The organism is Mycobacterium paraense (genome assembly GCF_002101815.1).
Lineage (GTDB): Bacteria > Actinomycetota > Actinomycetes > Mycobacteriales > Mycobacteriaceae > Mycobacterium > Mycobacterium paraense.
The window spans coordinates 1-224,374 of sequence record NZ_LQPM01000023.1 but is presented as its reverse complement, the minus strand read 5'-3'; the positions used below and the strand labels follow the sequence as shown (position 1 = coordinate 224,374).

The window sequence follows — 224,374 nt, the reverse complement described above, 5'->3', positions numbered from 1 at the left end:
GCCAACCTCGCCGAGCACGTCACCGCCATCGTCGGCGTCGACGACGACAGCCAATCGATGATCAGCGCCGTCGCGCGGACGTTGGACCGGCGCAGCACGCTGGTCGTCATCACCAACGCCGGCGACGACCGGGTTCAGCGCGCCCGCAGGCAAGGCGCCCGGGTGGTGCTGGTGGACTTCAACAGCCCCGCCACCCTGGTGTCGCTGCGCCTGTGGCGGAACCTCGGCCGGCTGTACTTGATGGCGCGCGACCCGGCGGTCAACTTGTTGTGGCTGGAGCTGATCAGTCGCCGACTCGCCGAGCTCGATCATCGGCAGCGGTTGCCGCTCATCGTGCGCATCGACGACCCGTGGCTGGCGAAGGCTTGGCGCGCCCAGCAATTCGGTGGATCCGACACCCGATGGGCCGCCGATGTCGTCGGCAAATACGAGGTCACCGCCGGCAGGCTGCTTGACGGCATCATCGCGACGGGGCGAACGAGCCGCGTATTCATTTGCGGCACTTCGCAATTGACGCTGGCGCTGTGCGCGGACCTGACCCGCCGCGCGCTGGAGCGGGACTTCTTCACCCCGCCCGGCGCGGTGCCGTTGCCGGCGCTCACCCTGGTCGAGAGGGACGCCGAAGAGTACGTGCGCGACCACGAGTTTTACCGCCAGCAGGCCGGATTCGTCTCCGACGGCCCGAGGATCGATGCGGTGCCCGAGGCGCCGACGGTGCCGACCATGCTCCGACTGCTCGGCGACGCCGAGCCTTCCACCTGCGCGGTGATCCTGGTGGACACCCTCGCCGCGACGATCGGCACCAGGCTGGCCGCCCGCTTCCCCGAAATGCCGGTTTTCGCCTCGGATCTCAACACGAGCATCGCCGACGACGCCATCCAGGTCGTCGGCTCGCTGCAGTCCTACTCCCTGGTCCTGGACACCCGCGAGGGCCTGGTTCAGGATGCCTGGGAACGCGCGGCGAGGCTGATCCACGAGCGCTATCTGGCCACGCTCGACCCCGAGGCGCCCCGGTCCCCCGCGGCGATGCCGTGGGACGAGCTCAGCGAGTTCTATCGCGGTTCGAACCGGCGCCAGGTGCGCAACGCGCTGTGGATGGTGGAGCAGATCGCCGGACACACCTGGAACACCTGGGGCACTCCGCCGGCCCAGCTGTCGGGCCGCGACATGGCCGATTCACCGCCGCTGGAACAACTTGCGCTGATGGGCTTCGACCACCAGGCGGCGATCAGCATGGCGCGGGCGGAGCACGAGGACTGGTGCCGCTACTACCGGCGCAACGGCTGGAGGTACGGACCCCAGCGCGACGACTCCCGCAAGATCCACGACAAGCTGGTCGACTGGTCGGTGGTCGAAAGCAAGCCGGAGCTGCTCAACGCGGCGGTGCGCAGCCTGGCGGCCACCCTGTGGAGCCTGCGCCAGCTGGGTTATCGTTCACGCCCACTGTGGCAGACCTTCACCAGGTCGGGGACGGTCAGCGCCGAGCAGCGCAGCCAACCGTGGACCTGGACGTCGGACTCGGGGCACACCATGCGAGCCGACGCCGGCGATTGGGCGGTGGGCGAAGACGGCAAGGTTTGGTCGGTGCGCGACAACATCTTTCGGGATACCTACGAACCGGCGGGTGACGGCCGGTGGCGCAGGAAGGGCATCGTTCAGGCGCGGCCGGCGCGCCCCGGCGAGACGGTCAACACCCTGGAGGGTGCCACCGCCGCGGCGGACGGCGACTGGGTCGTGCGCGGATCCGACGGCGAGCAATGGCCGGTTCCCGGTGAGGAATTCGCGCGCCGCTACGCCGAATGCCGTGCCGACGACCGCGAATGATTGCTCACCGAACAGCGGCGATCACTGATACGGTATCGGCGCACAGCCCGGTCACTTGAGGAGACGGCGATGGCGCTGTTCATCAGTTATTCGAGCCAGGACAGGCCGACGGTCGACGCTCTGACGACCGCCCTGCGGCGCGGCCAGCAACAGGTGTGGTTCGACCAGGAGCTCGGCGGCGGGGAGTCCTGGTGGGCCAAGATCCTCGAGCAGGTCCGCTCGTGTGACGTGTTCATCGTCGCGCTCTCGACCAACTGGCTGCAGTCCAAGCCCAGCCAGGCCGAGCTGCGCTACGCGCGAGCGCTCAACCGGCCGATCCTTCCGGTTCAGATCGGCGATATCGACAGCATGCGGGTGAATCCCCTTGCCTCGCTGCAGATCATCGACTACCGGGAGCCGACCGTCGACGCCGGCATTCAGCTCGTCACCGCGGTGCACGCGCTGCAAAGCAAGCCCGCGCCCTTGCCGGATCCGCTGCCGGACGAGCCGCCGGTGCCGTTCGGCTATATCACCCGGTTGGGCAACACGCTGGCCGAGAAGGAACTCAGTCCGCAGCAGCAGCTTCAGTTATTGGTCGAACTCAGGCAGGGGTTCGACGAGGACGGCGACGACCCCAGCGCCCGCGGCGACATCGCGCAGCTGCTGCGCATGCTGCGGCTGCGCCACGACGTCACCTACCGGACCCGAACCGAAATCGACAACGTCCTGGCGGAGATCGAGGCCAGGGACGGTTCGCCGGCGGGCCCGCCCGCGGCGGCGGCCGTCGGTGAGACGGCGCCCGCGACCGCGGCGGCCCCGGGCACCGACCCCGAGCCGGCCGGCCGACCCGCCGTCGGCGCCGGCGCGGTCAAGCAGGGCGGCTCAAACACGAGGTTGCTGATTCTCGGCGGAGCGGCTGTGGCCGTCATCGCCGTGATCGCGGTGGTCGTCGTGCTGGTCAGTCAGGGCGGCAAAAGCAGGCCGGCCGCCAAGCCGGCTTCGAACCCCAACACCGTTGCCGCCCCCGATGCGCCGGCGGCCGCGAATTCCAATTCCACCGCGAACGCCGCGAAGGTGGACTCGTTCTTGCTGGGCCCGCCCGATGTGGGCGCCGTCGTCGCCGACCCCAACATGGTCGTCTCCGACAAAACCAGCGGAATGCGCAATCCTCGGTGGACGATATCCATTCCGGACTGCCTGGGTGCCTACGAACCCATCGCCGAAGCCGCCTACCGCGGGAGCGGCTACCTGGCAGTGGCCGGCCAGGCCGTGCACACGGCCGCGGACGAGCCGACGCATCGGGTCTTCGAATCGGTGGTGGCATTTCCGTCGGCCGACAAGGCCAGCGCGTTCGTGCAGGCGTCCGCGGACAAGTGGAAGGCCTGCGCCGGCCAAGCGATCACGCTGAACTACAACAACCGGACGGAAGGTTGGAAGTTCGACGACGTCGCGGGCGCCCCGCCCCGGATAGCGCAGGGGCGGACGAAGACGGAAGGTACCCGCATCTGCCACCACGTGCTGCGGGCGACGTCCGATGTCGTGATCGACGTGCTGGCATGCGGGCCCGAGGCCGAGAACGGTCAAGCCGGGCGGATTGCCGAGCAGATCTCCAGCCGGGTGGCGCAATAGCCGGCCCATGACATGGAACGACCCCCGAGCAAAGCTCCTGGTTGGACAGACCGGAAGCTCGGGGGCCGGGTGGCTACGGGGAATTCGCCAGCGTAAAACGCCGACTCTTCCGAGCCGGTGCAGCTAGCGCGTAGCCACCTCACATGTCCATGAAGCTATCAATTTCGCGGACCACCTCCTTCCTTGTGTACGGCCGAAGTTACCCGCCATTCTTCGAGCCGACAACCGAATTCAGCGCTCAGCGATCGCTGACGATGGCCGCGTCCACCAGTTCGGCGAATTCGGTGACGATCGGCGACCGGAGCAGCCGGCGACCGTCGAGCGTGTGCACACGCGCCGCCAGGGTCATGCTTGAGATCAGCCAGATCCCTTGGGCCGCATGCAGATCCGAAGGCCGCAGCGCGCGGTAGTCGCAGTCGTAGCCCTTGGCCCGGGCCACCTCGAACAGGGCCTGTTGCGTGGTGCCCCGCAGGATCGGGTACCACGGCGGCGGCGTCAGCAGGCAGGGCGCGCCGTCCGCGCCGGTGTCGGTGGCGATCACCACAGTCGAGCGCGGGCCTTCCAGGATGTAGCCGTCGGAGCTGACGAAGATGACGTCGCCGGCGCCCTGGCGGTCGGCGTGCCGCAGGGCGGCCATGTTGACCGCATATGACAGCGTCTTGGCGCCGGCCAGCAGCCAGGGCATGGCATCGGCGCCTTTGGCCGGCAGCCCGCGGTCGAGCGTGATCGCCGAGAGCCCGTCGCGGCGAACCGCGGTCACCCGGTCCGGGACGGGGGTGACCATCACGTAGGCGCTCGGCGCCGACCCGCCCTCGCGGCCGCGGCTGTAGATCAAGCGCATCGCGCCTTCGTCGGCGGTGCCCGCGGCCCACCGGCGCGTCGCCTCGTCGATGGCGCGCCGCCAACCGGGCAGGTCCGGCGCGGGCAGGTCCATCAATTTGGCCGACTGGGTGAGCCGCTGCAGATGCGACTCCACCAGGCAGGCCCGGCCGTCGCGGATCAGCAGGGTCTCGAAGATGCCGTCGCCGCGGACGGCCGCCAGGTCGTCGGCGTGCAGCAGTGGCGTCCCCGGCGGATGGATCTCGCCGTCCAGCGTGACGATCACACCCATCTGGTCGGCCATGGACGGTAAGCCTAGCCGCGCGCCGAATCCGTAGAGTTGTCGTGTGACTGCTGTTCCCGCACCCGATCCCGGGCCCGACGCCGGCGCGGTCTGGCACTACGGCGATCCGCTGGGCGAGCAGCGCGCCGCCGAGTCCGAGGCGGTGGTCATCGACCGCTCCCACCGCGCGGTGCTGACCCTGACCGGCAAGGACCGGCAAACCTGGCTGCACAGCATCTCCACCCAACATGTGAGCGAACTCCCCGACGGCGCCACCACCCAAAACCTCAGCCTCGACGGCCAGGGCCGCGTCGAGGACCACTGGATCCAGACCGAGCTGGGCGGCACGACGTACCTCGACACCGAGCCCTGGCGGGGCGAGCCGCTGCTGGCCTACCTGCGCAAGATGGTCTTCTGGTCCGAGGTCACCCCGGCCGGCGCGGAGATGGCCGTGCTGTCGCTGCTCGGTCCGCGGCTGGCCGACCGCGCGGTGCTCGACGCGCTCGAACTCGACGCCCTCCCCGCCGAGCTGACCGCGGTCGCGGTCCCCGGGGGTGGGTTTGCGCGGCGGATGCCCGCCGCGCCCGCGGGCCCGATCGAGCTGGATCTGGTGGTGCCGCGCGGCGAGGCGCCCGGCTGGCTGGATCGCCTCACCGGGGCCGGTCTGCGCCCGGCGGGGGTGTGGGCCTACGAAGCCCACCGGGTGGCGGCGCTGCGCGCGCGCCTCGGCGTCGACACCGACGAGCGCACGATCCCGCACGAGGTCGGCTGGATCGGTGCCGCCGTGCACCTGGACAAGGGCTGCTATCGCGGGCAGGAGACCGTCGCGCGGGTGCACAACCTGGGCAAGCCGCCGCGGATGCTGGTGTTGTTGCACCTCGACGGCTCGGTGGAGCGGCCCTCGACGGGTGATGCGGTCCGCGCCGGCGGTCGGGCCGTCGGGCGCCTCGGAACCGTCGTCGAGCACGTGGACCTCGGGCCGGTGGCCCTGGCGCTGCTCAAGCGGGGGGTGCCGGCCGACACGTCGTTGACGACGGGACCGGAGGGCGCGGTCGCGGCGGTCATCGACGCCGATTCGCTGCCCGCCGCCGAACACGTCGGCGCTGGGAGGTTAGCCGTTGAACGGTTGCGGGGCGGTGCGAGATAATCGTCGATGGCGTTCGCCACAGCGGACAGGGGTCACCGACGCCCGACCGTAAGGCACGGTAAACTGTCGGCAGGACAATAACGACACCAAGAGATCGGAGCCGCCTACTCGTTAGGCCGCTCCGTTATTGCGCGAGGGGGTCCCCCCATGGGCCGCGGCCGGGCTAAGGCAAAGCAGACCAAGGTTGCTCGTGAACTCAAATACAGTTCCCCGCAGACCGATTTCCAGCGGCTTCAGCAGGAGCTGTCGGGCACGACCGCCGACGAACCCAGCGACGACGGCCAAGACGAATCTTGGGCCGACCCCGACGACTGGCGTCGCTGAATCCCTCATTTAAAACTGTGCCGGTGCCCTGAGCATCGGCACAGTTTGTGTCAGAACCTCGGGTGTTGCCCGACCAGCGTGGCCCGCGGCCCGTCTTTTCCGCCTTTGCAGACGGTGCCCAACACCCAGCAATCCAGGTGCCGCGCCGTCAGGATGGCGAGGGCGCGGTCGGTGTCCTCCGGCGCGACGACGGCGATCATGCCGACGCCCATGTTGAACGTCTTCTCCATCTCTTCCCGCGTCACCCGGCCGCGCTGGGCGATCATGGCGAACACCGGCGCGGGCGTCCAGGTGCCGCGGTCGACCTCGGCGACCAGGCCGGGCGGGATGACGCGCTGCAGGTTGCCGGCCAGCCCACCGCCGGTGACGTGGCAGAACGTCCGGACATGGGTTTCGGCGGCGAGCGCGAGGCAGTCCTTGGCGTAGATGCGGGTGGGCTCCAGCAGTTCTTCGCCCAGCGTGCGGCCGAACTCCTCGACGTAGCCGGCCAGGTTCATCCGGTCGATCTCGAGCAGGACCGCGCGGGCCAGCGAGTACCCGTTGGAATGCAGCCCGGACGAGCCCATCGCGATGATGACGTCGCCGGGTTTGACCCGGTCGGGGCCCAGCACGTCGTCGGCCTCCACGACGCCGACGCCGGTGGCCGAGATGTCGTAGTGGTCCGGCTCCATCAGGCCGGGGTGCTCGGCGGTTTCGCCGCCCAGCAGCGCGCAGCCGGCGCGCACGCAGCCCTCGGCGATGCCGCTGACGATCGCGCTGAGCCGTTCGGGCACCGTGCGGCCGACGGCGATGTAGTCCTGCAGGAACAGCGGTTCGGCGCCGCACACGACGAGATCGTCGACCACCATCGCGACCAGATCCAGGCCGACGGTGTCGTGCTTGTCCATCGCCTGGGCGACCGCCAGCTTGGTACCGACCCCGTCCGTGGAGGCCGCCAGCACCGGCTCGCGGTAGTCGCCACGCAAAGCGAACAGCCCCGCGAATCCGCCCAGCCCCCCGCGCACCTCGGGTCGGGTCGCCTTGGTGGCAAGCGGTTTGAACAACGCCACGGCGCGGTCACCGGCTTCAATGTCCACCCCGGCTGACGCGTAGGTGATGCCCTGGCTGCCCGGGTTTCGTCCGGGGCTTTTTCCGGGATCCGTCATCGCGATAAAGGCTACCGGGCTGCGCTCCGCGCCGGTATCACGCGTCTGTCAAGCAACGCGAACCCATAGCGTCAGCGCACAATCGGCACTTCGTCGGGCGTCAGGTCATCGAACGCGGCGCCGCGCGCGGCGTTGGCGAGCATGTGCTCGATGACGTTCTTGCCCAACGCGCTTTCGCCGGGCAGCTCGATGGGGTACTTGCCGTCGAAGCAGGCGGTGCACAGCCGCGACGCGGGCTGCTCGGAGGCCGCGACCAGGCCCCGCAGCGAGACGTAGCCCAGCGTGTCGGCACCGATAGCGTGCCGGACCGCCTCGAGCATCTCCTCTTTGTCTTCCACGGCGTTGGCGATCAGCTCGGCCGGCGACGGGAAGTCGATGCCGTAGAAGCACGGCCACTTCACCGGCGGCGAGGCGATGCGCACGTGCACCTCGAGGGCGCCGGCCTCGCGCAGCATCCGCAGCAGGGCCCGCTGGGTGTTGCCCCGCACGATCGAATCGTCGACGACGATCAGCCGCTTGCCGCGGATCACCTCTTTGAGCGGGTTGAGCTTCAGCCGGATGCCGAGCTGGCGGATGGTCTGCGACGGCTGGATGAAGGTGCGCCCGACGTAGGCGTTCTTCATCAGGCCCTGCCCGTACGGGATGCCGGACTCCTGGGCGTAACCGACGGCGGCCGGGGTGCCCGATTCGGGCACACCGATCACCAGGTCGGCTTCGACGGGGCATTCGCGCGCCAGCCGGCGACCGATCTCGACGCGGGTGGCGTGCACCGACCGGCCCGCGATCGTGCTGTCCGGGCGGGCCAGGTAGACGTACTCGAAGACGCAGCCCTTGGGCTCGGGGTTGGCGAACCGCGTCGAGCGCACGCCGTCGGCGTCGATGGCCAGCAGCTCGCCCGGCTCGATGTCGCGCACGAACGAGGCGCCGACGATGTCGAGCGCGGCGGTTTCGGAGGCCACCACCCAGCCGCGGTCCAGCCGGCCGAGCGAAAGCGGCCGCACCCCATAGGGATCGCGGCACGCGTACAGCGTGTTCTCGTCCATGAAGGTCAGGCAGAAGGCGCCGCGCACGGTCGGCAGCAGTTCCAGCGCCGCCTGTTCCAGCGTGGAGTCGGCCGCGCCATGGGCCAGCAGCGCGCCCAGGATGTCGGAGTCGGTGGTCGCCGGGGCCGGGCAGCGGGTGCCGATCAGGCCCGCCTCGCGGGCACGCGCGGCGAGGTCGGCGGTGTTGACCAGATTTCCGTTGTGCCCCAACGCAACCCCGGTGCCGGCGGCGGTGTTGCGGAACACCGGCTGCGCGTTCTCCCACGTGGTGTCGCCCGTGGTGGAGTAGCGGCAGTGCCCGATGGCGACGTGGCCCTGCATCGCGGCCAGCGTTTGCTCGTCGAACACCTGGCTGACGAGGCCGAGGTCTTTGAAGACCAGCACCTGGGATCCGTCGGCGACGGCGATGCCCGCGGCTTCCTGCCCGCGATGCTGCAGCGCGTACAGGCCGTAGTAGGTGAGTTTGGCGACTTCTTCGCCCGGGGCCCAGACCCCGAATACGCCGCACTCTTCACGGGGGGAATTGAAATCCGACTCGGGTGCTTCGGCTCCAGCGACGGTCACGGTTCGGCGGCTCCCTGGCGAACGATTGGTGACGTAACGGAGTCTACGGCCCGGTCGGGCGGCGCGCCCAATCCGTCGGGCGTGTTGCGCACCGAAAAATGCACCGCACAACCCTAAACCTGCAGTTCAGACTTGTATTTCGCCCACGTCGAACAAGGGCAGCCAGTGGCCGATCTCACCCGCCCGGGAGCCCGACAGCGTCAGCGCCCCGGCGGTCTTAGCCTCCTCGAGCGACACCAGGCCGGTGGCCAGCAGCAGCCAGGTGCGCGGGTCGGCCTCCACGACGTTCGGTGGTGTGCCGCGGGTGTGGCGGGGTCCCGCGACGCACTGGACGGCGGCAAAAGGCGGGACCCGGACCTCGACGCTGGCGCCGGGCGCGATCGTCGCCAGCGTGCGCGCCGTGAGCCGGACCGCGGCCGCCAGGGCGTCCCGGTCGGGCGCCGCGCGCGATTCGTCGCGCAACCAGTCCACTACGGCCAGCACCGCCTGACGGGTCTTTGCCCGATCGGGTGGTTGGCGGGCGGCCATGCCCCTAGGGTCGCACGGTCAGCGCGGCGACAGCGCCGGCCTCGTTGAGCGCCAGGTGCGCCAGCATCGGCGCGGCGAGGCTGCCGGAGCGATCGGCCAGCCAGCCGAACGCCCACCCGGCGATTCCGGTGACCAGCACGGTGGCGGTCACGGGCTGACCCGTCGCCCGCGCGTCCGGGATGTGGGATAGGCCAAACGCCGCGGCCTGCAGCAGCCGTCCGCCGGGCCGTCCGAAGGCTCGGGCACCCGCGCCGGCCAGTGCGGCGCGGAAGGTGGCCTCCTCGGCCCAGACGGTGCCGATGGGAATGCGCAACAGCAGCCATGCGGGGGCGGCTGCCGGTGGCTCGCGGGCGGCCATCGCGGTTCGCACCGCGGGCAGCGCGGTCGTGGCGGCGATCGCGCCCGCGACGCCCACACCGGCCACCGATCCCAACCGTGCCCCCGCCCACAGCCGCGGCGGGCGCAGGCCCAGCGGCGCGCGGGTGGCGCGGGTCAGCAGCGCGCCCACGGCAGCCTGCAGGGTGACGCGCCAGGCGGGCGGCAGCCGCGGGCTCACAAAGCTCCAGCCGACCAGGCCGGCTGCTAAGGCCAGCGCGTCGCGCGTTGCGGTTGACTCTGCGTTCATGGCGAAGAAGTGCGGGTAGCCCGCGCCGTCAGCGCAGAGTCAATGCGCGAAGAGGCGCGGCAGCACCGCCTCGGACGTCTCGCGCAGTTCCGCCAGGGACACCGTGAACAGGCCCTGCACCTCCACCGCGTCCGAGGCCTGATCGACCACGCCGATGCGCACCGCGGGCAGCCCGCGCGCCTCGCACATTGAGCGGAACCGGCTTTCCTCGGTGCGCGGCACCGCCACCAGCACCCGGCCCGCGGACTCCGAGAACAGCATGACGAAGGGATCGGCGTCCTCGGGAAGCAAGATGCGGCAACCGGTTTCACCCGCCAGCGCCGATTCCACGATGGCCTGGGCGAGGCCGCCCTCGGAGAGGTCGTGCGCGGCCGACACCAGCCCGTCCCGCGATGCGGAGGCCAGCACCTCGGCCAGCAGCTTCTCGCGCGCCAGGTCGACGCGGGGCGGCACGCCGCCCAGGTGGTCGGCGGTCACCTGCGCCCACACCGAGCCGTCGAACTCGTCGCGCGTATCTCCCAGCAGCAGCAGGGTTTCGCCGGGTTCGGTGCCCAGGCCGGTGGGGATGCGCCGGCCGACGTCGTCGATGACGCCGAGCACGCCCACCACCGGTGTGGGCAGGATCGCCGCCGACCCGGTTTGGTTGTAGAAGCTCACGTTGCCGCCGGTCACCGGAATGCCAAGGGCCGCACAGCCATCGGCGAGGCCCCGCACGGCCTGCGAGAACTGCCACATCACCCCGGGGTCCTCGGGCGAACCGAAGTTGAGGCAGTTGGTCACCGCGACCGGGGTGGCGCCGGTGACGGCCACGTTGCGGTAGGCCTCGGCCAGCGCCAGCTGGGCGCCGGCGTAGGGATCCAGCAGCGTGTAGCGGCCCGACGCGTCGGTCGACACCGCGATGCCGCGGCCGGTCGACTCGTCGACGCGCAGCACCCCGCCGTCGGCGTGCTCGGCCAGCACGGTGTTGCCGCGCACGTAGCGGTCGTACTGCTCGGTGATGAACGCGCGGCTGCACAGGTGCGGACTGCCCAGCAGCGCAAGCAAAGTCGCGCGCAGCTCGTCGCCGGTGGAAGGACGCGGCAGGCTCGTGGAGCGGTCGGCGTTCAGGGCGTCCTGCGATTCGGGCCGCGCGACGGGGCGCTGATACACCGGTCCTTCGTGGGCCACGGTGCGCGGCGGCACGTCGACGACCGTCTCGCCGCGCCAGGTGATCCGCAACCGGTCGCCGTCGGTGACCTCGCCGATGACGGTGGCCAGCACCTCCCACTTGCGGCACACCGCCATGAAGGCGTCCACGTTCTCCGGCGCGACCACCGCGCACATGCGCTCCTGGGACTCGCTGCACAGGATCTCGGCGGGCGTCATCTCCTTGGCCCGCAGCGGGACCGTGTCCAGTTCGACCGCCATCCCACCGTCGCCGGCCGACGCCAATTCTGAAGTGGCGCAGGATAATCCGGCCCCACCGAGGTCCTGGATGCCGATCACCAGGCCGCCTGCGTACAGCTCGAGGCAGCACTCGATGAGCACCTTCTCCATGAACGGGTCGCCCACCTGGACCGAGGGCAGCTTCTTGCGGGAGTTTTCCGCATCGAAGGTGTCCGACGCCAGCACCGACACCCCGCCGATGCCGTCGAGGCCCGTGCGCGCGCCGAACAGGATGATCTTGTTGCCGGTGCCGGAGGCGAACGCCAAATGCAGGTCCTCCTGCCGCAATACGCCCACACACATCGCGTTCACCAACGGGTTCCCGGCGTAGCACGCGTCGAAGACCGTCTCGCCGCCGATGTTGGGCAGGCCCAGCGAGTTGCCGTAGCCGCCGATGCCGCGGACCACGCCGTCGACCACGCGGCGGGTGTCGGGCGCATCGGCGGCACCGAACCGCAGCTGGTCCATCACGGCGACCGGCCGCGCGCCCATGGCCATGATGTCGCGGACGATGCCGCCCACGCCGGTGGCCGCGCCCTGGTACGGCTCGACGTAGGACGGGTGGTTGTGCGATTCCACCTTGAACGTGACGGCCCAGCCGTCGCCGATGTCGACGACGCCGGCGTTCTCGCCGATGCCGGCCAGCATGCCTGCGCGCATCTCGTCGGTGGTGGTCTCGCCGAAGTAGCGCAGGTGCACCTTCGAGGACTTGTACGAGCAGTGCTCGCTCCACATCACCGAGTACATCGCCAACTCGGTGTCGGTCGGCCTGCGGCCCAGGATCTCGCGAATCCGCTGGTACTCGTCGTCCTTGAGGCCGAGCTCGTGAAACGGTTGCGGTTGGTCGGGGGTGGTCGCGGCGTGTTCGACGGTGTCGAGGGTGTGGGTGCGCGCGCTCGTCCCGGAGACAGTCACCCGAACAGTGTAAGAGCGCTACCTGCCGCGCAGCAGGCTGGCGCTTTCGGCGTCGGCCGGATAGAACAGCTCGACCGCGAGCTCGGCGAGCGTGACGTCGAGCGGCGTCCCGAACGTCGTCAGCGTCGTGAACATCGACACCCGTTTCCCGCCGCCCGCGTCGAGCTCGAACGGAACGAGCAGCGAGGAGGCATCGGCCGGCGAGCGCCACGCCCTGGCGGCGCCCGCCACGCCCGGATACCCGCGCACCTCCTCGTCGAGCGCCTGCAACCCCGGGTCGCCGGTGAGCGCGATCGTGCGCCGCAACTGGTGCAGCAGGTAGCCCGCCCATTCTGGGAAGTTCAGGGTCCGCCCGGCGAGGCCGTCGGGGTGCAGCGAAAGCCGATAGACGTTGGCGGGCGGGCCGAGCAGATCGTCGGGCAGACCCGCGGTGAGCGCCGACGCCGCGGCATTGGCGCCCACGATGTTCCAGCACCGGTCGATTACGATGCCGGGGTACGGGTCGTGGGCGTCGAGGAGGCGCTGCACCGCGTCGCGCGCCGGGGACAGCGCGGCATCCTCCAGCGACCGCGACTGGTAGCGGGGCGCGAACCCGGCCGCGAGCAGCAGCGTGTTGCGCTCCCGCAGCGGAACCTCGAGGCCCTCGGCGAGGGCGAGCACCATCTCGGGGCTAGGGCGCGAACGCCCGGTTTCGATGAAGCTCAGGTGCCGCGCCGACACGCCCACGGCCAGCGACAGGTCGAGCTGACTGACCCGTCGGCGCTCCCGCCATTCGCGCAACAGCGCGCCTACCGCCGCGTGGCTCACGAAGCCACGGTAACCACGCCCGCGTACCCGTGGCGATGACCTCGGAGGTAATTGTGCCGCCGCACGCCACCGCGACACGCTTGGGACAACGCGCTCGACCGGAGCGCCCGACCCGAGGAGAACCGATGACCGACGTCCAATCCGCCCCGAAATTCAGCGCCGAGGTGTTCGCGGCGTATTGGGCCGCGCCCACCATGTCGCGCGGCTTCGAAATCCTGGCCGACGACATCGTGGGCTACTGGCCGGGCGACCCCGAGCCGGTCCGGGGCATCGAACCCTACACGGCCAAGATCGCCGAAATACTCGACGCCGCACCGGATTTGACGCTGGAGGTCATCGACAGCGCCACCGTGCCCGGCCCCGCCGAGGGCGAGGAGCTGGTGTTTTTGCACTACGTCGGCCGGGGCACCGGCCCCGACGGGCCGTTCGAAATCCGCGGAATCGACCGGGTCCGCACCCGCGACGGGATCGTCGTGGAGAACGTCATCCGCTACGACCCGCTTTTCCTCACCAAGGGCTGAGCGGCGCGGCTCGAGTGTGCGCCCGCGGCTTTGGGCGTGCGGCCGGGGCGGGATCTGCGCGATTTTCCCGCCCCACACGCACACTCAACGCCCGTGGCGCGCGCTCACTGCCCCACGACGCAGAAGACGTTGCCCTCGGGGTCGGCCAGCACCACCCAGCGGAAGTTGTCACCGAACTTGTGCCGGCCGACCTCGTTGGCCCCGGCAGCCGTCAGCCGCGCCACCTCGCCGTCCACGTCGGCGGCGCTGAAGTCGAGGTGCACGCGGTTCTTCCCGGGCGTGGGGTCGGGCACCTTCTGGAATCCGAGCCTCGGCCCCTCCGCCAACGTCACCGCGGTGAACTCGTCGGCGAGCAACTCCTGCGTCGTCCCGCCGAACTGCTCGGCCCACCAGCCGGCCAGACCCGCGGGATCGCTGCAGTCGAACGTGACCATTTCTACGTTTAGCGTCATGGCCGGATCGTAGGTCAGCGGGGCGACAGAAAAGCTTGCAGCGCCGCCGAATAGGCGGCCACATCGTGCGCACCCATCAGCTCCCGCGCGGAGTGCATCGCCAGCTGCGGCGCGCCGACATCGACGGTGGGGATGCCGGTGCGGGCGGCGGCCAGCGGCCCGATCGTCGATCCGCACGGCAGGTCCGCGCGGTGCTCGTAGCGTTGCAGCCCGACCCCGGCCTGCCGGCAGGCCAGCTCGAACGCCGCGGCGGTGCCCGCGTCGGTGGCATAGCGCAGATTGGGATGCACCTTGAGCACCGGCCCCGCGTTGACCTCGATCAGGTGACCGGGCTCGTGCCGCTCCGGATAGTTGGGGTGGGTGGCGTGCGCCATGTCGGCCGAAGCCAGCAGCGACGCCGGCAGCCGGCGCAGAAAGTCCTCCCGCGTGCCGCCCGCGGCCAGCACGATCCGCTCCAGGACGGTGCCCAGCAGGTTGGACTGGGCGCCGCGGTCGGAGGTGGATCCGACCTCCTCGTGATCGAAGAGCACCAGCACCGGCACGAAGCCCCGCGGCTCGGCGTCCAGCAGCGCTTCTATGCCCGCGTAGCAGCTGGCCTGGTTGTCCAGCCGGGGCGCGCTCAGCAGGTCCGCTGTTCCCTTGTCCAACGCCCCGATCAACGCCGACGGGGTCAGATCGTGCGTCATCAGGTCGACGGACAACACGTCGGCCGTCGCCACTGCGGCCCGCTCGGCGACGTAGTCGATGAACGAACCCCGTTGTTCCCCAACGCCCCAGACCGCGTTGACGTGTCGCTGCGGGTCGAGCGTCACCGACTTGCGGTCCTCGGCCAGGTGGATCGCCAGCTGCGGCACCCGCAGGATCGGGTCGTCGATCCGGACCAGCCGATGGCCGATCCCGTTTCCGTCCCGCACCGCCAGCCGCCCGCTGACGCCCAGGTCGCGGTCCAGCCAGGAGTTCAGCCACGCGCCCCCGTAGGGCTCCAGCGCCACCACCCGCCAACCGGCGACCAGCCGGTCCGGATGCTGCTTGACCCGCAGGTTCGGGCTGTCGTTGTGGGCGCCGACGATCCGGAAGGGCCCCTCGGTCCCCTCGGAATTCCAGGCGACCAGCGACCCGGCGCGCACGATGAAGTAGCGGCCGGGTTGCTCCGGCCAGCGGTCGGCCTCGCCGAGTTCCGCGTACCCGGCCTCGGCCAGCCGGGCGGCCGCCGTGGCGCAGGCGTGAAACGGCGACGGGGACGCGTCGATGAAATCGCAGAGGCCTGCGGCGCTGGCCGACATGTTTACCATCATGGCTGTCGGGCGCGAAGCAGTTCACGCTAGGGTTGCCAGGGTGCCTCCGGTCCAGCCACAACCCATCCTGCAGCCGTTGACGCCCGCCGCGATCTTTCTCGTTGTCACCATCGACGACGGCGGGGAGGCGACGGTGCACGACGCGCTGCCGGAGATCTCCGGGTTGGTCCGCGCGATCGGTTTCCGCGAGCCGCCGAAACGGTTGTCGGCGATCGCCTCGATCGGATCCGACGCCTGGGATCGCCTGTTTTCCGGGCCGCGCCCCGCCGAATTGCATCCCTTCATCGCGCTCAACGGCCCCCGCCACACGGCTCCGGCCACCCCCGGCGATCTCTTGCTGCACATCCGAGCCGAGAGCCTGGACGTCTGTTTCGAATTGGCCGACCGCATCCTGCGGGCGATGGCCGGCGCGGTCACCGTCGTCGACGAGGTGCACGGGTTCCGGTACTTCGACAACCGCGACCTGCTGGGGTTCGTCGACGGCACCGAAAATCCCGACGGCCCACTGGCCGTCAGCGCCACCACCATCGGTGAGGAGGACCCCGACTTCGCCGGCTCGTGCTACGTGCACGTGCAGAAGTACGTCCACGACATGTCGGCGTGGAACGCGCTGTCGGCGACCGAGCAGGAACTGGTGATCGGCCGGACCAAGCTGGACGACATCGAATTGGGTGACGACGACAAGCCGGCCAACGCCCACATCGCCCTCAACGTCATCACCGACGACGACGGCACCGAGCTGAAGATCGTGCGGCACAACATGCCCTTCGGTGAACTGGGCAAGGGCGAATACGGCACCTACTTCATCGGGTATTCGCGGAGGCCGGGGGTCACCGAGCAGATGCTGGAGAACATGTTCCTCGGCGATCCGCCCGGCAACACCGACCGCATCCTGGACTTCTCGACCGCGATCACCGGCGGAATATTCTTCTCCCCCACCGTCGACTTCCTCGACGACCCACCGCCGTTGCCGGCCAAGCCGGTAACGGCGCGGCTGGGCACACCAGTATTTGATGACGGCTCACTCGCGATCGGCAGCCTGAAAGGAACCACTCGATGAACAACCTCTACCGCGACCTGGCACCGGTCACCGAGGTCGCCTGGGCCGAAATTGAATTGGAGGCCACCCGAACCTTCAAGCGGCACATCGCGGGGCGGCGCGTCGTCGACGTCAGCGACCCCGGCGGACCGGTCACCGCGGCGGTCAGCACCGGCCGGCTGCTCGACGTCGAGGCGCCCACCGACGGTGTGGAGGCCCACCTGCGGGCCAGCAAACCCCTTGTCCGCCTGCGGGTTCCGTTCACCCTGTCCCGGTACGAGATCGACAACGTGGAGCGTGGCGCGCAGGACTCCGACTGGGACCCCGTCAAAGCCGCGGCCAAAAAGCTGGCGTTCGTGGAGGACCGCGCCATCTTCGAGGGCTACGCGGCGGGGTCGATCGACGGCATCCGCAGCTGCAGCTCCAATGCGCCGTTGAAGCTGCCCGAGGATCCCCGCGACATGCCCGACGCCATCTCGCATGCGCTGACCGGCCTCCGGCTGGCCGGCGTCGACGGCCCGTACTCGGTGCTGTTGGCCGCCGACGTCTACACCAAGGTCAGTGAGACCACCGAACACGGATATCCCATCCGCGAACATCTGAACCGATTGGTGGACGGTGACATCATCTGGGCGCCGGCCATCGACGGCGCCTTCGTGCTGACCACCCGTGGCGGTGACTTCGATCTTCAGCTGGGCACCGACGTCGCGATCGGCTACCTCAGCCACGACGCCGAGACCGTGCAGCTGTATCTGCAGGAGACCCTGACGTTTTTGTGCTACACCGCCGAAGCGTCGGTCTGCCTGGCCCCGTAGGCCGCCTCAGGCGTCGTCCGGGACGCCGAACGACGCGATAAGCCGGCCCAGATCCCTACGGCGCGAGTCGGCGGGCCACACCACCCAGGTGCGGCGCACCAGGGGCCGCCCGATCAGCGCGGCCCACGTCACGTTGTCCGGCAGCGGTCGCGGCTGGTCCTCCGGTGCGAGCGCGAAGGCATGCCCACCACTCACCGCGGCGAACTTCACGTCGGCGATCAGGACGTGCCCGTCCGGCGCGGGAGGACCGATTTCGATGCCGTGGCTGCGCAGCGCTCCGGTGAGCTCGTCGTACCAGCCCGGACTGCTCGACCGCGGGAAGCCCGTCCACCGGAGGTCGCTCAGGTCGTGGAGGGCGACGCCGTCGGGTCCGACCCGCCCGGCGGCAACCGACGAATCAAGAAGGACGCCAAGGCTTTCCCGCGCCACCAGCAGCGCGTCGAACTCGGATCCGGCCGGACGCTCGCGGACCAGCCCGACGTCGAGTTCGTCGCTGCGCAGTGCCTCGAATTGCGCGGCCGTCGAGAGGTGGCGCGGAACGACCTGGATCTCGGGCGACTCGGCCGCGAACTTGGCGAGTGCTGCGGGCAGCACGTGCGGCGCCAACTCCAGCGGGATGCCGAGCCTGATGACCCCGCCGGTTTCGCCGCGGTAGCCGGCCATCGTGCGCACCGCCTGCCGGTAGCGCGCCAGGACCGCGCGGGCCTCGTCGAGCAGCGCCGCGCCCGCGTCGGTGGGCCGGACCCCGGTGCTGACGCGCTCCAGCAGTCGAACCCCGATTTCGCGCTCCAGGGCGCTCACCGTTTGTGAGATCGCCGACTGACTCACGTGTAGGCGGCGAGCCGCCGCCGACATGCCGCCCTCTTCGACGACGGCCACAAAGGCACTAAGTTCTCGCAACTCCATGGCTGGCGACCGTGTGGCCTACTCCTCCCGACACCGGCTCAGCTTAGTTAATGGCGGCCATCAGCAGAGCCGATGGCCCGATGGGCGGGGCTGGAATTAAATGGGTGCGCGGCGGCGCTATGCGCTGCGGTATGAGCAGTTATTCGTGGAGGAGGACTCCGATGGCAACAAATCTTGAGGGTTCGACCGCGCTGGTCACCGGCGCTACGGCCGGCATCGGGCGGGCGGTCGCACTGCAACTCGCCGCGCTCGGCGCCGAGGTGGTGGTGCACGGACGCAACGCCGAACGAGGCGCCAAGACGGTGCAGGAGATCCAAAACGCCGGTGGGAAGGCGCGTTTCGTCGCCGCCGATTTGTCCGACGTCGATGACGTCCGGCGCCTGGCGGCCGAGGCGGGCCCGGTCGACATCCTGATCAACAACGCCGGCGTGTACAAGTTCGGGACGACAGCCGACCTCGATGCGGCGGTTTTCGACGAGCACATCAACATCAACCTGCGCGCGCCCTACCTCCTGGTGCAGCAACTCGTGCCCGGCATGGCCGAACGCGGCGTGGGGGCCGTCGTGAACGTCAGCACCCTGGCCGCCACCGTTCCGGCGCGGATGGCCGGCGTGTATGGCGCCAGCAAGGCCGGTCTCGAACTGCTGACCCGGGTGTGGGCCGACGAATTCGGCCGGTCCGGGGTGCGGGTGAACGCCGTGCAGGCCGGGCCGACCGAAACATTGGGCGCCTCCGCGGTTCCCGGTCTCGCCGAAGGCTTTGCCACGGTCACCACGCTCGGCCGGGTCGCCCAGGCCGATGAGATCGCCAATGCCGTAACGTTTCTGGTCTCTCCGCAGGCAAGCTACGTCAACGGCGCGATCCTGCAGGCCAACGGCGGGCAACTGGCGCTCGCCCCATAGCGTAGCCTTCACAGATCCAGCACGAGCTCGCTACCGGGCACGGCCGAGCAGATCAGCACTTCGCCCTCGCCGGGCGCTTCGAGCGGCGGTTGCGCGTATGTCGTGGTGCCAGCGACGACGCCGGTGACACACACGTGGCACACGCCGCTGCGGCACGAGAAGCGGGTGGGCACGTCGCAGGCCTCGGCGAGGTCGAGGATGCTCGCGTAGTCAGCCGACCAGTTGACGGTCAACCCGCTGCGCGCGAAGGTAACCGCCGGTCCGGTGCCCGCAGGGCCCCCGGGTGGATGGGGCGTCCTGCGCGCGCCCGTTTCGACGACGCCCGGGTTGATCGATGGCAGGGCGCCGAAGAGTTCACTGTGGATGTGCGCGGGGTCGAGGCCGGTGGCAGTCAGGCAATCGCGGGCATCGGCCATGAATTGCGTTGGGCCGCACAGGTAAACGGCGGCGTTAGTGGGCAGGCCCAAGGCAGCGATCGACTCCCGGTCGAGGCGTCCCTGCGTCTCGGTATAGAAGACTCGCTGTCGGCCGTGGGGCAAGGAGTCGACGAGGGCGGCGACTTCCTCTGCAAATACGAGCGTTTGGGGATTGCGTGTGCTGTGCACCCACCAGACGTCGCGGCCGCTGCGGGCGGCCGACAGCGCGTACAGCATCGCGAGGACGGGCGTGGCGCCGATGCCCGCCGACAGCAGGACGACCGGATCACCGCCCTCGGTGAGGTAGAAGTCGCCCCGAGGTGCGGCCGCTTCGATGACCGACCCCGGCCGGGCGTGGGAGTGCAGCCAGCGGCTCACCAACCCGCGCTCCTCGCGCTTGACGCTGATCCGGTAGACCCCCGCGCCCGGATCACCCGAGAGCGAATAGCTTCGCAGTGGCGCCGGTTCGGCGGCGCCGACAAGTCGCAGTGGGAGGTACTGCCCGGGAAGCGGTGACGGCAACGCGGTGTGGTCCGCGGACTCGAGGCGGATCGAGAGCACCTGTGGGCTTTCCCGGTGTATGCCGGTGACCCGCAACGGGCGAAAGCCGACCCATGGCGGTTCGACCGCGATCGGTGGCGCCGCGGCGCTCCCGGATTCCGTCAGCAGATCGCGGAAGGACTGCTGCCAGCCGGGGCTGAGCGCCGGGACGTCGACGGCCTTGCGAAGTTGCTCGTCGTCGCGGTTCGGCAGGTACAACAGCGCGTCGACGTCGGCGACGCTGAGCTCGTGGCGGCCGCGCCGGGTGCGGACGATGTCGTCACCGGCGCGAACGACGCCCTCGCTGATCACCCGGAAGTAGAAGCCCGGGCGACGCTGGGAGACAAGCAGATTGGGCATCTTGGGTTCATCGGTGCGCATTCCAACCCGGAAGCACGTGACGCGCGGCTGGGTGACCTCGAATTCCGCCTCACCAATCCGATAGCGGTCGCCGATGCAGACCTCGTCGTCGGCGAGCCCGCTGATCGTGAAATTCTCACCGAAGTGGCCGGGTTCCAGGTCGTCGCGTCCGAGATAGGTCCTCCAGAAGTCGTACGACTCAACCTGATAAACCATGACCGCACGTTGTTCGCCACCGTGGCCGGCCAGGTCGCCCTGGCCGTCGCCGTCGATGTTCAGGCGCCGCACCATGACGGGCCCGTCGACCGGGGTCTTCCATATCCCCGTGTAGATCGTCTTGTCCCGCCATTGCACGTTCTTGGGCAAGCCCACGTTCACCGAAACGAGCCTGCCCACCGCGTCACCTCGAGTGCTCGACCTAGACCAGCGATTCGCCGCCGTCCACCTTCAATGTCATACCAGTCATGAAGGTGTTCGTCATGGCGAACAGCACCGCACCGGCGATGTCGTCGGTGGTGCCGATCCGCCCCACCGGGTTGCCGTCGGCGATGTTCCGGAAGTAATCCCGCTTGCCGTCGTCACCGAGCGCGTCCCAGGCTCCGGTGTCGATCACGCCCGGCGAAACCGCGTTGACCCTGATGGGGGCGAGTTCGACGGCCAGCCAGCGGGCGAGGAAGTCGACGGCGCCGTTGGTGATGCCGACCCCGAGATAGCCGACGTTGTGTTTGAACGCATGCACGCCCGAGAACAGCACGAACGAGCCGCCCGGATTTATCTGCGGTGCAAAGTATTTGGCCAGCATCGCGGGACCGATGACCTTGGTGTCGAATGAGAGCTGCAGCCGCTGCCGGTCGAGGTCGCCCAGCATCCCGCGGGCGCGGGCGGACGCGGTCGACACCACGTGGTCGACCGCGCCCAGCCGGTCGGCGAGGGCGGCGATCGACGCATCGTCGGTGACGTCGACGTGCTCGGCGGCGACGCCGGGATCGCTGTAGGCGCCGGCAAGTTTGGCCGGGTCCCGGCCGGCCACGATGGCCCGCGCGCCCTCGGACCGCGCGAGCAGGGCGACGGCGCGGGCGATGCCGCTGCCGCGTCCGACCACCAGGACCGTTTGGTCCCGCAACGCGTCACCCATGCTGCGTCTGCCCTTTCGCCTTCGGTGCCGTAGATAAAACTGGGATGGCTGGCCCAGAATATGTCACCGCGATGCGCACGGCAACGGTTCGGCCGCCGGACTGTTGCGCGCGGGGCGGCGAGGTGCATACTGGGTCATACAACCCAGAATCTCAGGCCCGCCGGGTTCGGGGCTCAGGAGGGACGTCATGCCGACTGTTCATCACCGCTACACCACCGTCGACGGTCACCGGCTGTTCTTCCGCGAAGCCGGCGATCCCGCCGCGCCGGTGCTGGTGCTGCTGCACGGTTTTCCCACAAGTTCGCACATGTTCCGCAACCTGCTGCCTGCGCTCGCCGACCGCTATTGCGTGATCGCGCCCGACCACCTTGGCTTCGGCCTGTCCGACGCGCCGCCCGTCGAGGCATTCGACTACACATTCGATGCACTGACCGACCTGACCGCCCGCCTGCTCGGAACCCTTGGCGTCGACCGATACGCGATGTATGTGCAGGACTACGGCGCCCCGATCGGCTGGCGGCTGGCGCTGCGTGACCCCGCCGCGATCACCGCGATCATCACCCAGAACGGCAACGGTTACGACGCGGGATTCGTCGAGAGCTTTTGGAAGGTCGTGCAGGCCTATCAGCGCGAGCAGACGCCCGACACCGAGGCCGCGGTTCGCCAATTCCTCACGCTGGACGCCACGCGGTGGCAATACCTCACCGGCGTCGCCGACGAGACACTCGTCGACCCGGAATGCTGGTATCACGACTACGCGCTGATCTCGCGGCCCGGCAACGACGAGGTGCAGCTGAAGCTGCTGCGGGACTACGCCACCAACGCGCCGCTGTATCCCCGACTGCATGAATACCTTCGCGCCAGCCGCGTGCCGTTGCTGGCGGTGTGGGGCCGCGGCGACGAGATCTTCGGTCCGGCCGGCGCGCAAGCGTTCGCCGACGATTTGCCGGACGCCGAGATCCATCTGCTCGACGGCGGGCACTTCCTGCTGGAGTCCGCGCTGGACGAAGCGACCCGGCTGATCCGCGACTTCCTCGACAGGGTTTGCGTGCCCGCCTGACCGGGCCCGCGCCCGCCGCGGGCCTCAATGGGTTGAAGATCCCATAGTTCGCGGCGCCCGCGGGTTAGCCTGACGCGATGGCCCATCCCGATGTTCAGGACGAACAACGGTTGACCGCCAAGGGGCGCGCCACCCGCGACCGGATCGTGGAAGCGGCCGCCCAGCTGATCGTCACCGAAGGCCTGTCCGCGTCGAACATGGAGAACGTGCGCAAGGCGGCATCGGTCAGCGGCTCCCAGCTGGCGCACTATTTCGCCGACAAGGGCGCGCTGATCCGCGCGGTCGTCAGGCGCCAGATGGGTGTGGTTCTCGACTTTCACCGCCAGCCCCGCCTGCACGGCCTGCGTTCGTTCGACGACTTCGAGCGCTGGATCGACCTGAACATGCGCTACCTGAGGCGGATCGGCTACTTCGGCACACCCACCTACCATGCCCTTGCCGCGCAGCTGGCGAAGTCCGACGAGGCGACGCGCGAGACGCTGGGCGGCGGCTATCGGGAATGGATCGACCTGCTGGCGCGGGCGATTCAGGGGATGAAGGAGGACGGCGTCGTGGTCGCGGACGCCGATCCGCGACGGGTGGCGATGGTCATCGTGTCCGCCCATCAGGGCGGTGGCACGTTGGCGTTCACCTATCGGGCGGAATGGCCGCATGCCGACGCCGTCCGTTTCGCGGTCAACTATCTGCGGATGTTCGCCGTCGACCCCGCCGAACGCGTTCCGCGACGGCCGCGGCGCGCCCGCGGTCGGCGTGGGGCGGGAACGTGAACGACGACACCCAATCGCGTTACACCCGAAAGGGATTGGCCACCCGCGCGCGGATCGTCGAGGTCGCCGCTCGGCTCATGTTCGAGCGCGGCGTCGCCAACACCAGCATCGACCAGGTGCGGCGCGCCGCCGGAGTCGGCGGTTCGCAAATCTCGCATTACTTCCGCGACAAACGCGATCTGACCCGTCACGTGGTCGCCGCGCGCGGCAACGACGTTCAGGCCTTTCACACGCAACCGGCGCTGGGCGCCCTCGATAGCATCGACGCCCTGCAGGCGTGGGCCGACGCCAACGTGGCCGACATCGACAGGGTGTACCGCGTCGGCGGGTGCGTCTACGGCGCGTTGGCCGGCGAATTGATCGAATCCGACGATCAACTGCATGACGATCTCTCCGCCGGCTACGACCGGTGGATCGGGCTGTTTCAGGGCGGCCTCACGGCGATGCGGCGCCGCGGCGAGCTGCGGCCCGACGCCGACCCCCGGCACCTGGCCGTGTCGCTGGTCGCCGCTCACCAGGGTGGCGCGCTGGTCACCTACGCCACCGGTGACCCAGAACCGATGCGAGCGGCCGTCAACGCCGCGGTCGACTATGTGCGCTCCTTCGCACCGCTTTCCGCTCCGCGCCGCAAGCGGGGGCGCGCGGGTAGCTGACGGAATCAGCGCCAACCCCCCTGGACAGAATGGGTCCGTTCGCCCATAATATTGGGTTAGCTGGCCCATTTGTCCGATACGCGCGGTGGGCAGTCCCGAGGGCGCCGCGTAACTGAATTTGCCGGGACTTTCGCCGACGAGGGGACACCACAGTGGGTTTGGCATGGCAACAAGGACCATTGGCATCCGGATCGGTGGGTCACTTCCTCACCGGGCAGCCCATGCCGCCGCGGCTGCTCTTCGCCGAGCCATTGCGTCGCCGTATGCGGGTGCGCTTCGCCGACCGGTGGATCGCTGACAGCGAGGACGTCATCCTGCTTCACGAGCCGGGCCGCTACCCGGTTGCCTACTTTCCCGTCGGCGACGTCGAAGCGGGGATTTTGACCGCCGAGAACCGGATCACCCAGCACCGAGACCTCGGCGAAACTCAGTGGTTCACCGTCGAAGTTGCCGAGCAACGGGTCGATCACAGCGCGTGGCAACACACCGCGCTTCCGCCGCACGCGGCGGTGCTGGGCGGGCGGGTTGCGTTCGCCTGGCGCGCGATGGACGCCTTCTACGAAGAAGACGAGCGCATCGTCGGGCATGCGGCCGACGCCTACCACCGCATCGACATTCGCTCCACCTCGCGGCATCTGGTTGTCCGGGACGGCGAGCGGGTGATCGCCGACACGAAGCGTCCGCTGGCGCTCTACGAATCCGGCTTTGCGCCCCGCTGGTACGTGGCGCGCGAAGACATCGACGAAGCCGCACTCGAACTTGTTGATCTCCAAACCTTTTGTCCATACAAGGGGATATGTTCCTATTACGACGTCGGCGGCCGCCAGCGCGCCGCGTGGTCCTACCTCAGCGCGTGGCCCGAGGTGGGCCGGGTGGCGAATCTGGTGTCGTTCGAGCCGGACAAGATCGACGTATACCTCGACGGCAAACAGCTGCAGCTCGAGCCCGGCCAAACTGTGCTTGCCCACGGGGTCGATCGGGGTCTCGACCCCGATGAGGTGCTGCGGCAGGCAACCGCCGGGAATCCGCGATGAAGCCGCTCGTGTCGCGAAACCGCAATCACCAGAAGGGATGAAGGGGCACGGCGTGACTGCGCGAAGGACGGGCCCGGACCGGGTGGGGGCGTTCTCCGACGGTGTGTTCGCGGTAGTCATCACGATTCTGGTGCTGGAGCTCAAGCCGCCGACGGCCCCCACCTTCAGCGCCCTGCTCCCGCTGTGGCCCACGGGGCTGAGCTACGTGGTCAGCTATCTGTTCATCGCGATCGTGTGGGTCAATCATCATCATCTGTTCAGCTACGCGCAGGAGGCGACGCCGCGGCTGGTGTGGTCGAATTTCGCGCACCTGTTTTCGGTGTCACTGATTCCGATCACCACCGAATGGATCGCCGACAGCAGGCTTTCCGCCGCGCCGGTGGCGCTGTATGCGTCCGTCTTCGTCCTCGTCAACGTCACCTACCTCGCGCTCTGCTTCGAAGTGGTCGACCGGCCCACGCACGAGGACGTCACGCAGCGCATGCGTAGGATGCTGCGGATGCGGTCGGTCGTCACGATCGGAGTCTTCGCCGCGGCGGCGGCCGTGGCACTCTGGTGGCCGGTCGTCGGGATGGCGTTGATCTGCCTGTGTCTGGTCGGATACTTACGGCCGGATGTTCACCAACCGAAGAATGCCGAGGCCTAGCCATGCCGACACCGTCCGTGCTTGTCTTCGACGTCAACGAGACGTTGGTCGATATCGAGTCGCTGGCACCGCTTTTCGGGGAGAAGTTCGGTGACGAGCGGGTGCTTCGCGAATGGTTTGGGCAGCTCGTCATGTACTCCATGACCGCCACGTTCACGGATAATTACGTGACCTTCCCGGTACTGGCCCAGGGCGTGCTGCGCATGCTCGGCGACATCTACCGGGTGGCCATCACGGACGACGACCTGAGTCGTCTGAAGACCGGCCTGCTGACCATGCCGGCGCACCCGGACGCTGCCGAGGGGCTCTCGGCCCTGCGCGACAACGGCTTTCGGCTGATCACCCTCACCAACTCACCACCCAACCCGAACGGACCGACGGCGCTGCAGAGCTCCGGCCTGGACCGCTTCTTCGAACAGCAATTGAGCGTCGACGCCTGCGGCGCCTTCAAGCCTGCCCCGGCGGTGTACCGGTACGCGTGCAAGACGCTCCAGGTGGCGCCCGCCGATTGCATGATGGTCGCCGCGCACGTGTGGGACACCCTCGGCGCCCAACACGTCGGCTTCAGTTCCGCGCTCATCACGCGGCCGGGCAACCCACCGTTACCGGTTGACGGGTTGCCGCAACCGGACATCGTCGTCAGCGACCTGCGCGAGCTGGCCGCGCGACTCATCGAGGGGCGTTGACCATGGCAGCAGGCACTGAACAGGAGTACGACGTCGTCGTGCTCGGCGCCGGACCGGTCGGGCAGAACGCCGCCGAGCGCGCACGCGCCGCCGGCCTCAGCGTCGCGGTGGTCGAGCGCGAACTCGTCGGGGGCGAATGTTCGTATTGGGCGTGCGTGCCCAGTAAGGCGTTGCTGCGGCCGGTGATCGCGATCTCGGACGCCCGCCGCGTCGACGGCGCACGGGAGGCCGTCACGGGTGCCATCAGCAGCCGGGGCGTCTTCGGCCGCCGCAACCGCTATGTGACCGACTGGGACGACAGCGGCCAGGCCGGCTGGGTGAGTGGGATCGGCGCCACCCTGATACGCGGGCATGGGCGGCTGGCAGGCCCCCGGCGGGTCGCCGTCGGCACGGCCGGGGGCGAGCAGCCGGTGCTGACGGCGCGGCACGCGGTCGTGGTCTGCACCGGCAGCCGACCCGCGCTCCCCGACCTGCCGGGCATCGCCGAGGCCAGACCGTGGACCAACCGCGAGGCCACGGACAGCAGCTATGTCCCGGAGCGGCTCGCCGTCGTCGGCGCCGGCGGCGTGGGTGTCGAAATGGCCACCGCCTGGCAAGGATTGGGTTCCCGGGTGACCCTGCTGGCTCGCGGCTCCGGACTGCTGCCCCGGATGGAACCCTTCGTCGGCGAACTCATCGCAGGCGGGCTCGCCGAGGCCGGCGTGGACGTGCGCTTGGGGGCGGCGGTCCGCGCGCTGCGCCGCCCCGATGGCGGGCAGGTGGCCCTCGAGTTGGACGACGGATCCGAATTAGAGTTCAGCGAAGTGCTTTTCGCCACGGGCCGGGCGCCGCTCACCGACGACATCGGCCTCGAGACGGTCGGGCTGACACCGGGCAGCTGGCTCGACGTCGACGACACCTGCCGGGTGCGGGCGATCGAGGACGGCTGGCTCTATGCGGCGGGCGACGTCAATCACCGCGCCCTGCTGACCCATCAGGGCAAGTACCAAGGACGCATCGCCGGTGCCGCGATCGGAGCCCGGGCCGCGGGGCGGCCATTGGACACCGCTCCGTGGGGCGCGCACGCGACCACCGCCGACCATCATGCCGTGCCGCAGGCGTTCTTCACCGACCCGGAAGCCGCCGCCGTCGGGCTCACGGCCCGGCAGGCCGAGGAGGCCGGACACAGGATCCGCACGGTCGACGTGGAGATCGGAGACGTCGTGACGGGGGCCAAGCTCTACGCGGACGGATACACCGGTCGGGCCCGGATGGTGGTCGATGCCGATGGCGGCCACCTGCTCGGCGTCACGCTGGTCGGTCCCGCGGTCACCGAGATGTTGCACTCGGCCACCATCGCCGTGGCCGGGCGGGTGCCCGTCGACCGGCTGTGGCACGCCGTCCCCTGCTTCCCGACGGTCAGTGAACTGTGGCTGAGGCTGCTCGAGGCCTACCGGGACGCGGGGGACGATACTTGACGATGGCGACCTCCGACGGATTCCATCCCGACTTCGACGACGCGGCACAGCAGGTCACCCGTGACCGGGTGCACCACATCAAGGCGTCGGAGATCAGTTCCGACACCGCGCAATCCGACGGCCTGCGCCGCTTCGCCGCGCTGTCGGGCAAGTCGGTCGGCGCCGAGAAGCTGTGGATGGGCGAAACACACGCCTCGCCGGCGACCGTCTCCTCGAACCACCATCACGGCGACTCGGAGACCGCGGTCTACGTGCGAAGCGGCCACCCGGAGTTCGTCTTCCACGATGGCGTTGGGGAGGTTCGCATCGCCACCGCGCCCGGCGACTACGTGTTCATCCCGCCGTATCTGCCCCACCGGGAGGAGAACCCCGACCCGAACTCCACCGCGGAGGTGGTGATCGCGCGCAGCACCCAGGAGGCCATCGTCGTCAACCTGCCCGGGCTGTATCCACTGAAAGACGCTCAGTAAACGGCGATCTCGATGAGGTTCCCGTCGACGTCACGGCAGTAGTGCGACGTCATCGGCCCCAACGCACCCGTTTTGGTTACCGGCCCCGCGACGACGTCGACGCCGCACGCGGCCAGGTGGGCGCGGACCTCGTCCGGCGTCGCCCGCGTGATGAAGCACAGGTCCTCCGAGCCGGCCGCTTCGACGGATCCCGTGACCCAGTCGGGATCGTCGGCCAGCGCCCCCACCGGGCGCAGGTTCAGCTTCTGATCCCCGAAGCACACGGCGGTTCTCCCGGACGGTCCGAAGGTCTCCCGCCGCATGCCCAGGACCCGCTCGTACCACGACGCGGTGGCCTCGACGTCATTGCAGTTCAGCACGACATGGTCGATCCGTTCGACCGCGAATCCCACGATCAGTCCTCCTCACCGATGCCGAGTTGCGCGCCAAGCGCGGTCGCCAATTCGTCGGCGGCATGGTCGTCGAGCGGCGCGTGCGCGAAAATCATCCGGTACCACAGCAATCCGAACGCTTGGTCGACGGTTGTCGGCGGCCCGCCCGGAGGGATCTGCCCGCGCGCCCGGGCGCGGTCGAGGATTTGGGCCAACTCGCCGCGCCGCGCCGCCGCGAAGGCCGACAGCCGATCCATGGTGGCGCTGTCGGCCAGGGCCTCGCGCAGCACGCCCAGGAGCAGGCTGCGGTTCTCCGGCGCCGCAGCGAATGTGGAGCGCAGAAACACGCCGAGGTCGGCGCGCAGGTCGCCGGTATCGGGCGCCGGTGCGACCTGCCGCGCCCGGTGAATCATCGCGTCGAGCAGCACGGCGCTTTTCGACGGCCACCACCGGTAGATGGTTTGCTTGCCCACCCCCGCGCGCTCGGCTATGGCGGACACCGTGATCTGGGCGCCGCCGTCGGTGCCGAGCAACTCGGCCGCCGCGCGCAGGATCGCCTGCTCGGCCGCGTCGTTGCGGCGCCTGCCCGTGTGGGGCCGTCGGGGCGTCACAGCTGAAGGCTAACCGCCCATTGACGAGACCGTTAGTCTCGACAATGCTGGAGGCATGACCACGACCCGCCCGAACGCCCGCAAACGCCGTCGCACCGGTTTCTTCCACCGACGTATCGCCAACCCCGTCACCCGGCGGCTACCGACCCAGGTGCTGCTGGAGACGACGGGCCGCGTCAGCGGACAGCCGCGGCGCACCCCGATCGGCGGGCGGCTCGACGGCGCCGCGTTCTGGCTGGTGTCCGACCACGGCGAGGCCTCGGACTACGTCCGAAACATCAAGGCGAACAGCAGGGTAAGAGTGCGCATCCGGGGCCGGTGGCGCGCGGGCGCCGCCGTCCTGTTGCCGAACGATGACCCGCGTGCCCGGCTGGCCAGGCTGCCCCGCTTCAACAGCGCGATGGTGCGCGCGTTGGGTACCGACCTGCTGACCGTGCGAATCGACCTGGACTGACCGTCGCCGTTGACAGCGGGCGATGAGACGTTTTAATACGTCTCATGAGCACGGCGGCGCTCGATCTCGAGGCGGCGGATCTGAGGGTGCGGCGCGGGAGCGTGCCCGCGAGCACCCAGCTCGCCGAAGCGCTCAAGGCCGCGATCGTCAAGCAGGGCCTCCCCCGCGGCGGTCGCCTGCCCACCGAGCGCGAGCTGATCGATCGCACCGGTCTGAGCCGCGTGACCGTGCGCGCCGCCGTGGGGCAGCTCGAGCGGCAGGGGTGGCTGGTGCGCCGGCAGGGTCTGGGTACGTTCGTGGCCAACCCGGTGAAACAGGAACTCGGCTCCGGCGTGCGCACCATCACCGAGGTGTTGGCGGACTCCGGCATCACCCCGGAAGTGGACGTGCTCTCCCATCACGTCGGGCCGGCCCCGCAGCGGATCGCCGAAGTACTGGGCATTGCCGAGGTCTTGTGCATCAACCGGCGCTTCCGGGACGGCGACCTGCCGCTGGCCCTGATGACGATCTACTTCCCGCCGGGGCTGGGCACCGCCGTCGAGCCGTTGATCTCCAGGGCGCCGGACGCCCAAACCGCACACGCCATGGAAAGCACCTACTCGATGTGGGAGCAGCGGCTCGGGGTTCGGATCGCCCGGGCCAGGCACGAGATACATGCCGCCGGCGCCTCTCTCGAGGTGGCCGGCGCCCTGGGTGTGCCGTTGGGCTCACCGGTGTTGGTGCTCGAGCGCACCAGCTACGGCGACGACGGCAAGCCCCTCGAAGTGGTCGAATTCCACTATCGGCCAGAGCGGTACCGGTTTTCGGTCACGCTGCCGAGAACGATGCCGGAACCCGGCGCCGGGATCGTCGAGCGGCGCGATCGCGCGTGATGCGGCGGCCGGGCGCCCTTCCCGCTTCAGCCCATTGTCAAAATCGCCATTGCTGCCAGCGCGATGATCGTCCCGAGGGCTACGAGTATCACCGTGATTGCAGCGCGCACGATTTCGTCTTCGCTAGGTCGCCAGCGCGGCACGACGGTCTCGACTCGCCAGGCTAATGTAGTGGTCCTGGTGGCCACGGCGGTCCCGTGGCCGAACACCGATTCACCATCCGCACCCTCATGCCCGTTCATCGGGGAGCCGGAATCCAGGGCATCCGCGGGGATCGCGGTGGTCATGACAGTCGGCCCCGACGATACGTGCCCCCGGATTGGTTATCTGCGGTCAACGACGACACCCCCTTTTTTCTTCTGGATCTCACGGTAGAAAAGCCAAGTCACTATTGGGACTAAGGCGCCTAACGGTACGAGCACGCAGCCGTCGCTTCGCTCAGCCAATTCTCAACAATTTCTTCGCTGCCGACTAGCTCGGCTCCAAGGATCCGCAAAGCCGCCGGCCTCACCATCTAACTCATGACGAGTGAGCCGCTCTGCGCAGACCTGGTGGAACGCTATCTGTGCACCCGCGGCAGCCGGTATTTCCGGGGCCATCATGACGGCGAGTTTTTCTACGTCGCCAACACCCGTCCGCGCAAGCTGCACGTCCACCTCGAGGTCTGCCCGACGCACGGCGACGTGCTGATGATCCGGGTGACGCCCGCGTGTTTCTTCCCCGCCGGCGACCGTCCCTGGCTGACCCATTTCGCCGACACCTGGAACGCGCAAGACCGCGGGGTCGTCGCGATCGTGCACGGGTCATCCGACCCCCAGCGCATCGGCGTGGTGGCGCGCAGGTCGCAGTGGATCCGAAAAGGCGTCTCGTTCGAGGATTTCGCGTCCTTCGTCGACGCCGCGATCGCGGACGCGATCGACCTGTTCGGTCAGCTGGGTCCCGCCGTCGAGTTGCCGCCCGCGGGGCATCCGATGCTGCTCGACGCCGGCTGAGGCCTGGCGAGCGTAACGCCACGGCGAAATCATGGGCGGTATTTCGCAGTGGCGTTACGCTCGCCGACGTTTAAGGGCCGGGCCGTATTGGCAACTAACAGCGAATGGCGCACACGCGGGAAACCGCCAAGTGGGATCCGGCCTTCACCGAACAGTTCGGCAAGGCCGTCGGCCCCGTCATCAAGCGGTGGTACCGCGCCGAGGTGCGCAACGTGGAGAACATTCCGGCAACGGGTGGGGCGCTGGTGGTGTCCAACCACTCGGGCGGCATGCTGACGCCCGACGTGCTGATCTTCGCGCCGGCCTTCTACGACAGGTTCGGCTATGAGCGGCCCCTCTACACGCTGGCCCATTACGGCCTGTTCATCGGACCGGTGGACGGCTGGCTGCGCCGGCTCGGGGTCATCGAGGCGAACCGGGAAAACGCCGCCGCGGCGCTGCGCTCCGGCGCGGTGGTGCTGGTGTTCCCGGGCGGCGACTACGACTCCTACCGACCCACCTTCAGCGCGAACACGGTCGACTTCAACGGCCGCACCGGCTACGTGCGGACCGCGATCGAGGCGGGGGTGCCGATCGTGCCCACCGTGTCCATCGGCGCCCAGGAGACTCAGCTGTTCCTGAGCCGCGGCAACTGGCTGGCGCGCAAGCTGGGGCTGACCAAGGCGCGGATGGACATCCTGCCGGTCAGCTTCGGCTTCCCGTTCGGCTTCAGCGTGATCTTCCCGCCCAACCTGCCGCTGCCGGCGAAGATCGTCACCGAGGTACTCGAGCCCATCGACGTCACCGCCCGCTTCGGCAACGACCCCGACGTCGACGAGGTCGACGCCCACGTGCGCGAGGTGATGGAGTCCGCGCTCAAGCGGCTGGCCGGCGAGCGCCGCTTCCCCGTTTTGGGCTGACGCTGTCCGGCGAATTGCCCAGTGCCGCAGGGCTTGCCGCTCAGGCGGCCAACACGGCGTCCAGCGCCGAATAGAACAAGCCGAGGCCGTCGTCGGAGGGGCCCGTCAGCGCTTCGATGGCGTGCTCGGGATGCGGCATCAGCCCGACGACCCGACCGTTGGCGGAGCTGATGCCGGCGATGTCATGCAGCGAGCCGTTGGGGTTGTCGTGGTAGCGGAATACCACCCGGCCCTCGCCCTCCAGCTCGTCGACCACGTTCTCCGGCGCCACGTAGCGGCCCTCGCCGGACTTCAGCGGCACCAGCAAGTCCGCGTCGGACTCGAATCGCGACGTCCACGCCGTCGAGGTCGACGCCACCCGCAGCCACACATCGCGGCAGACGAAGTGCAACCCGGCGTTGCGGGTCAGCGCGCCCGGCAGCAGCCCCGCCTCGCAGAGCACCTGAAAACCATTGCAGATGCCCAAGACCGGCATGCCGCGCCCCGCGGCCTCGACCACTTCGCCCATCACGGGGGCGAACCGGGCGATCGCGCCGGCGCGCAGGTAGTCGCCGTAGGAGAAACCGCCCGGCACCACCACGGCGTCGACCCCCTTGAGGTCGGCGTCGGCGTGCCACAGACCGACCGCCTCGGCGCCCACGCGCCGCGCCGCGCGCGCGGCGTCCACGTCGTCGAGCGTCCCGGGGAAGGTGATGATGCCGATCCGCGCCGTCACTGCGGCTCCCGGCTGATCGTCCAGTCCTCGATCACCGTGTTCGCCAGCAGCGATTCGGCGATCTCGGCGAGCTCGGCGTCGCCGATGGTGTCGTCCACCTCGAGCTCAAACCGCTTGCCCTGCCTGACATCTGAGATGCCGGGATGGCCGAGCCTGCCCAGCGCGCCGACAATCGCCTGACCCTGCGGGTCCAGAATCTCCGCCTTGGGCATCACGTGCACGACCACACGGCTCACTGGCGCTCCTCCTGACCGGTTCATCTCGGCGCCAACTCTACCGGCAGGCTCAGGGGCACGAGGCGATGTAGGCGTCGCACAGCGGCGCGGTCAGTGCGTTGAGCACCGAGTCGTCCCCCACCGTCGGCCAGGACACCTGCGGCGGACCCGACGACCACAACGTGAGCTCGGTGACGGTGCTGCTCGCGGCGTGGGCGACCAGGTAGGTGTGCATGACGACCGGACCGCTGACGACCGCCGCCATCCGGTTCGATTCGTCGCTGGTGAGCGACGGCGACTCCGCGGGCGTGCGCTGCTGGCAGGCGCGCAGCGCGCCGACGGCATTGCTGAACACCGAATCCGCGAGCTGGCCGCCGCGGGCCGTGTCGCCGCGCCAGTGCAGGATTTCCGCCTGCAGCTGCCACTGGCCCTCCGGGTGAGTGACGGTCACGCGGGCCGCGACCGCGGAGTTGCGGGGGTCCTGCGGCTGCACCGGCGACTCACACAGCTCCTCGAACCGAAACCTCGCCGGCCCCGTCGCCGTCAGCGGGACCGCCGCACCCGCCAGCGCGGGCCAGTTGTAGACCGCGTCCAGCGGCACCGCGCGCTGCTGGATCCACGCGCTGTTGGGGATCTGGTCGCAGGTGGTCGGGCATGTCTCGGGGTCGGCGTGCGCGGGCACCACGACGATCAGGGCCACCGCGCAGCCACCGACGAGCAGCATGGTGGCCAGGATCGCCCGCATCCGCATCACCCCTATCGGGGCACAATCGTAGTCATGCAACTGACGCATTTCGGCCACTCATGCCTTCTTGCCGAGTTCGACAACACGCGTGTGCTTTTTGATCCCGGTACCTTCGCGCACGGTTTCGAAGGAATCACCTGCCTGACCGCCATCCTGATCACGCACCAGCACCCCGATCACGTCGACGTCGGCCGGTTGCCGTCGCTGCTCGAGGGCAACCCGGACGCGGCGCTCTACGCCGATCCGCAGACGACGGCGCAGCTGGGCGACCCGTGCCGGGCGGTGCACGTCGGTGACGAGCTGCAGATCGGGCAGCTGACCGTGCGGGCCGTCGGCGGCCGGCACGCCGTCATCCACCCGGAAATCCCAGTGATAGAGAACATTTCGTTTCTGGTCGGCGATTCAGACCATCCCGCGCGGCTGATGCACCCCGGCGACGCGCTCTTCGTCCCCGACGAGCCGGTGGACATCCTGGCCACCCCCGCGGCGGCCCCGTGGATGAAGATCGCCGAGGCCGTCGACTACCTGCGCGCGGTGGCGCCGGCACGCGCGGTGCCCATCCACCAGGGCATCATCGCCCCGGACGCCAGGGGCATCTACTACGGCCGGCTCTCGGAGATGACCAGCACCGACTTCCAGGTGCTGCCCGAGGAGGACGCGGTCACCTTCTAAGCGCGCGCAGACGCAGAGCTACGCGATGTCGTCGGCGGCGCCGCGGCCCGCCGCGCGGCCGGAGAAGATGCAGCCGCCCAGGAAGGTTCCCTCCAGCGCCCGGTAGCCGTGCACGCCGCCGCCGCCGAAGCCGGCCACCTCGCCCGCCGCGTACAGCCCGGTGAGCGGCGTGCCGTCGCCCTTGAGCACCCGCCCCGCCAAGTCGGTCTCGATGCCGCCCAACGTCTTTCGGGTCAGGATGTGCAGCTTGACCGCGATCATCGGCCCGGCCTTTGGATCGGTCAACCGGTGCGGCGCGACCACCCGACCCAGCCGGTCGCCGATGTAGCCGCGGGCGGCCCGGATCGCGGTGATCTGGCCGTCCTTGCTGTACCGGTTGGCCACCTCGCGGTCGCGCGCGGTGACCTCGGCCTCGACCGTGGCGTAGTCGAGCGGCTCCACATCGGGCAGCTTGTTCATCGCGGTCACCAACTCGCGCAGCGAGTCGGCGCTGACGAAATCCACGCCCCGGTCGACGAAGGCCTGCACCGGCGCGGGCGCCCCCGAGCTGGCCCGGTTGCGCAGCAGCTCGCGCACGCTCTGGCCGGTGAGATCGGGGTTCTGCTCCTGGCCGGAAAGCGCGAACTCCTTCTCGATGATCTTGGCGTTCAACACAAACCAGGTGTAGTCCTGCCCGGACTGGGTGATGTACTCCAGCGTGCCCAGGGTGTCGAAGCCGGGATACAGCGGGACCGGCAACCGCTTGCCGGATGCGTCCAGCCACAGCGAGGACGGTCCCGGAATGATCCGGATGCCGTGCCGCGGCCAGATCGGGTCGTAGTTGGTGATGCCCTCGGTGTAGTGCCACATCCGGTCGGGGTTGATCACCCGCGCGCCGGCCCGCTGGGAGATCGCGATCATCCTGCCGTCGACGTGCGCGGGCACGCCGGCGAGCAATTGCTCGGGGACCCGGCCCATCCGCTTGGGCCAATTCTTTCGCACCAGCTCGTGGTTTCCGCCGATGCCCCCGCTGGTCACCAGGACAGCGGAGGCGCGAAACTCGAATTGGCCCACCGCTTTCCGCGACGAGGCCACACCGCGCGCGGCGGCCGACGGCTCCAGCACGGTGCCGCGGACGCCGGTCACCGCGCCGCCTTCGACGATCAACACGTCGACCTGGTGGCGATGCGCGAAGCGCACCGTCGAGCGGTCGCGCAGCTGCCGCGCGAAGATTTCCACCAACGCCGGCCCGGTACCCCACGTGATGTGGAATCGGGGCACCGAGTTGCCATGCCCCTGGGCGCCGTAACCGCCGCGTTCGGCCCAACCGACGAGCGGAAAGATCTTGTGCCCGCGGGCACGCAGCCAGCTGCGCTTCTCCCCGGCCGCGAAATCGACGTAGGCGTGCGCCCATTGGCGCGGCCAGTAGTCCTCTGGCCGGTCGAACGCCGCGGTGCCGAGCCAATCCTGCAGGGCCAGTTCGTGACTGTCGCGGATGCCCAGTCGGCGCTGCTCCGGGCTGTCGACAAAGAACAGGCCGCCGAACGACCAGAACGCCTGTCCGCCCAGGTTGGCGCTGTTCTCCTGGTCGACGATCAGCACCCGCAGCCCGCGCTCCACCAATTCGCACGCCGCCACCAGACCCGACAGCCCGGCACCGACGATAATCGCGTCAGCGGCGAAGCCCGCGCCCGAAGAATCGCTCATGTGGCACCAGGGTAGTGCCACCCGCCCAGGGGGGATCAGGCGCTTGGATCAGGCCGCGTCGAGGATCGCCCTGTCGGACCGCCACCGGTAGACGGTGGGGGTGCAACCGTGCATCTGAGCGAGGTCGACGGCGTCCAGCATCGCCTGCAGCGGGCCGGGCTTGCGCAATTGGTGCGCGGCCACGGCCACCCTCACGATGCCGCCGCGGCGCGCGATCCGCTCCGCGGACAGCACCACCATGCGGCACCACCACGGCTCGGTCAGGAAGCCCTCGCCGATGCCGAGGACCCGGGTGCGGTCGGTGCTGTGCCGGACCAGGTCGGTGATCCCGTGCAGATCCGCCAGCAGCCGGAAACCGTTCTGCGGCAACGCCTTGACGACGCCCGGGGACACCACCCAGCCCGGGGCGGCGAACAACCGGGTGCGCAGGCCGAGGTGCTCGAGCACGCGATCCGCGCCCATCAGTCGCAGGTTGGCCTCGTGGGCGCGCAGAACCGCGAATTCGCCGCGGCGCTTCTTGGTGGCGGGGTCGTCGTAGCCGTGCAGCACGATGGCGTCGCCGCCGGCCCGCCGGGCGGTCAGCCAGTCGACGGTGTGCGGGTCCCGGTCCAGCCGGTAGTCACCCTTGAGCCGGGGAGCAACCAGCAACGAGACCGGAACCTTGCGGGCGTCCATTTGTGCGCAGAACGCCCGGACGTCGTCCAGGGTGCGTTCGCCGATCCCCGACACCGAGACGATCAATTTTCCAGACACACCCGCAGTTTGACGATTCCAGGTGTCGGGATGGTGAAGGACACGCAGACAGCAGGCGTATATCGGCCCAGGTCGGCGCCACCCGCAAGGTCGTGAAACGGCCGCGCGGATGGCCTGGCACGCGCCCCGGCGGCCCCGTCCGCACGCCCGGCCAGCAAACGCGTCCCGGCGCGGGGCGGCGCGATCGATTCGATATGCTAAGCAACGCCATGGACAAGGCCCGACCAGCAGCGGCCGACACCGCGCCGCCCACCGCTTCCGCGGAGCCGCCGGGCGCCCATGTCTTCCCCGACAAGCTGGACGCGAGGCTGCTGCGGATCTCCGGGGTGTGCCTCCTGGCCACGGTGATGGCGATCCTGGATGTCACGGTCGTCGCCGTCGCGCAACGCACCTTCATCGATCAATTCGGCTCGACCCAGGCCATCGTCGGCTGGACCATGACCGGCTACACGCTGGCGTTGGCGTCGGTGATCCCGCTGACGGGTTGGGCGGCCGACCGGTTCGGCACCAAGCGGTTGTTCATGGGATCGGTCGTGGCGTTCGCCCTGGGTTCGCTGCTGTGCGCGCTGGCCTCAACGATCGCGCAGCTCATCGTGTTTCGAGTGGTGCAGGGCATCGGCGGCGGCATGCTGATGCCGCTGGGATTCATGATCATGACCCGCGAGGCGGGCCCCGCGCGCCTCGGCCGCCTGATGTCCATCCTGAGCATCCCCATGCTGCTGGCCCCGATCGGCGGGCCCATCCTGGGCGGCTGGCTCATCGACACCTCCAGCTGGAGGTGGATCTTCCTGATCAACCTGCCGATCGGGCTGGTGACGCTGGTGCTGGCGGCGATCGTGTTCCCCAGCGATCAAGCGGCGCGGTCGGAAACGTTCGACGTGGTCGGCGGATTGCTGCTCTCCCCCGGGCTGGCCACGTTCCTGTTCGCGGTGTCGTCCGTCCCGCGGTGCGGGACCCTGGCCGATCGTCGCGTCTTGATTCCGGCGGCGGTCGGCCTGGCCTTGATCGCCGCGTTCGTCGTGCACGCGCGGCGCCGTGCCGATCACCCGCTCATCGACCTGCGGCTGTTCCAGAACAAGGTGATCACCCAGGCCAATGTGACGATGCTGCTGTTCGCCACCGCCTTTTTCGGCGCGGGCCTGCTGCTGCCGAGCTACTTCCAGCAGGTGCTGCACCAGACGCCCATGCAGGCCGGCGTGCACATGATCCCGCAGGGGCTGGGCGCCATGCTGACCATGCGGCTGACCGGGCCGCTGGTGGACCGGCAGGGCCCCGGCAAGATCGTGCTGGTCGGCATCGGGCTGATCATCGCGGGCCTGGGCACCTTCGCCCTGGGCGTGGCCAAGCAGACCCCGTATCTACCCACGCTGCTGGTCGGATTGGCGATCATGGGGCTGGGCATGGGCTGCACCATGATGCCGCTGTCCGTCGCGTCGGTGCAGGCGCTGTCCCCCCACCAGATCGCCCGCGGCACAACGCTGATGAGCGTCAGCCATCAGGTGGGCGGTTCCATGGGCACCGCGTTGATGTCGATGGTCCTGACCAACCAGTTCAACCACAGCGAGAACATCTCCGCGGCACGTAAACTCGCGACGCTCCAGCAGAAAGCGGCCGCCACCGGCGTGCCGGTCGACCCGTCGGCGGTGCCGCCCCAGACGCTGGCCCCGGGCTTTTCGGGCAGCGTGCTGCACGACCTTTCGCACGCGTACACGCTGGTGTTCGTGATCGCGGTGGTGTTGGTGGCGTTCACCATCATCCCGGCGGCGTTCCTGCCGAAGCAGCCGGCCATTCAAACGGCCCACGACTAGCGCCGCTCACCCCTCGAACAGCATCGTTGCGATCCGCGCGACGGCGTCCATCGGGTCGGACCGCCTGACGTGTGCGTTGACGGCGTCGTTGAGCCACAGCGTCGAAAACCCGTGCACCAGTGACCATGCCGCGAGTTGCGCGCCCGCGGGGTCGGCCCGCGCGTTGGGGTCCCGCAGGGTCGCAACGCCGCGGGAGAGCTCGGCTCCGGCGGCGGCCTCGGCCGCGGCCAGTTCCGTGTCGGTGGCGTCCAGCAGCGACTTGTTGAACATCACCTGGTAGTGGCCCGGGTGCTCGAGGGCGAACCGCACGTACGCCAGGGCGGCGTCGGTGAAGCGGCCACGAGCGTTCGTCAGCGCCTCGGCCAGCAACTGGAATCCCTGGGTCGCCAGCGCGGTGAACAATCCCCGCCGATCGGTGAAGTGGTGGGCCGGCGCGGCGTGCGACACGCCAGCACTGCGCGCCAACTCGCGCAACGAAACGCCCTCCGCGCCCCGCTCGGCCACCAGGCGGCCCGCCTCGGCGAGGATCACCGCACGCAGGTCGCCGTGGTGGTAGCGGTTCACGCCGCCAGCATACCGGCCAAACTTGACAGTGACTAGATCGGTGCTATCTTCGAGTGCTAGAATCTTGTCACTGCCTAGATTGGAACGTCATGGCCCCGTTGATCGCGCTGCTCCTGAGCACCATCGCCGCCCGCAGCATCGGCTGGCTCGGCGTCGCGTACGTCAACAACTGGATCGCGTCGATCGCGGTCGGCCTGGCGGCGATGTTCCTGCTGACCGGCTTTTCGCACTTCGCGCCGCCGCTGCGACGGGATCTCATCGCGATCGTGCCCCCGCGCCTGCCCGCTCCCGGCTACCTGGTCACGCTCACCGGCCTGCTGGAGTTGCTGGGCGCCGTGGGACTGTTGGTCCCCGCCACCCGGGTGGCGGCGGCCGTCTGCCTCCTGGTGCTGATGCTGGCCATGTTCCCGGCCAACGTCTACGCGTCCCGGATGCCCGATCCGCCCAAGTCGATGACGACCCGGCTACCCCTGCGGGCGGCCATGCAGGCCGTCTTCCTGGCCGCCGCCGTAGCGGTCGCGGTCGGCAGCGGCTAGCAGCCACGCGTACTGGAAAGCGGTTTCCTGCCATGCCTTGTAGCGACCGCTGACGCCGCCGTGTCCCGCGTTCATCTGCGTCTTCAGCAGGACCGGATTGCCGTCGGTGTTGGCATGCCGCAGCGCCGCGACCCATTTGGCCGGCTCCACGTAATAGACGCGCGTGTCGTTCAGCGACGTCATCGCCAGAATGGCCGGATACTTCTTGGACTCGACGTTCTCGTAGGGGGAATACGACTTCATGTACGAGTAGACATCGCTGTCGCTCAACGGGTTTCCCCACTCGTCCCACTCGGTGACGGTCAGCGGCAGGGACGGGTCGAGGATGGTGGTCAGCGGGTCGACGAAGGGGACCTGCGCGAGGATGCCGGCGAACAGATCCGGCGCCAGGTTGGCCACCGCACCCATCAGCAGGCCGCCGGCGCTGCCGCCGAGCGCGACCAGCCGACTGGGGCGGGTCACGCCGGAGTCCACCAAATGCCTTGCCACCGCGACGAAGTCGGTGAAGGTGTTCTTCTTTTCCAGCAGCTTGCCGTGCTCATACCAGAGCCGGCCCATCTCACCGCCGCCACGCACGTGGGCGATGACGAAGACCATGCCGCGGTCCAGCAGCGACAACCGGGCGATCGAAAAGCTGGGGTCGGTGCACAGCTCGTAGGCGCCGTAACCGTACAGCAGGGTGGGCGCGGGGAATTCGACGTCGGCGCGATGCACGATCGACACGGGGATCTCGGTGCCGTCGTCCGCCCGCGCCCAGTCGCGCCGTTCGATGTAGTCGGCGGGACGGTAGCCGCCCAGGACGGGTTGCTCGCGCAGCAGCGTCCGCTCCCGGGTGGCGAGGTCGATGTCGTAGACCTGCGCCGGGGTGACCAACGACCCGGCCCTGATCCGCAGCTTGGGCGAATCCCAGTTCGGATTGCCGCCCAACCCGCACGACATCAGCTCGGAGTCGAACGAGATTTCCTCCGGCTCGCCGTAGGCACCGTCGGATCCGATGGGCCACAACTGAACTCGCGGCAACGCCGCGCGCCGATAGCTCACCACCAGGTGACCGGCGAAGGCGTCCACGGCGTCGAGCCGCACATCGTCGCGGTGCGGGATCAGGGTGCGCTGCCGCGTCGGATCGCTGACCGGGGCCTCGGTGAGCGTGAAGTTCACCGCGCCGTCGTTGTGCAGGATCAGGAATCGGTCCTCTCCCCCCACCACGGCGTGCTCGGCCGAATACTCGATTCCCTCGCGCCGCGGCAACACGACGGTGAACGTCGCGTCCGGATCGGCTGCGTCGGCGTAACGCATCTCGGTGGTTATGGAGGAGCCCGACGCGATGAACACGTATTTCTCGCTGCGGGTGAGCCCCACCCCCAGCCAAAACCGTTCGTCGGCTTCGTGATACACCAGCTCCGACGGCTCTTGGGAGCCGAGTCGGTACCGCCAGACCTTGTCGGGCCGGTGGGCCGCGTCCAGCGTCAGGTAATACACGGTGCGGTGATCGGCCGCCCAGGTCGCTCCCGCCGCGATGTCCGCGATCTCGTCGGGGTATGCCTCCCCGGTGCGTAAGTCCTTGAACCGCAGGGTATAGCGCTCGTCGCCGACGGTGTCGACCGAGTACGCGAGCAGATTCCCGTCCAGGCTGACCATCGCCGCGCCCAGCGCGAAGAATTCGTGGCCCTCGGCCTCCGCGTTCGAGTCGAGCAGAACCTGTTCGCCGGGTATTTCGGTGTCCTCGTCGAGGACCGGCGGGTCCCAGTCGCCGGGATCGGCCACCGGGCAACGGCATTGGACGCGGTACTGCTTGCCCTCGAAGGTGCGGGCGTAGTACCACCAGTCACCCTGCCGGGTCGGAACCGACAGATCGGTCTCCTTGGTGCGCGACTTGATCTCGTCGAAGATCTTCTGCCGCAGCGGTTCCAGGTGGGACGTCATCCGGTCGACGTAGTCGTTCTCGGCCTCCAGATAGCCGATGACCTCGGGGTCGGCCTTGTCGCGCAGCCATTCGTAGGGGTCGATGAAGACGTCGCCGTGGTGTTCTCGCCGGGTCTCGACCCGCTTTGCGACCGGTGGCACCAGCGCGTCCAGCGAAGCCTCCGTCATGCGCCCGGGCCGATCCAGTCGTCGAAGCTCAAGCCCGAGATGCGTTCGTAGGCCTCGATATAGCGGCTGCGGGTGGCGTCGATGATGTCGTCGGGCAGGGGTGGCGGGGGTTGTGAACCGTGCCGGTCCCAGCCGGACTCGGGGCTGGTCAACCAGTTGCGGACGAACTGCTTGTCAAAGCTGTTCTGCACCACGCCCGCCCGGTAGTCCTGGGCCGGCCAGTAGCGCGAGGAATCCGGCGTGAAGATCTCGTCGGCCAGCAGCAGGTGGCCGCCCCCGTCGGTGCCGAACTCGAATTTGGTGTCCGCGATGATGATTCCCCTTTTCAGCGCGTGGTCGGCGGCTTGAACATAGATCTGCAGCGTGCGGTCGCGTAGCTGGTTGGCGCGCACCGCACCCACCATCTCGATCACCCGGGCGAACGAGATGTTCTCGTCATGGTCGCCCAGCGCGGCTTTGGTCGCCGGGGTGAACAACGGGGTGGCGAACCTGCTGGCCTCCACCAGCCCCGGTGGCAGCGGGATGCCGCAGACCTTGCCGGTCGCCTGGTAATCCAGCAGCCCCGACCCGGTCAGGTACCCGCGGGCCACGCATTCCACCGGAAGCATGTCCAGCCGCCGTACCAGCAGCGCGCGACCGAGCACCTCGTCGGGGATGCGGGGGTCGTCGGGCGGGCCGGCCAGGTGGTTGGGGGCCTCGACGAGGCCGAAGAAGAACACGCTCATCGCGGTCAGGATCCGACCCTTGTCCGGGATGGTGCTGTCCAGGACGTAGTCGTACGCGGAGATCCGGTCGGTCGCCACCAGCAGCAGGTGCTCGTCGCCGACGCGGTAGATCTCCCGGACCTTGCCGCTGGCCACATGCTCGTAGTCGGACAGTGCTGGGCGCATCGGGTCAGCCTATCGGGCGGCCCTGTGCTGGGATCGAGGCTATGACGTCGCTGCCATTGCGGATTCTGCCCTACGCCACCACGCCCGGCCGGCTGGCGGCCCAACTCTTCAGCGATTTCGCCATCTTCCTGTGGTCGCTGATCTGGCTGCTCGTCGGCACGGCCGTCTACGACGCCATCTCGACGATCGCCGAGGCCGGTCGCCAGGTCGAGATCGGCGCCAACGGCATCGCCGGCAACCTCGCCTCGGCGGGCCAAGGTGCGCAGCACATTCCGGTGGTCGGCGACGCGGTCAGCAAGCCCCTCGCGTCCGCCAGCGCCGCCGCCCTCGACATCGCGGGGGCCGGACACAGCCTCGACACCACGGCGGGCTGGCTGGCGGTGCTGCTGTCGCTGGCCGTCGTCGCGGTGCCGCTGCTGATCGTGGTCATCCCGTGGCTGCTGTTGCGGCTTCGGTTCTTCCGGCGCAAGTGGACGGTCACCGGCCTGGCCGCGACCCCGGCCGGCGAACAGCTGCTGGCGCTGCGGGCCCTGACCAACCGGCCGCCGCGCAAGCTGACCGCGATCAGCGCGGACCCGGTCGGCGGGTGGCGCCATGAGGATCCCGCCACCATTCGGGCGCTGGCCGCCCTGGAACTACGGGCGGCCGGCATCGCGCTGCGCGCCGACTGACGACAGGCCACGCCGCAGTCGCAGCAGGCCGGCGATGACGACGATGAGCCACGCGGCCAACGCATCCCAGAAGAACACCAGGGAAACGGTCAGCAGCGCGTTCTGATGGATCCCGGCGACCATCGCATAGCTGGCGGCCGAATACATGCCCAACGGAAACACCAGCGCCCACCACACCCCGGCAAACCGCAGCATCGTGGGCCGCCGGCTGATCCGGCGCAGGCCGAAGAGAATCAGCGGCGGTATCCACAGCGTGGCCGCCACCCAGGTGACGACGGTAACCGCCAGCACCGGCCCGGCCAGCCAGGCGGGAGCCAGGGCGTGGATGCTGTCGCCGGCCAGCGTCGCGATGGCCAACCCGCCCATCAGGATCCAGCTGTCCGGCTCGAAGCCGTCACGATCCTGACGCTCGCTGACCGCGCGCCACAAAATCAGCCAGGTCATCAACGCGTAGATGCACAGCGCCGCCACCCAGACCGGCGCCGCCACCCAAAGCCACCGGCGCTCGTGCCGCGCGGCCACCGCCGCCACGATCGCCAGTCCCGAGGTGCCCACGCTGGCCAGTTCCCACGCACCATGTGCGCGGTCGCGCAGCGCCGCCCAGGGGCTGGCCGACATGTTGCGCGCGGTCAGCGCGAGCAACGCCAGCCAGGCCGCCAGGGCCACCGCACCGAGCACTTGCAGGACGATTCGGTGGGACGCCAGCCGGCTGTCCAGCACCGCGCACGCGGCCACGAAGGTGAACAGCCGCAGGGTGACATCGGGATCCCGCAAATCCCACGACGCCAGCGCCCGGGTCGCGACGACCACCACGACGAGGGCCAGCAGTGCGAGGGTGGCCAGTACGCCCAAGGCGTCGCTGATGGCGAAGTACCGGTGATCGCGAGCGGCGATCGACAGGATTCCGGTCGCCATCACCGCGGCGAACACATCGGGTGACGGCTCGACATCGGCGAGCCGGATGGTCACGGTCCCTCGATGAGCTCCACGACGAGGTGCCGGATGCCGGTGTGCCGATTGCTGCGGGTCCATTCGACGGGCCGCGCGACCCGTACGGCGGAAAAGCGCGTCAGCAGCTCCTCGAACAGCACCCGCAGTTCCAGCCGGGCCAGGTTCGCGCCCAGGCAGTAGTGCACACCCTGGCCGAAGCCCAAGTGGGGGTTGGGTTTGCGGGCAATGTCGAATTCGTCGGGTCGGTCGAACACGTCGGCGTCCCGGTTGGCGGAACCCTCCCAGATCTGGACCTTCTGCCCCGCCCGGATCGACTGCCCGCCGAGGCTGACGTCGCGCGTGGCGGTGCGGCGCTTCGACGGCGACGGCGACGTCCAGCGCACCATCTCCTCGACCGCCGTCGGCAGCAGGGTCAAATCCGAACGCAGCGCCCGCAATTGCTCCGGATGCTCGGCCAGGGCCAGCAGCCCGCCGGCGACCGCGTTGCGCGTCGTCTCCGCGCCGGCGCTGAACAGCAGGCTGAAGAACAGGTACAGCTCCAGGTCGGACAGGGCCGGTGCGTTCTCGTCGTCGACGGTCGCATTCGCCACGACCGACAACATGTCGTCGGTCGGGTTGGCCCGCTTCGACGCGATCAGCTCCTGGCCGTAGGCGTACATCCGGGAGCCGGCCTCTTCGACCGAAAGTTGTGACAGCGACGCTTTGCGGGAACCCCCGAAGTCGAACTGCGGCTCGATGGCCTGGAACAGCCAATGCCGTTCGGAATCCGGCACTCCCAGCAGGATGCAGATCATCTGCATCGGCAGTTCGGCGGCGATGTCGACCAGGAAGTCGAACGGCTCGCCCGGCACCACCGCGTCCAGCAGCCGGCGGGCCCGCGACCGCAGATCGTCCTCGACGAGCCCGATCATCCGCGGCGTCAGCCCGGAGCTGACGAGACGCCGAATCTGCGAGTGCCGCGGGTCGTCCATCATGTTGAGCACCTGGCCCGCGATGGCCAGGTCTTGCAGCAGCGTGCCGCCGAACGGTCGCTCGCCGCCGGTGACCGAGGAGAATGTCACCGGATCCTTCAGCACCGCAAGGGTTTCCGAGTAGGAGGCGACGGACCAGAAGCCCTCGCCGTCCGGGGTGTTGTCCGTCGGCTCGTGCCAGTACACCGGCGCCTCGCGCCGATGGACGGCGAACAGGTCGTGCGGAAACCCGTTGGCGAAGTTGTCCAGGTCGGTGAAGTCGATCCCCGATAGCGCGCCCGCGAGCGTCACAGGATCGCACCCGGGGTGTATTTCGCCGCGTCCGGGTAGCGGCTCACCAACGCGTCGACCATCGCGGCCACCTGGTCCACCTGGTCACCGGCGGCCCCGGTGAACGACTTCTTGTCGGCCAGCGCGGCGTCCAGCGCCGCGCGGTCCAGGGGCAGCCGCTCGTCGGCGGCCAACCGCTCGAGCAGGTCGGGTTCGGCGCCGCGTTCCCGCATGGCCAGCGCCGTCGCGACCGCGTGTTCGCGGATCACGTGGTGCGCGGCCTCGCGGCCCATGCCCGCGCGCACCGCGGCGATCAGCACCTTGGTGGTGGCGAGGAACGGCAGGTAGCGGTCCAGCTCGCGGGTGATCACCGCCGGGTAGGCGCCGAACTCGTCGAGCACCGTCAAGAACGTCTCGATCTGCCCGTCGATGGCAAAGAAGCTGTCCGGCAACGCGACTCGGCGCACCACGGAACAGAACACGTCGCCCTCGTTCCACTGCGCGCCGGCCAGCTCGGCGGCCATCGAGGCGTAGCCGCGCAGCACCACCTGCAGCCCGTTGACCCGCTCGCAGCTGCGGGTGTTCATCTTGTGCGGCATCGCCGACGAGCCCACCTGCCCCGGCGCGAAGCCTTCCGTGACGAGTTCGTGCCCGGCCATCAGCCGGATGGTGTGGGCCATCGACGACGGCCCGGCGCCCAGCTGCACCAGCGCCGACAGCACGTCGTGGTCCAGCGAGCGCGGGTACACCTGTCCGACGCTGGTCAAAACCGTTGCGAAGCCCAGGAAGTCGGCGACGCGCCCCTCGAGTTCGGTGAGCTTGTCGACGTCGCCGTCCAGCAGGTCCAGCATGTCCTGCGCGGTGCCCATCGGGCCCTTGATCCCCCGCAGCGGGTAGCGGTCGATCAACTCCCCCAGCCTGGTCAGCGCGATCAGCGTCTCCTGGGCCGCCGAGGCGAACCGCTTGCCCAACGTCGTGGCCTGCGCGGCGACGTTGTGGCTGCGCCCGGCCATCACCAGATCGCGGTAGCCCACCGCCCGCTCGGCGAGCCGCGCGACGACGGCAATGCCGTGCGAGAACACCAGTTCCAGCGACCGCCGGATCTGCAGCTGCTCGACGTTCTCGGTGAGGTCGCGGCTCGTCATTCCCTTGTGCACGTGCTCGTGGCCGGCCAGCGCGTTGAATTCCTCGATGCGGGCCTTCACGTCGTGGCGCAGCGCGCGTTCGCGCTGTGCGATCGAGGCCAGGTCGACGTCGTCGAGCACCCGTTCGTAATCGGCGATCGCCTCGGGCGGAACGTCCACTCCGAGTTCGGCCTGCGCCCGCAGCACGGCCAGCCACAGCCGCCGCTCGGCGACGACCTTGGCCTCCGGCGACCAGATCGCGACCATTTCCGCGCTGGCGTACCGGGCGGCCAGGACGTTCGGAATGCTCACAAGCAGACAGCTTACGGTCGGCGCGTCCCGCCGATCGGCTTCCGGTCACTGTTGTCACTTCTGTCTCTCCGCCGGGCGGCAGGCGATGTGCCCGCCTCAGAGCGACAATGCGCGCCCACCGCGCCGACCCGCCTGATTGTCGCTGTGAGGCGGGCACAAAGGGTCCCGGCTTCCGCAGAGGCCAATGTGGCGGATGTGACCGGCGGCCATAGCCTGTGGGGGTGCACTTCGCCGGCGTCGACCTGGCCTGGGGCGGTCGCAACCCCACCGGTGTCGCGGTCCTCGACGCCGACGGCCGCCTGCTGCACCTGTGCGCCGTGCGCGACGACGCGGCGGTGCTGGCCGCCCTGTCGCCCTATGTGCGCGACGACTGCCTGGTCGCCTTCGACGCGCCGCTGGTGGTGACCAACCCGACCGGCCAGCGGCCGGCCGAGGCGGCCCTCAACCGCGACTTCCGCCGGTTCGAAGCCGGGGCGCACCCCTGCAATACCGGAAAACCCGAATTCGCCGACGGCCCACGCGGGGGTCGGCTGGCCGCGGCGCTGGGCCTCGAGCTGGATCCGCGGTCGACGGCCGGGCGCCGCGCCATCGAGGTGTACCCGCACGCGGCCACCGTCGCGCTGTTCCGATTGGAGCGGACGCTGAAATACAAGGCGAAGCCCGGCCGCACCCTCGACGGGCTCAAGTCCGAGCTCTTGCTGCTGATGGACGGCGTCGAAAAGCTCGCCGACGCCGCGGTGCCCCTGCGGGTCGTTGGCCATGACGGCTGGGCGCAGCTGCGCGGGCAGGTCGTCACGGCGCAACGCAAGAGCGAGCTGCGCCGCGCCGAAGACCCGGTCGACGCCGTCGTCTGCGCCTACGTGGCGTTGTACTCCCAGCGCTGTCCGGCCGCCGTCACGATCTATGGCGACTTCGCCACCGGATACATCGTGACCCCGTCGCTGCCCCGCCCCTAGTGGTTCAGATCTGCACCGGTCGCGGGTCGATGGGCGCGAGCACGTCGACGAGCTCGACCACCGTGCCCAACGCGGCCGCGGCCGGGTCGCCGCCCTCGACCAGCGCGGAGACCACGCACCCGTCGACCGCGCAGATCAGCGTGCACACCAGCTCGATCCGCACGGATCGGCCGGACCGTTCGAGGGCCTCCGCCACGGCCTCGGCGCGCTGGCGCAGGCTGCGACGCATCGTCTCGCGCAGGGCGGGCAGCCGGGTGCAGGCGATGTGCCGCTCGTAACGGGAGATCAGCTGCTCGGTGAGCGCCGGGTCGGACAGATCCCCCACCAGCAGGTCGACCAGCACCTCGGCGGTGGTCTCCGGTCCGCGGCGCCGCCGGGACAACGCGTTGACCCGCGCCCGCAGCTGGGCGATCTCGATCATCCCGATGTGTTCGACGGCGCGGGCGATCAAATCGTCCAGCGACGAGAAGTAATAAGTGGTCGAGGCCAACGGCAGACCCGCCCGGCGGGCGACCGCCCGGTGGCGCACCGCTTCGAACCCGCCCTCGGCAAGCAGCTCGGCGGCGGCGCTCACGAGCGCATACCGTCGACGTTCTCCCTTTGGAGTAACTGCTGCAGTCACGAGTAGCCATGGTGCCAGCAAAAGTGGTACTCCATTGCCATTTTGGCCAAACGGCCGTGGCATGATGGCCCGCATGCCCGACTTGAGCCGCCGCGCCCTGCTCGGTCTCGGCGCCGGCGCGGCCGTCGGCGCCACCGGCGCATACGCCCTCGACATCCTGTTAGAGCCCCGAACATCTCACGCGGCGCCGGTGTCGGCGGCCAGCACCCAGGCGCCCTTGGCTCCGCCGCCCAGCGCCCCCGTCGCACCGGCGGCACCGGCCTCCGCCGCGCCGACCATGGTGACGGGCTCCTTCGTTTCAGCGGCGCGCGGCGGCGTCAACACCAACTGGGCGATCGCCCGTCCACCGGGGCAGACCAAGGCGCTGCGACCGGTCATTGCGCTGCACGGCAAGGGCAGCGACGCGGCCACCGTGATGGCCGGCGGCGTCGAGCAGGGGCTGGCCCAGGCCGTCAACGCCGGGCTGCCGCCGTTCGCGGTGGTGGCCGTCGACGGTGGCGGCGGTTATTGGCACAAGCGGGCGTCGGGCGAGGACGCCGGGGCCATGGTGCTGAACGAGCTGATCCCGATGCTGGGCGGCCAGGACCTGGACACCTCGCGGGTCGCGTTCCTCGGCTGGTCGATGGGCGGCTACGGCGCGCTGCTGCTGGGCGGGCGGCTCGGGCCTGCGCGCACCGCCGCGATTTGCGCGGTGAGCCCGGCGCTGTGGATGTCGTCCGGGGCGGCCGCACCGGGGGCGTTCGACGGGCCGGACGACTTCGCGGCGAACTCGGTGTTCGGGATGCCGGCGCTGGCGTCGATACCGATCCGGGTGGATTGCGGCGACAGCGACCCGTTCTACGGGGCGACTAAGCAGTTCATCGCGCAACTGCCCAACCCGCCCGCTGGCGGCTTCTCGCCCGGCGGGCACAACGCGGAGTTCTGGAGCTCGCAGCTGCCGGCCGAGCTGACCTGGCTGGCGCCGCTGCTGACGGCCTAGTCTCGCGGAGGTGACCACACCCTTCGGTTGGAGCCTCCCGTACGCCTGGCCGCGAAAGCCCGTCCTGGCGGCCAACGTCGTGTGCACGTCGCAACCGCTTGCCGCCCAGGCCGGTCTGCGCATGCTCGCCGGGGGTGGCAGCGCCGTGGACGCGGCGATCGCCACCGCCATCACCCTGACCGTGGTCGAGCCGGTGTCCAACGGCATCGGCTCGGACGCCTTCGCCATCGTCTGGGACGGCGCGCGGCTGCACGGGCTGAACGCCTCCGGCCGCTCCCCCGCGGCCTGGACGCCGGAGTACTTCGGCGGCAACGCGGTTCCCGCGCTCGGCTGGAATTCGGTGACCGTGCCCGGGGCGGTCTCGGCGTGGGCGGAGCTGCACGCCAAGTTCGGCAGGCTGCCGTTCGAGAGGCTGTTCGAGCCCGCAATCTCTTACGGCCGCAACGGCTTTCTGGTGTCGCCCACCGTCGCGGAGCAATGGGCGGCCCAGGTGCCGCTCTTCAAGGACCAGCCTGGGTTCGCCGAGGCGTTCCTGCCCGGCGGGCGGGCGCCGAAACCGGGCGAGCTCTTCAGGTTTCCCGACCAGGCGGCCACGCTCGAGCGGATCGCCGCGACCAACGGAGAGGCGTTCTACCGCGGCGACGTGGCCGCCACACTCGAGGCGCACGCGCTGGCCCATGGCGGGGCGATGCGCGCCGGCGACCTCGCCGCGCACCGCGCCGACTGGGTGGGCACGATCGATGCCGCCTATCGCGGGTACACCGTGCACGAGATACCGCCCAACGGCCAGGGGATCGTGGCGCTCATCGCGCTGGGGATCCTGGAACACTTCGACATGTCCTCGTGGCCGGCCGATTCCGCGGACAGCGTGCACCTGCAGATCGAGGCCGTGAAGCTCGCGTTCGCCGACGCGCAGGCCTATGTCGCCGACATCGACCACATGGCGCTGGCCCCGGATGACCTGCTGGACAAGGAATACCTGCGGCAGCGCGCCGCGCTGATCGATCCGACGCGGGCCAGGCCGGCGTCCGCGGGCACGCCGCGCGGCGGCACCGTCTATCTGACGGCGGCCGACGCCGCCGGGGTCATGGTGTCGATGATCCAGTCCAACTACATGGGGTTCGGCTCGGGCGTGGTGGTGCCGGGCACCGGGGTGTCGCTGCAGAATCGGGGTGCGGATTTCGCTGTCGCCGAGGGACATCCGAACCGCGTCGGGCCGGGCAAGCGTCCGTACCACACCATCATCCCGGGGTTCGTCACCAAGGACGGGGCCCCGGTGATGAGCTTCGGGGTGATGGGCGGCACGATGCAGCCGCAGGGGCATGTGCAGGTGATGGTGCGCATCGCCGACCACGGGCAGAATCCGCAGGCTGCGTGCGACGGCCCGCGGTTCCGCTGGGTGCAGGGCATGCAGGTCAGCTGCGAGCGCGGCTTCCCGGAGTCGACGCTCGACGAACTCCGGCGGCGCGGCCACGATTTGATCGCCGTGGACGACTACAACCAGTTCGGCAGCTGCCAGGCGATCTGGCGGCTCGACGACGGCTACCTGGCCGTGAGCGATCCGCGCCGCGACGGGCAGGCCGCAGGTTTCTAGACGCTCACCTTGCCCTCCGCCGCGGCGAGGGCGATATCGGATCGGAAGTGGCTGCCGGGCAACCGAATCGAACCCAGGATCTCGTACGCGTTCGCGCGGGCGGCGGACAGGTCCGCTCCGGTGCCCACCACCGACAGCACCCGCCCGCCCGACGAGACGATCGCCCCGTCGTCGCGCCGCGCGGTTCCGGCGTGCAGCACGCCGTCGGCTTCCGCGCCGACGACGACGTCCCCGACCCGCGGGCGTCCGGGGTAGTTTTCGGCCGCCAGCACCACCGTCACCGCGGCGCCCTCGCTCCAGCGCAACCCGCCGAAACCGGCCAGCCCGCCGGTGCTCGCGGCATAGAGCAATTGGCCGAGCGGCGACTCCAGCAGGGCGAGCACGGCCTGCGTCTCGGGATCGCCGAAGCGGCAATTGAATTCGACGACGGCGGGCCCCTTCGCGGTGATCGCCAGACCGACGTAGAGCAAGCCGGTGAAGGGGCAGCCGCGCTGAACCAGTTCGGCCGCAACGGGTTCGACGATCCGGCCGACGATCTCCCGATACACCTCCTCCGGCAGCCACGCGAGCGGCGCGTAGGCGCCCATGCCGCCGGTGTTGGGGCCGGTGTCGCCGTCGCCGACCCGCTTGAAGTCCTGCGCCGGCAGCAGCGGCACCACGGTGGCGCCGTCGACCACACAGAACAGCGACACCTCGGGGCCGTCGAGGAAGGACTCCAGCAGCACCGGGTGTCCCGCCTCGAGCAGGCTGGCGGCGTGGGCGCGCGCCGCGTCGCGATCGGGGGTCACCACCACGCCCTTGCCTGCCGCCAGGGCATCGTCTTTCACCACCCACGCCGGGTCGCCGGCCGGCGGGCCGAAGCGGTCCAGGGCCGCGTCCAAACGTGCCGGGCTGTCGACGATTTCGCTCGCGGCGGTTCGCACGCCGGCCGCGGCCATGACGTCTTTGGCGAACGCCTTGGAGCCCTCGATGCGGGCGGCGTCCTTGCCGGGTCCGAAGCAGGCGATGCCGGCGGCGCGCACCGCGTCGGCCACCCCCAGCACCAGCGGCACCTCGGGACCGATGACGACGAGGTCGGCACGAACCTCGCGCGCCAACGCGACCACCGCTTCGCCGGAGGTGATGTCGACGTCATGCTGTTCGGCCAGCCGGGCGGTGCCGGCGTTGCCCGGTGCGACCGCCAGCCCGGTGACCTGCGAATCCCTGCGCAGCGCCAGCAGCAGCGCATGCTCACGGGCACCGGAACCGATCACCAGGACACGCACGACACGTCAGAGTAGCCCAGGCGGTCAGACGATTCGCTCCAGCAGGCCTTTCAGCTCTTTTTGCTGCGCGGCGGTGAGACGCCCCAGGCGCTTGTCGAACTCCGCCGACAGCAGCGCGAGGCCGTCGGCGGCGGCTTTCCGGCCGGCCGGGGTGAGCAGGAGGCGGTGGCGACGCAGATCGGCGGAGTCGATCTCGCGGCGCACGAACCCGGCCGCCTCGAGCCGTTTCAGGTAGACCGTCACCGTCGCCTTGGGCATGCTGAGCGTCGCCGCCAATTCGGCGGGATAGGGATGCTCGTCGATCTCGGCGAGCAGGAACAGCTCCTTGGACTCGAGCCCGAGCGCGCCGATGTCGGCCTCGGCGCATGCGATGACCGACACCAGCACCCGGTAGTTCAACGACCAGATCTTGGCCGCATCGACCGCTGACATCGACTTGCCAGATCGTTCAGTCGTGAACTAGTTTAGATTGGAACAAGCGCATAAGCGAACAATCTACCAGAAAGCCGCCGCCATGCCCCTGGATCAATACGTGACACTCGGACGCTCCGGCTTGCGGGTCAGCCCCCTGTGCCTCGGCGCGATGACGTTCGGCGAAGACCTCGGCTGGGGCACCAGTGTGGAAGAGTCCCAACAGATCATCGATCGATACACCGAACTCGGCGGCAACTTCATCGACACCGCCAACTTCTACACCAGGAGCCACTCCGAGAAGATCATCGGCGACCACGTCGGGCGGCACCCCGCCCGGCGCGACCGCTTGGTGATCGCGACCAAGTTCAGCGGCAACCTCTACCCGGGCGATCCGAACGGCGGCGGCTCGGGCCGCAAATCGTTGGTCAACGCGTGCGAAAACTCGTTGCGGCGCCTGCAGACCGACTACATCGACCTCTACTGGCTGCACATCTGGGACGCGAGCACCCCGATCGAGGAGACCATGGCGGCGCTCGACGACCTGGTCCGGGCGGGCAAGGTGCGCTACATCGGCGTTTCGGACACGCCGGCGTGGAAGATCGCCGAAGCCAACCTCATCGCGCGTTTCCGCGGCTGGTCGGCATTCGTCGGGTTGCAGGTCGAGTACTCGCTGCTCGAACGCGACGTCGAACAGGAACTGGTGCCGATGGCGTCCGAGTTCGGTCTCGGCATCACACCGTGGTCGCCGCTCAAGGGCGGCGTGCTGAGCGGCAAGTACACCCGGGCCAATGCCGGCCGGCAGGACGCCGGTCGCGGCGCGATGGTCAACGCGTTCCTCAACGAGGAGACCTACGCGCTGATCGACGAACTCGAGGCCATCGCCAAGGCCCACGAGACGACCGTCGCCAGCATCGCGCTGGCCTGGGTCCGCGCGCAGCCCGGCGTCTCGTCCGTCATCATCGGCGCGCGCAGGCTCGCGCAACTCAACGACAACGTCCGCGCCGTCGAGGTGAGCCTCGGCGCCGACGAGCTGGCCCGGCTCGACGCGCTGACCAAGCCGAAATTCGGGTTCCCGCACAACATGCTGGAAATGGCGCCGGGCATCATCAACGGCGGCACGTCGGTCAACGGCGTCTCCGGGCCGATCTCCGAATACGTGATGCCAGAAGGCGTGCAGCCGTACTGACCTCTCGGCTCAGTCCTTGTCGCCGGAGTGCATCTTCAGCGCGGCGTCCACGTTGGCCTTCTTGTCCTCCGCGGCGCCCTTGGCCGCAGCCTTCTTGCGCTTGGCGACGACGGCGTCGACGGCGCCGTTGAGCGCCGAGCCCAGCGGGAAGCCGAGGTAGTGGGTGAGGAAGACGGCCATCTCCTTCAGCTCGGTCTCGCTCAGCTCCCCGTTGAGCAGTGCGGCGTTGATCTGGATCTCGGCCAGGTCGCGATTTCCGATCGCGGTCACCGCCGTCAGCGTCATGATCCGCTTGTCGCGCATCGACAATCCCGGTCGCGTCCAGATGCTGCCGAACAGGTGGTCGACGGTCAGGTCGAAGTACGCGTCGCCCTCCACGTTGGGCATCTCCCAGCCGTAGACTTCGTTCATCTTCTCGAGGCCCTTGCGGCGCAGCTCGTCCATCATGCCTCTTTCTCTGTGTGTGGCACCCCCAGGCCGGCGGCCAGCCCCTCGTACGCCAGCTGGGCAAGCGGCAGGTCGACCGACAACGTATCGCCCAAACCCAGCGCCAGGCTCAGGTCCTTCTCACCGAGACCCCGGGTGTGCATAAACGGTTGGTACAGAAAGTGTTCCGGCTGAAGATCTTTCATGTCATCGCGGACCATGATGGCCCCTGGCCCGCCGGTGAGCGCGTCGGTGTGGCGCACCACCCGGCCCAGCGCCTGCAGGTCGAGCCCGGCCGCCTCGGCCAGTCTCATCGCCTCGCACGCCGCCACATAGGAGGTGAAGGTCAACATGTTGCGGGCCAGCTTCATTCGCGTCCCCGCGCCCGGCTCCCCGGCGTGGACGACCATCGCGGCCCAGTGTTTGAAGGCCGGCTTGATCCGCTCGTAGACCTCGCGCTCGGCGCCCACCATGGTGGCCAGCTCGCCCTTCGCGGCGGCGGCCGCGCCACCGCTGACCGGCGCGTCGACGATGTGAATGCCGCGCGGTTTCAGCTCGCGGGCCAGTTCGACGGCGGTGGTGTCGCTGATGGTCGAGTGGATCGCGATCACCGTGCCGGGCCTGGCGTGCGCCGCCAGTTCGCCGACCACCGCGCGCACCTGCGCATCGTCGAGGACGGTGACATGGACGATGTCGGCGGCGGCGACGTCGGCGACGCTGTCGGCCAGGCCGGCGCCCTTCTCGGCCAGCGGCGTCATCGCCTCGGTCCGGATGTCGTAAACCGTCACCCCGCCGGGCCATTCGGTCATCTTCGTGGCCATCGGGGCGCCCATGTTGCCCAGCCCGATGTAGCCGAGCCTCAAGTCGTTCGTCATGACCGGATTATCTGCCCGCCGTCAACGTTGAACACCTGCCCGGTGATCCACGACGCCTCGTCGGACAACAAAAACAGGCACATCCCGACGACGTCCTCCGGAGTTCCCATGCGCGACAGGGGCAGACCCTTGACGATGTCGGCGACCATCTCCTGCGGGGTGGTGGTCCGGTTGGCTTCGGTGTCGATGGGTCCGGGCGCGATCGCGTTGATGCGGATGTTCTGGCCGCCGAGTTCGCGGGACAGCTGTTGGGTCAGGCCGTTGATGCCGACCTTGGCCAACGCGTAGAAGTTCGCATACAGCCACGCCGCGCTGGACGACTGGTTGACGATCGCCCCGCCGCCGCGCTTGGCCATCTTCTTGTACACCGCGCGGGTGCACCACAGCGCGCCGTCGAGGTTCACGCTCATGAACTTCTTGTAGTACTCGGGGTCGACCGTGAGCAGGAAATCCAGCTTCATGCCGCCGAATATCGCGGCGTTGTTGACCAGGTAGTCGATGCCGCCGAACTCGGCCAGCGTGCGGTCGGCCATCGCCTTGGCCGACGCCGGGTCGGACACGTCGACCGGCACGGCCAGCGCCGTCCCGCCGTCGGCGACGATCTGCTTGGCCACCGCCTCGGCCGCCTCGGCCTTGATGTCGGCCACCACGACCGCGGCGCCCTCGCGGGCCAGCGCCTCGGCGTACGCCTGGCCGATGCCGCCGCCCGACCCGGTGACGATGGCGACCTTGTTCTCGAATCGCATGCTGTCAAGCTCCTCTAGTTAACCGCTGTCGCGATGGTCTTGATCTCCAGGTACTCCTCGAAACCGGCCAGGCCCATCTCGCGACCGTTTCCGGATTGCTTGTAGCCACCGAACGGCGCGTCGGCCGAATACCACACGCCGCCATTGACATTGATCGTTCCGGCGCGGACCCGCGCGGCAACCCGCGCCGCGCGCTCGGGGTCGGCGCCGAACACGGTGCCCGACAATCCGTAGGGCGAGTCGTTGGCAATGCGCACGGCGTCGTCGTCGCCGTCGTGCGGGATCACGGTGAGGACCGGGCCGAAGATCTCTTCCCGCGCGCAGCGGGCGTCGTTGCCCAGCCCTGCGATCACGGTGGGCTCGATGAAGAAGCCGACGTCACGATCGGCCGGCCGGCCGCCTCCGCACGCGAAGGTCCCGCCCTCGGCGATCGCCGAGTCGAGGTAGCCCTGGATCCGGTCGCGCTGGCGCGCCGAAATCACTGGCCCGCAGATGGTTCCGGGGTCGGTGGGGTCGCCGGCCTTGATGCCGCCCACCGTCGCGGCCGCGATGGAGACCGCCTCGTCGTACCGCGCCCGCGGCACCAGCAGCCGGGTGGTGATCGCGCACCCCTGCCCCGCGTGCATGCAGACCGAAAAGCCCGCCATGCCCACCGCGCCGCCCAGGTCTGCGTCGTCGAGGACGATGAACGCCGACTTGCCGCCCAACTCGAGGAAGACCTTTTTGATGGTGGCGGCGCCGTCGGCCATCACGCTGCGGCCGGTGGCGGTCGAGCCGGTGAACGAAACCATGTCCACCCGAGGGTCTTTGGCCAACAGCGCGCCCACACCGTGGTCGCTGGACGTGACGATGTTGATCACGCCGGGCGGAAAGTCGGTGTGCTCCGCGATCAGTTCGCCCAGCACGGCGGCGCACCAGGGGGTGTCGGGGGCCGGCTTCAAGACGACGGTGTTGCCGGCGGCCAGCGCCGGTCCGATCTTGGCGAGGTTGATCTGGTGGGGGAAGTTCCACGGGGTGATGGCGCCGACGACACCGACGGCCTCGCGGGCGATGGTGCGCCGGGTGGGGATGCCCATCGGCGACGCCTCGCCGAGATCCTGGCTGTATTCGTAGGATTCGGCGGTGTCGGCCGCGAACGCGAGGTCGTTGACCGGCACTTCCAGCTGGGCGATGCCGGTGAGCATTCGCGGCGCGCCGACTTCGGCGATGGTCAGGTCGCGCAGCTCTTCGAGGTGCTGCTGCATCGCCTCGCGCAGCTGCCGCACGCACCGCACCCGCAGCTCGGTGTCGCGGGACCAGTCCGTGCCGTCGAACGCCCGCCGCGCGGCGTCGATCGCGCGACCCATGTCGTCGGCGTCGGCGTCGGCGGCAACTCCGAGCACTTCCTCGGTTGCCGGGTTGATCGTGGGAAACGTGCCGGCGTTGCCCGGCGAAAACTTCCCGTCGATGAACAGTGCGCTCGCGCCGTCGGCCAACAAGGCCATCTCCCGCTCCCGTCTGTGCGCGGCCCAATCAAGCACGCCAAATTGAGTGGACACTTGTCCGATATAGTCGCATCGAACCATAGTCGCCGGGCCGCCGGGGGTGCAAGAGCGGATCTCGGCCGGCGCCCGGGCGGTCGGCAAACTACCTGATTTAACTGCGTATTTCCCGCCCAGGCTTGCCTCCCGCCGCGGGCATCCGATAGCTTGGACATGTGTCCAGCGATGCACTGGCTACGATCGCATCCCACGCCGACCGCCAGACCGGAGCGACTTTGCGCAACCGCCGCCAGGAGGAGACCTTCCGCAAGGTCCTCGCGGCCGGCATCGAAACCCTGCGCGAGAAGTCGTACGCCGACCTGACGGTGCGCGCGGTGGCGGCCCGCGCCAAGGTGGCCCCGGCCACCGCGTACACCTACTTCTCGTCGAAGAACCATCTGATCGCCGAGGTCTACCTCGACCTGGTGCGCCAGGTCCCCTACTTCACCGACGTGAACGACCCCATGCCCACCCGCGTGGACAAGGTCCTGCGCCATCTGGCCCTCGTGGTCGCCGACGAACCGGAGGTCGGCGCGGCGTGCACCGCGGCGCTGCTGGGCGGCGGCACCGATCCCGCCGTCTGCGCGGCGCGCGACCGGATCGGCGCGGAAATCCATCGCCGCATCGCCTCGGCGATCGGTCCGGGGGCCGACGCCGCCACCGTATCCGCACTCGAGATGGCGTTTTTCGGCGCGCTGGTGCAGGCCGCCAGCGGACAGCTCACCTACCGTGAGATCGCCGACCGCCTCGTCGACGTGGCGGGGCTCATCTTGAGCGCCGCCAGCGAGGAGACAGGTAGTTAGATGACCGTGCACGTCGGCGACCACGAGCTGGTCCTGGATCCCTACGACTACGACTTCCACGAGGATCCGTACCCGTACTACCAGCGGCTGCGCGACGAGGCGCCGCTGTATCGCAACGACGAGCTGAAGTTCTGGGCGCTGTCGCGGCACCAGGATGTGCTGCACGGCTTCCGCAACAGCACGACGCTGTCCAACAAGTACGGCGTCTCGCTGGACCCGGCGTCGCGCGGCCCGCACGCGTCCAAGACCATGTCTTTCCTGGCGATGGACGATCCGGCCCACCTGCGGCTGCGAACGCTGGTCTCGAAAGGGTTCACGCCCAGGCGGATTCGGGAGCTGGAGCCCCGCGTCACCGAGATCGCGACCCAGCACCTGGACACCATGCTGGAGAAGGCGAAAGACGGCACCGTCGACTACGTCGACGAGTTCGCCGGGAAACTGCCCATGGACGTCATCTCCGAACTGATGGGCGTCCCCGAGCCGGACCGGGTCCAGGTCCGCGCGTGGGCCGACGGCGTGATGCACCGCGAGGAGGGCGTCACCGACGTGCCGCCAGAGGCCGTCGAGGCCTCCCTCAACCTGATCGTCTACTACCAGGGGATGGTGGCCGAGCGGCGCAAGAAGCTGACGGACGACCTGACGTCGGCGCTGCTGGAGGCCGAGATCGACGGCGACCGGCTCACCGACGACGAGGTGCTCGGCTTCATGTTCCTGATGGTGATCGCCGGCAACGAGACCACCACCAAACTGCTTGCGAACGCCGCGTTTTGGGGCCACCGAAACCCGGATCAGCTCGCCCCGGTGTACGCCGACCTGTCGCGGGTGCCGCTGTGGGTCGAGGAGACCCTGCGCTACGACACCTCGAGCCAGATCCTGGCCCGCACCGTGTCCGGGGAGCTCACCCTGTATGACACCACCATTCCCGAGGGCGACGTCCTGCTGCTGCTGCCCGGCTCGGGCCATCGCGACGGGCGGGTCTTCGACAACCCGGACGACTTTGTGATCGGGCGCGAAATCGGGCCCAAACTATTGAGTTTCGGTAGCGGCGCACACTTCTGCCTTGGCGCGCATCTGGCGCGGATGGAAGCCCGGGTCGCGCTGACCGAGTTGTTCAAGCGAATCCGCGGATATCAGGTGGACGAGGCCAACGCCGTCCGCGTCCACTCCAGCAATGTCCGCGGATTCGCTCACCTACCCATGACTCTCACGATCAACTGAAGGGCCGCACATGCCCCGCTTTGACCCCTTGCCCGAGCGCCGGCCGGCGATCGTGGCCGGCGCCTCGTCCGGCATCGGAGAAGCCACCGCCATCGAACTGGCGGCGCACGGCTTTCCGGTCGCGCTGGGCGCCCGCCGGGTCGAGAAGCTCAACGACATCGTCGGCAAGATCAACGCCGAGGGGGGCGAGGCGGTCGGGTTCCACCTTGACGTCACCGACCCGAACTCGGTGAAATCGTTTGTCGCTCAGTCGGTCGACGCGCTCGGCGACATCGAGGTGCTGGTGGCCGGCGCGGGCGACACCTACTTCGGCAAGCTCGCCGAGATCACCACCGACGAGTTCGAGTCGCAGCTGCAGATCCACCTCGTCGGCGCCAACCGGCTGGCCGCCGCGGTGCTGCCCGGGATGCTCGCCCGGCAGCGCGGCGACTTGATCTTCGTCGGCTCCGACGTGGCCCTGCGCCAGCGGCCGCACATGGGCGCCTACGGCGCCGCCAAGGCCGCGCTCGTCGCGATGGTCACCAACTTCCAGATGGAACTCGAGGGCACCGGCGTGCGGGCCTCGATCGTGCACCCCGGCCCGACGAAGACCTCGATGGGCTGGAGCCTGCCGGCCGAGAAGATCGGCCCCGCACTCGAAGACTGGGCCAAGTGGGGCCAGGCCCGCCACGACTATTTCCTGCGCGCGGCGGATCTGGCCCGGGCCATCACGTTCGTCGCCGAGACCCCGCGCGGGGGCTTCATCGCGAACATGGAGCTTCAGCCCGAAGCGCCGTTGGCCGACAAGAAAGACCGCCAGAAGCTCGCACTCGGCGAAGAGGGGATGCCGTCCACATGACCACAGCGATCGTGCCGCGGGTTTCCGGCGGCGAAGAAGAGCACGGCCACCTGGAGGAATTCCGCACGGACCCAATCGGTTTGATGCAGCGCGTCCGGGACGAGTGCGGAGATGTCGGCTGGTTCCAGCTGGTCGACAAGCACGTGATCCTGTTGTCCGGCGCGGGCGCCAACGAGTTCTTCTTCCGTTCCGCCGACGAGGACCTCGACCAGGCCGAAGCGTACCCGTTCATGACGCCGATCTTCGGCAAGGGCGTGGTGTTCGACGCCAGCCCCGAGCGGCGCAAGGAGATGCTGCACAACTCGGCGCTGCGGGGCGAACAGATGAAGGGCCACGCCGCCACCATCGAGGGCGAAGTCAAGAAGATGATCGCCAATTGGGGCGACGAGGGCGAGATCGAGCTGCTCGACTTCTTCGCCGAGCTGACCATCTACACCTCGACGGCCTGCCTGATCGGGCTGAAGTTCCGCGAGCAGCTCGACCATCGGTTCGCCGAGTACTACCACGAGCTGGAACGCGGCACCGACCCGCTGTGTTACGTCGACCCTTACCTCCCGATCGAAAGCTTCAAGCGTCGCGACGAGGCGCGCGTGAAACTCGTTGCGGTGGTGCAGGAGATCATGGACCAGCGGCTGGCCAATCCGCCTAAGGACAAGGCCGACCGCGACATGCTCGACGTGCTGGTCTCGATCAAGGATGAGGACGGCCGGCCGCGCTTCTCCGCCGACGAGGTCACCGGCATGTTCATCTCGCTGATGTTCGCGGGGCACCACACCAGTTCCGGGACGTCGGCCTGGACGTTGATCGAGTTGATCCGCCACGCCGACGTCTACGCCGAGGTGCTCGCAGAGCTCGAGGAGCTCTACGCCGACGGCCAGGCCGTGAGTTTTCATGCGCTGCGCTCGATTCCGAAGCTGGACAACGTGGTCAAGGAAACCCTGCGGCTGCATCCGCCGCTGATCATCCTGATGCGCGTCGCCAAGGGCGAGTTCGAGGTCGAGGGCTTCCCGATCCACGCCGGCGACTACGTCGCGGCGTCCCCGGCGATTTCGAACCGGATTCCCGAGGACTTTCCCGATCCGGACGCCTTCAATCCCGACCGCTACAACAAGCCGGAGCAGGCCGACATCGTCAACCGGTGGACCTGGATTCCGTTCGGCGCGGGGCGACACCGCTGTGTGGGGGCCGCTTTCGCCCAGATGCAGATCAAAGCCATCTTCTCGGTTCTGTTGCGCGAGTACGAGTTCGAGATGGCCCAGCCGGCCGACAGCTATCACAACGACCACTCCAAGATGGTCGTCCAGCTCGCCCGGCCGGCGAAGGTGCGCTACCGCAAGCGCAACGCGTAAGGAGTGAAGCCGATGGGCGGATTCAGGGTCGAAGCCGATCTGGATTTGTGTCAGGGCCACGCCATGTGCGAACTGGAGGCGCCGGACTACTTCCGGGTGCCCAAGCGGGGCAAGGTCGAGATCCTCGACCCCGAACCGCCCGAAGACGCCCGCGATGAGGTCGAGCGCGCGGTCGCGATGTGCCCCACGCAAGCACTGTTCATCAAAGAGAAAGAAGACTAACGATGGTGTCGCATTCACGCGCGGATCTCGAAGGATGGGTGGACCGCTGGCTGCAGGCCAACAAGGACTGCGAGAAGGCCGGTGACTGGAAGCCGCTGGCGGACTTCTACACCAAAGACGCCACCTACGGCTGGAACATCGGCCCCAAGGAGGACGTGATGTGCGTCGGCGTCGACGAGATTCGCGACATCGCCCTCGGCCTGGAGATGGAGGGCCTGGAGAACTGGGTGTACGAGTACCAGAAGGTGCTCATCGACGAGAAGCAGGGCGAGATCGTCGGCTTCTGGAAGCAGATCGTCAACAAGACCGACGGCACCCAGGACGAGATCTACGGGATCGGCGGCAGCTGGTTCCGCCTCGACGGCGACCAGCTCATCGAGTGGCAGCGCGACTTCTTCGATTTCGGCCATGTCGCGAAGATGTTCGCGAAGCTGATCGAGTCCGGCGATCTGTCCGCCGGCATGCAGCGGCGGATCGAGCGCAGCGTCGCCGGCGAGAAGCTGCCCGGCTACTACCCTTTGGGCCAGGCGCCCGTCCCGATCTGGTGAGGCGGCGGCACCCAACCAAGCATTTGATTTGTTCTAAGCGCTATGCTGGCGCGACAAGAGTGCCGTGTGGCACTCGTCACCACCGCTGCCGGCAAGACGGGTCGGCAGTTAATTTCAAAGGCGAAATGGGGTCAGGTCCAACGTGAAGACAAAAGGCGCTCTGATCTGGGAGTTCAACCAGCCGTGGTCCATCGAGGAAATCGAGATCGGCGACCCGCAAGCGCATGAGGTCAAGATCCAGATGGAAGCGGCCGGCATGTGCCACTCCGACCACCACCTGGTCACCGGCGGCATCCCGATGGCGGGGTTCCCGGTGCTCGGCGGCCACGAGGGCGCCGGCATCGTCACCGAGGTGGGACCCGGCGTGGAAGACATCGCGCCCGGCGACCACGTGGTGCTGTCGTTCATCCCGTCCTGCGGGTCCTGCCCGACCTGTCAGGCCGGCATGCGCAACCTCTGTGATCTTGGCGCCGGCCTGCTGGGCGGCGCCGCGGTGTCCGACGGGACGTTCCGCATCCAGGCCCGCGGCCAGAACGTCTTCCCCATGACCTTGCTGGGCACCTTCTCGCCGTACATGGTCGTGCACCGCAGTTCCGTCGTGAAGATCGATCCGTCGGTGCCGTTCGAGGTGGCCGCCCTGGTCGGCTGCGGCGTCACCACCGGCTACGGTTCGGCGGTTCGCACCGCCGACATCCGGCCGGGCCAGGACGTCGCCATCGTGGGCGTCGGCGGCGTCGGCATGGCCGCCCTGCAGGGCGCCGTCAACGCGGGCGCGCGCTACATCTTCGCGATCGACCCGGTGGAGTGGAAGCGCGACCAGGCCCTCAAGTTCGGCGCCACCCACGTCTATCCCGACATCAACGCCGCGCTGATGGGCATGGCGGAGGTCACCTACGGCCTGATGGCCCACAAGGTGGTCGTGACGGTCGGTGAGTTGCAGGGCGCCGACATCGACGCCTACCTGAACATCACCCAGAAGGGTGGCACCTGCGTGCTGACCGCCATCGGCAGCCTGCTGGACACCAACGTCACGCTGAACCTGGCGATGCTGACCCTGATGCAGAAGAACCTGCAGGGCACCATCTTCGGCGGTGGCAACCCGCAGTACGACATCCCGCAGCTGCTGTCGATGTACAAGGCCGGCAAGCTGAACCTGGACGACATGATCACGCGCCAGTACAAGCTCGAGCAGATCAACGACGGCTACCAGGACATGCTGGAAGGCAAGAACATTCGCGGCGTCATCCGCTACACCGACGCCGACCGGTAACCCACCGGTCCTGAGTGGCCAGCTTTCCGCACCTTTTGGCGCCGGGACGAATCGGCGCCATGGCGGTGCGCAACCGGGTGGTCATGTCTCCGATGGAGACGATGTACGGCACCCCCGACGGGCTGCCGTCGGAGCGCACCCGCGACTATTTCGCCGCCCGCGCCGAGGGTGGCGCCGGGCTGATCACGGTGGGGGCCACCGGCGTTGACAATCGTCACCCCGAGACGCCCGGGGGCCTGCACCTGGCCACCGACGACGCGGTGGACGCGCACCGGGCGCTGGTGGAGGCGGTGCACGAGCACGGCGCCAAGATCCAGCCGCAGATCGTGCACGCCGGGCCCGACGGCCTGGGACCGGAGATGTTCGGCGTCACCTCCCTGGGGCCGTCGGTGATTCCGTCCTACCTCACCGGGCGGCCGTCGGCCGAGATCAGCAAGCGCCAGCTGTGCGAGGTGTTCGACCTGTTCAAGGCCGCGGTGCGCCGCGCCGCCGAGGCGGGCTACGACGGCATCGAGCTGCACGCCGCGCACGGCTACATGCTGTTGGGGTCTTTCCTTGCGCCCCAGCGCAACCGGCGCACCGACGACTACCGGGGTGACTCGGCGCGCGGCCGGGTGCGGGTGGTGATCGAGGCGCTGGCCGCGATTCGCTCCGAGGTCGGCGACGACCTGCCGATCACGCTGCGCATCTCCGGCTACGAGCGGGTCGCGGGCGGCCGGCCGATCTACGAAACCGCCCGGCTGGCACCCGAACTCGTGGCCGCCGGGGTGAGCGCGTTCCATGTCAGCGGCGGGGTGATCGACCGGCTGGTCACCGGGATGGTCAACGGCGCCGACGACGGAGACGGGATCAACGTCGGTGCGGCGGCCGCGGTCAAGCAGGTGGTCGACGTGCCGGTGATCGCGGTCGGCCGCATCCACGACCCGGTCGCGGCCGAGCGGATCCTCGCCGACGGCCGCGCCGATTTCGTCGCGATGGGACGGCCGCTGCTGGCCGACCCCGAGCTGCCCCGCAAGTTGCGGTCCGGCCGGGCGCACCGCGTGCGCAAGTGCATCTCCTGCGAAAACTGCATCGACGCAATGGAACAGCGCTTCTCCGTCGACTGCGCGGTCAACCCCCGCACCGGCAGGGAGCGCGAGCTGGCCGCCCCCCGCGCAGGTCGGGCCAAGCGGGTGGTGGTGGTCGGCGGCGGACCGGCCGGGCTGGAGGCCGCCCGCGTGGCCGCGGAACGCGGGCATCGCGTCACGCTCTTCGAGCGCAGCGGTCAACTCGGCGGGGCATTGCGCTGGGCGGCGGTGCTGCACCCGGAAAACCAGCCGTTCCTGCACTACCTGCGCAACGAGATCCGGCTCAGCACCGCGAAGGTCGAAGCTGGACAGAACGTTTCGGCCGACGACATCGTCCGGGCGGCGCCCGACGCGGTGGTGGTGGCCACCGGCGGCCACGTCGCGGTGCCGACCATCCCCGGCGCCGACCTGCCGCACGTGTACACCGGACCCGGGTTGCGCGAGTTGTTCGCCGGCTGGCGGGAGCGACTGGTGCGCCCCTCCGCCTTTCGGCCCGCGACCCGGGCCTGGATGCCGATCGGCCGGCGGGTGACCATCGTCGGCGGCGACCTGGTCGCCCTCGAATTGGCCGAGTTCCTGGCGAGCCGGGGCCGTCAGGTGTCAATCCTTGAGCCGGGCAAGGACATTGCGCCCGAGGTGGGCAACAAGCGCAAGACGGAGCACATGGATCGCCTCGACCGGCTCGGCGTCACGGTGCACGTCCGCGCGGCCGTCGACCGGATCACCCCGCGCGACGTGGTGTTTACCCCCGCCGGTGGCGAGCCCCGGGAACTGGCCGCCGACAGCGTCGTCGTCGCCGGGACGGTCCAGCCCGACACCAGCTTGTTCGACAGCCTGGTCGCGGCCATGCCCGGCGCCGAGGTGCACGCCGCCGGCGACTGCAGCGGGCTGGGCCTCATCCGCAAAGCCACCGAGGAGGGCGCACGCGCCGCGTGCGCGATCTAGAGATAGAGGAGACAGAAATGACCGAAACCGCGCAATCTCAGGCCTCCCCGGCACTGGCCGCGTCGCAATCGTCGTGGCGCTGCGTGCAGGCGCACGACCGCGAGGGATGGCTGGCGCTGATGGCCGACGACGTCGTCGTCGAGGACCCGATCGGCAAGTCCGTCACCAATCCCGACGGAACCGGGGTGCGGGGCAAGGAGGGCGTCGCGGCCTTCTACGACACCAACATCGCGGCCAACCAGCTCACGATCACCTGCGAGGAGACGTTCCCGTCGAGCTCGCCGGACGAGATCGCGCATATCTTGGTGCTGCACAGCAGGTTCGAGGGCGGAGTCACCAGCAGGGTGCGCGGCGTGTTCACCTACAAGGTCAACGACGCCGGGCTGATCACCAACATGCGCGGCTACTGGAACCTCGAGATGATGGAGTTCGGCCAGGAGGGGTGAGTCCGCTCAGCCGATCCGCCCGAGCCCGGTGAGGTTGCCCTGCATCGCCTTGCCGTCCATCAGCACCATGGTCGGCGTCTGCAGCGGATCGCTGAGTATGGTCGCCGACTTCGGTTGCTGCCACAGCAGAGCACCGTTGCCGGAGTCGACCACGCCGTAGGCGAAGATGTCGAGCGGCGTCGTCTTGTCGCACCCGATCCGGGTGATGGTGTAGAGCAAGCCGTCCGCGATCGACAGGTGCGGTAGCGCGGCGCTGCGAACCTTGTTCTCCCACACGGTATGACAGCCGGGATTGTCGACGTCGACCCGTGTCATCCCGCCGACGAACGGCGCCGTCGGCGGCACGGCCGGGGGCGCGCCCGCCGGAACCGCCGGGTAGGGGTAGCCGTAGGTACTGGACACGAACACCGAGTTCCCCACCCCGATCGGCGCGTTCTCGCTGCCTGGGCCGCCCTGCGTCAAAACCGGTTGTTGGCAGATCAATTGACCCGTGCCGGACTGGTAGACCAGCGCGTGCACCTGGGGGCTGGCGTTGTCGACGATGGTCAGGTAATCGGCGCCGGTGGTGGGGCCGAAGTACACCGGGGTGGAGCCCGTCCCCCAGCTCAGCTGGCCGGGCTTGCGGGCGGGGCCGCGGTCATACGCCGCGCGCCAAAGGATTTGCGGGTTGCCCGCGATGTCGAGGTTCAGCTCGTACAGGGCGAAGGTGGTGGCCACCGCCACGTGACCGCTCGGTGCCGACGAGATGCTGTTCGCCACCTGCTCTCCCGCCGGCAGCTGCACGGAGGCGACGCCGCCGCCTGCCTTGCCCACACCGACGACGCCGTTACCGGTGGCGAACCAGACGTTGCCCGCATAGTCGGGGACCAGGCCCACCGAGTTGTCGCCGGCCGGTATCGCCCCGGACAGATCGGTGGACTCGGTGACGACCAGCTTCCAACAGCCCAGCGGCCCTGGCTCTTTGACGTGCGCGATGCGCAGCAGGTGGTTGGTGCCGTCGATCATCACCACCTGATTGTTGTTGTCGAGGTAGGCGTAGACGCCGCCGAGCAGGCTGCCCTTGGCGACCTGAAGTTTGGCCAGCGGGACGAAGACCGGGACCCAGCCCCCGGGGTCGATCAGGAAGATCGTCGGGGTTTGCGTGAGGTCGCTGGTGCACAGCGCCAACACCAGGCCGTCGGTGCCCTGCATGATCGTCGGGCACGCCGCCAGCAGCGGGTAGCCGAAGATCGGGACCAGGTGCGCGCCGGGGCCGGGAAGCGGTCCCGCGTCGGATGATTCGGCATCGTTGTGCAGCGACGCCAGCCCCATCGGCGCCATGAACGGGTTGGGCGGAGCCAGCGGTCCGAACACAGCCGCCGCCCGCGCGTCGGCCCCGGCGGCAAGCGCCGGGGCAAGGCACACGGCGCACGCGGTCAGCAACGCCACGGGAAACCGCACAGAGGTCTCCTCCCGTGAAGTGCGTACAGCGATTTTCCCGGGGTCGCAGAACGAAACCGCAACGCTGCGCTAACGATTCGGCCTCGAGGCGGCGTGGCAACCGTGCCGGCGGTTGCCTAGCGGCGCGTGAAGATCTGGTGCGTGACGCCGCTGGGGCTGCTCACCGATTCCACCGCGAAGCGCTGCTCGAGGCCCTCCGACCCGTCCCACAAGCGCTCGCCGCGCCCCAGGATGATCGGCACCACCGTGATGTGCAGATGGTCGACGAGGTCGGCGGCGAGGAACTGGCGCACGGTCGACGGTCCGCCGCCGATCCGAATGTCGCTGCCACCGGCGGCTTTTCGCGCCAACGCAAGCGATTCGGCGGGGCTTGCGTCGATGAAGTGGAAGGTGGTGCCGCCGTCCATCTCGATCGGGGGCCGCGGGTGGTGAGTCAGCACGAAGACCGGGGTGTGAAACGGCGGCTCGGCGCCCCACCAGCCCTTCCATTCCGCACCGCCCGGTTGGCCGGTCCACGGACCGCGCTGCGGTCCGAACTTGCCGCGTCCCATGATTTCGGCGCCGATGCCCGGCTCCCACCTGCCGGCGAGCGCGTCGTCGATGCCGGTGCTGCCGCCCGCCTCGCCGTGCATCGCCCGGAAGGTCCGGGTGCCGAAGAACCATTCGTGTAGCCGGCCTCCGGCGTGTCCGAACGGCGCCTCGAGGCTTTGCCCGAGGCCGGTGGCGAAACCGTCGAGGGAGACCGAAAAGTTGTGCACGCGCACTTGTGACATGGCGAAAACTCGTTCCTTCGTCGTGGGGTCCTATCCGGACTGACCATCAACACCCGCCAAACTCATCGATCGGTGGCCGAACATATGCTGGGGCCCATGGCTTCGATCTTCACCAAGATCATCAACCGCGAACTGCCCGGCCGTTTCGTCTACGAGGACGACGACATCGTCGCGTTCCTGACGATCGAGCCGATGACCCAGGGCCACACGCTGGTGGTCCCCCGCGCCGAGATCGACCAGTGGCAGGACGTCGACGGCGCGGTCTTCGGCCGCGTCATGGCGGTCAGCCAGCTGATCGGCAAGGCCGTGTGCAAGGCGTTCAAGACCGAACGCTCCGGGCTGATCATCGCCGGGCTCGAGGTGCCCCATCTGCACGTCCACGTCTTCCCCACCCGCAGCCTGAGCGACTTCGGTTTTGCCAACGTCGACCGCAACCCGTCAGCGGAATCCCTGGACGCGGCGCAGGCCAAGATCAAGGCGGCGCTGGCTCAACTGGCGTGAGCCGGCTCCGGAGCGGGAACGTCGCTGACGCGGGGCAGCGTAACGCGGAAGCAGCATCCCTCCCCGGGTGAGGTCAGCACGCTGACGTCGCCGCCGTGCGCGCGCACCAACGAGTCGACGATCGACAGCCCCAGACCGGTGCCGCCGCTGGCCCGCGCCCGGGACGAGTCGGTCCGGTAGAACCGCTCGAACACCCGCGACGCGTCCTGCTGGCTCATGCCGGGGCCCTTGTCGGCCACTTCCAGCACCGCGTCGTCGCCCTCGGTGCCCACGCGAACCGTGACGTCGGCGCTTTCGGGGGTGTGCTGCAGGGCGTTGGCGACCAGGTTGCTGAGCACCTGGCGAATCCGGGGTTCGTCCCCGAGCACCTCCGGGGTGCCCGGGCCGTCGAGGACCTCCATGCTGATGGTGCGCTTGGGGTCGATCGCCTGCGCGTCGTGGACGGCGTCGCTGGCCAGCGCCAGCAGGTCGACCCGGTGATGTTCGAGCGGGCGTTGCACGTCCAGCCGGGCCAACAGCAGCAGGTCGTCCACCAGCAGGCCCATCCGGCTGGCTTCGCTTTCGATCCGCGACAACAGCATCGACACGTCGCGCGCCGCGCCCTGCCGATACAGCTCGGCGAAGCCGCGGATGGTCGTCAGCGGCGTGCGCAGTTCGTGGCTGGCGTCGGTGATGAACCGTCGCATCCGGTCCTCGGAACGTCGGGCCTTCTCGGCCGACGACTCCGAGGAGGCCAACGCTTGCTGGATCTGGGTGAGCATTCCGTTGAGCGCCAACGAAAGCCGGCCCACCTCGGTCCGGGGATCTCGCTCCGGAACCAAGCGATCACGCTGTCCGGCGGCGATCGCCGCGGCGGTGTGCTCGACCTCGACCAGCGGGCGCAGGCTGCGGTGCACCACCACGAAGCTCGCGATGCCGACGACCACCAGCACCGCGACACCGATGCCGAACTGCAGCCAGACCAGGGAGCTGAGGGTGTGCTGGACGTCGGACAGGTCGATCGCGACCGTCGTCAGCCCGTGCGGTCCGCGCACCGATACCGCGCGCCACTGGATATCGGAGCCGTTGATCGAGGGCAGCGTCGTGGGGCTCGGGCCGACATCGTTGTTGGGGGGCAGCGCCGGTTCGGAGTTGCGGTCGTTGATGGCGGTGAACGGGGTGCCGTCGGTGCCGACGCCCCGTACATAGAACTTCGACGGCGGGCGGCCGGGATCGGGGCCTTCGTAGGGGGGCGGCGACTGGCGCCGCGGGGCCTGCGCCCAGCCGCGGGAGGCCTCGAGCAGCGTCTGGTCGATCCGGCCGATCAGGACGTGACGCAGGATCGAGGTGACGGCGAAGCCGGAGACGGCCAGACCGCAGCCCACCAGCAACAGGGTGGCGGCCACCAGACCCACCCGCAGTGGCACTCCGCGTCGAAACTTGATGGCCATCCCTACATTCTTCGCTTTCGCGCTCAGCGCGGCTCGCGCAGGACGTAGCCCACGCCGCGCAGTGTGTGCAGCAGCCGTTTCTCGCCCGTGTCGATCTTGCGACGCAGGTACGAGACGTACGACTCCACGACGTTGACGTCGCCGCCGAAGTCGTAGCGCCAGACGTGGTCAAGGATCTTCGGCTTGCTGAGCACGGTGCCCGCGTTGATCACGAAGTAGCGCAGCAGGGTGAACTCGGTCGGCGACAGCGACACCGGCTCGCCGGCCTTCCACACCTCGTGGGTCTCCTCGTCGAGTTCGATGTCGGCGAACGTCAGCCGTGCGTTGCGGGGTTCGGCGCCGCCCTTGCCGGCGCGCCGCAGGATGACCCGCAGCCGGGCCACGACCTCCTCGAGGCTGAACGGCTTGGTCACGTAGTCGTCGCCGCCCAGCGTCAGGCCCGCGATCTTGTCCTGCAGGGAGTCGCGGGCGGTTAGGAACAGCGCCGGGGCGTCGATGCCGTCGGCGCGCAGCCGGCGCAGCACCCCGAAGCCGTCCATGCCGGGCATCATCACGTCGAGGATCACCGCGTCGGGCCGCGCGTCACGCGCGCGATCCAGCGCCTGGGCCCCGTTGGTTGCGGTGTAGACCTCAAACCCCTGGAACTTGAGGCTGACGGAGAGCAGTTCGACGATGTTGGCCTCGTCGTCGACTACGAGTACGCGAGCCTCCGGTTTGGTTTCGTTTGAGGTGGGCGCTGTCATGAGGTACTTCCGTCCTTTGTTTGAACGTTGCCTTTCCGATTATTGTGTGATTCCTGAAAGCTCGGTGCCAGTCGTCTGCTAACAGTCTGCCAGGAATCATCGCATGACCTTGGAACGGTCGGGCTTTACCGGCGGTGTCGCGAATAGACTCTGATGGCATGAACTTCGCCAAAGACATCGTGTCGCTTGCGACCGCTCCCGCGCGGGCCGGGCTTGCCGCCGCCGACGCGAGCCTGAGCGTCGCCACCGCGGCGGTGGGCGTGGCGAAGCGCGCGCTGGGCGAGGCGGGCAGCGACGCCCGATCCAACGCGATGGCGTCCATGTTCGGGTTGGACGACGCGATCACCCGCGCCAACCGGTTGGCGCGGCTGTTGGACGACGACGCGCCGCTCGGTCGCGCCGTGGCGCCCGACGGGCCGCTGGACCGGCTGCTGCGCCAGGGCGGCGTGGTGGACATGCTGACCTCGGAGGGCGGCGTGCTCGACCGGCTGACCGCCGAGGGCGGTGGGCTGCAGCGCGCCCTGGAGCCGGGCGGGCTGGCCGATCAGCTGCTCGCGGAGGAGGGACTGATCGAGCGGATTTTGGGTGAGGACGGGCTGGCCGAGCGGTTACTTTCGGAGGGGGGTCTGATCGACAAGCTGACCGCCAAGAACGGTCCGCTGGACCAGCTCGCCGACGTCGCCGACACCCTGGCGCGGCTGACCCCCGGCATGGAGGCGCTGGAGCCGGCCATCGCCACCCTGCAGGACGCCGTCATCGGGCTCACCATGGTCGTCAACCCGTTGAGCAACATCGCCGACCGGATTCCGCTGCCCGGCCGCCGCCCCGGACGGCGCACCTCGTCGCGGTCGGTGCGCTCCACGCGCATCATCGAGAGCGAGGAGTGAGCGGCTAGGCTGGCACCCTGATTTACCCGGCCTCCTTAGCTCAGTGGTAGAGCACTCGCCTTGTAAGCGAGCGGTCGTCAGTTCAATCCTGACAGGGGGCTCGATAGCTGCAACGAAGTTGCGCTGTTAGACATGTCTTTCGACGTTGCTGTATTACAGTAACGCCAATTTGCCCATATTTTGTCTACAATTCCGTCTAGCTTTTCGGCAGCTGCACCCAAGTGGGAGTCGAAAAGTTCGAATTTCTAGGCAGCTCCTCCCCTCGCCCTAACCTAGGACCTTCGGGTGAGCTGTTCTCGCGCAACCACTCTCAGCCGAAGGGCAGAAAAGTTGTACGTATCTATAGCCCTTCGGAGCGCCGTACTATCTGGCTGTCCTCTTTCTGCTGCTAGGCCAGCTGCGCTGCGCTCGGCCGCCAGGTCGTCGGCAGCCTTTTCGAGACCTTCCAAGGCTTCAGCGATCTTCGGTTCCGTGATAATTAGCGCAGCCTTTCGGATCGCGCGTGTCAGCTCACTCTTCTGAGTCACCGCTTCCTTGTAGGCCGGCCCATAAAAAGCCTCAATATCCTGAACTGCTTCGCCCGCGGCTGCCCTGTCTATCAAGGACGCAAATCGCCGCATCTTTGGTGTGAGCATTGCCGCCGGCTCCATGACATCCAATACCGCCAATCGCTGCTCAGAACGACGCGCCTCAAAATATTCTCGGGCAGACTGACGGTTGGAGTTCCATTGAGTGATCGCAACCCCACCTAGTGCGCCCGTCAGCGTCGATACAGCGGTCAGCAATGCTCCCCAACCTGGTGTGTAAAACATAATCGGGAGCGAAGTTAAAGTCGCCGCGCTGGCATCGGAAGAGTTGGCGGGGGCGGACGGCTAGCTTCTTCTCGAGTCGATCGCCCGACCGCTCCGATAAGGCCCGTGAGCGTCACGACTTCTTCGACGGGATGACGATGACGACGATCAGCGTCAGGATCGAGAAGAACAGCCCGAGGATGCCCCAGCCGAGGGCGCTGCGACCCTTCATGCCGGCGATGACGCCGCACACGATGGCCGCGATGATGCTTCCGATCGCGACGAAGATGCCTTTGATCCCCCTGAGGATGATGCCCGCGGCCTCGGGTTGTTGTGCCGCTGCCAGGACGATGCTGTGCCACATGATGCCTCCTTGGTGAACGGCACGGTCTGGGCGTGCGCCGATCTGACTGCGTAGATACCCAAACTGGCAAACAACCAAGCCGACCGCTGGAGTAGTCCCGCCGGTAACGGGTAGCCAATGCCACAGCGTGTTGTCGGCCTGGAGGTGGCGAGATGCCGGTTACGGCGGGTCATGTTCCCGGGTTGACGTCGGGCTTGCGCCGGGTCCCGATGGACCCGGGGCGTTTCCACAGCGGGCGTTGGTTCCTGTTGGTCGAGGGCGCGTTGGTGAGCCTCTTCGGCATCGCCGGACTGGTCTCGGCGGCCCTGCATCCGCATGCCGGGCCCACCGGCGCCCCCGTCTTCGGCCTGACCGCGACCCCGCTCTACAGCGGGATCCTGCTGGCGTTCGGCGTGGCGGCCATCGCGTGTTCCTGGCATCGCCGCGCGGCGATAACGGTTACCGCCCTGAGCGCCGTCGCCTACACCATCCTGCTGTTCGTCAGCAGCGTCGCCACGACGGGCGACAAGCCGACGCCGCCGCTGGGGTTTCACGCCGCCGAGGTTCTGCTGAATGGCATCCTGGCGGTGGTCAATCTCGCCCTGCTGATGTGGCTGATTCCCGACGAGTTGGGCGACGAGGTCTGGGCGCCGCGCAGGCGGCGCGGACGCGACCGGCGACAACCTCCGGCGCCCGAAACTCCCGCCGCGCCACCGGCTCCTGCGGCGGCGACCACGGTTTCGTCGACGCCCAAGCAGGAGCCGGCCGCTAAGCAAAGCCCACCCCGGCAGAGCCCGGCAACCAAAGAGCCTCCGGCGCAACGGGTTACAACACAGCAACCCGCCGTCCGGGCAGCCTCTCCGGCGCCGCCGTGGCGGGTCCTCGCGGCCGTGGCGCTCGTGCTGGCCGTCGTCGGCGTCGTCGTCTGGATGCGCCGCCACTGACACTGCCAGGAACTTTCAAGGTTCCGCGGCGATGCAGCCGACTACCATCGATGGTGGTTGGTCCTAGCACTTGCCGAGCCTCGGATGCGGAAGTTAGTCGCGGTATCAGTTGCCGTTGGGGCTTTGATGCTCAGCGGGACCGTCGCGCACGCCGACACGCCATCGCCGACGCCCAGGCCCCCACCGGGTGCACCGAAGTGCCTGACATTCGACGGCCAGCCCCCGCAGCTCAACTACCTGCCGTGCGGATGGACGACCGACGGTAAGCGGTGGACCCCACCGCCGCCGCCCCCTCCCGACCCATGAGGGATCGCCAGACTGGCGCGCGGGCCTGATTACGGCTGGCCGGGGAGGGCGGGCAGCCCGTCGCGGATGTTTTGCAGATCGCCCTGAATGCCCTGCAGTTCACCTTGCACCGCGTGCAGATCGGACAGAGTCTTCTCCACGCCGGGCTGCAGGTCCCCCGGGCTTGCCTGTTCGTACTGCGGGCAGTACGAGACGACGGCGCCGGCCACGAAGTTCGCGCTCTGATTGGCGTCCCATATCGTCGATCCCTGGACAAAGCGGATCGCCTGCGCGAAATCGGGCTGACTGCTGAGGAAGTCGCAGACCGCATGCCCATGGGCCGTCACGTACTCGGCGTCGGGAAACGGTATTCCGTCGTGCTTCAACGCGCCGATGAACGCCCGGTCGGCGATGTCGAGCTGCGGAGCGTGAGCCGCGGGGGCGGCCGGGGTGGGTCGCACGGTCGACGGGGGCGGCGGAACCGCGGCCGGCTCGGCCGCCGGCTCGGGCTGGTGGGTCCCGGACATCACCACCACCGCGGCGACACCGGCGACCAGGGATAGCGGCAAGGCCGCGAGGAGGCCGAAACGGCGCATCACCCGCTTGCGGCTGAAAGGCGCTTTCGCACCAGTGGTGCGCTGCCGCGGGGGGTCGGCGACAGCGTCGGTCGCGGGCGCCGGTGGGCGGTGGCCGAGCCGCTCGTCGAGCAGGTCGTCGACCTCTTGGATCGACGGCCGCCCGCCCTGCTCACGGATCGACTGGCGCCCCAGAGCGATGCGCCGCAATTCTGAGTCGATCGTCTCGCGATCGCGCATATCAGCCAGTCTGATGGTGCGACGACGTTCTTACAAGCCGCGGCGACCTACAGGGCGAGCGCCCGGCGCAAGACCTCGACCGCCTCGGCGCCCTCGCGCCGCGAGATGGCCGCGTCCGGGATCAGCGCCGAACCGTGGAAAGTACCGGGGAACAAATGCAATTCGACGGTCACCCCGGCGGCCAGCAGTGCCTGGGCGTAGGCGATGCCTTCGTCGCGCAGCGGGTCGAACTGCATCACCGAGATGTAGGCCGGCGGCAGTCCGGACAGGTCGGTCGCGCGAGCCGGTGCGGCATAGATGGGCACCTCGTCGGAGCCGGCGCGCCCCGCGCCGAGGTAGCAGTCCCAACTGGCGACGGCCTTGGGTCGACTCCACAGCGGGGTGTCGGTGAAGACGGTCATGCTGGCGGTGGCGAGCCGGTCGTCGAGCTCGGGAACCCCGAGGAACTGGAACGCGATGTGCGGACCCTGGCGGTCCCGGGCCAGCAGCGCCAGCGCGGCACACAGCCCGCCGCCGGCGCTGACCCCGTGGATGGCGATGCGGCGCGGATCGATCCCCAGCTCGTCGGCGTGCTCCGCGGTCCACACCAGCCCCGCGTAGACGTCCTCGAGCGGTCCCGGAAACGGTGTCTCCGGGGCGAGCCGGTAATCGACGGCGACGACCACGACGCCGAGCGCGCGCGCCAGCCCGACGTTCCCGGCGTGTTCGGTCTCCAGGTCACCCGCGATGAACCCGCCGCCATGCACGCTGTAGACGGCCGCGGCCCCGCTGCGTTCGGCCGGCCGGTAGATCCGGATGGGCACCTCGGGGTCGCCGGGACCGCCGGGGATCAGGCGATCCTCACCGTCCACGCCGCTCAGGTCGGGGGCCGGCAATTGGGCGATCATCGCCGACAGGGATTCCCTCATCGCCGCCGGATCGGCGCCGTCGAGGTCGGGCAGCATCGGTACCACCGCGGCGAGCTCGGGATCGAACGCGTATGTCATCGTGGCCTCCTGCTCCCCCGGATCACCGACATTAACGGTGCCGGCGTCGCCCGGGCGACGCGATGGTCTAAATGAGGCCGCTCAGTTCCGCCGCCAGCCCGCTGACGCTGGTGTGCGTCACGGCGTGCACCAGGTCCCGCGTCACCGCGATCGGGAAGTGCAGAGTCGCCCCCGCAACCTCGTCGACGCCGTTTTGCACCGCGTTGACGATGGTCGTCGGATCGCCGGTGCCCAGGGCGGCCCAACTGTTCCAGGCCGCAAATTGCGGCGCCGTGATCAGGTTGCGCGCGTCGACGAACAGCTTGGTGGGCAGGGTCGGGGGGCCCACCGGTATGCCGTCCCAACTGGTCATCGTCCAGCCGCCCTGCGGGCTGCCCTGCACCACGACCACGCCGGTGTTGGGCAGCGGGTGCGTGATCATCAGCAAGGGATTCGGGTTGTTGACGTTCATCAGCGTTCCGACTTCGATGGCGAATTCGCTGGAGAACGCGACGTCGGTGACGTGGCCGTTCGTCGGGTTCATCACGGGGTTCGCGACGGCGGTGCCGTACATCGTCTGCATCGCGTTGGTGAAGCCCTGGTCGAAAACGATCCCGTTGAGGTGGGCCGAGCCCGGGGCGAGCATCGGCACGATCGGGAACCCGAGCGTCCAGGCCAGCGGGCCGACCAGGTACATGAGGCCCTGCGGGCTGATGTCCGGTGCGCCGTCGAAGATGCCGGCGTTGACCTCATTGAGCCCGGGCATTACCGAAGCGTTGGTCATGCCGGCGAAGAAGGCGGTCTGCTGCACCCTGGTCAGCTGCGACTCGAAGACCCCGGCGAAGTTGCCTGGCCCCCCGAGCACGGAGCCGATGGCCGTCGCCTGTTGGATGCCCAGCGGGGTGAGTGGCAGCCCGGGCACGGCCGTGTCGATCAGGTTGGCGGCGTTGCCAATTGACTGTCCGTGCCGGACGAAGTCGATGACGATTGACTGCTGGTTGCCGCCGGTGCCGCCGATGGCCTGGTTGATGATCGGCGCGAGCGCCTGACCGAGCGGGCTGTTGTTCCAGGCCTGTTCGACCGCGGCAATCGGGCCGGCCAGGGGCGCGGCGGTGGCCGCACTCAGCGGGCCCTGCAGCGACGTGGCGATGTCCGCCTCCGCGGCCGCGTACGACGCCGCCGCCGCGGTCAGCGTGCGCACGAACTGCGCGGAATACGTCGCGGCCCGGGCCGCCGCCGCCTGATACTCCTGGGCGTGGGAGCCGAACAGCGCCGCGATGGCCGCCGACACCTCGTCGGCCCCCGCCGCGGCCAGTTCGGTTGTCGGAATGGCCGCGGTCAGATTGCCGGCGCTCACGGCCGAACCGATCTGCGCGGCGTCCGCCGCGGCCGTATCCAAGACGTCCGCCGCCACGACCACAAACGACATCGCCTACCCCCCGGTGCTCCTGAGTACTCGTCATGATGAAGCTCAGCGCCAGAAAAAATACGCGTATCGACAGAATTGAAAACGAGCATCGCGGTTTGCACTTCCGCGCGCGTTGACGAGGGGTTCAGCTCGTGGTCACTTTTTCCAGGGCTGCGGGTTGTGCACGATGTTGTTGTAGTACGTCGCGATGTCGTCGTCGACCCGCGTCACGGTGTCGTTGCCGAGCGTGCGGCTGAGCGCGCTCGAGAGATCGCTGTCGTACGTTTCGACGGGATTGGCGTCGCGCCACGCCTGCGGCATTTCGGCGTAGGTGGCGATTCGCATGGGGCCGTGGGGCTGCTGCGGATCCACCGGCCGGTAGAACTCCGGTCCCAGCCCGTTCAGGGGTTGGCCGGACGCCAAGAACCCGTCGAGCACCAGCCGCGGCGGTGCGGTGTGCGGCAGGTCCGGGATCGACGGCGTGGTCGGCGCGGCGCCGACGATGTCGTTCTCCATGGCGGCACCGACGAGACCCGCTCCGCCGCCGACGATTCCGGCTCCCGGGACCGGAAGCGCGCCCACGCCGAAGCTGCCGCCCTTAGTGAGCATTTCGTAGGCCGACTTCTTCAGGTTGTATGCGGCCATCGCGTCGGAGTTCGACGCGTTGTACGTGCCGACGTCGACGAGCCCCTTCAACCGGGCCGCGTACTTGAGGCCTTCGTCGTGGTTGATCAGGTCGGGAACGTGGTTGCCCGCGGCTTGGGCGAACCGGCTGTCGGCTTGGATGATGTCGCGGTCGGCGGCGCCGTTGAAGTAATCCGACGCCGTCTTGTCGGTGCTCAACACCGAGAAAATGCCCTTCGCGACCGGCCAGGAATCGTTCTCCTGGTTCTCGGCGGAGTCGGGAGTGCCGAAGAACTGCGACAAGTCGTTGTGTTCGCCCGCGATGTTGGGGATGTAGGGCGCCAGGCCGTGCGCGAAGGACTGCACGAGTTCAGGATTCGCCCGGCCCAGCGTCGTGGTGCCGAACCCGTCCGGCAGCTTGAGCAGGTCACCGGCGTGCTGGCCCAGATAGGTCGCATAGGAGTGCGCGGTCCTGCCCGCGATTTCCGCCTCTGCGCCGGTCGGGTTCTCGGTCCAGCTGAACAGCGTGCCGACCGCCTTGCCGCCGTCGTCCCACCAATTGTGGGTGACGTCGGACAAGAACTGTTCGTGGCCGCCACCGGTGATCAAGTCGGTCACCCGCAGGTGATCGCGTCCGGCGGCGCGGAACACGTCGTCGAGGACGCTGCGCTGGTCGCCGTGCAGCAGGCTGTGGTCGAGGAGCTGTCCGTGCGGGAGCTCGTCGTGGAGTTCGCGTGCGCCCCAGTCGAGCATCGCCTCGTCCAGTTCGGTGCCGTGCTGCAGGGCGGGGTTTCCGTCGCCGACGATCTTCGCGATCGACTCGATGTCGTCGGCGGCCCAGCGAGACGATTCCTTGTCGTTGAGCGTGTTCTGCACGCTCTGCGGCAGTTGAGAAAATCCGCCCTTCAGCGTGTCCGATCCCTGCTTGGCCCCCTTGACCAGTGGAGTCATGGGGAAGGTGAGGCTCGGGTTGCTCATCAGCTGCAACGAGTCGCCGACCATGTTCTTCTCGACCCCGAGGCGTTGTTCGGCGGTTTGGAGCTGCGGGACGGTCATGCCGTGTTCCTGAGCCTGCAGCTGGCTCAAAACCGCTGCCTGCTCGGCGGTTAACGGCGCCTTGCCGGCAAGCTGGTCGGGGGTGATGGTGCCCAGCACCCCGTTGACTCGGGCGGCCGCGCCCTTGTCGCCGCCGAGCGCGTTGTGAACGTCTCGTTCGGCAGTGTCCGGCGTCTCGGCCTCGTGGGCGTCGGCGCCCCACACCCGGGCGGGGTCATATCCGTCGGTGGCCAGGTTCGACTGCCCGCTCTGCAGGATCTTCGAATAGGTCTCGCGGATCGAATGCAGCCTGCCCACAGCCCTTTTGGTGACGTCCACCGCGCCGTTCTCGCAAGAGTCGATGAATTCGTCAAGCGCGTGCCGGTCCGCGTCGGACTTCGCGTGCTGTTTCATAGCCACGGCCTGGGCGATCAAGTCGTCGAGCTCGTGCAGCGACATCTCCAGCGCCGAGATCGTTGCCTTGCCGCCTTTTTGCGCCTCGGCCAAGGCCGCGGCCACCTCTTCGAGATGCGCCCCGATCTTGGGCAACTGCTCGGACTGCGCGCCGAGCGCCTGCGCGGTGCGCTGCACTTCGGCGGAGTCGTTGATCGGATTGTCGCCGTTTTCGTGCGTCCACGCCGCCTCGAAGCGGCGACGCGCCTGCTCGAACGTCGCGTCGGCCTCGGCGCTGGACCTGCCCGCGCCGTGAAATGCCCCGGCCAGAGCCGAGATCTGCGCCGGACGACCGGCTTGCAGGCTGCGATCGATCGCCCAGGGATCGCCGGCGGCGGCGATCAGCCCTGGAATGCTTATGTATCGGAGCTGCATACCACGTATGCCAGCGGTCCCCGCGACATCGCTGTCCCCTTCCAAACTCGAGATCAGACTACTGCCGCAGATTTGCCGGTCAATTCAGCGCAGCATGGAACGCGAAAGTGCAACTACCGACACGTTCCCCGAGTAGACGCGTCGGTAGTTGCACTTTCGCGGCAATGGTTGACGCGGCACGCCGCTGAGAGTCAGCTCGTGCTTTTCTTGCGCGACAGGAACGCCTGCATGTGGTGTTGCGGCTCTCCGGTCAGAAACGCGAGACCGAACTGCTCGATGCTGTCCTCGATCGCCCCGTGCACCGTCATATCGAACCAGCTGTTGAGTAGCCGCTTTTGTTGCCGGACCGCCTGCGGGCCGAAACCGCTGAGTTTCGTTGCGATCTCGGCAATTCGGGCGTCGAGGGCGTCGGTCGGGACGACCTCGTGCACCAGGCCCCAGGCGGCCGCGGTGTCGGCGTCTACCGTTTCTCCGGTGAGCAGCAGCCACGCCGCGTGCGATGCCCCGATGAGCGCCGGCAGCAACGCCGAATGGATCACCGACGGGATGCCGACCGCCACTTCCGGCATCCCGAACTTGGCTCCCGACTCGGCGATTCGCAGATCGCACGACGCCGCGACCTCCAGGCCGCCGCCCAGGCACCAGCCCGCGAGCCGGGCGATCACCGGGACGGGGCAGTCGCGAATCGCCTCACACAGGCCGGCCAGCCGGCGGATGAACACCTCTGCACTGGACCGATCGAGGCCGACCATCTCGTTGATGTCGGCGCCGCCGATGAACGCCTTCTCACCGGCTCCGCGGAAGACGACCACCCGCACGTCGCCGTCTTGGCTCACGGCGGCGAACTCCCGCGTCAGTTCCTCGATGGCGCCCGTGCCGAGGATGTTCAGGGGTTTGGAGTTGATCAACTCGAGGGTGACCACGCCGCCGTCGCGACCGAGCCTGACGAATCGCTTGTCCGCGGTGCCCATGCGCTCTACCCGACCTCGCTTCTCAACCCGGGCCAACAAAGTTGAAAGCCGCCCCGACGCATGCCGGGGCGGCTTTCACAAAGGGCTCAAAGGCGTCAGTACAGCGGAACCCAGACGCCGAAGAACCAGTAACCCCACCCTCCGTAATACCAGTTGAAGACCGGGAAGACGGTAAAGGTGTTGTACTCGAACGGACCGAAATCGGACCGGGCATAGGCGACGTCGCGCGGCGGGCCGTCCCACGGGCGGTTCCACCCGCCGGGAGGCGGCGGACCGTCCCAACCGCCTGGAGGCGGCGGGCCGTACCAGCCGGGCGGGGCGTGGTGCGGGGCCGGGCCGTCGTTCCAGCCCCACCCGCGCGCCGGCGGCGGTGGCGGCGCGCCGCGGCCGACGACGCTGAATTGGACGTTCCCCGCCGGGCCGCCGACTTCCGCGCTGGCCGTGACCAGGTCCCGGCGCGGAACGTAGGGCGGGTGCGGAGGTTGTGTGCTCGGCGGATTCAGCGCCGGACGCGCCTCTCGGCCGGACGGCGCCGTGGTTTGCCCGTTGGCCGGTGCCGTGGTTTGTGCGCTCGGCGCTGTCGTCTGGCCGCCGGGCTGCGTGGTTTCCGTCCTCGGCGGCTCGCTGCCGCGCGTCCATGACGGGTGCGTACTTTGCGTTTCCGGCGCCTGGGTGGTGGCCGGCGGCTGGCTCTGGGTGGCCGGGGCCTGTGTGGTGGCCGGCGGCTGGCTCTGGGTGGCCGGCGGCTGGCTATGGGTGGCCGGCGGCTGGGTTTGCGTATTCGGCGCCTGCGTCTGCGGTGGGTTCTGCGGCGCCGGCGTCGCCCCGCCACCACCGCCGCCACCGCCGTGGCAGTTCGGGCATGGCGGCGGCGGATCCAGCGGCGCGGAGCTGGCGAAGCCCGGGTTCAGTGCGGAAATCCCGAGACCGGCCACGAGCGCCGCCGCGCCGGCAATACGTTTCATCGACATGGAATGCGTCCCCTCTTGGGTGTCATCGCCTGCGCTACGGGCAGGTCACGTCCAGCTCGAATGGCTTGGTCACCGTCTTGGGCTGCTGCGGGTTACTCATATCGGTACCCGTCGCCGTGCCCTTGATCGCATAGGACTTGCCGTTGACCGCGGCCCCCGCGTTGCTGGCCTGGTTCGGAGCGGCGTCGGAAAAACCTAGCGCGATGCCGTTGACGCTGCCCAGCCCCACCGAATGAACAATGGGCGGATTGTCGGTGCTGACCACAGCGCCGATGCCGGCAGTCGCGTCACCGATCCCGATGGTGACGACGCCATTGGCCGTGTTGCAGGTGACCTGGCCGCTGACATTCTGATTCTGACCATCAACCGTGAGCTGGGGGCCCGACGCCGCCGGCGCCCCCGAACTCGATGACGCTCCGGTGCTGGACTTGTTGCTCGAACAGCCGGCACACGCCGCGACCGCCAAGGCCACGCCCGCTACCCCGACCACGATCCCACGCTTCACTACCGCTCCCCTTCGTGTCGCTGGTTCGCTACCTTTTCCCCGTTCTTACCATTCGCAAACGTCTGTTCTCACGGCCCGGTGGTCAGGGCAGGACGCGCAGGCCCCATCTGCCGAGCAGGGGGTTCACCAGAGCGAAGTACGTCGTGTAGTCGTCACCGTCCGGCGAAGACATCAGCAGGCCCACGGCGCTGACGGTGCCGTCCGGGTTTTTCACGAACCCGGGGCTGCCGCTGTCGCCGTTGAGGCTGTACACGCTGGTCTCGACGACGTCGTTCTCGACGTCCTTGACGGTGCCGCACGTCTCGCCGGTGACCGCGCCGATCTTACAGAACGGCATGCCGACCTGAATCTGCGTCGCGCTCAACACATCCCGGACCGGATACTTGCCGCCGACGTGACCGTCGGGCGCGCCGACGTTCGGGTTCAGATGGATGATCGCGGCGTCCCTGGTGTCGCCCTCTTGCTCGCTGGCCGTGATCCTGCCGAGCGGGACGTCAGCGCCATAGGTCCATACCGAGTCGTCGTGGTGGTCACAGTGCCCACTGGTCATGAGGTAATAGCTGCCGTCGTTTCCTTGGGCCGCGAAGCCCGCTGTGCACGAGCTGTTTTCATCCTCGACCTTCATCCCGGGCGCCACCCCCGGGTTGGCCAGCGCGGGGCGCGCCAGCACCGCCGCGGCAATGACCACGGCAACGATCGCCCCCAACCCTCGCAACCAACGCAACCTGACGCCCGCCTCTCTTCTGCTGTAGGGCAGCATGCTAACAGCAGCGAGCGGCGCCGGCTCGGCGTCGTTGGCCGTGGGGTCAGCGCGAGGGCGAAAACGGTTCGGGCAGAGGGGAAAACGTCAGTCGGCGCCCACGTGCCGTGCGAGGAAACCCAGCACGGCCTCGGCGAAGATGTCGTTACGGTCGCCGGCGACCATGTGTCCCGCGCCGCGCACATCGGTGAACTCGACCTGCGGGAAGCGCGCAAGAAACTCGTCGGCGCGCTCCTGGCTGACCAGGTCGCTCACCTGACCCCGAATCAGCAGCATTGGCACGCCATTACGCAGTATCGCGTCGACGGCCGCGTGCATGCGATCGGCGTCGGTGACTTCGAACGGGGGGTATGGCGCCGTGCCGCTGATGAATTGCGGATCCCAGTGCCAGTACCAACGATCGCCGCGGCGGCGCAGGTTGGTGGTCAGGCCGTCGAGGTCGGTGGGCCGGGGACGGTGCGGGTTGTATTCGGCGATCGCGTCCGCCACCTCCTCGAGGGAGGCGAACCCGGACTCCACCCGGTCGGACATGAAGTTGTGAATGCGGTTCGCCCCGGACTGCTCCATGTTGGGCACGATGTCGACCAGGACGACGGCGCTGGCGGTGCCCGGCGCGAGCTCGCCTTCCAGCAGCATCGAGGTGAAGCCGCCCAGGGACGCGCCGACCAGGACCGGCTGTGGGGGCAGGGTGCGCAGCACCTCTTGCACGTCGGCGGCGAAGCTGACCACTCGATAGTCGCCCTCGCTCGACCAGTCGGATTCCCCGTGGCCCCGCAGGTCGATGGTGACGGCCTGCCAGCCGCGGTTGGCCACGGCCGCCGCGGCCTTGGCCCACGAGCGGCGGGTCTGCCCGCCGCCGTGCAGGAACACCACGGCGCGCGCCCGGGGATCACCGAGGCGGTCCGCAACAATGCGAACCCCGCCGGTCCCCCGGGTCGAAAACGTCTCAGGTGCGCTCGTCACCAGGAGATAGTAAGACGATCTCGCAATCTCCTGGGGCTTCCGTGGGGATTAGTCCGCCCGGAAGAAACGGGCTATCCGCCGGACGAACCTGCCGATCGGGTTTCCCACACGCTGCGATTCCTTGATCCGCCCGAGTGCTTGCTTGCCCTCGGCGGCGTAATCCTTGACCGTTTCGTCGCCTTCTTCTGCGCGCATGCGCTATCTCCATCCGTGATCGTGCAGGTCTTCAGGCCGGCATCTGCCGCTCCGGCGGTTCCGCGGGCGTCAGCCGCTCCGGTGGTTCCGCGGGCGTCAGCCGTTCGGGCGGCTCCGCCGGCGTCAGCCGCTCGGGCGTCTCGCCCGGAGTGCCCGGCTCGGGAGCCTCTGTGTCAACCATGGCGAGTCCTCCAATCGGCTCCTATCCGCCTACCCGCTGTCCCCCGCCATCGAAACCGCGTGGAGCCCGAAAAGCCCCATCGGGGCGCATACACTCCCAGACGTGACGCAGCCGGCACGAATTCGCCGCGGGCTGCGCGGCGCGCCACTGGCGGTGGCGATCGCGGTCGCGCTGTTCACCGCCGTTTCTGCGATACCGGTGAAGCAACGGTGCGGCGCGCCGGGCCTTTCGTGCGCGTCGGCGGTGGACCCGCAGGGCAACGTTCACTACTACTACGAGGTCGAACCGGTCGGCGTATACCTCGCGGAAATCGTCACGGGCACGAACATTCGCTGGTATTACACCTCCGGCGAGGATCTCATCAGAGCCCGATAAACGGTCGCCAAAATGGCTGCGGCACAGCACCATCGACGGCTACGCAAGAAAACGGCCCGGCCGATGGCACGCGAATATCCATATTGCTGAATAGCATTCGGCTACACGCGTCGCGAACGCCGACGAGTTGGCTGAAAAACCGTAAATTTCGCGCAACAACTCGACGTTGAATGCCAAATTGGTAACGGGTTGGGTTCGGTCCCGGCACGACGGTGGCGCGCGGACCGGCCAGTTACGCACAAACCCGCTGGTAGCGGACGAATCGACGCGGCGAAACCCGGCCATCGCGGGCGGGTGAGCCTGGTTACATCAACCCGCTTGATTGGAGGGTTCACAGCAAGCTAACGCATACTTGACGGCATGCTGCAAGCGACATCACCGCAAACCGCCATTGCGGTGACTGGTGGTGCGCTGGTAATAGGACGAGGTTTTTGATGGCACGCTCCGGCGGCGCACATCGCCGCCATCGCGCCGTTACCCCACCGTCGCCTCTTCGCAAGGGACTGACGCGTGGGTTGATGACGCTGGTGTCGGTGGGCGCCGTGCTGATGACCGGGGCCGGGTACTACGTGGCGCACGGGGCCCTGGGGGGCATCACCGTCTCCGACGCGCTGTCGCCGGAGGACCCGCGTTCCAGCGGCGACAACATGAACATCTTGCTCATCGGGTTGGATTCGCGCAAAGACCAGGACGGCAACGACCTGCCGTGGTCGATCCTCAAGCACCTGCACGCCGGCGATTCCGACGACGGCGGGTATAACACCAACACGCTGATCCTGGTCCACATCGGTGCCGACAACAAGGTCGTCGCCTTCTCGATCCCCCGCGACGACTGGGTGCCCTTCAACGGCGTGCCCGGATACAACCACATCAAAATCAAAGAGGCATACGGGCTTACCAAGCAATACGTCGCGAACAAGCTCGCCAATCAGGGCACCAGCACCCAGAAGGAACTCGAGACCAAGGGCCGAGAAGCGGGCCGCACGGCGACCCTGCGCGCGGTGCGCAGCCTCACCGGAGTCCCCATCGACTATTTCGCCGAGGTCAACCTCGCCGGTTTCTACGACCTGGCCCAGACGCTGGGCGGCGTGGACGTCTGCCTGAATCACGCTGTGTACGACTCGTATTCGGGCGCGGACTTCCCCGCCGGTCGGCAGCGGCTGGACGCTTCCCAGGCGCTGGCCTTCGTGCGGCAGCGCCACGAACTGGAAAACGGGGACCTGGACCGCACCCACCGGCAGCAGGCATTCATCTCGTCGGTCATGCAGGAACTGCAGGCCTCGGGCACCTTCAGCAACATCGACAAGCTCAAGAGCCTGATGGAGGTGGCCCGCAAGGATGTCGTCCTGTCCAACGGTTGGGACGTCGACCTGATCCAGCGCCTGGGCACGCTGTTTTCCAGCGGCAACGTCGAGTTCCGGACGCTGCCCGTCGTGCGCTACGACAACATCGACGGCCAGGACGTCAACATCATCGACCCGGCGGCGATCAAGGCCGAGGTGGCCCAGGCGATCGGCGCACCGCAGCCGTCGACCACGCCCGCCACCACCGCCGCCAAACCCAGCCCGTCCACCGTCGTCGACGTGATCAATGCCGGCAGCATGAGCGGGCTCGCCACCGAGGTGTCCCGCGCCCTGAAGAAGCACGGCTACACGGCGGGTCAAGTGCGCGACCGGAATTCGGGTGAGCCCACCGTCACAACGATCGAGTACGGCGCCGGCGCGGAGACCGACGCGCACAACGTGGCCACCCTGCTCGGGCTCGACGCGCCCAAGGAGCCGAACGCCGCCGTGCAGCCCGGGCACATCCGCGTGACCGTCGATACCAACTTCTCGATGCCGGCCCAGGACGACACCTCGATGGACGACACCACGACCACCACGACGACGACGACCAGCAAGTCGAACACGTATTACTACAACGGCACCACCACGACCTATCCGACGCCCGATCAAGGGAAACCGATCGACGGCGGCGGGGTGCCCTGCGTCAACTAGCAATTAGGCGTGCGTGCCGCCGTCGATGCGGATCTCGGTGCCGGTGATCCACGCGCCGTCGTCGGACACCAGCATGGCGATGACGCCGGCGATCGCACTGGGCTCGGCCATGCCGGCCCCGCTGGATTCGACGGTCGTGGGCAGGATGGGCATGAGCCTCGGGAACAGCGACCAGTCGGCGTCTTGGGGAATGTATCCCCCGGTGGCATCGGTGATTCCGGACTTGATGCTGCCGGGCGCCACGCACGCCGCGCGCAGTCCCTGTTTGGCGTATTCGAGCGCCAACGAATGCGTGAAGGACTGGATTCCGCCCTTGCTCGCCGCGTAGGCCGCCATGTACGGGTGGGCGAACGAGGCCGACGTCGAGCTGAAGTTGACGATCGCGCTGCGCGGATTCGCCAGCAGCGGCCGAAGCGCCTCACGCACCACGAGAAAGGTCCCGGTCAGGTTGATGCCGACGATCCGGTTCCACAGTTCGAGGCTCGTCTCGTGCGTGTGTGCGGCGCGCAGGATGCCGGCGGCGTTGACGAGCGAATCCAGGCCGTCGAGGGCCTGCACGGCCCGTCGGACGCCGTCGATCACCGAATCCTCGTTGGCGACGTCCATCGCGATGGTGGTGAGGCGGTCGGCGGTCGCCGCCTCAACGGCCTGCGCCTTCGTCCGGGCCAGGCCGTCCTCGGCGACGTCGGAGGCCACCACGGCGGCGCCCTCGTCGAGCAACCGCAGCGCGGTCGCCTGACCGATGCCCGACGCGGCGCCGGTCACCAGGATCCGCTTGCCCTCGAGTCGCTTCATAGAAGGCAGAGTGTATGGCATGGACATCGGATTCATCGGCCTGGGAAACATGGGCCAGGGCATGGCTTCGAACCTGGTCGGCGCGGGTCACCGCGTCACGGTGTACAACCGCTCCCCCGACAAAGCGGAGGCCCTCGTGCAGCGGGGCGCGACCGCGGCGCGGACCGTGGCCGAGGCGTGCCGGGCCGAGGTGGTGTTCACCATGCTGGCCGACGACCGGGCCGTGGAGGCCGTGACGCTCGGCCCGGACGGGATCGCGGCCTCGCTGCCCGCGGGGTCCACGCACGTGTCGTCGAGCACGATCAGCGTCGCGCTGTCGGAGCGCCTAGCCGCCGCGCACGCCGAAGCCGGCCAGCGCTACGCCAGCGCGCCGGTGTTCGGCAGGCCCGAAGCGGCCAGCGCCGCAAAGCTTTTCGTGATCGCCGCGGGCGCCCCGGAGGTGCTGCAGCCGTTGTCGCCGCTGTTCGACGCGATCGGCCAGCGCACCTTCGTGGTGTCCGAGCAGCCGCCCACCGCCAACCTGGTGAAGCTGAGCGGCAACTTCCTGCTCGCGTCGGCGATCGAAACGATCTCCGAGGCCGTCGCGCTGGTATCCAAGGCCGGTGTCGACCGCCAGCAGTACGTGGACATCCTCACGTCGACGTTGTTCGCCGCGCCGGCCTACCAGACCTACGGCGGGCTGATCGCGCGTCAGGAGTTCGAGCCCGCCGGCTTCGCGGCGAGCCTGGGCCTCAAGGACGTCCGGCTGGTGCTTGCGGCCGGCGAGCAGCTGCAGGTGCCGCTGCCGGTGGCCAGCCTGCTGCGGGACCGCTTTCTCACGCTGGTGGCGACCGGCGGCGGGCACTTGGACTGGTCGGCGCTCGCCACCCTCGCCGCCCGGGACGCCGGGGACTCAGACCACTCCGCGTAATCCCTCGGCGCCGAACGCCGGCTCCAGCATCGCCGAGAAGTCGGGGCCGCGCCGCAGGATGTGGCCGCCGTCGACGTTGATGCACTGCCCGGTGATCCAGCTGGCCGCGTCGCTGAGCAAAAACATCGCCAGGTTCGCGACGTCCTCGACCTCACCCACCCGCGGCAGCGGCGTGCAGTGCCGGTAGTCCGCGCTCAACTCGGGCGATTCCGTAATGGGCACAACCAGATCCGTGCGAATCAGGCCCGGGCGGATGCTGTTGACCCGCACCCAGGACGGGCCGAGTTCGTCGGCGGCCAGTTGCATCATGTGGTCGACGGCCGACTTGGTGACGCCGTAGGCCCCGAACCACCGGTGGGTGTTGGAGGCCGCGATCGACGAGATCCCGACGAACGAACCGCCGCCGCCGCGCACCAGCTCGCGGGCCGCATGTTTGAGCACATACATGGTGCCGTTGACGTTGAGGTCGACCGTGCGACGCCAGGCCTCGGAGTCGATCTGGGTGATCGGCCCGATGGTCTCCGACCCGCCCGCGCAATGCACCACGCCGTGCAGCCGGCCGTGCCAGGCCGTGGCGGCGTCGACCGCGCGGGCGGCCTCCTCCTCGTTGGTGATGTCGGCGGGCTCATACCGAATCGCACCGTCGGCCTTGAGCACCTCGATGTCCTTGACCGCGGCCGCCAGCCGATCGGGGTTGCGGCCGACGATCATGACGGAGGCCCCGGACGCCACCAGCCCGGCCGCGACCCCCTTGCCGATCCCGCTGCCACCACCGGTCACCAGGTACGTCCGGTTGTCGAAAGAAAGCTGCACGCCGCGTCCCTTCACGCCAAAACTGAAACGGGTTCTAGCATAGGCGAGCGGTCACAGCCGCCACACGGGTCACGCTATGGCGTATCGCGGCGGGCGATCTGCGTGGGCTTGGCGTCGCGCCAGTCCTCGACGTCGGGCGGCAGGCCGACCGCGTACCTGTTCTCGTTGTGGGCGGCCCAGTGCGCGTGGCCCAGCTCGTGAATGTGGAACGCGTGCCGCAGCGCCTCGGTGAATCCCATCGCGTCGGAGGCCGCGTTCACTGAGTCCTTGACCAGCAGCGCCGCCATCGTGGGCCGATCGGCGATACGCCGGGCGAATTCCAGCGTCTTGTCCGCCAGCTCGTCGACCGGAAACACCTTCGACACCATGCCCAGCCGGTAGGCCTCGTCGGCGTCCAGCGCATCCCCGGTCAACAGCAGCTCCTTGGCCTTGCGCGGGCCGAATTCCCAAGGGTGGGCATAGTATTCGACGCCCGGCATCCCCAACCGCACCGCGACGACGTCGCTGAACTTCGCGTTGTCGGCCGCCACGATGAGGTCGCAGGCCCAGATCAGCATGAGGCCCGCCGAGATCGCGTTGCCCTGCACCTGGGCGATAGTGATCTTGCGCAGATCGCGCCAGCGGCAGGTGTTCTGGAAGAAGTAGTGCCACTCCTGCAGGTAGATCTTCTCCGCGATGGGATCGCGGGTGCCGCCGTTGATGCGGAAGCTGGGCAGCTGGCTGCGCTCCGCGATCGCCAGCTCGGACCCGAGGTCGTGGCCGGCGGAGAAATTCTTGCCGCGCGCCGCCAGGATCACCACCCGCACGGTGTCGTCGGCCTCGGCGCGCAGGAACGCCTCGTCGAGCTGGATCAGCAGGCCGCGGCTCTGCGCGTTGTGGGCATCCGGCCGATTGAGCCAGATCCGGGCGACGCGGCCGTCGTCGAGGGTCTCGTAGGTCACCAGTTCGTTGTCCGGCGTAGCGCCGGCTTGCGCACCGGCTTGGTCGGAGAGTGTCATTCCGCCCACCTTCTGTCAGATCCGAGGGTTTACACATTACGGCCAGTATGTAAGCGGGTCCTCGGCGGGTGCCGCCGTTGGCCTAGAGTTATGTCATGCCTACGAAATCTGATCCTGGCGAAATCGGCGACGTGGAGCCCTTGGCCGACAGCACCGCAAGCCAGGCCAGGCGGGTCGTCGCCGCGTACGCGAACGACGCCGACGAGTGCCGCGTTTTCTTGTCCATGCTCGGTATTGGACCGGCCAAGCTCGACACTTAAATGGCTGCCAGGGGAGGCAAGTCTTCGGAGAAGACGGCAAACTCCGTGCGCTTCGGCAATTCCGACTTCGTGGTGGTTGCCAACCGGCTGCCGGTCGACCTCGAGCGGCTTCCCGACGGCACGACCGCCTGGAAGCGCAGCCCCGGGGGGTTGGTCACGGCCTTGGAGCCGCTGCTGCGCCGCCGGCGCGGCGCGTGGGTCGGCTGGCCCGGGGTCGCCGATGACGAGGACGAGCTGGACTACGAGCCCATCGAGCAGGACGACCTGCACCTGCATCCGGTGCGGCTGACCAGCGACGACGTCGCCGAGTACTACGAGGGTTTCTCCAACGCCACGCTGTGGCCCCTGTACCACGACGTCATCGTCAAACCCATCTATCACCGCGAATGGTGGGACCGTTACGTCGACGTCAACCGCCGCTTCGCCGAGGCCACGTCGCGCGCCGCGGCCCAGGGCGCGACGGTGTGGGTGCAGGACTATCAGCTGCAACTGGTGCCCAAGATGCTGCGCGAGCTGCGGCCCGACCTGACCATCGGCTTCTTCCTGCACATCCCGTTCCCGCCGGTGGAGCTGTTCAGGCAGATGCCGTGGCGCACCGAGATCGTCGAGGGGCTGCTCGGCGCGGATTTGGTGGGCTTCCATCTGCCCGGCGGTGCGCAGAACTTCATGGTCCTGTGCCGGCAGTTGATCGGGGTCAACACCTCCCGCGGCTCGGTCGGGGTGCGGTCGCGGTTCGGCGAGGTGGAGCTGGAGTCGCGCACCGTGCGGGTGGGCGCGTTTCCCATCTCCATCGACTCCACCGCGCTCGACCACGCGGCCCGCGACCGCGACGTCAGGCGCCGCGCGCGGGAGATCCGCGCCGAGCTGGGCAACCCGCGCAAGATCCTGCTCGGCGTCGACCGGCTGGACTACACCAAGGGCATCGACGTTCGCCTGAAGGCGTTCACCGAGCTGCTGGCCGAGGGCCGCGCCAAGCGCGACGACACCGTGCTGGTTCAGCTCGCGACGCCGAGCCGCGAACGCGTGGAGAGCTATCAGATCCTGCGCAACGACATCGAACGCCAGGTCGGCCACATCAACGGCGAATACGCGGAGGTCGGTCACCCGGTGGTGCACTACCTGCATCGCCCGGTGCCTCGCGACGAACTGATCGCGTTCTTCGTGGCCAGCGACGTCATGCTGGTCACGCCGCTGCGCGACGGGATGAACCTGGTGGCCAAGGAGTACGTCGCCTGCCGCAGCGACCTGGGCGGCGCGCTGGTCCTGTCCGAATTCACCGGCGCCGCAGCCGAACTGCGGCAGGCATACCTGGTGAACCCGCACGACCTCGAGGGGGTCAAGGACGCGATCGAGGCGGCGCTCAACCAGACTCCCGAGGAGGGCCGGCGCCGGATGCGCACGATGCGCCGCCAGGTGCTCGCCCACGATGTCGACCGCTGGGCGCGGTCCTTCCTTGACGCTCTCGCGGAGTCGCATCCGCACGACGCCAACTAGCCATGGTGTCGCGGCCGAAACGCTGTGATACTCGATGCAGCGTGAAGGGAGGGGCACTATGAAGCTCCGTCGCGGGCTGGCCGCCGGCGCCGGCATCTGCTCGGCCGTCGCTCTGGGGATCGCGTTGGAATCGGGCCACCCGGCCGGCGCCATCGGGCCGCCCGCGGACGGCACCTACACCTTCAACGAGGCCGGCGTCTCTGGAGTCACCTGGACCATTTCGGCGCTGTGCGTTCAGCCGTCCGGCACCCGGAACATGAACGACTATTCGGACCCGATCGTGTTCGCGATGAACTGCGCCCTGAACGTCGTGAGCTCGACGCCCGAGCGGATCACCGCGGCGGACAAGCTGCAGAACTTCAGCGGGCGGGCCCGCATGTCGAGCATGCTGTGGACGTTCAAGGTGGACAAGGCGGACGGCGTTTCGTGCCCGGGCGGCGGCAACGCGCCGACCACCGAAACCTACGCGTTCAGCGACGAAACGATGACCGGCACCCACACCATCCTGCACGGCCCGGAGTGCGGGCTGCAGTCGGACATGAAGAAGCAACCGTTCTCGCTGCAGATGGCCGGCCCGCCGCCCAGCCCGGTCGAGCGTTACCCGTTGCGCTGCAACGAGTTTGCGATGTGCTTCTGAGCCTGCTAGATCGGCGTGATGTAGGCGATCAGCCACTGCCTACCGATTTTGGTGAAGTCGACCCGCAACCGGCTGCCGTCGTAGAGCGGCTGCCGTGACTTGTCGGTCACGGTGCGGTTCATGTACACCATCACCGACGCCGAGGTGCGCTTGGCCGACATGACGCCCACGCCAACGACATTGGCCTGAACGACCACCTCGCGCTTCTTGGCCTCCGGAATGATTTGCGTGTTGACGCTCTTCTGGAACTCTTGGCGATACGCGGGCGTCAGCAGCGGGTAGGCGGCCGACAGGCTGCGTTCGACGGTCTGATAGTCGTAGGCGAAGACCTCGGGTATCTCCCTGGCGGCCAGCCCCGGCAACACCGCACGCGCCGCCGCCTCGCCGCGCGTCTGGACCCGCTCCCAGTAGAACCAGCCGGCCGCCGCGGACAGGCCGACGAATGCCACCGCCAACAACGAACCCGCGGCGGCGATCAGCCACCGCATCAGTTCCCCCCGTCGGGATACTTCAGGTCGTAGCCCGTCATCTGGCCCCGCTCGTCCTCGTGCACGATGACCCGCAGCCGATACGGCATGGACGGCTTGTTGGTCCCGTCCATGTCGGCCACCGTGACTCGCACCGACACCAGCACCGACGCGTTGTCGGTGACCGAGTCGACGCCCTCCAACGCCGCACCGTTGATGACGGCTTCCGACGTGGCGTTGGTGGAGCGGAACAGGGCCTTGAGGTTCTCGATGTTGTTGTTGGCGCCCAGCATGCCGTGCAGCGGTCCGCTGGTGCCGTTGTAGAACCGGTTCACGCTGTCGTCGATGTTGTCCTGCTTGTAGCTGAACATGTTGACCACCGTCTGCGTGGCGGTGTCGACGAAGCGCTGGTCACGCGCCTGCTGCGCCTCGGCGTGCCGTTGCTGGATGATCAGGGCCGTCAGGCAGCCGGCCAGGGCGCCGACCGCCAGCAACGCCGCGGCGAACGACGTCCACAGCACCAGGGTCCGGTGCGGTCGCCGCCGCGGCGGCGGCTTGACCGGCTTGAGCGTCGTCGCCTTCTTGGCGGCGGGCTTCGCCGCCGGCTCGGAGTCGGCCGGGGCGTCGAGCTGGACGGTGGCGGGCCCCTCGGATTCGCTCTTGGCGGGACCCGCCGCGCGGGATGCCCGCCGACGGACGCGCTGCGTCGCCGGTTGTACTTCTGTCGCCGCGGCGTCCATCAAAGAGGCCTCGGATCACGCATCAGGTCCACCCAGTTCTCGGCGCTGGACGCGCCGCTCGTGCCGGGCGCGAAGATACCAGTGCTGCCGGCCGGGTCCACGAAGGCGCCGGTGTGCTGGTCATACGTGGTGTAGGCCGGACCGCTGGCCTGCGGCTGATTTCCGGGCGGCGGCCCCCACGGCTTCTCCGGTCCCGGGCCGGCCGGAGGCGGATTGATGCCCTCCGGCGGCGCCGGCGGGGGCAGCCACTTCGGATACGGCAATAGCGGCGGCACCGGCGGGACGCCCGGCGGGTGCCACGACGGGTTGCCCGGCGGCGGCCCGCTGTCGTTCGGGGGCGGCGGATCGTACGCCGGCTGGTGGTTGGGCAGCGGTCCCGGCCCGGGGACCACGCCGGGCGGCGGCGGCCCGACGATGGGGGTGCCCGGATCGGGTTCCGCGCCGGGCGGGATGTACGGGAACTTGTTGGGCGGCAACACGTTCAGCCCGTTGGTCACCGGGGTGTCGTAGGGCACCGGCGGTCCCCGCCACGGGTTGCGGCCCACCGGCACGTAGCCGTTCGGGTCGCGGCAGAGCTGGATCGTCGGTGCGCGCTTGCCGGGGAACTCCTGGCATGGATAGTTGCGGGCGCCGCGCACGGTGCTGGGATCGTTCTGCGCCGCCTTGCAGTACATGTCCCTCGGCAGCTCGCGCAGCGTCTCGTCGGCCGGTGTGCGCATCAGCGGCGGCGGCAGGAAGCCGACGGCGCACGGCGGCGGGTCGTTGAGGTCGAGCTTGAAGTCCAGCTTCGCGCCCTCGTCTTGCGGGGCGCCGCCGGCGGCCGTGGTGATCGCCGCGAACAGCGCCGGCAAGACCACCAGCAGCTGTTCGATCGACTTGTGGTAGATGACGCCGACCCGGCCGAGGTTGGCCAGGCTGGCGGCCAGCGCCGGGAACGACGGCCGGATCCCGGAGAACGCGGTGCTGGCCTCGTCGGTGGCGCCCGGCGCGGTGGCCAGCGTCTGGCGCAGCTGCGGGTCGGCCTGCCGCACCTCGGAGGTGAATCGCGCCAGCCCATCGGACAGCGACTTGATGTCGGCGCCCGCGCGGATCTGGGCCTGCAGGAACGGGCCGGCCTGGTCGATCAGCTGGGAGACCTGCGGGTAGTTGGCGTTGGCCTCGTCCACCAGCAGCCGGGCCGACTCGATGAGCCGGGCCAGCTCGGGGCCGGAGCCGTTGGCGGCGATGAACGTCTCGTGCAAGAGCTCGCGGAGCCGGGTGTCACCGAGGCTGTTGACCAGTGCCTCGGCCCGCTTCAGCAGGTCGGCGACGTCCTGGCCGATGCGGGTGTTCGCCCGGTCGATCCGGGATCCGTTGTGCAGCTTGGTGGATGCCGGATTGCCCGGCGGCACCAGGTCGATGTACTGCTCGCCGACGGCGGAGACGCTCTTCACGGTGGCGGTGACGTTCGACGGAATGGGGGTGCCGCTGTTGAGCCGCATCTCGGCGGTGACGCCGCTGGGGTTCAGGCCCACCGACTCCACCCGGCCGACCGCGACCCCGCGGTAGGTGACGTTGGCGTTCTGGTACAGCCCGCCGCCCGCGACGAAATCCGCACTCACGCCGTAGGTTCCGAGACCGAACGTGGCGGGCAGGCGCAGGTAGAAGACGGCCATCACGCTCAGCGTGATCGCGGTGATCACCGCGAAGATGCCGAGCTGGATTCTGGTGAGTTTGTCGAGCATCGCCGCCTACCGTCCCTCAGAGCCGGCGGCCGCGCCGGCCGGAATCGTGAACGGGTCGGCCGCCTGCCCGGACAGGTTGGCCAGTTCGCCGGTCAGGAAATCGGGTGGGTTGAGGACCTCGCTCATGTGCATCATGTTGGGGTCCAGGGCGTACGACGTGGTGAAGAACGTCTCACCGAGCCGGCGCAGGGTGAGGTCGAAGGTGGTGAACACGTTGAGGTAGTCGCCGCGCACCGACTGCTTGATACCGAAATTCGGGAAGGGGAACGTCAGCAGGATCTGCATCGACGTGACGAAGTTCCTCCGGTTGTCGCTCAGCGCCTTGACGACCGAGTACAGGCCCTTGAGGTCTTCGGCGAAGTCCACCTTGGTTTTTGCCAGGATGTGGGAAGTCACGTTCGCCAGCTTCTTCAGCGCGGCGAACGCCTCGACGATGTGGTCCCGGTTTTTGTTGAGCACCCGGAGGGCCTCGGGCAGCGTGTCCAGCGCCCGGCCCAGGTTGTCCTTGTCGCGCGCCAGGGTCCCGGAGAATCGGTTCAGCCCGTCGACCGCGTCGATGATGTCGTTGGTTTGCCGGTTCAGCCCCGCCGTCAATTCGGCGAGCCGGGGGATCAGGTCGGCGAATTGTTCCTGGCGACCGGCGAATGCCTGATAGGTCTCGTCGGTAATGTCTTCCAGCGCACCGAGATTGCCCTTGTTGACGACGATGCCCAGCGCCGAAAGCACCTCTTCGGTGGTGGGATAGCGGCCCGTGTTGGCCTCCGAGATTTTCGAACCGTCCTTGAGCCGCCCGGTTTCCGGCTTGTCCTTGGGGCGCGCCAGGTCAATGTGCATCGACCCCAACAGCGACGTCTGGGCCACGGTCGCGGTCGCGTTGGCCGGCAGCACCACGTTCTTGTTCAGCGCTAACTTGACTGCGGCATAGAAGGATCCGTCGGCCCGCTGCTCGGCCGAAATGCCCGAGACGCTGCCGACGGTGACGTCGTCGACCATCACCGGCGAGTTCTGCGGCAGCGTCGCCACGTCGGGCATCTCGACGGTGATCGAATACGCGCCGCTGCCGTGCCCGGCGGTGCCGGGCATCGCCAGGGAGTTGAGGCCGTTGAACTGGCAGCCGGCCAGTAGCACACCGCCCGCCGCTAACACGCTGCCGCGCGACCAGATTCGTTTCATCCGCCACCGCTCAGGTTGGCCGACGGGCCGCCGGGCGGGGGGCCGGGCAGCGGGCCGAACGCGTTGCCGGGCCCCGGGCCCGGCGCCGGAGCGGGATTCGCGCCGGCCGGCGGCGGACCCGGAAGCGGCCCGGTCTGCGGTGCCGTCGGGACCAGCAGGGCCTGCAGATCCGACGGGTTCTGGGCGGGCGGGGCCGGGTGCGCGCCCTGGGCCGGTATCCACGTCAGCTCCGGTACGGGAGTGGCCGCCTTGGCCTGGGTCTCGGGGGTGTCGTAGATGATCTGGCCCTTGTACGCGGTGATCGTGTTGAGCGGGTGGAACATCACCGGCGGGTAGTTCACCGCGAGCCGGCGCAACACCGGGCCCAGCCGCTCACGGCAGATCTCGGCGCGCCGGTAGTAGTCGGGCGCTCGCGGCCCGCCGGCGGTCTCGAAGGAGCCTCCGCAGATGAACTGGACGGGGTTGGCGAATTCGGGGATCGACAACAATCCGTTCAGGGTGCCCTGCGCCGGGTCGTAGATGTTGTAGAAGTTGGCGATGCCGGGGCCCGCCACGTGCAGCACCTGCTCGATGTTGTCGCTCTGGTCGCTCAGGGTCTGGGCAAAGTCGTTGAGGTTGTTGACCGTATCGATGATCGTCGAGTTGTTCTCGTGCAGGAATCCCCGGATGTCGGAGAGCGCCTGATTGAGCGTGCCCAGCGTGTTGTCCAGATGCCGCGAGCTGTCGGCGAGCACCTGCGACACCGAGGCCACGTTCCCGGCGAACTGCACGATCTGTTCGTTGCTCGCCGACAGCGCGTCGACCAGCACCTGCAGGTTCTTGACCGTGCCGAAGATGTCGCTGCGCGAATCCCCCAGCCGCCCAGCGACTTGCGAGAGCTCGCGCAGCGCGTTGTGGAACGACTCGCCCTTGCCGTCGAGCGTGTCAGCGGCCTGGTTGATCGCCCTACCCAGCGGCCCCTGCATCGATCCCGTCGTCGGCCCCAGCTGGACGGCCAGCTGCGTCAGGGACTCCTTCACCTCGTCCCATTCCACCGGCACCCCGGTGCGGTTCAGGTCGATGCTGCCGCCGTCGGGAAGCACCGCCCCGCCGGTGTACGCCGGGGTGAGCTGAATGAACCTCGCGGACACCAGGTTCGGCGAGATGATGACGGCCTTGGCGTCCTTCGGGATCTTGATGTCCTTGGCCACCGACATGGTGATCTTCACGTCGGACGGGCGCGGCTCGATGGTGTCGATCGAGCCGACCGGCACGCCCAGGACGCGGACCTGGTCTCCGGGATAAAGACCGACGGCGGAGGTGAAGTACCCGATGACGGTGCGGTTGTTGCCTTGCGCCGACAGCACATACACGCCACCCGCCAGCATCGCGACCAGCGCGATGATGACGGCGTAGCGCACGCTCCTGTTGCCGGTGAACCGTGTCATGGGGACTTCGGCCTGATGATCCAGCGTTCCTGAATCAGCCCGCGCAGGTAGTCGGCGAGGCTGGCCGGCAGCTTGCCGGGCTGGTAGAAGAAGTCGAACATCGTCGCGACCAACGGCGCCGGGATCACACCGTAAACGTTGACGTTGAAGCCCGGACCGGAACCGACGACCTCGCCCAGCTCGGTGGCGTAGGTGGGCAGCCGCTTGAGCGCCTCGGTGATGTAGTCGCGGCGCTCGTTGAGGTTGGCGAGCACCGCGTTGAGCTTGGTCAGCGCCGGCCCGAATTCCTTGCGGTTGTCGGCGACGAAGCCGGAGATCTGCTGCGACAGACCGCCGATGCCCGAGATCAGCTCGCCGATCGCGGCGCGCCGCTCGTCCAGCGCGGCGAACAGCTCGTTGCCGTCGTCGACCAGCTTGTTGACCTGTCCGGCGCGCTGCGACAGCACCGTCGTCACCGACTTCGCATGCGCCAGCAGGCCTTGCAGCGCCTCGTCGCGGCGGTTCAGGGTGCGGGACAGGGATGTGACGCCGTCCAGCGCGCCGCGCAATTCGGGCGTGGCGTCGTGCAGCGTGTCGGTCAGCACGTCGAGGGCCTGCTCGAACTGCGGCTTGTTCAGGTTGCTGGCGTTGTTGCCCAGATCCTCGAGCGCACCGGCCAGCGTGTACGGCGTCGTCGTCCGGCTCAGCGGAATGCTGGTCGCCCTGCCGGTGCCCGCCGGGGTCACCGCTATCGAACGCTCACCGAGGATGGTGTCGGTGCGGATCGCGGCCATCGACTGGTCGCCGACGACGACGTGCCGATCCACGCTGAACGTCACCTTGGCGCTGTTGCCGGCCAGGCCGACGGACGACACCTTGCCGACCTTGAAGCCCGACACGTAGACGGCGTTGCCGGGGTTGATGCCGCCCGCGTCGGTGAAGTAGGCGTCGTAGATCTTGCCCTGCGGCCAGAACGGCAGGCCGGCGTAGCCGAACGCGATGAGGACGACGCAGACCACCAGCACGACACCGAAGATGCCGGTGCGCAACGGGTCGCGTTCGCGCCTTGCGTTACTTGACAAAAGCGCACCTCCCCTTGCTGGGATCGACCGGGCCGCCGAACGGTATCAGGAGGTCGCTGCCGGCCGGCCCGTTGATCTTGATGGTTACCGAGCAGAAGTAGATGTTGAAGAACGACCCATAGGCCCCGAGCGCGGACAGCCGAAGGTAGTCCTCGCCGAGTTGCTCGACGTCGTTGTTCACCTCGGCCTTGCGGTCGTCCAGCTCGGTGGCCAACGGCCGGGTGTTCTGCAGGATGCCCTGCAGGGGCCGGCGCGAATTCTTCAGCAGGTCAGTCAGATCCGTGGTCGTCGACGCCAGCGGCGGAATGGCGCCCGCGATCGAGTCCTTGTTCTTGGCCAGCCCGGTGATCAACTGCTGCAACTGGTCGACGCTCGCGGAGAATTGCGCGCTCTTCTGGTCGACGGTGCCCAGCACCGTGTTGAGGTTGGTGATCGCGTCGCCGATGAGCTGGTCGCGCTGGCCCAGCGCCGACGAGAACGCGCTCGTGTCGGCGAGCACGTTGGACAACGCCCCGCCCTGCCCCTGCAACAGCTGGATGACCGCGCTGCTGATGGTGTTGACCTTGTCCGCATCCAGGCCCTTGACCAGCGGCCGCAACCCACCCAACAGCGCATCGAGATCCAGCGCGGGCTGGGTGTGCTGGGCGTTGATCGTCCCGCCGGGCGGCAGCTTACGCAACTCCCCCGGGCCCGATGTGATCTCCAAATAGCGGTCCCCGACCAGGTTTTCGTACCGGATCACCGCGCGCGTCGACGAATAGAGCGTGTAGCGGCTGTCCACCCCGAACTTCACGTCGATCGTGTTGTCGGGGTTGAGCTTGACGCCCGACACCGCACCGACCGGCACGCCGGCGATGCGGACCTTCTGGCCGGCCTTCAACTTCGACGCGTCGGTAAACGTTGCGTGGTAACCGGTTTCGGACCCGAACCGGAAGTCGCCGAACACGATCACCAGCGACGCGCTCACCAGCAGCATGGCCACCGCGAAGATGCAGACCTTGATCAGCATCGACCGGTGCGAGGGCACTCCCGCGGCCGCCATCAGAAGTCGTCCCGTTCCGCGAAGGCGCCGTGGAACAAGAACTGCAGCGTGGAGGGCGCGTCGAACTGCAGCTCGGTGAACGGCTCGTACGGGATGTTGGCGTTATCGGTGACCAGGAAGGGCGATCGATAGAACGACCCGCCGGTCTGCTTGGTCGGCAGGTCCGGCAGCCCCCGGCAATTGGGCCCTCCGGAAGCGTTGACAATCGGCAGCGACTCCGGATACGTGTACGACGGCGCGCCGAGTACGAAGCTGGACGACGTGAACAGGCCCGCCTTGCGGACACCGAGCAGCGGCGCGAACTCCTTGATGCCGCGCTCGACACCGTCGAAGAAGCAACCGAATTCCGGCGAGTAGTCGTGAGCCACCTTGATCGGGGCGCGCAGCCGGTTGATGGCGTCGATGAAGTTCTGCTCCGCGGGTTCCAGCGTGTCGTAGGCGTTGTTGGCCAGACCGATCGTCGCCAGCAGCGTGTCGTTGAGGTTGTTCTGCTGGTCGACGACCGTCCTGTTGATCGTCGGCAAGTTGTCGAAGACGGTGTTCAGGTCGGGGGCGGCGTCGGCGTAGGTATTGGTGACGATCCCGGCCTTGCGGAAGTCCTCCTGCAGGGCGGGCAGCTTCGGGTTCGCCTGGCGCGCCAGGGTGTTCAGTCCCGCCAGCAGCGACCCGAAGTCGTCGCCGTGGCCACGCAGTCCTTCGGACAGCGCGCTCAGCGTCCCGTTCAACTCGACCGGGTCGACCTTGTGCAGCAGGTCGATGAGCGACTGGAACAGGGTGTTGACCTCGAGCGCCACCGCCGAGGCCTCCACGTGCGCGTCCGGGCGCAGCGACGTCGGCGAGGGCGTCTGGGGCGGAAGGAATTCCACCGACTTGGCGCCGAAGATGGTGTTGCCCGCGATGTGCACGGTGGCGTTGGACGGGACGAAGTGCATCTGGTCGCTGTTGATGGCGAGCGTCAGCCGGGCCTGGTCACCCGAGTAGTCGATGGCGGTGACCTTGCCGATCTGGAGGCCGCGGTATTTGACCTTGGCTCCCTTGTCCATCACCAGCCCGGCCCGAGGCGCCGAGACCGTGACGGTGTCGGTCGAGGCGAAAGCCGCCGTGTACGAGAGGTAGGTCACGACGGCGAAGGCCACAATCAAACTGGCCAGCAGCGCCGCTGCCAGCCGAACAGATGTGCGTCCCGATCCGCCGTCCGCCATGTTGCTTTGCCGGTCCCCCTTATCCGGAGAGGTTGAAGTTACCCGACGCGCCGTAGACGGCCAGGGAGATGAACAAAGTGATGACGACCACGACGATCAGCGAGGTCCGCACGGCCTGGCCGACCGCGATGCCGACGCCGACCGGTCCGCCGCTGGCGTTGTAGCCGTAATACGTGTGCACCAGCATCACCGCGATGGCCATCACGATGGCCTGCAGGAAGGACCACAAGAGGTCCGACGGTATGAGGAACGTATTGAAGTAGTGGTCATAGAGGCCCTTGGACTGGCCGTTGATGTACACCGTGGTGAAGCGGGCGGCGAAGAACGCGGCCAGCACCGACAGCGAATACAGCGGAATGATCGCGATCAGGCCGGCGATCAGCCGGGTCGACACCAGGTAGGACACCGACTGCACCGCCATGCATTCGACGGCGTCGATCTCCTCGGACACCCGCATGGCGCCCAGTTGGGCCGTCGCGCCCGCGCCGATGGTGGCCGCCAGCGCGATGCCCGCGATCACGGGGGCGACGACGCGGACGTTGAGGAACGCCGACAAGAATCCCGTCAGCGCCTCGATGCCGATGTTGCCCAGCGACGAATACCCCTGCACGGCGATGACGCCGCCGGAGGCCAGGGTCAGGAAGGCCGCGACGCCGACCGTGCCGCCGATCATCACCAGAGCCCCTGCGCCCAGGGTCATCTCGGCGACGTTCCGGATCGTCTCCTTGCGGTATTGGGTGAGCGCTTGCGGCACGTAGCGCACCGTTTTGCCGTAGAACAACGCCTGTTCGCCGAAGTCGTCGATGGGCGCCTGCAGCCGCGACATGAAACGGCGAAACCGGAGGGTGGCGTCGTAGCTCATCGGGTGCCCACTCGCCTCACTTGGCCGAAATCCGCACGCCGATGGCGGTCATGACCACGTTGATGACGAACAGGCAGATGAACGCGTAGACGACGGTTTCGTTGACGGCGTTCCCGACGCCCTTGGGGCCGCCCTTGACCGTCAGGCCGCGGTAGCACCCGACCAGGCCGGCCATCACGCCGAACAGCAGCGCCTTGACCTCGGCGAGCACCAGCTCGCGCAGCCCGGTGAGCACGGTCAGGCCGTTGATGAACGCGCCCGGGTTGACGCCCTGGAGAAAGACGGAAAACACGTAGCCGCCCGACAGGCCGATGGCGCACACCAGGCCGTTGAGCAACAGCGCGACCACCGTGGACGCCAGCACCCGCGGCACCACCAGCCGGTGGACCGGGTCGATGCCCAGCACCCGCATCGCGTCGATCTCTTCGCGGATGGTGCGGGCGCCCAGGTCGGCGCAGATCGCCGTGGCGCCGGCGCCGGCCACGACGAGCACCGTGACCACCGGGCCCAGCTGGGTGACGGTGCCGAAAGCCGTTCCCGCGCCGGACAAGTCGGCCGCGCCGATCTCGCGCAGCAGGATGTTGAGGGTGAACGCCACCAGCACCGTGAACGGGATCGAGACGAGCAGCGTCGGAACCAGCGAGACCCGGGCGATCATCCACGTCTGTTCGAGGAACTCGCCGAATTGAAACGGCCGCCGAAAGGTCTCGCGGCCGGTGTCGATCATCATCTCGAAGAACCCGCCGACAGCGCGGGCGGGGACGGCAAGTTGTTCTCTCAATACGGCCACCCCCTCTGCTGGTCGCGGCGAAGCCTGTGAATCGCCTTTGCATTGTCTTCGGTCGCTCCCGGCCCGGTGTGAGCCGGATCATATTAACTCAGAAGAAGTACACGCTGTCAATGAACAGCATTTCTGTATCCGAACCGTTAATTTGTCCAGGTCAGACGCGTTGCCCGGGCTCCAATCTGACACATGTTCTACTCACGGATTCCCCCCCGTAAAGTGCGTTTACACAGCTATTACTCCATCAGTCCGACGGCGGAAAAGTTACGTTCTGGATCGCGTCCAGCAAAGTATTTTTGGAGCTCGCCGCTGAGCTGGCCGGGTTCCCAGGCCGGCCCGTCGGCGGTGAACCGGTGTTCCGCCGTCGGCGCGGCAACAAGCGTCACCTGCGGACCGTAGACGATGAACACCTGACCGTTGACTTCCGCGGCGGCCGGCGACGACAGGAACTTGACCAGGCTGACCACGTGTTCCGGCGACAGCGGGTCGATGCCGCCCTCGTCAACCTCCGGCGCCGCCCCGAACACGTCGGCCGTCATCGCGGTGCGGGCCCGCGGGCAGATCGCGTTGGCGCACACCCCGTAGCGACCCAGCGCCCGCGCGGCGGTGAGCGTGAGCGAGATGATGCCGGCCTTGGCCGCGCCGTAGTTGGCCTGGCCGACCGGCCCCACCAGGCCGGCCTCGGAGGCCGTGTTGACGATGCGGCCGAACACCGTCCCGCCCGACTCCTTGGCCTTGTTGCGCCAGTAGGTGGCCGCGTTGCGCGTCAGCAGGAAATGGCCGCGCAGGTGCACCGCGATGACGAGGTCCCATTCCTCGTCGGACATGTTGAACAGCATCCGGTCGCGGGTGATCCCGGCGTTGTTGACGACGATGTCCAGGCCGCCGAGCCCGTCGGCGGTGGCGACCAATTCGTCGGCCGTCGCGCGCTGACTGATGTCCCCGGCGACCGCGACGGCCTTGGCGCCGGTGGCACTGATCTCGTCGATCACATCGGAGGCGTCCAGCCCACCGGCGACGTCGTTGACGACGACGGTGGCGCCGAGACGGGCTAAGCCGAGCGCCTCGGCGCGACCCAGTCCCGCGGCCGCACCGGTCACCACCGCGACCTTGCCGGACAGATCGGTCGCGTTTGTGCTGCTAGTCAATTTATGAATACCTCTAGTCTTCGCGCAGCAGCGCGGCGCGGGGGCACTCCGCGATGGCCTGCTCGGCCAGCTGCTCTCGGTCGGGCGGAATCGGGTCGGTCTTCACGATGGCGTAGTCCTCGTCGTCCAGGTCGAACAGGTCAGGCGCGATTCCCATGCACACCGCGTTCCCTTCACACCGGTCACGATCCACGATCACCCGCACGGCACCCTCCTTGAACCTGGCCTTCAAACTGAGCACTCGCCCCGTCGGTATGTAGGTACACCATAGGGCCCCAGTGCCTCAGGGGAAACGGTCGCTGGATTCCCAGACTAGAACGTGTTACAACCGGGGAGGCGAACGGGTAGCCGTTGGCAGGGTTACCACGCGTGACGTGGCATTCGATATCGACGCTTGACGAACAAGGACGGCTGACAATGCGCATCAGTTATACCCCTGAACAGGAGGAGCTGCGTCGCGAGCTGCGGTCGTACTTCACCACGCTGATGACCCCGGAGCGGCGCGAGGCGCTCAGCTCGACACAGGGCGAGATCGGCACCGGCAACGCGTACCGCGAGGTCGTCTCGCAGATGGGCAAGGACGGCTGGCTCACGCTGAACTGGCCCAAGGAGTACGGCGGGCAGGACCGCTCGCCGATGGACTCGCTGATCTTCACCGACGAGGCGGCCATCGCCGGCGCGCCGGTGCCGTTCCTGACGATCAACAGCGTCGCGCCGACGATCATGGCCTTCGGCACCGACGAACAGAAGAAGTTCTTCCTGCCCAAGATCGCGGCCGGGGACCTGCACTTCTCGATCGGCTATTCCGAGCCCGGCGCCGGCACCGACCTGGCCAACCTGCGCACCTCCGCCGTGCGCGACGGCGACGACTACGTGATCAACGGCCAGAAGATGTGGACGAGCCTGATCCAGTACGCCGACTGGGTCTGGCTGGCGGTGCGCACCAACCCGGAAGCCAAGAAGCACCGCGGCATTTCGATGCTGGTGGTGCCGACGACCGCCGAAGGCTTCTCCTGGACCCCGGTGCACACGATGGCCGGCCCCGACACCAGCGCGACCTACTACACCGACGTGCGGGTCCCGGTGAGCAACCTGATCGGCGAGGAGAACGGCGGCTGGAAGCTGGTGACCAACCAGCTGAACCACGAGCGGGTCGCCCTGGTCTCGGCGCAGCCGATCATCGTGGCGCTGCGCGAGGTCCGCGAGTGGGCGCAACACACCAAGGACGCCAGCGGGGCCCGGCTCATCGACTCCGAGTGGGTGCAGCTCAACCTGGCCCGGGTGCACGCCAAGGCCGAGGTGCTCAAGCTGATCAACTGGGAGCTGGCGTCGGCGGCGAGTGAGAACCTGTCGCCGGCCGACGCCTCGGCGGCCAAGGTGTTCGGCACCGAGCTGGCCACCGAGGCCTACCGCCTCCTGATGGAGGTCCTGGGCACCGCGGCCACGGTGCGCCCGGACTCGCCCGGCGCCCTGCTGCGCGGCCGGGTCGAGCGGATGCACCGGGCGTGTCTGATCCTGACCTTCGGTGGCGGCACCAACGAGGTGCAGCGCGACATCATCGGGATGGTCGCGCTGGGACTGCCCCGAGCCAACCGCTGAGCTTCCTCTATATAAGGACGAGAATTCATGGACTTCACCACAACAGAGGCCGCGCAGGATCTCGGCGGGCTGGTCGACACCATCGTGGACGCGGTGTGCACCCCGGAACATCAGCGTGAGCTCGACAAGCTCGCCCAACGATTCGACCGCGACCTGTGGCGCAAGCTGGTCGAGGCCGACATTTTGACCAGCGCGTCTCCGACGTCGCTCGGCGGCGACGGCTTTGGCGTCCTCGAGCAGGTGGCCATCTTGGTCGCGCTGGGCCACCAGCTGGCCGCGGTGCCCTACCTGGAGTCGGTGGTGCTGGCCGCCGGGGCACTGGCCCGGTTCGGCTCCGAGGAACTGCAACAGGGCTGGGGCGTGCCGGCGGTCCGGGGCGAGAAGATTCTCACCGTCGCGCTCGACGGCGAAATGGGCGAGGGGCCGGTGGCTGCCACCCGTTCTGGTGACGGCTACAAGCTGACCGGGACCCGCACGCAGGTCGCCTTCGGCCCGGTCGCCGACGCCTTCCTGGTTCCGGCCGAAACCGATTCCGGTGGCGCCGTTTTCCTGGTCGCCGCCGACGATCCGGGCGTCACGGTGACCGCGATGGAGACCACCGGGCTCGGCAGCGTCGGGCACCTGGCGCTGGACGGCGTTCAGGTGGACGGCGGGCGGCAGGTCGGCGACGGGACCGTCGCCGCCTGGCTCGATACTCTGACCACCTTGGGCCGCAGCGCCTTTCAGCTCGGGGTGCTGGAGCGGGGCCTGCAGCTCACGGCCGAATACGCCCGCACCCGTGAGCAATTCGACCGCCCGATCGGCAGCTTCCAGGCGGTGGCGCAGCGGCTGGCCGACGGCTACATCGACGTCAAGGGGTTGCGGCTGACGCTGACCCAGGCGGCCTGGCGGGTGTCGGAGGACATCCCCGCCGAGATCGACGTGGCCAGCGCGGCGTTCTGGGCCGCCGACGCCGGGCATCGGGTGGCGCACACCGTCGTGCACGTGCACGGTGGTGTCGGCGTCGACACCGACCACCCGGTGCACCGTTACTTCCTGGCCGCCAAGGAGATCGAGTTCGCGCTGCGCGGCGCCACCGGGCAGTTGCGTCGCATCGGGCGTGAACTGGCGGAAACCCCTGCCTAGCTTCGTGCTTCCGCCCGACCCCACGGTCACCAAACTGCTGGCGCCGCTGGCCGAGATCGACGACAGCGGGGTCTATTTCGAGGACTCGTTCACCAGCTGGCGCGACCACGTCCGCCACGGCGCCGCGATCGCGGCGACGCTGCGCGACCGCCTCGACCCGGCCAAGCCCCCGCACGTCGGCGTGCTGCTGGAGAACACCCCGTTCTTCTCGGCGATGCTGGTCGCGGCGGGGATGTCCGGGATCGTGCCGGTGGGGCTCAACCCGGTGCGCCGCGGTGAGGCGCTGGCCCGCGACATCGCGCACGCCGATTGCCAATTGGTGCTGGCCGATGCGAAATCGGCTGGGCCGCTGGGCGATATCGAGCACGTGAACGTCGATTCCGCCGAGTGGGCCGACGAGGTGGCCGCCCACCGTGACGCCGAGCCGAGCTTCCAGTCCGCATCGGCCGCGGACCTGTTCATGCTGATCTTCACGTCGGGAACCAGCGGTGAACCGAAGGCGGTGAAGTGCAGCCACGGCAAGGTGGCGATCGCCGGCGTGACGATGTCGCAGCGCTTCGACCTCGGCCGCGACGACGTCTGTTACGTGTCGATGCCGCTGTTCCATTCCAACGCGGTGCTGGTGGGCTGGGCGGTGGCCGCGGCGTGCCAGGGCTCAATGGCGTTGCGGCGCAAGTTCTCCGCGTCGAACTTCTTGGTCGATGTCCGCCGGTACGGCGCCACCTACGCCAACTATGTGGGCAAGCCGTTGTCCTACGTGCTCGCCACCCCGGAGCGGCCCGACGACGCGGACAACCCCCTGCGCGCCGTCTACGGCAACGAGGGCGTGCCCGGCGACATCGAGCGCTTCGCTCGCCGGTTTGGGTGCGTCGTCCAGGACGGGTTCGGTTCGACCGAGGGCGGGGTCGCCATCGCCCGGACCCCCGACACACCGCCGGGCGCGCTGGGGCCGCTGCCGGACGGGATCGAGATCGTCGACCCCGACACCGGCGAGCCGTGTCCCGTCGGGGTGGTCGGCGAGATCGTCAACACCGCGGGGCCCGGCCGTTTCGAGGGCTACTACAACGACGCGGCCGCCGAGGCCGAGCGGATGGCCGGGGGCATGTACCACAGTGGCGACCTCGCCTATCGCGACGAGGACGGCTACGCGTATTTCGCTGGGCGGCTTGGTGATTGGATGCGCGTCGACGGCGAAAACCTGGGTGCGGCCCCGATCGAGCGCGTGCTGTGTCGTTACCCGGACGCCGCCGAGGTCGCGGTGTACGCGGTGCCGGACCCCGTCGTCGGCGACCAGGTGATGGCCGCGTTGGTGATGGCGGCCGGCGCGGAGTTCGATCCCGAAAAGTTCCGGGCCTTTCTGGCCGAGCAGCCCGACCTGGGACCCAAGCAATGGCCGTCGTACGTGCGCGTCAGCGCGGAACTGCCGCGCACGGTGACCTTCAAGGTGCTCAAACGGCAGTTGACGGCGCAGGGCGTCGACTGCGGCGACCCGGTGTGGCCGATCCGCCGGTAGCCCTGTCAGGACATGACTCCCCCACCGCCCGGGTTGGAGGCGAGCTTCCAAAAGCTGGCCGCCGCCGTCCCCGCCACGATCGGCATCGCGGTCGCGGGCCCCGGTGTCGGCGGGGCACTTTCCCTGGGCCGGTGGTCGTCCGGTGTCGCATGGTCGACGATCAAGGTGCCGCTGGCAATCGCGGCCCTGCGCCGTGATCCCGCGCGCGCCCACGACCTGGCGGTCAAGGCCATTACGGAATCCGACAACGAGGCATCGGAGCGGTTGTGGTCCCAGTTGGGCGATCCGCCGCGGGCCGCCCTGCAGGTTCAGGCCGTCGTGCGCGAATGCGGCGACCCGGCCACCGTGGTCGAATCAGAGCGGATTCGCCCGCCGTTCACCGCGTTTGGGCAGACGCAATGGCCTCTCGACCGGCAGGCGCGGTTCGCCGCGGGGCTGCCCGGCCTCGGTGACGCCGCGACCGTCATCGATCTGATGCGCCGACTCGCCCCCGACCAGCGTTGGGGGCTGGCCGGCAAAGGCATTGCGGCCAAAGCCGGTTGGGGGCCCGGGCTGGCTGACGGCTACCTGGTCCGGCAGTTCGGCATCGTCCCCACCGAATCCGGACACGTGGGTGTGGCGCTGGCGGCAGAAGCCGGCGCGTTCGACGCGGGGGTCGACGTCATCAACGCGATGGCGGACTGGCTGCTCTCCCAGGTTCCCGCCATTACCGGGCGGTGACAGGGCGGATGGCCGTGGGGTTCAGTTGCCGAGCTCGTGCGCGTCGCGCCAAATCACCTGACGTAAGACCACTTTGGTGAAACGGCGGCTGTACTCGTACACGACGACCGCGGCGAACCCACTGACGGTTACCGGCAGCGTGATGAACACCGGAAACATCCCGTTCGAGCTGGGGCCCCTGTACATCTCGGAAAGCCCCAGCGGTCTGGGCACCACGATCTTCGATACCTGGCGCGCCGGCGCTACCCCATCAGCGACGGCACCACCGCGTCGATGAGGTGCGGTCCGGGTTCGGCGAAGGCCGAGCGCAGCGCGTCGGCGAACTCGTCGGCCGTGGTCACGCGGCGCGCCGGAACCCCCATCCCCTCGGCGATCTTGACGAAATCCATTGCGGGGCGCGACAAGTCGAGCAAATCCAGCGCATTGGGGCCGGGCGCAGAGCCGGCGCCGACGCGCTGCAGCTCGATTCGTAGGATGTCGTAGGCGCTGTTGTCGTAGAGCACGGTGGTCACGTCGAGGTTCTCGCGGGCCTGGGTCCACAACCCCGAAATCGTGTACAGCGCAGACCCATCGGACTCCAGGCACAGCACCGGACGATCGGGGGCGGCCACCGCCGCACCCACCGCGGCGGGGATACCGTACCCGATCGCGCCGCCGGTCAGGGTCAGCCAATCGTGCGCCGGCGCACCGGCGGTGGCCGCCGGCAGCAATAGCCCCGAGGTGTTCGACTCGTCGACGACGATCGCCCGCTCGGGCAGCAGCGCCCCGATCACGTCGGCGGCCGACGCGGACGTCAGGGCACCCGTCGGCAACTGCGGGCGCGAGGCCGGCGCCACGGGCGCGACCGTGCCGGGGGCCAGCTCCTCGGCCAACGCGACCAGAGCCGCTGCCGCGCCATGGTTTTCGGCGAGCACATGCACCTCGCAGCCGGCCGGCACCAGGTCGCTGGGCATACCCGGGTAGGCGAAGAACGACACCGGCGACTTGGCGCCCGCCAGCACCAGGTGCTTGGCGCCGTTGAGTTGCGCGGTGGCCGCCTCGGCGAAATAGGCCAGCCGCTCGACGGCGGGGACCCCCGCGCCGCGCTCGAGCCGCGTCGGGAACGTCTCGCACAACAACCGGACCCCGGTCGCCTGGGCGATGCGCGCGGCGGCGGCCAGCCCCGGCCCGCGGGTGGCGTCGCCACCGATCATCAGCACGGCCGGCTCCCCGGAGCGCAGCACTTTCAGCGCCTCGGACGCCAGGGTGGGATCGGGTTGTGGCTCTTGGGCGGGCGGTGTGCGAGTGGGTTCCGCCCCATCCGACCACGACGCGTCGGCCGGCAGGATCAGGGTGGCGATCTGCGAGCCCGACCGGCTGGCGGCGATCGCCTCGACGGCGTCGGACGCGACGTCGGCCGCCTTCTCGGTGCGGCGCATCCATCCCGAGACGCTGCCGGCGAGCGCGTCGATGTCGGATTCCAGTGGGGCATCGTACTTTTTGTGGTAGGTGGCGTGGTCGCCGACGACCACCACCATCGGCACGTGCGCCCGCCGCGCGTTGTGCAGGTTGGCCAGCCCGTTGCCCAATCCCGGGCCCAGGTGCAGCAGCACCGCGGCGGGCCGGTCGGCCATCCGCGCGTAGCCGTCCGCCGCGCCGGTGGCCACCCCCTCGAAAAGGGCCAGCACGCCACGCATTTCGGGAACCGCGTCGAGAGCGGCGACGAAGTGCATCTCCGACGTGCCGGGGTTGGCGAAGCAGACGTCCACGCCGCCGTCGACCAGGGTGTTGATCAGTGCCTGAGCGCCGTTCACCGGTTTGCCTCCAGTCCAAAAACACGTTCGGCGTTGCCCCGCAGGAAGTCTCGGCGGGCCTCATCGCTGAGCCCGAGTTCATCCAGTCCCGCCAGAGCGTGGGTGTGCGTGATCATCGGGTAATTCGTGCCGAACAAGACTTTGCGTTGCCCGGTACCGGTTTTCATGAAACGAACGAGTTCGTCGGGGAGTCGCTTGATCGTGTAGGCCGACGTGTCGATGTAGACGTTCTCGTGCTTGCGGGTGACCGCGACCATCTCCTCGGTCCAGGGATAGCCGACGTGTCCGCAGACGATGACGAGCTCGGGAAAGTCGAGCGCCACCTGGTCGATGTAGGGGATCGGGCGCCCGGTCTCCGACGGCCGCAGCGGCCCGGTGTGACCGACCTGGGTGCAGAACGGCACGCCGGATTCCACGCATTCTGCGAACAGCGGATAGTAACGGCGGTCGGTGGGCGGCGCGTCCCACAGCCAGGGCACCACCCGCAGACCGACGAAGCCCTCCTGCACGCGGCGGCGCAGCTCGCGGACCGCCGCCATCGGGCGATCGAGGTCCACCGCGGCCAGACCGGCGAACCGGGTCGGGTGCGACCCGACCCATTCGGCGACCTCGTCGTTGGAGACCAGGTCTTGGCCGTTCGGGCCGCGCCACGCGCTCAGCAGCCCGAAGCCGACGTCGCCGGCGTCCATGGCCGCGATGGTCGCCTCGATGGGAATGTCGGTGTCGGGGATCGACCCGCCGGTCCAGCGCCGCAGGGAGGCCAGCATGTCGCTGCGCAGGAACCGTTGCGTCGGGTGTTGCATCCAGACATCAATGGTCATCGCGCTCCAACATAGACCGCCGGTCAGGCGGCCAACGCGGCGCGGGCGGCGGCTCCCGTCCGCGCCACGTGCCCGCCGCCGAACAGCACGACGTGCGCCAGCAGCGGGTAGAGCTGACGCAGCCCGATGCGGCCGCGCCAGCCGGGCCGCAGCGGGTGGACCCGCTGGTACCCGGCCAGGATGACATCGTAGTGCGGGCAGCCGAACAGCGCGAGCATCGCCAGGTCGGTCTCGCGATGGCCGGCGTGCGCGGCGGGGTCGATCAGCACCACGCCGTCGGGTGTCCACATCACGTTGCCGCCCCACAGGTCGCCGTGCAGCCGGGCCGGCGGGTCGTCGTCGTCGAAGTCGCCGGCGCGGCAGCGCGTGGCGACGGCGTCGATCGTGGCGCGCGTCGACGCGTCCAGCCGCGGCGCGGCCAGCTCGGCCATCGGGGCCAGCCGCTCGTCGGCGTAGAAATCGCCCCACCGTCGGTGCTGGCGCAGCGACATCGGCAGCGGCTGCGACAGCGGCCCGAAGAACCCGGGCCCGTCCCAGCCGTCGGGGCCGGCGCCGAACGCGGCGGCGCCCGCGTCGTGGGTGACGGCCAATTGGGCGCCGAACACGTCCGCCGCCTCGGCGCTCGGCGGCACGGATTCAAGCCGCCGCAGGGTCAGGCTCGTCGCGGCAACCGAGACGACCTGCGCGCAGGGCACGCCGCCGTCGACGCCGGCAAGCCACCGCAAACCCGCTGCCTCCCAGGCGAAGTAACCGGCGGGCACGTCCGGGTGCTGCTTGACGAAGTCGGTCACGCCGCTGGGTGCGCGTCAGGTCGTCGCGTGGCTCGCATGTACGTCGTCGGCCGCTCGCGCCTCGGTCTGCTCCTTGGCCCAGCGGTAGTCGGGCTTGCCCGCGGGCGAACGCTTCACCTCATCGACCAGCCAAAGGCTGCGCGGCACTTTGTATCCGGCGATCTCCGAGCGCACGAAGCTGTCCAGCTCCGCCAGCGACGGCCGGCATCCGGGCCGGGGCTGCACGACGGCGGCCACGTGCTGGCCGTAACGCGGGTCGGGCACGCCGACCACCAGGGCGTCGAAGACGTCGGGGTGGCCCTTCAACGCGGCCTCGACCTCCTCGGGGTAGATCTTTTCGCCGCCGCTGTTGATCGACACCGACCCGCGGCCCAGCATCGTGACCGTGCCGTCCTCCTCGACCAGGGCCCAGTCACCGGGGATGGCGTAGCGAACGCCGTTGATGGTCTTGAAGGTTTCGGCCGTCTTCTTCTCGTCCTTGTAGTAGCCGACCGGGATGTTGCCCTTCTTGGCGATGAAGCCGCGCACACCCGAGCCGGGCTTCACCTCGTTGCCGTCCTCGTCGAGCACGACGGTGCGGTGGTCGATGGTGACCCGGGGGCCGCCGCTGTGCGGCGCACCCGCGGCCACGACGCTGGTGCCGCCGAAACCGGTCTCCGAGGAGCCAATTGAGTCCGTGATGACGCGGTTGGGCAGCAGCTCGAGCAGCCGCTCCTTGATGCTGGGCGAGAACAGGGCCGCGGTGCTGGCGAGCAGGAACAGGGACGACAGGTCGTATCCGTGGTCCTTGTCCAGCGCGTCGAGCAACGGCCGCGCCATCGCGTCACCCGTGAAGAACAACAAGTTGACCTTGTGTTCGTGGATGGTGCGCCACACCTCTTCGGCGTTGAATTCCGGTGCCAGCACGGTGGTTTGACCCGAGAAGATCGACATCCAGGTCGCGGATTGCGTGGCGCCATGGATCATCGGCGGAATCGGGTAGCGGACCATCGGCGGGTTGGCGACGGCGCCCTTGGCCAGGTCGTACTCGTCCTTGACGAATTCGCCGGTGGCAAAGTCGGTACCGCCCAACAACACCCGGTAGATGTCCTCGTGGCGCCACATCACGCCCTTCGGGAAACCGGTGGTTCCCCCGGTGTACAGCAGGTAGATGTCGTCGGCGCTGCGCTCGCCGAAGTCGCGCTCCGGTGAGCCCTGCGCGATCGCCGAGTAGAACTCGACTCCCCCGTAGCGCTGGTAGTCGTTGTCGGAGCCGTCCTCGATGACCAGGATCGTCTTGACGTTCGGGGTGTCCGGCAGCACGTTGGCGACCCGGTCGGAGTACTGGCGCTCGTGCACCAGCGCCACCATGTCGGAGTTGTCGAACAGGTAGCGCAGCTCGCCCTCGACGTAGCGGTAGTTGACGTTGACCAGGATGGCCCCGGCCTTGACGATGCCGAGCATCGCGATCACGATCTCGATGCGGTTGCGGCAGTACAGGCCGACCTTGTCGTCCTTCTTGACGCCCTGGTCGATCAGGTAGTGGGCGAAGCGGTTGGCCTTCTCCTCCAGTTGGGCGTAGGTCAGCTTCTCGTCGCCGCAGATGAGGGCGACACGGTCAGGCACAGCGTCGATGGCGTGCTCGGCGAGGTCGGCAATATTCAGGGCCACGGCCACCAAATTAGAACGTGTTACATTTCTTGACAAGCTCGCCCCCAACGACGACGGAAAGGCGGTAGCCGTGTCTGAGGCTCCAGCAAACGAACAAACGGGACCGGACGCCCTCGTCGAACAGCGCGGTCACACCCTGATCGTCACCTTGAACCGGCCGCACGCCCGCAACGCGCTGAGCACGGAAATGATGGAAATCATGGTGCAGGCCTGGGACCGCGTCGACAACGACGACGACATCCGCTGCTGCATCCTGACCGGCGCCGGTGGCTACTTCTGCGCCGGCATGGACCTGAAGACGGCGACCAAGAAACCGCCGGGCGACTCGTTCAAGGACGGCAGCTACGACCCGTCACGGATCGACGCTTTGCTGAAGGGGCGCCGGCTGACGAAACCGCTCATCGCGGCGGTCGAAGGCCCCGCGATCGCCGGCGGCACCGAGATCCTGCAGGGCACCGACATCCGCGTGGCCGGCGAGAGCGCGAAGTTCGGCATCTCGGAGGCCAAGTGGAGCCTGTACCCGATGGGCGGCTCCGCCGTGCGCCTGGTGCGCCAGATTCCCTACACCGTCGCGTGCGACCTGCTGCTGACCGGCCGGCACATCACCGCCGCCGAGGCCAAGGAGATCGGCCTGATCGGCCACCTGGTGCCCGACGGCCAGGCGCTGACCAAGGCGCTCGAGATCGCCGACCTGATATCGGCCAACGGGCCTTTGGCCGTCCAGGCGATCCTGCGGGCGATCCGCGAAACCGAGGGTCTGCACGAAAACGACGCCTTCAAGATCGACACCCAGATCGGCATCAAGGTGTTCCTGTCCGACGACGCCAAGGAAGGCCCGCGGGCGTTCGCCGAGAAGCGCAAGCCTGAGTTCAAGAACCGCTAGGCGGTCCGGTCCCCCTTCGCCGAACGTGCTCTGAGGGCGGGATTTTTGCGATTTTCTCGCCCTCAGATCACGTTCGGCGAGCCCAGGCAGCCGCCAACCGACCCAGGATGCCGCCCCGCGTGTCGGCGCCCGTCACACGAATTGCGATCCACCCCAGGTCAAGTAGCGCCTCGTAACGTTCGACGTCCTTACGGAACTGCCGGGGATCGGTCCAATGCTGGATCCCCTCGTATTCCAGTGCGATTTTGACGTCGTCCCAACCCATGTCGACAACAGCGACCAGCTCGCCGTATTCGCCGTAGACCGGCATCTGGGTTTGCGGCGACGGGTAACCCGCCTCGACCACGAGCAGCCGCAGCCAAGTCTCGCGGGGTGACTCGGCACCAGCGTCGACGAGTGTCAACGCTCGCCTTGCCCGCCTGATGTTCCGGTGCCCTTTGTAGCGGTCTGCGACTAATTCGGCGTCGGCGGGCTTCAGTCCGGTCGCTCGGGCCAGGGCATCGATAGCCGCGACGGCTTTGCCTACGGGATTGCGACACGCGAGGTCGAACGCCGTACGGGCCGGCGTGGTCGCGGAAACATCGCCGATCAGTTGGATCTCGTCGTCGGCGACGGTGTCCAACCACGTGCGAATACCGGCCGGCGGACGGCGATGCCGGTACAGCAGCTGAGCCGGGGTCCGGTGGTCTACCCATTTCGCGCCATGCAGCGCGGCCGCGGAATGCCCTGCGACGATGCCACGCCGCCGCGACCACAGCCACGCGGCGCGAGCGCGCATCGCGGCGGTGAGGTCCAGGTCCGGCGGGCTGTAGACGTCCGGGTGCAGCGCGACGAATCGACTGCGCAACTGGTGCCGCGTCAGGGCGCCAGACTTCGTGGCCTCGCTGCCGATAAACGCCTCTTCCATGCGGGCTAGTGTGTCCCGGGGCACCGACAGCTGCGCCGAACGTGCCGTCAGGGTGCAAAATCTACAGAAATCTCGCCCTCAAAACACGTTCGGCGCGGGGAGGCTAGCGCAGCGGCGCGGTCGGGCTGAACGCCACCGGCATCTTCTCGAGGCCGGACACGAAATTCGCCGGACGCAGCGGCAACGCCGCGTCTGGAGACGCCAGCCGCATGTCCGGAAGGCGCTGCAGCAGCCGCGTTTGCATGATCGACAGCTCCAGCCGGGCGAGCTGGTTGCCGAGGCAGAAGTGCGTCCCGAAGCCGAACGCGAGGTGGTTGTTCGGGTAGCGCTCGATGTCGAAGCTCTCCGGATCGTCGAAGACCTTCTCGTCGAAGTTCGCCGACTCGAACAGCAGGATCATCTTTTCGCCCTGGCGCAGCGCCGTGCCATGGAACTCTGTGTCGGCGGTGATCGTGCGGGCCATGTTCTTCACCGGCGCCGTCCAGCGCAGCATCTCTTCGATCGCGTTGGGCAGCAACGACAGATCCCCCACCAGCCGCCGGTGCTGGTCGGGGTGCAACAGCAGCTGCCGCGTGCCGCCGCTCAACGTATGCCGCGTGGTCTCGTCGCCGCCGATCAGCAGCAGCAGCACCTCGGTCACGATCTGGTGGTCTTCCAGGCGCGAGCCCTCCACCTCGGCGTGAACCAGGACGCTGACCAGGTCGTCGGTCGGCTCCTTCTTGCGGGCCGCGATCATGCCCATCATGTATTCGCTGTAGGCGGCGAAGGCATCCATCGTGACCTGAATGTCGGCTTCGGCCGCCGTGCTGCTCAGGGCGCCGACCAGATCGTCGGACCACTTGAGGAACATCTCGCGTTCCTCCGGCAGCACCCCGAGCATGTCGCCGATGACCGCCATCGGCAACGGCGCGGCGAGGTCCCAGACGAAGTCGCACTCGCCCCGCTCGCACACGGCGTCGATCAGCGTGTCACACAGCGAAACGATCTTGGACTCTTGGTCTTTCACGCGTTTGCGGGTGAAACCGGAGTTGACGAGCTTGCGGCGCAACAGATGTTGCGGATCGTCCATCTCGATCATCATCTCGACCCCGTCCTGGTCGGGTCGGATGCCGCCGGCGTTCGAGAACAGCTCGGGGTTGCGCTCGGCGTCGATCACCGCCTGGTACGTCGACGCGGCGGCCAACCCGTTGCGGTCCCGAAAGACCGGCTCGTTCTGCCGCATCCAGCGATAGACGGGATGCGAGTCACCCGCGTAGAAGGTGCCGTCGGTCAGATCCACATCGGGTCTGGTCACTGAAGTCACAGTCATGAGATCTCCTGAGCGTCACCGAAAGTCATCTGCACCTGGTCTGCGGAACTGGACAGCAGCGCGCGCTTCGGGAGACCAAGCGACGCAAGCTCTTTGGCGTACGGGTGATCGCCCAGCCGGACGCGCACTCCACCGAGCCGGGTCCGCACGCCGTCCAGCGTGTGCTCGAACGCGGTCTCCCGGGTGACGCCGTCGCGGTGCGAGTAGCTGCGCTGGGCCTGCTGCCGCGGGGTCAGCCGAATCGGCAGGCCGCGGCGAAAGTCCATGCCGATCACCAGTTGCCCGTCGACGGTGCAGTCGAATCCGAACTCGCGACCCTCGCGAATGGTGAAGTCCGCCATCACTTTCGGGTAGCCCCAGATCTTGGTGCCCGCCTCCAGGGTGAACGCCTGGTCGACGGGCAGGTGGTGGATGAACGCGCCCGCGGACTGCAGCGCGCGCGGTCCGCTCGCGTTCGAGCCCGGCGGGTTGACCATGACGCTGGTGCCGAACTCGTAGTACTGGCCCAGATCGCCGTCGATGTAGTGCATCAGCATCAGCACCACGATCGTGCGGCCCGGCAGGTAGCGGCAGACCCGCAGGCCGCTGTAGTCGATCAGGTGCTGGGCGGCGTCGGCGTCCACCGAGAACATCGCCATGTGCTGATTGGCCTTGCGGATCTGCACCGGCATCGTGATCACCGTGCCCGCGATGGTGTGCTGCGAGGCTGTCATCGGGCCAATCTAGAACGCGTTCTACTGCCCTGGCAAGGAACGCCTAGACCAGCGTGGCCAGCTCGTTGATCTGCTCAGTGCTGCGGCCGGACACCACCATCATCGTGACGCCCGCGGCCTCCCACACCTTGATCTGCTTACGCACGTAGTCGAGGTCGCCGACGATCGCGGCGTCGTCGACGAGCTCGTCGGGAATGATCTTCCCCGCCTCGTCCTTTCGGTTCGACCGGAACAGCTTCGTCACGTCGTCGACGACCTCCGCGTAGCCCATCCGGCGGTAGACGTCGGCGTGGAAGTTGGTGTCCTCCGCGCCCATCCCACCCATGTAGAGGGCCAGATAGGGCTTCATGGCCGCAAACGCGGCGCTGCGGTCGTCGGTGATGACGATGTTCGCGGTCGCACAGATCTCGAAGTCCTCGCGGCTGCGGCGCGCACCCGGCCGGGCGAACCCCTCGTCGAGCCATTCGTTGTAGGTATCCGCCATCCGCGGCGTGTAGAAGATCGGCAGCCAGCCGTCGCAGATCTCGCCGGCCAGCGCGACGTTCTTCGGGCCCTCGGCGCCCAGCATGATTGGGATGTCGGCGCGCAGCGGATGGGTGATGGGCTTGAGCGGCTTGCCCAGCCCGGTCGTCTCGGGGCCGGTCAGGGGCAGCGGGTAGTGGGGGCCGTCGCTGGTCACCGGCTTCTCGCGGGCCCACACCTGGCGCAGGATGTCGATGTACTCGCGGGTGCGCGCCAACGGCTTGGGGAATCGCTGGCCGTACCAACCCTCGACCACCTGCGGGCCGGACACGCCCAGCCCGAGGATGTGCCTGCCGCCGGAGAGGTGGTCGAGCGTGAGGGCGGCCATCGCGCAGGCGGTCGGCGTTCGCGCGGACAGCTGGACCACCGAGGTGCCCAGCCGCACCTGCGACGTCGACGACCCGTACCAGGCCAGCGGCGTGTACGCGTCGGATCCCCACGCCTCGGCGGTGAACACGGCGTCGAATCCGGCTTGTTCGGCCGCGGTGACGAGTTCCATCGCGTTCTCCGGCGGTTGAGCGCCCCAATACCCCAGCTGCAACCCAAGCTTCATGGCCTCCGCCTTCCGAGCCGACCCAGTGTTGAAACGATTCTTAGAACCTGTTCTACTCGATGGCGTGACAGCCAGTTCGAGCAGCCCGACCTTGATAGATCATCCCGAGCCACCGCTCTCCGCGCCACTGACGTTGTCCTTCGACTACACCCGTTCGGTGGGCCCCACGCTCAGCAAGTTCTTCACCGCGTTGCGTGAGCGCCGCATCCTCGGGGTGCGCGGATCCGATGGCCGCGTGCATGTCCCGCCGGCGGAATATGACCCGGTTACCTACGAGCCGCTGGGCGAGATGGTACCGGTGTCGGCAGTCGGCACCGTGGCGTCCTGGACGTGGCAGCCCGAACCGATCGAGGGTCAGCCGCTGGACCGGCCCTTCGCCTGGGCGCTGATCAAGCTGGACGGCGCGGACACGCTGCTGATGCACGCCGTCGACGCGGGCGAGCCGGACGCCATCCGCACCGGGACCCGGGTGCACGCGCACTGGGCCGACGAGACGGTCGGAGCCATCACCGACATCGCGTACTTCGCGCTCGGCGACCAGGCCGAAACCGTCCCCGAGCCGGACGGCGACCAGGAGCCGGTCACCATGATCGTCACGCCCGTCTCGCTGACGATTCAGCACAGCGCCTCCCACGAGGAAAGCGCCTATCTGCGGGCGATCGCGGAGGGCAAGCTGCTCGGCGCGAAGACGGGCGAGAACGGAAAAGTGTATTTCCCGCCGCACGGTGCGGACCCGGCCACCGGCTTGCCGACGACCGACTTCGTCGAGCTGCCCGACAGGGGCACGGTGACGACGTTCGCGATCATCAACATCCCGTTCCAGGGCCAGCGCATCAAGCCGCCCTACGTGGCGGCCTACGTCCTGCTCGACGGCGCGGACATCCCGTTCTTGCACCTGGTCGCCGACATCGACGCGCACGAGGTGCGGATGGGCATGCGCGTCGAGGCGGTGTGGAAACCACGCGAGGAGTGGGGTTTTGGCATCGACAACATCGAGTACTTCCGGCCGACCGGGGAGCCCGACGCCGAGTACGACACCTACAAGCACCACCTGTAAAGGGCCTACCAACACATGAGCGCTCGCAACGTCGCGGTCGTCGGCTTTGCCCACGCCCCGCATGTCCGCCGCACCGACGGCACCACCAACGGCGTCGAAATGTTGATGCCGTGCTTCGCCCAGCTGTACTCCGAGCTCGGCATCACGAAGTCCGACATCGGGTTCTGGTGTTCGGGATCGTCCGACTACCTTGCGGGACGGGCGTTTTCGTTCATCTCGGCGATCGACTCGATCGGCGCCGTCCCCCCGATCAACGAATCGCACGTCGAGATGGACGCGGCGTGGGCGCTGTACGAGGCCTACATCAAGATCCTGACGGGTGAGGTCGACACCGCGCTGGTGTACGGCTTCGGCAAGTCCTCGGCCGGGATCCTGCGTCAGATCCTGTCGAGGCAGACCGACCCGTACACCGTCGCGCCGCTGTGGCCCGACTCCGTGTCGATGGCCGGGCTCCAGGCCCGCATCGGGCTGGACACCGGCAAGTGGACCGACATCCAGATGGCCCGCGTCGCATTCGATTCCTTCGCGTCCGCGAAGCGGGTGGACTCCGTGCAGCCCCCGGTCAGCCTGGACGAGTTGCTGGAGCGGCCGTTCTTCGCCGACCCGCTGCGCCGGCACGACATCGCCCCGATCACCGACGGCGCCGCCGCCATCGTGCTCGCCGCCGACGACCGGGCCCGCGAGTTGCGCGAAAACCCGGCCTGGATCACCGGCATCGAGCACCGGATCGAGTCGCCGTCGCTGGGCGTGCGGGACCTCACCGAATCGCCGTCGACGGCCGCCGCGGCCAAGGCGGCCACCGGCGGAAGCACCCGCAACCTCGACGTGGCCGAGATTTGTGCGCCGTTCACCCACCAGCACCTGATCCTGGCGGAGGCGATCAACATCCCCGGGGCGACGAAGGTGAATCCGTCCGGCGGTGCGCTGGCGGCCAACCCCATGTTCGTCGCGGGCCTGGAGCGGATCGGCTTTGCGGCACAACACATCTGGAACGGTTCGGCCGGGCGGGTGCTGGCGCACGCCACCAGCGGTCCCGCCCTGCAGCAGAACCTGGTCGCGGTCATGGAAGGGAAGAACTGATGGCCGGAGCCGGAGCACACCTGGCCGCGGTACTGGGTACCGGGCAGACGAAGTACGTCGCCAAGCGCAAGGACGTTTCGATGAACGGCCTGGTGCGCGAGGCCATCGACCGGGCGCTGGAAGACTCCGGTTCCACCTTCGACGACATCGACGCCGTCGTGGTGGGCAAGGCGCCGGACTTCTTCGAGGGCGTGATGATGCCGGAGCTGTTCATGGCCGACGCCACGGGCGCCACCGGCAAGCCGCTGATCCGCGTGCACACCGCGGGCTCGGTCGGCGGGTCCACCGCGGTGGTGGCCGCCAGTCTGGTCCAGTCCGGGAAGTACCGGCGCGTGCTGGCGATGGCCTGGGAGAAGCAGTCGGAGTCAAACGCCATGTGGGCGTTGTCGATTCCGATCCCCTTCATCAAGCCGGTCGGCGCTGGCGCGGGTGGCTACTTCGCCCCGCACGTGCGGTCGTACATCCGCCGGTCCGGCGCGCCGTTGAACATCGGCGCCATGGTCGCGGTCAAGGACCGGCTCAACGGGGCCCGTAACCCGCTGGCCCATCTGCACCAGCCCGACATCACGGTGGAAAAGGTGATGGAGTCCCCCATGCTGTGGGACCCGATCCGCTACGACGAGACCTGCCCGTCCTCCGACGGTGCGGCCGCGGTCGTGATCGGCGACGAGGAAAGCGCCGAAGCCCGGCTGGCGCAAGGAAATCCGGTCGCCTGGATTCACGCCACCGCGCTGCGCACCGAGCCGCTGCAGTTCTCCGGCCGCGACCAGGTCAGCCCCCAGGCCGGCCGCGACGCCGCCGCGGCGCTGTGGAAGGCCGCCGGCATCACCAGCCCGATCGACGAGATCGACGCCGCCGAGATCTACGTGCCGTTCTCCTGGTTCGAGCCGATGTGGTTGGAAAACCTCGGGTTTGCGCCCGAGGGCGAAGGCTGGAAGCTCACCGAGGCGGGCGAGACCAAGATCGGCGGGCGGCTGCCGGTGAACCCCTCGGGCGGCGTGCTGTCGTCGAACCCGATCGGGGCCTCGGGCCTGATCCGCTTCGCCGAGGCGGCGATTCAGGTGATGGGCAAGGGCGGGGATCACCAGGTGCCCAACGCCCGAAAGGCATTGGGCCACGCGTACGGCGGCGGCTCGCAGTACTACTCGATGTGGGTCGTGGGGGCGGACAAACCCGAAAGAGGTTGACAATGACCGACACCCAGGAAAAGACCAAGCACCCCGCGCACGAGGCCGGCCGCCGCTCCCGCGAGGCGGTGATGGCGAGGGACAAGGAAGCGTGGTTGGCGGTGTTCGCCGACGACGCGATCGTCGAGGACCCGATCGGGCCGTCGGCCTTCGATCCAGAGGGCAAGGGACACCGGGGCCGCGACGCCATCTCGGCGTTCTGGGACCTGGCCATCGCTCCCACGACCAAGATCGAGTTCGTCTTCCGCGACACCTACCAATGCGGCAACGAGGAAGCCAACGTCGGGCACATCCTCATCACCACGGGCGACTACCAGGTCACCGCCGAAGGCGTGTTCACCTACAAAGCCGACGACGACGGCAAAATGTTGGCCCTGCGGGCGTACTGGGAGATGGACCGGGCGGCCGCGAGCGTCCGAAAGGTCGAGGGCTGAACCCTAGATCGGCTCCAGCCCTGCCAGGTGCCGCTGTGCGAGGTCGCGATAGGCCTGCGGGTTGACGTTGATCCACATCTCCGCGCCCGTTCCGGCGACCGGCCCCTTCACCTGCGCGGGGGAGCCGACCGCCAGCATTCCGGCCGGAATCTGAGTGCCGGCCAGCACCAGGGAACCTGCCGCGATCAGGCTGCGCGCGCCGATCACCGCGCCGTCCAAGACGGTGGCGTGGTTGGCGATCAGCGCCTCTTTGCCGACGTGGACCCCGTGCACGACGCACATGTGCGCCACCGTCGCACCGGGGCCGATGTCGACGGGGATGCCCGGCGGCGCGTGCAATACCGACCCGTCCTGGACGTTGGCGCCCTCGCGCACGACGATCGGCCCGTAGTCGCCGCGCAGCACGGCGTTGAACCAAACCGATGCCCCTGCCTCCACCGTGACGTCGCCGATCAGGGTCGCGGTCGGGGCCACAAACGCGGTGGGATCGATCCGCGGCGACCGACCTTCGAAAGCAAACAGCGGCATCGTCTAGATATACCCCAACGTCAAAACGCTCGCTGAAAACCGCAGCCAGACGCACCGTCGTTGCGCCGGGCAGGCCCAAAACTGTAACGTGTTCTAGTTAGAGACTACTTGGAGGTGGAAGGTGAGTACCGACACCAAGGCGGTCGGCATCCGGGAAATCGACCCCGGCGCCTTGCCGACCAGATACGCCCGCGGCTGGCACTGCCTGGGCGTCGCGAAGGACTTCCAGGACGGTAAGCCGCACCCCGTGCAGGCGTTCGGCACCAAGCTGGTCGTGTTCGCCGATTCCCACGGGGACCTGAAGGTGCTCGACGGCTACTGCCGGCACATGGGCGGCGACTTGTCGGAGGGCACCATCAAGGGCGACGAGATCGCCTGCCCGTTCCACGACTGGCGCTGGGGCGGCGACGGCCGCTGCAAGCTGGTGCCGTACGCCAAGCGCACACCCAAGACGGCGCGCACCCGGTCGTGGACCACCGACGTCCGCGGCGGCCTGCTGTTCGTCTGGCACGACCACGAAGGCAACCCGCCGGACCCCGCGGTCCGGATCCCGGAGATCCCCGAGGCGGCCAGCGACGAATGGACCGATTGGCGGTGGAATCGCATCCTGATCGAGGGGTCCAACTGCCGCGACATCATCGACAACGTCACCGACATGGCGCACTTCTTCTACATCCATTTCGGGCTGCCGACGTACTTCAAGAACGTCTTCGAGGGCCACATCGCCTCGCAGTATCTGCACAACGTCGGCCGGCCCGACGTCAATGATCTCGGAACCTCTTACGGCGAGGCGCACTTGGATTCCGAGGCCTCGTACTTCGGGCCGTCGTTCATGATCAACTGGCTGCACAACAGCTACGGCGGCTACAAGGCCGAGTCGATTTTGATCAATTGCCACTACCCCGTCACGCAGAACTCGTTCGTGCTGCAGTGGGGCGTGATCGTCGAAAAGCCCAAGGGCATGGACGAAGAGATGACCGACAAGCTGTCGCGCGTCTTCACCGAAGGGGTCAGCAAGGGCTTCCTACAGGACGTCGAGATCTGGAAGCACAAGACCCGCATCGACAACCCGCTGCTGGTCGAGGAGGACGGCGCCGTCTACCAGCTGCGCCGCTGGTACCAGCAGTTCTACGTCGACGTCGCCGACATCACCCCAGAGATGGTGGAGCGCTTCGAGATCGAGGTCGACACCACCCGCGCCAACGAGTACTGGAACGCCGAGGTCGAAGAGAATCTCAAGGCACGGGAGTCCGAACCCCAATCAGAAGGCGTACCCGCCGAGCAACACTAGGACCATGCCCGAAGACCACCCGGCAGTACCGGACGTCGATCGGCTCGCCCGGTCGATGCTACTGCTGTACGGCGATCATCACGATCACGACGAATCGCATGGCGCAAAGGGCGGGACGGGAACCTGGTCCAAATCAAGGGATTTCACTAACGATCCGGAGCGCGCCGCCTCGGTCGCCGAGGCCAGCCGCGCCGATCGGGAGCGTTACCTGAGCTCGGGACTGCTGCCGGTGGATTGCCGGTTCTGCCACGTCACGGTCACGGTCAGGAGGCTGGGCCCAGGCCACACCGCGGTGCAGTGGAACACCGAGGCGGCGCAGCGGTGCGCGTATTTCGCCGAGATCCGCGAATCCGGCGGGGACACCGCTCGTGCGCGCGCCTGCCCCAAGCTGAGCGACAGCATCGAGCACGCCGCCGCCGAGGGCTACCTGGACCACCCCGACGACGACTGACTCAATCGCCTTGGGGCAGTTTGGTTATCGCCTCGAAGGCCTCGAGGAACACCTCGGCGATATGTCGTCGCGCGCGCCGGCCAGCGGCTTCTTCTGGAGCAACACTCGCTGCACGCCGATGCCCAACAACAGGGCCGTGACCATGTCCGCGCGAATCCTCGCCCGGTCGGCGGTTATCCGCCTGGCCAGGTTGCGGGTGAGCCCGACATCGAGCTGGGCATTGAGGCGCGCCACCACCGAGGTGTGGCCGGGGCCACGCCGGATCGAAGGCTGACAGGGGGCGACCGGGGTCACAGCCCCGCGAATCGCTCCTTCACCGCTTCCTCGGTCAACCCGTAATCGGCAAGCGAATACGTGTGTTTGGGCGCCCGCTCGCCGGACTGGCTGGCCGCGTGGCTCTTCTCCATGGCAGCCCGGGCCTCGTCGGTCAGCGTCAGGCCGAAGTGACGGTAGATGTCGGCGACCGTGCCCAACGGATCGGCGATCAGTTCCCGATAGTCGACGTCGTAGAACTGGGCCGGGTCGTATTTGGCCCGCGCGGTGTTGAACCGTTCCAACCCGCGCGACCAGGTTTCCATCGAGTCGGCGCCGATTTGGGCGCCGACGAACGTCGTCGACCATCCCTCCGCGGTGTGCTGGGCCAGCGAGCACATCGAGGCCATGATGGTCTCGACGGGCCGGTGGGTCTGAATGACCAAGGCGTCCGGATAGGTCGCCATCAGCGCGTCCAGCGCGAAAAGGTGACTGGGGTTCTTCAGCACCCACCGTTTGTCGGCGTCGTTGAGCCCGATCAGCTGCAGGTTCTTGCGGTGCCGGCGGTACGACGGCGTCCAGTCCTGCTGCGACAACCACTTTGAGTAGCTGGGCAGGTGCGAGAGGGTCTCGTAGGACACCGAATGCAGCGACTGCCGCAGCAGCTGCCAGCATTCCTCCAGCTCGTATGCGGCCATGAAGTGCAGGCCGGTGTAGCCGGGGTTTTCCTGGTGGTGCTGGGTGAATTGCGCGTCAAGCTGGCGATACATCGGGTTCGATTCCCAAGTGTCGCGCGGCGGGCGCGGCTGCGGGAACTCGGCCAGCCACATGTGCAGGCCCTGATGCGCCGGGTCGGCGCCCAGCAGGCGGTGCAGCGCCGTGGTGCCGGTGCGCACCAGCCCGGTGACGAAGATCGGCCGCTCGATCACCACGTCGGCGTGCTCCGGGTATTGCTTCCAGGAGGATTCCGACAGCAGCCGGGCCACCAGCGCGCCGCGCAGAAAGAACCGATTCATCTTGCTGCCCAACACGGTGAGGCCCGCTTCGTTGCGGTAGGAGTCCAGCAGCACCCCCAGCGCCTCGCGGTAGTTGTCGTCGTCGGCGCCGAAGTCGTCCAGCCCGGTCAGCTTGGTGGCCGAGGCGTGCAGTTCGTCGACGGTGCCGACATCGGTACGGTCTGCCATCAGGTGTGGTACTCCCCGCAGTTGACGTCCAGCGTCTGCCCGGTGATGCCGCTGGACAAATCGCTGGCCAGAAACAGGATCGCCGAAGCCACCTCGTCCTCGGTGGGCAGTCGCTTCAAATCGGAGTTCGCGGCGGTGGCCTGGTAGATCTGGTCCGCCGTGGTGCCGTACTTGCCGGCCTGGTGCTCGAAGTAGGCCTTCAGCGTCTCGCCCCAGATATAGCCCGGCGCAACGGAATTCACGCGAATGCCCTTCTCGCCGAGCTCGGTGGCGAGCGACTGCGACATCGCCAGCAGAGCTGACTTGGCCATCTTGTACGCGCCGTACTTCGCCTGCGAGTGGCGCAGCACCATCGAGTTGACGTTGACGATCGACCCGTGGGACTTCTCGAGCGCCGGCGTCAGGGCCTGGATGAGCCGCAGCGCGCCCAGCGCGCTCAACTCGATCGCATCGCGGATGTGCTGAAAGGACGTGCCGGCCAAGGGTTTCATCGACGGCACCCGGAACGCGTTGTTGACCAGCACGTCGACCTTGCCGTAGCTCGCCATGGCGGTCTCGACGAGGTAGTCGACCTCCTCGTCGCTGGTGATGTCGGCGCGCACCGCCAAGGCCTTGTGCCCGGAGTCGTTGATCTCCTTGGCCACCGCCTCCAGCCGGTCCAGGCTGCGGGCGGCCAGCACCAGGTCGGCACCGTCGCGCGCGCATCGGTGCGCCAGCGTGGTACCGAGCCCGGGCCCGACACCACTGATGACGACCACCTTTCGCTTGAGCATTCCTGACATCGTCACCCCAGCATCCTGGCCGCTATTTGCTGTTGACGCAACGCGATTCGCGCGCGCCACTGGTCCTCGGAAATCTTATTGTGCTCGAAATACGGCAGCGCGCCCGGCACCGCGTCGAAGTCCACGACCTCGACGGTGGGCCCGTCGGCGTCGGTGAGCTCACGCGACACCCGCTGCCAGCGGAACTGCACGTAGCCCCGCCGGTGGCCGAGCGTTTCCACCCAGTTGGTCACGCCGGGGTTCTGGTCGGCGACGACGATGCGCACCTTGCCGTCCGGATCCGCTTGCGCCTGAGTGTTGTTCAGCGACGTCTGGTGGTTGATGTAGTCCAGCGAGATGTACCACAGGCTGCCCAGTTGGAAACCGAGATAGGGCGCGTCCGAGACCGGGATCGTGATCACCATCGCCTGGTCGGGGCGCAGATCGAAATGCCCGGCCGACGAGTACTGGGTCGACAGGCCGCCGGGGGTCAGCCGGGGCGGGACCATCGTGTTGACCGGGATGTTCAGGTAGAACCACTCGGGAAACTGCAACCAGGTCTTCACACGGTTCACCAGCTGCTTACCCGCTGTGGCGTAACGCTTTTCGATCGTCTGCCGGGTCAGCGGCGGCGGCGCGGTGCCCGCGGTGTCCACTCGGGAGATGGTCAGCGTGCCGCGCTGGGCCGCCCAGTCGCCGTACACCTCGCGAATCACCAGTTGCCCGGTGCTGCTGGGTCGCACCCGCCACTCGAAGCTGCCGTCGGCGGCGATGTCGAGTTCGCGATCGTCGAACGCGGCCTGGCTGACGGGCACGTTGTCGTCGGTGTACTCACCGCCCAGCAGCTGGAAGCTCAGGTCGGTGGTGGTGCCGCGCCTGCCGGTGACGACGTAGTCGCGGTCGGGCTGCACGCGGGTGCCGAAGTACAGGGTGTCGGGGTTGTCCAGACCCATCTTGGTGAACGGCCCGGTGCCCGACTGCAGGAAAGGATGATCGCGCTCATAGTCGAAGGCCAGGTGGGTGCACGCCGCGATGCAGCCGGCCAGGTATTGCAGTCCTTCGAGTAGGTCGGCCTCGGTCTCGATGAACGGTGCGGCGGTGACGAGCTGCTCGGCTTCGGCGATCGCGGAGGTAAGGGGATTAGAGAACACGCCTAGACGCTAGAACGTGTTCTACTTTTTCGTCAATGGCGAACGTTCCCGCGCGTCGCGAGGGGCATTCAAGGACTTGAAAGAGTAAGCCCGCTCGCTACGGCGCGCACTGCTGGGACAGGTCGATCAGATGCTGCCGCACGTCGGGATGCCGGCTCAGGTAGTCCATCACGTTGCCACCCCCGCCCTCGGCCTGGGACTTGGCCTGCAGCTGCTGGTGGAGCTGGGGATGCTCCTTGAGGTACGAGTCGATGGACTGACCCACGGTCTGATCGCATTGCGGCGCGGCGTGGGCCTGCGGCAACGCGATCAGCACCGGGGCGGTGACGCTCAGCAGAGCGCCGGCAAGCGCGCCGTACAGTCCGCGTCGACGAGGGCTGGCGGTCCTGGATGTCACGGTCATAGAGCCGAGGTTACCCGCGTTAACCGACCCCGGACCACCGCCGAATCGACGAAATCACGCGGCACCCGGGCTAGTTGGCCAGCGCCTCTTGCTCCGGCGTTTCCGCCGGGCGCTCCGGCAGCGGCGTCGGCAGCGCCATCCGCTCGCCTTCGCCCTCCTCGCGGGTTTGGGCCGCCCTGGCCTTGGCTGCGGCCGCCGAGACCTCGGCCGCGGGTCCGGCCGCCACCTGCGTCGTCTCGAGTGGCGTCGCGGCCGCCGGCGCCATCGCTTCCTCGACCTCTGGCACCTCGGCCGGCGGCGCAGCGGGCGGCGCGGTTTCCTGCGCGGCCGGCGTCGTTGCCTGGGGCGGCGGCGCCGAAGTCGTCGACGACGAGGCCGAGGACCCCGCCGCGGCCGCCATCATCATCGCCCCCATGCCGCCGGCTCCCAGCAAACCCGGGCTCGCGCCGCCACCGACCATGCCGCCGGCAGCCGCCGTGCCGACGCTTCCGGAGCCCAGATAGGCACCGCCGGCCGGCATCGCGCCCGCGCTGGCGTCCGTCGCGGGGGCGCCCCCGGCGTAGCCGCTGTCCACACTCCCGCCGCCGACCGCGGCAGCGGTACCCGGATCGGCGCTCGACCCTCCTCCGGTGCCGCCGGCCGCGCTCGCGGTGGCCGGGGCGTCGCCGCCACCCCCACCGCCACCGGCGGCGCCCGCGGCGGCAGCGGTGCCGCCGCCCGCCGGGTTGGATCCGGCGCCGATGCCCCCGAGGCCGGGCAGGCTGGGGATGGCCGGGAGACTGGCCTGCCCGGACAGCAATTGCCCGGCGGCCGCCGACGCCCCGCCGTGATAGCCCAGCATCGCGGTCACGTCCTGCGCCCACATCTCCATGTAGTTGAATTCGGTCTCCGCGATCGCCGGCCAGTTCTGGCCGAACAGGTTGCTCATCACCAGCTGGACCAGGCCGTTGCGGTTGGCCTCCACCTGCAGCGGGTGCACGGTCGCGGCCAGCGCGCTCTCAAAGGCGCTGACGACCGCCTGGGCTTGGGCCGCCGCCCCCGCCGCCTGGGTCGCCGCGGCACTCAACCAACTCGCGTACGGGGCCGCCGCGGCCGCCATCGCCTGCGCGGCCGCGCCCTGCCACGCCTGGCTGGCCAACGTCGACGTGACCGACGAGAACGACTGGGCCGCGGACGACAACTCGGAGGCCAGCCCGTTCCAGGCCGCCGCCGCCGCCAGCATCGGACCCGAACCGGCGCCCGAGTACATCAGCAGCGAATTGATCTCCGGTGGCAACCCATAGAAGCTCACAACATCCCCTAGCGATACGTGCAGTCATCTAACGCTAAGCCAATGCCGACGGAGGCTTACCGGCTTCCGTCAGATTCAAAGAATTCTAGAACTGGCGCCGGCGGTCCACACCAGACCGCCCATCGCTAATGCGTGACGACGGCGCCGCTCTCCTGCTCGCGCTTGATTTCCAGGGCGATGTCGATCAGCTGGTCTTCCTGGCCGCCGATGAGCTTGCGCTGACCGGCCCGGTGCAGCAACGCGTGCGCGGGCACGCCGTAGCGCTCGGCCTGGCGGACGGCGTGCTTGAGGAAGCTGGAGTAGACGCCCGAGTACCCCATGATCAGCGCGTTGCGGTCGAGCAGGCATTCGGCGGGCATGGCGGGGCGCACGACGTCCTCCGCGGCGTCGGCGATGTCGAAGAAGTCGATGCCGGTCTTGACGCCGATCTTGTCGAACACCCCGATCAGCGCCTCGACGGGCGCGTTGCCCGCACCGGCCCCGAAGCGGCGGCAGGAGCCGTCGATCTGCTTGGCGCCGGCCCGGACGGCCTCCACCGAGTTGGCCACGCCCAGCCCCAGGTTTTCGTGGCCGTGGAAGCCGACCTGGGCGTCGTCGCCGAGCTCGGAGACCAGCGCCGCCACCCGGTCGCGCACCCCTTCGAGCACCAACGCCCCGGCGGAGTCGACCACGTAGACGCACTGGCAGCCGGCGTCGGCCATGATGCGCGCCTGTTGTGCGAGCTTCTCCGGCGGGATGGTGTGGGCCATCATCAGGAACCCGACAGTTTCCAGGCCCAGCTCACGCGCCAGGCCGAAGTGCTGGATCGAGACGTCGGCCTCGGTGCAGTGGGTGGCGATGCGGCAGATGGAGCCGCCGTTGTTCTGGGCCTCCTTGATGTCCTCCTTGGTGCCCACCCCGGGCAGCATCAGGAAGGCGATCTTGGCCTCCTTGGCCGTCTCGGCCGCGAGCTTGATCAGCTCCTGCTCGGGGGTCTTCGAGAAGCCGTAGTTGAAGCTGGAGCCGCCCAGCCCGTCGCCGTGGGTCACCTCGATGACCGGGACACCGGCGGTGTCCAGGGCGGCGACGATGGCGCCGACCTCGTCCTTGGTGAACTGGTGGCGCTTGTGGTGGGACCCGTCCCGCAGGGACGTGTCGGTCATCCGGACGTCCCAGATCGGGTTGAAGAAGATTTCCTGGATGCTCATGCTTGCGCTCCTCCCGCCGTCGCGGACAGGGATTCCTTCGCGATCTCCTCGCCGACCTTGGTGGCCGCGGCGGTCATGATGTCGAGGTTGCCCGCGTAGGGCGGCAGGTAATCGCCCGCGCCCTCGACCTCGACGAAGGTGGTCACCAGGTAGTTGCCGCCGTTGACCACCGACGGCTCGTCGAATTGCGGCTCGTTGAGCAGCCGGTAGCCGGGGACGTAGGTCTGCACCTCGGCCACCACGTCGTGGATGGACTTGGCGATCGCATCGCGGTCGGCGTCCTCGGGGATGGCGCAGAAGATGGTGTCGCGCATGATCATTGGCGGGTCGGCCGGGTTCAGGATGATGATGGCCTTGCCGCGCCGGGCGCCGCCGATGGTCTCGACGCCCTTGCTGGTGGTCTTGGTGAACTCGTCGATGTTCGCCCGCGTTCCGGGGCCCGCGGAAACGGAAGCCACCGAGGCGACGATTTCCGCATAAGGGACCTCGACCACGCGGGAGACGGCATAAACGATCGGAATGGTCGCCTGTCCCCCGCAGGTGATCATGTTGACGTTGGGCGCGTCCAAATGCTGGCGCAGATTCGCCGGCGGGATCACCGCGGGGCCCACCGCGGCCGGCGTCAGGTCAATGGCCCGGATTCCCGCGGCCGCGTATTTCGGCGCCGCGTCCCGGTGCACATAGGCGCTCGTCGCCTCGAAAACCAAATCGGGTTTCTCCGGCTGGGCCAGCAGCCAGTCGACCCCTTCGTGGGTGGTCTCCAGGCCCAGCTTGCGGGCCCGCGCCAGGCCCTCGCTCTCCGGGTCGATGCCCACCATCCAGCGCGGCTCCAGCCAGTCCGATCGGAGAAGCTTGTACAGCAGATCGGTGCTGATGTTTCCCGACCCGACAATGGCCACACTCGCCTTGGACGGCATGATGCTCCTTGTTTTTGGACTAATTCAAAACTAATCCGGCGCTATTCGAAGGACAACCGCACGGAACCCAGTCCCGTGAAGTCGGCGACAAATTCGTCTCCGGCGTGTGCATCTATCGCTCGCGTGCACGATCCGGGCAACACAATGTCACCTTTTTTCAGACGCACACCGAAGCTTTCCACCTTGCGGGACAACCACGCCACCGCCGTGACGGGATTGCCCAATACTGCGTCGCTGCGCCCCTCGGCGATCACCTCGCCGTTGCGGGTCAGCACCGCGTCGATCGCCTTGACGTCGATGTCGGCCGGGGCCACCCGGGCCTCGCCCAGCACGAAACCCGCCGAGGAGGCGTTGTCGGCGATGGTGTCGCACAACGCGATCTTCCAGTCGGTGATCCGGGTGTCGATCAGCTCGATCGAGGGGACCAGGGCCTCGGTGGCCGCCAGCACATCCTCTTCCGTGCAACCCGCCCCCGGCAGGTCGGCGGACAGGATGAAGCCGACCTCGACCTCCACCCGCGGATACAGGTAGCGGCTTGCCTTGACCGGGGTCTCCTCGAACACCTGCATCTCGTCCAGCAGGTGGCCGTAATCCGGCTCGTCGACGCCCATCATCTGCTGCATCGCCAGTGACGAGAGGCCCACCTTGTGCCCCAGCACCCGGGCGCCTTCGGCCACCCGCTGCCGGATGTTGATCAGCTGGATCTCATAGGCGTCGACGACGTCGATGCCGGGGTATCGGGCGGTCAGCGGGGCGATGGGCTCGCGGCTGCGCTCGGCCTGCGCCAGGTCGGCGGCCAGCTCGTCGCGGATCGCAACACTGAGCATTTACCGAAGTCCCCTCGTTCTTGTGACCGGGCCGGTAGCGCCCAACCCGGGCAATTCTATAACGTGTTCTACATGACAGCGCAGGAGTACGACGTCGTCGTGGTGGGGAGCGGCGGAGCCGGCATGGTGGCTGCCCTTACCGCCGCGCACCGCGGCCTTTCGACAGTAGTCATCGAGAAGGCCGCTCACTTCGGCGGCTCCACGGCGCGGTCGGGCGGCGGGGTGTGGATTCCCAACAACGAGGTGCTCAAGCGCGACGGCGTGCGAGACACCCCCGAAGCCGCCCGCACCTACCTGCACGGCATCGTCGGCAACATCGTGGACCCGGAGCGTATCGATGCCTACCTCGAACGCGGCCCCGAGATGCTGTCCTTCGTGTTGCAGCACACTCCGTTGAAGATGTGCTGGGTGCCGCGTTACTCCGACTACTACCCCGAGGCACCGGGCGGCCGCGCGGACGGCCGGTCGATCGAGCCCAAGCCGTTCAACGCCCGCAAGCTGGGCGCCGACGAAGCCGGTCTCGAACCGGCCTATGGCAAGGTTCCGCTCAACGTGGTTGTGATGCAGCAGGATTACGTGCGGCTCAACCAGCTCAAGCGGCACCCGCGGGGCGTCGCGCGCAGCCTGAAGGTCGGCGCGCGCACCATGTGGGCCAAGGCCACCGGTAAGAACCTGGTGGGGATGGGACGCGCCCTGATCGGGCCGTTGCGGATCGGGTTGCAGCGCGCCGGTGTTCCGGTGGTGCTCAACACCGCGCTCACCGACCTCTACGTGGAGGACGGCGTGGTGCGCGGGGTCTATGTCAGCGACACCGGTGCGTCGGAATCCGTTGAGCCGCGCCTGATCCGGGCCCGTCGCGGCGTGATCCTCGCGTCCGGCGGGTTCGAGCACAACGAGCAGATGCGGGTGAAGTACCAACGCGCCCCCATCACCACCGAGTGGACGGTCGGCGCCAAGGCCAACACCGGCGACGGGATTCTCGCCGGCGAAAAGCTCGGAGCCGCATTGGAGTTGATGGAGGACGCGTGGTGGGGCCCGACGGTGCCGCTGGTGGGCGCGCCGTGGTTCGCGCTGTCGGAGCGCAACTCGCCGGGCTCGATCATCGTCAACATGTCGGGCAAGCGGTTCATGAACGAGTCGATGCCCTACGTCGAGGCCTGCCACCACATGTACGGCGGCGAATTCGGTCAGGGGCCGGGGCCGGGCGAGAACATCCCGGCGTGGCTGGTGTTCGACCAGCAATACCGCGACCGCTACATCTTCGCGGGGCTGCAACCGGGACAACGCATTCCGCGCAAATGGCTGGACTCCGGCGTGATCGTGCAGGCCGACACCCTGTCGCAGCTGGCCGAGAAGGCCGGACTGCCGGGCGAGGAGTTGGTGGCCACCGTGCAGCGCTTCAACGGGTTCGCACGCTCGGGCGTCGACGAGGACTACCACCGCGGCGAAAGCGCCTACGACCGCTACTACGGCGACCCCACCAACAAGCCGAACCCGAACCTCGGCGAGATCAGCCACCCGCCCTACTACGCCGCCAAGATGGTGCCCGGCGACCTGGGCACCAAGGGCGGCATCCGCACCGACGTGCATGGCCGTGCGCTGCGCGACGACGGGAGCATCATCGAGGGCCTCTACGCCGCGGGCAACGTCAGCGCCCCGGTGATGGGCCACACCTACCCCGGCCCGGGCGGCACCATCGGGCCGGCGATGACGTTTGGTTATCTGGCGGCGCTGCACATCGCGGGGAGCAACTGACATGCCGATCGATGTAGACGTGGCGCTGAGCGCCGAGCTGGACCCGATCGAATTCTCGTGGAGCAGCAGCGATATCCAGCTCTACCACCTGGGTCTGGGGGCCGGTTCCGACCCGATGGATCCCCGCGAGCTGCGCTATCTGGTGGACGACACCCCGCAGGTGCTGCCGACGTTCGGCAACGTCGCGGCGTCCTTCCACATGACCAAGCCGCCGACGGTACAGTTCCCCGGCATCGACATCGAGCTGAGCAGGGTGCTGCACGCCAGCGAACGGATCGAGGTGCCCGGCCCGCTGCCGCCGTCCGGTTCGGCCAAGGCCGTCACCCGGTTCACCGATATCTGGGACAAGGGCAAGGCCGCGGTGATCTGGAGCGAGACGACCGTCAGCGCCCCGGACGGCACCCTGCTGTGGACCCAGCGGCGGTCGATCTTCGCCCGCGGCGAGGGCGGATTCGGCGGCGAGCGCGGACCTTCCTCGTCGGACGCGGCGCCGGACCGCGCGCCCGACCTGGAGGTCGACGTGCCGATCCTGCCGCAACAGGCACTCCTGTACCGGCTCTGCGGGGATCGCAACCCGCTGCACTCCGACCCCGAATTCGCCGCCGCCGCAGGCTTTCCCAAGCCGATCCTGCACGGCCTGTGCACCTACGGGATGACCTGCAAGGCGATCACCGACGCGCTGCTGGACGGCGACGCGGGGGCGGTCGCGGCCTACGGCGCGCGCTTCGCCGGCGTGGCCTATCCGGGCGAGACGCTCAAGGTGGGCATCTGGAAGGACAACGGGCGGTTCCTGGCCAGCGTGCTCGCGCCGTCGCGCGAGAACGCCGTGGTGCTGAGCGGCGTGGAGCTGGTGCCGGCCTAGCGTTCGGGAGCGCGTTCGTCGAGTGTGCGGTTGGCCGCACACTCGGGCCCGGCTGCGCGGCTAGCCGCACACTCGCCCGTCCAACGCCGAGCGAACGCGGCGTACGATCTCGGCCGGCCGGTCACCTGCCGTCACCCGTACGACGAACCAGCCACGACGCTGCAGTCTTTCCAGGCGCCGGACGTCCCAGTTGAACTGCCAGGGATCGCTGCGATGCTGGTCGCCGTCGTATTCGACGGCGACTTTCACGTCTTCCCAGCCCATGTCCAGATACGCGAATGCAGTGCCACATTCGTCGATCACCGGTATCTGCGTCTGCGGCCGAGGCAAGCCCGCCCTGACCAAGACAAGCCGCAGCCATGACTCTTTCGGTGACTGTGCGCCGGCATCGAATAGGCCCGTCGCTTGGCGTGCTCCGGCAATGCCGCGGCGTCCCGCGTATCTTCGACTCAGCAATTCGACGTCGACGGCCTTCACCTCCGTTGCTCTGGCGAGCGCGTCAATCGCCGCCACCGCCGTCATGGTCTGGTACCAACATCCGAGGTCCAGCGCCGTCCTGACCGGCGAAGTGATTGGCATACCGGCGACCAGTTCGACCTCATCGCGCTCGAATCGGTCTCGGTGCGTCCGGATTCCCGGTGGGGCCCGCCGATTGTCATGCAGCAAATCCACCGCCTGCGCCCCATCGACCCATTTGCTGCCGTGCAGCGCGGCCGCGGCAAACCCTGCCACCACACCCCGACGTCCCGTCCAGAGCCACGCTGATTTCGCGCGTAGTTCGACAGTGATGTCGACGTCGCGGTCCACGCAGACATCCGGGAACAATCGGCGGTACCGCGCCAGTTGGGCCTTGGTCAGTGCGCCTGCAGCGACGGCCTCACTGCCGATGAATGGCGCTCTCATGACCCCGCAGCGTCGCATGGACCGCTGCGGGCGTCACTTCACTCGCCGAGTGTGCAGCTGTCCGCACACTCGGCAGCGAATGTGCGGCTGGCCGCACACTCGGTGCGAAAAGCGCTAGCCCAGGATCAGCCCCGACGTGGGCACACCCGTACCCGCCGTGACGAGAACGTGCTCGACGTCGGGCACCGGGTTCACCGAGGTTCCACGCAATTGCCGCACGCCCTCGGCGATGCCGTTCATGCCGTGGATGTAGGCCTCACCCAGTTGACCGCCGTGCGTGTTGATCGGCAGCCTGCCGCCCACCTCGATCGCGCCGTCGGCGATGAAGTCCTTCGCCTCGCCGCGACCGCAGAACCCCAACTCCTCCAACTGAATCAGGGTGAACGGGGTGAAGTGGTCGTACAGGATCGCGGTCTGGATGTCCGACGGCGCCAGCCCCGACTGCCCCCAGAGCTGCCGACCCACGACACCCATCTCGGGCAGGCCGAGCTCGGACCGGTAGTAGCTGACCATCGTGTACTGGTCCGGGCTGGAACCCTGCGCGGCCGCCTCGATGATCGCCGGCCGCTGCTTGAGGTCGCGGGCCCGCTCGACGGACGTCACCACGATCGCGACCGCGCCATCGGTTTCCTGGCAGCAGTCCAGCAGCCGGAGCGGCTCGGCGATCCACCGCGAATTCTGGTGGTCCTCAATGGTGATCGGCTTCTCGTAGAAGTACGCCTTCGGGTTCTTGGCGGCGTGCTTGCGGTCGGCCACCGAGATCGCGCCGAAGTCCCGGCTGGTCGCACCGGACAGGTGCATGTAGCGCTGGGCGATCATCGCGACCTGCGCGGCCGGCGTGGACAGCCCGTGCGGATACGAGAATGCGTTGTCGGCCGTCGTCGAATCGGCCCGTGCCCCACCGTCTCCCGCCAACCGGCTCTGCACCTGGCCGAACCGCATGCCGGACCGCTCGTTGAACGCCCGGTAGGCGACCACGACGTCGGCCACCCCCGTCGCGACGGCCACCGCCGCCTGCTGCACGGTCGCGCACGCGGCCCCGCCGCCATAACCGATCTGGGAAAAGAACTTCAGGTCTCCGATGCCGACCGCACGCGCGACCGCGGTCTCGTTGTTGCTGTCCATCGTGAACGTGGTCAGCCCGTCGACGTCGGCCGGACTCAGGCCCGCATCGTCCAACGCATCCAGGACGGCCTCGGCGGCCAACCGCAGCTCGCTGCGGCCCGAGTCCTTCGAGAAGTCCGTCGCGCCGATGCCGACGATGGCGGCTTTACCCGAAAGCATCAAGCGTCCCCCATCGTCAGCGTGGCCGTCGCGATGACGTGATCACCAAGGCTGTTGTTGCCCACCACCTTCACGGTGATCAGGCCGTCTTCCACGGCCGTGACCTCACCGGAGAACGTGACCGTGTCGTAGGCGTACCACGGCACCCCGAGGCGCAGCCCGATCGACTTGATCAGCGCCGACGGCCCGGCCCAGTCGGTGATGTAGCGCTGCACCAGCCCGGTGTCGGTGAGGATGTTGACGAAGATGTCCTTCGAGCCCTTGGCCTGTGCCAGGTCACGGTCGTGATGCACGTCCTGGAAGTCGCGGGTGGCCAGGGCCGTCGAGATGATGAACGTGGGGTCGCCGTGCAGTTTCAGCTCGGGCAGCTTGGTGCCCACTTCGATCACCGGCGCGCTCATGCGTCAGGCTCCCAGGCGTAGAGGGTCCACTCCGGTCCGCTCTCGCCGGCCGGAAAGTCGATATACGTTGCGCGCACGGGCATTCCGATCTTGACCTGCGCGGGGTCGGCCCCACGGAGTTCGCCCAGCATGCGCACGCCCTCCTCGAGCTCGACCAGAGCGATGACGAAGGGCAGGGTGCGACCGGGCACCTTCGGCGCGTGGTGCACGACGAAGCTGAACACCGTGCCGCGGCCGCTGGCCACCGTGTAGTCGATCGGCGCGGTCTTGTCCTGCCACACGGCCGGCACCGGCGGGTGCTGCAGGCTGCCGTCGGGACGTCGCTGGATCCGCAGTTCGTGCGCCTTGACGCCCTCCCAGAAGAACGCGGTGTCGCGCGAGGAGGAGGGACGCATCATGGCGTCGGGGTCCAAATCCGCCGGCACCGCGGACGGCGCGGCCTCCCGGGGCTTGAACTTGAGGATGCGCCAATTCATTTCGGCGACGTCCTCGTCGCCCACCCGCCAGATGATGTGCTGGTTGATGAAGTAGCCCTCGCCCAGACCGGTCTGCTTGGGACCGACCACGTCGCCCATCTCCGAGGTGATGCTGACCTGCTCGCCGGGTTGCAAATAGCGGTGGTAGGTCTGCTCGCAGTTGGTGGCGACCACGCCGATGTAGCCGGCGTCGTCGAACAGCTTCATCATGGGGCCCATCGGGTCGTCCTTTGGGCGCTCCCCGCCGAGGCCGAACATCGTCCACACCTGAATCATGGCCGGCGGCGCGACAATTCCGGGGTGGCCGACCGCGCGGGCGGCGGCCTCGTCGACATAGATCGGGTTGCGGTCGCCGATGGCCTCCACCCAGTTGTTGATCATCGGCTGGTTCACCGGATCGCGGCCGGCGCGCGGCTTGGGGTCGCCGGCCGCCTTGATCTCCGCGACGGCTTCGGCGATGTCCGTCATCGTGGCACCCGCGGGACTTTGAGGCCGGCGGCCGCGATCATTTCACGCATGACTTCGTTCACGCCTCCACCGAAGGTGATGACCAGGTTCCGCTTGGTTTGCGAGTCCAGCCAGTTGAGCAGCTCCGCGGTGTCCGAGTCGGCGGGGTTGCCGTACTTGCCGACGATCTCCTCGGCGAGCCGGCCGATGTACTGAATGCGCTCGGTGCCAAACACTTTCGTCGAGGCGGCGTCGGCGACGTTGATGTCCTCGCCGGCGGCGGCCACCTGCCAGTTCAGCAACTCGTTGATCCGCCACATCGCGTGGATCTCGCCGAGCGCCCGCTTGACGTCGTGGTGGTCGATCGGCGTGACGCCGTCACTACCCGGCTTGCTCGCCCAGGCGTGCACCCGGTCGTAGATGCCGGCGACGCGGCCCGCCGGGCCGAGCATTACGCGCTCGTTGTTGAGCTGGGTGGTGATCAGTCGCCATCCGCCGTTCTCCTCGCCGACCAGCATATCGGCGGGCACCCGCACGTCGTTGTAGTAGGTGGCGTTGGTGTGGTGGGCGCCGTCGGACAGGATGATCGGCGTCCACGAGTACCCGGGATCCTTGGTGTCGACGATCAGGATCGAAATGCCCTTGTGCTTCACGGCTTCCGGGTCGGTGCGGCAGGCCAGCCAGATGTAGTCGGCGTCGTGCGCGCCGGTGGTGAAGATCTTTTGCCCGTTGACGATGTACTCGTCGCCCTGGCGCACGGCGGTGGTCCGCAACGAAGCCAGGTCGGTGCCGGCCTCCGGCTCGGTGTAGCCGATCGCGAAATGCACCTCGCCGGCCAGGATCGCCGGCAGGAACTTCTTCTTCTGCGCCTCGCTGCCGAACTGCTGCAGGGTCGGGCCGACCGTCTGCAACGTGACCGCGGGCAGTGGCACGTCGGCCCGATGCGCCTCGTTGACGAAGATCGACTGCTCAATGGGCCCGAAGCCGAGGCCGCCGAATTCTTTCGGCCACCCGACCCCGAGCTTGCGGTCCTGGCCCATCCGCCGGATCACCGCGCGGTACGCCTCGTTGTGGCGGTCCTGCTCCATCGCCTTCATCTCGTCGGTCGAGATCAGGTTCGAAAAGTATTCCCGCAGTTCGGCTTGCAGCTGCCGCTGCTCCGGAGTCAGTTCTATGAACATTGCGCTCCCACCAGATCGAGGCGATGAGATGGCCCGCCCAACATCCGGGACAGGTCCTTGATCGTGGAGTAGTACCGGTGCATGGGATAGGTGATGTCCATGCCCATGCCGCCGTGCAGGTGGTGGCAGAGCTGCATCACCGGCGGCGCCTGCGAGGCGATCCAGTAGCCCAGGACGTCCACGTCGTCGTCGGCATCCCGTCCCTCCGACAGCCGCCAGACGACCGACTTGGCCGCCAGATCGATGGTGCGCGAGGCGATGTAGATCTCGGAGAGCTGCGCCGCCACGGTCTGGAAGGTCGACAGCGGCTTCCCGAACTGCTTGCGGTTGGCCACGTAGTCGGCGGTGAGGCGCAGGGCGCCGGCCACCAGCCCGTCGGCGTAGGCGCCCATCGCGGCCAGCGCCAGCTGGTTGACCCGGTGCGCCGAAGCGCCCACCAAGACGTCCGAATCACCCACCGCCACACCGTCGAACGTGACGGTGTACTCGTCCGCGCCGTTCGACGTCGGGGTGCGCACCAGCCGCACGCCGTCGGCCTTGGGCGACACCACCACGACGGCGCTGTCGGCCGTCACGATCATCCAATCGGCTTGCTCGGCATAGCCAACCCCGACTTTGGTGCCCGACAGCCGGCCGTCGGCGAACGCGACCCCGGGCCGGTCCGGCAGGGCGGCGCCGGGCTCGTTGAGCGCCGCGGTCAACACGCCGCCCTTGGCGACCCCGGCCAGGAAGCGGTCCTGCTGCTCCTCGGAGGCGAGGTCCAGCAGCGGCACCACGCCGAAACCCAGCGTGGCCAACGCCGGCGTGATCGCACCGTGGCGGCCGGCTTCCGTCAGCACCGTGGCGACCTCGGGCAGGCCCACGCCGTCACCGCCGAGGCGCTCCGGCACCGGCAGCGCCGTGACGCCGCCGCTGACCAGGGCCTCCCACGACAGATCCCGGTCCAGCACCGACGTCGCGACGTCGGCGACCGCCTGCTGCTCGGGGGTGAGGTCGAAATCCATCGCCGTTTTTGAATCCGTCAATGTTGCACCGGGCACTTACCGGTGTAATCCACCTGCCAGCGCTTGATGCCGTTGAGCCAACCGGAGCGCAGCCGCTCCGGCTCCGAGATCGGCTTGAGGTCGGGCATGTGATCGGCCACGGCGTTGAAGATCAGGTTGATCGTCATCTTCGCCAGGTTTGCCCCGATGCAGTAGTGCGCTCCCGTGCCGCCAAAACCGACGTGCGGGTTGGGGTTTCGCAGGATGTTGAAGGTGTAGGGGTCGTCGAAGATCTCTTCGTCGAAATTGGCGGAGCGGTAGAACATCACCACTCGCTGGCCCTTCTTGATCTGCACGCCCGAGAGTTCGTAGTCCTCCAGCGCCGTGCGCTGGAAACAGGTGACCGGGGTGGCCCACCGGACGATCTCGTCGGCGGCGGTCTCCGGGCGCTCCTTCTTGAACAGCTCCCACTGATCGGGGTAGTCGGCGAACGCCATCATCCCCTGGGTGATGGAGTTCCGGGTGGTCTCGTTGCCGGCCACCGCCAGCATCATCACGAAGAAGCCGAACTCGTCGTCGGAGAGCTTTTCCCCGTCGATGTCGGCGTTGATCAGCGTGGTGACGATGTCGTCGCCGGGCTTCTCGGCCTTGATGGCGGCCATCTGCAGCGCGTAGTTCAGCACCTCGAACGACGACGTCTTGGGATCGATGTCGGCGTACTCAGGATCGTCGTTTCCGGTCATCTCGTTGGACCAGCGGAAGAGCTTCTCGCGGTCCTCCTGCGGCACCCCGAGCAACCCGGCGATCGCCTGCAGCGGGAGCTCGCAGGACACCTGCTCGACGAAGTCGCCGGAACCGGCGGACGCCGCGTCCCGCGCGATCTTCTGGGCGCGCTCCCTGAGCTCATCCTCCAGGCGCCCGACGGCCCGCGGGGTGAAGCCGCGGGAGATGATCTTGCGCAGCCGGGTGTGGTGCGGCGCGTCCATGTTGAGCATGACGAACCGCTGCAGCTCGATGTCCTCGCGCGCGATGTCGTCGTTGAACCGCGGGATCACGCAGTTCTCGTAGCTGGAGAACACGTCGCTGCGCCGCGAGATCTCCTTGACGTCGTTGAGCTTGGTGATCGCCCAGAAGCCACCGTCGTTGAACCCGCCGCCGTGGCCCGGGGCTTGCTCGTTCCACCAGATCGGCGCGCTCGCGCGCACCTCGGCGAACTCTTCGACCGGAATCCGCTCCGCGTAGATGTCGGGGTCGGTGAAATCGAACCCGGGCGGAAGGTTGGGGCTGGGCACGCTACTTCTCCTTTAACTGCTGGTCCCTATGCTGGTCTGGCGACTGGCCAGTGACTGGCGATCCCAGGACACTAGCTTCCCTAGTGGAGTTCTGTTGCCAGTAAAACATGCCTCCACCGCAGAAAAAAGGCGCCGACGCATCGTCGCTTGTCATAGTAATGAAACGTGTTCTAGCCTGGCCCCATGGGTAACCCGGTAATTGTCGAGGCCACGCGCAGCCCGATCGGCAAGCGCAATGGATGGCTTTCAGGACTGCACGCCACCGAGCTGCTGGGCGCGGTGCAAAAGGCACTGGTCGAGAAGGCCGGCATCGACGCCGGTGACGTCGAACAGGTCGTCGGCGGCTGCGTGACCCAGTTCGGCGAACAGTCCAACAACATCACCCGCGTGAGCTGGCTCGTCGCCGGCCTGCCGGAGCACGTCGGCGCCACCACCGTGGACTGCCAGTGCGGCAGCAGCCAGCAGGCCAACGGCCTGGTCGCCGGCCTGATCGCCGCGGGCGCCATCGACATCGGCATCGCGTGCGGAATCGAGGCCATGAGCCGCGTCGGGCTCGGCGCCAACGCCGGCCCGGACCGCAGCATCCTGCGGCCGGCGTCCTGGGACATCGACCTGCCCGACCAGTTCACCGCCGCCGAGCGGATCGCCAAGCGCCGCGGCATCACCCGCGAGGACATCGACGCCTGGGGCTTCCAGTCGCAACTGCGCGCCAAGCAGGCCTGGCAGGAGGGGCGTTTCGACCGGGAAATCTCGCCGATCGAGGCGCCGGTGCTCGACGAACAGAAGCAGCCCACCAGCGAGCGCCACATGGTGGGCCGCGACCAGGGCCTGCGGGACACCACGATGGAGGGGTTGAGCCAGCTCAAGCCGGTGATCGAGGGCGGCATCCACACGGCCGGCACGTCATCGCAGATCTCCGACGGCGCCGCGGCGGTCTTGTGGATGGACGAAGACAAGGCCAAGGCGCTCGGGCTGCGGCCGCGGGCCCGGATCGTCAGCCAGGCGCTCGTCGGCGCCGAGCCCTACTACCACCTGGACGGCCCGGTGCAGTCGACGGCGAAGGTGCTGGAGAAGGCCGGGATGAAGATGGGCGACATCGACATCACCGAGATCAACGAGGCCTTCGCTTCGGTGGTGTTGTCCTGGGCGCGCGTCCACGAACCCGACATGGCCAAGGTCAACGTCAACGGCGGCGCGATCGCGCTCGGCCACCCGGTGGGCAGCACCGGCAGCCGGCTGATCACCACCGCCCTGCACGAGCTCGAGCGCACCGACCAGACCACCGCGCTGATCACGATGTGCGCCGGCGGCGCCCTGTCCACCGGCACCATCATCGAGCGCATCTGAGTGGGCGTCTCCGAGGCCGACCGCATCGCGGCGGCCCAGGCCTACATCGACGCGCTGGTCACCCACGACGCCGACGCCGTGCCGTTCGCGCCGGACTGCGTCCGGATCGAGGTGGGCCTCAAATCCGGATTCTCCGGAAATCACCTGCGGCGCAGCCTCAATCGCGGGCCGCAGTACCGCATCATCGCGGCCACCACGCCGCCGCACTACACGGTCTCGGGTGACGAGGTGCGCGCGGTGTACGACGTGCTGACCAAGGTCGCGCTCGGCGGGCGGCGGGTCGCGTCGCGGGTCGACGAGACCTTCGTGATCCCGGAAGAGGACGGGCTGATCCACCACATCCGGGCCAGGCTGCGTCCATTCATTCAGCGCTAGCCCGCCCGTAGGATCAGGGTCATGCCGAAATCACCCCCGCGGTTTCACGACTCGCCCTACGCCGACTTCCTGATCAAGTGGATGTCGCGCCTCAACACGTTCATGTACCGCCGCAACGGCGGCGAGGGCCTCGGTGGCACGTTCCAGAAGATTCCCGTCGCGCTGCTGACCACGACCGGGCGCAAGACCGGCGAGCCCCGCGTCAGCCCGCTGTACTTCTTGCGCGACGGCGACCGGGTGATCGTCGCGGCCTCCAAAGGCGGTGCGGCGAAAAACCCTATGTGGTACCTGAACCTGAAGGCCAACCCGAAGGTCCAGGTGCAGATCAAAAAAGAGGTGCTCGACCTGACCGCGCGCGACGCGACCGACGAGGAGCGCGCCCGGTACTGGCCGCAGTTGGTGGACATGTACCCGTCCTACGACGACTACCAGTCCTGGACCGACCGCACCATCCCGATCGTCATCTGCGACCCGTAACGGTGTCGGGCCGACACCGCATCCGCAATTCCCGGCCGATAGCGCTGCTGCTCAAATGGTTTGCCCGCGCCCACATTTGGGTGTACCGCCGGACCGACGGCCGGATCGGCGCGAAGCTGCTGCGCTTCCCGGCCGCCCTGGTGACCACGACCGGACGCAAGTCGAACCAGCCGCGGACCACCGCGACGCTGTACCTGCGCGACGGTGAGCGGGTGATCCTGCCGGCGTCCTTCGGCGGGCGCGAGGAACACCCGTCGTGGTACCTCAACCTCAAGGAGAATCCCGAGGTGCGGGTGCAGATTCGGGCGCAGCGGCTGTCGCTCGTGGCCCGGGACGCCACCGATCCCGAACGTGACCGCTACTGGCCGCAGCTCACGCGGATTTACCCGCGCTACCGCAAGTACCGCGAGGCCGCGGACCGGGTGATCCCGTTGGTGGTGTGCGAACCGCGACGCCGAACGTGCACTGGCGGCGAGGAATCGCCGAAAACGTCGCCCTGAGGGCACGTTCGGCGCGGGCGTCGGCTACGCCCCGTAGACCGGGACCGGCGGCCGCGCCTTGGCCAGCAGGTCGGCGACGACGGGCCCCAGCTCGGCGGGGTCCCACCGGGCGCCCTTGTCGATCTGCGGCCCGTGCGCCCATCCCTCGGCGACGCGGATCTTGCCGCCCTCGACCTCGAATACCTTGCCGGTGACGTCGCGGGATTCGGCGCTGCCCAGCCACACGACCAGCGGCGAGATGTTCTCGGGTGCCATCGCGTCGAAATCGTGGTCCTGCGTTGCCATCATCTCGGCGAAGACGGTCTCGGTCATGCGGGTGCGCGCCGACGGCGCGATCGCGTTGACGGTCACGCCGTAGCGGCCCATCTCGGCGGCGCCCACGAGCGTCATGGCCGCGATGCCCGCCTTGGCGGCGCTGTAGTTGCCCTGCCCGACGCTGCCCTGCAGGCCCGCACCGGAACTGGTGTTGATGATGCGCGCGTCGACCGGCTTGCCCTCTTTGGACAGCCCCCGCCAGTACGACGCCGCATGGCGCATCGTGGCGAAGTGGCCCTTGAGGTGCACGGCGATGACGGCGTCGAACTCTTCCTCGCTGGTGTTGGCCATCATCCGGTCGCGGACGATGCCGGCGTTGTTGACCACGACGTCGAGGCCGCCGAACGTGTCGACGGCGGTCTGGATCAGGGCCGCCGCCTGGTCCCAGTCGGCGATGTTGGATCCATTGGCAACGGCTTCCCCACCCGCAGCGGTGATTTCGTCGACCACGCCCTGCGCGGCGCTGCCGCCGCTCGCCGGCGAACCGTCCAGGCCCACCCCGATGTCGTTGACCACCACGCGCGCGCCCTCGGCCGCGAAGGCCAGCGCGTGCGCGCGCCCGATCCCGCCGCCCGCTCCGGTGACGATGACGACACGGCCGTCAACCAATCCCATAGATCCTGTCTCCTCTACTTGATCGCGCTGGCGTTCGTTGCCGCCAGATAGTGCGGCGGCTCGCCGCCGCCGTGCACCTCCAGCGCGGCACCGCTGATGTAGGACGCCGCATCCGAGGCCAAAAACGCTGTGGCCCAACCGACGTCCTCAGGCTTGGCCAGCCGCCCCAGCGGCACGTTCTTCGAGATCGCGGCGATCGACTCGGCGTCGCCGTAGAACAGTTCCGACTGTTCGGTCTCCACCATCCCGACCACGCAGGCGTTCACCCGGACCTTCGGCCCCCATTCGACCGCCAGCGTCTGGGTGAGGCTCTCCAGGCCGGCCTTGGCCGCACCGTAGGCCCCGGTACCCGGGGACGGCCGACGGCCGCTGAGGCTGCAGATGTTGACGATCGAGCCGCCGTGCGGTTGGTCCTGCATCTTCTCGTTGGCGTGCTGCGAAACCCACAGCGCCCCAATGAGGTTGAGCTCGATGATCTTGCGGTTGAATTTCGCGCTGGATTCCGCGGTCAGCACGTACGGCGAACCGCCGGCATTGTTGATTACGGCGTCGAGCCGGCCATGCCGGTCGACGATGGCGTCGATCATCGCCTTGACCGCGTCATCGTCACGCACGTCGCAGGAGTGGAACTCGTGGGGAAAGCCCTCGACGGGCCGTCGCGCGCAGGTGATCACGGTCGCGCCCTGCTTGGCAAAAACCGAGCTGATGCCGGCGCCTACGCCGCGGACGCCGCCGGTAACGAGGACCACCCGCCCGACCAGCCCCAGGTTGATACCTTCCGAACGGGGCGAGCCTGCTTCGGCGGAAGTCACTGTGCTAGCGTACCAAGCAAGTGCTTGCTTAGGTAGTCAGCCCACAGGAAGTGCAATGACGATCAAATCCACCACCATCGAACCGGGCATCGTCGCGGTCACCGTCGACTACCCGCCCGTCAACGCCATCCCGTCGCGCGGCTGGTTCGAACTCGCCGACGCGATCACGGCGGCCGGCGCCAATCCCGATACCCACGCGGTGATCCTGCGGGCCGAAGGCCGCGGCTTCAACGCCGGCGTGGACATCAAGGAGATGCAGCGCACCGAGGGTTTCACCGCCCTGATCGACGCCAACCGCGGCTGCTTCGCGGCGTTCCGCGCGGTCTACGAATGCGCCGTGCCGGTGATCGCCGCGGTGAACGGGTTCTGCGTCGGCGGCGGGATCGGCCTGGTGGGTAACTCCGACGTCATCGTGGCCTCGGACGACGCCACCTTCGGCCTGCCCGAGGTCGAACGCGGCGCGCTGGGCGCGGCCACCCACCTGTCGCGGCTGGTACCGCAGCACATGATGCGCCGGCTGTTCTTCACCGCGGCCACCGTGGATGCCGCCACCCTGCACCACTTCGGCTCGGTGCACGAGGTGGTGCCCCGCGATGAGCTGGACGAGGCCGCGTTGCGGGTGGCCCGCGACATCGCCGCCAAGGACACCCGCGTCATCCGCGCCGCCAAGGAGGCGCTCAACCTCATCGACGTGCAACGGGTCAATTCGAGTTACCGCATGGAGCAGGGCTTTACGTTCGAGCTCAACCTCGCCGGGGTCTCCGACGAGCACCGCGATGCGTTCGCCGGCACGACGAAGGGCGAAAAGTCGTGAGCGACAAGCGAACCACCCTCGACGAGGCCGTGGCGCAATTGCGCAGCGGCATGACGATCGGCATCGGCGGCTGGGGATCGCGGCGCAAGCCCATGGCGTTCGTGCGCGCGATGCTGCGCACCGACGTCAAAGACCTGACGGTAGTCACCTACGGCGGTCCCGACCTGGGATTGCTGTGCTCGGCGGGCAAGGTCAAGCGCGTCTACTACGGCTTCGTGTCGCTGGACTCCGCCCCCTTCTACGATCCGTGGTTCGCCAAGGCGCGCACCGGCGGAGCCATCGAGGCCCGCGAGATGGACGAGGGCATGCTGCGCTGTGGGTTGCAGGCGGCGGCGCAGCGGCTGCCGTTCCTGCCGATCCGCGCCGGGCTGGGCAGTTCGGTCCCGGACTTCTGGGAGGGCGAGTTGCGGACGGTGACCAGCCCCTACCCGGCGCCCGGCGGCGGGCACGAGACGCTGCTGGCCATGCCGGCCCTGCGCCTCGACGCTGCGTTTGTCCACCTCAATCTCGGTGACAGCCAGGGCAATGCCGCCTATACCGGCATCGACCCCTACTTCGACGACCTGTTCTTCATGGCGGCCGAGCGGCGCTACCTGTCGGTGGAACGCGTCGTCTCCACCGAGGAGCTGGTCAAGGCGGTGCCCCCGCAGGCGCTGCTGGTGAACCGGATGATGGTCGACGCGGTGGTGGAGGCCCCGGGCGGCGCCCACTTCACTACCGCCGCACCGGATTACGGCCGCGACGAGAAGTTTCAGCGGCACTACGCCGAGGCGGCCTCCACGGAGGACGGCTGGCGGCAGTTCGTCCAGACCTATCTGTCCGGCGGCGAGGACGACTACCAGGCGGCGGTTCGCGCATTCGCAGAGGAGGCCTCCAAGTGAGCAGCACCCGAGCCGAAGTGTGTGCGGTCGCCTGCGCCGAATTGTTCAGGGACGCCGGCGAAATCATGATCAGCCCGATGACGAACATGGCCTCCGTCGGCGCGCGGCTGGCGCGCCTGACCTTCTCCCCCGACATCCTGCTGACCGACGGCGAGGCGCAGCTGCTGGCGGATACCCCCGCTCTGGGCAAGACCGGGGCCATCGAGGGCTGGATGCCGTTCGGGCGGGTTTTCGAGACGCTGGCCTGGGGGCGCCGCCACGTGGTGATGGGCGCCAATCAGGTGGATCGCTTTGGCAACCAGAACATCTCGGCGTTCGGGCCGCTGCAGCACCCGACCCGGCAGATGTTCGGGCTGCGCGGCGCGCCCGGCAACGCGATCAACCACTCGACCAGTTACTGGGTGGGCAACCATTCCAAGCGGGTGTTCTGCGAGGCCGTCGACGTCGTATGCGGCATCGGCTGGGACAAGATCGACGCCGACAACCCGGCGTTCAGATTCGCCAACCCGTATCGGGTGGTGTCCAATCTCGGCGTGTTCGACTTCGACGGCCCCGACCACACCATGCGGGCGGTGTCCCTGCACCCCGGCGTGCGCCCCGACGACGTCCGCGAGAACACGTCGTTCGCGGTCGACGGACTCGACGAGGCCGAGGAGACCAGGCTCCCGACCGACGAAGAGCTGCGGCTGATCCGCGAGGTGATCGACCCGAAGGCGTTGCGAGACCGAGAGATACGGTCATGAGGTTGCGCACGCCGCTGACCGAGCTGGTCGGCGTCGAGCACCCGGTGGTGCAAACCGGGATGGGCTGGGTGGCCGGGGCGCGGCTGGTGTCGGCCACGGCGAACGCGGGCGGGCTGGGCATCCTCGCCTCGGCGACGATGACGCTGGACGAGTTGGCGACGGCTATCGGCAAGGTCAAGGCCGCGACCGACAAGCCGTTCGGGGTGAACATCCGCGCCGACGCCGCCGACGCCGGCGACCGCGTCGAGCTGATGATTCGCGAGGGCGTGAAGGTGGCCTCCTTCGCCCTGGCGCCCAAGCAAGAGCTGATCGCCCGGCTGAAAGAGGCCGGGGCGGTGGTCATCCCGTCGATCGGGGCGGCCAAGCACGCGCGCAAGGTGGCGAGCTGGGGCGCCGACGCGATGATCGTGCAGGGCGGCGAGGGCGGCGGGCACACCGGACCCGTCGCGACCACGCTGCTGCTGCCGTCGGTGCTCGACGCCGTGCAGGGCACCGGGATCCCGGTGATCGCGGCGGGTGGCTTCTTCGACGGCCGCGGGCTCGCGGCGGCGTTGTCCTACGGCGCCGCCGGCGTAGCGATGGGCACCCGCTTCCTGCTCACCTCGGATTCGACCGTGCCCGACGCGGTCAAGCGGCGCTACCTCGAGGCGGCGCTGGACGGCACCGTCGTCACCACGCGCGTCGACGGCATGCCGCACCGGGTGTTGCGCACCGGCCTCGTGGAGAGACTGGAAAGCGGCTCTCCGGTAAGGGGTTTCGCGGCGGCGGTGCGTAACGCGGCGAAGTTCAAGAACATGTCGCAGATGACGTGGGCCTCGATGGTCCGCGACGGCATGGCGATGCGCCACGGCAAGGAGCTCACCTGGTCGCAGGTGGTGATGGCGGCCAACACCCCGATGCTGCTCAAGGCCGGTCTGGTCGACGGCAACACCGAGGCCGGGGTGCTGGCCTCCGGGCAGGTGGCCGGCATCCTCGACGACTTGCCGTCGTGCGCCGAGCTGATCGACTCGATCGTGCGCGACGCGATCACCCATTTGAAGGCCGCCGCCGCGCACGTCGAAGAACCCTGAGCCGAGGACCAGCGGCCCTGGTCCGTCGGGCAATACCTCCGGCTCGAGGACCCGCCGGCGAATTAAGCTATTCGCTAACTTCGACAGTAATTAAGCTATAATCTTCACATGGCCAGGGTGAAGGCATCCCCTTCACTGCGCGCGACGGTGATCGGCGACGTGGTGGGTTCCAGGCGGGCGGGCGACCGGCCCGGCCTGCATCGGCGCGTGGCCGCCGCCCTGCACCAGGTCGCGGCCGGCGCGATCGACCCGCCCGCCTTCACCATCGGCGATGAGTTCCAGGGCAGCTACCCGACGCTCGGCGCCGCCATCGACGCGGCGCTGACCGTCCGCCTGCTGCTCGCGCCGCAGATCGACGTCCGATTCGGCATCGGCTGGGGCACCGTCACCGTCCTCGACGCCGCGGCGGGAATCCAGGACGGGCCCGGCTGGTGGACGGCGCGCGAAGCCATCCAGCAGACGGCGGAGACCCAGCGGCAGCCCGGATTGACGCGGGTGCGCACGACGTTCCGGGCAGCGGCTGACACGCGCTCCGACGTCGGCGCCGTCAACGCAGCCCTGATTTGTCGGGACCATCTGCTTGGATCGCTCGATGAAAGATCGTTGCGGATTGTGAGGGGCTTGATGACCGGCCGGACCAAAAAGGAACTCGCCGCGGCCGAGGGCATCAGCCCGTCCGCGGTCTCCCAACGGGCGGCCCGCGACGGTTTGGACCTGATTGTCTTTGCCTCCCAGGATCTTCGAGGTCTGCCGTGAGCGCCGTGGCGGTCCTGCTGCTGGCCGTCGGAATCGCCGACCTGTGCCGCCGCGCGGTCCGCGCGGCGTGGGCCCCGCTGGCGGCCGGACCGGCCGTGGTGGTGGCGTGCGCGGTGCTGGGTGCGCTGTGGCATCGCGGCGACATTCCGCTGCTTATGGTGGCGGCCACCGCGGCAGTCGTCTGGGAGTGGCTATGCCTGCGCAGCGAGCGCAGCGGCCGGCAGCAGGCGGCCCCGTTGGCAGTGTTCACCGCGGCGCTGGCGCTGCTGATCGTCCTGTCCGGCTGGTCCTCGCCGGTCGGGGGGGTCGTCGGGAGATGGTCGGCGTGGGTGCAGCTGCCGCTGAGCCACGTGACGCCCACGCGCCTGCTGATGATCCTCGGCGTCGTGCTGATGCAGTTCGCCACCGGAAATCAGTTGGTGCGCCTGGTGCTTGGTTCGGTCGGGGCGGTGCGCCCGGCCGGCGAGCCGCAGCCGTCGGACCGGCTCAAGGGCGGCCGGCTGCTGGGCCCGATGGAACGGCTGCTGATCCTGAGCCTGGGCGTCGGTGGGCAGGTGGCCGCCGCCAGCGCCGTCGTCGCCGCCAAGGGCATCATCCGTTTTCCCGAGCTGAGCGCGCAGAAGAACCGCAACGGGGATGTCGGCATCGACGAGGTGACCGAATACTTTCTGGTGGGCAGCTTCACGAGTTGGCTGCTCGCGCTCGGCGGGATCGCGCTGGTGCTGGCGGCGCGGTAACTTCTACGCCGAGTGTGCAGTTCACGACGCGACACGCCGAGCGGGCGTCGCAGATTGCACGCTCGGCGGGGATGGGCGCCAGCCCGCGGCTCGCATCGCCGCAACCACCCGGGCGATGAATGTGCCTTGCCGATACCGGAGCAGCTCGCTGCTCAACCTGATGATCGTCCAACCCAAGTCCTGCAATGCGGCGTGGCGATCAATGTCGCGCTGGCGCTGGGCCGGGTCGGTCCAGTGTTGCGGTCCGTCGTACTCGATGCCGACGAGCAGCTCCCGATAGCCCATGTCGATGCGCGCAACGAAATCGCCGTACTCGTCGCACACCCTGATTTGCGTCTGCGGAGTGGGCAATCCAGCGTCGATCAACACCAGCCGCGTTCGCGTCTCCTGCGGCGATTCCGCGCCGCCGTCGACGAGCGGCAATACGCCTTTCAGTCGCACCAAACCCCGGGCACCGCGATGAGAAGCGATGACGGGCTCGATGTCAGCGATCTTGAGGCCGGTCGCGTTCGCCAGCGCGTCGAGCCGCTGAACAGTATGCAGCCGGGAGGATGTCCACCGCCCAATGTCGAAAGCCGTTCGTGCTGGAGTTGTTACGGGCATACCTTCGACTTCGACCACCTCGGCGAGATGCAGACGTTCGGAGTGCACTGCGATCCCACGCGGCGGACGTCTATTGTCGTGAATCAGCTCCGCATCCAGTGCCGGGCTTACCCACTTGGCCCCGAGAAGCGCGGCCGCCGAGGTGCCGGCGATGACCGCCTGCCGTCGCGACCAGAGCCACGCCGCCCGCGCTCGCTCCCGAGCGGTCAGCTCGACGCCGCCAGAACCGTAAACGCCCGGGTAGACCACCTCGTATAACGACCGCATCGCCCGTTCGGGCATGGCCTTCGCCGCCAAGGCCTCGTTGACCAAAAACAGCTCCGCCATGCGGTCATGCTGCCAACCCGGACCGACAAGCCGCCGAGTGTGAAATTCATGACGCGACACGCCGTTGAAGCGTCGCCGATTTCACGCTCGGCCGGAATGGGTTACAGCCGCTCGATGATCGTGACGTTGGCCGTGCCGCCGCCCTCACACATCGTCTGCAGCCCGTAGCGGCCGCCGATGCGCTCGAGCTCGTTGAGCATCGTGGTGAACAGCTTGGCGCCGGTCGCGCCCAGCGGATGGCCGAGCGCGATCGCGCCGCCGTTGGGGTTGACCTTTTCCGAGTCGGCCTTGATCTCCTTGAGCCAGGCCATAACTACCGGCGCGAACGCCTCGTTGATCTCGACGGTGTCGATGTCGCCGATGGACAGCCCAGTCTTGTCCAGCGCGTGACGGGTGGCCGGGATGGGCCCGGTCAGCATGAACACCGGGTCGGCGGCGCGGGCACTGATGTGGTGGATGCGTGCCCGCGGGGTCAGCTTGTGGTCCTTGACGGCCTGCTCGGAGGCCAACAGCACCGCGCTGGCCCCATCGGAAATCTGACTGGCCATCGCCGCCGTCAGCCGGCCGCCCTCGACCAGCGTCTTGAGGCCGGCCATCTTCTCCAGCGACGACTCGCGGGGACCCTCATCGACCCGGAACGGGCCGGATTCGGTTTCCACAGTGATGATTTCGTTGTCGAAGTGCCCGCCGCGGATCGCCGCGAATGCGCGCTCGTGGCTGGTGAGCGCGTACTGCTCCATCTCTTCGCGCGACAGGTTCCACTTCTCGGCGATCATCTCCGAGCCACGGAACTGCGAGATTTCCTGGTCGCCGTACCGGTGCAGCCACTGCTTGGACTCGTTGGTCGGCGAGGTGAACCCGAACTGCTCGCCGACGGTCATCGCCGACGAGATCGGGATCTGGCTCATGTTCTGCACCCCGCCGGCCACGATCAGGTCGGCGGTGCCGGACATGATCGCCTGCGCGCCAAAGGAAATGGCCTGCTGGCTGGACCCGCACTGCCGGTCCACGGTGACGCCCGGAACCTCTTCGGGATAACCGGCGGCCAGCCAGGAGAGCCTGGCGATGTTGCCCGCCTGCCCCCCGATGGCGTCGACGCACCCGGCGATCACATCGTCCACCGCGGCGGGGTCCACGTCGACGCGGTCGAGCAGCCCGCGCCAGCCATAGGCACCCAGGTCGACCGGATGCACCCCGGCCAGGGCGCCGTTGCGCTTGCCAACCGCGGTACGTACAGCGTCAATGACGTACGCCTCAGCCATCTTTCAGACTCCTTCTTTGGTAATGCCGCCAAGCACGATGGCGAGATATTGCCGCCCCACCTGCTGTGCGGTGAGCGGTCCGCCGGGCTGATACCAGCGCACCGACACCCAGGTGGTGTCACGGATGAAACGGTAGACAAGGTCGACGTCGAGGTCGGGCCGGAAGTATCCCTCGTCGACGCCCTGATTGAGCACCTCCACCCACATCTTTCGCTGCTGCCGGTTCATGTCCTCGATGTAGGAGAACCGGGGTTGGGACAGCAGCCGTTTGGCCTCGTCCTGGTAGATGACGACCTGGGCGTGGCGATCCTCGATCGCCTCGAACGAAGCCATGAACAGCCCCTTGAGCCGCTCCAGCGGATTGGACTCGCTGTCGACGATCTCCCGGTAGCGCGCGAACAACCAATCCAGGAAGCCGCGCAGCAACTCGTCGACCATCTCCTCCTTGGAGGAGAAATGGTGGTACAGGCTGCCGGAGAGGATGCCGGCACCGTCGGCGATGTCGCGTACCGTGGTGGCGCGCAAACCGCGCTCGGCGAACATCGTCGCGGCGAGCTCCAACAACTCGTCTCGGCGACTGTTTGCCTGACCGGCGACTCGGTCCACTCGATCAGGGTATCAACCAAGCGCTTGCTCGGCCAATGTGGCCGGCGCGACGAAGGCACACGGGAAGCGCCGGGGTTGTCACAAGGCGGCATACTGTCCGGCGACAGCTAGTCATCCGGAACGACGGCGACCCGGCAGCTTCTTGGGCCGCATTAGCGCCATTCCGGGCCCTTCAAATGCGACCGGTTGCTCGTTTTAATGAATCAGTTGCGGCCATTGCCGCGAGGCTTACCCTGGCAATCGAAGTCCGCTTCCCGAGAGCCGCTACCACGCCAAAATGCTTGAGCCGCGACGCAAGCGCGAACCGGTGGCAGCGGTGCTGATTTTTAGTCGATCCAATGTGGCAGACGCTATCGGATCCAGTTTCGTAAATCGCCAGACGATTCTACGCGTTCGGTTTAGCGTTATTTCTCCTACCTCTCCTGTCGGGCTGAAAGGGACGGTGCGTGATGAGCTTTTTGATGCTGCCGCCGGAGATCAATTCTCTGCGGATGTTCGCTGGCGCGGGTTCGGCTCCGATGCTGCAGGCGGCCGCGGCCTGGGACGGCTTGGCTTCCGAACTCGGGTCTGCGGCGTCCTCGTTCGACTCGGTGACGTCCGGGTTGGCCGGGCAGGCCTGGCAGGGTGCGGCAGCTCAGGCCATGTCGGCCGCTGCCACCCCCTACACCGGGTGGCTCAGCGCGGCGGCGGCGCAGGCATCGGCGGCGGCCGGGCAGGCCCGGGCAGTCGTGAGTGCGTTCGAGGCGGCACAGACGGCCACGATCCAGCCGATCATCGTCGCGCTGAACCGCAACTCTCTGGTGCAGATGGTGATGTCGAACTGGTTCGGCTTCAACGCGCCGGCGATCGCCCAACTGGAGGGTGACTACGAGGCGATGTGGGCTCAGGACGTCGAGGCCATGGTGGGCTACCACGCCGGGGCCTCGGCAGCGGCGGCTCAACTGGCGCCCGCGCAGGTCCTGCAAGACCTCCTGCAGGCCCTGCCCAATTTGGGCATCGGCAATAAGGCCGGTACGACCGGGAACATCGGCAATGGCAACAACGGCAACGCCAACATCGGTAACGGCAATAGCGGCAACGGAAACGTCGGGGGCGGCAACGTCGGCAACAACAACGTCGGGAGCGGCAACGGCGGCAACGGCAACTTCGGCTTCGGAAACCTCGGCGCCGGAAACATCGGTTTCGGAAATAGTGGAGCCGGCCCGAACACCGGCGGCAACTTCGGCATGGGTAACTTCGGCAACAACAACATCGGCATGGGCAACACCGGCATCGGAAACCAGGGCGCCGGCAACAACGGGAACAACAACATCGGTTTCGGCCTCACTGGCAATAACCTGGTCGGTCTCGGCAATGCGTACTTCGACAGGAACACCGGTCAGTTCGTCTTCAACGGCCTGAACTCGGGTAGCGGCAACATCGGCTTCGGGAATTCCGGAACCAACAACATCGGCTTCTTCAACTCGGGCGACGGCAATGTCGGCTTCTTCAACTCGGGCCAGAACCCCATTCCTGCCGACCTGGGCAAGATCCAAACCCTCGGCTTCGGCAACTCGGGCTACGGCAACGTCGGCTTCGGCAACACCGGCCAGGGGAATTTCGGCTTCGGCGATTCGGGCTTCCTCAACACCGGCGTCGGAAACTCCGGGTCGGAAAACACCGGCTACGGCAACGCGGGCAGCTTGAACACGGGTAACGAGAACTCTGGCAATTTCAACACGTTCGACGGCAACTCGGGCAGCATCAACACCGGCTACTTCAATTCGGGGAACGCCAACTCGGGCATTGGGTTCACCACCGACAGTGGCGCCACCACCTCCGGATTCGGCAACACGGGCACCAATGTCTCGGGTTTCAACAACACGGCCACCGGCGGCCTCCAGCCTCCCGGGAACATGTCGGGATTCTTCAACAAGGCCAGCGGCGGTTCATTCTTCAACGGCAACATCTCGGGCTTCTTCAACACCGGCGTGACGGGGCCAGTGCCGCCCGCATTCCCGACCGGCTTCGTCAGCGGCCTAGACACCGGTTTCTTCAACACGGGCACCGGTGTGGCGGGCTTCTTCAGCCTCACTCAGCTGCTGAAGAACCTGTAGGCTCGCTCGGTTCCACGAACCCCGGAAATGCCGCCCCTCGCAGCCTGAAGTCGGGCCATTCGGCTGCGGCGCAATGCAATACCTACCGTTTACGGCTTGCTCACCCGCAGCCAATCGATTCCGGCGCAAGCGCCATTTTCGGCGAAACGACCCGCTTCCGCCGGAGTAGACGTAATCTCACCCACCGTGGCGGTTTGCTGTGGCGTGAGCGGGGTAGTGGGAGCCGATCGAGGTATCACGACGATCTGTGCGCACAGCCGGAGCATCCCGAACGGACTAGACCCCAAAGTAACAGTGTCCCACATCAACTAAAGCCTGCCCCGGCGGCGGGCTGGACAGCTAGGAGGCTACGGTCGTGAGCTTTTTGGTATTGCCCCCGGAGTTGAATTCGGCATTGATCTTTGCTGGCGCGGGTTCGGCGCCCCTGCTCGACGCGGCGGCCGCCTGGGACGGGTTGGCGTCGGAACTGGGTTCGGCGGCGTCGTCGTTCGCGTCGGTGACCTCGGGGCTGGCGGGTCAGGCGTGGCAGGGTCCTGCGGCGCAGGCGATGACGGCGGCGGCGACCCCGTATACGGGGTGGTTGAGCGCGGCGGCCTCGCAGGCCGCTACGGCGGCCGGGCAGGCCCGCGCGGTGATCAGCGCGTTTGAGGCCGCCCAAGCGGCGACGGTGCATCCGATCATGGTGGAGCTGAACCGAAATTCGCTGGTGCAGATGGTCATGTCGAACTGGTTCGGGCTCAACGCGCCGGCCATCGCCCAGCTCGAGGGCGACTACGAGGCGATGTGGGCCCAAGACGTTGAGGCGATGGTGGGCTACCACGGCGGGGCATCGGCGGCGGCCGCGCAACTGGCGCCCGCGCAGACCCTGCAGGACCTGCTGGCGGGCCTGCCGAACCTGGGCGTCGGCAATCTCGGCAGCGCAAACCTGGGCAGCGGCAACACCGGCAGCGGCAACGCCGGCAACGGCAACACCGGCAGCTCCAACCTGGGCGGCGGAAACGCCGGCAACCACAACGTCGGCAATGGGAACACCGGCAACCGCAACTTCGGCTCGGGGAACGCCGGCTTCGGGAACATCGGCTTCGGCAACGTCGGAAAGACGCCGACCAGCGGGCAGAACGTCGGCATGGGCAACGCCGGCAACAACAACGTCGGCTTCGGCAACAGCGGCGACGGCAACCGCGGCGGCGGGAACTTCGGCAACAACAACATCGGCGCCGGGAACACCGGTAGCAACAACATCGGCTTCGGGCTGACCGGTAACAACGAAATCGGAATCGGCAACACCTATTTCAACACCGCGACCAACCAGTTCAGCTTCGGCGGCCTGAACTCCGGCAGCGGCAACATCGGCATCGGGAACTCTGGTACCGGCAACATCGGCTTCTTCAACTCAGGCACCGGCAACGTCGGCATCTTCAACACCGGGGTCAACACCCTCAACCTCGGCAACATCAACGACATCGGCTTCGGGAACTCGGGCAGTAATAACATCGGCATCGGAAACGCGGGCCTTGGAAACAACGGCTTCGGGAACTCGTGGGAGTTCAACACCGGCTTCGGAAACTCGGGCGCTCAGAACACCGGCTTCGGCAACGCCGGCGTCGACAACACCGGGAACTGGAATTCGGGCAGCGTCAACACGGGTGACGGAAATTCCGGCGCCGTCAACACCGGAATGTGGAATTCGGGCCTCGCGAACACCGGAGTCGGCTTCACTACCAACTCCGGGCAGCAGAACTCGGGCTTCGGCAACGTCGGTGAGAGCGTGTCGGGCTTCTACAACACGGCCAGCGGCGGAGCGAACTTCAACGGCTTTGTCTCGGGCTTCTTCAACTCGGTCTCCGGCGGATCGGTCTTCGACTGGCACGTCTCGGGCATCGGAAACCACATCGTGCCGGACCCGAACGGCTTCTTGGGCACCTTCGAAAGCGGATACGCGTCCGGCATGTTCAATTTGATCACCGGCGCGTCCGGCTTGTTCGGCCTCAGTCGGGTATTGCCTTGATCCGCTCGCGCGTGCTGACCGGCTAGCGCGATAACTCGAGTAGCCGGCGACCGGCGACGGCTCGGTCTTCTCGAAACCTGATATCGGGCATCTCCGAGTTCAGTCACCAGTTCCGCTAACGCGTGACCGGCGCCATCTGACCAGTGACTGCGCAGCTATCGGGCCGAAAACCTATTGTCAACGCCGCCGCGGTCGTAGCATCTTTGCAGGATTACTCGATTCCATATCGACCAACGTCGCCTCAAGGCGGCGGGCGGAAACGGGTAGGAGGCCGAGATGGCGAATTTTGCGGTGTTACCGCCGGAAATCAATTCCCTGCTGATGTTCAGTGGTGCCGGTCCGGCACCGATGCTGGAGGCTGCGGCGGCCTGGGACGGCCTGGCTTCGGAGCTGAGTGCGGCCGCATCGTCGTTCACCTCGGTGACCTCGGGCCTGGCCGGTCAGGGCTGGCAGGGCGCGTCGGCGCAGGCGATGACGGCCGCGGCCGCCCCCTACACCGGGTGGCTCAGCCAGGCCGCGGCCCAGGCCGGCGGCGCGGCCGCGCAGGCGCGGGCGGTGGTCAGCGCGTTCGAGGCGGCCCAGGCCGCGACGGTGCAGCCGCTGATGGTCGAGCTCAACCGCAATTCCCTTGTGCAGATGGTCATGTCGAACTGGTTCGGCCTCAACGCGCCCGCCATTGCGCAACTCGAGGGCGACTACGAGGCGATGTGGGCCCAGGACGTGGCGGCGATGGTCGGTTACCACGGTGGCGTTTCCGCGGCGGCCGCGCAGTTGGTGCCCGCGCAGACGCTGCAGGACATCCTGGCCACCCTGCCCAACCTCGGAATCGGCAACAAGGGCAACGCCAACGTGGGCCCCGGCAATACCGGTATTGCCAACCTCGGCACCGGAAACACCGGCAACACCAACATCGGCGGAGGGAACGGCTTCAATGGTGTTGCGGCCAATGGAAACATCGGCTTCGGAAACCAGGGCAACGGCAACATCGGTTCCGGCAATGGGTTCAACCCCGCCTCGATCTCCGACGCCGGCCACAACATAGGCTTCGGCAACGCCGGCAGCAACAACTGGGGCCTCGGCAACGCCGGGGACGGGAACCGGGGCGGCGGGAACACCGGCAACTTCAACATCGGTGGTGGAAACACCGGCAACAACAACATCGGTGGCGGAAACACCGGCAACAACAACATCGGCTTCGGGCTCACCGGCAACAACGAAATCGGCGTCGGCAACACCTATTTCAACACCGCGACCAACCAATTCAGTTTCGGTGGGCTGAACTCCGGAGTCGGCAACATCGGCATCGGCAACTCCGGCTCCGGCAACATCGGATTCTTCAACTCCGGCAGCGGCAACATTGGCATCTTCTCGACGGGCAGCAATACCCATTTGCCGGGTCACCTCAACAGCTTTGGTTTCGCAAACGCGGGCGCCGGCAACATCGGCTTCGGGAATGCCGGCGACTGGAATTTCGGCGTAGGTAACGGGGGCAACGTCAATACCGGCTTCGGCAACTCGGGTGGGCTTGACACCGGCTTCGGGAACGGCGGCGGTTTCGACACCGGCTGGTGGAACTCCGGCAGCACGAACACAGGCTGGGGGAACTCAGGCGGATTCAACACCGGCGCATGGAATTCGGGCCTGGTTAACACCGGCTTCGGCTTCACCACCAATTCCGGCGCTTCGCACTCGGGCTTCAACAACACCGGCACAGACATCTCTGGCTTCGACAACACAGCCACCAGCGGGTTTGCCTCGGGGTTCTTCAACACCGTCATCGGTGGGGGCGCGATGTCGGGTATCGGCAATACCGGGATGCCCACATTCAACCCCGTCTTCAGCGGCGCGCTATCCGGATTCTTCAACACCGGCACCCAGTTTGGCGGTCTCTTCAGCCTCGCTCGGGTCTTCGCGGGTTAGGGGTGCTGACTGGAGACCGAAATGACCTCTCCGGTCAGGTAACTCGAGTAGTCGCTCGCCAAAAACGCGATGGTGGAGGCGATTTCCCACGGCTCGGCGGCCCGCCCGAACGCCTCGTCGGCCGACAGCCGGTCCAGCAGCTCGGCCGAGGTGGTCTTGTCCAGGAACTTGTGCCGGGCGATGCTGGGCGAGACGGCGTTGATGCGGACGCCGTACTCGACGGCCTCGATTGCGCTGCACCGGGTTAGCGCCATCACGCCGGCCTTGGCGGCGGCGTAGTGGGACTGCGAGTGTTGGGCGCGCCAGCCCAGCACGCTGGCGTTGTTGACGATGACACCACCGTGCGACGCCTCGCGAAAATACCGCAGCGCCGCGCGAGTGGCCCGGAAGACCGACGTCAGCGTCACGTCCAGGACGCGGTCCCACTCGTCGTCCGTCATGTCGACCACCGGCGTCTGCCCGCCGAGCCCGGCGTTGTTGACCAGCACGTCGAGGCGGCCCATGCGCGCGGTGGTCGAGTCGATCAGCGCGTCGACCTGGGCGGTGGACGTCACGTCGCACACCACCTTCTCGACGCGGCCCAGGCCGAGCGCGGAAAGCTCGTCGGCGGTCTCCCCTAGCCGTCGTTCGTGGTGATCGGACACCACCACGTCGGCCCCCTCGGCCAGGGCGCGGCGGGCGGCCGCCGACCCGATGCCGGTGCCGGCGGCCGCGGTCACGACGACCACCTTGCCTTCCAGAAGGCCGTGTCCGGCAACCTCTTTCGGAGTTTCGGACAGGCTCATCCCTTAACCTCTCGCGGTAGGCCGAGCACCCGCTCGGCGATGATGTTGCGCTGAATCTCATTGGACCCGCCGTAGATGGTGTCGGCGCGGGTGAACAGGAACAGCCGCTGCCACTCGTCGAATTCTCCCTCGGGCAACGCCATCCCGGCCTTGCCGACCACGTCCATCGCCAGCTCGCCCAGCGCGCGATGCCAGTTGGCCCACAACAGCTTCGACACGTTGTCCTGGCCGGGCTGCTCGACATCCATGGTGGCGAGCGCGTACGAACGCATCGCCCGCAGGCCGGTCCACGCCCGCGTCAGCCGCTCCCGGATGAACGGGTCCTCGGCGGCCCCGTTGCGCTGCGCGAGCTCGGCCAGGTTGGAAAGCTCACGGGCGTAGCGGATTTGCTGCCCAAGGGTGGAGACGCCGCGCTCGAAGGTCAGTGTTCCCATCGCCACGCGCCAGCCGTCGCCCGGCTGGCCGACCACCATCGAGGCGTCGGTGCGGGCGTCGTCGAAGAACACCTCGTTGAATTCCGAGTCGCCCGTCAGCTGGATGATCGGGCGCACTTGCACCCCGGGCTGGTCCAGCGGCACCAGCAGATACGAAAGCCCGGCGTGGCGCTTGGAGCCCTTTTCGGTGCGGGCGACCACGAAGCACCACTGCGCCCAGTGCGCCAGCGAGGTCCACACCTTCTGGCCGTTGATCACCCACTGGTCGCCGTCGAGTTCGGCGGTCGTCGCGACGTTGGCCAGGTCGGAGCCGGCGCCGGGCTCGGAATAGCCCTGGCACCACAGTTCGGTGACGTCGAGAATGCGCGGCAGGAACCGCTGCTGTTGCTCGGGCGTTCCGAACGCGATCAGCGTAGGACCGAGCAGCTCCTCGCCGAAGTGGTTGACCTTGTCCGGCGCGTCCGCCTTCGCGTACTCCTCGTAGAACGCCACCCGGTGCGCGGTCGACAACCCCCGGCCGCCGTGCTCGACCGGCCAGCCCAGGCAGGTCAGCCCGGCCTTGGCGAGGTGCTGGTTCCACGCCCGGCGTTCCTCGAACGCCTCGTGCTCGCGCCCGGGGCCGCCGAGACCCTTGAGGGCTGCGAATTCGCCGACCAGGTTGTCGGCAAGCCAATCGCGGACCTCGGCCCGGAACTCCTCGACGTCCTGCATGCCCTGTAGGCTAACCTACCAAGCACTTGCTTTGTTAGGAGCGGTCCTAGAGGAGCACCGATGACCTGGGCCCACGCCCATAGGGCAGGGGACGATCCCCGCACCGTGCCCGCGGCGCTGGATCGTTTGGCGCACCAGCTCCCCGACCACGACGCGCTGATCACCGACGAACGGACCTTCACGTCCGCCGGGCTGCGCGACGAGGTGCACCAGGCGGCGGCCGCGCTCATCGCGCTGGGTGTCCGGGCCGGAGACCGGGTCGCGATCTGGTCGCCGAACACCTGGCACTGGGTGGTGGCCTGCCTCGCGATCCACCACGCCGGGGCCGCGATGGTGCCGCTGAACACCCGCTACACCGCCGAGGAGGCCGCCGACATCCTGGCGCGCACCGGCGCGCCGGTGTTGTTCGGAATGGGGCGATTCCTCGGCAACGATCGCGTCGCCGACCTGGACCGCCCCGGCTCTGCGGCCCTGCCGGCGCTGAGGCACACCGTCCGAATCCCGATCGACGCGGACGACGGGACATGGGACGACTTCATCGCCAGGGGCACCGATCTCGATGCGGTGGCCGAGCGCGCCGCCGCAGTAACCCCCGACGACGTCAGCGACATCCTCTTCACCTCCGGCACCACCGGCCGCAGCAAAGGCGTGCTGTGCGCGCATCGTCAGTCGCTGTCGGCCTCGGCGTCCTGGGCGGCCAACGGCAAGATCACCAGCGACGACCGCTACCTGTGCATCAACCCGTTCTTCCACAACTTCGGCTACAAGGCCGGCATCCTGGCGTGCCTGCAGACCGGCGCGACGCTGATCCCCCACCTGACCTTCGACCCGCTGCGGGCCCTGCAGGCGATCGAGCAGCACCGCATCACCGTGCTGCCCGGCCCGCCCACCATCTACCAAACCCTGCTGGACCATCCGGCCCGGCGGGACCACGACCTGAGCTCGCTGCGGTTCGCGGTGACGGGCGCGGCCACGGTGCCCGTCGTGCTGGTCGAGCGCATGCAGTCCGAGCTCGACATCGACATCGTGCTCACGGCCTACGGGCTGACCGAGGCCAACGGCATGGGCACCATGTGCCGCGCCGACGACGACGCAATCACCGTCGCCACCACCTGCGGGCGGCCCTTCGCCGACTTCGAATTGCGAATCGACGCAAGGGATTCCGGGAAAGCTGGTGAGGTCCTGCTGCGCGGCCCGAACGTGATGCTCGGCTACCTCGACGACCCGGCCGCGACCGCGGCCGCCATCGACGCCGACGGCTGGCTGCACACCGGCGACATCGGCGCCGTCGACGAGGCGGGCAACCTGCGCATCACCGACCGGCTCAAAGACATGTACATCTGCGGCGGATTCAACGTCTACCCCGCCGAGGTCGAGCAGGTCCTGGCCCGCATGGAGGGGGTGGCCGACGTCGCGGTGATCGGGGTGCCCGACGAGCGGCTCGGCGAGGTCGGCCGCGCGTTCGTGGTGGCCCGGCCGGGCGCCGACCTGGACGAGCAATCCGTGATCGCTTACACCCGAGAGCATTTGGCGAACTTCAAGGCACCGCGGTCGGTGCGGTTCGTCGACGCGTTGCCGCGCAACCCGGGCGGCAAGGTGGTCAAACCACAACTGCGGGAGCTGGCCTGATGGACCTGCAATTAGACGACGACACGCTGGCGTTCCAGGCCGAGGTCCGGGAATTCCTGTCGGCGAACGCCGAGCAGATTCCGACCAAGTCCTACGACAACGCCGAAGGCTTTGCCCAGCACCGGCATTGGGATCGGGTCCTGTTCGACGCCGGCCTGTCGGTGATCACCTGGCCGAAGAAGTACGGTGGCCGCGACGCGCCGCTGCTGCATTGGGTGGTGTACGAGGAGGAGTACTTTCGCGCCGGCGCACCCGGACGGGCCAGCGCGAACGGAACCTCCATGCTCGCCCCGACGCTCTTCGCGCACGGCACCGAAGAGCAGCTCGACCGGATCCTGCCGAAAATGGCCAGCGGCGAACAGATCTGGGCGCAGGCATGGTCGGAGCCCGAATCCGGCAGCGACCTGGCCTCGCTGCGGTCCACCGCCACCCGAACCGACGGCGGCTGGCTGCTCAACGGCCAGAAGATCTGGAGCTCACGGGCACCGTTCGCCGAAATGGGATTCGGGTTGTTCCGGTCCGATCCCGCGGCCGAGCGGCACAACGGCCTGACCTACCTGATGTTCGACCTCAAGGCCAAGGGCGTCACCGTGCGGCCCATCGTGCAGCTGGGCGGTGACACCGGCTTCGGGGAGATCTTCCTCGACGACGTGTTCGTTCCCGACGAGGACGTCATCGGCACGCCTAACGAAGGCTGGCGGGCGGCCATGAGCACATCCAGCAACGAGCGCGGCATGTCGCTGCGCAGCCCGGCCCGCTTCCTGGCGGCGGCCGAACGCTTGGTGCAGCTGTGGAAGGACCGCGGTTCCCCCGCCGCGTTCGCCGACCGGGTCACCGATGCGTGGATCAAGGCGCAGGCTTACCGGCTGCAGACGTTCGGCACGGTGACCAGGCTGGCCGCCGGCGGCGAGCTGGGCGCGGAATCGTCGGTGACCAAGGTGTTCTGGTCGGACCTCGACGTGGCGATCCATCAGACGGCTCTGGACGTCCTCGACGCCGACGGCGAGCTGGCCGGCCCGTGGACCGACGGGCTGCTGTTCGCGCTGGGCGGCCCGATTTACGCCGGCACCAACGAAATCCAGCGCAACATCATTTCCGAACGGCTGTTGGGCCTGCCCCGAGAGAAGAAGTGATCGTGGACTTCGCACTAGACGAACAGCAGCACGACTTCGCGGCCAGCATCGACGCGGCGCTGGGCGCGGCGGACCTGCCGGGCGCCATCCGCGCGTGGTCGGCCGGGGATACCGGGCCCGGCCGCAAGGTGTGGGAGCAGCTGGCGAACCTCGGCGTCACCGCGCTGGCCGTGCCGGAGAAATTCGACGGCATCGGCGCCGAGCCCGTCGACCTGGTGGTCGCCCTCGAACGCCTCGGCCGCTGGTGCGTGCCGGGGCCGGTGGCCGAATCCATCGCGGTGGCACCGATTTTGCTGGCGGACGACGAGCGCTGCGCGGGCCTGGCCTCCGGCGAGCTGATCGCCACCGTCGCGATGCCGCCGCACGCCCCGCGCGCCGTCGACGCCGAAACGGCCGGGCTGGTGTTGCTGGCCGACGAGCGCGGTGTGACGGAGGCGGCCCCGGCCGAAGAGCACGAGTCCGTCGACCCCAGCCGCCGCCTCTACGACGTGACCGCGTCCGGCGAGCCCTGGCAAGCGGATGTCAAGCGCGCCTACGAGTTCGGCGCGCTCGCCACCGCGGCACAGCTCGTCGGCGCCGCCGAGGCGCTGCTGAACGGCGCCGTCGACTACGCCAAGCAACGCAGCCAATTCGGCCGGGTGATCGGTTCCTATCAGGCGATCAAGCACAAGCTGGCCGATGCGCACATCGCGATCGAACTGGCCCGCCCCTTGGTGTACGGCGCGGCGCTGTCGCAGGAACCACGCGACGTCAGCGCGGCGAAAGCCGCGGCGTCCGACGCGGCCCTGCTGACGGCGCGTGCGTCGCTGCAAACCCACGGCGCCATCGGATTCACCCAGGAACACGACCTGTCGCTGTGGCTGCTGCGGGTGCAGGCATTACGCTCGGCGTGGGGTACGCCCGAGGCGCATCGGCGCCGAGTGCTGGAGGCGCTATGACTGAAGAACGGGAGCTGCTGCGCGAGACCGTCGCGGCCCTGGTGGCCAAGCACGCCGAACCGGCCGCGGTGCGCGCCGCGATGGAGTCCGAGCGCGGCTACGACGAGTCGCTGTGGCGGCTGCTGTGTGAACAGGTCGGCGCGGCCGCGCTGGTGATTCCCGAGGAACTCGGCGGCGCCGGCGGCGAATTGGCGGACGCCGCAACGGTTCTGCAGGAGCTGGGCCGCGCCCTGGTGCCCTCCCCGCTGCTGGGTACCACGCTGGCGGAGCTGGCGTTGCTCGCCGCGACCGAGCCGGACGGCGAGACCCTGGCCGGGCTGGCCGAGGGTGCTTCGATCGGCGCCCTGGTGCTCGACCCCGACTACGTGGTCAACGGGGACGTCGCCGACGTCGTCGTCGCCGCCGACGGCGGCCGGCTGAGCCGGTGGACCCGCTTCACCGCCCAGCCGGTGGTCACCATGGACCCGACCCGACGGCTGGCCCGGCTAAGGCCGGAAGAAAGCGAGGAGTTCGGCGCCGACCCCGGCATCGCGCACACCGCGGCCATCCTGCTGGCGGCCGAGCAGATCGGCGCCGCCGAACGTTGCCTGGAGCTGACCGTCGAATACACCAAGAGCCGGGTCCAATTCGGCCGCCCGATCGGCAGCTTTCAGGCGCTCAAGCATCGGATGGCCGATCTGTACGTCACCGTTGCCGCGGCGAGGGCCGTGGTGTCCGACGCGTGCGACGAGCCGACGCCGACCAATGCCGCCATCGCGCGCCTCGCCGCCACCGACGCCCTGAACGCCGTTGCCGCCGAGGGTATTCAGCTACACGGCGGCATCGCGATCACGTGGGAGCACGACATGCACCTGTACTTCAAACGCGCCCACGGCAGCGCGCAACTGCTCGGCTCGCCGCGAGAGCTGTTGCGCCAACTGGAATCTGAAGTATTGCCGACGTGACCGAGCACGTCGCACTGCGCGCCGGCATCCCGCCGTTTTATGTGATGGATGTCTGGCTGGCCGCCGCGGAGCGCCAGCGCAGCCACGGCGATCTGGTGAACTTGTCGGCCGGTCAGCCCAGCGTCGGCGCGCCCGAGCCGGTGCGCGCGGCGGCCGCCGCCGCTTTGCACGCCAATCAGCTGGGTTACACCGTCGCGCTGGGCATTCCGGAGTTGCGCGCCGCGATCGCGGCCGACTACCGACGCAAACACGGCATCGACGTGGAGCCCGACGCGGTCGTCGTGACCACCGGCTCTTCGGGCGGATTCCTGCTCGCCTTCCTGGCGTGCTTTGACGTCGGCGACCGGGTGGCGCTGGCCAGTCCCGGCTACCCCTGCTACCGAAACATCCTGTCGGCGTTGGGGTGTGAGGTGGTGGACATCGCGTGCGGGCCGGAGACCCGGTTCCAGCCCACGGCGCGGATGCTCGCCGAACTTGACCCACCGATCCAGGGCGTGATCGTCGCCAGCCCCGCCAATCCGACCGGGACGGTGATTCCGCCGGAGGAGCTCGCGGCCATCGCGTCGTGGTGTGCCGCCTCCGGCGTCCGGCTGATCAGCGACGAGGTGTACCACGGGCTGGTCTACGACGGGGCGCCGCAGACCAGCTGCGCCTGGGAGACGTCGCGAGACGCCGTGGTGGTCAACAGCTTTTCGAAGTATTACGCGATGACGGGCTGGCGGCTTGGCTGGCTGCTGGTGCCGGGCGAGCTGCGCCGGGCGGTGGACTGCCTGACCGGCAACTTCACCATCTGCCCGCCGGTGCTGTCGCAGATCGCCGCGGTGGCCGCGTTCACCCCGGAGGCCACCGCCGAGGCCGACGGCAATCTGCGCCACTACGCGGTCAACCGGAAGCTGCTGCTCGACGGGCTGCGCTCGATCGGCCTCGACCGGCTGGCGCCCACCGACGGCGCCTTCTACGTCTACGCCGATGTCTCGGACTTCACCAACGACTCGCTGGCATTCTGCTCGAAGCTGCTGGCGGACACCGGCGTTGCGATCGCGCCGGGCATCGACTTCGACACCTCGCGCGGCAATTCGTTCGTCCGGCTCTCGTTCGCGGGACCCACCGGCGACATCGAGGAGGCCCTGCGACGGATCGGGCCCTGGCTGCCGATCAGCGGTTGAAACGCCCTTCGAGGTACTCGGCGCGGCAGGCGTTGCGGGCCAGCTTGCCGCTCGTCGTGCGGGGGATGGCCCCGGCGGCCACGAGCCGCACGTCGGCGACGCGGATCTGGTGATGCTTCGAGATCGCCGCGCGGACGGTCTCGGCGATCGGGGCCAGGTCCCGGCCCGCGCCGGCGGCGCGCTCGGCCACGACGACCACCTGCTCCCCGGAGCCACCGCTGCCGGTCATGGATGAAACCACCTCGGCCGGAACGGAAAACGCGGCGACATAGCCGGATCGAATGGCCGGCGAGGCTTCGCTCACCGTCGTCTCGATGTCGTGGGGGTAGTGGTTGCGGCCATCGATGATGATGAGGTCCTTGATCCGTCCCGTCAGGTATAGCTCGCCGTCGATGTAGACACCGAGATCGCCGGTGGCCAGCCAGGATCCGTTGTCCGGGGCGCCCTCGGCGTGGCTACCGTCCTCGAGCCGGGACTGCAGCTTGTTGCCGAACACCCGTCGCGTCTCGTCCTCGCGACCGAAGTATCCGCGGCCGACGTTGTTGCCGTGCAACCAGATTTCGCCCACGGTGCCGTCGGGCACCTCGGCGCCGTCCGGGTCCGCGATCACCGCCCACTGCTCGAGGATCGGCTGGCCGCACGAGACCAGGGAGACAGCGTTGGGCGCGCTCGGCTCGACGACCACCGCGCGGCCGGCGCCGAGCTGCTCCCGGTCGAGGAAGATCGCGCTGGCCGCGGCGTCCGAGGCGATGCTGGCGACCGACAGTGTCGCTTCGGCCATCCCGTAGGACGGCTTGACCACCGACGCGGGCAGACCATACCGGGCGAAGGCGTTCGTGAACTGCTCGATGGCCGACATGCTCACGGGCTCAGACCCGTTGAGCAGGCACACCACGTTGCTGAGGTCGAGAGCTTCAGCCTCCGGCCCGGCCGGGGGCAGTCCGCGCTGGGCCGTCAACTCGAAGGCGAAGTTCGGCGCCGCCGCCATCGTCCGGCCGCGGGTCGCCGCGATGCCCAGTTGCTTGATCCATCGGTAGGGCCGGCGCAGGAACGCCATCGGGTCCATGAGCGTGACGTGCGCCCCGAAATACGCCGTGAACACGATCATCATCAGCCCCATGTCGTGATACAGCGGCAGCCAGCTCACGCATTGGACGTCGGTGTTCAGCCCGCCGTGCAGGATCATCTGCATTGCGTTGGTGTAGACGGCGCGATGCGTGATCTCCACCCCGGCCGGCGTGCGGGTCGAGCCCGACGTGTACTGCAGATAGGCGAGGTCGTCGGTGTCGCGGATGGGGTCGGTGAAGGTTTCGGCGAGGGTCGCCGGCACCGCGTCCACCGCGATCATGCGCGGCCGCTCGTTGGCGGGCAGGGTCCGGATAAACGTTCGAACCGATTCGGCGGCCGCGGTCGTGGTCAGGACGGCGGCGGGCCGGCCGTCGGCCAGCACCGCGGCCAGCCGCTCGCCGTGCCCGGCCAAAGTCGGCGCAAAGAGTGGGATCGCGACATTGCCCGCGTGGATGGCGCCGAAGAAACCCGCCACGTAGTCGAGGCCCTGCGGGGCCAGGATCGCCACCCGATCCCCGGGCTGGGTGACCTGCTGCAACCGGGCGCCGATCGCGCAGACCCGCGACCACAGCTCGTTCCAGCTCAGTTCGAGGACCCGCCCGTCCTGGTCCTGCGAGTAGTCGAGGAAGCGGTATGCCGGGCTGTCACCGAGCTGGGCGCGATTCTGATCGAAATTCGAGGTGAGCGTCACGCCCTCGGGGACCACGATCTTGCCGGCGGCGGCGGCATCGGCGGCTGCGTTGCCCGAGGAGACGCCGACAGTATTGGTTGACCCGTGATCCCGACTCACGACGGCCAAGATTAATAGACGTTCTTATAATTCGCCGCATTTGCCCCGGTATGGCGGTCATCACGTCCGATGACGTGCGGTTTAGGCGCCGAGGATCGCCTCGAGGCGGGCTTCGAGCGCCCCGCGCTCGCCGATGTCCGCCACGTTGACCCCGAACCGCTCGGCGAGGGTGTCGACGACGGCGGCCGCGTCGGGCAGGCGGATTTTCTCGCTGTCGTCGGCGCGGTGGACGGTCAAATCGCGGCCGGCCAGGTTCAGCCGGGCGTCGTCGGTGACCTTCGCGGCCATCAGTCCGGTGACGAAGTGCGACGAGGGGTGGGTGGAGACGAACCAGCTGGCCACCTTCAGGTCGATGTCCGGCTGGGTCCGCGTGGTGAACTCATACAGCGGCACCCATTGGTCCCGGATCCGGGTCTGCAGCACCAGCCCGTCGCGACGATCCTCGAGCCGGTACGGCTCCCGGGTCGTCTGCTGGGCGGTGCCGGTTTCCAGCCGCAGGGGCGAGGTCGGTGTCTGGCCACCGAAGCCGACGTCGACGAGATACGGCCCCTGGGAGCCGGGGAAGGTCACCGCCAGCACCGTGTGCGTCTGCGCCGGGAACGGCGCGTCGGGCGGCGCCATCCAGACCACCCGGCCGGCCAATCGCCGCACCCGAAAGCCGATTTCACAAAGCGCGTACCCCATCAGCCCGTTGTGCTCGTAGCAATAGCCGCCCCGGCGTCGGCGAATGAGCTTGTCGGTCAGGGCTTCTGGGCTCAGGTCGTCGACGGGGACTCCGGTCAGCGGATCGAGGTTCTCGAACGGGATCGTTCGCGTGTGGGCGGTTACCAGGGCCTGTAAGACGTCCAGGGTCGGCTCGGCGGCGCCGCGGAAGCCGATGCGATCGAAATATCCGTTGAGATCCAGCGCCATAGGGCCATTCTGGCGTGCGTTCGCTCGAATCGCTTGTGCCAAACCAGTTGCAGATCTTGGCTTGATAACGAAGCGCGCCGAAGCATATGCCCGCGGGGGCGCGGGCGTTACTCTTGAGCTCTCTGAGCTCCATGAACCGGAGGTTAAGCGCCGAGGAATGCCCGAAGAACCCAGGTCCGACGGCGTGGCGTCGGTATCCGGCGGGATCGCCGCGGAGCTGGCGGCCGCCGGGTTCGAGGATGCACGGCAGGTGGCCAGGGGTGGCGCCGGTGTCATCTACTGCTGCTACGAGACGGCGCTCGGTCGAAACGTCGCGGTGAAGGTGCTGCCGTCGCACATGGACGAGGAGAGCCGGGAACGGTTCCTGCGCGAAGGCTACGCAATGGGCGGCCTGTCCGGGCATCCGAACATCGTCAACATCCTGCGGGTCGGCGTGACCACCAGCAACCGGCCGTTCATCGTGATGCCCTATCACGCCGCGGATTCCCTGGCGGTGCGGCTGCGCCGGGAGGGTCCGGTGCCCTGGCCCGAAGCCTTACGAATCGGCGTAAAGCTCTGTGGCGCACTGGAAACCGCGCATAGGGCCGGAACGCTGCATCGCGATATCAAGCCGGCGAACATCCTCACCAACGACTACGGCGAACCGCAGCTGAGCGATTTCGGCATCGCCCACATCGAAGGCGGCTACGAGACGGCGACCGGATTCTTCTCCGGCACGATCGATTACACCGCGCCCGAAGTGATGACCGGCAGCCCGGCGACGGTGGCCGCCGACATGTACTCGCTGGGCGCCACCATTTTCGCGCTCATCGCCGGCAACGCCGCCCACGAGCGCAGGAAGGGCGAAGACCTGATCGCGCAGTATCTGCGCATCAGCACCACCGGGGTCCCGAACCTGCGCCCCGACGGCATCCCGGACGCGGTGTGCTCGGCGATCGAGAGGGCGATGGCCCTCGACCCCGCCGACCGCCCCGCCTCGGCCGAGGAGTTCGGCCGCGAATTGCAGGCCGCGCAGCGCCTCAATGGCCTGAAAGCCGATGCGATGGCGATCACCGGAGGGCCCGCGGTCTCCCCCGACACCAACGGCGGGGAGGCGCGGCCGCCCGCTCAGGACCGGCCGACCGCGCCGCTGTCTCCGTCGGGGGCCGATCAGGGCGAACATTCCGAAGCGGCCGGCTTGCTGCGCAGCGCGCATGGTGTGGAAACGCAGCCCGAGACGCCGGCCGGCGCCGCGAACGGCCCGCCGCGCGAGCCCGGGCCCAGCGCTGCGCCGCCGCCCGCCCCACCGCCCTGGCGCAAACCGGTGGCGGTGCGGATCAAGGAATGGTTCGCCGAACCCGGCAAGAGGCGCACTCGCGTCGCTCTGGTCGCCGGTGCCGTCGCCGTGGTCGCCGCGCTGGTCGCCGGCGCCGTCTTCCTCGGCCTCAGGCCCAACGACAACCACCGCACCGCCGCGGGCGCGCCGACCACCCCGGCGCCGGCGGCGTGGAAACCGATCACCAACGCCCGCGTCGCGCGGGATGCGGTCGCGACCACCCAGGCCGACGGCACGATCTGGGTCTTCGGCGGCATTCGCGGCGACGGCGCCGCCACCACCAGGCACGAGGGCTACGACCCCGCCATCGACGAATGGAAGGGCGGCGACGACCTGCCGGTGGCGCTGCAGCACGCGTCGGCGGTCACGTGGCAGGGAAACCCGGTCGTGCTCGGCGGCTGGAAGACGGAGAACGGCAAAAACGTTGCCAGCGACCAGGTTTGGCGTGTCGTCAACAGCCGCTGGGTGGAGTTGCCGCACCTGTTGCAGCCCCGGGCGGCCGCGGCGGCCGCGGTGGCCGGGGACCGCCTGGTCGTCACCGGCGGCGTGGACGCCAGCGGCGCTCTGCTGAACACGACCGAGGTCTTCGACGGCACCTCGTGGAGCCTGGGCGCGCCCCTACCGACCCCGCGGCAGCTGCTGTCCGCCGCGTCGGACGGAAAGCTGGTGTACGCGGTGGGCGGCAGCAGCGGGGGCGCGGACCTGGCCACCGTCGAGGCGTATGACCCCGCCGCGAAGACGTGGACGGCGCTGGCCGCGCTGCCGCAGCCGCGCAGCGATTTGGGGGTGGCGATCGCCGACGGGCGCCTCGTCGCGGTCGGGGGCGTGTCATCGGGGCGGGTGCTCAAGAGCGTCTCGGTGTTCGACCTGATGATGAAGACCTGGGACGCGCTGCCGGACATGGCCACGGCGCGACACGGGATGGCGGTCGCGGCGGTCGAGAAGTCCGTGTACGCGATCGGCGGCTCGACGGCCGTCGGGGACAGCCAGCTGGTCGCGACGGCGGAAGCGCTGAAGCTGCCGGCCCGCCAGATCCAGCCCGCGGCGCAATGGCGTTCCCTGCCCGACGCGCCGATGCCGCGGCTGATGATGGCGTGGACCGTACAGGGCGACAAGATCTGGCTCATGGGCGGCCTGCGCAATGGCGCCACGCTGCAGACGGTCGAGAGCTACGACCCGCGCACCGGCGCCTGGGAGACCGGGCCGCCGCTGCCCATGCCGCTGCACCACGCCGCGGCGGCCACGTTCCGCGGCGAGGTGGTCGTGCTCGGCGGCGCCGGCGACAACATCGCCGACGCCTCCAACAAGGTGTTCGCGCTGCGCGGCGGCAACTGGGTGGAGCTGCCCAGCCTCATGCACGCGCGGGCGGCGCCGGCGGCGGCGGTGGCCGGCGACAAGCTCGTCGTCGTCGGCGGGCAGGACGACAAACAAATCGTCCCCCAGACCGAGGTCTTCGACGGCAACTCGTGGCGGGACGCCGCCGACCTGCCCACCCCGCGCGAGCACCTGGCCGCGGTGTCGGACGGCACCTACGTGTACGCGATCGGCGGCAGGTTCCTGTCCTCCGACAAGAACTCGGCCGCATTGGAACGGTTCGATCCGGCGGCGGGGACGTGGACCAAGTTGCTGGGCATGCCGACGCCGCGCGGCAGTTACGGCGCCGCCTACCTCGACGGCCGCATCGTCGTGGTCGGTGGGGAGGAACCGACGATGGTGCTGAACGTGGTCGAGATGTACGACATCGCGACCGGCAAGTGGAGCACCATCACCCCCATGCCGACGCCGCGCCACGCCGCCGCGGTGGCGGCGGTCGGCAACACGGTCTACTGCATCGGCGGCGCCAACCGGCCGACCCACGAAGGTCCCATCGCGACCGTCGAGGCGCTCGACTTCAAGTAGACCGTCCAAGCGGGGCTTGTTTTATCTCTGTCAAATATGGGGAACCGATACGGACGGGCGCAGCACACCACCCACGAAAACGTACGGAGCCCCTGATGAGCACCACTATTTGGATTGTGATCGCGGTGATCGTGGCGGTCCTGGTGATCGCCGCGGTGATCGTCGCGGCGAACCGAGCGACGCGTCGCCGCCGCCAGCGGCAGGCCGAGGAGATTCGCGAACAGGCCCAGGTCGCGTCGTCGCAAGTGGAACGGCGGCAAGCGCTCGCCGACGAGACGGCCGCGAAGGCACGCGCCGCGCAGGCCGAGGCCGAAGCCAAGGCCGCCGAGGCCGCCAGGCTGCAGGAACGGGCCGCCAGTCACCACAGCGACGCGGCGACATCCCGCGAGCACCTCGAGGAACAGTTCAAGCGCGCCGACAGCCTCGACCCCAACGTCAGGGAAACGGGTGAGACGACCGGGGAGACGTCGAACGAGCCAGTGTCCGACGCGGACTCCGCCCGGCACCATCGGCCCGCATCAGGCTAAAGACCCGGGCACACCCGATGGCCCGCCCCCCTCAAGCGGGCCATCGGGTGTGCCTCTCACACGAGCTGCAATGCGCCTTGCCGGCAACGGCGGGCGATCTGCTGCTCGCGGGCGTACAACATGCCGTAGCTGAAACCGTTCTCGCCGACCGTCGTCCCCGCCGTCAACGCCATCTGCCGTAGCGCCCCGGTGGCAACGACGGTGTCCTGGTGGTCGCCGAGCAGGCCTTGAATCCGCTTGTAGTGCTTGATGGTTCGCTTGGCGCGCTTGTCCAGGGGTTTGCGCAGTTCGGCGGCGTAGCGGGCGCGCTTGGCGGCCTTGCGCGCCTTGTGCAGCAGCACGTCGTCACCGGAGTCGAGCGCCGCGACCAATCGCCGGTCCGCCTTGCGTTGCGCCCGCCGGGCCGGCTTGCGCAGCGCCGCGGCGGACAGTGCCGGGTCGACGGGCGGTTCCTCGCGCCAACGGCGCAACACCTCCTGCAGCCGGTGATACCGGTCGGAGTCCATCGCCTCGCTCAGCCGGGTGCGGGCCGGCAGCTCGATCGCCCGCAGATCGCTGTGGATTCGGGCGCGGACGGGGCCCAGGATCAGCTCCTCGGGCATCGCGTCCAGCGCCTCGTCGAACCGGCGCCCCTGTACCTGGCAGTCGCGGACGTCGCCGAGCAGTCCCGCGTACCACTTCAGTTCGCGGTCCAAGTCGCCGGCGGCGCCATCGAAGCACTTGCCGAAAACGCGCAGCGTGCTGCGGAATCGCCGGGTGGCCACGCGGGTGTCGTGAATGGTGTCCGGGGTTTCCCCGTGGCGCAGCTCGCTGTCGCCGTTTTCGAACTCGTCGATTTGAGCGTTCAGGTAGTCCGTCAACGCCCGGGTCGCTGCTGAGCGCATGACACAACGCATTCCCGAAAGCCCGCGGCCGCCAAACATGGGCTCGCCGCCGGGCGCGTCGCCGCGCGGGGGTGCTAGAGCCAGGTGTCCTGGGTGGTCGTCGTGAGGAACGCTTCGAGGTCGTCGCGCCACTGGGCCGGCGTGGTCTTGTCGGGCTCGATCCCAGTGTAGTCCCCGCGATAGAACAGCAGCGGCCGCGGCTTGATCTTGGGGGCCTCGGACAGCGATTGAACCGCGCCGAATACCACGAAGTGGTCCCCGCCGTCGTGCACCGACGCCACCGTGCAATCGATGTAGGCGAGCGAGCCCTCGATGATCGGCGAACCCAATTCCGAGGGGTGCCAGTCGATCCCGGCGAACTTGTCCGGCTCCTTCGACCCGAACCGGGCCGACACGTCCTTCTGCTTCTCCCTCAGCACGTTCACGCAGAACCGCCCGCTGGCCTCGATGGCCTTCCAGGACCGCGACACCTTCGTCGGGCAGAACAGCACCAGTGGCGGGTCCAGCGACAGCGCCGCGAACGACTGGCAGGCGAAGCCGATCGGCACGTCGTCGTGCACGGTGGTGATGATGGTGATCCCGGTGCAGAACTGACCCAGCACCTGCCGGAAGGCTCGCGGATCGATCTGTGCGCCGGACATCGTCTCAGGTTAGCTGCGGAAGCCGACCGTGAAGTCGTGGCCCCACAGGCTCACCGCGGTGCTTTCCCGGGCGATCCAATCGTGGTCCTCGACTTTCCTGCCCTCACAACCGAACTCGACGTCGAACCCGCCGGGCGTCTTCATGTAGAAGGACAGCATCAGGTCGTTGACGTGGCGGCCCAGCGTGGCCGACATCGGCACCTTGCGGCGCAGCGCGCGGTCCAGGCACAGGCCGACGTCGTCGGCCTCTTCGACCTCGACCATCAGGTGCACGATGCCGCTGGGAGTCTGTCCGGGCATGAAGGCGAGGCTGTGATGACGCGGGTTGCAGCCCAAGAACCGCAGCCACACCGGCGCCCCGTCGGCGGGCCGCCCCACCACCTGCGGCGGCAGGCGCATCGAGTCGCGCAGCTTGAAACCGAGCACGTCGCGGTAGAAGTGCAGCGTCTCGTCGTCGTCGCGGGTGGTCAGCACCACGTGCCCCAGGCCCTGCTCACCGGTGACAAACCGGTGTCCGTACGGGCTGACCACCCGGCGGTGTTCCAGGGCGGCGCCGTGGAAGACCTCGAGACAGTTGCCCGACGGGTCGGAGAACCGGATCATCTCGTCCACCCGGCGATCCGCCAGCTCGGCCGCGGTGGCCTCCTTGTAGGGCGTGCCCTCCACGTCGAGCCGGTTCCGGATCTCTTGCAGGCCTTCGGCGTTCGCGCATTCCCAGCCGGCCTCGCTCAGCTGATCGCGCTCGCCGGGCACGATGACCAGCCGGGCCGGGAAGTCGTCCATCCGCAAATAGAGCGCACCCTCGGTGCTGCCCTTGCCTTCGACCATGCCGAGCACCTTCAGGCCGTACTCGCGCCAGGCCGCCATGTCGGTGGCCTCGATGCGCAGATAGCCCAGAGACCGGATACTCATCGCGCGCCTCCCAGGAAATCAACGGTGAGCTTGTTGAACTCGTCGAACTTCTCCACCTGCGCCCAATGCCCACATTGCCCGAAGACGTGCAGCTGCGCACGTGGAATGGTCTTCAGCGCGACCAGCGCCCCGTCCAGCGGGTTGACCCGGTCCTCACGCCCCCAGATCAGCAGCACCGGCTGGCGCAGCTTGTACACCTCGCGCCACATCATGCCGAGCTCAAAGTCGGCCCCTGAGAACGACATTCCCATCGCCCGGGTCGCCGTCAGCGATTCGGGGGTGCTGGCCAACGCGAAGCGCTGATCGATCAGCTCGTCGGTGATCAGCTTCTGGTCGTAGACCATGACCCGCAGGAAGGCCTCGAGGTTCTCGCGGGTCGGCTCCATGGAGAACTTGCCCAGCCGCTTGACACCCTCGGTCGGGTCCGGCGCGAACAGGTTGACGCTCAGCCCGCCCGGGCCCATCAGCACGAGCTTGCCGGCCCGGTCGGGGTAGTCCAGGGCGAAACGGACCGCGGTGCCCCCGCCGAGCGAATTGCCCACCAGCGGAACGCGTCCCAGGCCCAGCTGGTCGAAGAGCCCGTTGAGCGCCCGCGCGGCGTAGCGGTTGAACTGGCCGTGCTCCGCGCGTTTGTCGGAATGTCCATAGCCGGGCTGGTCGACGGCCAGCACGTGGAACCGCTCCGCCAGCACCGCGATGTTGCGCGAGAAGTTCGTCCAGCTCGACGCGCCGGGGCCGCCGCCGTGCAACAGCACCACGGTCTGGTCGTTGCCGGCCCCCGCCTCGTGGTAGTGCAGCTTGAGCGGCCCGTCGACGTCGACCTCTACGAACCGCGAGGTGGACTCGAACGTGAGTTCCTCGGTGGCCGTCATACCATCGTGTCGCCAGGCGGCAACCCGAACTCGTTGTTCCCGAAGATCACGTAGGCGCGCTCGGGGTCGTTGGCCGCGTGCACCCGCCCGGCGTGCGCGTCGCGCCAGAACCGTTGCACCGGTTGGTCGTTGCCCAGGGCGGTGGCGCCGGACGCCTCGAACAACCGGTCGATCGCGGAGATCGAGCGGCCGGTGGCGCGCACCTGGTCGCGCCGGGCGCGGGCGCGCAGCTCGAACGGGATCTCCTTGCCGGCGGACAGCAGCGCGTACTCGTCGGCGACGTTGCCGCTCAGCTGCCGCCACGCGGCGTCGATGTCGCTGGCCGCCTCGGCGATGCGGACCTTGGCGAACGGGTCGTCCTTGGCCTTCTCGCCGGCGAACGCCGCGCGCACCCGCTTGCCCTGGTGCTCCACGTGCGCGTCGTACGCGCCGTAGGCCATGCCGACGATCGGCGCCGAGATGGTGGTGGGATGCATGGTGCCCCACGGCATCTTGTACACCGGGGCGGTGTTGGTCTCGTAGCCGCCCGCGGTGCCGTCGTTCATCGCCTTGTAGGACAGGAACCGGTGCCGGGGCACGAAGACGTCCTTGACCACCAGCGTGTTGCTGCCGGTGCCGCGCAGGCCGACGACGTGCCACACGTCGTCGATGCGGTACTCGCTGCGGGGGATGAGGAAGCTGCCGAAGTCGACCGGCCGGCCGTCCTTGATGACCGGGCCGCCCACGAACGTCCACGACGCGTGGTCGCAGCCCGACGACCAGTTCCACGAGCCGTTCACCAGGTAGCCCCCGTCGGTCACCACACCGGCGCCCATCGGGGCGTACGACGACGAGATGCGGGTCTTCGGGTCGTCGCTCCAGACGTCCTCCTGGGCCTGCTGGTCGAACAGCGCCAGGTGCCAGTTGTGCACGCCGATGATCGAGCTCACCCACCCGGTGGACCCGCAGGCGCTGGCCAGCCGGCGGACGGCCTCGTAGAACAGCGTGGGGTCGCACTGCAGCCCACCCCACTGCTCGGGCTGCAAAAGGGTGAAGAACCCGACGTCCTCGAGGTCCTGAACGGTCTGGTCGGGCAGCCTGCGCAGGTCCTCCGTGGCCTGGGCGCGCTCCCGGATCTGCGGAAGTAGATCGTCGATCCCAGCCAACACCGACTGCGCATCGCGCTGTTGAATGGACGTCACGTAAGTTTGCCTCCCCGGGAGTGCGGACTTACCAGAAGACTAGAACACGTTCCGATTTGTGTCGAGCAGGGTATTCCTGCGGCTGGTAGCGATACGAATCCGGTTTTCTATAACATGTTCTAGTTGCCAACAGAGGAAGGGACGGGTCTTGACGGAAGCGATTCCCGACGAGCCGCTCGGCGACCACGTCCTGGAACTGCAGATCGCCGAGGTCGTCGCCGAAACCGACGAGGCGCGATCGCTGGTCTTCACCGTGCCGGACGCCCCGGGCGATCCGGACATCCCGCCGGAGCGGCTCCGGTACGCCCCCGGTCAGTTCCTGACCTTGCGCGTGCCCAGCGAGCGCACCGGCTCGGTGGCGCGGTGCTACTCGCTGTGCAGCTCGCCGTTCACCGATGACGCGCTGACCGTCACGGTGAAGCGGACCGCGGACGGCTACGCGTCGAACTGGTTGTGCGAGCACGCCCACGCGGGCATGCGCATCCACGTGCTGGCGCCGTCGGGCAACTTCGTGCCCAAGACGCTCGACGACGACTTCCTGCTGATGGCGGCCGGCAGCGGGATCACGCCGATCATGTCGATCTGCAAGTCGGCGCTCGCCGAGGGCAGCGGCCAGGTGACGCTGCTCTACGCCAACCGCGACGACCGTTCGGTGATCTTCGCCGACGCGCTGCGCGAGCTGTCCGCGAAGTATCCCGACCGGCTCACCGTGCTGCACTGGCTGGAATCGCTGCAGGGGCTGCCCAGCGCGACCGCCCTGGCGAAGCTCGCGTCGCCGTTCACCGACCGGCCCGTGTTCATCTGCGGCCCCGGGCCTTTCATGGAAGCGGCGCGGGTCGCGCTGGACGGGCTGGGGGTGCCCGCCGCGCAGGTGCACATCGAGGTGTTCAAGTCGCTGGAGTCGGACCCGTTCGCGGCGGTGAAGGTCGAGGACACCGCCGAAGGCGACCAGCCGCCGGCCACGGCCGTGGTGGAGCTGGACGGCGAAACGCACACCGTGTCGTGGCCACGCAACGCCAAGCTGCTCGACGTGCTGCTCGCGAAGGGTCTGGACGCGCCGTTCTCCTGCCGGGAGGGCCACTGCGGGGCATGCGCCTGCACCCTGCGCAGCGGCAAGGTCGACATGGAGGTCAACGACGTCCTGGAGCAGCAGGATCTCGACGAAGGCCTGATTTTGGCCTGTCAATCTCGCCCGGAATCTGATTCGGTAGAAGTCACCTACGACGAGTAGTCGCGTAGCGAACCGAAAGGGGGCGCCGATGAAGCGGCTATTGCCGGGGTTTGCGGTCGTCGGAGCGGCGCTCGCCCTGCTGCCCAGCCCGGTCGCTGCGGCGGCGAGCAACACCGCCACCACCCTGTTTCCGCTGGACGGACCCAACCAGCTGCAGACGCACATGACCCTCGATTGCTTCAAGTCGGGCGGCTTCTGCAACTTCACCGCGGGGGCCGACATGCTCACGCCCGACGGCGTGACGGGCTTCCCGCCGGGGCTGTGGGCGCGCCAAACGACCGAGGTTCGCTCGCCAAACCGGCTGGCCTACCTGGACACCCACGCCAACGGCCAATTCGAGAGGGTGCACAAGGCGATGGGGTCCGACGAGATCACCACCGTGTACTTCGGCGAGGGACCGCCGGACAAATACCAGACCAATGGGCGCATCGACTCGACCGACTGGCAGACCGGCCAGCCGAAGACCGACATCAGCGTGATCGCCTGCACCCACATCCAGGTGGTCTACGGCGGCGTCAACATCACCTCGCCCAGCACCTGCGCGCAGACCACGTTCTCCTAGGCCGTTCTGCGCACCGAGCCGGTAAATCCGCAGACAAAGTGCGAGTGCAGGCCTGCCGGATTTCAGGCTCGGCGAGGGTCATCCCGCCAACGGGATGATGGCCGTTCCCCCGGGTCGCCAGCCTCGGGCCAGCAGCGCCCGCCTCGCCCGCTCGACGACCTCCGCGGGCTTGTCCTCGGCGATCACTCGAATCACGATCCAGCCCATTTCTCCGAGCTTCCGCAGCCGCCAGTGGTCCTTCGCGAACTGACGCCGATCGGTGCGGTGTTGGTCGCCGTCGTACTCGGCAGCCACGCCGAACTCGGGCCAGCCCATGTCGAGCATGGCCAGCGCACAGTAGCCCTCCACCACCGGTATCTGGGTGGTCGGCATGGGCAAGCCGGCGCCGATCAATAGGAGCCGCAGCCAGGTCTCCTTCGGCGAGGCCGCGCCGCCGTCGACCAGACGCAGAACCGACCGCAGCCGGCGTACCCCGCGGGCCGCCGGATATCGCTCGGCAAGCAGCAGCACACCCTCCGCCGAAAACGGCTTCGCCCGCATCAACGCGTCGAGGCGCGCGATCGCCTGCCCGCGCGGCAAATAGCGCCCCATGTCGTACGCCGTTCGTACGACAGTGGTGACCGGCAAGCCCGCGATGCGGGCGACTTCGTCGTCCGCCAGCGACTGCTCACGCGCGACTATCCCGCGCGGCGGTCGCGTGTTGGGCCAGACCAACTCGATGGGGGTATTCCCGTCAACCCACCGGGCGCCATGCAAAGCCGATGCCGCGACACCCGCCACGATCGCCCTGCGCCGCGACCACAACCATGCCCCTTCCGTCCTTTGCCGCAGCGAAAGTTGTTGACCTCGTTCGGCATAGACGCCCGGATAGATCGGCTCATACCAGCGTCGCAGTTCGTGGCGCGTCACGACGCCCCCCGCAACGGCTTCGCTACCGATCAACACCCCGACCATGGGCTGATAATCGCCCACGGCACCGACAGGTCGTCGACCCTGTAAATCCGCAGACAAAATTCGAGTAAAGGCCTGCGGAATCACAGGCTCGGCGAAATGGGAATTAGCGCGGCAGGCCGAGAAGCCGCTCGGCGGCCACGGTCAGCAGGATCTGCTCGGTGCCGCCGGCGATGGTGAGGCAGCGGGTGTTGAGGAAATCGAAGACCGCCTGGTTGTGGACGAGCCCGCCGCCCTCGGAGACGTCCATCGCGTATTCGGCCAGCGCCTGCCGGTAGCGGACGCCGATCAGCTTGCGCACGCTGGACTGCGCGCCGGGGTCCTGGCCGCCGACGGCGAGCTGGGCGATGCGCTGGTCGAGCAGCGCCCCCGTCTGCGCGGTGGCGATCAACCGTCCCAGCCGGTCTTGTTGCGCGGCATCGAGATCCATCTCCGCCAGCACCCTCAGCAGCTCCTCCATCGGGTTGCCCAGCGCGGTGCCGGTGGCCATCGCGACCCGCTCGTTGGCCAGCGTGGTCCGCGCCAGCCGCCAGCCGTCGTTCACGGTGCCGACCACCATGTCGTCGGGGACGAACACGTTGTCCAGGAAGACCTCGTTGAACAGCGAGTCACCGGTGATCTCGCGCAGCGGCCGGATCTCGATGCCGGGCGAGCGCATGTCCACCAGGAAGTAGGTGATGCCCTTGTGTTTCGGGGCGTCGGGATCGGTGCGCGCCAGGCACACACCCCAGCGCGCCTTGTGCGCGGCGGACGTCCACACCTTCTGCCCCGTCAGCAGCCAGCCGCCATCCCCCCGCACCGCCTTGGTCCGCAGCGACGCCAGGTCGGACCCGGCGCCCGGCTCGGAAAACAGTTGGCACCAAAGGAATTCGCCGCGCAGCGTGGCCGGCACGAACTGTTCGATCTGCTCGGGCGTGCCGTGCTCGAGAATCGTCGGCGCCGCCCACCACCCGATCACCAGGTCCGGCCGCACCACGCCGGCCGCCGCCATCTCCTGATCGATGAGCAGCTGTTCGGCCGGTGATGCGTTGCGCCCGAAGGGCGGTCGCCAGTGCGGGGCCTGCAGCCCCGCCTCGGCCAGCGCGGCCTGGCGTTCGGCTTCGGGCAGCGCGGCGACCTCGGCGACCGCCGCGGCGATCTCCGGGCGCAGTCCCTCCACCTCCGAGAGGTCGATGCTCAGCCGGCGGCGCACCCCCGCCTGGGTCAGGGCGGTGATGCGGCGCAACCAGCGCTCGGCACCCCCGAGAAACCGGCCGATGGCGTGGGCCCGGCGCAGGTACAGGTGCGCGTCGTGCTCCCAGGTGCAGCCGATGCCGCCGAGCACCTGGATGCAGTCCTTGACGTTGGCCTTGACGGCGGCGATGCCGATTCCCGCGGCCAGGGCGGCCGCGATGGAAAACTGTTCCGCATCGGGATCGGCGGCGGCGCGCGCGGCGTCCGCGGCGACCACCTCGGCCTGCTCGGCGCGGCACAGCATCTCCGCGCACAGGTGCTTGACAGCCTGGAAGCTGCCGATCGGCTTGCCGAACTGCTCGCGCACCTTGGCGTAGGCGACCGCGGTCTCCAAAGACCACCGCGTGACGCCGGCGGCCTCGGCCGCCAGCACGGTGGCGGCCAATTCCTCGACCCGCGGTCCGGATTCGGCGATCACGGTGACCGGCGCCGAGGTCAGCACCACCCGGGCCAGCGGCCGGGAGAAGTCGGCGGCCCGCAGCGGCTCCACCTGCACGCCCTCGCCGTCGGTGTCGACGAGCAGCCACTTCCCATCCGCGGGCAACAGGACGACGGCGCCGTCCGCGCCGCCCAGCACCCACGGCAGCGTGCCTGACGCGCGTGCCGCCGCGCCGTCCAGCCGAACGTCGCCTTCCAGCGCCACCCCGGCGAAGCGCTCCCCGGACGCCAGCGCGGCCAGCAGGTCGGGATCGTCGACGACGAGCGTCGCCAGCGCGGTCGTCGCGACCGGCCCGGCGATCAGCGCCTTGGCAGCTTCCTCGACCATCGCGCACAGGTCCTCGATGCTGCCGCCCGCCCCGCCGCGGTCCTCGGGTATCGCCACCCCGAACAGCCCCAGGTCGGCGAGGCCGGCGAAGACGGGCCGCCACGCGTCGGGATTGCCCTGCTCGACGGCGCGTATCGCCTCGCTCGAAGACGAGCTTCGCGCCCAGTCGCGCACCAGCGCACGCGCGGCGAACTGCTCGTCGGTGACGGTCGCTACCACGTGCAAGTCCTCCGGGTGCCTGGTTCGGGATTAAGCGGCGCTAAGCCCACTAGAACGTGTTCTAATAGTGCCAGCGATCGAGCGTCAAGTCGAACGGCATTACAGCAGTACACGTGGTTGTCCCTGCTGCGGGGAGGTGGGAAATTTACGCACAGCATGCGTATCGTTTGGGAGCGAACCACCTGAAAAAGGAGCCTTTCCTCAAATGTCGTCAGCCAACCCGAGTTCGGCCCGCGTTCCCGACTCGCAGCCGCGCGAGGTCATGAACGTGGCGGTACTGGCTGAGTCCGAGCTCGGCTCGGAGGCGCAGCGGGAGCGTCGCAAGCGCATCCTGGACGCCACCATGGCCATCGCGTCCAAGGGCGGCTACGAGGCCGTGCAGATGCGCGCCGTGGCCGACCGCGCCGACGTGGCGGTGGGCACGCTGTACCGGTATTTCCCCTCGAAGGTGCATCTTCTGGTGTCGGCGCTCGGGCGGGAGTTCAGCCGCATCGACGCCAAGACCGATCGCTCCTCGGTCGCCGGCGGCACGCCGTTTCAGCGGCTGAACTTCATGGTCGGCAAGCTCAACCGGGCGATGCAGCGCAATCCGCTGCTCACCGAGGCGATGACGCGCGCCTACGTGTTCGCCGACGCCTCGGCGGCCAGCGAGGTCGACCAGGTCGAGAAGCTGATCGACAGCATGTTCGCGCGGGCGATGGCCGACGGCGAACCGACCGAGGACCAGTACCACATCGCGCGGGTGATCTCCGACGTGTGGCTGTCGAACCTGCTCGCGTGGCTCACCCGGCGGGCCTCGGCGACCGACGTCAGCAAGCGGCTGGACCTGGCCGTGCGGTTGCTGATCGGCGATCAGGAGACCCCAAAGAGCTAGGCGGGCGGCCCCGCGGTGCGGCCCCGAATCAGCTCTGTCGCAAGGACTTCCACGACCGGCAGGCCCGATCGCGGGGGCTTGAGCAGTAGCTCACCCGCCCGCCGGCCCTTCTGCAGGCTCGGCTGCGCCACTGTGGTCAGCCCGCGGCCGATGGCGTCGGGCACGCCGTCGAACCCCGTGACGGTCATCTGTCCCGGCACGTAAATGCCATGTGCGCGAAGGTAATCCATGGCGGACAGGGCCAAGATGTCCGCGGTGCACATCAGCGCGGTGATCCGCGGGTTGGCCTCCAGCGCCGCCTTGGCCGCGGTGCCGCCCGATTCCGGGAGGTGCTCGTAGCTCTCCACCACGGTCAGCGAGTCCGGATCGACGCCGGCGGCCGCCATCGCCTCCCACACGCCGATGATGCGCTCGCGCTGGACGTCGAAGGCCGGCGACCGCAGCCGGTCGGCGTCCACCAGCCCCTGCCGGAGTTCCCGGCCCAGTCGCATTGTCAGCAAACCGATCTCGCGGTGCCCCAGACCGAGCACATAGTCGGCCAGCGCGCGCATCGCCGCCCGATCGTCGATGCCGACCCGGGACACACCGGCCAGCCCCTTGGGCTGGTCGACCACCACCACCGGCAGCCCGCGCTGCAGTACCACCTGCAGGTAGGGGTCGTCCTCGCAGACCGAGTACACCACGAACCCGTCGACCCCGGCGCCGAGCACCGCGGCCGTTCCGTCGTCGAGGCGGCGGCTGGCGCCCACCGCGACCAGGAGCAGCCCCTGCCCGAGCTCTTCGCAGGATTGCGCCACCCCGGCGACGAAATCCCGCGCCGCCGGGTCGTTGAAGAAGTAGGTCAGCGGTTCGGCCATCACCAGACCCACCGCGCCGGCCTTGCGGGTCCGCAGCGACCGCGCCACCGGGTCGGGTCCCGGGTAGCCCAGCCGCTTGGCCGTCGCGAGCACCCGTTCCCGTAGATCCGCGGAGAGCTGGTCCGGCCGGTTGAAGGCGTTCGAGATCGTGGTGCGCGAAACCTTCAGTTCGTCCGCCAATGACGCCAGAGTCGCACGCCGACGCGGGGTGGGACTCCTCACGTTCGGTGACGCTACAGCGGCCCGCCGTGGGCGCCTACCGGGCCGCGCGACGCCACTTTCTAATGGAAACGATTTTCATTAGTATTATGGGTCGGCTGCCGGGCCGGCGAGAGGAAAACACAAGGTGCATGCAGGGCGTTGGCTGCCGGCCGTCTTGACCGTCGGGGTCCTCGTGGCCGGCCTGACGGCGATCAGCGGGTGCGCCGCGGCGACGCGTGCCCGCGCGGCCACCGTCGTGGCCTCCACCGACGTCTGGGGCAGCGTGGCCAGCGCCGTCACCGGCCGCCACGTCGCCGTCAAGTCCATCCTCACCGGCTCCGACACCGACCCGCACTCCTACATGGCCAGCCCCTCGGACGCCGCCGCGCTCACCGACGCCGCCCTGGTCGTCTACAACGGCGGCGGCTACGACCCGTGGGTGGACCAGGTGCTGGCCAGGCACCCCGGCATCGCATCGGTCGATGCCTACTCGTTTGTGCCCAAAGCCGATTCGGGTGAATCGCCGCCCAATGAGCACGTCTTCTACGACCTGAACGTCGCCAAGTCGGTGGCCTCCTCGATCGCCGACCGGATGGCGGCCATCGACCCGGCCAACGCCGCCGACTACCGGTCCAACGCGGCGGCGTTCTGCCGGGGCGCCGACTCGATCGCCAACTCCGAGCGCGCCATCGCCAGCGCATACCCCAAGGCCGGGGTGATCGCGACCGAGCCCGACGTGGAGTACCTGCTGGCCGCGTCGGGCCTGGTGAACCGCACCCCGGCCGCGTTCGCCGCGGCCAGCGAGAACGAGACCGATCCCGCACCGTCGGACATGGCCACCGTGCTCGACATGATCGACCACCGCCAGGTCTCGGCCCTGCTGATCAACCCGCAGACGTCCAGCTCCGCGGTCAACGGCCTGGAGGGCGCCGCCAAGCGCGCCGGGGTGCCGGTCACCGAGGTGACCGAGACGCTGCCCGACGGCAGCGACTACCTCACCTGGCAGCGCAACACCGTCAACCAGCTGCTCGCCGCGCTGCGCTCGGCCGGTAAGCCATGAGCGTCGAAGCGGTCCGGGCCGTCGCCAGCCACGCCCACACGGTGTCGCTGCGCGGCGCGCGGCTGGCATTCGGCGACCGGGTGCTGTGGGACCACCTCGACCTGGCCGTATCCCCCGGCGAATTCGTCGCGGTGCTCGGCCCCAACGGCAGCGGGAAGACGTCGCTGCTCAAGGTCCTGCTCGGGCAGCTGCCGCTGAGCGCCGGCGTCGCGCAGGTCGACGGGAAACCGGTCACGTCGGGCAGCGGCAGCATCGGCTATGTGCCGCAACACCGCCCGATGGACCGGGACGTGATGCTGCGTGGGCGGGACCTGGTGCGGCTGGGCATCGACGGGCGGCGCTGGGGCGGCGGGCCGTTGCGCTCGGCCGAGCGGGCGCGGCGGCGCGCGGCCGTGTCCGAGGCGCTGCGCCAGGTCAACGGCGAACAGCTCGCCGATGTGCGGGTCGGCGTGATGTCGGGTGGCGAACTGCAGCGGGTGCGCATCGCGCAGGCTCTGGCCAGCGACCCGAGGCTGCTGCTGTGCGACGAGCCGCTGCTGACGCTGGACCCGGCGAACGCGAAGCTGGTGTCCGCGCTCATCGACAAGCGCCGCCGCGACGCGGGGAGCACCGTCATCGTCGTGACGCACGAGATCAACACGATCCTGCCGTACGTGGACCGGGTGCTCTACCTCGTCGACGGCCGGTTCGAGATCGGCACCGTCGAGCAGGTGATGACCAGCCAGACGCTCTCGGCGTTGTACCGGGCCGACATCGAGGTGGTCAAGGTCAGGGACGGCTACGTGGTGGTGGGCGAGCCGGACGACGGGTGCGGCGGATGAATCACCGGCTCGCCGGGATGCTGGGCCACCTGTTCTCGTTCGACCTCACCGCCGATTTGCTGCGCCACGATTTCGTCCAGCAGGCGCTGCTGGCCGGCGCGCTACTGGGGCTGGTGGCAGGGCTGATCGGGCCGTTCATCGTGATGCGGCAGATGTCGTTCGCCGTGCACGGGTCCAGCGAATTGTCTTTGACCGGAGCCGCTTTCGCCCTGCTGGTCGGGTTCGAGGTGGGCGCGGGGGCGCTGATCGGCAGCGCGCTGGCGGCGGCGCTGTTCGGCGTTCTGGGTCAACGGGCCCGGGAGCGCGACTCGGTGATCGGGGTGATCCTGGCGTTCGGCTTGGGTCTGGCGGTGCTGTTCATCCACCTCTACCCGGGCCGCACCGGGACCGCCTTCGCGCTGCTGACGGGCCAGATCGTGGGCGTCGGCTACACGGGCCTGGCCATGCTCGCGCTGGTGTGCCTGCTGGTGATCGCCGTGCTCGGCACGTGCTACCGGCCGCTGCTGTTCGCCACCGTCGACCCGGACGTGGCGGCGGCGCGCGGGGTCCCGGTGCGCGCCCTGGGCATCGTGTTCGCCGCGCTGGTCGGCGTGGTGGCCGCGCAGGCCGTGCAGATCGTCGGGGCGCTGCTGGTGATGTCGTTGCTGATCACTCCGGCCGCCGCGGCCGCCCGGGTCGTCGCGTCGCCGCTGGCGGCGGTGGCGGCCTCGGTGGCCTTCGCGGAAGTCGCGGCCGTCGGGGGCATCCTGCTGTCGCTGGCGCCCGGCGTCCCGGTGTCGGTGTTCGTGGCGACCATCTCGTTCGTGATCTACCTGTTTTGCTGGCTCGTCGGGCGACGTCGCGAGGTTCCCACTTAAGCTGGTCGCACGAAGTGGGGAGGGGGCCGGCAGTGCGCCAGCGAATCACCGCGCTCGTGCTGGCCGGGGTGTCCGCGTTCGCCGTCGGCTGCACCACCGTCGCGGGCGGCAAGGCCGTCCCCGCCGATCATTCGGGTCCCCTGCCCCAGAATCCCGTCGCGGTGTCGGCGCTCGACGGCCTGCTGCTCGAGACGAACCAGATCAACACGGCGCTGAACGCCACATCGATGAAGGTGTGGTTTTCCGCCGACGCGATGTGGGACTGGAGCTCGAGCATCAGCGACAAGGACTGCCTGCCGCTCGACGGGCCCGCCCAGGACAAGGTCTATGCCGGCAGCGGATGGACCGCGATCCGCGGCCAGCGGCTCGACGACAGCGTCGACGACGCCAAGGGCCGCGACCACTACGCCATCCAGGCCGTCATCGCCTACCCGTCGGCGCGCGACGCCAACGCCTTCTACGACTCCTCGGCGCAAACCTGGTCCGCCTGCGCCAACCGGCGGTTTTCGGATCTGCCCCAGGGCAAGCCCCCGGTCCTGTGGACGGTGGCCGGCATCACTAAGGCCAGCGGCACGCTCAGCACGTCCGAGGTCCAGGAAGGCGGCGACGGGTGGACCTGCCAACGGGCTCTGACCGTGCGCAACAACGTCGCCATCGACGTCCTGGCGTGCGCCTCCCCGCTGGCCGGCGGCTCGGCGGTCGGCATCGCCGAGCAGATCGCGGCCAAGGTGGCGCGGCAGTAGGCGGTGCGGCGGCTTTCGCGCGGCCCATAAGCTAGGTGGGTGGCCGCCATCGACCTCAACGCCGACTTGGGTGAGGGCTTCGGCGTCTGGCGCCTCGGTGATGACGACGCCATGCTCGGCATCGTCACCAGCGCCAACGTGGCCTGCGGTTTCCATGCCGGGGATCCGGCGGGCCTGCTGCGGGTATGCCGGTCGGCCGCCGAGCGCGGCGTGCGCATCGGGGCGCAGGTGAGCTACCGCGATCTGGCCGGATTCGGCAGGCGCTACATCGACGTCGCGCACGACGACCTGGTCGCCGACGTCGTCTACCAGATCGGCGCGCTGCAGGCGATCGCGGCGGCGTCCGGGTCGGCGGTGTGTTACGTCAAACCCCATGGCGCGCTGTACAACACCATCGTGACCGATCGGGACCAGGGCGCCGCCGTCGCCGAGGCGGTGCGCTTGGTGGATCCGGCGTTGCCGGTGCTGGGCATGGCGGGTTCGGCGTTCTTCGACGAGGCCGCGTGCCTCGGGCTGCGCACCGTGGCCGAGGCGTTCGCCGACCGCGCCTACCAGCCCGACGGCCAGCTGGTGTCCCGTCGCGAACCGGGCGCGGTGTTGCGCGATCCGGCGGAGATCGCGGAGCGGGTGGCGACGATGGTGACCTCGGGCCGGGTCACCGCGGTCGACGGCACGCAGATCGATGTGACCGTGGAATCGGTTTGCGTGCACGGGGATTCGCCGGGCGCGGTGCAGATCGCGACGGCGGTGCGGGATCGGCTGGCCGCGGCCGGCGCCGACGTCAGGGCGTTCTGCTGATGCGACTCAAACCCGGCCGGCCCGACCTGGCGCGCTATTCGGACCGGTTCGACGTGCCCGCCGCCGGGCCCGATTCGCCGCTGTCGGCGACGTGGCTGGGGGTGGCGACGCTGCTGCTCGACGACGGGTCGTCGGCGCTGCTGACCGACGGCTACTTCTCGCGGCCCAGCCTGGCGCGGGTGGCGGCCGGCAAGGTGGCGCCGTCACCGGCCCGCGTGGACGGCTGCCTGGCCCGCGCCGGCGTGCAGCGGCTGGAGGCCGTCATCCCGGTGCACACCCACATCGACCACGCGCTGGACTCGGCGCTGGTCGCCGACCGGACCGGCGCGCGGCTGGTCGGCGGTGAGTCGGCGGCCAACGTCGGGCGCGGCTACGGGCTGCCCGAGGACCGGCTCACCGTCGCCACCTCGGGCGAGCCAATTCGGTTGGGCCCCTTCGACGTAACGCTGGTGGCGTCGCATCATTGCCCGCCGGACCGGTTCCCCGGGGTGATCGACGCGCCGCTGCGGCCGCCGGTGCGGGCGTCGGCGTACCGCTGCGGCGAGGCCTGGTCGACGCTGGTGCACCACATGCCGTCGGGCCGGCGGCTGCTGATCCAGGGCAGCGCCGGCTTCGTCAGGGGCGCGCTGGACGGGCGCCGCGCGGATGCCGTCTATCTCAGCGTCGGCCAGCTCGGCCTGCGGCCGCGTTCCTATCTGCAGGACTACTGGGCCGAGACCGTGCGCGCGGTCGGTGCGCGCCGGGTGATCCTCATCCACTGGGACGACTTCTTCAGCCCGTTGTCGAAGCCCTTGCGGGCCTTGCCTTATGCGGGCGACGACCTGGACGTGTCCATTCGCGTCCTCGACGAGCTGGCCGCGCACGACGGTGTTGCGCTGCACATGCCGACGGTGTGGCGACGCGAAGACCCCTGGACGTAGGACGCATGCACTTAGCCATCGCGCTGGCGCTGCTTGCTGCCGTGCTCGTGTTCGCCGTGGCCCGCCCGCGGGGTTTGCCCGAGGCGGTGGCCGCGGTTCCCGCGGCGCTGATCCTGGTCGCGGTCGGCGCGGTCTCGATGCGCCAGGCCACCGAGGAGGTGGCCGGATTGTCGGGCGTGGTCGGGTTTTTGGGCGCGGTGCTGGTGCTCGCCAAGCTCTGCGACGACGAGGGCCTGTTCGAGGCGGCCGGCGCGGCGATCGCCCGGGGGCGGGTGGGGTCGGCCGGCCTGCTGGGGCGGGTGTTCGTCATCTCCTCCCTGATCACCGCGGTGCTGAGCCTGGACGCCGCGGTGGTGTTGCTGACCCCCGTGGTGCTGGTGGCGGTGCGGCGGCTGCGCACCCCGGTGCGGCCCTACGCCTACGCCACGGCCCATCTGGCGAACGGGGCCTCGCTGCTGCTGCCGGTGTCGAACCTGACCAACCTGCTGGCGTTTCATACCGCCAACCTCTCGTTCACCAGGTTCACGGCGCTGATGGCGTTGCCGTGGCTGGGCGCGGTGGCCACGCTGTACGTGATCTTCCGGTGGTTCTTCGCCGGCGACCTGCGCGTGCAGCCCGACCCGGAGGAACTGGGGCCGGCGCCGCGGCCACCGGTCTTCGTGTTGGTGGTGGTCGGGCTGACGCTGACCGGGTTCGTGGTCGGCCAGTCCGTGGGGGTCGCCCCGGCCTGGGTGGCGCTCATCGGCGCGTCGGTGCTGGCGGCGCGCAGCCTGAGCCGCCGGCACACCTCGGTGGTCGATATCGTGCGCTCGGCGCACGTGTCGTTCCTGGTGTTCGTGCTGGCGCTGGGCGTGGTGGTGCGCGCGGTCATGGTCAACGGGATGGACAGGGCGATGTCGTCCGTGCTGCCGTCCGGGACGGGGCTGCCCGCGCTGCTCGCGATCGCCGCGATCGCCGCCGTGCTGGCCAACGTCGTGAACAACCTGCCCGCCACGCTGGTGCTGCTGCCGCTGGTGGCGCCCGGCGGTGCGGCGGCCATCCTCGCGGTCCTGATCGGGGTCAACATCGGCCCCAACCTGACCTACGTGGGTTCGCTGTCGAACCTGCTGTGGCGGCGGGTGCTGCGCCGCCACGATGTCGATGCCGGGGTCGGCGAGTACACCCGCCTCGGGCTGTGCACGGTGCCGGCGGCGCTGGTGGTCGCGGTGCTGGCGCTGTGGGCGTCGATGAAGGTGCTGGGCATCTAGGCGCGCGTGCCCCGCACCCGGGCGCGGACGGGTCGCGCGGCGACGACGGTGAACGGCGTATCCAGCGGGAAGTCCGGGTCCAGCGATTCGATGTCGGCCGCGCCGATGATCGTCGCCAGCGCGAGCGTGGCCTCCAGCATCGCGAAGTGATCGCCGACGCAGGAGCGCGGCCCGCCGCCGAACGGCAGGTACTGCCAACGGCTTCGATCCTTGGACCGCTCGGGTAGGAACCGGTCCGGATCGAAACGCAGCGGGTCGTCCCATAGCGCCGGATCGCGGTGCAGCGCATAGAAACTGACGAGGGCCATGCTTCCGGCCTCGACGAGGTGGCCGTCCACGACGATGTCCTGGGTGGGCGTCCGCATCGTTCCCGCCGCGGGCGGACACAGCCGCAGCGCCTCGTGCAAGACCCGCACGGTCAGGCCGAGGGCGGGCACGTCCTCCGGGGTCAGCGCGCGCTCGCCGACCGCGGCGACCTCCGCGCGGACGCGTTCTTGGAGGTCGCGGTGGTGGCCCAACGACCACAGCGCGTACGTCAGGGTGGTCGACGTGGTGTCGTGGCCCGCGAGCATGAACAGCACCAGTTCGTGGCAGATCTCGTCGTCGCTCAGCGGCCGGCCGGTTTCCGGGTCGATCGCCCCGATCAGGGCGCGCACCAACGGGGCGTCACGGTCGGGATCGGCGTGGACCGCGTGCAGTATTTCCGCCGCCAACCGGTGCAGGGTGTCGTTGGCCCGGCGAGCCGCGCGCTGGGCCCGGGTGGGCCACCACCGCGGCGGGTTCACCGGCCGCGCCGCGCGATCGGCCACCCAGGTCAACGAAGCCCGCAGCGCGTGGCCTACCTCGTCGGCGCGCTCATCGAGGTCCAGCCCGAGCACCGAGCGCCCGAGCGCCCGCAGGGTCAGCTTGCGACACTGCGCGTCGAGGTCGACCACGTCGCCGTCCCGCCAGCCATCGGCGACGGATTGCGCCGCCCCGGCCATGTGACCGGAGTAGCGGGCGACGTGACGCTTGGTGAACATCGGCTGCAGCGCGCGCCGTCGCGGGAGCCAGCGCTCGTGCGGAAGGTCGAGCAGGTTGCCGCCCATCAGGGCGTGCATCTCGACCATGGTGCGCGTGCGCCCGCGGTCGGCAACCTCGTCGGTGCGGCCCAACACGTCGCGCGCGCCTTGCGGGCTGGCGATCAGCACCACGGTGGGAATCAGCCACTTCGGTCCGAGCACGACCCGGGTCACGGGGCCGCCGGCATCCAGCAGCCGCTGTATGCCGTCGACGTAGGACCGGACCTCCTTGACCTGGCGCCAATAGGGAAGCGGGTTTTTCGGCGCCAGCGAGCGGGCCGCGACTTCGGGTTTATCCAGCATCTCGACCATGCGCTCTCCTTTTGTTGAGAGGCACGGTATGGCCGAGTTCGACAAGTGCACATGCGTAGTCGGCTACTCGACTTGGCGGGAGTCAGGCGCAGCCGCGGTGCGTCAGCCTGCCTGACCGTCGCCGGGACCGGACCTGACGATCGACGCCAGTTCCTCGCGTGACTTGGCCCCGACCCGCTGGCAGGCCCGGTAGACATGCCCCTCGACGGTCCGCACGGACATCACCAGTCTTTCGGCGATTTGCCGGTTGGACAGGCCGGCCACGACCAGTTCGATGACATCACGCTGGCGGCCGGACAACTTGAGACCGACCGGGGTCCGCAACGCGGGCGTGGACAGGCCGCCACACTCCTCGGCCAGTTCGCCGGCCAGCGCCGCGGCATAGAGCCCGCGCTTGTGCTGCTGATCGGCGACGAACGCGACGGAGGCCTGCGCCGCCGCGTCGGCGGCCGCGGCCCGGTCGCCGATCCCCCGGTAGGCCGCGGCGGCGGCCAGCAGCCCCTCGCCGTTCCCGGCGAGCAGGGCCTCCGCGTGCAGGGCGACCGCGTCGGCCAGCGGCAGCGACAGCGCCCCGGCCAGTACCCGGGCCCGCGCCGCGTCCGAGGCGTCGCCCCATTGGGCCGCGGCCTGTATGCACGCCAACTCGTGGGTCGGCTGGCTGCGGTCGCGGGCGATCCGCCCCGCCTCCCGCGCGTCGGCCACCGCCTCGCTCAAGTGGCCGCTCGCTGCCATCGCCCACCCGCCGGCCAGCGAGAGCGCGGTGTGCATGAACAAAAAGTCCGGCGGCACGCACGACCGCGCCCCGGTGAGGGCGTCGTTCGCCTCGGCGGCCTGTCCCAGCTTGGCGTGCGCTTCGGCCAGCGCGAAGTAGCTTGCGGCCCGCAAACCCGTTGTGACGGCGTGTCTTTCGGCCCCGGCGAGCGCTTCGTGCACCAGCCGGGCCGCGTCGGCGGCGGCGCCGCGAACCAGTTCGGCGTTGCCCAACAGCAGGGCCAGGTTTGCATACGCGAGGCCGGGAACGTCCCGGGCCGAGTTGGCCAATTGCTCTGCGGTGCTGACGAATTCGTCGATACGTCCGGTCAGGCGGCAGGCCCGGCCGTACACGGCGCCGAACCAGAACCGCATGTGCGACGCCTGAAACGACGTCGTCGCCCGCCGCAACGCCTCCTCGGCCACGCCAGCGAGGTCCTCGACCGTCCCCATCGCCCCCATGGCCATGATCAACGCGAGCGAGGCCATCATCGCGTGGAAATCGGGCAGCGCGCCCGATTCCAGCGCGGCCCGCGCCCTGTCGGCGGCGAGCTCGCAGCGCGCCGACACCGCGTCCAGGCAGGCCTGCACCGCCAGGCGCTCGGCCGCCTGCCCCGGCTTCTCCTCGGCCGTGGCGAGGCCGTCGAGGATCCGCGCGGCCTCGGCCGGCTTGCCCAGCATCCACACCAGGTTGGCCGCCCGCACGGTCGCCCAGTGATGGCCCTCGGGCGCGTCCGCCGCGGCCAGGTCGCGCAGCGCGTGCTCGGCCTGCTCGCCGCGCCCCAGCAGTACCAGGTTCATCGCCCGGACCCCGGCGGCACCCGGCGCCCCCGCCTGCGCGGCGGCGTTGGCGAACCGGTCGGCCAGCTCGAGATCCAGCAGCGTCATCGCGTGCCGCGCGGACTTCAGGTACAGCTCGGCATCGGGATCGAGATCCGACTCCAGCCTCAGCAGCGCCCGGCGCACGGTGGCCTGCATGTCGGCGTCGCCGTGTTGCGCCAGGCGCGTCGCCAGGCGGCCCCTGATCGTCGACAGGTACATCTCGCCGGCGCCGGCACGGCGCAGCTCGCCGAACAGGGGGTGCGCCAGCCTCGCCATCAACCCGCCCGGGGTGCGTTCGACGTTCACCAGGCCCATGCTCTCGGCGGCCACCAGGTCCTCGCGGCGCACCACGTCGCACAGCAACTCCACGGGAAGCGGCTCGCACTGCGACAGCGTGTCGACGACCAGCGCCAGCGGCGGGCTCAACCGATCCAGCTGGCGCCCCACCGTGTCCGACAGGCTGGCCGAGACCGCGACGTCGCCTTCCCACATCCACACGCCGGCCACCTGCCGCATCCGCCCGGCCGCCATCTGATCGGCGAGCAGCTGCCGGAGAAACAGTGTGTTGCCGCCGGTGAGGCGCCGGAACCGGGCCGCGCTGCGCGCGTCCACCGGACCGCCCAGCGTGGTCTCGATGACCTCGCGAGTGGCCGCGGCCGAGAGCGGTTCCAGGTCCAGCCGGGGCAGCAGCCCGTCCTTCCACAGCGCGGTCACCGCGTCGGGCACCGCGCTGCCGGTGCGGACGGTGACCACCAGCCGGGCCCCGCCGGACTGCGCCAGCTGATGAATGACGAGGGCCGACAATCCGTCCAGCAGATGGGCGTCATCGACGCCCACGACCACCCGGCCGCGGCGCTGACGGGCGACGAACGACTCGATCACGCGCCGCACGTTGGTCAGGGGGTCTGCCAGCGCGTCGCCCAGCAAACCGATGAACGCCCCCAGGGGCAGCGCATGCGCCGATTCGGTGCCGACGATCCACTTGGTCCGCTCACCCGCCGCCTCGGCGCGCCGCAGCACTTCGCGGGCCAGCCAGGTCTTGCCCACACCGGCGGCACCGGCGATCACCACCCCGGAGTGGTTGCCAGTCCCGCTCAGGGCACGGCGAATGATCCCCAATTCGCTGTCGCGCCCAGTCAGCAGCTCGCCGCTGATCACGCGGCGACTATAACGGTGCGCGGGCGTTCTGTGGGCCAAATTTTCGGTTTAGCAAATAGATGTCGCGGCGGAAGTGGGGCGGACGCCGCACCGCCGCGCCGGCTAGGTCCGGTGGTAGGCCGGCGGCAGCGGCATGCCGAGGTCGGCCAGCACCCCGCGGAGCAGGGTCGGGAAGTCGGTGATGATGCCGTCGACGCCGTAACCGATCTGCTTACGCATGGCGCCGGCGTCGTCGACGGTCCACGGAATCACCTTGAGCCCCAAGGCGTGCGCGCGGTCGACGTAGGCCTCGCCGGTGACCAGCCCGTAGTCGGGCGAGACCAGGTCGGCGCCCACCAGCCGCGCGCCGATCATCGGGTCGCCGACCGCGGCGGCGTCGACCCCGGCCAGCCACGGCGACCCCGGCGCCCAGGTCTGCTCGTCGTAGAGGGCAACCAGCGGGATGGTGGGCTCCGCGCGGCGGACCATGGGTAGGGTCCGCCAGTCGAAGCTCTGGATTTCGACCCGGTCGACCTTGCCCGCCGACCGGACCGCCGCGAGTATCACGTCGACGAACTCCTGGGGTCCGGCCGAGGCGCCCGGCTTGTCGGCCTCGACCTTCGTCTCGATGTTGAAGCGCACCCCCGCGTGATAGGAGTCGGCGAGCGCGAAGACGTCGGGCAGCGTCGCTATCTTGTTGCCGCGCACGACTTCGGCGTCGGGAAACTCGCTGAGGCGCTTGCCGCAATCGAGCGTGCGGATCTGGACCAGGGTGAGGTCGTGCACGAGCTTGCCGACGTAGGGATACGCCGGGTCACCGGCGAACGCCGGCGCCGTGTCGGTGCACTTCGCCGCGTCGATCGTCGGGTCGTGCCACACCAGCGGCTGGGAGTCCTTGGTGATGCCGATGTCGAGTTCGAGTGTGCTGACGCCCAATTCGAGCGACTTGGCGAACGCCCGCAGGGATTCCTCGGTGGTTTCTCCGCGTCCGCCGCGATGGGCCTGCAGGTCGAATTCGGCCGGCTGCGCCGACGCCGGCGGCGCGACGAGCAGCCCGAGCCCCAGCACCAACAGCGCAGCGACGCGGCGAGCGATCAATTAATGCCTGCGCTGACGGGCGATTTCGGCGAGCACCACCCCGGCGGCCACCGAGGCGTTCAGCGATTCGGTGCGGCCCGCCATCGGAATGGACACCACCTCGTCGCAGGTCTGCCGCACCAACCGCGACAGGCCCTTGCCCTCCGAGCCGACGACCACGACCAGCGGGTCGGTGCCGTCCAGGTCGTCGACCGCGGTGTCGCCGTCGGCGTCAAGTCCGACGACGCGCAACCCGGCGTCGGCCCAACCCTTCAGCGCCCGGGTCAGATTGGTGGCCCGCGCCACCGGGACGCGCGCCGCGGCGCCGGCGCTGGTGCGCCACGCCACCGCCGTCACCGAGGCCGAACGCCGCTGCGGGATGAGCACGCCGTGGCCGCCGAACGCCGCGACCGAGCGCACGATGGCGCCGAGGTTGCGCGGGTCGGAGATATTGTCCAACGCGACCAGCAGCGCCGGTGGCGAGTCGGTGGCGGCCGCCAGCAGGTCGTCGGGGTGCGCGTAGTTGTACGGCGGCACCTGCAGGGCGATGCCCTGGTGCAGGTGGTTGGTGGTCATCCGGTCCAGGTCGGCGCGCGGCACCTCCAGGATCGCGATCCCCAAATCGGCCGCGCGGGCGACGGATTCGGTGAGCCGCTCGTCCGCCTCGGTGCCCAGGGCGACATACAGCGCGGTCGCCGGGACGCCGGCGCGCAGGCACTCCAGCACCGGGTTGCGGCCCAGCACCGTTTCGGTCTCGTCGGTGCGCTTGGCGGGCCGCCGCGGCTGCGACTGGGCCCGCTTGGCGGCCGGGTGGTGGGGGCGCAGGTGCGCCGGCGGGGTGGGGCCGCGGCCTTCCAGCCCGCGACGACGCTGGCCCCCGGAGCCGACGGTGGGGCCCTTCTTGGTGCCGGATTTGCGTACCGCCCCCCGGCGCCGCGAGTTGCCGGCCATCTACTTGCCGTCACCGCCCAGGGTCCATTGCGGCCCGTCGGCGGTGTCGGTGACCTCGATGCCGGCGTTCTTGAGCCGATCCCTGATCTCGTCGGCGAGGGCCCAATTGCGTTGCTGGCGGGCCTTTTCCCGGTTTTCGATTTCGGCCTGCACCAGCACGTCGACGGCGGCCAGCGCGGCCGATGTCTCGTCGCGGGATTCCCAGCGCTCGTCGAGGGGGTCGCAGCCCAGGATGCCCATCATCGCGCGGATCGAGCGGGCGTGCTGCAGCGCGCCCTCGTGGTCGGCGGCGTCGAGCGCCCGATTCCCCTCCGCGCGGGCGTGGTGGATTTCGGCCAGCGCGGCCGGGACGGCCAGGTCGTCGTCGAGCGCCTCGGCGAACTTCGGTGTCCACTCCCCCGGTTCGACGGCGCCGACCCGGCTGCGCACCCGGTGCAGGAACTCCTCCACCCCCACGTAGGCCTTGACCGCGTCCTGCAGGGCCGTTTCGGAGAATTCCAGCATCGACCGGTAATGGGCGCTGCCCAGGTAGTAGCGCAGTTCGGCCGGGCGCACGCGCTGCAGCATCGCCGGGATGGCCAGCACGTTGCCCAGCGACTTGCTCATCTTCTCGCCGCCCATGGTCACCCAGCCGTTGTGCAGCCAGTAGCGGGCGAATCCGTCGCCGGCGGCGCGGCTCTGCGCGATCTCGTTCTCGTGGTGCGGGAAGACGAGATCCATTCCGCCGCAATGGATGTCGAATTCCGGGCCGAGGTAGGTGCGGGCCATCGCCGAGCATTCCAGGTGCCAGCCCGGGCGGCCGCGGCCCCACGGTGACGGCCAGGACGGCTCGCCGGGTTTTTCGCCCTTCCACAGCGTGAAGTCGCGCTGGTCGCGCTTGCCGGTCGCCGCGCCCTCGCCCTGATGGACGTCGTCGATCTTGTGCCCGGACAGCTGGCCGTACTCCGGATAGCTGAGCACATCGAAGTAGACGTCCCCGGCCGAGGCGTAGGCGTGGCCGGTTTCGATCAGGCGTTCCATTAACTCGACCATCTGGGTGATGTGCCCGGTGGCGCGCGGCTCGGCGGACGGCGGCATGACGTCCAGCGCGTCGTAGGCGGCCGAGAAGGCGCGCTCGTAGGTGGCCGCCCACTCCCACCACGGGCGACCGGCCGCGGCGGCCTTGGCCAGGATCTTGTCCTCGATGTCGGTGACGTTGCGGATGAACGCGACGTCGTAGCCGCGGGCGATCAACCAGCGGCGCAGGATGTCGAAGGCCACCCCGCTGCGGACGTGCCCGATGTGCGGCTGGCCCTGGACCGTGGCGCCGCACAGGTAGATGGAGACATGCCCCTCGCGCAGCGGTACGAAATCACGCACGGCACCGGCTGCCGTGTCGTGTAGCCGCAGGCGGGCGCGATCGGTCACGACGTGCCAGCTTACCTGCCCAATTGCCGCGACCCGCGACGCTAGCCGGTGGCGAACACCAGCGCCGTGGCGATCGCGGCCAATCCCTCGCCCCGCCCGGTCAGTCCCAGGCCGTCGGTGGTGGTCGCGGACACCGACACCGGCGCCCCGAGCAGATCGGAAAGGACCCGCTGCGCCTCCGCGCGGCGCGGGCCGACCTTCGGCCGGTTGCCGATCACCTGGACGGCCGCGTTGCCGACCCGGTACCCGCGCTCCGCAACCAGGCCGACGACGTGGCGCAGCATGTCGGCGCCGGTCACGCCCTGCCAGCGGGAATCGTCGACGCCGAACACGGCGCCGATATCGCCCAACCCGGTCGCCGACAGCAGCGCGTCGCACAGCGCGTGCGCGCCCACGTCGCCGTCGGAGTGGCCCGCGCAGCCGTCGGCGCCGTCGAACAGCAGCCCCAGCAGCCAGCACGGACGCCCGGGCTGGATCGGGTGCACGTCGGTGCCCAACCCGACCCGCGGCAGCTCGCTCACCGGCGCACGACCGCTTGGGCCAGCACCAGGTCGAGCTGGGTGGTGATCTTGAACGCCAGCGGGTCGCCCGCGACGACCTGCACCTGGCCGCCGACGTGCTCGACCAGCGACGCGTCGTCGGTGAAGTCGGCGGTGTCGGCCCGTTCGTAGGCGCGCAGCAGCAGGGCGGTTTCGAACCCTTGCGGCGTCTGCACGGCCCGCAGGCCGGCCCGCTCCGGCGTGCCCAGGACCACCCCGTTGGCATCCACGGCCTTGATGGTGTCAGACAGGGGCAGCGCGGGCACGACGGCGCCGTGGCCCGACCGCAGCGCCTCGACCACTCGCACGATCAGTGCGGGCGGGGTCAGGGCCCGGGCGGCGTCATGGACCAGCACGAACTCGGGCTCGCCGGGCAATGCGGACAAACCCAGACGGACCGAGTCGATACGGCCGGCCCCGCCGGCCACGACCGTGGCGTGGCCGCCGAGGACTAGCTTGGCCTGGTCGATGCGATCGGCCGGGACGGCCGCCACGACATGGTCGACGACCCCGGACTCCAGCAGGCCCGCGACGGCGCGCTCAAGCAGGGTATGCCCGTCGAGTTCGCAGAATGCCTTGGGAATGCCGGCCTGAAGCCGTTCTCCCGACCCCGCGGCCGGGACCACTGCGACAACCGCGCCCCCGGCCACCGGAGAGCCTCAGGGCCTTCAGGAAGCGGCGGCCAGAACCTCGTCGAGGATGGTCTCCGCCTTGGCGTCGTCGGTGCTCTCGGCCAGCGCCAGCTCACCGACAAGGATCTGGCGGGCCTTGGCCAGCATGCGCTTCTCGCCGGCGGACAGGCCACGCTCCTGGTCGCGACGCCACAGGTCGCGCACTACCTCGGCCACCTTGTTGACATCGCCGGAGGCGAGCTTTTCCAGGTTGGCCTTGTAGCGGCGGGACCAGTTCGTCGGCTCTTCCGTGTGGGGCGCGCGCAACACCTGGAACACCTTGTCGAGGCCTTCTTGCCCGACAACATCGCGGACGCCGACGTATTCGGCGTTTTCAGCGGGCACTCGAACGGTCAGGTCTCCCTGCGCAACTTTCAAGACGAGATACTCTTTTTGCTCCCCTTTGATGGTGCGGGTTTCGATCGCCTCGACTAACGCAGCACCGTGGTGTGGGTATACAACGGTGTCGCCGACCTTGAAGATCATCTGATTCGAGCCCCTTTCGTTACTTCAGTCTAACACGGCGCCCCAAGGGTTGCGGAACAACGGTGCAGGTCAGGGGCACATCGCGCGCAGATTAGGGGTTGACAGGCGGAGGAAGACGTGCAAGGGGTCACACTACGCTTGCCCCTATTGGACCCCAGCAAGCACCCCACCCGGGGCCTTGCTCCGCTGGTCTGGCGCCCTGCGCTACCGCCGCGAACACCTTCCTACTACTGTGCATAGTTGCAGAGTTGAACCGCTGAAATGGTGCGTCGTGAGGGCGCGAGCCGAGCAGGAGGCATTGAGTGAACCGCTTCGCCGTCGTCGGTCTGGTCGCCTTGGTCGCCGCCCTGCTCAGCGGTTGCGGAGCCGGTCAGATCTCGCAAATGGCCACCCAGGAGCCCGCCGTCAACGGCAACCGGGTCACCATCAACAACGTCGCGCTGCGCGACATCCGCATGCAGGCCGTCCAGACCGGTGACTTCCTGCAGCCGGGGCGGACGGTGGACCTGGTGGCGGTGGCCGTCAACCAGTCGCCGGACGTCGCGGACCGGTTGGTGAGCATCACCAGTGACGTCGGCGCGGTCACGATCGGCGGCGATGGCCGGCTGCCCGCCGGAGGGATGCTGTTCATCGGCAAGCCCGAAGGCCAGAACGTGGCCCCGGGCCCGCTCGAGCCGAACAACGCCGTCAAGGCGACCGTCGCCCTGGCCAAGCCCATCAGCAACGGCCTGGCCTACAACTTCACCTTCAACTTCGAGAAGGCCGGGCAGGCCAGCGTGATGGTGCCGGTTTCGGCCGGGGTGGGGCCCCAACCCGCCTGAGCGGGCGCTAACCGGGGACGGTCCCGGCCTGTCACACCGGGCTTGTCGCACCCGCCCGATACCGTCATGACGTGGCACATCCCCGCTCGCAATACCGCTGCTCCGAATGCCAGCACGTCACCGCCAAGTGGGTGGGCCGCTGCGGGGAGTGCGGCACCTGGGGCACCGTCGACGAGGTGCCGGTACTGGCCGCCGTCGGCGGGGGGCGGCGCGCCGGCGCGTCGGCGGCGTCGGCGTCGCGGGCCGTTCCCATCAGTTCGGTAGAGGCGCACAGCACGCGGCACCGCTCCACCGGCGTCGGCGAGTTGGACCGGGTGCTCGGCGGCGGCGTGGTCCCCGGCTCGGTCACGCTGCTGGCGGGCGATCCGGGCGTGGGCAAGTCGACGCTGTTGCTCAAGGTCGCCCACCGCTGGGCCCAGGCCGGCAGCCGGGCGCTGTACATCTCCGGCGAGGAGTCGGCCGGGCAGATCCGGCTGCGCGCCGACCGCATCAACTGCGGCGGCGACGAGCTGTACCTGGCCGCCGAGTCCGACCTGCACACGGTGCTCGATCACATCGCGACGGTCCGGCCCGCGCTCGTCATCGTCGACTCGGTGCAGACCATGTCCACCACCGAGGCCGACGGCGTCGCCGGCGGGGTCACGCAGGTGCGCGCGGTGACCGCGGCGCTGACGGCCGCGGCGAAGTCCGCCGGCGTCGCCCTGATCCTGGTCGGGCACGTGACCAAGGATGGCGCCATCGCCGGGCCGCGCTCGCTGGAACACCTCGTCGACGTGGTCCTGCACTTCGAGGGCGACCGCAACGGCTCGCTGCGGATGGTCCGCGGGATCAAGAACCGGTTCGGCGCCGCCGACGAGGTCGGCTGTTTCATGCTGCACGACAACGGGATCGAGGACGTCAACGACCCGTCGCACCTCTTCCTGGATCAGCGGCCGGCGCCCGTCGCGGGCACCGCGATCACGGTGGCGCTGGACGGAAAGCGGCCGCTGATCGGCGAGGTGCAGGCGCTGCTGGCGAGCCCGTCGGGCGGCTCGCCGCGCCGCGCCGTCAGCGGCATCGACCACGCCCGCGCCGCGATGATCGCCGCCGTGCTGGAAAAGCACGCCCGCCTGAACATCGCCGTCAACGACGTCTACCTGTCCACCGTGGGCGGCATGCGGTTGACCGATCCGTCCTCCGATCTTGCCGTCGCGATCGCGCTGGCCTCGGCGTACACCAACCTGCCGCTGCCCACCACGGCGGTGATGATCGGCGAGGTGGGGCTCGCGGGCGACCTGCGCCGGGTGGCCGGGATGGAGCGGCGGCTGGCCGAAGCCGCACGCCAGGGGTTCAGCATCGCGCTCATCCCGGACGGCGATGACCCCCGGCGCGAGATCGTGCCGAGCGGGATGCGGGCGCTGCGTGCGCCGACCATCGTCGCGGCCCTGCTCCACATGAAAGCCATCGCCGAGCGGCCCGACGGCTGGACGCATAACACCGTGGGGCCGCAGAATGACACGCTGTGACCCGTCCGACACTGCGTGAGACCGTCGCCCGCCTGGCGCCGGGCACCGGGCTGCGGGACGGCCTGGAGCGCATCCTGCGCGGCCGCACCGGCGCGTTGATCGTGCTGGGCAACGACGAGAACGTCGAGGCCATCTGCGACGGCGGGTTCGCCCTGGACGTCCGGTACGCGCCGACGCGGCTGCGCGAGCTGGCCAAGATGGACGGCGCCGTCGTGCTGTCCACCGACGGCAGCCGCATCGTCCGCGCCAACGTGCAGTTGGTTCCGGATCCGTCGATCCCCACCGACGAATCGGGGACCCGGCACCGCTCGGCGGAGCGCGCCGCGATCCAGACCGGCTACCCGGTGATCTCGGTCAGCCACTCGATGAACATCGTGACCGTCTACGTCGCCGGGGAGCGCCACGTGGTCGCCGATTCGGCGACCATCCTGTCGCGGGCCAACCAGGCCATCGCCACCCTGGAGCGGTACAAGATGAGGCTCGACGAGGTCAGCAGGCAGCTGTCCCGGGCCGAGATCGAGGACTTCGTCACGCTGCGCGACGTGATGACGGTGGTGCAGCGGCTGGAGTTGGTGCGGCGCATCGGCCTGGCGATCGACTACGACTGCGTCGAGCTGGGCACCGACGGCCGCCAGTTGCGGCTGCAGCTCGAGGAGCTGTTGGGCGGCAACGACATCGCCCGCGAACTGATCGTGCGCGACTACCACGCCAGCCCCGAGCCGCTGTCCGAGGCGCAGCTGACCGCCACGCTCGACGAGCTGGACGCCCTGTCGGACACCGAGCTGCTCGACTTCACCTCGCTGGCAAAGGTTTTCGGATACCCGACGACGGCGGAGGCGCAGGATTCGGCGCTCAGCCCGCGCGGCTACCGCGCGATGGCCGGCATCCCCCGGCTGCAGTTCGCCCACGTGGATCTGTTGGTCCGGACGTTCGGAACGCTGCAGGGCCTGCTGGCGGCCAGCGCCAACGACCTGGAGTCGGTGGACGGCATCGGCGGGATGTGGGCCCGCCACGTGCGCGAGGGACTGTCGCAGCTGGCGGAATCGACCATCGCCGATCCGCTCACCTGAACGCGGTCAGCCCGCGGGACTGGGGCCCGGCGCCGCGCCCGGCGGGGCCTCCGGCGGCGGCGCGAGCGCCGGCTGACCCGGCTGCCCCGGGACCGGACCCGGCGGCGGTGGCGGCTGGTTCATGATGAACGGAACCGGCTGCGAGCGAAGGTTGCCCAGCTGCACGACGAGGTTGTAGGTGCCCGGCCCGATCGCCGGCCGCGGCAGCGGGCAGTGCGGCGCCGATCCCATGCCCGTCCAGGTCACGGCCGTCGTCACCTGCTCGCCCGGCGTGAACGTCTTGATCAGGGTCTCGTTGGAGGGCGCGCAGTCCAGGTTGGACCACAGCCGCTTGTTGTCCAGCGAGTAGACGTAGGCGGCGAGCGACGCCGCTCCCACGTCGCGTTTGCAGGACACCAGCCCGATGTTGGTGACGACCATGGTGAACTTCGGCTGGTCGCCGATGAAGTACTGGGGCGCGTTGGTCAGGCCCTTGACCGCCAGCGTCGAATCGGGGCAGTCATCGCCCTCCTTCAGCACCGGCGGCGGCTGCACCGCGGCGGTCGGGGTGGGCGACTCGGGGTTCTGCCCCTGCGGCGCCGGCACGGGCGCGACGCCCTCCTGCCCCGGGGGCGGCGCCTGGCTCGGGGGCGCGGCGGGCTTGCTCTGGGCGGAGTTCGGCTTATCGGCGCTGGCGGGCTTGGCGCCCGCCTTGTTGCCCATGAAGGCGACGACGATGGCGGCGACGACCCCGATCACGACGACCGCAAGGCCCAGGGCCAGGCCCCTGCGCCGCCAATAGATCTCGGTGGGTAGCGGGCCACGCGGTTCCAGATCCAGCACGATCACACCGTAGGCCCAGGTCACGCGGATTTGTCCGATCCGCGTCGGCGTGTCGCGAGGTTTGCTGGCCCTAAAAAGGGGCGAGCCGTGTTAGTGGCGGGGAGAAAGGCGGTCGTTATCCGCCGATATCACCGACGTGCTCGACCAACGCGGCGCGCCCGTCGGCGAGTTGGTAGGTGACGCCGGCGATGGCCAGCGTGCCCGCGGACACCCGCTCCGCGATGGTCGACGAACGCGCCACGAGCTGGGCCACCGTCTCCTTGACGTGCCGTTCCTCGAACTCGTCGACACGGCTCAGGCCGTCGCGACGGCCGAGCAGGATCGACGGCGCGACCCGCTCGACCACGTCGCGCACGTAGCCGCCCGGTATCGCGCCGTCGTCGATCGCGCCGATGGCGGCCTTGACGGCACCGCAACTGGTGTGGCCGAGGACGACGACCAGCGGCACGTCGAGCACCGTCACCGCGTACTCGATGGAGCCCAGCACCGCCGAGTCGATGGCCTGTCCGGCGGTGCGAACCACGAACACGTCACCCAGTCCCTGATCGAATAGCAGCTCGGCCGCCACCCGGCTGTCGGCGCAGCCGAAGATGATCGCTGTCGGCTTTTGCCCGGCGGCCAGGCTGGCGCGATGCTCGACGCTTTGGCTGGGATGCTGAGGCTTACCGGCGACGAATCGCTCGTTACCCTCTTTGAGTGCTTTCCACGCGGTTACTGGGCTGGTGTTAGGCATGGCACACATCATGCCGCAACCGCAGGTGATCTCGCCGAGCGAGCTCATCGACTGGTATCACCGGTCGCGGCGCGAGTTGCCCTGGCGAGAACCCGATGTCAGCCCGTGGCAGATTCTGGTCAGCGAGTTCATGCTGCAGCAGACGCCCGTGTCGCGGGTGCTGCCGATCTGGACCGATTGGGTGCGACGCTGGCCCACCCCGTCGGCCACCGCAGCGGCCAGCGCGGCCGACGTCCTGCGCGCCTGGGGCAAGCTGGGCTATCCGAGGCGCGCCAAGCGATTGCACGAGTGCGCCACCGTGATCGCCCGCGACCACGGCGACGTGGTTCCCGACGACGTCGACACGTTGCTGACGTTGCCCGGCGTCGGCAGCTACACCGCGCGGGCGATCGCGTGTTTCGCCTACGGCCGATCGGTGCCGGTGGTGGACACCAACGTGCGCCGGGTGGTGGCCCGCGCCGTGCACGGCCTGGCCGACGCCGGGGCGCCAAGCGCCTCACGCGACTACGCGGACGTCTCGGCGCTGCTGCCCGATGATGAACGGGCGCCGACGTTTTCGATCGCACTCATGGAGCTGGGTGCGATCGTGTGCACCGCGCGGGCGCCGCGATGCGGGTTGTGCCCGCTCGAGGGGTGCGCGTGGCGGGCGGCGGGTTGTCCGCCCGCGCAGGGCCCGGCCCGTCGGGTGCAGACCTACGCCGGCACCGACCGTCAGGTCCGCGGGCGGTTGTTGGATGTGTTGCGTGCCAAGGATTCCCCGGTCACCCGGGCCGAGCTGGACGTCGCGTGGCTGACCGATACGCAGCAGCGTGACCGCGCGCTGGATTCGCTGCTGGCCGACGGCCTGGTGACTCGGACCGCCGACGGCCGGTTCGCGTTGGCGGGCGAGGGGTAGCAGGGGCCGTCGCCGCTAGCGCGAACCCCGTTACGGCGCAACCCGACACGCCGCCGGGCGGGCGTTCCACGTAAGACTCATATCTGCGTCTTACCCTGCCGATGTGCCCAGCGAGGAGGCCGCCGAAGGATCCCGCTTGCCGCCGGTGTCCCGGCGCGCGGTGCTCGGCGGCCTGAGCCTGCTGCCGCTGGCCGCCGCAATGGGGCCGCCACCCGCCGCGTCCGCCGCCACGGGCTACCGATTCCTGTCGCCGCATCAGGCTGCGGTGCTCGACGCCGCCACCCGCCGGCTGATCCCCGGGCCGGAGGACTGCCCGGTCGAGCTGGGGAGCCCCGGGGCGCATGAAGCCAACGTGGTGAACTACCTGGACCGGATGCTGTCGGTGTTCGACGTCACGCCCGCCGATGTGCACGCCGGCGGCCCATGGAGCGATCGCGCCGGCGGCTCCCAGGACTACATGGCCACCTTCGTGCCGCTCAATCGCGCCCAGGCGTACGGCTGGCAGCAGCGGCTGACGCAGCTTCGCAACCAGTACACCAGCGGCATCGCCCTGCTCGACCAGCAGGCCGGCGGCGACTTCACCGCCGTGCAGCCGGTCCGGCAGGACCTCATCCTGGCCCACGGGCCGGCGGCGGCGTTCGCCGGCGTCCTGTTCGGCCACACCATCGAGGCGATGTACAGCGTCCCCGAATACGGCGGCAACGCGAACCTGGTCGGCTGGAAGGACATCAAGTATCCCGGCGATTCCCAGCCGCGGGGATACACGCCCGCCCAGGTCGAAGCGATCCAGTGGGACGTGGTGATCGTCACCGACATCATCAACCGGCTGCGTCACGGCTGGGAACAGGTGGTCTCCAAATTGGGCGGAAGGGGCGGCGTGAGTGCCTAAGGCGGTCATCGTCGGCTCCGGCGCCGGCGGGTCGACGGTGGCGATGGAACTCGCCCAAAATGGTTGGGACGTAGTGATATTCGAGAAGGGCTCGAACTACTACACCAACCTTGATGGCACCGGTCCCCTCGGCACGACGTTCTCCAACGACGAACTCAAGTCGCTGTACCGCTATTTCGAGCAGCCGGACCCCCTGGCCTACCCCCGCACGTTTCGCGCCAACGCCGCCCAGGCGGCCAGCTACGTCGGCCCCGTCAACGAGCTCCCCGTGACCGTCGGCGGCGGAACCACGCACTGGGACGCGAAGGTCCCGCGGTTCTGGGACATCGACTTCAAGGGGCTGTCGATGCTTGGCCCGCAGCCCGGCGCGGACATGCAGGATTGGCCGTTCGAATACAGCGAGATCGCGCCCTACTACGACGCGATCGAAACGCTGCTCGGGACTCAGGGCGACGTCCGGGCGATACCCGCGCTGTCCTTCAAGCACGCGCCGCGCACGCAGAATTTCCCGATGCCGCCGGGACCGCAGCAGCGCTCCTCCACGCTGATCGCCAAGGGGGCCAAACGCATTGGGCTGCACCCGTATCCGTTTCCGACCGCGATCAATTCGGTCGAGTACGACGGCCGACCGCCGTGCAACAACTGCGGGTTCTGCAGCAACTACGGCTGCCCGATCTCGGCCCGGGTGGGCGCCCTGGCGCCGCTGCGCCTGGCGCTGCGGACCGGGCGTGCGCAGTTGCACCCCGAGACCACCGTCACCAAGGTCAACTTCACCGGCCGGCGCGCAACCGGCGTCTCGTATCTCGACCCGCAGGGCAACCCCGGCGGGGAGAGCGCCGACCTGGTGGTGCTGGCCGCCTCGGCGATCGAGACGTCGCGCCTGGCGCTGCTCTCCGGCCTGCCCGACGCCAGCGGGCGCATCGGCACCCGGCTGATGTTCCACAACTTTGTCGACGGGTTCGGCATCTACCTCGACCAGCGGGTGCACGCCTACCGCGGCCGCTCGATCACCCAGTGCATGGAGGATTTCTGCGACCCCAACTTCCCGGGGGCGCGCCTCGCGGCGAAACTGGCCGGGCTGCCCTACATCCGCGGCGGGCTGTGCGAGCTGGGCGGGAGCCAGGACCCGATCACCGAGGGCAAGTTCTACCAGGAGATCCTGGGGTTCCTGCCGGGCGTGCAGCTGTTCGGCAGCCCGTTCAAGGACCTGATGCGCGCCTCGCTGCTGCGCGACCGGCTGGCCGGCGTCAACTTCATCGGCACCGACCTGCCCTACCTGACCAACAACGTCACCCTCGACCCGACGGTCACCGACCTCAACGGACAGCCGGTGGCCCGCGTGACCTGGGCGCCCGGCAGGCACGAGGCGGTCGCGCAGACGTTTTTCCTGGTGCCCATCACCGCGATGATGGCGGCCGCCGGAGCGCAGCTGTTCGCGGCCATCCCGGACGGGCTGGAGCGGAAGCTGAGCGGCGGCACGCCGCCCAACACCAAGCACGTGATGGGCGGCATGCAGATGGGCGTGTCCCCGGCGACCAGCGTCGTCGACCCCAACGGGCGAATGCACCAGATGGACAACGTCTATGTCGCCGACGGCAGCGTGTTCGTCACCTCGGGATGCCAGAACCCGACCAACACGCTCATGGCGGTGGCGCTGCGCACCGCGTTCGGGCTCACCGGCCGTCGGTAGCCGCCAGGAAGGATTCCACCGCTTCCCGGTACTCCTCCGGGGCTTCGTCGTGGATGAGGTGGCCGACCTGCGGCACGTGCAAATACGTTGTCGGGGAATCCGTTTCGGTCATCGCGAGCATCTGGCCCGGCGGGGTGACGGAAATGCCGGCCTCCAGGAGCAGCGCCGGCGCGCGCACGGCCTTCCACTGCGCCCAGTAGTCCCGAGTGCCCCATTCGGCGGCGATCTCGATCCATCGCGAGGTGTGCCCGTGCAACCGCCACCCGCTTTCCGTGCGATCGAAGGCATCCAGGAAGTACCGGCCGGCGACCGGCCCGAACTCGGCGAAAACCTGCTCGGCAGAATCGAATTCGACCGGCAGGGCGTGCAGCCACGGCTCCCACGGCCCGGTGGTGCGGCCGCGGAAGTCCGGCGCCATGTCCTCGACCACCAGCGCCGAGACGAAGTCCGGGCGCTCGGCGGCCAGGCACCACGAGTGCAGGGCGCCCATCGAATGCCCCACCAGCCTGGCCGGCGCCCCCAGGCCGCCGACCGCGTCGCCCAGGTCGGCCACGAAGCGTTCGGTGCTGATCGGGTGCGGATCGTCGACGTGGCGGCCCCGGTGCCACGGGGCGTCGTAGGTGTAGACGGTGCCCAGCCGGGCCAGCCACGGCAGCTGCCGCGACCAGGTGGTGCCGCGGCCCATCAGGCCGTGCACCAGCACCAACGGCGCGCCACTGCCGCCGTGGCAGGTCAACAGATCGCTGGGCATAGCACCATCTTGCGTGGCCCGCCCGGGGGTTCGACAGCGGGAGCCGCGCGGTAGCCTAGCGGAATGCCGCACGTGGTGAAGATCAACGCAATCGAGGTGCCCGCGGACGCCGGCCCCGAACTGGAGAAGCGGTTCGCCCACCGCGCGCACGCGGTCGATCGGCAACCCGGCTTCCTGGGCTTTCAGCTGCTGCGTCCCATCAAGGGCGAAAACCGCTACTTCGTGGTGACGCACTGGGAGTCCGAGGACGCCTTCCAGGCGTGGGCGAAGGGCCCCGCCATCGAGGCCCATGCCGGCGAGCGGGCCAACCCCGTGGCGACCGGGGCGTCGCTGCTCGAATTCGAGGTCGTGATGGACGTTGCCGGCTCCAAGCAGGGTGGCTAGCGGGCGGTCGACGCGGCGCCGGGTAGCGGCGTTGGGCGCCGCCGCGGCTCTGGTCGTGACGCTGGCGCCCGGTTGTGCGCCCCCGCCCGCCCCGCACGCGAACGCAGCCGATCCGGGTCGGCAGATCGACACCCGGACGCCCCCCGGCATCCGGGCCCAGCAGACCCTGGACATGCTGAACTCCGACTGGCCCATCGGCCCCGTCGGCGTCGGCACCCTCGCCGCGCCGGACCAGGTCGAGTCGGTCGAGACCACCATGGAGGGGCTGTGGTGGGATCGCCCGTTCACCCTCGCCGGCGTCGACATCGGCGCCAGCGTGGCCACCCTGCACCTGGTCACCTCGTACGGCGCGCGCCAGGACATCCGGATACACACCGACGACGTGGGTCGGGTGGACCGGTTCGACGTCGACACGCAGGCGCCGAAGGTCAACTCCTGGCACGACATCGACGCGGTGCTGAGCAAGACCGGCGCCCGCTACTCCTACCAGGTCGCCAAGGTCGACGACGGTCACTGCGACCCCGTTGCGGGCACCAACACCGGCGAATCCTTGCCGCTGGCATCGATTTTCAAGCTGTACGTGCTGCACGCGCTGGCCGGCGCGGTCCGGAGCGGGACGGTGTCGTGGGACGATCAGCTCACCGTCACCGACAAGAGCCGCGCGGTGGGCTCGTCGGGCCTGGAACTGCGTCCCGGAGATCACGTTTCGGTGCGCACGGCCGCCGAGAAGATGATCGCCACGAGTGACAACATGGCCACCGACCTGCTGATCGGGCGGATGGGCACGCACGCCATCGAGGAGGCGCTGGCCACCGCCGGCCATCACGACCCGGGCAGCATGACCCCGTTCCCCACGATGTACGAGTTGTTCTCCGTCGGTTGGGGCAAGCCGGACCTGCGCGACCAATGGAAGCAGGGGTCCAAGCAGGTCCGCGCCCAGCTGCTGCAGCAGGCGGATTCGACTCCGTACCAACCCGATCCGACCCATGCGCACACCCCGGCCTCGGCGTACGGCGCCGAGTGGTACGGCAGCGCCGAGGACATCTGCCGGGTGCACGCTGCGCTGCAGGCCGACGCGGTCGGCCCGGCCGCGCCGGTCAGGCAGATCCTGTCCGCCGTCTCCGGCATCCAGCTGGACCGCAACGTGTGGCCCTATATCGGCGCGAAAGCCGGTGGGCTGCCGGGAGATCTGACGTTCAGCTGGTACGCCGTCGACAAGAACCGGCAGGCCTGGGTGGTCAGCTTCCAGCTGAACTGGCCCCGCGATCACGGGCCCAGGGTGACCGGGTGGATGCTGCAGGTGGCCAGGCAGGCCTTCGCGCTCATCGCACCGCAATAACCTAGAGTCGCAGCGTCCAGCGGCCGTTACGGTGGTGCAGCACGGTGCGACTCACCGGGGCAATGTCGATGCCCCAGAACGACTTCGGGGGCGCATCGAGGCTGTGCAGGATGGCGGCGCGGATCACTGCCGGATGCGTCACCGCCACCACCGGCGCAGTGTCCCCGGCCAGGGTTTCCAGCCAACCCGCCACCCGTCGGATCAGGTCGACGATCGACTCACCGCCGTGCGGCGCCCCGGCCGGATCGGTCAGCCACGTCTCGAGATCCGCGGGGCCGACGGCGCGCAGCGTCTGCCCGCACCATCCCCCGCACTGCAGGTCGGCCAGCCGGGGTTCGGTTGCGGCGTGCAGGCCCAGCAGCTGTGCGGTCTCCCGCGCGCGCAACTCGGGTCCCGCGAACAGCCGCGCGTCCTGCTGAACATCAAGGCGCCCAGCCTTTTTGACCTGTCGCCGGCCGATCTGGTTGAGCGGCTCATCGACGGGAAACCGCCCGGCCGCCATGGCGTCGGTCATCGCGTGCGAGACCAGGGTCAGCCGGACGACGTCGCTCACGCGGGGACCCGTTCCTCCAGCGGCCGTCGGGCCAGCGTCGCGAACACCAGACCGATCGTCGCCCACAACACCAGCTGAGTGGCCAGGGCAAGCAGCCTGAATTCGTAGAGGACGTCGGCGGGAAAGCCGGGATACACGATCGTCCCCGAGGCGTCCCGCACGGGTTGCGGTGTCTCGTCGATGCTCGGCAGGAGCACCAGCACCACCGCGACCGCCACCACGTAGCCGCCCGCCGCGAGCAGCCGCCCGCTCCACCCGCCGAACCGGACCGTCAGCCGCCGCGCCAACCACACCGCGGCGACGGCCAGCACCACCGACGCCAGCACCGTCGCCAGATACCAGCCGGTGCGCGCCCCGATCGTGTCCGACTGCCCCACCGCGGGCGGATTCGGCGGATACTTCACGAACGGCACCAGATACACCGCGACGAACGCGGCCGCCGCCAACAGCAAGGAAAGCCCTTGCGGTGCAACGCCTTCCACCCTCGGAAAAACCAGGCGGAACACGACGCCGAACAGCGCGCCCATCGCGACGCCGAAGATCAGGACGCCGAAACCCAGCCCGGCGTTGGACTGCACACCGCGGCTGAACAACTCGGCGCCGTGCTCGTGCACGCCGTGGGCGTCCAGGGCGTCGGCGCGGCCGTCCTCGTACGCGATCGCGCGGCCGATGACCGGTTCGGCGCACAGGCGGGCGAACGCGAACGCCAGCACCGCGCCGATTGCACCGGCCAGCAGGCCGCGTCCGATCAGACGCCTCTCCACGCGATCAGTGGCAGGGGAAGCCGAGCAGATGCCGGGCGTCGTGCAGGAACTCGTGCACGTGCGAGTCGCCGCCGAACAACGACACCGCCCCCTGGTCGACGCCGACGAAGTACAGCGCCAGCAGCGCGAGGAAGGCGGTCGCGGCCAACCACAGCGCGGCGCTTGCCGCCGACAGGTCTACCGACCGGATCCGGGTGCGGGTCGTCGTGGGATTGGGCATTGTCTGCTCCTTCCGGGGATAAACGCGTCCCCGCTGGTGATGACGAGCACCGGGTCTGACTTTAGACAGTGGCGCGACCGTTCTGGAGTTTCACCAGATTCCGTTACCCGTCAGGACACGGTCAGTGTAGACGTCGGCTCACTGTTGTGGCGCCGCGGAGCCGTAGCCGAGCTGTCCCGCGGTGTACTTGGCCGCCTCGGTGACGGGGACCGCTTGGACCGCCGTGCCGTACGCGCAGATCTCGGTCCACACGTCGCCGATCTCGGTCGTGTCGAACCGCATCGCGACGATCGCGTTGCCGCCGCGGTTGCGCGCCTCGGCGATCAGGCGCCCCATCGCCTCGTTGCGGCTCTCGGCGAGATTCTTGGTCATGCCGGCCAGCTCGCCGCCGAACATCGCCTTGAAGCCCGCGCCCATCTGGGAGAAGGCGTTTCGCGAGCGGACGGTCAACCCGAACACTTCGCCGCAGACGCGCTGGATTTCCCAGCCCGGGAGGTCGTTGGTGGTCACGATCAGCACAGGCGGACCCCTTAAATGCGAAACGGGCGGTTAATCCCGTCAGAGATTAACCGCCCGTTTGCTGCAATCGCTACTGCGTTTCCGGCGCGCTGTGCGCCCCGGCCTTGGCCAGGTCCGGCTCGGCCGGCGGCTTGCGGGTTCCGGTGAAGGTGAACACCGCGTCCTCGCCGGCGCCTTCGCCGTCCCAGTTGTCCACGTCGACCGTGACGACCTGCCCCGGACCGACCTCCTCGAAGAGGATCTTCTCGGACAGCTGGTCCTCGATCTCGCGCTGGATGGTGCGCCGCAGCGGGCGGGCACCCAGCACCGGGTCGAAGCCGCGCTTGGCCAGCAACGCCTTCGCCTTGTCGGTCAGCTCCAGAGCCATGTCCTTGCTCTTGAGCTGTCCGGCGACCCGGCCGATCATGAGGTCGACCATCCGGATGATCTCGTCCTTGGTCAGCTGGTGGAAGACGATGATGTCGTCGATGCGGTTGAGGAACTCCGGGCGGAAGTGCTTCTTCAGCTCGTCGTTGACCTTCTGCTTCATCCGCTCGTAGTTGTTCTCACCGCCACCCTGGGTGAAGCCCAGGCCGACCGGCTTCGAGATGTCGGACGTGCCGAGGTTCGAGGTGAAGATCAGCACGGTGTTCTTGAAGTCCACCGTGCGGCCCTGGCCGTCGGTGAGCCGGCCGTCCTCGAGGACCTGCAACAGGCTGTTGTAGATCTCCTGGTGGGCCTTCTCGATCTCGTCGAACAGCACCACCGAGAACGGCTTGCGCCGCACCTTCTCGGTGAGCTGGCCGCCCTCTTCGTAGCCGACGTATCCCGGCGGGGCGCCGAACAGCCGCGACGCGGTGAACCGGTCGTGGAACTCGCCCATGTCGATCTGGATGAGCGCGTCGTCGTCGCCGAACAGGAAGTTGGCCAGCGCCTTGGACAGCTCCGTCTTACCGACACCGGACGGGCCGGCGAAGATGAACGAGCCTGACGGCCGCTTGGGGTCCTTCAACCCGGCGCGGGTGCGGCGGATCGCCTTGGACACGGCCTTGACCGCGTCCTCCTGGCCGATGATCCGCTTGTGCAGCTCGTCCTCCATCCGCAGCAGGCGGGTGGTCTCGGCCTCGGTCAGCTTGAACACCGGGATGCCGGTCCAGTTGCCCAGCACCTCGGCGATCTGCTCGTCGTCGACCTCGGCGACCACGTCGAGATCGCCCGAACGCCACTGCTTTTCGCGCTCGGCCCGCTGGGCAACCAGGGTCTTCTCCCGGTCGCGCAGGCTGGCCGCCTTCTCGAAGTCCTGGGCGTCGATCGCCGATTCCTTCTCCCGGCGCGCCTCGGCGATCTTCTCGTCGAACTCGCGCAGGTCTGGCGGCGCGGTCATCCGGCGGATCCGCATCCGGGCGCCCGCCTCGTCGATCAGGTCGATCGCCTTGTCCGGCAGGAACCGGTCGTTGATGTAGCGGTCGGCCAGGGTGGCCGCGGCCACCATCGCGGAGTCGGTGATCGACACCCGGTGGTGGGCTTCGTAGCGGTCGCGCAGACCCTTGAGGATCTCGATGGTGTGCTCCACCGTCGGCTCCCCCACCTGCACGGGCTGGAAGCGGCGCTCCAGCGCGGCGTCCTTCTCGATGTACTTGCGGTACTCGTCGAGCGTGGTCGCGCCGATCGTCTGCAGCTCGCCGCGGGCCAGCTTCGGCTTCAGGATCGACGCGGCGTCGATCGCGCCCTCGGCGGCACCGGCACCGACCAGCGTGTGCAGCTCGTCGATGAACAGGATGATGTCGCCGCGGGTGTTGATCTCCTTGAGCACCTTCTTCAGGCGCTCCTCGAAGTCACCGCGGTAGCGGCTGCCCGCGACCAACGAACCCAAATCCAGCGTGTAGAGCTGCTTGTCCTTCAGCGTCTCCGGGACCTGGCCGTGCACGATGGCCTGCGCCAGGCCCTCGACGACGGCGGTCTTGCCGACGCCGGGCTCGCCGATCAGCACCGGGTTGTTCTTGGTGCGGCGGCTCAGGACCTGCATCACCCGCTCGATTTCCTTCTCGCGGCCGATGACCGGGTCCAGCTTGCCCTCCATGGCGGCGGCCGTCAGGTTGCGCCCGAACTGGTCGAGCACCAGCGACGTCGACGGGCTGCCGGACTCGCCCCCGCGGCCACCCGTGCCGGCCTCCGCGGCCTCCTTGCCCTGGTAGCCGCTCAGCAGCTGGATCACCTGCTGGCGCACCCGGGTCAGCTCCGCGCCCAGCTTCACCAGCACCTGGGCGGCGACGCCCTCACCCTCGCGGATCAGGCCCAGGAGGATGTGCTCGGTGCCGATGTAGTTGTGGCCGAGCTGCAGCGCCTCGCGCAGGCTCAGCTCGAGAACCTTCTTGGCGCGCGGCGTGAACGGGATGTGTCCCGACGGCGCCTGCTGCCCCTGGCCGATGATCTCCTCGACCTGGCTGCGGACGCCCTCCAACGAGATGCCCAGCGACTCCAACGACTTCGCCGCGACGCCCTCGCCCTCGTGAATCAGGCCCAACAAGATGTGCTCGGTGCCGATGTAGTTGTGGTTGAGCATCCGGGCCTCTTCCTGGGCCAGGACGACCACCCTGCGGGCACGGTCGGTAAATCTTTCGAACATCGGTGGTTACCTGCTCTCCCTCACCATCGGTACAGCTGGGGCATTCGCGTACCTGCCATCCACTGTAATGGTCGGCCCGCCGGGGTTCCTAACGTTGCGGTGGCTGGCGGTCCAGGCCACATACCTCTCTTAACCCCTTGTCAGCGCGGAGCCGTAACAGGTAAACGAGGAAAACCGCCAAAGCGTTTCCGGCGAGGGCCGCCGATCATTCCGCCGCCAGCGAAATTGAAAACAACCGGCGCCCAGGCCTTGGGAGGCCCGGGCGCCGGTAAGCGATCCGCTTAGGTGGCGGCGTGGAACGCGTCGATGACGTCCGCGGGGATGCGACCGCGCGTCGACACGTTGTGCCCGTTGCGGCGGGCCCACTCGCGGATAGCGGCGCTCTGCTCGCGGTCGATGGCCCCACGACCACGTCCGGAACCGGAGCGCCCGCGCCGGCGTCCGCCGACGCGGCGTCCTGCTGCTACCCATTGCTTCAAATCGTTGCGCAGTTTCGCGGCATTCTTGGACGAAAGATCAATCTCGTAGGTCACCCCGTCAAGCCCGAATTCAACCGTTTCGTCGGCCGCGCCCGCACCGTCGAAATCATCGACCAAGGTGACGGTCACTTTTTTCGCCATTAGCTTACCCTCGCGTTTCGTCCTGAGCAGTTGCTGAGCAGTTTGGATTCACTCCCCAAGGCACCAATCTGCCATAAGAACGCAGGATACTCAATCCAGGCGCAACGGGTAACTCAGCCGGAGTGCGGCCGCACAATCGGGAACAAAACTGTCTCTCTAATTGACAGGCCGGTCAAAGTCATCAGCAACCGATCGATACCCATTCCGGTTCCAGTGCATGGCGGCATCCCGTACTCGAGCGCGGCGAGAAAGTCTTCGTCGAGCACCATGGCCTCGTCGTCGCCGGCCGCCGCGGCGCGCGCCTGCGCCGCGAACCTCTCGCGCTGCACCACCGGGTCGTTCAGTTCGGAATAGCCGGTGGCCAGTTCGACCCCGCGAATGTAGAGGTCCCACTTCTCGGTCACGCCGGGAATGCTGCGGTGCTGCCGCGTCAAAGGCGTTGTCTCGACAGGGAAATCCTTGACGAACGTGGGAGCGGTCAGCGCGTTGCCCACGGCGTGCTCCCACAGTTCCTCGACGAGCTTGCCGTGGCCGTAGCCGCGGTCTTTGGGGATCTCCACCCCGAGCCGGTCGGCGATGGCCCACAGCCGGTCGACCCCCGTCTCGGGCGTGATCTCCTCGCCGAGCGCCGCGGACAGCGACGGGTACATTTGTATCGACGCCCATTCTCCGTCTATGTCGTACACGCTGCCGTCTGGCAACGGCAGTTGTCGGGTTCCGATCGCCTCGTCGGCCACCTCTTGAATAAGCTCGCGCGTGACGATCGCTGAATCGTCATAGGTTCCGTAGGTCTGGTAGGTCTCCAACATCGAAAATTCGGGAGAATGCGTCGAATCGGCCCCTTCGTTTCGGAACACGCGATTTAGCTCGAAGACCCTGTCGAATCCGCCGACGATGCAGCGCTTGAGGAACAGTTCGGGCGCGATCCGCAGGTAGAGATCGATGTCGAGCGCATTGGAATGGGTGATGAACGGCCGTGCCGCGGCGCCACCGGCGAGCGTCTGCAACATAGGCGTTTCGACTTCGAGAAACCCGCGCCGTTCCAACGCGTTGCGTATCGCGCGGATGACGGCGATTCTCTGCCGGGCCACCGACCGGGCCTGGGGACGCACGATCAGGTCGACGTAGCGCTGCCGCACCCGCGACTCTTCGCTCATCTCCTTGTGGGCGACGGGCAGCGGCCGCAGCGACTTGGCCGCCATCCGCCAGGAATCCGCCAGGACGGACAGCTCGCCCCGCCGCGAGCTGATCACGTTGCCGTGCACGTAGACGATGTCTCCGAGGTCGACGTCGGCCTTCCACGCGTCGAGCGCCTGCTGCCCGACCTTGTCGAGGCTGATCATCACCTGCAGCGTGGTGCCGTCGCCGTCCTGGAGTGTCGCAAAGCACAATTTCCCGGAGTTGCGCGCGAAGATGACGCGGCCCGCGACGCCGACGATGTCGTCGGTGGCGGTGTCGGTCGGGAGGTCGGGGTGGGCGGCGCGCACCTCGGCCAGGGTGTGGGTGCGCTCGATGGCGACCGGGTAGGGGTCGCACCCCTCCTCCAGCAGGCGAGCGCGCTTGTCCCGGCGGATCCGGAACTGCTCGGGGAGGTCGGGGTCGGCTTCGCTCACGACGTGCCAGCTTAATTGACGTCGCCGAGTGTGCGTTCAGGGCTTTGAGTGTGCGGCGTGGGCGAAAAATTCCGCCAAATCACTGCGACGTTTCACAACGGAAGCCGCGCACGCACACTCGATGCGACGTGCGAGGGCGTCCCTCAGCGCGCGGTCTTCAGCCGACCGCGCTGGGCGTCCCGGTTGCGTTCGAAGACCAGCTGCAGGCCGTGCAGCGTCAGGTGTTGGTCGTAATGGCTGACGGTGTGCAGCTCGGGCAGCAGCAGGGGCGCGGTATGGCCGGTCGCCACCACCGCGACCTGATCGCCCAGGGCGTTGCCGAATCCGTCCACGTCCTCGCGGACGCGCTGCACCAAGCCGTCGACCAGCCCGGCGAACCCGAACACCGCACCCGCCTGCATGCATTCGACGGTGTTCTTGCCGACGACCGAACGGGGCCGGGTCAATTCGACGCGGCGCAGCGCGGCGGAGCGGGCCGCGGCGGCATCGGAGGACACCTGCACGCCGGGCGCGATCGCGCCGCCGAGGAATTCGCCCTTGGCCGACACCACGTCCACGCAGATCGAGGATCCGAAGTCGATGACGATGGCCGCGGTGCCGAACTTGTGAAACGCCGCGAGGCAGTTGACGATGCGGTCGGCGCCGACTTCCTTGGGGTTGTCGACGAGCAGCGGGATCCCCGTGCGCACGCCCGGCTCGATCAGCACGTGCGGCACCGACGGCCAGTACTGATCGAGCATGACCCGCACCTCGTGCAGCACCGACGGGACGGTCGACAGCGCGACGGCCCCGGTGAGGCGCTCGGAATCGTCGCCGATCAGCCCGTCGATGGTCAGCGCCAATTCGTCCGCGGTGGCCTCGGATTCCGTGCGGATCCGCCACTGCTGCACGACTTTTGCGTGCTCCTTGGATCCGGAGATCAGTCCGACGACGGTGTGCGTGTTGCGGACGTCGATGGCCAGCAGCACGGTTACCGCGCGCCGATCCGCGGGTCCAACAGCTCCGCCGCGTCGGCGGGCACGAACGCCGGGTCGTGCCCGAGGTCGATCGGCTTGTTGTCGGCGTCGACGAACACGATCCGCGGCCGGTAGGCGCGCGCCTCCGCTTCTTCCATCGTGCCGTAGGCGATCAGGATCACCAGGTCGCCCGGGTGCACCAGATGCGCTGCGGCGCCGTTGATTCCGATCACCCCGGTACCGCGTTCGCCGGTGATCGCGTAGGTGACCAGCCGGGCACCGTTGTCGATGTCGACGATGGTCACCTGTTCGCCCTCGAGCAGGTCGGCGGCCTCCATCAAGTCGGCGTCGATGGTCACCGAGCCGACGTAGTGCAGGTCGGCCTGCGTGACGGTGGCGCGATGGATCTTCGACTTCAGCATCGTCCGTAACATCAATTCCTCCAATGTGATTGGGCGAGTTCGTCCGGTCCTGCGGTGCCGGCGAGGTTTCCGATCTGGATTGACACGTTGTCGAGCAGCCGGGTGCTGCCGAGCCTGGCCGCGACCAGCAGCCGGCCGGATCCGTTGCCGCGCAACGGCCCCAGGTCGGCGTCGCGCAGCTCGAGGTAATCGACGACCAGACCGGGCGTCGCTTCGAGCACCGCGCGAGCCGCGTCGAGCGCGGCCTGGGCACCGTGGGTCGCGGCGTGTGCCCCGGCCGTCAGCGCCGCCGAAAGCGCCACGGCCAGTTCGCGCTGCGTCGCGTCCAGGTAGCGGTTGCGCGAGGACATCGCCAGCCCGTCGGGTTCGCGCACCGTCGGGACGCCGACGACGGCCACGTCGAGGTTCAGGTCGGCGACCATCTGGCGGATCATGACCAGCTGCTGATAATCCTTTTCGCCGAAGAAAACCCGGTCGGGGCGGACGATCTGCAGCAGTTTGCACACCACCGTCAGCACGCCGGCGAAATGGGTCGGCCGCGGGCCACCCTCGAGCTCGGCGGCCAGGGGGCCGGGCTGCACGGTGGTGCGCAGCCCATCGGGATACATCGCCGCGGCGGTCGGCGCGAAGACGATCTCGACGCCCTCGCCGCGCAGCAGCGCCAGGTCGTCGTCGAGGGTGCGGGGGTAGGCGTCGAGGTCCTCGCCGGCCCCGAACTGCAGGGGGTTGACGAAGATCGAGACCACCACCACGGAACCGGGCACCCGCTTGGCGGCGCGCACCAGCGCCAGGTGCCCCTCGTGCAGGGCGCCCATGGTGGGCACCAGCATCACCCGGCGCCCGGTGTGCCGCAGCGCCCGGCTGACATCGGTGACGTCGCGCGGCGCCGAGTACACGTTGAGCTCACCGGGATTGAACGCGGGCTTGCGTGCCGTCATCGCGCCAGCACCTCCACGACATCGTCGGGGGCGTGCGCGCGCTGGGCGGTCCGCAGGGCGTTGACCCGGTAGGCCTGGGCCAGCTCCGGCCCGACCTCCGCGAGCGCGGCCAGATGCTCGGCCACCGCGGCGGCGTCGCCGCGGGCGACCGGACCGGTGAGCGCGGCCTGCCCGCGCTGCAGGGTGTTCTCCAGCGCCGCCCGGGCCAGCGGCCCGACGATCCGTTCGGCGAGGCCGCCCGGCTGGTCGTCGACGGTCTGTTGCCCGAGCAGTTCACTGCCCCGTAGCGCGGCCCGCAGCGCGTCGAGCGCGTCGGCCACCACGGTCACGATGTGGTTGCCGGCGTGCGCCAGCGCGGCGTGGTACAGCACGCGGGCGTCCTCGCGGACGCAGAACGGCTCCCCGCCCATCTCCAGGACGAGCGACTGCCCGATCGCGTACCCGACGTCGTCGGCCGCGGTGATCGCGAAGCAGGTGTCCGGCACCCGGGTGATGTCCTCGTCGGAGCCGGTGAACGTCATCGCCGGATGGATCGCCAGCGGTATGCAGCCGTCGTGGGCCAGCGGCGCCAGGATGCCGACGCCGTTGGCGCCGGATGTGTGCGCGACGATCGTGCCGGGCCGCACGGCCGAGGTGGCCGCCAGGCCGGACACCAGGCCGGCGAGCTCGCTGTCGGGGACCGCCAGCAGCAGCAGTTCGGCGCTTTCGGCCACGTCCGGCGGCGACACCACCGGCGTATCGGGCAGCCGGCGCTGCGCCCGCTCACGCGACGCCCGGGAGACGCCGCTGCACGCCACCACGACGTGGTCGGCGCGCTCCAGCGCGACACCGAGCGCGGAGCCCACCCGGCCGGCGGAGATGATGCCCACCTTGAGCCTGGCCGGGCGCAGTCCGTCGAACTGCCCCATCGCAGACGACCTCACAGCTTTCTTTGTTCGTTCCGGTCCACTGCTCGGGTACCGGACGGTCATTAAGACTTTAATCGATCCATCAGGCCGGGCCCAATGAAAGCCGGTGTGAGGAAGCTCCCAGCTCAGCCGTCACGTCGCCGGCGCCGGCCGCCGCCGGACGGCTCGACCTGCAGCCGCGCCAATAGTTCGGCCACGGACTGGCCACCGCTCGGCGGCCCGTCCGCCGAACCATCCGGCCCGGGCCCCAGGGAATCCGCGCCGCGATGGCGCGGGATCGGCTCCGCCGCCGGCGGCGGGGCCATCTGCGGTGGCGGCGGGGCGCCGGGAGGCGGCGGCATCGGCTGCGGGGGCGGCGGGGCGGCCGCGGCCGGC

227 protein-coding genes, 1 tRNA gene and 2 pseudogenes (1 of these 230 cut by a window edge) are annotated in these 224,374 nt (G+C 68.7%); 99 read left to right on the top strand and 131 right to left on the bottom strand.

The genetic code is table 11. The features are described from left to right. Positions 1 to 1,824, top strand: the 3' portion of a protein-coding gene (locus tag AWB89_RS18270; protein ID WP_085175561.1) for a RyR domain-containing protein. It extends 519 nt beyond the left edge of the window; only the last 1,824 of its 2,343 coding nucleotides appear in the window; its start codon lies off the left edge, out of view; the stop codon is at positions 1,822 to 1,824. Positions 1,825 to 1,893: 69 nt separating this feature from the next. Continuing rightward, positions 1,894 to 3,432, top strand: coding sequence for a sensor domain-containing protein (locus tag AWB89_RS18265; RefSeq protein WP_085175559.1), 1,539 nt, complete (start codon positions 1,894 to 1,896; stop codon positions 3,430 to 3,432). A 238-nt stretch (positions 3,433 to 3,670) separates the two neighbouring features. Here the strand turns inward: AWB89_RS18265 and AWB89_RS18260 are convergent, their stop codons facing one another. Next, entirely contained in the window at positions 3,671 to 4,537 is an 867-nt protein-coding gene (locus AWB89_RS18260; RefSeq protein ID WP_142282570.1) for an aminodeoxychorismate lyase, read from the bottom strand. 61 nt (positions 4,538 to 4,598) lie between these two features. Here AWB89_RS18260 and ygfZ point away from each other — a divergent pair, with 61 nt between their 5' ends. Continuing rightward, a complete protein-coding gene (gene ygfZ / locus AWB89_RS18255; protein ID WP_085175555.1) occupies positions 4,599 to 5,681 on the top strand; it encodes a CAF17-like 4Fe-4S cluster assembly/insertion protein YgfZ in 1,083 nt (360 codons plus the stop codon). 147 nt (positions 5,682 to 5,828) lie between these two features. Beyond that, the gene (locus AWB89_RS18250) at positions 5,829 to 6,005 is read left to right on the top strand and encodes a DUF3073 domain-containing protein (RefSeq protein WP_085095579.1); all 177 of its coding nucleotides are present in this window, start codon (positions 5,829 to 5,831) and stop codon (positions 6,003 to 6,005) included. 50 nt (positions 6,006 to 6,055) lie between these two features. Here AWB89_RS18250 and purM read toward each other — a convergent pair whose 3' ends face one another. The 6 genes from purM to AWB89_RS18220 all read right to left on the bottom strand — a co-directional run bounded on the left by purM (position 6,056) and on the right by AWB89_RS18220 (position 13,057). After that, complete coding sequence (gene purM / locus AWB89_RS18245) at positions 6,056 to 7,150, bottom strand: phosphoribosylformylglycinamidine cyclo-ligase (RefSeq protein WP_085095581.1); 1,095 nt, start codon at positions 7,148 to 7,150, stop codon at positions 6,056 to 6,058. Between the two features lie 71 nt (positions 7,151 to 7,221). Next, on the bottom strand, positions 7,222 to 8,757 hold the full coding sequence (gene purF, locus AWB89_RS18240) for an amidophosphoribosyltransferase (RefSeq protein ID WP_085095583.1): 1,536 nt from the start codon (positions 8,755 to 8,757) through the stop codon (positions 7,222 to 7,224). A 126-nt stretch (positions 8,758 to 8,883) separates the two neighbouring features. Beyond that, positions 8,884 to 9,285: a sterol carrier family protein gene (locus AWB89_RS18235; RefSeq protein WP_085175553.1), complete on the bottom strand. Its 402-nt coding sequence runs from the start codon at positions 9,283 to 9,285 to the stop codon at positions 8,884 to 8,886. A 4-nt stretch (positions 9,286 to 9,289) separates the two neighbouring features. Next, on the bottom strand, positions 9,290 to 9,910 hold the full coding sequence (locus AWB89_RS18230; RefSeq protein WP_085175551.1) for an Rv0804 family intramembrane glutamic endopeptidase: 621 nt from the start codon (positions 9,908 to 9,910) through the stop codon (positions 9,290 to 9,292). Positions 9,911 to 9,949: 39 nt separating this feature from the next. After that, positions 9,950 to 12,250 carry a phosphoribosylformylglycinamidine synthase subunit PurL gene (gene purL, locus AWB89_RS18225; protein ID WP_085175549.1) on the bottom strand — a complete coding sequence of 767 codons (2,301 nt, stop codon included), beginning with the start codon at positions 12,248 to 12,250 and terminating at the stop codon, positions 9,950 to 9,952. 18 nt (positions 12,251 to 12,268) lie between these two features. Next, positions 12,269 to 13,057, bottom strand: a complete 789-nt coding sequence (locus tag AWB89_RS18220; protein WP_085175547.1) for a helix-turn-helix domain-containing protein — start codon at positions 13,055 to 13,057, stop codon at positions 12,269 to 12,271. Between the two features lie 125 nt (positions 13,058 to 13,182). Here AWB89_RS18220 and AWB89_RS18215 point away from each other — a divergent pair, with 125 nt between their 5' ends. Next, the gene (locus tag AWB89_RS18215; protein ID WP_085175545.1) at positions 13,183 to 13,578 is read left to right on the top strand and encodes a nuclear transport factor 2 family protein; all 396 of its coding nucleotides are present in this window, start codon (positions 13,183 to 13,185) and stop codon (positions 13,576 to 13,578) included. A gap of 104 nt (positions 13,579 to 13,682) precedes the next feature. On the opposite strand, the gene AWB89_RS18210 is transcribed toward AWB89_RS18215, so the two are convergent. Both AWB89_RS18210 and AWB89_RS18205 read right to left on the bottom strand, forming a co-directional pair. Further along, the gene (locus AWB89_RS18210; RefSeq protein ID WP_085175543.1) at positions 13,683 to 14,030 is read right to left on the bottom strand and encodes a VOC family protein; all 348 of its coding nucleotides are present in this window, start codon (positions 14,028 to 14,030) and stop codon (positions 13,683 to 13,685) included. Between the two features lie 14 nt (positions 14,031 to 14,044). After that, positions 14,045 to 15,313: a M18 family aminopeptidase gene (locus AWB89_RS18205; RefSeq protein ID WP_085175660.1), complete on the bottom strand. Its 1,269-nt coding sequence runs from the start codon at positions 15,311 to 15,313 to the stop codon at positions 14,045 to 14,047. Between the two features lie 52 nt (positions 15,314 to 15,365). On the opposite strand from AWB89_RS18205, the gene AWB89_RS18200 reads away from it, so the two are divergent. Then, the gene (locus tag AWB89_RS18200) at positions 15,366 to 16,385 is read left to right on the top strand and encodes a Dyp-type peroxidase (protein ID WP_085175541.1); all 1,020 of its coding nucleotides are present in this window, start codon (positions 15,366 to 15,368) and stop codon (positions 16,383 to 16,385) included. Continuing rightward, on the top strand, positions 16,382 to 17,179 hold the full coding sequence (locus AWB89_RS18195; RefSeq protein ID WP_085095599.1) for a family 1 encapsulin nanocompartment shell protein: 798 nt from the start codon (positions 16,382 to 16,384) through the stop codon (positions 17,177 to 17,179). Before AWB89_RS18200 ends, AWB89_RS18195 begins: the two co-directional genes overlap by 4 nt. Positions 17,180 to 17,185: 6 nt before the next feature. On the opposite strand, the gene AWB89_RS18190 is transcribed toward AWB89_RS18195, so the two are convergent. Further along, positions 17,186 to 18,085, bottom strand: a complete 900-nt coding sequence (locus tag AWB89_RS18190; RefSeq protein WP_085175539.1) for a LysR family transcriptional regulator — start codon at positions 18,083 to 18,085, stop codon at positions 17,186 to 17,188. Positions 18,086 to 18,246: 161 nt separating this feature from the next. Here AWB89_RS18190 and AWB89_RS18185 point away from each other — a divergent pair, with 161 nt between their 5' ends. Continuing rightward, positions 18,247 to 18,987 carry an SDR family NAD(P)-dependent oxidoreductase gene (locus AWB89_RS18185; RefSeq protein WP_085175537.1) on the top strand — a complete coding sequence of 247 codons (741 nt, stop codon included), beginning with the start codon at positions 18,247 to 18,249 and terminating at the stop codon, positions 18,985 to 18,987. A gap of 8 nt (positions 18,988 to 18,995) precedes the next feature. Here AWB89_RS18185 and AWB89_RS18180 read toward each other — a convergent pair whose 3' ends face one another. Both AWB89_RS18180 and AWB89_RS18175 read right to left on the bottom strand, forming a co-directional pair. Continuing rightward, positions 18,996 to 20,699 (bottom strand): MOSC and FAD-binding oxidoreductase domain-containing protein, encoded by a 1,704-nt coding sequence (locus tag AWB89_RS18180; RefSeq protein WP_085175535.1) that lies wholly within the window; start codon positions 20,697 to 20,699, stop codon positions 18,996 to 18,998. Between the two features lie 22 nt (positions 20,700 to 20,721). Then, the gene (locus AWB89_RS18175) at positions 20,722 to 21,438 is read right to left on the bottom strand and encodes an SDR family oxidoreductase (protein ID WP_085175533.1); all 717 of its coding nucleotides are present in this window, start codon (positions 21,436 to 21,438) and stop codon (positions 20,722 to 20,724) included. 187 nt (positions 21,439 to 21,625) lie between these two features. Here AWB89_RS18175 and AWB89_RS18170 point away from each other — a divergent pair, with 187 nt between their 5' ends. The 8 genes from AWB89_RS18170 to AWB89_RS18135 all read left to right on the top strand — a co-directional run bounded on the left by AWB89_RS18170 (position 21,626) and on the right by AWB89_RS18135 (position 28,211). Then, positions 21,626 to 22,498 (top strand): alpha/beta fold hydrolase, encoded by an 873-nt coding sequence (locus tag AWB89_RS18170; RefSeq protein ID WP_085175531.1) that lies wholly within the window; start codon positions 21,626 to 21,628, stop codon positions 22,496 to 22,498. A 77-nt stretch (positions 22,499 to 22,575) separates the two neighbouring features. Next, positions 22,576 to 23,265, top strand: a complete 690-nt coding sequence (locus tag AWB89_RS18165; protein ID WP_085175529.1) for a TetR/AcrR family transcriptional regulator — start codon at positions 22,576 to 22,578, stop codon at positions 23,263 to 23,265. Further along, on the top strand, positions 23,262 to 23,918 hold the full coding sequence (locus tag AWB89_RS18160; RefSeq protein WP_085175527.1) for a TetR/AcrR family transcriptional regulator: 657 nt from the start codon (positions 23,262 to 23,264) through the stop codon (positions 23,916 to 23,918). Before AWB89_RS18165 ends, AWB89_RS18160 begins: the two co-directional genes overlap by 4 nt. A gap of 152 nt (positions 23,919 to 24,070) precedes the next feature. Then, entirely contained in the window at positions 24,071 to 24,952 is an 882-nt protein-coding gene (locus tag AWB89_RS18155; protein ID WP_085175525.1) for a DUF427 domain-containing protein, read from the top strand. A 52-nt stretch (positions 24,953 to 25,004) separates the two neighbouring features. Then, positions 25,005 to 25,598, top strand: coding sequence for a TMEM175 family protein (locus tag AWB89_RS18150; protein ID WP_241520529.1), 594 nt, complete (start codon positions 25,005 to 25,007; stop codon positions 25,596 to 25,598). Positions 25,599 to 25,600: 2 nt separating this feature from the next. Continuing rightward, a complete protein-coding gene (locus tag AWB89_RS18145; RefSeq protein WP_085175521.1) occupies positions 25,601 to 26,284 on the top strand; it encodes a haloacid dehalogenase type II in 684 nt (227 codons plus the stop codon). Positions 26,285 to 26,286: 2 nt separating this feature from the next. Next, complete coding sequence (locus tag AWB89_RS18140) at positions 26,287 to 27,741, top strand: dihydrolipoyl dehydrogenase family protein (protein ID WP_085175519.1); 1,455 nt, start codon at positions 26,287 to 26,289, stop codon at positions 27,739 to 27,741. A gap of 2 nt (positions 27,742 to 27,743) precedes the next feature. Then, on the top strand, positions 27,744 to 28,211 hold the full coding sequence (locus tag AWB89_RS18135; protein ID WP_085175517.1) for a cupin domain-containing protein: 468 nt from the start codon (positions 27,744 to 27,746) through the stop codon (positions 28,209 to 28,211). On the opposite strand, the gene AWB89_RS18130 is transcribed toward AWB89_RS18135, so the two are convergent. Together AWB89_RS18130 and AWB89_RS18125 are read right to left on the bottom strand one after the other, a co-directional pair. Beyond that, positions 28,205 to 28,603 carry a VOC family protein gene (locus AWB89_RS18130; protein ID WP_085175515.1) on the bottom strand — a complete coding sequence of 133 codons (399 nt, stop codon included), beginning with the start codon at positions 28,601 to 28,603 and terminating at the stop codon, positions 28,205 to 28,207. The two genes, AWB89_RS18135 and AWB89_RS18130, sit on opposite strands and share 7 nt — an antisense overlap. Before the next feature lie 2 nt (positions 28,604 to 28,605). After that, entirely contained in the window at positions 28,606 to 29,193 is a 588-nt protein-coding gene (locus AWB89_RS18125; RefSeq protein WP_085175513.1) for a TetR/AcrR family transcriptional regulator, read from the bottom strand. A 55-nt stretch (positions 29,194 to 29,248) separates the two neighbouring features. On the opposite strand from AWB89_RS18125, the gene AWB89_RS18120 reads away from it, so the two are divergent. Together AWB89_RS18120 and AWB89_RS18115 are read left to right on the top strand one after the other, a co-directional pair. Then, a complete protein-coding gene (locus AWB89_RS18120; protein ID WP_085175511.1) occupies positions 29,249 to 29,647 on the top strand; it encodes a nitroreductase/quinone reductase family protein in 399 nt (132 codons plus the stop codon). A gap of 44 nt (positions 29,648 to 29,691) precedes the next feature. Next, complete coding sequence (locus AWB89_RS18115; RefSeq protein WP_085175509.1) at positions 29,692 to 30,519, top strand: Rv0792c family HTH-type transcriptional regulator; 828 nt, start codon at positions 29,692 to 29,694, stop codon at positions 30,517 to 30,519. A gap of 26 nt (positions 30,520 to 30,545) precedes the next feature. On the opposite strand, the gene AWB89_RS18110 is transcribed toward AWB89_RS18115, so the two are convergent. Then, the gene (locus tag AWB89_RS18110; protein ID WP_085095627.1) at positions 30,546 to 30,806 is read right to left on the bottom strand and encodes a hypothetical protein; all 261 of its coding nucleotides are present in this window, start codon (positions 30,804 to 30,806) and stop codon (positions 30,546 to 30,548) included. Positions 30,807 to 31,040: 234 nt separating this feature from the next. Here AWB89_RS18110 and AWB89_RS18105 point away from each other — a divergent pair, with 234 nt between their 5' ends. Beyond that, positions 31,041 to 31,511: a YbjN domain-containing protein gene (locus AWB89_RS18105; protein ID WP_085175507.1), complete on the top strand. Its 471-nt coding sequence runs from the start codon at positions 31,041 to 31,043 to the stop codon at positions 31,509 to 31,511. 104 nt (positions 31,512 to 31,615) lie between these two features. Beyond that, the gene (locus tag AWB89_RS18100; RefSeq protein ID WP_085175505.1) at positions 31,616 to 32,410 is read left to right on the top strand and encodes a lysophospholipid acyltransferase family protein; all 795 of its coding nucleotides are present in this window, start codon (positions 31,616 to 31,618) and stop codon (positions 32,408 to 32,410) included. Positions 32,411 to 32,450: 40 nt separating this feature from the next. Here AWB89_RS18100 and purQ read toward each other — a convergent pair whose 3' ends face one another. The 3 genes from purQ to AWB89_RS18085 are packed head-to-tail and all read right to left on the bottom strand — an operon-like array spanning position 32,451 to position 34,142. Further along, positions 32,451 to 33,125, bottom strand: coding sequence for a phosphoribosylformylglycinamidine synthase subunit PurQ (gene purQ / locus AWB89_RS18095; RefSeq protein WP_085095633.1), 675 nt, complete (start codon positions 33,123 to 33,125; stop codon positions 32,451 to 32,453). Next, entirely contained in the window at positions 33,122 to 33,361 is a 240-nt protein-coding gene (purS, locus tag AWB89_RS18090; RefSeq protein WP_066937110.1) for a phosphoribosylformylglycinamidine synthase subunit PurS, read from the bottom strand. Before purS ends, purQ begins: the two co-directional genes overlap by 4 nt. Before the next feature lie 49 nt (positions 33,362 to 33,410). Continuing rightward, the gene (locus AWB89_RS18085; protein WP_193791367.1) at positions 33,411 to 34,142 is read right to left on the bottom strand and encodes an ATPase; all 732 of its coding nucleotides are present in this window, start codon (positions 34,140 to 34,142) and stop codon (positions 33,411 to 33,413) included. On the opposite strand from AWB89_RS18085, the gene AWB89_RS18080 reads away from it, so the two are divergent. Further along, a complete protein-coding gene (locus AWB89_RS18080; RefSeq protein WP_085175503.1) occupies positions 34,119 to 34,757 on the top strand; it encodes an MBL fold metallo-hydrolase in 639 nt (212 codons plus the stop codon). The genes AWB89_RS18085 and AWB89_RS18080 overlap by 24 nt on opposite strands. A gap of 18 nt (positions 34,758 to 34,775) precedes the next feature. Here AWB89_RS18080 and AWB89_RS18075 read toward each other — a convergent pair whose 3' ends face one another. Continuing rightward, a complete protein-coding gene (locus tag AWB89_RS18075) occupies positions 34,776 to 36,443 on the bottom strand; it encodes an FAD-binding dehydrogenase (RefSeq protein ID WP_085175501.1) in 1,668 nt (555 codons plus the stop codon). A gap of 48 nt (positions 36,444 to 36,491) precedes the next feature. Then, positions 36,492 to 37,196, bottom strand: coding sequence for a DUF2334 domain-containing protein (locus AWB89_RS18070; protein ID WP_085095639.1), 705 nt, complete (start codon positions 37,194 to 37,196; stop codon positions 36,492 to 36,494). A 194-nt stretch (positions 37,197 to 37,390) separates the two neighbouring features. On the opposite strand from AWB89_RS18070, the gene AWB89_RS18065 reads away from it, so the two are divergent. Next, positions 37,391 to 39,004, top strand: a complete 1,614-nt coding sequence (locus tag AWB89_RS18065; RefSeq protein WP_174627848.1) for a DHA2 family efflux MFS transporter permease subunit — start codon at positions 37,391 to 37,393, stop codon at positions 39,002 to 39,004. Between the two features lie 6 nt (positions 39,005 to 39,010). Here AWB89_RS18065 and AWB89_RS18060 read toward each other — a convergent pair whose 3' ends face one another. Further along, positions 39,011 to 39,568, bottom strand: coding sequence for a TetR/AcrR family transcriptional regulator (locus AWB89_RS18060; protein ID WP_085175497.1), 558 nt, complete (start codon positions 39,566 to 39,568; stop codon positions 39,011 to 39,013). A gap of 89 nt (positions 39,569 to 39,657) precedes the next feature. On the opposite strand from AWB89_RS18060, the gene AWB89_RS18055 reads away from it, so the two are divergent. Beyond that, positions 39,658 to 40,104 carry a DoxX family protein gene (locus AWB89_RS18055; RefSeq protein WP_085175495.1) on the top strand — a complete coding sequence of 149 codons (447 nt, stop codon included), beginning with the start codon at positions 39,658 to 39,660 and terminating at the stop codon, positions 40,102 to 40,104. Here AWB89_RS18055 and AWB89_RS18050 read toward each other — a convergent pair. Both AWB89_RS18050 and AWB89_RS18045 read right to left on the bottom strand, forming a co-directional pair. After that, positions 40,033 to 42,195, bottom strand: a complete 2,163-nt coding sequence (locus AWB89_RS18050) for a S9 family peptidase (protein WP_085175493.1) — start codon at positions 42,193 to 42,195, stop codon at positions 40,033 to 40,035. The genes AWB89_RS18055 and AWB89_RS18050 overlap by 72 nt on opposite strands. After that, on the bottom strand, positions 42,192 to 43,085 hold the full coding sequence (locus AWB89_RS18045; protein WP_085175491.1) for a phosphoribosylaminoimidazolesuccinocarboxamide synthase: 894 nt from the start codon (positions 43,083 to 43,085) through the stop codon (positions 42,192 to 42,194). Before AWB89_RS18045 ends, AWB89_RS18050 begins: the two co-directional genes overlap by 4 nt. A 41-nt stretch (positions 43,086 to 43,126) precedes the next feature. On the opposite strand from AWB89_RS18045, the gene AWB89_RS18040 reads away from it, so the two are divergent. Beyond that, on the top strand, positions 43,127 to 43,756 hold the full coding sequence (locus AWB89_RS18040; protein ID WP_085175489.1) for a hypothetical protein: 630 nt from the start codon (positions 43,127 to 43,129) through the stop codon (positions 43,754 to 43,756). Here AWB89_RS18040 and AWB89_RS18035 read toward each other — a convergent pair. The 3 genes from AWB89_RS18035 to purB are packed head-to-tail and all read right to left on the bottom strand — an operon-like array spanning position 43,721 to position 47,384. Next, positions 43,721 to 44,725 (bottom strand): tellurite resistance/C4-dicarboxylate transporter family protein, encoded by a 1,005-nt coding sequence (locus AWB89_RS18035; RefSeq protein WP_085175487.1) that lies wholly within the window; start codon positions 44,723 to 44,725, stop codon positions 43,721 to 43,723. The two genes, AWB89_RS18040 and AWB89_RS18035, sit on opposite strands and share 36 nt — an antisense overlap. Next, positions 44,722 to 45,969, bottom strand: coding sequence for a cytochrome P450 (locus AWB89_RS18030; protein WP_085175485.1), 1,248 nt, complete (start codon positions 45,967 to 45,969; stop codon positions 44,722 to 44,724). The genes AWB89_RS18035 and AWB89_RS18030 overlap by 4 nt, the downstream gene beginning before the upstream one ends. Next, positions 45,966 to 47,384 carry an adenylosuccinate lyase gene (purB, locus tag AWB89_RS18025; protein WP_085175483.1) on the bottom strand — a complete coding sequence of 473 codons (1,419 nt, stop codon included), beginning with the start codon at positions 47,382 to 47,384 and terminating at the stop codon, positions 45,966 to 45,968. The genes AWB89_RS18030 and purB overlap by 4 nt, the downstream gene beginning before the upstream one ends. Positions 47,385 to 47,605: 221 nt before the next feature. Between purB and AWB89_RS18020 the strand changes: the two genes are divergently transcribed. Continuing rightward, the gene (locus tag AWB89_RS18020; RefSeq protein WP_085095910.1) at positions 47,606 to 48,340 is read left to right on the top strand and encodes a DUF429 domain-containing protein; all 735 of its coding nucleotides are present in this window, start codon (positions 47,606 to 47,608) and stop codon (positions 48,338 to 48,340) included. Between the two features lie 4 nt (positions 48,341 to 48,344). Here the strand turns inward: AWB89_RS18020 and AWB89_RS18015 are convergent, their stop codons facing one another. Continuing rightward, positions 48,345 to 48,962, bottom strand: coding sequence for a TetR/AcrR family transcriptional regulator (locus AWB89_RS18015; protein WP_085095659.1), 618 nt, complete (start codon positions 48,960 to 48,962; stop codon positions 48,345 to 48,347). A gap of 61 nt (positions 48,963 to 49,023) precedes the next feature. Between AWB89_RS18015 and AWB89_RS18010 the strand changes: the two genes are divergently transcribed. Beyond that, a complete protein-coding gene (locus AWB89_RS18010; protein ID WP_085175481.1) occupies positions 49,024 to 49,941 on the top strand; it encodes an alpha/beta hydrolase in 918 nt (305 codons plus the stop codon). A gap of 10 nt (positions 49,942 to 49,951) precedes the next feature. Further along, positions 49,952 to 51,535, top strand: coding sequence for a gamma-glutamyltransferase family protein (locus AWB89_RS18005; protein ID WP_085175479.1), 1,584 nt, complete (start codon positions 49,952 to 49,954; stop codon positions 51,533 to 51,535). On the opposite strand, the gene purD is transcribed toward AWB89_RS18005, so the two are convergent. Continuing rightward, a complete protein-coding gene (gene purD, locus AWB89_RS18000) occupies positions 51,532 to 52,800 on the bottom strand; it encodes a phosphoribosylamine--glycine ligase (protein ID WP_085095665.1) in 1,269 nt (422 codons plus the stop codon). The two genes, AWB89_RS18005 and purD, sit on opposite strands and share 4 nt — an antisense overlap. 24 nt (positions 52,801 to 52,824) lie before the next feature. Beyond that, complete coding sequence (locus AWB89_RS17995; RefSeq protein ID WP_085175477.1) at positions 52,825 to 53,232, bottom strand: MarR family winged helix-turn-helix transcriptional regulator; 408 nt, start codon at positions 53,230 to 53,232, stop codon at positions 52,825 to 52,827. Positions 53,233 to 53,314: 82 nt separating this feature from the next. Here AWB89_RS17995 and AWB89_RS17990 point away from each other — a divergent pair, with 82 nt between their 5' ends. Continuing rightward, positions 53,315 to 54,400, top strand: a complete 1,086-nt coding sequence (locus AWB89_RS17990) for an aldo/keto reductase (RefSeq protein ID WP_085175654.1) — start codon at positions 53,315 to 53,317, stop codon at positions 54,398 to 54,400. A 9-nt stretch (positions 54,401 to 54,409) separates the two neighbouring features. Here the strand turns inward: AWB89_RS17990 and AWB89_RS17985 are convergent, their stop codons facing one another. Genes AWB89_RS17985 through AWB89_RS17970 form a run of 4 tightly spaced genes read right to left on the bottom strand, consistent with a single transcriptional unit; the run spans position 54,410 to position 57,931 of the window. Beyond that, entirely contained in the window at positions 54,410 to 54,844 is a 435-nt protein-coding gene (locus AWB89_RS17985) for a carboxymuconolactone decarboxylase family protein (protein ID WP_085175475.1), read from the bottom strand. Beyond that, a complete protein-coding gene (locus AWB89_RS17980) occupies positions 54,844 to 55,701 on the bottom strand; it encodes an NAD(P)-dependent oxidoreductase (protein ID WP_085175473.1) in 858 nt (285 codons plus the stop codon). The genes AWB89_RS17985 and AWB89_RS17980 overlap by 1 nt, the downstream gene beginning before the upstream one ends. Then, positions 55,698 to 56,447 (bottom strand): SDR family oxidoreductase, encoded by a 750-nt coding sequence (locus AWB89_RS17975; protein WP_085095675.1) that lies wholly within the window; start codon positions 56,445 to 56,447, stop codon positions 55,698 to 55,700. Before AWB89_RS17975 ends, AWB89_RS17980 begins: the two co-directional genes overlap by 4 nt. A 14-nt stretch (positions 56,448 to 56,461) precedes the next feature. After that, positions 56,462 to 57,931 (bottom strand): aldehyde dehydrogenase, encoded by a 1,470-nt coding sequence (locus tag AWB89_RS17970; protein WP_085175471.1) that lies wholly within the window; start codon positions 57,929 to 57,931, stop codon positions 56,462 to 56,464. A gap of 212 nt (positions 57,932 to 58,143) precedes the next feature. Here AWB89_RS17970 and AWB89_RS17965 point away from each other — a divergent pair, with 212 nt between their 5' ends. From AWB89_RS17965 to AWB89_RS17925, 9 genes are all read left to right on the top strand, one after another. Next, positions 58,144 to 58,770 carry a TetR/AcrR family transcriptional regulator gene (locus AWB89_RS17965; protein WP_085095679.1) on the top strand — a complete coding sequence of 209 codons (627 nt, stop codon included), beginning with the start codon at positions 58,144 to 58,146 and terminating at the stop codon, positions 58,768 to 58,770. Then, positions 58,771 to 59,988 carry a cytochrome P450 gene (locus AWB89_RS17960; RefSeq protein ID WP_085095681.1) on the top strand — a complete coding sequence of 406 codons (1,218 nt, stop codon included), beginning with the start codon at positions 58,771 to 58,773 and terminating at the stop codon, positions 59,986 to 59,988. Between the two features lie 10 nt (positions 59,989 to 59,998). Then, on the top strand, positions 59,999 to 60,826 hold the full coding sequence (locus AWB89_RS17955) for an SDR family oxidoreductase (protein WP_085095683.1): 828 nt from the start codon (positions 59,999 to 60,001) through the stop codon (positions 60,824 to 60,826). Next, positions 60,823 to 62,175, top strand: a complete 1,353-nt coding sequence (locus tag AWB89_RS17950) for a cytochrome P450 (protein WP_085095685.1) — start codon at positions 60,823 to 60,825, stop codon at positions 62,173 to 62,175. Before AWB89_RS17955 ends, AWB89_RS17950 begins: the two co-directional genes overlap by 4 nt. 12 nt (positions 62,176 to 62,187) lie before the next feature. After that, complete coding sequence (locus tag AWB89_RS17945) at positions 62,188 to 62,397, top strand: ferredoxin (RefSeq protein ID WP_085095687.1); 210 nt, start codon at positions 62,188 to 62,190, stop codon at positions 62,395 to 62,397. A gap of 2 nt (positions 62,398 to 62,399) precedes the next feature. Then, positions 62,400 to 62,945, top strand: a complete 546-nt coding sequence (locus AWB89_RS17940; RefSeq protein ID WP_085175470.1) for a nuclear transport factor 2-like protein — start codon at positions 62,400 to 62,402, stop codon at positions 62,943 to 62,945. 142 nt (positions 62,946 to 63,087) lie between these two features. Then, positions 63,088 to 64,215, top strand: a complete 1,128-nt coding sequence (locus tag AWB89_RS17935; protein WP_085095691.1) for an NDMA-dependent alcohol dehydrogenase — start codon at positions 63,088 to 63,090, stop codon at positions 64,213 to 64,215. 14 nt (positions 64,216 to 64,229) lie between these two features. Beyond that, positions 64,230 to 66,227, top strand: coding sequence for an FAD-dependent oxidoreductase (locus AWB89_RS17930; RefSeq protein WP_085175469.1), 1,998 nt, complete (start codon positions 64,230 to 64,232; stop codon positions 66,225 to 66,227). Between the two features lie 17 nt (positions 66,228 to 66,244). Then, the gene (locus tag AWB89_RS17925; RefSeq protein WP_085175467.1) at positions 66,245 to 66,673 is read left to right on the top strand and encodes a ketosteroid isomerase family protein; all 429 of its coding nucleotides are present in this window, start codon (positions 66,245 to 66,247) and stop codon (positions 66,671 to 66,673) included. 6 nt (positions 66,674 to 66,679) lie between these two features. Here the strand turns inward: AWB89_RS17925 and AWB89_RS17920 are convergent, their stop codons facing one another. Both AWB89_RS17920 and AWB89_RS17915 read right to left on the bottom strand, forming a co-directional pair. Beyond that, positions 66,680 to 68,113, bottom strand: a complete 1,434-nt coding sequence (locus AWB89_RS17920; protein ID WP_085175465.1) for a hypothetical protein — start codon at positions 68,111 to 68,113, stop codon at positions 66,680 to 66,682. A gap of 116 nt (positions 68,114 to 68,229) precedes the next feature. After that, on the bottom strand, positions 68,230 to 68,886 hold the full coding sequence (locus AWB89_RS17915) for a dihydrofolate reductase family protein (RefSeq protein WP_085175463.1): 657 nt from the start codon (positions 68,884 to 68,886) through the stop codon (positions 68,230 to 68,232). A 96-nt stretch (positions 68,887 to 68,982) separates the two neighbouring features. On the opposite strand from AWB89_RS17915, the gene AWB89_RS17910 reads away from it, so the two are divergent. Further along, on the top strand, positions 68,983 to 69,387 hold the full coding sequence (locus tag AWB89_RS17910) for an HIT family protein (RefSeq protein WP_085095911.1): 405 nt from the start codon (positions 68,983 to 68,985) through the stop codon (positions 69,385 to 69,387). On the opposite strand, the pseudogene AWB89_RS17905 reads toward AWB89_RS17910, so the two are convergent. Beyond that, positions 69,359 to 70,817, bottom strand: a pseudogene (locus tag AWB89_RS17905) (sensor histidine kinase). The gene AWB89_RS17910 and the pseudogene AWB89_RS17905 sit on opposite strands and share 29 nt — an antisense overlap. Before the next feature lie 23 nt (positions 70,818 to 70,840). Next, positions 70,841 to 71,560 carry a two-component system response regulator PhoP gene (gene phoP, locus AWB89_RS17900; RefSeq protein ID WP_085095703.1) on the bottom strand — a complete coding sequence of 240 codons (720 nt, stop codon included), beginning with the start codon at positions 71,558 to 71,560 and terminating at the stop codon, positions 70,841 to 70,843. A gap of 158 nt (positions 71,561 to 71,718) precedes the next feature. Here phoP and AWB89_RS17895 point away from each other — a divergent pair, with 158 nt between their 5' ends. Beyond that, positions 71,719 to 72,447 carry a hypothetical protein gene (locus tag AWB89_RS17895; protein WP_085175459.1) on the top strand — a complete coding sequence of 243 codons (729 nt, stop codon included), beginning with the start codon at positions 71,719 to 71,721 and terminating at the stop codon, positions 72,445 to 72,447. 29 nt (positions 72,448 to 72,476) lie between these two features. Next, positions 72,477 to 72,548: transfer RNA gene (locus AWB89_RS17890), tRNA-Thr, on the top strand. A gap of 171 nt (positions 72,549 to 72,719) precedes the next feature. On the opposite strand, the gene AWB89_RS27050 is transcribed toward AWB89_RS17890, so the two are convergent. After that, positions 72,720 to 73,259: a hypothetical protein gene (locus tag AWB89_RS27050; protein ID WP_142282564.1), complete on the bottom strand. Its 540-nt coding sequence runs from the start codon at positions 73,257 to 73,259 to the stop codon at positions 72,720 to 72,722. Between the two features lie 112 nt (positions 73,260 to 73,371). Next, a complete protein-coding gene (locus AWB89_RS17885) occupies positions 73,372 to 73,602 on the bottom strand; it encodes a deoxyribodipyrimidine photolyase (RefSeq protein WP_085095707.1) in 231 nt (76 codons plus the stop codon). 152 nt (positions 73,603 to 73,754) lie between these two features. On the opposite strand from AWB89_RS17885, the gene AWB89_RS17880 reads away from it, so the two are divergent. After that, a complete protein-coding gene (locus AWB89_RS17880; RefSeq protein WP_085175457.1) occupies positions 73,755 to 74,525 on the top strand; it encodes a DUF4383 domain-containing protein in 771 nt (256 codons plus the stop codon). A 335-nt stretch (positions 74,526 to 74,860) separates the two neighbouring features. Here the strand turns inward: AWB89_RS17880 and AWB89_RS17870 are convergent, their stop codons facing one another. From AWB89_RS17870 to AWB89_RS27555, 11 genes are all read right to left on the bottom strand, one after another. Then, complete coding sequence (locus tag AWB89_RS17870; protein WP_085175455.1) at positions 74,861 to 75,625, bottom strand: DUF732 domain-containing protein; 765 nt, start codon at positions 75,623 to 75,625, stop codon at positions 74,861 to 74,863. Positions 75,626 to 75,672: 47 nt separating this feature from the next. After that, positions 75,673 to 76,611 (bottom strand): alpha/beta hydrolase, encoded by a 939-nt coding sequence (locus tag AWB89_RS17865; protein WP_085175453.1) that lies wholly within the window; start codon positions 76,609 to 76,611, stop codon positions 75,673 to 75,675. Between the two features lie 67 nt (positions 76,612 to 76,678). Then, a complete protein-coding gene (locus tag AWB89_RS17860) occupies positions 76,679 to 78,019 on the bottom strand; it encodes a PE domain-containing protein (RefSeq protein ID WP_085175451.1) in 1,341 nt (446 codons plus the stop codon). A 135-nt stretch (positions 78,020 to 78,154) separates the two neighbouring features. Then, positions 78,155 to 80,485 (bottom strand): putative alpha/beta hydrolase, encoded by a 2,331-nt coding sequence (locus AWB89_RS17855; protein ID WP_241520527.1) that lies wholly within the window; start codon positions 80,483 to 80,485, stop codon positions 78,155 to 78,157. 191 nt (positions 80,486 to 80,676) lie between these two features. After that, positions 80,677 to 81,456 (bottom strand): enoyl-CoA hydratase, encoded by a 780-nt coding sequence (locus AWB89_RS17850; protein WP_085175449.1) that lies wholly within the window; start codon positions 81,454 to 81,456, stop codon positions 80,677 to 80,679. 95 nt (positions 81,457 to 81,551) lie between these two features. Further along, the gene (locus AWB89_RS27565; protein ID WP_169716607.1) at positions 81,552 to 82,421 is read right to left on the bottom strand and encodes an MAP_0585 family protein; all 870 of its coding nucleotides are present in this window, start codon (positions 82,419 to 82,421) and stop codon (positions 81,552 to 81,554) included. A 40-nt stretch (positions 82,422 to 82,461) separates the two neighbouring features. Next, complete coding sequence (locus AWB89_RS17835) at positions 82,462 to 82,932, bottom strand: lipoprotein LpqH (RefSeq protein ID WP_085175447.1); 471 nt, start codon at positions 82,930 to 82,932, stop codon at positions 82,462 to 82,464. An 82-nt stretch (positions 82,933 to 83,014) separates the two neighbouring features. Further along, positions 83,015 to 83,692 (bottom strand): S1 family peptidase, encoded by a 678-nt coding sequence (locus AWB89_RS17830; protein ID WP_085095723.1) that lies wholly within the window; start codon positions 83,690 to 83,692, stop codon positions 83,015 to 83,017. A gap of 87 nt (positions 83,693 to 83,779) precedes the next feature. After that, a complete protein-coding gene (locus AWB89_RS17825; protein WP_174627846.1) occupies positions 83,780 to 84,655 on the bottom strand; it encodes an alpha/beta fold hydrolase in 876 nt (291 codons plus the stop codon). A 48-nt stretch (positions 84,656 to 84,703) separates the two neighbouring features. Further along, the gene (locus AWB89_RS27560) at positions 84,704 to 84,850 is read right to left on the bottom strand and encodes a hypothetical protein (protein WP_169716606.1); all 147 of its coding nucleotides are present in this window, start codon (positions 84,848 to 84,850) and stop codon (positions 84,704 to 84,706) included. 31 nt (positions 84,851 to 84,881) lie between these two features. Further along, a complete protein-coding gene (locus AWB89_RS27555; RefSeq protein WP_169716605.1) occupies positions 84,882 to 85,031 on the bottom strand; it encodes a hypothetical protein in 150 nt (49 codons plus the stop codon). Between the two features lie 132 nt (positions 85,032 to 85,163). On the opposite strand from AWB89_RS27555, the gene AWB89_RS17820 reads away from it, so the two are divergent. Both AWB89_RS17820 and AWB89_RS17815 read left to right on the top strand, forming a co-directional pair. After that, positions 85,164 to 85,406 carry a hypothetical protein gene (locus tag AWB89_RS17820; RefSeq protein ID WP_085175650.1) on the top strand — a complete coding sequence of 81 codons (243 nt, stop codon included), beginning with the start codon at positions 85,164 to 85,166 and terminating at the stop codon, positions 85,404 to 85,406. 434 nt (positions 85,407 to 85,840) lie between these two features. Then, positions 85,841 to 87,403 (top strand): LCP family protein, encoded by a 1,563-nt coding sequence (locus tag AWB89_RS17815; protein WP_085175443.1) that lies wholly within the window; start codon positions 85,841 to 85,843, stop codon positions 87,401 to 87,403. Positions 87,404 to 87,406: 3 nt separating this feature from the next. On the opposite strand, the gene AWB89_RS17810 is transcribed toward AWB89_RS17815, so the two are convergent. Continuing rightward, positions 87,407 to 88,198, bottom strand: coding sequence for an SDR family NAD(P)-dependent oxidoreductase (locus tag AWB89_RS17810; protein WP_085175441.1), 792 nt, complete (start codon positions 88,196 to 88,198; stop codon positions 87,407 to 87,409). 19 nt (positions 88,199 to 88,217) lie between these two features. On the opposite strand from AWB89_RS17810, the gene AWB89_RS17805 reads away from it, so the two are divergent. After that, on the top strand, positions 88,218 to 89,108 hold the full coding sequence (locus AWB89_RS17805; RefSeq protein ID WP_085175439.1) for an NAD(P)-dependent oxidoreductase: 891 nt from the start codon (positions 88,218 to 88,220) through the stop codon (positions 89,106 to 89,108). Here AWB89_RS17805 and AWB89_RS17800 read toward each other — a convergent pair. Next, a complete protein-coding gene (locus AWB89_RS17800; protein ID WP_085175648.1) occupies positions 89,091 to 89,921 on the bottom strand; it encodes an SDR family oxidoreductase in 831 nt (276 codons plus the stop codon). The genes AWB89_RS17805 and AWB89_RS17800 overlap by 18 nt on opposite strands. Before the next feature lie 74 nt (positions 89,922 to 89,995). Next, positions 89,996 to 90,919 (bottom strand): enoyl-CoA hydratase, encoded by a 924-nt coding sequence (locus tag AWB89_RS17795; protein ID WP_085095733.1) that lies wholly within the window; start codon positions 90,917 to 90,919, stop codon positions 89,996 to 89,998. 95 nt (positions 90,920 to 91,014) lie between these two features. Here AWB89_RS17795 and AWB89_RS27045 point away from each other — a divergent pair, with 95 nt between their 5' ends. The 3 genes from AWB89_RS27045 to AWB89_RS17785 are packed head-to-tail and all read left to right on the top strand — an operon-like array spanning position 91,015 to position 93,310. Then, positions 91,015 to 91,179 (top strand): hypothetical protein, encoded by a 165-nt coding sequence (locus AWB89_RS27045; protein WP_139830586.1) that lies wholly within the window; start codon positions 91,015 to 91,017, stop codon positions 91,177 to 91,179. After that, positions 91,180 to 92,673: an alpha,alpha-trehalose-phosphate synthase (UDP-forming) gene (locus AWB89_RS17790; RefSeq protein ID WP_085095735.1), complete on the top strand. Its 1,494-nt coding sequence runs from the start codon at positions 91,180 to 91,182 to the stop codon at positions 92,671 to 92,673. Positions 92,674 to 92,731: 58 nt separating this feature from the next. Next, the gene (locus AWB89_RS17785; protein WP_085175437.1) at positions 92,732 to 93,310 is read left to right on the top strand and encodes a hypothetical protein; all 579 of its coding nucleotides are present in this window, start codon (positions 92,732 to 92,734) and stop codon (positions 93,308 to 93,310) included. Positions 93,311 to 93,315: 5 nt separating this feature from the next. On the opposite strand, the gene AWB89_RS17780 is transcribed toward AWB89_RS17785, so the two are convergent. The 12 genes from AWB89_RS17780 to AWB89_RS17725 form a co-directional block, all read right to left on the bottom strand. After that, positions 93,316 to 93,798 carry a mammalian cell entry protein gene (locus AWB89_RS17780; protein ID WP_085095739.1) on the bottom strand — a complete coding sequence of 161 codons (483 nt, stop codon included), beginning with the start codon at positions 93,796 to 93,798 and terminating at the stop codon, positions 93,316 to 93,318. Beyond that, on the bottom strand, positions 93,798 to 94,517 hold the full coding sequence (locus AWB89_RS17775) for a mammalian cell entry protein (protein WP_085175435.1): 720 nt from the start codon (positions 94,515 to 94,517) through the stop codon (positions 93,798 to 93,800). Before AWB89_RS17775 ends, AWB89_RS17780 begins: the two co-directional genes overlap by 1 nt. After that, positions 94,517 to 96,241: a virulence factor Mce family protein gene (locus tag AWB89_RS17770; protein ID WP_085175433.1), complete on the bottom strand. Its 1,725-nt coding sequence runs from the start codon at positions 96,239 to 96,241 to the stop codon at positions 94,517 to 94,519. Before AWB89_RS17770 ends, AWB89_RS17775 begins: the two co-directional genes overlap by 1 nt. Positions 96,242 to 96,247: 6 nt before the next feature. After that, positions 96,248 to 97,414, bottom strand: coding sequence for a virulence factor Mce family protein (locus tag AWB89_RS17765; RefSeq protein ID WP_085175431.1), 1,167 nt, complete (start codon positions 97,412 to 97,414; stop codon positions 96,248 to 96,250). Beyond that, positions 97,411 to 98,841, bottom strand: a complete 1,431-nt coding sequence (locus tag AWB89_RS17760; protein ID WP_085095746.1) for a virulence factor Mce family protein — start codon at positions 98,839 to 98,841, stop codon at positions 97,411 to 97,413. Before AWB89_RS17760 ends, AWB89_RS17765 begins: the two co-directional genes overlap by 4 nt. After that, positions 98,838 to 99,902 (bottom strand): virulence factor Mce family protein, encoded by a 1,065-nt coding sequence (locus tag AWB89_RS17755; protein ID WP_085175429.1) that lies wholly within the window; start codon positions 99,900 to 99,902, stop codon positions 98,838 to 98,840. Before AWB89_RS17755 ends, AWB89_RS17760 begins: the two co-directional genes overlap by 4 nt. Continuing rightward, the gene (locus AWB89_RS17750) at positions 99,892 to 100,944 is read right to left on the bottom strand and encodes an MCE family protein (protein ID WP_085095750.1); all 1,053 of its coding nucleotides are present in this window, start codon (positions 100,942 to 100,944) and stop codon (positions 99,892 to 99,894) included. The genes AWB89_RS17755 and AWB89_RS17750 overlap by 11 nt, the downstream gene beginning before the upstream one ends. Then, positions 100,944 to 102,146 (bottom strand): MCE family protein, encoded by a 1,203-nt coding sequence (locus tag AWB89_RS17745; protein ID WP_085095752.1) that lies wholly within the window; start codon positions 102,144 to 102,146, stop codon positions 100,944 to 100,946. Before AWB89_RS17745 ends, AWB89_RS17750 begins: the two co-directional genes overlap by 1 nt. 19 nt (positions 102,147 to 102,165) lie before the next feature. Continuing rightward, complete coding sequence (locus AWB89_RS17740; RefSeq protein ID WP_085095754.1) at positions 102,166 to 103,008, bottom strand: ABC transporter permease; 843 nt, start codon at positions 103,006 to 103,008, stop codon at positions 102,166 to 102,168. 16 nt (positions 103,009 to 103,024) lie between these two features. After that, a complete protein-coding gene (locus AWB89_RS17735) occupies positions 103,025 to 103,789 on the bottom strand; it encodes an MlaE family ABC transporter permease (protein ID WP_067012245.1) in 765 nt (254 codons plus the stop codon). A 239-nt stretch (positions 103,790 to 104,028) separates the two neighbouring features. Continuing rightward, positions 104,029 to 104,940 (bottom strand): 3-oxoacyl-ACP reductase, encoded by a 912-nt coding sequence (locus AWB89_RS17730; RefSeq protein WP_085095756.1) that lies wholly within the window; start codon positions 104,938 to 104,940, stop codon positions 104,029 to 104,031. Between the two features lie 13 nt (positions 104,941 to 104,953). Further along, positions 104,954 to 105,145: a ferredoxin gene (locus AWB89_RS17725; RefSeq protein WP_085095920.1), complete on the bottom strand. Its 192-nt coding sequence runs from the start codon at positions 105,143 to 105,145 to the stop codon at positions 104,954 to 104,956. Between the two features lie 212 nt (positions 105,146 to 105,357). Between AWB89_RS17725 and AWB89_RS17720 the strand changes: the two genes are divergently transcribed. From AWB89_RS17720 to AWB89_RS17705, 4 genes are read left to right on the top strand one after another with little or no spacing between them, the layout of a single operon-like run. Next, the gene (locus AWB89_RS17720; protein ID WP_085095758.1) at positions 105,358 to 106,539 is read left to right on the top strand and encodes an acyl-CoA dehydrogenase; all 1,182 of its coding nucleotides are present in this window, start codon (positions 105,358 to 105,360) and stop codon (positions 106,537 to 106,539) included. 27 nt (positions 106,540 to 106,566) lie between these two features. Next, the gene (locus AWB89_RS17715) at positions 106,567 to 107,664 is read left to right on the top strand and encodes an acyl-CoA dehydrogenase family protein (protein WP_085095760.1); all 1,098 of its coding nucleotides are present in this window, start codon (positions 106,567 to 106,569) and stop codon (positions 107,662 to 107,664) included. A 4-nt stretch (positions 107,665 to 107,668) separates the two neighbouring features. Continuing rightward, positions 107,669 to 109,177, top strand: coding sequence for a long-chain-fatty-acid--CoA ligase FadD17 (fadD17, locus tag AWB89_RS17710; protein ID WP_085175426.1), 1,509 nt, complete (start codon positions 107,669 to 107,671; stop codon positions 109,175 to 109,177). Positions 109,178 to 109,189: 12 nt separating this feature from the next. Continuing rightward, positions 109,190 to 109,897: a serine hydrolase gene (locus AWB89_RS17705; protein WP_085175424.1), complete on the top strand. Its 708-nt coding sequence runs from the start codon at positions 109,190 to 109,192 to the stop codon at positions 109,895 to 109,897. Between the two features lie 21 nt (positions 109,898 to 109,918). Here AWB89_RS17705 and AWB89_RS28320 read toward each other — a convergent pair whose 3' ends face one another. Beyond that, positions 109,919 to 110,047 (bottom strand): hypothetical protein, encoded by a 129-nt coding sequence (locus AWB89_RS28320; RefSeq protein WP_263992747.1) that lies wholly within the window; start codon positions 110,045 to 110,047, stop codon positions 109,919 to 109,921. Between AWB89_RS28320 and AWB89_RS28405 the strand changes: the two genes are divergently transcribed. Further along, positions 110,040 to 110,174: a hypothetical protein gene (locus tag AWB89_RS28405; RefSeq protein ID WP_372515195.1), complete on the top strand. Its 135-nt coding sequence runs from the start codon at positions 110,040 to 110,042 to the stop codon at positions 110,172 to 110,174. The genes AWB89_RS28320 and AWB89_RS28405 overlap by 8 nt on opposite strands. Here AWB89_RS28405 and AWB89_RS17700 read toward each other — a convergent pair. Genes AWB89_RS17700 through AWB89_RS17685 form a run of 4 tightly spaced genes read right to left on the bottom strand, consistent with a single transcriptional unit; the run spans position 110,140 to position 114,958 of the window. Continuing rightward, positions 110,140 to 111,690: an acetolactate synthase large subunit gene (locus AWB89_RS17700; RefSeq protein ID WP_085175422.1), complete on the bottom strand. Its 1,551-nt coding sequence runs from the start codon at positions 111,688 to 111,690 to the stop codon at positions 110,140 to 110,142. The two genes, AWB89_RS28405 and AWB89_RS17700, sit on opposite strands and share 35 nt — an antisense overlap. After that, a complete protein-coding gene (locus AWB89_RS17695) occupies positions 111,687 to 112,511 on the bottom strand; it encodes an amidohydrolase family protein (protein WP_085095768.1) in 825 nt (274 codons plus the stop codon). The genes AWB89_RS17700 and AWB89_RS17695 overlap by 4 nt, the downstream gene beginning before the upstream one ends. A gap of 23 nt (positions 112,512 to 112,534) precedes the next feature. Continuing rightward, positions 112,535 to 113,302 (bottom strand): fructosamine kinase family protein, encoded by a 768-nt coding sequence (locus tag AWB89_RS17690; RefSeq protein WP_085175420.1) that lies wholly within the window; start codon positions 113,300 to 113,302, stop codon positions 112,535 to 112,537. 15 nt (positions 113,303 to 113,317) lie between these two features. Then, positions 113,318 to 114,958 (bottom strand): acyl-CoA synthetase, encoded by a 1,641-nt coding sequence (locus AWB89_RS17685; RefSeq protein ID WP_085095772.1) that lies wholly within the window; start codon positions 114,956 to 114,958, stop codon positions 113,318 to 113,320. Positions 114,959 to 115,022: 64 nt separating this feature from the next. Here AWB89_RS17685 and AWB89_RS17680 point away from each other — a divergent pair, with 64 nt between their 5' ends. Beyond that, positions 115,023 to 115,835: a crotonase/enoyl-CoA hydratase family protein gene (locus AWB89_RS17680; protein WP_085095774.1), complete on the top strand. Its 813-nt coding sequence runs from the start codon at positions 115,023 to 115,025 to the stop codon at positions 115,833 to 115,835. Between the two features lie 67 nt (positions 115,836 to 115,902). On the opposite strand, the gene AWB89_RS17675 is transcribed toward AWB89_RS17680, so the two are convergent. The 4 genes from AWB89_RS17675 to AWB89_RS17660 form a co-directional block, all read right to left on the bottom strand. Further along, positions 115,903 to 116,742 carry a hypothetical protein gene (locus AWB89_RS17675; RefSeq protein WP_085175418.1) on the bottom strand — a complete coding sequence of 280 codons (840 nt, stop codon included), beginning with the start codon at positions 116,740 to 116,742 and terminating at the stop codon, positions 115,903 to 115,905. A gap of 103 nt (positions 116,743 to 116,845) precedes the next feature. After that, positions 116,846 to 118,051 carry a cytochrome P450 gene (locus AWB89_RS17670; RefSeq protein ID WP_085095778.1) on the bottom strand — a complete coding sequence of 402 codons (1,206 nt, stop codon included), beginning with the start codon at positions 118,049 to 118,051 and terminating at the stop codon, positions 116,846 to 116,848. Then, entirely contained in the window at positions 118,048 to 118,764 is a 717-nt protein-coding gene (locus AWB89_RS17665) for an acetoacetate decarboxylase family protein (RefSeq protein WP_085175416.1), read from the bottom strand. The genes AWB89_RS17670 and AWB89_RS17665 overlap by 4 nt, the downstream gene beginning before the upstream one ends. A 43-nt stretch (positions 118,765 to 118,807) precedes the next feature. After that, positions 118,808 to 119,839, bottom strand: a complete 1,032-nt coding sequence (locus AWB89_RS17660; RefSeq protein ID WP_085175414.1) for an LLM class F420-dependent oxidoreductase — start codon at positions 119,837 to 119,839, stop codon at positions 118,808 to 118,810. Positions 119,840 to 119,903: 64 nt separating this feature from the next. Between AWB89_RS17660 and AWB89_RS17655 the strand changes: the two genes are divergently transcribed. The 4 genes from AWB89_RS17655 to AWB89_RS17640 are packed head-to-tail and all read left to right on the top strand — an operon-like array spanning position 119,904 to position 123,597. Further along, entirely contained in the window at positions 119,904 to 120,896 is a 993-nt protein-coding gene (locus tag AWB89_RS17655; protein ID WP_085095784.1) for a Zn-ribbon domain-containing OB-fold protein, read from the top strand. Positions 120,897 to 120,911: 15 nt separating this feature from the next. After that, positions 120,912 to 121,976, top strand: a complete 1,065-nt coding sequence (locus tag AWB89_RS17650) for a thiolase domain-containing protein (protein ID WP_085175412.1) — start codon at positions 120,912 to 120,914, stop codon at positions 121,974 to 121,976. Further along, positions 121,976 to 123,163, top strand: coding sequence for a thiolase domain-containing protein (locus tag AWB89_RS17645; protein WP_085095788.1), 1,188 nt, complete (start codon positions 121,976 to 121,978; stop codon positions 123,161 to 123,163). The genes AWB89_RS17650 and AWB89_RS17645 overlap by 1 nt, the downstream gene beginning before the upstream one ends. A 2-nt stretch (positions 123,164 to 123,165) precedes the next feature. Continuing rightward, a complete protein-coding gene (locus tag AWB89_RS17640; RefSeq protein WP_085095790.1) occupies positions 123,166 to 123,597 on the top strand; it encodes a nuclear transport factor 2 family protein in 432 nt (143 codons plus the stop codon). 3 nt (positions 123,598 to 123,600) lie between these two features. Here AWB89_RS17640 and AWB89_RS17635 read toward each other — a convergent pair whose 3' ends face one another. After that, entirely contained in the window at positions 123,601 to 124,125 is a 525-nt protein-coding gene (locus AWB89_RS17635; protein ID WP_085095792.1) for a gamma carbonic anhydrase family protein, read from the bottom strand. A gap of 121 nt (positions 124,126 to 124,246) precedes the next feature. Here AWB89_RS17635 and AWB89_RS17630 point away from each other — a divergent pair, with 121 nt between their 5' ends. Together AWB89_RS17630 and AWB89_RS17625 are read left to right on the top strand one after the other, a co-directional pair. Continuing rightward, a complete protein-coding gene (locus tag AWB89_RS17630; RefSeq protein ID WP_085095794.1) occupies positions 124,247 to 125,416 on the top strand; it encodes a 3-ketosteroid-9-alpha-monooxygenase, oxygenase component in 1,170 nt (389 codons plus the stop codon). Between the two features lie 4 nt (positions 125,417 to 125,420). After that, a complete protein-coding gene (locus tag AWB89_RS17625; RefSeq protein WP_085175409.1) occupies positions 125,421 to 125,867 on the top strand; it encodes a hypothetical protein in 447 nt (148 codons plus the stop codon). Between the two features lie 24 nt (positions 125,868 to 125,891). On the opposite strand, the gene AWB89_RS17620 is transcribed toward AWB89_RS17625, so the two are convergent. The 9 genes from AWB89_RS17620 to AWB89_RS17580 all read right to left on the bottom strand — a co-directional run bounded on the left by AWB89_RS17620 (position 125,892) and on the right by AWB89_RS17580 (position 133,840). Then, positions 125,892 to 126,101 carry a TetR/AcrR family transcriptional regulator gene (locus AWB89_RS17620; RefSeq protein ID WP_085175407.1) on the bottom strand — a complete coding sequence of 70 codons (210 nt, stop codon included), beginning with the start codon at positions 126,099 to 126,101 and terminating at the stop codon, positions 125,892 to 125,894. A 56-nt stretch (positions 126,102 to 126,157) separates the two neighbouring features. Continuing rightward, positions 126,158 to 127,303: a sulfotransferase family protein gene (locus tag AWB89_RS17615; RefSeq protein WP_085095798.1), complete on the bottom strand. Its 1,146-nt coding sequence runs from the start codon at positions 127,301 to 127,303 to the stop codon at positions 126,158 to 126,160. Then, entirely contained in the window at positions 127,303 to 128,085 is a 783-nt protein-coding gene (locus AWB89_RS17610) for an SDR family oxidoreductase (protein WP_085175404.1), read from the bottom strand. Before AWB89_RS17610 ends, AWB89_RS17615 begins: the two co-directional genes overlap by 1 nt. 2 nt (positions 128,086 to 128,087) lie before the next feature. After that, positions 128,088 to 129,215 carry a hypothetical protein gene (locus tag AWB89_RS17605; protein WP_085095802.1) on the bottom strand — a complete coding sequence of 376 codons (1,128 nt, stop codon included), beginning with the start codon at positions 129,213 to 129,215 and terminating at the stop codon, positions 128,088 to 128,090. Positions 129,216 to 129,312: 97 nt separating this feature from the next. Then, a complete protein-coding gene (locus AWB89_RS17600; protein ID WP_085095804.1) occupies positions 129,313 to 129,618 on the bottom strand; it encodes a hypothetical protein in 306 nt (101 codons plus the stop codon). A gap of 70 nt (positions 129,619 to 129,688) precedes the next feature. Next, a complete protein-coding gene (locus AWB89_RS28495) occupies positions 129,689 to 130,909 on the bottom strand; it encodes a PPE family protein (protein WP_085175402.1) in 1,221 nt (406 codons plus the stop codon). A 125-nt stretch (positions 130,910 to 131,034) separates the two neighbouring features. Continuing rightward, complete coding sequence (gene dmpG / locus AWB89_RS17590; RefSeq protein WP_085175400.1) at positions 131,035 to 132,096, bottom strand: 4-hydroxy-2-oxovalerate aldolase; 1,062 nt, start codon at positions 132,094 to 132,096, stop codon at positions 131,035 to 131,037. After that, positions 132,093 to 133,013 carry an acetaldehyde dehydrogenase (acetylating) gene (locus AWB89_RS17585; protein WP_085175398.1) on the bottom strand — a complete coding sequence of 307 codons (921 nt, stop codon included), beginning with the start codon at positions 133,011 to 133,013 and terminating at the stop codon, positions 132,093 to 132,095. The genes dmpG and AWB89_RS17585 overlap by 4 nt, the downstream gene beginning before the upstream one ends. A gap of 41 nt (positions 133,014 to 133,054) precedes the next feature. Further along, entirely contained in the window at positions 133,055 to 133,840 is a 786-nt protein-coding gene (locus AWB89_RS17580) for a 2-keto-4-pentenoate hydratase (RefSeq protein ID WP_085175396.1), read from the bottom strand. Between the two features lie 72 nt (positions 133,841 to 133,912). Here AWB89_RS17580 and kstD point away from each other — a divergent pair, with 72 nt between their 5' ends. Together kstD and AWB89_RS17570 are read left to right on the top strand one after the other, a co-directional pair. Beyond that, positions 133,913 to 135,595, top strand: coding sequence for a 3-oxosteroid 1-dehydrogenase (gene kstD / locus AWB89_RS17575; protein ID WP_085175646.1), 1,683 nt, complete (start codon positions 133,913 to 133,915; stop codon positions 135,593 to 135,595). A 1-nt stretch (position 135,596) separates the two neighbouring features. After that, positions 135,597 to 136,457 (top strand): MaoC/PaaZ C-terminal domain-containing protein, encoded by an 861-nt coding sequence (locus tag AWB89_RS17570; protein ID WP_085175394.1) that lies wholly within the window; start codon positions 135,597 to 135,599, stop codon positions 136,455 to 136,457. 60 nt (positions 136,458 to 136,517) lie between these two features. Here the strand turns inward: AWB89_RS17570 and AWB89_RS17565 are convergent, their stop codons facing one another. The 7 genes from AWB89_RS17565 to AWB89_RS17535 form a co-directional block, all read right to left on the bottom strand. After that, positions 136,518 to 137,360, bottom strand: coding sequence for an endonuclease domain-containing protein (locus AWB89_RS17565; RefSeq protein ID WP_085175392.1), 843 nt, complete (start codon positions 137,358 to 137,360; stop codon positions 136,518 to 136,520). A 114-nt stretch (positions 137,361 to 137,474) separates the two neighbouring features. Further along, on the bottom strand, positions 137,475 to 138,644 hold the full coding sequence (locus tag AWB89_RS17560) for a lipid-transfer protein (RefSeq protein ID WP_085175390.1): 1,170 nt from the start codon (positions 138,642 to 138,644) through the stop codon (positions 137,475 to 137,477). After that, on the bottom strand, positions 138,644 to 139,045 hold the full coding sequence (locus AWB89_RS17555; RefSeq protein WP_085175388.1) for a MaoC family dehydratase: 402 nt from the start codon (positions 139,043 to 139,045) through the stop codon (positions 138,644 to 138,646). The genes AWB89_RS17560 and AWB89_RS17555 overlap by 1 nt, the downstream gene beginning before the upstream one ends. Then, complete coding sequence (locus tag AWB89_RS17550; protein ID WP_085095821.1) at positions 139,042 to 139,989, bottom strand: bifunctional MaoC family dehydratase N-terminal/OB-fold nucleic acid binding domain-containing protein; 948 nt, start codon at positions 139,987 to 139,989, stop codon at positions 139,042 to 139,044. Before AWB89_RS17550 ends, AWB89_RS17555 begins: the two co-directional genes overlap by 4 nt. Beyond that, entirely contained in the window at positions 139,986 to 141,149 is a 1,164-nt protein-coding gene (gene fadE29, locus AWB89_RS17545) for an acyl-CoA dehydrogenase FadE29 (RefSeq protein ID WP_085095823.1), read from the bottom strand. Before fadE29 ends, AWB89_RS17550 begins: the two co-directional genes overlap by 4 nt. Then, complete coding sequence (locus tag AWB89_RS17540; RefSeq protein ID WP_085175385.1) at positions 141,140 to 142,153, bottom strand: acyl-CoA dehydrogenase family protein; 1,014 nt, start codon at positions 142,151 to 142,153, stop codon at positions 141,140 to 141,142. The genes fadE29 and AWB89_RS17540 overlap by 10 nt, the downstream gene beginning before the upstream one ends. Positions 142,154 to 142,170: 17 nt before the next feature. Beyond that, positions 142,171 to 143,424, bottom strand: coding sequence for a cytochrome P450 (locus AWB89_RS17535; RefSeq protein WP_085095826.1), 1,254 nt, complete (start codon positions 143,422 to 143,424; stop codon positions 142,171 to 142,173). Positions 143,425 to 143,607: 183 nt separating this feature from the next. Between AWB89_RS17535 and AWB89_RS17530 the strand changes: the two genes are divergently transcribed. Genes AWB89_RS17530 through AWB89_RS17515 form a run of 4 tightly spaced genes read left to right on the top strand, consistent with a single transcriptional unit; the run spans position 143,608 to position 146,123 of the window. Further along, positions 143,608 to 144,771 (top strand): steroid 3-ketoacyl-CoA thiolase, encoded by a 1,164-nt coding sequence (locus AWB89_RS17530; RefSeq protein WP_085175383.1) that lies wholly within the window; start codon positions 143,608 to 143,610, stop codon positions 144,769 to 144,771. Beyond that, positions 144,772 to 145,146: a DUF8021 domain-containing protein gene (locus AWB89_RS17525; protein ID WP_085175381.1), complete on the top strand. Its 375-nt coding sequence runs from the start codon at positions 144,772 to 144,774 to the stop codon at positions 145,144 to 145,146. 21 nt (positions 145,147 to 145,167) lie between these two features. Continuing rightward, positions 145,168 to 145,623 (top strand): nitroreductase family deazaflavin-dependent oxidoreductase, encoded by a 456-nt coding sequence (locus AWB89_RS17520; RefSeq protein WP_085095832.1) that lies wholly within the window; start codon positions 145,168 to 145,170, stop codon positions 145,621 to 145,623. Positions 145,624 to 145,625: 2 nt separating this feature from the next. Next, positions 145,626 to 146,123 carry a nitroreductase family deazaflavin-dependent oxidoreductase gene (locus tag AWB89_RS17515; protein ID WP_085175379.1) on the top strand — a complete coding sequence of 166 codons (498 nt, stop codon included), beginning with the start codon at positions 145,626 to 145,628 and terminating at the stop codon, positions 146,121 to 146,123. Positions 146,124 to 146,147: 24 nt separating this feature from the next. Here the strand turns inward: AWB89_RS17515 and AWB89_RS17510 are convergent, their stop codons facing one another. Then, on the bottom strand, positions 146,148 to 147,053 hold the full coding sequence (locus tag AWB89_RS17510) for an SDR family oxidoreductase (protein WP_085175377.1): 906 nt from the start codon (positions 147,051 to 147,053) through the stop codon (positions 146,148 to 146,150). Positions 147,054 to 147,067: 14 nt separating this feature from the next. After that, a complete protein-coding gene (locus tag AWB89_RS17505) occupies positions 147,068 to 147,826 on the bottom strand; it encodes an SDR family oxidoreductase (protein ID WP_085175644.1) in 759 nt (252 codons plus the stop codon). A gap of 94 nt (positions 147,827 to 147,920) precedes the next feature. Between AWB89_RS17505 and echA20 the strand changes: the two genes are divergently transcribed. From echA20 to AWB89_RS17475, 6 genes are all read left to right on the top strand, one after another. Then, positions 147,921 to 148,679 carry a (7aS)-7a-methyl-1,5-dioxo-2,3,5,6,7,7a-hexahydro-1H-indene-carboxyl-CoA hydrolase gene (gene echA20 / locus AWB89_RS17500; RefSeq protein WP_085175375.1) on the top strand — a complete coding sequence of 253 codons (759 nt, stop codon included), beginning with the start codon at positions 147,921 to 147,923 and terminating at the stop codon, positions 148,677 to 148,679. Beyond that, positions 148,676 to 149,560 carry a cholesterol ring-cleaving hydrolase subunit IpdA gene (ipdA, locus tag AWB89_RS17495; protein ID WP_085175373.1) on the top strand — a complete coding sequence of 295 codons (885 nt, stop codon included), beginning with the start codon at positions 148,676 to 148,678 and terminating at the stop codon, positions 149,558 to 149,560. The genes echA20 and ipdA overlap by 4 nt, the downstream gene beginning before the upstream one ends. After that, a complete protein-coding gene (ipdB, locus tag AWB89_RS17490) occupies positions 149,557 to 150,303 on the top strand; it encodes a cholesterol ring-cleaving hydrolase subunit IpdB (protein WP_085175371.1) in 747 nt (248 codons plus the stop codon). Before ipdA ends, ipdB begins: the two co-directional genes overlap by 4 nt. Beyond that, a complete protein-coding gene (gene ipdC, locus AWB89_RS17485; protein ID WP_085175369.1) occupies positions 150,300 to 151,373 on the top strand; it encodes a (3aS,4S,5R,7aS)-5-hydroxy-7a-methyl-1-oxo-octahydro-1H-indene-4-carboxyl-CoA dehydrogenase in 1,074 nt (357 codons plus the stop codon). Before ipdB ends, ipdC begins: the two co-directional genes overlap by 4 nt. A 108-nt stretch (positions 151,374 to 151,481) precedes the next feature. Next, positions 151,482 to 152,129, top strand: coding sequence for a SatD family protein (locus AWB89_RS17480; RefSeq protein WP_085175367.1), 648 nt, complete (start codon positions 151,482 to 151,484; stop codon positions 152,127 to 152,129). Next, the gene (locus tag AWB89_RS17475) at positions 152,126 to 152,866 is read left to right on the top strand and encodes a hypothetical protein (protein ID WP_085175364.1); all 741 of its coding nucleotides are present in this window, start codon (positions 152,126 to 152,128) and stop codon (positions 152,864 to 152,866) included. Before AWB89_RS17480 ends, AWB89_RS17475 begins: the two co-directional genes overlap by 4 nt. 21 nt (positions 152,867 to 152,887) lie before the next feature. On the opposite strand, the gene AWB89_RS17470 is transcribed toward AWB89_RS17475, so the two are convergent. The 3 genes from AWB89_RS17470 to kstR2 form a co-directional block, all read right to left on the bottom strand. Beyond that, positions 152,888 to 153,796, bottom strand: coding sequence for an endonuclease domain-containing protein (locus AWB89_RS17470; protein WP_085175361.1), 909 nt, complete (start codon positions 153,794 to 153,796; stop codon positions 152,888 to 152,890). Between the two features lie 101 nt (positions 153,797 to 153,897). Beyond that, a complete protein-coding gene (gene fadA6, locus AWB89_RS17465) occupies positions 153,898 to 155,058 on the bottom strand; it encodes a steroid 3-ketoacyl-CoA thiolase FadA6 (RefSeq protein ID WP_085175359.1) in 1,161 nt (386 codons plus the stop codon). Between the two features lie 3 nt (positions 155,059 to 155,061). Then, a complete protein-coding gene (kstR2, locus tag AWB89_RS17460) occupies positions 155,062 to 155,664 on the bottom strand; it encodes a TetR family transcriptional regulator KstR2 (protein ID WP_085095854.1) in 603 nt (200 codons plus the stop codon). A gap of 446 nt (positions 155,665 to 156,110) precedes the next feature. Here kstR2 and AWB89_RS17455 point away from each other — a divergent pair, with 446 nt between their 5' ends. The 3 genes from AWB89_RS17455 (at position 156,111) to AWB89_RS17445 (ending at position 161,688) form a co-directional block, all read left to right on the top strand. After that, the gene (locus AWB89_RS17455; protein WP_085175357.1) at positions 156,111 to 157,760 is read left to right on the top strand and encodes a PPE family protein; all 1,650 of its coding nucleotides are present in this window, start codon (positions 156,111 to 156,113) and stop codon (positions 157,758 to 157,760) included. Between the two features lie 355 nt (positions 157,761 to 158,115). Then, a complete protein-coding gene (locus AWB89_RS17450; RefSeq protein WP_085175355.1) occupies positions 158,116 to 159,768 on the top strand; it encodes a PPE family protein in 1,653 nt (550 codons plus the stop codon). 276 nt (positions 159,769 to 160,044) lie between these two features. Further along, entirely contained in the window at positions 160,045 to 161,688 is a 1,644-nt protein-coding gene (locus AWB89_RS17445; RefSeq protein WP_085175353.1) for a PPE family protein, read from the top strand. On the opposite strand, the gene ipdF is transcribed toward AWB89_RS17445, so the two are convergent. Further along, complete coding sequence (gene ipdF, locus AWB89_RS17440; RefSeq protein WP_085175351.1) at positions 161,685 to 162,473, bottom strand: (5R,7aS)-5-hydroxy-7a-methyl-1-oxo-2,3,5,6,7,7a-hexahydro-1H-indene-carboxyl-CoA reductase; 789 nt, start codon at positions 162,471 to 162,473, stop codon at positions 161,685 to 161,687. The two genes, AWB89_RS17445 and ipdF, sit on opposite strands and share 4 nt — an antisense overlap. Next, a complete protein-coding gene (ipdE1, locus tag AWB89_RS17435) occupies positions 162,470 to 163,618 on the bottom strand; it encodes an acyl-CoA dehydrogenase IpdE1 (RefSeq protein WP_085095864.1) in 1,149 nt (382 codons plus the stop codon). Before ipdE1 ends, ipdF begins: the two co-directional genes overlap by 4 nt. 60 nt (positions 163,619 to 163,678) lie before the next feature. Between ipdE1 and fadD3 the strand changes: the two genes are divergently transcribed. Genes fadD3 through AWB89_RS17410 form a run of 5 tightly spaced genes read left to right on the top strand, consistent with a single transcriptional unit; the run spans position 163,679 to position 169,428 of the window. Beyond that, the gene (gene fadD3, locus AWB89_RS17430; protein ID WP_085175349.1) at positions 163,679 to 165,247 is read left to right on the top strand and encodes a 3-((3aS,4S,7aS)-7a-methyl-1,5-dioxo-octahydro-1H-inden-4-yl)propanoate--CoA ligase FadD3; all 1,569 of its coding nucleotides are present in this window, start codon (positions 163,679 to 163,681) and stop codon (positions 165,245 to 165,247) included. Next, complete coding sequence (locus AWB89_RS17425) at positions 165,247 to 166,380, top strand: acyl-CoA dehydrogenase family protein (protein WP_085175347.1); 1,134 nt, start codon at positions 165,247 to 165,249, stop codon at positions 166,378 to 166,380. The genes fadD3 and AWB89_RS17425 overlap by 1 nt, the downstream gene beginning before the upstream one ends. After that, positions 166,377 to 167,318: an acyl-CoA dehydrogenase family protein gene (locus AWB89_RS17420; RefSeq protein WP_142282562.1), complete on the top strand. Its 942-nt coding sequence runs from the start codon at positions 166,377 to 166,379 to the stop codon at positions 167,316 to 167,318. The genes AWB89_RS17425 and AWB89_RS17420 overlap by 4 nt, the downstream gene beginning before the upstream one ends. Continuing rightward, positions 167,315 to 168,262, top strand: a complete 948-nt coding sequence (ipdE2, locus tag AWB89_RS17415; RefSeq protein ID WP_085175345.1) for an acyl-CoA dehydrogenase IpdE2 — start codon at positions 167,315 to 167,317, stop codon at positions 168,260 to 168,262. The genes AWB89_RS17420 and ipdE2 overlap by 4 nt, the downstream gene beginning before the upstream one ends. Further along, a complete protein-coding gene (locus tag AWB89_RS17410) occupies positions 168,259 to 169,428 on the top strand; it encodes a pyridoxal phosphate-dependent aminotransferase (RefSeq protein WP_085175343.1) in 1,170 nt (389 codons plus the stop codon). Before ipdE2 ends, AWB89_RS17410 begins: the two co-directional genes overlap by 4 nt. Here the strand turns inward: AWB89_RS17410 and AWB89_RS17405 are convergent. Together AWB89_RS17405 and AWB89_RS17400 are read right to left on the bottom strand one after the other, a co-directional pair. Further along, positions 169,418 to 171,286 (bottom strand): fatty acyl-AMP ligase, encoded by a 1,869-nt coding sequence (locus AWB89_RS17405; protein ID WP_085175641.1) that lies wholly within the window; start codon positions 171,284 to 171,286, stop codon positions 169,418 to 169,420. The two genes, AWB89_RS17410 and AWB89_RS17405, sit on opposite strands and share 11 nt — an antisense overlap. Before the next feature lie 81 nt (positions 171,287 to 171,367). Beyond that, a complete protein-coding gene (locus AWB89_RS17400; RefSeq protein ID WP_085175341.1) occupies positions 171,368 to 172,198 on the bottom strand; it encodes an arylamine N-acetyltransferase family protein in 831 nt (276 codons plus the stop codon). Positions 172,199 to 172,355: 157 nt separating this feature from the next. Between AWB89_RS17400 and AWB89_RS17395 the strand changes: the two genes are divergently transcribed. Both AWB89_RS17395 and AWB89_RS17390 read left to right on the top strand, forming a co-directional pair. Continuing rightward, positions 172,356 to 175,412 carry a serine/threonine-protein kinase gene (locus tag AWB89_RS17395; RefSeq protein ID WP_085175339.1) on the top strand — a complete coding sequence of 1,019 codons (3,057 nt, stop codon included), beginning with the start codon at positions 172,356 to 172,358 and terminating at the stop codon, positions 175,410 to 175,412. 95 nt (positions 175,413 to 175,507) lie between these two features. Further along, positions 175,508 to 175,939, top strand: coding sequence for a hypothetical protein (locus tag AWB89_RS17390; RefSeq protein WP_142282561.1), 432 nt, complete (start codon positions 175,508 to 175,510; stop codon positions 175,937 to 175,939). 56 nt (positions 175,940 to 175,995) lie between these two features. Here the strand turns inward: AWB89_RS17390 and AWB89_RS17385 are convergent, their stop codons facing one another. From AWB89_RS17385 to hsaA, 5 genes are all read right to left on the bottom strand, one after another. After that, a complete protein-coding gene (locus AWB89_RS17385; RefSeq protein ID WP_241520526.1) occupies positions 175,996 to 176,823 on the bottom strand; it encodes a CHAD domain-containing protein in 828 nt (275 codons plus the stop codon). 74 nt (positions 176,824 to 176,897) lie between these two features. Further along, the gene (hsaB, locus tag AWB89_RS17380) at positions 176,898 to 177,464 is read right to left on the bottom strand and encodes a 3-hydroxy-9,10-secoandrosta-1,3,5(10)-triene-9,17-dione monooxygenase reductase subunit (RefSeq protein ID WP_085095878.1); all 567 of its coding nucleotides are present in this window, start codon (positions 177,462 to 177,464) and stop codon (positions 176,898 to 176,900) included. A gap of 9 nt (positions 177,465 to 177,473) precedes the next feature. After that, positions 177,474 to 178,376, bottom strand: coding sequence for an iron-dependent extradiol dioxygenase HsaC (hsaC, locus tag AWB89_RS17375; RefSeq protein WP_085095880.1), 903 nt, complete (start codon positions 178,374 to 178,376; stop codon positions 177,474 to 177,476). Then, positions 178,373 to 179,248 (bottom strand): 4,5:9,10-diseco-3-hydroxy-5,9,17-trioxoandrosta-1(10),2-diene-4-oate hydrolase, encoded by an 876-nt coding sequence (gene hsaD, locus AWB89_RS17370; protein ID WP_085175335.1) that lies wholly within the window; start codon positions 179,246 to 179,248, stop codon positions 178,373 to 178,375. Before hsaD ends, hsaC begins: the two co-directional genes overlap by 4 nt. Next, on the bottom strand, positions 179,245 to 180,429 hold the full coding sequence (hsaA, locus tag AWB89_RS17365; protein WP_085095884.1) for a 3-hydroxy-9,10-secoandrosta-1,3,5(10)-triene-9,17-dione monooxygenase oxygenase subunit: 1,185 nt from the start codon (positions 180,427 to 180,429) through the stop codon (positions 179,245 to 179,247). Before hsaA ends, hsaD begins: the two co-directional genes overlap by 4 nt. Positions 180,430 to 180,577: 148 nt before the next feature. Between hsaA and AWB89_RS17360 the strand changes: the two genes are divergently transcribed. Together AWB89_RS17360 and AWB89_RS17355 are read left to right on the top strand one after the other, a co-directional pair. Beyond that, positions 180,578 to 181,660, top strand: coding sequence for a ferredoxin--NADP reductase (locus tag AWB89_RS17360; RefSeq protein WP_085175333.1), 1,083 nt, complete (start codon positions 180,578 to 180,580; stop codon positions 181,658 to 181,660). Positions 181,661 to 181,688: 28 nt separating this feature from the next. Then, positions 181,689 to 182,222 (top strand): hypothetical protein, encoded by a 534-nt coding sequence (locus tag AWB89_RS17355; protein ID WP_085095887.1) that lies wholly within the window; start codon positions 181,689 to 181,691, stop codon positions 182,220 to 182,222. Positions 182,223 to 182,300: 78 nt separating this feature from the next. Here AWB89_RS17355 and AWB89_RS17350 read toward each other — a convergent pair whose 3' ends face one another. Continuing rightward, positions 182,301 to 183,176, bottom strand: a complete 876-nt coding sequence (locus tag AWB89_RS17350) for a hypothetical protein (protein ID WP_085175635.1) — start codon at positions 183,174 to 183,176, stop codon at positions 182,301 to 182,303. Positions 183,177 to 183,279: 103 nt separating this feature from the next. Continuing rightward, on the bottom strand, positions 183,280 to 185,391 hold the full coding sequence (locus AWB89_RS17345; protein ID WP_085175331.1) for an acyl-CoA dehydrogenase family protein: 2,112 nt from the start codon (positions 185,389 to 185,391) through the stop codon (positions 183,280 to 183,282). A gap of 268 nt (positions 185,392 to 185,659) precedes the next feature. Here AWB89_RS17345 and kstR point away from each other — a divergent pair, with 268 nt between their 5' ends. After that, the gene (gene kstR / locus AWB89_RS17340) at positions 185,660 to 186,265 is read left to right on the top strand and encodes a cholesterol catabolism transcriptional regulator KstR (RefSeq protein ID WP_162293323.1); all 606 of its coding nucleotides are present in this window, start codon (positions 185,660 to 185,662) and stop codon (positions 186,263 to 186,265) included. On the opposite strand, the gene AWB89_RS17335 is transcribed toward kstR, so the two are convergent. After that, entirely contained in the window at positions 186,262 to 187,344 is a 1,083-nt protein-coding gene (locus AWB89_RS17335; RefSeq protein WP_085175329.1) for an Rv3575c family transcriptional regulator, read from the bottom strand. The genes kstR and AWB89_RS17335 overlap by 4 nt on opposite strands. Before the next feature lie 124 nt (positions 187,345 to 187,468). On the opposite strand from AWB89_RS17335, the gene AWB89_RS17330 reads away from it, so the two are divergent. From AWB89_RS17330 to AWB89_RS17300, 7 genes are read left to right on the top strand one after another with little or no spacing between them, the layout of a single operon-like run. Then, positions 187,469 to 188,383: a metal ABC transporter solute-binding protein, Zn/Mn family gene (locus AWB89_RS17330; protein WP_372515167.1), complete on the top strand. Its 915-nt coding sequence runs from the start codon at positions 187,469 to 187,471 to the stop codon at positions 188,381 to 188,383. After that, positions 188,380 to 189,204 carry a metal ABC transporter ATP-binding protein gene (locus AWB89_RS17325; protein WP_085095895.1) on the top strand — a complete coding sequence of 275 codons (825 nt, stop codon included), beginning with the start codon at positions 188,380 to 188,382 and terminating at the stop codon, positions 189,202 to 189,204. Before AWB89_RS17330 ends, AWB89_RS17325 begins: the two co-directional genes overlap by 4 nt. Beyond that, positions 189,201 to 190,061 carry a metal ABC transporter permease gene (locus AWB89_RS17320; protein ID WP_085175631.1) on the top strand — a complete coding sequence of 287 codons (861 nt, stop codon included), beginning with the start codon at positions 189,201 to 189,203 and terminating at the stop codon, positions 190,059 to 190,061. The genes AWB89_RS17325 and AWB89_RS17320 overlap by 4 nt, the downstream gene beginning before the upstream one ends. Positions 190,062 to 190,093: 32 nt before the next feature. Further along, a complete protein-coding gene (locus AWB89_RS17315; protein WP_085175327.1) occupies positions 190,094 to 190,804 on the top strand; it encodes a sensor domain-containing protein in 711 nt (236 codons plus the stop codon). Positions 190,805 to 190,843: 39 nt separating this feature from the next. After that, positions 190,844 to 191,602 carry a LamB/YcsF family protein gene (locus tag AWB89_RS17310; RefSeq protein WP_085175325.1) on the top strand — a complete coding sequence of 253 codons (759 nt, stop codon included), beginning with the start codon at positions 190,844 to 190,846 and terminating at the stop codon, positions 191,600 to 191,602. Beyond that, entirely contained in the window at positions 191,602 to 192,522 is a 921-nt protein-coding gene (locus AWB89_RS17305) for an MBL fold metallo-hydrolase (protein ID WP_085175323.1), read from the top strand. Before AWB89_RS17310 ends, AWB89_RS17305 begins: the two co-directional genes overlap by 1 nt. A gap of 5 nt (positions 192,523 to 192,527) precedes the next feature. Then, complete coding sequence (locus tag AWB89_RS17300; RefSeq protein ID WP_085175320.1) at positions 192,528 to 193,769, top strand: SLC13 family permease; 1,242 nt, start codon at positions 192,528 to 192,530, stop codon at positions 193,767 to 193,769. Here AWB89_RS17300 and AWB89_RS17295 read toward each other — a convergent pair. From AWB89_RS17295 to carD, 8 genes are all read right to left on the bottom strand, one after another. Further along, positions 193,766 to 195,142, bottom strand: a complete 1,377-nt coding sequence (locus AWB89_RS17295; protein ID WP_085175318.1) for a cytochrome P450 — start codon at positions 195,140 to 195,142, stop codon at positions 193,766 to 193,768. The two genes, AWB89_RS17300 and AWB89_RS17295, sit on opposite strands and share 4 nt — an antisense overlap. A gap of 102 nt (positions 195,143 to 195,244) precedes the next feature. Then, positions 195,245 to 197,872, bottom strand: coding sequence for a helix-turn-helix transcriptional regulator (locus AWB89_RS17290; protein ID WP_085103250.1), 2,628 nt, complete (start codon positions 197,870 to 197,872; stop codon positions 195,245 to 195,247). Positions 197,873 to 197,974: 102 nt separating this feature from the next. After that, on the bottom strand, positions 197,975 to 198,949 hold the full coding sequence (locus tag AWB89_RS17285; protein WP_085103248.1) for a glycerophosphodiester phosphodiesterase: 975 nt from the start codon (positions 198,947 to 198,949) through the stop codon (positions 197,975 to 197,977). Next, a complete protein-coding gene (rlmB, locus tag AWB89_RS17280) occupies positions 198,950 to 199,879 on the bottom strand; it encodes a 23S rRNA (guanosine(2251)-2'-O)-methyltransferase RlmB (RefSeq protein ID WP_085103246.1) in 930 nt (309 codons plus the stop codon). Continuing rightward, the gene (gene cysS, locus AWB89_RS17275; protein WP_085175316.1) at positions 199,880 to 201,286 is read right to left on the bottom strand and encodes a cysteine--tRNA ligase; all 1,407 of its coding nucleotides are present in this window, start codon (positions 201,284 to 201,286) and stop codon (positions 199,880 to 199,882) included. 41 nt (positions 201,287 to 201,327) lie between these two features. Beyond that, on the bottom strand, positions 201,328 to 201,807 hold the full coding sequence (gene ispF / locus AWB89_RS17270) for a 2-C-methyl-D-erythritol 2,4-cyclodiphosphate synthase (RefSeq protein WP_085175314.1): 480 nt from the start codon (positions 201,805 to 201,807) through the stop codon (positions 201,328 to 201,330). Beyond that, entirely contained in the window at positions 201,804 to 202,475 is a 672-nt protein-coding gene (gene ispD, locus AWB89_RS17265) for a 2-C-methyl-D-erythritol 4-phosphate cytidylyltransferase (RefSeq protein ID WP_085175312.1), read from the bottom strand. Before ispD ends, ispF begins: the two co-directional genes overlap by 4 nt. An 18-nt stretch (positions 202,476 to 202,493) precedes the next feature. Beyond that, positions 202,494 to 202,982: an RNA polymerase-binding transcription factor CarD gene (gene carD, locus AWB89_RS17260; RefSeq protein WP_003419482.1), complete on the bottom strand. Its 489-nt coding sequence runs from the start codon at positions 202,980 to 202,982 to the stop codon at positions 202,494 to 202,496. Positions 202,983 to 203,284: 302 nt separating this feature from the next. On the opposite strand from carD, the gene AWB89_RS17255 reads away from it, so the two are divergent. The 3 genes from AWB89_RS17255 (at position 203,285) to disA (ending at position 206,378) form a co-directional block, all read left to right on the top strand. Further along, on the top strand, positions 203,285 to 203,803 hold the full coding sequence (locus AWB89_RS17255; RefSeq protein ID WP_085103238.1) for a copper chaperone PCu(A)C domain-containing protein: 519 nt from the start codon (positions 203,285 to 203,287) through the stop codon (positions 203,801 to 203,803). A 71-nt stretch (positions 203,804 to 203,874) separates the two neighbouring features. Next, entirely contained in the window at positions 203,875 to 205,308 is a 1,434-nt protein-coding gene (gene radA / locus AWB89_RS17250; protein WP_085175310.1) for a DNA repair protein RadA, read from the top strand. After that, on the top strand, positions 205,305 to 206,378 hold the full coding sequence (disA, locus tag AWB89_RS17245; protein WP_085103234.1) for a DNA integrity scanning diadenylate cyclase DisA: 1,074 nt from the start codon (positions 205,305 to 205,307) through the stop codon (positions 206,376 to 206,378). The genes radA and disA overlap by 4 nt, the downstream gene beginning before the upstream one ends. 6 nt (positions 206,379 to 206,384) lie before the next feature. Here the strand turns inward: disA and AWB89_RS17240 are convergent, their stop codons facing one another. Together AWB89_RS17240 and AWB89_RS17235 are read right to left on the bottom strand one after the other, a co-directional pair. Next, complete coding sequence (locus AWB89_RS17240; protein WP_142282560.1) at positions 206,385 to 207,200, bottom strand: hypothetical protein; 816 nt, start codon at positions 207,198 to 207,200, stop codon at positions 206,385 to 206,387. 115 nt (positions 207,201 to 207,315) lie between these two features. Next, positions 207,316 to 207,933 (bottom strand): carbonic anhydrase, encoded by a 618-nt coding sequence (locus AWB89_RS17235; RefSeq protein ID WP_085175306.1) that lies wholly within the window; start codon positions 207,931 to 207,933, stop codon positions 207,316 to 207,318. Between AWB89_RS17235 and AWB89_RS17230 the strand changes: the two genes are divergently transcribed. The 3 genes from AWB89_RS17230 (at position 207,932) to AWB89_RS17220 (ending at position 211,407) form a co-directional block, all read left to right on the top strand. Continuing rightward, positions 207,932 to 208,828, top strand: a complete 897-nt coding sequence (locus tag AWB89_RS17230; RefSeq protein ID WP_085175304.1) for an HhH-GPD family protein — start codon at positions 207,932 to 207,934, stop codon at positions 208,826 to 208,828. The genes AWB89_RS17235 and AWB89_RS17230 overlap by 2 nt on opposite strands. Positions 208,829 to 208,931: 103 nt before the next feature. Next, positions 208,932 to 209,717 carry a gluconate 2-dehydrogenase subunit 3 family protein gene (locus AWB89_RS17225; RefSeq protein ID WP_085175302.1) on the top strand — a complete coding sequence of 262 codons (786 nt, stop codon included), beginning with the start codon at positions 208,932 to 208,934 and terminating at the stop codon, positions 209,715 to 209,717. Next, positions 209,710 to 211,407, top strand: coding sequence for a GMC oxidoreductase (locus AWB89_RS17220; protein ID WP_085175300.1), 1,698 nt, complete (start codon positions 209,710 to 209,712; stop codon positions 211,405 to 211,407). The genes AWB89_RS17225 and AWB89_RS17220 overlap by 8 nt, the downstream gene beginning before the upstream one ends. Here the strand turns inward: AWB89_RS17220 and AWB89_RS17215 are convergent. After that, a complete protein-coding gene (locus tag AWB89_RS17215) occupies positions 211,391 to 212,158 on the bottom strand; it encodes an alpha/beta fold hydrolase (protein ID WP_085175298.1) in 768 nt (255 codons plus the stop codon). The two genes, AWB89_RS17220 and AWB89_RS17215, sit on opposite strands and share 17 nt — an antisense overlap. A 63-nt stretch (positions 212,159 to 212,221) precedes the next feature. Here AWB89_RS17215 and mhuD point away from each other — a divergent pair, with 63 nt between their 5' ends. After that, positions 212,222 to 212,542, top strand: coding sequence for a mycobilin-forming heme oxygenase MhuD (gene mhuD, locus AWB89_RS17210; protein ID WP_085103208.1), 321 nt, complete (start codon positions 212,222 to 212,224; stop codon positions 212,540 to 212,542). Further along, a complete protein-coding gene (locus AWB89_RS17205; RefSeq protein ID WP_241520525.1) occupies positions 212,535 to 213,881 on the top strand; it encodes a serine hydrolase in 1,347 nt (448 codons plus the stop codon). The genes mhuD and AWB89_RS17205 overlap by 8 nt, the downstream gene beginning before the upstream one ends. 1 nt (position 213,882) lies before the next feature. On the opposite strand, the gene AWB89_RS17200 is transcribed toward AWB89_RS17205, so the two are convergent. The 12 genes and pseudogenes from AWB89_RS17200 to AWB89_RS27315 form a co-directional block, all read right to left on the bottom strand. Next, on the bottom strand, positions 213,883 to 214,434 hold the full coding sequence (locus AWB89_RS17200) for a histidine phosphatase family protein (protein ID WP_085175296.1): 552 nt from the start codon (positions 214,432 to 214,434) through the stop codon (positions 213,883 to 213,885). Continuing rightward, positions 214,431 to 215,198 (bottom strand): CbtA family protein, encoded by a 768-nt coding sequence (locus AWB89_RS17195; protein WP_085175294.1) that lies wholly within the window; start codon positions 215,196 to 215,198, stop codon positions 214,431 to 214,433. The genes AWB89_RS17200 and AWB89_RS17195 overlap by 4 nt, the downstream gene beginning before the upstream one ends. 4 nt (positions 215,199 to 215,202) lie before the next feature. Continuing rightward, positions 215,203 to 215,418, bottom strand: coding sequence for a CbtB domain-containing protein (locus AWB89_RS17190; protein ID WP_420914763.1), 216 nt, complete (start codon positions 215,416 to 215,418; stop codon positions 215,203 to 215,205). 138 nt (positions 215,419 to 215,556) lie between these two features. Beyond that, the gene (locus tag AWB89_RS17185) at positions 215,557 to 215,937 is read right to left on the bottom strand and encodes a YbjQ family protein (protein WP_085175292.1); all 381 of its coding nucleotides are present in this window, start codon (positions 215,935 to 215,937) and stop codon (positions 215,557 to 215,559) included. Between the two features lie 70 nt (positions 215,938 to 216,007). After that, positions 216,008 to 218,542: an ATP-dependent protease ATP-binding subunit ClpC gene (gene clpC1 / locus AWB89_RS17180; RefSeq protein WP_085103198.1), complete on the bottom strand. Its 2,535-nt coding sequence runs from the start codon at positions 218,540 to 218,542 to the stop codon at positions 216,008 to 216,010. Positions 218,543 to 218,823: 281 nt separating this feature from the next. Beyond that, entirely contained in the window at positions 218,824 to 219,162 is a 339-nt protein-coding gene (gene lsr2 / locus AWB89_RS17175; protein ID WP_036363110.1) for a histone-like nucleoid-structuring protein Lsr2, read from the bottom strand. Between the two features lie 113 nt (positions 219,163 to 219,275). After that, on the bottom strand, positions 219,276 to 220,775 hold the full coding sequence (gene lysS / locus AWB89_RS17170) for a lysine--tRNA ligase (protein WP_085175290.1): 1,500 nt from the start codon (positions 220,773 to 220,775) through the stop codon (positions 219,276 to 219,278). Between the two features lie 143 nt (positions 220,776 to 220,918). Next, entirely contained in the window at positions 220,919 to 221,743 is an 825-nt protein-coding gene (locus AWB89_RS17165; RefSeq protein ID WP_085175288.1) for a type III pantothenate kinase, read from the bottom strand. 2 nt (positions 221,744 to 221,745) lie between these two features. Then, positions 221,746 to 222,165, bottom strand: coding sequence for an aspartate 1-decarboxylase (panD, locus tag AWB89_RS17160; protein ID WP_066971501.1), 420 nt, complete (start codon positions 222,163 to 222,165; stop codon positions 221,746 to 221,748). After that, a complete protein-coding gene (gene panC / locus AWB89_RS17155) occupies positions 222,165 to 223,091 on the bottom strand; it encodes a pantoate--beta-alanine ligase (protein ID WP_085175286.1) in 927 nt (308 codons plus the stop codon). The genes panD and panC overlap by 1 nt, the downstream gene beginning before the upstream one ends. Continuing rightward, entirely contained in the window at positions 223,088 to 223,999 is a 912-nt protein-coding gene (locus AWB89_RS17150; protein WP_085175284.1) for a Rossmann-like and DUF2520 domain-containing protein, read from the bottom strand. The genes panC and AWB89_RS17150 overlap by 4 nt, the downstream gene beginning before the upstream one ends. A 125-nt stretch (positions 224,000 to 224,124) precedes the next feature. Next, a pseudogene (locus AWB89_RS27315) lies at positions 224,125 to 224,374 on the bottom strand (DUF6779 domain-containing protein); the annotation flags it as partial.

Bases quoted from the DNA above. Each gene is read 5' to 3' on its own strand.
- AWB89_RS18265 (WP_085175559.1), top strand. From the start codon at position 1,894: ATGGCGCTGTTCATCAGTTATTCGAGCCAGGACAGGCCGACGGTCGAC.
- AWB89_RS18250 (WP_085095579.1), top strand. From the start codon at position 5,829: ATGGGCCGCGGCCGGGCTAAGGCAAAGCAGACCAAGGTTGCTCGTGAA.
- purM (WP_085095581.1), bottom strand. From the start codon at position 7,150: ATGACGGATCCCGGAAAAAGCCCCGGACGAAACCCGGGCAGCCAGGGC.
- AWB89_RS18235 (WP_085175553.1), bottom strand. From the start codon at position 9,285: ATGGCCGCCCGCCAACCACCCGATCGGGCAAAGACCCGTCAGGCGGTG.
- AWB89_RS18230 (WP_085175551.1), bottom strand. From the start codon at position 9,910: ATGAACGCAGAGTCAACCGCAACGCGCGACGCGCTGGCCTTAGCAGCC.
- AWB89_RS18215 (WP_085175545.1), top strand. From the start codon at position 13,183: ATGACCGACGTCCAATCCGCCCCGAAATTCAGCGCCGAGGTGTTCGCG.
- AWB89_RS18210 (WP_085175543.1), bottom strand. From the start codon at position 14,030: ATGACGCTAAACGTAGAAATGGTCACGTTCGACTGCAGCGATCCCGCG.
- AWB89_RS18205 (WP_085175660.1), bottom strand. From the start codon at position 15,313: ATGTCGGCCAGCGCCGCAGGCCTCTGCGATTTCATCGACGCGTCCCCG.
- AWB89_RS18195 (WP_085095599.1), top strand. From the start codon at position 16,382: ATGAACAACCTCTACCGCGACCTGGCACCGGTCACCGAGGTCGCCTGG.
- AWB89_RS18190 (WP_085175539.1), bottom strand. From the start codon at position 18,085: ATGGAGTTGCGAGAACTTAGTGCCTTTGTGGCCGTCGTCGAAGAGGGC.
- AWB89_RS18185 (WP_085175537.1), top strand. From the start codon at position 18,247: ATGGCAACAAATCTTGAGGGTTCGACCGCGCTGGTCACCGGCGCTACG.
- AWB89_RS18175 (WP_085175533.1), bottom strand. From the start codon at position 21,438: ATGGGTGACGCGTTGCGGGACCAAACGGTCCTGGTGGTCGGACGCGGC.
- AWB89_RS18170 (WP_085175531.1), top strand. From the start codon at position 21,626: ATGCCGACTGTTCATCACCGCTACACCACCGTCGACGGTCACCGGCTG.
- AWB89_RS18165 (WP_085175529.1), top strand. From the start codon at position 22,576: ATGGCCCATCCCGATGTTCAGGACGAACAACGGTTGACCGCCAAGGGG.
- AWB89_RS18145 (WP_085175521.1), top strand. From the start codon at position 25,601: ATGCCGACACCGTCCGTGCTTGTCTTCGACGTCAACGAGACGTTGGTC.
- AWB89_RS18140 (WP_085175519.1), top strand. From the start codon at position 26,287: ATGGCAGCAGGCACTGAACAGGAGTACGACGTCGTCGTGCTCGGCGCC.
- AWB89_RS18135 (WP_085175517.1), top strand. From the start codon at position 27,744: ATGGCGACCTCCGACGGATTCCATCCCGACTTCGACGACGCGGCACAG.
- AWB89_RS18120 (WP_085175511.1), top strand. From the start codon at position 29,249: ATGACCACGACCCGCCCGAACGCCCGCAAACGCCGTCGCACCGGTTTC.
- AWB89_RS18115 (WP_085175509.1), top strand. From the start codon at position 29,692: ATGAGCACGGCGGCGCTCGATCTCGAGGCGGCGGATCTGAGGGTGCGG.
- AWB89_RS18110 (WP_085095627.1), bottom strand. From the start codon at position 30,806: ATGACCACCGCGATCCCCGCGGATGCCCTGGATTCCGGCTCCCCGATG.
- AWB89_RS18105 (WP_085175507.1), top strand. From the start codon at position 31,041: ATGACGAGTGAGCCGCTCTGCGCAGACCTGGTGGAACGCTATCTGTGC.
- AWB89_RS18100 (WP_085175505.1), top strand. From the start codon at position 31,616: ATGGCGCACACGCGGGAAACCGCCAAGTGGGATCCGGCCTTCACCGAA.
- AWB89_RS18080 (WP_085175503.1), top strand. From the start codon at position 34,119: ATGCAACTGACGCATTTCGGCCACTCATGCCTTCTTGCCGAGTTCGAC.
- AWB89_RS18075 (WP_085175501.1), bottom strand. From the start codon at position 36,443: ATGAGCGATTCTTCGGGCGCGGGCTTCGCCGCTGACGCGATTATCGTC.
- AWB89_RS18065 (WP_174627848.1), top strand. From the start codon at position 37,391: ATGCTAAGCAACGCCATGGACAAGGCCCGACCAGCAGCGGCCGACACC.
- AWB89_RS18055 (WP_085175495.1), top strand. From the start codon at position 39,658: ATGGCCCCGTTGATCGCGCTGCTCCTGAGCACCATCGCCGCCCGCAGC.
- AWB89_RS18050 (WP_085175493.1), bottom strand. From the start codon at position 42,195: ATGACGGAGGCTTCGCTGGACGCGCTGGTGCCACCGGTCGCAAAGCGG.
- AWB89_RS18045 (WP_085175491.1), bottom strand. From the start codon at position 43,085: ATGCGCCCAGCACTGTCCGACTACGAGCATGTGGCCAGCGGCAAGGTC.
- AWB89_RS18040 (WP_085175489.1), top strand. From the start codon at position 43,127: ATGACGTCGCTGCCATTGCGGATTCTGCCCTACGCCACCACGCCCGGC.
- AWB89_RS18010 (WP_085175481.1), top strand. From the start codon at position 49,024: ATGATGGCCCGCATGCCCGACTTGAGCCGCCGCGCCCTGCTCGGTCTC.
- AWB89_RS17995 (WP_085175477.1), bottom strand. From the start codon at position 53,232: ATGTCAGCGGTCGATGCGGCCAAGATCTGGTCGTTGAACTACCGGGTG.
- AWB89_RS17990 (WP_085175654.1), top strand. From the start codon at position 53,315: ATGCCCCTGGATCAATACGTGACACTCGGACGCTCCGGCTTGCGGGTC.
- AWB89_RS17985 (WP_085175475.1), bottom strand. From the start codon at position 54,844: ATGGACGAGCTGCGCCGCAAGGGCCTCGAGAAGATGAACGAAGTCTAC.
- AWB89_RS17980 (WP_085175473.1), bottom strand. From the start codon at position 55,701: ATGACGAACGACTTGAGGCTCGGCTACATCGGGCTGGGCAACATGGGC.
- AWB89_RS17975 (WP_085095675.1), bottom strand. From the start codon at position 56,447: ATGCGATTCGAGAACAAGGTCGCCATCGTCACCGGGTCGGGCGGCGGC.
- AWB89_RS17970 (WP_085175471.1), bottom strand. From the start codon at position 57,931: ATGGCCTTGTTGGCCGACGGCGCGAGCGCACTGTTCATCGACGGGAAG.
- AWB89_RS17960 (WP_085095681.1), top strand. From the start codon at position 58,771: ATGACCGTGCACGTCGGCGACCACGAGCTGGTCCTGGATCCCTACGAC.
- AWB89_RS17955 (WP_085095683.1), top strand. From the start codon at position 59,999: ATGCCCCGCTTTGACCCCTTGCCCGAGCGCCGGCCGGCGATCGTGGCC.
- AWB89_RS17950 (WP_085095685.1), top strand. From the start codon at position 60,823: ATGACCACAGCGATCGTGCCGCGGGTTTCCGGCGGCGAAGAAGAGCAC.
- AWB89_RS17945 (WP_085095687.1), top strand. From the start codon at position 62,188: ATGGGCGGATTCAGGGTCGAAGCCGATCTGGATTTGTGTCAGGGCCAC.
- AWB89_RS17940 (WP_085175470.1), top strand. From the start codon at position 62,400: ATGGTGTCGCATTCACGCGCGGATCTCGAAGGATGGGTGGACCGCTGG.
- AWB89_RS17925 (WP_085175467.1), top strand. From the start codon at position 66,245: ATGACCGAAACCGCGCAATCTCAGGCCTCCCCGGCACTGGCCGCGTCG.
- AWB89_RS17915 (WP_085175463.1), bottom strand. From the start codon at position 68,886: ATGTCACAAGTGCGCGTGCACAACTTTTCGGTCTCCCTCGACGGTTTC.
- AWB89_RS17910 (WP_085095911.1), top strand. From the start codon at position 68,983: ATGGCTTCGATCTTCACCAAGATCATCAACCGCGAACTGCCCGGCCGT.
- phoP (WP_085095703.1), bottom strand. From the start codon at position 71,560: ATGACAGCGCCCACCTCAAACGAAACCAAACCGGAGGCTCGCGTACTC.
- AWB89_RS17895 (WP_085175459.1), top strand. From the start codon at position 71,719: ATGAACTTCGCCAAAGACATCGTGTCGCTTGCGACCGCTCCCGCGCGG.
- AWB89_RS27050 (WP_142282564.1), bottom strand. From the start codon at position 73,259: ATGTTTTACACACCAGGTTGGGGAGCATTGCTGACCGCTGTATCGACG.
- AWB89_RS17885 (WP_085095707.1), bottom strand. From the start codon at position 73,602: ATGTGGCACAGCATCGTCCTGGCAGCGGCACAACAACCCGAGGCCGCG.
- AWB89_RS17880 (WP_085175457.1), top strand. From the start codon at position 73,755: ATGCCGGTTACGGCGGGTCATGTTCCCGGGTTGACGTCGGGCTTGCGC.
- AWB89_RS17870 (WP_085175455.1), bottom strand. From the start codon at position 75,625: ATGCGCGATCGCGAGACGATCGACTCAGAATTGCGGCGCATCGCTCTG.
- AWB89_RS17865 (WP_085175453.1), bottom strand. From the start codon at position 76,611: ATGACATACGCGTTCGATCCCGAGCTCGCCGCGGTGGTACCGATGCTG.
- AWB89_RS17860 (WP_085175451.1), bottom strand. From the start codon at position 78,019: ATGTCGTTTGTGGTCGTGGCGGCGGACGTCTTGGATACGGCCGCGGCG.
- AWB89_RS17855 (WP_241520527.1), bottom strand. From the start codon at position 80,485: ATGCAGCTCCGATACATAAGCATTCCAGGGCTGATCGCCGCCGCCGGC.
- AWB89_RS17850 (WP_085175449.1), bottom strand. From the start codon at position 81,456: ATGGGCACCGCGGACAAGCGATTCGTCAGGCTCGGTCGCGACGGCGGC.
- AWB89_RS27565 (WP_169716607.1), bottom strand. From the start codon at position 82,421: ATGAAACGTATTGCCGGCGCGGCGGCGCTCGTGGCCGGTCTCGGGATT.
- AWB89_RS17830 (WP_085095723.1), bottom strand. From the start codon at position 83,692: ATGCTGCCCTACAGCAGAAGAGAGGCGGGCGTCAGGTTGCGTTGGTTG.
- AWB89_RS27560 (WP_169716606.1), bottom strand. From the start codon at position 84,850: ATGCGCGCAGAAGAAGGCGACGAAACGGTCAAGGATTACGCCGCCGAG.
- AWB89_RS27555 (WP_169716605.1), bottom strand. From the start codon at position 85,031: ATGGTTGACACAGAGGCTCCCGAGCCGGGCACTCCGGGCGAGACGCCC.
- AWB89_RS17815 (WP_085175443.1), top strand. From the start codon at position 85,841: ATGGCACGCTCCGGCGGCGCACATCGCCGCCATCGCGCCGTTACCCCA.
- AWB89_RS17810 (WP_085175441.1), bottom strand. From the start codon at position 88,198: ATGAAGCGACTCGAGGGCAAGCGGATCCTGGTGACCGGCGCCGCGTCG.
- AWB89_RS17805 (WP_085175439.1), top strand. From the start codon at position 88,218: ATGGACATCGGATTCATCGGCCTGGGAAACATGGGCCAGGGCATGGCT.
- AWB89_RS17795 (WP_085095733.1), bottom strand. From the start codon at position 90,919: ATGACACTCTCCGACCAAGCCGGTGCGCAAGCCGGCGCTACGCCGGAC.
- AWB89_RS27045 (WP_139830586.1), top strand. From the start codon at position 91,015: ATGCCTACGAAATCTGATCCTGGCGAAATCGGCGACGTGGAGCCCTTG.
- AWB89_RS17790 (WP_085095735.1), top strand. From the start codon at position 91,180: ATGGCTGCCAGGGGAGGCAAGTCTTCGGAGAAGACGGCAAACTCCGTG.
- AWB89_RS17785 (WP_085175437.1), top strand. From the start codon at position 92,732: ATGAAGCTCCGTCGCGGGCTGGCCGCCGGCGCCGGCATCTGCTCGGCC.
- AWB89_RS17780 (WP_085095739.1), bottom strand. From the start codon at position 93,798: ATGCGGTGGCTGATCGCCGCCGCGGGTTCGTTGTTGGCGGTGGCATTC.
- AWB89_RS17775 (WP_085175435.1), bottom strand. From the start codon at position 94,517: ATGGACGCCGCGGCGACAGAAGTACAACCGGCGACGCAGCGCGTCCGT.
- AWB89_RS17770 (WP_085175433.1), bottom strand. From the start codon at position 96,241: ATGCTCGACAAACTCACCAGAATCCAGCTCGGCATCTTCGCGGTGATC.
- AWB89_RS17765 (WP_085175431.1), bottom strand. From the start codon at position 97,414: ATGAAACGAATCTGGTCGCGCGGCAGCGTGTTAGCGGCGGGCGGTGTG.
- AWB89_RS17760 (WP_085095746.1), bottom strand. From the start codon at position 98,841: ATGACACGGTTCACCGGCAACAGGAGCGTGCGCTACGCCGTCATCATC.
- AWB89_RS17750 (WP_085095750.1), bottom strand. From the start codon at position 100,944: ATGGCGGCCGCGGGAGTGCCCTCGCACCGGTCGATGCTGATCAAGGTC.
- AWB89_RS17745 (WP_085095752.1), bottom strand. From the start codon at position 102,146: ATGGCGGACGGCGGATCGGGACGCACATCTGTTCGGCTGGCAGCGGCG.
- AWB89_RS17740 (WP_085095754.1), bottom strand. From the start codon at position 103,008: ATGAGCTACGACGCCACCCTCCGGTTTCGCCGTTTCATGTCGCGGCTG.
- AWB89_RS17720 (WP_085095758.1), top strand. From the start codon at position 105,358: ATGCGCATCAGTTATACCCCTGAACAGGAGGAGCTGCGTCGCGAGCTG.
- AWB89_RS17715 (WP_085095760.1), top strand. From the start codon at position 106,567: ATGGACTTCACCACAACAGAGGCCGCGCAGGATCTCGGCGGGCTGGTC.
- AWB89_RS17705 (WP_085175424.1), top strand. From the start codon at position 109,190: ATGACTCCCCCACCGCCCGGGTTGGAGGCGAGCTTCCAAAAGCTGGCC.
- AWB89_RS28405 (WP_372515195.1), top strand. From the start codon at position 110,040: ATGAACACCGGAAACATCCCGTTCGAGCTGGGGCCCCTGTACATCTCG.
- AWB89_RS17695 (WP_085095768.1), bottom strand. From the start codon at position 112,511: ATGACCATTGATGTCTGGATGCAACACCCGACGCAACGGTTCCTGCGC.
- AWB89_RS17675 (WP_085175418.1), bottom strand. From the start codon at position 116,742: ATGGAAGAGGCGTTTATCGGCAGCGAGGCCACGAAGTCTGGCGCCCTG.
- AWB89_RS17670 (WP_085095778.1), bottom strand. From the start codon at position 118,051: ATGACTGTGACTTCAGTGACCAGACCCGATGTGGATCTGACCGACGGC.
- AWB89_RS17665 (WP_085175416.1), bottom strand. From the start codon at position 118,764: ATGACAGCCTCGCAGCACACCATCGCGGGCACGGTGATCACGATGCCG.
- AWB89_RS17660 (WP_085175414.1), bottom strand. From the start codon at position 119,839: ATGAAGCTTGGGTTGCAGCTGGGGTATTGGGGCGCTCAACCGCCGGAG.
- AWB89_RS17650 (WP_085175412.1), top strand. From the start codon at position 120,912: ATGAGCGCTCGCAACGTCGCGGTCGTCGGCTTTGCCCACGCCCCGCAT.
- AWB89_RS17645 (WP_085095788.1), top strand. From the start codon at position 121,976: ATGGCCGGAGCCGGAGCACACCTGGCCGCGGTACTGGGTACCGGGCAG.
- AWB89_RS17640 (WP_085095790.1), top strand. From the start codon at position 123,166: ATGACCGACACCCAGGAAAAGACCAAGCACCCCGCGCACGAGGCCGGC.
- AWB89_RS17635 (WP_085095792.1), bottom strand. From the start codon at position 124,125: ATGCCGCTGTTTGCTTTCGAAGGTCGGTCGCCGCGGATCGATCCCACC.
- AWB89_RS17625 (WP_085175409.1), top strand. From the start codon at position 125,421: ATGCCCGAAGACCACCCGGCAGTACCGGACGTCGATCGGCTCGCCCGG.
- AWB89_RS17615 (WP_085095798.1), bottom strand. From the start codon at position 127,303: ATGGCAGACCGTACCGATGTCGGCACCGTCGACGAACTGCACGCCTCG.
- AWB89_RS17610 (WP_085175404.1), bottom strand. From the start codon at position 128,085: ATGTCAGGAATGCTCAAGCGAAAGGTGGTCGTCATCAGTGGTGTCGGG.
- AWB89_RS17600 (WP_085095804.1), bottom strand. From the start codon at position 129,618: ATGACCGTGACATCCAGGACCGCCAGCCCTCGTCGACGCGGACTGTAC.
- dmpG (WP_085175400.1), bottom strand. From the start codon at position 132,096: ATGAGCATCCAGGAAATCTTCTTCAACCCGATCTGGGACGTCCGGATG.
- AWB89_RS17585 (WP_085175398.1), bottom strand. From the start codon at position 133,013: ATGCCGTCCAAGGCGAGTGTGGCCATTGTCGGGTCGGGAAACATCAGC.
- AWB89_RS17580 (WP_085175396.1), bottom strand. From the start codon at position 133,840: ATGCTCAGTGTTGCGATCCGCGACGAGCTGGCCGCCGACCTGGCGCAG.
- kstD (WP_085175646.1), top strand. From the start codon at position 133,913: ATGACAGCGCAGGAGTACGACGTCGTCGTGGTGGGGAGCGGCGGAGCC.
- AWB89_RS17570 (WP_085175394.1), top strand. From the start codon at position 135,597: ATGCCGATCGATGTAGACGTGGCGCTGAGCGCCGAGCTGGACCCGATC.
- AWB89_RS17565 (WP_085175392.1), bottom strand. From the start codon at position 137,360: ATGAGAGCGCCATTCATCGGCAGTGAGGCCGTCGCTGCAGGCGCACTG.
- AWB89_RS17560 (WP_085175390.1), bottom strand. From the start codon at position 138,644: ATGCTTTCGGGTAAAGCCGCCATCGTCGGCATCGGCGCGACGGACTTC.
- AWB89_RS17555 (WP_085175388.1), bottom strand. From the start codon at position 139,045: ATGAGCGCGCCGGTGATCGAAGTGGGCACCAAGCTGCCCGAGCTGAAA.
- AWB89_RS17550 (WP_085095821.1), bottom strand. From the start codon at position 139,989: ATGACGGACATCGCCGAAGCCGTCGCGGAGATCAAGGCGGCCGGCGAC.
- fadE29 (WP_085095823.1), bottom strand. From the start codon at position 141,149: ATGTTCATAGAACTGACTCCGGAGCAGCGGCAGCTGCAAGCCGAACTG.
- AWB89_RS17540 (WP_085175385.1), bottom strand. From the start codon at position 142,153: ATGGATTTCGACCTCACCCCCGAGCAGCAGGCGGTCGCCGACGTCGCG.
- AWB89_RS17530 (WP_085175383.1), top strand. From the start codon at position 143,608: ATGGGTAACCCGGTAATTGTCGAGGCCACGCGCAGCCCGATCGGCAAG.
- AWB89_RS17520 (WP_085095832.1), top strand. From the start codon at position 145,168: ATGCCGAAATCACCCCCGCGGTTTCACGACTCGCCCTACGCCGACTTC.
- AWB89_RS17510 (WP_085175377.1), bottom strand. From the start codon at position 147,053: ATGGGATTGGTTGACGGCCGTGTCGTCATCGTCACCGGAGCGGGCGGC.
- echA20 (WP_085175375.1), top strand. From the start codon at position 147,921: ATGACGATCAAATCCACCACCATCGAACCGGGCATCGTCGCGGTCACC.
- ipdC (WP_085175369.1), top strand. From the start codon at position 150,300: ATGAGGTTGCGCACGCCGCTGACCGAGCTGGTCGGCGTCGAGCACCCG.
- AWB89_RS17480 (WP_085175367.1), top strand. From the start codon at position 151,482: ATGGCCAGGGTGAAGGCATCCCCTTCACTGCGCGCGACGGTGATCGGC.
- AWB89_RS17470 (WP_085175361.1), bottom strand. From the start codon at position 153,796: ATGGCGGAGCTGTTTTTGGTCAACGAGGCCTTGGCGGCGAAGGCCATG.
- fadA6 (WP_085175359.1), bottom strand. From the start codon at position 155,058: ATGGCTGAGGCGTACGTCATTGACGCTGTACGTACCGCGGTTGGCAAG.
- AWB89_RS17445 (WP_085175353.1), top strand. From the start codon at position 160,045: ATGGCGAATTTTGCGGTGTTACCGCCGGAAATCAATTCCCTGCTGATG.
- ipdF (WP_085175351.1), bottom strand. From the start codon at position 162,473: ATGAGCCTGTCCGAAACTCCGAAAGAGGTTGCCGGACACGGCCTTCTG.
- ipdE1 (WP_085095864.1), bottom strand. From the start codon at position 163,618: ATGCAGGACGTCGAGGAGTTCCGGGCCGAGGTCCGCGATTGGCTTGCC.
- fadD3 (WP_085175349.1), top strand. From the start codon at position 163,679: ATGACCTGGGCCCACGCCCATAGGGCAGGGGACGATCCCCGCACCGTG.
- AWB89_RS17425 (WP_085175347.1), top strand. From the start codon at position 165,247: ATGGACCTGCAATTAGACGACGACACGCTGGCGTTCCAGGCCGAGGTC.
- ipdE2 (WP_085175345.1), top strand. From the start codon at position 167,315: ATGACTGAAGAACGGGAGCTGCTGCGCGAGACCGTCGCGGCCCTGGTG.
- AWB89_RS17400 (WP_085175341.1), bottom strand. From the start codon at position 172,198: ATGGCGCTGGATCTCAACGGATATTTCGATCGCATCGGCTTCCGCGGC.
- AWB89_RS17395 (WP_085175339.1), top strand. From the start codon at position 172,356: ATGCCCGAAGAACCCAGGTCCGACGGCGTGGCGTCGGTATCCGGCGGG.
- AWB89_RS17390 (WP_142282561.1), top strand. From the start codon at position 175,508: ATGAGCACCACTATTTGGATTGTGATCGCGGTGATCGTGGCGGTCCTG.
- AWB89_RS17385 (WP_241520526.1), bottom strand. From the start codon at position 176,823: ATGCGCTCAGCAGCGACCCGGGCGTTGACGGACTACCTGAACGCTCAA.
- hsaB (WP_085095878.1), bottom strand. From the start codon at position 177,464: ATGTCCGGCGCACAGATCGATCCGCGAGCCTTCCGGCAGGTGCTGGGT.
- hsaC (WP_085095880.1), bottom strand. From the start codon at position 178,376: ATGAGTATCCGGTCTCTGGGCTATCTGCGCATCGAGGCCACCGACATG.
- hsaD (WP_085175335.1), bottom strand. From the start codon at position 179,248: ATGACGGCCACCGAGGAACTCACGTTCGAGTCCACCTCGCGGTTCGTA.
- AWB89_RS17355 (WP_085095887.1), top strand. From the start codon at position 181,689: ATGAAGCGGCTATTGCCGGGGTTTGCGGTCGTCGGAGCGGCGCTCGCC.
- AWB89_RS17350 (WP_085175635.1), bottom strand. From the start codon at position 183,176: ATGGTCGGGGTGTTGATCGGTAGCGAAGCCGTTGCGGGGGGCGTCGTG.
- AWB89_RS17325 (WP_085095895.1), top strand. From the start codon at position 188,380: ATGAGCGTCGAAGCGGTCCGGGCCGTCGCCAGCCACGCCCACACGGTG.
- AWB89_RS17320 (WP_085175631.1), top strand. From the start codon at position 189,201: ATGAATCACCGGCTCGCCGGGATGCTGGGCCACCTGTTCTCGTTCGAC.
- AWB89_RS17305 (WP_085175323.1), top strand. From the start codon at position 191,602: ATGCGACTCAAACCCGGCCGGCCCGACCTGGCGCGCTATTCGGACCGG.
- AWB89_RS17300 (WP_085175320.1), top strand. From the start codon at position 192,528: ATGCACTTAGCCATCGCGCTGGCGCTGCTTGCTGCCGTGCTCGTGTTC.
- AWB89_RS17295 (WP_085175318.1), bottom strand. From the start codon at position 195,142: ATGGTCGAGATGCTGGATAAACCCGAAGTCGCGGCCCGCTCGCTGGCG.
- rlmB (WP_085103246.1), bottom strand. From the start codon at position 199,879: ATGGCCGGCAACTCGCGGCGCCGGGGGGCGGTACGCAAATCCGGCACC.
- carD (WP_003419482.1), bottom strand. From the start codon at position 202,982: ATGATCTTCAAGGTCGGCGACACCGTTGTATACCCACACCACGGTGCT.
- AWB89_RS17230 (WP_085175304.1), top strand. From the start codon at position 207,932: ATGGCACACATCATGCCGCAACCGCAGGTGATCTCGCCGAGCGAGCTC.
- AWB89_RS17235 (WP_085175306.1), bottom strand. From the start codon at position 207,933: ATGCCTAACACCAGCCCAGTAACCGCGTGGAAAGCACTCAAAGAGGGT.
- AWB89_RS17215 (WP_085175298.1), bottom strand. From the start codon at position 212,158: ATGCCCAGCGATCTGTTGACCTGCCACGGCGGCAGTGGCGCGCCGTTG.
- mhuD (WP_085103208.1), top strand. From the start codon at position 212,222: ATGCCGCACGTGGTGAAGATCAACGCAATCGAGGTGCCCGCGGACGCC.
- AWB89_RS17190 (WP_420914763.1), bottom strand. From the start codon at position 215,418: ATGCCCAATCCCACGACGACCCGCACCCGGATCCGGTCGGTAGACCTG.
- clpC1 (WP_085103198.1), bottom strand. From the start codon at position 218,542: ATGTTCGAAAGATTTACCGACCGTGCCCGCAGGGTGGTCGTCCTGGCC.
- lsr2 (WP_036363110.1), bottom strand. From the start codon at position 219,162: ATGGCGAAAAAAGTGACCGTCACCTTGGTCGATGATTTCGACGGTGCG.
- panD (WP_066971501.1), bottom strand. From the start codon at position 222,165: ATGTTACGGACGATGCTGAAGTCGAAGATCCATCGCGCCACCGTCACG.
- panC (WP_085175286.1), bottom strand. From the start codon at position 223,091: ATGACGGCACGCAAGCCCGCGTTCAATCCCGGTGAGCTCAACGTGTAC.
- AWB89_RS17150 (WP_085175284.1), bottom strand. From the start codon at position 223,999: ATGGGGCAGTTCGACGGACTGCGCCCGGCCAGGCTCAAGGTGGGCATC.